The organism is Leptolyngbya sp. CCNP1308, assembly GCF_034932455.1.
In the GTDB taxonomy this organism is placed as follows: domain Bacteria; phylum Cyanobacteriota; class Cyanobacteriia; order Phormidesmidales; family Phormidesmidaceae; genus Nodosilinea.
The window spans coordinates 1-220,404 of sequence record NZ_JAYGIH010000002.1; the positions used below are offsets into that span (position 1 = coordinate 1).

The 220,404-nt window shown below is 56.9% G+C and carries 199 protein-coding genes and 4 tRNA genes; 111 read left to right on the plus strand and 92 right to left on the minus strand.

From position 1 onward, the window contains the following. Positions 1-661: 661 nt before the first annotated feature. On the minus strand, positions 662-1,150 hold the full coding sequence (locus VB780_RS01035) for a hypothetical protein (protein ID WP_323349280.1): 489 nt from the start codon (positions 1,148-1,150) through the stop codon (positions 662-664). Between the two features lie 667 nt (positions 1,151-1,817). Here VB780_RS01035 and VB780_RS01040 point away from each other — a divergent pair. From VB780_RS01040 to VB780_RS01055, 4 genes are all read left to right on the plus strand, one after another. Then, entirely contained in the window at positions 1,818-2,594 is a 777-nt protein-coding gene (locus tag VB780_RS01040) for a ParA family protein (RefSeq protein ID WP_323349281.1), read from the plus strand. After that, positions 2,587-3,030 (plus strand): hypothetical protein, encoded by a 444-nt coding sequence (locus tag VB780_RS01045; RefSeq protein WP_323349282.1) that lies wholly within the window; start codon positions 2,587-2,589, stop codon positions 3,028-3,030. The genes VB780_RS01040 and VB780_RS01045 overlap by 8 nt, the downstream gene beginning before the upstream one ends. A 253-nt stretch (positions 3,031-3,283) precedes the next feature. Then, on the plus strand, positions 3,284-4,753 hold the full coding sequence (locus tag VB780_RS01050; RefSeq protein WP_323349283.1) for a hypothetical protein: 1,470 nt from the start codon (positions 3,284-3,286) through the stop codon (positions 4,751-4,753). Then, positions 4,750-5,673 carry a DNA adenine methylase gene (locus VB780_RS01055; protein ID WP_323349284.1) on the plus strand — a complete coding sequence of 308 codons (924 nt, stop codon included), beginning with the start codon at positions 4,750-4,752 and terminating at the stop codon, positions 5,671-5,673. The genes VB780_RS01050 and VB780_RS01055 overlap by 4 nt, the downstream gene beginning before the upstream one ends. 11 nt (positions 5,674-5,684) lie before the next feature. On the opposite strand, the gene VB780_RS01060 is transcribed toward VB780_RS01055, so the two are convergent. Then, positions 5,685-7,121 (minus strand): hypothetical protein, encoded by a 1,437-nt coding sequence (locus VB780_RS01060; RefSeq protein WP_323349285.1) that lies wholly within the window; start codon positions 7,119-7,121, stop codon positions 5,685-5,687. Between the two features lie 62 nt (positions 7,122-7,183). Beyond that, positions 7,184-9,169, minus strand: a complete 1,986-nt coding sequence (locus VB780_RS01065; RefSeq protein WP_323349286.1) for an ATP-binding protein — start codon at positions 9,167-9,169, stop codon at positions 7,184-7,186. A gap of 395 nt (positions 9,170-9,564) precedes the next feature. Between VB780_RS01065 and VB780_RS01070 the strand changes: the two genes are divergently transcribed. Next, positions 9,565-9,831 carry a ribbon-helix-helix domain-containing protein gene (locus VB780_RS01070; RefSeq protein ID WP_323349287.1) on the plus strand — a complete coding sequence of 89 codons (267 nt, stop codon included), beginning with the start codon at positions 9,565-9,567 and terminating at the stop codon, positions 9,829-9,831. Continuing rightward, complete coding sequence (locus VB780_RS01075) at positions 9,831-10,061, plus strand: type II toxin-antitoxin system RelE/ParE family toxin (protein WP_323349288.1); 231 nt, start codon at positions 9,831-9,833, stop codon at positions 10,059-10,061. The genes VB780_RS01070 and VB780_RS01075 overlap by 1 nt, the downstream gene beginning before the upstream one ends. Positions 10,062-10,424: 363 nt before the next feature. Here the strand turns inward: VB780_RS01075 and VB780_RS01080 are convergent, their stop codons facing one another. From VB780_RS01080 to VB780_RS31305, 4 genes are all read right to left on the minus strand, one after another. Continuing rightward, positions 10,425-10,574, minus strand: a complete 150-nt coding sequence (locus VB780_RS01080; RefSeq protein WP_323349289.1) for a hypothetical protein — start codon at positions 10,572-10,574, stop codon at positions 10,425-10,427. A gap of 413 nt (positions 10,575-10,987) precedes the next feature. After that, positions 10,988-13,384 (minus strand): DUF3987 domain-containing protein, encoded by a 2,397-nt coding sequence (locus VB780_RS01085; protein ID WP_323349290.1) that lies wholly within the window; start codon positions 13,382-13,384, stop codon positions 10,988-10,990. 315 nt (positions 13,385-13,699) lie between these two features. Further along, complete coding sequence (locus VB780_RS01090) at positions 13,700-13,996, minus strand: hypothetical protein (protein WP_323349291.1); 297 nt, start codon at positions 13,994-13,996, stop codon at positions 13,700-13,702. Then, a complete protein-coding gene (locus tag VB780_RS31305; protein ID WP_416349194.1) occupies positions 13,878-14,204 on the minus strand; it encodes a helix-turn-helix domain-containing protein in 327 nt (108 codons plus the stop codon). Before VB780_RS31305 ends, VB780_RS01090 begins: the two co-directional genes overlap by 119 nt. Before the next feature lie 96 nt (positions 14,205-14,300). Between VB780_RS31305 and VB780_RS01100 the strand changes: the two genes are divergently transcribed. Both VB780_RS01100 and VB780_RS01105 read left to right on the plus strand, forming a co-directional pair. Next, entirely contained in the window at positions 14,301-14,942 is a 642-nt protein-coding gene (locus VB780_RS01100) for an XRE family transcriptional regulator (RefSeq protein WP_323349293.1), read from the plus strand. Between the two features lie 141 nt (positions 14,943-15,083). Beyond that, positions 15,084-18,956: a tetratricopeptide repeat protein gene (locus VB780_RS01105; RefSeq protein ID WP_323349294.1), complete on the plus strand. Its 3,873-nt coding sequence runs from the start codon at positions 15,084-15,086 to the stop codon at positions 18,954-18,956. A 93-nt stretch (positions 18,957-19,049) separates the two neighbouring features. Here VB780_RS01105 and VB780_RS01110 read toward each other — a convergent pair whose 3' ends face one another. From VB780_RS01110 to VB780_RS01135, 6 genes are all read right to left on the minus strand, one after another. Beyond that, the gene (locus VB780_RS01110; protein WP_323349295.1) at positions 19,050-19,478 is read right to left on the minus strand and encodes a hypothetical protein; all 429 of its coding nucleotides are present in this window, start codon (positions 19,476-19,478) and stop codon (positions 19,050-19,052) included. Between the two features lie 7 nt (positions 19,479-19,485). Next, positions 19,486-20,160, minus strand: a complete 675-nt coding sequence (locus VB780_RS01115) for a hypothetical protein (RefSeq protein WP_323349296.1) — start codon at positions 20,158-20,160, stop codon at positions 19,486-19,488. Positions 20,161-20,192: 32 nt separating this feature from the next. Further along, the gene (locus tag VB780_RS01120; protein WP_323349297.1) at positions 20,193-21,356 is read right to left on the minus strand and encodes a tyrosine-type recombinase/integrase; all 1,164 of its coding nucleotides are present in this window, start codon (positions 21,354-21,356) and stop codon (positions 20,193-20,195) included. 233 nt (positions 21,357-21,589) lie between these two features. Continuing rightward, positions 21,590-21,661, minus strand: a tRNA-Gly gene (locus tag VB780_RS01125). Positions 21,662-21,709: 48 nt separating this feature from the next. Next, positions 21,710-24,874, minus strand: coding sequence for an efflux RND transporter permease subunit (locus VB780_RS01130; RefSeq protein ID WP_323349298.1), 3,165 nt, complete (start codon positions 24,872-24,874; stop codon positions 21,710-21,712). A gap of 162 nt (positions 24,875-25,036) precedes the next feature. Further along, positions 25,037-26,359: an efflux RND transporter periplasmic adaptor subunit gene (locus tag VB780_RS01135; protein WP_323349299.1), complete on the minus strand. Its 1,323-nt coding sequence runs from the start codon at positions 26,357-26,359 to the stop codon at positions 25,037-25,039. Positions 26,360-26,637: 278 nt separating this feature from the next. Between VB780_RS01135 and VB780_RS01140 the strand changes: the two genes are divergently transcribed. The 5 genes from VB780_RS01140 to VB780_RS01160 all read left to right on the plus strand — a co-directional run bounded on the left by VB780_RS01140 (position 26,638) and on the right by VB780_RS01160 (position 30,770). Further along, on the plus strand, positions 26,638-27,486 hold the full coding sequence (locus VB780_RS01140; RefSeq protein WP_323349300.1) for an Npun_R2479 family HD domain-containing metalloprotein: 849 nt from the start codon (positions 26,638-26,640) through the stop codon (positions 27,484-27,486). An 8-nt stretch (positions 27,487-27,494) separates the two neighbouring features. Then, the gene (locus VB780_RS01145; protein WP_323349301.1) at positions 27,495-28,538 is read left to right on the plus strand and encodes an ABC transporter permease; all 1,044 of its coding nucleotides are present in this window, start codon (positions 27,495-27,497) and stop codon (positions 28,536-28,538) included. A 125-nt stretch (positions 28,539-28,663) separates the two neighbouring features. Next, positions 28,664-28,954, plus strand: a complete 291-nt coding sequence (locus tag VB780_RS01150) for a hypothetical protein (RefSeq protein WP_323349302.1) — start codon at positions 28,664-28,666, stop codon at positions 28,952-28,954. A gap of 35 nt (positions 28,955-28,989) precedes the next feature. Continuing rightward, positions 28,990-30,228, plus strand: a complete 1,239-nt coding sequence (locus tag VB780_RS01155) for an alpha/beta hydrolase (RefSeq protein WP_323349303.1) — start codon at positions 28,990-28,992, stop codon at positions 30,226-30,228. A 122-nt stretch (positions 30,229-30,350) separates the two neighbouring features. Further along, positions 30,351-30,770: a hypothetical protein gene (locus tag VB780_RS01160; RefSeq protein ID WP_323349304.1), complete on the plus strand. Its 420-nt coding sequence runs from the start codon at positions 30,351-30,353 to the stop codon at positions 30,768-30,770. Positions 30,771-30,773: 3 nt separating this feature from the next. Here VB780_RS01160 and VB780_RS01165 read toward each other — a convergent pair whose 3' ends face one another. The 5 genes from VB780_RS01165 to pheS form a co-directional block, all read right to left on the minus strand. Further along, positions 30,774-32,021, minus strand: a complete 1,248-nt coding sequence (locus tag VB780_RS01165; RefSeq protein ID WP_323349305.1) for a glycosyltransferase — start codon at positions 32,019-32,021, stop codon at positions 30,774-30,776. A gap of 63 nt (positions 32,022-32,084) precedes the next feature. Beyond that, a complete protein-coding gene (locus tag VB780_RS01170) occupies positions 32,085-33,104 on the minus strand; it encodes a glycosyltransferase family 2 protein (protein ID WP_323349306.1) in 1,020 nt (339 codons plus the stop codon). 617 nt (positions 33,105-33,721) lie between these two features. Further along, the gene (gene msrA, locus VB780_RS01175; RefSeq protein ID WP_323349307.1) at positions 33,722-34,387 is read right to left on the minus strand and encodes a peptide-methionine (S)-S-oxide reductase MsrA; all 666 of its coding nucleotides are present in this window, start codon (positions 34,385-34,387) and stop codon (positions 33,722-33,724) included. A 224-nt stretch (positions 34,388-34,611) separates the two neighbouring features. Then, positions 34,612-35,850 (minus strand): Zn-dependent hydrolase, encoded by a 1,239-nt coding sequence (locus VB780_RS01180; protein WP_323349308.1) that lies wholly within the window; start codon positions 35,848-35,850, stop codon positions 34,612-34,614. A 335-nt stretch (positions 35,851-36,185) separates the two neighbouring features. Next, positions 36,186-37,187, minus strand: coding sequence for a phenylalanine--tRNA ligase subunit alpha (gene pheS / locus VB780_RS01185; protein ID WP_323349309.1), 1,002 nt, complete (start codon positions 37,185-37,187; stop codon positions 36,186-36,188). Positions 37,188-37,306: 119 nt separating this feature from the next. Between pheS and surE the strand changes: the two genes are divergently transcribed. The 9 genes from surE to VB780_RS01230 all read left to right on the plus strand — a co-directional run bounded on the left by surE (position 37,307) and on the right by VB780_RS01230 (position 47,288). Next, positions 37,307-38,134 carry a 5'/3'-nucleotidase SurE gene (gene surE, locus VB780_RS01190; RefSeq protein ID WP_323349310.1) on the plus strand — a complete coding sequence of 276 codons (828 nt, stop codon included), beginning with the start codon at positions 37,307-37,309 and terminating at the stop codon, positions 38,132-38,134. Positions 38,135-38,352: 218 nt separating this feature from the next. Beyond that, positions 38,353-39,243: an MBL fold metallo-hydrolase gene (locus tag VB780_RS01195; RefSeq protein WP_323349311.1), complete on the plus strand. Its 891-nt coding sequence runs from the start codon at positions 38,353-38,355 to the stop codon at positions 39,241-39,243. Between the two features lie 109 nt (positions 39,244-39,352). Beyond that, positions 39,353-40,414, plus strand: a complete 1,062-nt coding sequence (locus tag VB780_RS01200) for a bifunctional riboflavin kinase/FAD synthetase (protein ID WP_323349312.1) — start codon at positions 39,353-39,355, stop codon at positions 40,412-40,414. 151 nt (positions 40,415-40,565) lie between these two features. Further along, on the plus strand, positions 40,566-41,474 hold the full coding sequence (locus VB780_RS01205; RefSeq protein ID WP_323349313.1) for a MoxR family ATPase: 909 nt from the start codon (positions 40,566-40,568) through the stop codon (positions 41,472-41,474). A gap of 132 nt (positions 41,475-41,606) precedes the next feature. Then, entirely contained in the window at positions 41,607-41,861 is a 255-nt protein-coding gene (locus tag VB780_RS01210; protein ID WP_323349314.1) for a hypothetical protein, read from the plus strand. After that, entirely contained in the window at positions 41,861-43,102 is a 1,242-nt protein-coding gene (locus tag VB780_RS01215) for a murein transglycosylase A (protein WP_323349315.1), read from the plus strand. The genes VB780_RS01210 and VB780_RS01215 overlap by 1 nt, the downstream gene beginning before the upstream one ends. Positions 43,103-43,169: 67 nt before the next feature. Further along, complete coding sequence (locus VB780_RS01220) at positions 43,170-45,194, plus strand: cation:proton antiporter (protein WP_323349316.1); 2,025 nt, start codon at positions 43,170-43,172, stop codon at positions 45,192-45,194. A gap of 131 nt (positions 45,195-45,325) precedes the next feature. Further along, entirely contained in the window at positions 45,326-46,069 is a 744-nt protein-coding gene (locus VB780_RS01225) for a precorrin-2 C(20)-methyltransferase (RefSeq protein WP_323349317.1), read from the plus strand. A gap of 70 nt (positions 46,070-46,139) precedes the next feature. Beyond that, entirely contained in the window at positions 46,140-47,288 is a 1,149-nt protein-coding gene (locus VB780_RS01230; protein WP_323349318.1) for a hypothetical protein, read from the plus strand. Positions 47,289-47,661: 373 nt separating this feature from the next. On the opposite strand, the gene VB780_RS01235 is transcribed toward VB780_RS01230, so the two are convergent. Beyond that, complete coding sequence (locus VB780_RS01235; protein WP_323349319.1) at positions 47,662-49,458, minus strand: ABC transporter ATP-binding protein; 1,797 nt, start codon at positions 49,456-49,458, stop codon at positions 47,662-47,664. Positions 49,459-50,160: 702 nt separating this feature from the next. Here VB780_RS01235 and VB780_RS01240 point away from each other — a divergent pair. After that, complete coding sequence (locus tag VB780_RS01240) at positions 50,161-51,390, plus strand: O-antigen ligase family protein (protein ID WP_323349320.1); 1,230 nt, start codon at positions 50,161-50,163, stop codon at positions 51,388-51,390. A gap of 850 nt (positions 51,391-52,240) precedes the next feature. Here VB780_RS01240 and VB780_RS01245 read toward each other — a convergent pair. From VB780_RS01245 to ndhC, 5 genes are all read right to left on the minus strand, one after another. Further along, a complete protein-coding gene (locus VB780_RS01245; RefSeq protein ID WP_323349321.1) occupies positions 52,241-53,350 on the minus strand; it encodes a polysaccharide biosynthesis/export family protein in 1,110 nt (369 codons plus the stop codon). Positions 53,351-53,367: 17 nt separating this feature from the next. Beyond that, positions 53,368-55,566, minus strand: a complete 2,199-nt coding sequence (locus tag VB780_RS01250) for a GumC family protein (RefSeq protein ID WP_323349322.1) — start codon at positions 55,564-55,566, stop codon at positions 53,368-53,370. Positions 55,567-56,242: 676 nt separating this feature from the next. Further along, entirely contained in the window at positions 56,243-56,794 is a 552-nt protein-coding gene (locus tag VB780_RS01255; RefSeq protein ID WP_323349323.1) for an NAD(P)H-quinone oxidoreductase subunit J, read from the minus strand. 2 nt (positions 56,795-56,796) lie between these two features. Next, the gene (locus tag VB780_RS01260; RefSeq protein ID WP_323349324.1) at positions 56,797-57,540 is read right to left on the minus strand and encodes an NADH dehydrogenase subunit K; all 744 of its coding nucleotides are present in this window, start codon (positions 57,538-57,540) and stop codon (positions 56,797-56,799) included. Continuing rightward, positions 57,531-57,893 carry a photosynthetic/respiratory NAD(P)H-quinone oxidoreductase subunit C gene (gene ndhC, locus VB780_RS01265; RefSeq protein ID WP_323349325.1) on the minus strand — a complete coding sequence of 121 codons (363 nt, stop codon included), beginning with the start codon at positions 57,891-57,893 and terminating at the stop codon, positions 57,531-57,533. The genes VB780_RS01260 and ndhC overlap by 10 nt, the downstream gene beginning before the upstream one ends. A gap of 313 nt (positions 57,894-58,206) precedes the next feature. On the opposite strand from ndhC, the gene VB780_RS01270 reads away from it, so the two are divergent. From VB780_RS01270 to VB780_RS01295, 6 genes are all read left to right on the plus strand, one after another. After that, positions 58,207-58,644, plus strand: a complete 438-nt coding sequence (locus tag VB780_RS01270; protein ID WP_323349326.1) for a rubredoxin — start codon at positions 58,207-58,209, stop codon at positions 58,642-58,644. Positions 58,645-58,738: 94 nt separating this feature from the next. After that, a complete protein-coding gene (locus tag VB780_RS01275; RefSeq protein WP_323349327.1) occupies positions 58,739-59,743 on the plus strand; it encodes a photosynthesis system II assembly factor Ycf48 in 1,005 nt (334 codons plus the stop codon). Between the two features lie 97 nt (positions 59,744-59,840). Further along, complete coding sequence (gene psbE, locus VB780_RS01280; RefSeq protein WP_323349328.1) at positions 59,841-60,089, plus strand: cytochrome b559 subunit alpha; 249 nt, start codon at positions 59,841-59,843, stop codon at positions 60,087-60,089. Between the two features lie 31 nt (positions 60,090-60,120). Beyond that, on the plus strand, positions 60,121-60,255 hold the full coding sequence (gene psbF, locus VB780_RS01285) for a cytochrome b559 subunit beta (protein WP_035991167.1): 135 nt from the start codon (positions 60,121-60,123) through the stop codon (positions 60,253-60,255). Between the two features lie 9 nt (positions 60,256-60,264). Further along, positions 60,265-60,384 carry a photosystem II reaction center protein L gene (locus tag VB780_RS01290; protein ID WP_190519956.1) on the plus strand — a complete coding sequence of 40 codons (120 nt, stop codon included), beginning with the start codon at positions 60,265-60,267 and terminating at the stop codon, positions 60,382-60,384. 82 nt (positions 60,385-60,466) lie between these two features. Further along, positions 60,467-60,586, plus strand: coding sequence for a photosystem II reaction center protein J (locus tag VB780_RS01295; RefSeq protein WP_071527210.1), 120 nt, complete (start codon positions 60,467-60,469; stop codon positions 60,584-60,586). Between the two features lie 87 nt (positions 60,587-60,673). On the opposite strand, the gene VB780_RS01300 is transcribed toward VB780_RS01295, so the two are convergent. After that, the gene (locus VB780_RS01300) at positions 60,674-61,357 is read right to left on the minus strand and encodes an N-acetylmannosamine-6-phosphate 2-epimerase (RefSeq protein ID WP_323349329.1); all 684 of its coding nucleotides are present in this window, start codon (positions 61,355-61,357) and stop codon (positions 60,674-60,676) included. Positions 61,358-61,397: 40 nt separating this feature from the next. Between VB780_RS01300 and VB780_RS01305 the strand changes: the two genes are divergently transcribed. Next, positions 61,398-61,895 (plus strand): DUF2165 domain-containing protein, encoded by a 498-nt coding sequence (locus VB780_RS01305; RefSeq protein ID WP_323349330.1) that lies wholly within the window; start codon positions 61,398-61,400, stop codon positions 61,893-61,895. 60 nt (positions 61,896-61,955) lie between these two features. Here the strand turns inward: VB780_RS01305 and dcd are convergent, their stop codons facing one another. Both dcd and VB780_RS01315 read right to left on the minus strand, forming a co-directional pair. Then, positions 61,956-62,555, minus strand: a complete 600-nt coding sequence (gene dcd / locus VB780_RS01310) for a dCTP deaminase (RefSeq protein ID WP_323349331.1) — start codon at positions 62,553-62,555, stop codon at positions 61,956-61,958. 19 nt (positions 62,556-62,574) lie between these two features. After that, a complete protein-coding gene (locus VB780_RS01315; RefSeq protein WP_323349332.1) occupies positions 62,575-63,129 on the minus strand; it encodes a P-loop NTPase family protein in 555 nt (184 codons plus the stop codon). Between the two features lie 302 nt (positions 63,130-63,431). Here VB780_RS01315 and rph point away from each other — a divergent pair, with 302 nt between their 5' ends. Both rph and VB780_RS01325 read left to right on the plus strand, forming a co-directional pair. Continuing rightward, positions 63,432-64,148 (plus strand): ribonuclease PH, encoded by a 717-nt coding sequence (gene rph, locus VB780_RS01320; RefSeq protein ID WP_323349333.1) that lies wholly within the window; start codon positions 63,432-63,434, stop codon positions 64,146-64,148. 207 nt (positions 64,149-64,355) lie between these two features. After that, the gene (locus VB780_RS01325; protein WP_323349334.1) at positions 64,356-65,123 is read left to right on the plus strand and encodes a phycobilisome rod-core linker polypeptide; all 768 of its coding nucleotides are present in this window, start codon (positions 64,356-64,358) and stop codon (positions 65,121-65,123) included. 95 nt (positions 65,124-65,218) lie between these two features. On the opposite strand, the gene tyrS is transcribed toward VB780_RS01325, so the two are convergent. Then, on the minus strand, positions 65,219-66,451 hold the full coding sequence (gene tyrS / locus VB780_RS01330; RefSeq protein WP_323349335.1) for a tyrosine--tRNA ligase: 1,233 nt from the start codon (positions 66,449-66,451) through the stop codon (positions 65,219-65,221). A 334-nt stretch (positions 66,452-66,785) separates the two neighbouring features. Between tyrS and VB780_RS01335 the strand changes: the two genes are divergently transcribed. Then, positions 66,786-68,705 (plus strand): penicillin-binding protein 1A, encoded by a 1,920-nt coding sequence (locus tag VB780_RS01335; protein ID WP_323349336.1) that lies wholly within the window; start codon positions 66,786-66,788, stop codon positions 68,703-68,705. Between the two features lie 183 nt (positions 68,706-68,888). Here VB780_RS01335 and VB780_RS01340 read toward each other — a convergent pair whose 3' ends face one another. Continuing rightward, the gene (locus tag VB780_RS01340; RefSeq protein ID WP_323349471.1) at positions 68,889-69,266 is read right to left on the minus strand and encodes a DUF4168 domain-containing protein; all 378 of its coding nucleotides are present in this window, start codon (positions 69,264-69,266) and stop codon (positions 68,889-68,891) included. Between the two features lie 241 nt (positions 69,267-69,507). Here VB780_RS01340 and VB780_RS01345 point away from each other — a divergent pair, with 241 nt between their 5' ends. The 3 genes from VB780_RS01345 (at position 69,508) to VB780_RS01355 (ending at position 72,429) form a co-directional block, all read left to right on the plus strand. Then, a complete protein-coding gene (locus VB780_RS01345; protein WP_323349337.1) occupies positions 69,508-69,795 on the plus strand; it encodes a helix-turn-helix transcriptional regulator in 288 nt (95 codons plus the stop codon). A 71-nt stretch (positions 69,796-69,866) separates the two neighbouring features. After that, complete coding sequence (gene hisS, locus VB780_RS01350; protein ID WP_323349338.1) at positions 69,867-71,180, plus strand: histidine--tRNA ligase; 1,314 nt, start codon at positions 69,867-69,869, stop codon at positions 71,178-71,180. Positions 71,181-71,370: 190 nt separating this feature from the next. After that, on the plus strand, positions 71,371-72,429 hold the full coding sequence (locus tag VB780_RS01355) for a class I SAM-dependent methyltransferase (RefSeq protein WP_323349339.1): 1,059 nt from the start codon (positions 71,371-71,373) through the stop codon (positions 72,427-72,429). 28 nt (positions 72,430-72,457) lie between these two features. Here the strand turns inward: VB780_RS01355 and VB780_RS01360 are convergent, their stop codons facing one another. Both VB780_RS01360 and pyrE read right to left on the minus strand, forming a co-directional pair. Continuing rightward, positions 72,458-72,967, minus strand: a complete 510-nt coding sequence (locus VB780_RS01360) for a class I SAM-dependent methyltransferase (protein WP_323349340.1) — start codon at positions 72,965-72,967, stop codon at positions 72,458-72,460. Beyond that, positions 72,967-73,584, minus strand: coding sequence for an orotate phosphoribosyltransferase (gene pyrE, locus VB780_RS01365; RefSeq protein ID WP_323349341.1), 618 nt, complete (start codon positions 73,582-73,584; stop codon positions 72,967-72,969). The genes VB780_RS01360 and pyrE overlap by 1 nt, the downstream gene beginning before the upstream one ends. A 184-nt stretch (positions 73,585-73,768) precedes the next feature. On the opposite strand from pyrE, the gene VB780_RS01370 reads away from it, so the two are divergent. Further along, positions 73,769-74,164: a hypothetical protein gene (locus tag VB780_RS01370; protein ID WP_323349342.1), complete on the plus strand. Its 396-nt coding sequence runs from the start codon at positions 73,769-73,771 to the stop codon at positions 74,162-74,164. Between the two features lie 74 nt (positions 74,165-74,238). Here VB780_RS01370 and VB780_RS01375 read toward each other — a convergent pair. Beyond that, positions 74,239-74,311: transfer RNA gene (locus VB780_RS01375), tRNA-Ile, on the minus strand. 171 nt (positions 74,312-74,482) lie between these two features. On the opposite strand from VB780_RS01375, the gene VB780_RS01380 reads away from it, so the two are divergent. The 3 genes from VB780_RS01380 (at position 74,483) to VB780_RS01390 (ending at position 77,556) form a co-directional block, all read left to right on the plus strand. Next, a complete protein-coding gene (locus VB780_RS01380; RefSeq protein WP_323349343.1) occupies positions 74,483-74,731 on the plus strand; it encodes a hypothetical protein in 249 nt (82 codons plus the stop codon). A gap of 17 nt (positions 74,732-74,748) precedes the next feature. Then, complete coding sequence (locus VB780_RS01385) at positions 74,749-76,197, plus strand: hemolysin family protein (RefSeq protein ID WP_323349344.1); 1,449 nt, start codon at positions 74,749-74,751, stop codon at positions 76,195-76,197. Positions 76,198-76,491: 294 nt separating this feature from the next. After that, positions 76,492-77,556, plus strand: coding sequence for a Gfo/Idh/MocA family oxidoreductase (locus tag VB780_RS01390; protein WP_323349345.1), 1,065 nt, complete (start codon positions 76,492-76,494; stop codon positions 77,554-77,556). Between the two features lie 28 nt (positions 77,557-77,584). On the opposite strand, the gene VB780_RS01395 is transcribed toward VB780_RS01390, so the two are convergent. Continuing rightward, positions 77,585-78,160, minus strand: a complete 576-nt coding sequence (locus VB780_RS01395; protein WP_323349346.1) for a L,D-transpeptidase — start codon at positions 78,158-78,160, stop codon at positions 77,585-77,587. A gap of 129 nt (positions 78,161-78,289) precedes the next feature. Between VB780_RS01395 and lipA the strand changes: the two genes are divergently transcribed. The 3 genes from lipA to VB780_RS01410 all read left to right on the plus strand — a co-directional run bounded on the left by lipA (position 78,290) and on the right by VB780_RS01410 (position 80,325). After that, on the plus strand, positions 78,290-79,159 hold the full coding sequence (gene lipA / locus VB780_RS01400) for a lipoyl synthase (protein WP_323349347.1): 870 nt from the start codon (positions 78,290-78,292) through the stop codon (positions 79,157-79,159). A gap of 166 nt (positions 79,160-79,325) precedes the next feature. Further along, entirely contained in the window at positions 79,326-79,850 is a 525-nt protein-coding gene (locus tag VB780_RS01405) for a CAP domain-containing protein (protein WP_323349349.1), read from the plus strand. Between the two features lie 232 nt (positions 79,851-80,082). Further along, positions 80,083-80,325 carry a DUF4327 family protein gene (locus tag VB780_RS01410; RefSeq protein WP_323349350.1) on the plus strand — a complete coding sequence of 81 codons (243 nt, stop codon included), beginning with the start codon at positions 80,083-80,085 and terminating at the stop codon, positions 80,323-80,325. Here VB780_RS01410 and VB780_RS01415 read toward each other — a convergent pair. After that, on the minus strand, positions 80,322-80,705 hold the full coding sequence (locus VB780_RS01415) for a helix-turn-helix domain-containing protein (RefSeq protein WP_323349351.1): 384 nt from the start codon (positions 80,703-80,705) through the stop codon (positions 80,322-80,324). The genes VB780_RS01410 and VB780_RS01415 overlap by 4 nt on opposite strands. A 378-nt stretch (positions 80,706-81,083) precedes the next feature. Between VB780_RS01415 and rlmB the strand changes: the two genes are divergently transcribed. Both rlmB and VB780_RS01425 read left to right on the plus strand, forming a co-directional pair. Beyond that, positions 81,084-82,598 (plus strand): 23S rRNA (guanosine(2251)-2'-O)-methyltransferase RlmB, encoded by a 1,515-nt coding sequence (gene rlmB / locus VB780_RS01420; RefSeq protein WP_323349352.1) that lies wholly within the window; start codon positions 81,084-81,086, stop codon positions 82,596-82,598. 45 nt (positions 82,599-82,643) lie between these two features. Next, on the plus strand, positions 82,644-82,937 hold the full coding sequence (locus VB780_RS01425) for a DUF1816 domain-containing protein (protein WP_323349353.1): 294 nt from the start codon (positions 82,644-82,646) through the stop codon (positions 82,935-82,937). A 122-nt stretch (positions 82,938-83,059) separates the two neighbouring features. Here VB780_RS01425 and VB780_RS01430 read toward each other — a convergent pair whose 3' ends face one another. Continuing rightward, a complete protein-coding gene (locus tag VB780_RS01430) occupies positions 83,060-83,902 on the minus strand; it encodes an alpha/beta hydrolase (RefSeq protein WP_323349354.1) in 843 nt (280 codons plus the stop codon). Between the two features lie 146 nt (positions 83,903-84,048). Next, positions 84,049-85,728: a hypothetical protein gene (locus VB780_RS01435; RefSeq protein WP_323349355.1), complete on the minus strand. Its 1,680-nt coding sequence runs from the start codon at positions 85,726-85,728 to the stop codon at positions 84,049-84,051. Between the two features lie 161 nt (positions 85,729-85,889). Here VB780_RS01435 and VB780_RS01440 point away from each other — a divergent pair, with 161 nt between their 5' ends. After that, a complete protein-coding gene (locus VB780_RS01440; protein WP_323349356.1) occupies positions 85,890-86,768 on the plus strand; it encodes a DMT family transporter in 879 nt (292 codons plus the stop codon). Positions 86,769-86,883: 115 nt separating this feature from the next. Here VB780_RS01440 and VB780_RS01445 read toward each other — a convergent pair whose 3' ends face one another. Continuing rightward, entirely contained in the window at positions 86,884-87,396 is a 513-nt protein-coding gene (locus tag VB780_RS01445; protein WP_323349357.1) for a HugZ family protein, read from the minus strand. 110 nt (positions 87,397-87,506) lie between these two features. On the opposite strand from VB780_RS01445, the gene VB780_RS01450 reads away from it, so the two are divergent. Together VB780_RS01450 and VB780_RS01455 are read left to right on the plus strand one after the other, a co-directional pair. Continuing rightward, positions 87,507-88,085 carry an SRPBCC family protein gene (locus tag VB780_RS01450; protein ID WP_323349358.1) on the plus strand — a complete coding sequence of 193 codons (579 nt, stop codon included), beginning with the start codon at positions 87,507-87,509 and terminating at the stop codon, positions 88,083-88,085. Between the two features lie 321 nt (positions 88,086-88,406). Beyond that, on the plus strand, positions 88,407-88,733 hold the full coding sequence (locus VB780_RS01455; protein WP_323349359.1) for a hypothetical protein: 327 nt from the start codon (positions 88,407-88,409) through the stop codon (positions 88,731-88,733). A 147-nt stretch (positions 88,734-88,880) separates the two neighbouring features. Here VB780_RS01455 and VB780_RS01460 read toward each other — a convergent pair whose 3' ends face one another. After that, on the minus strand, positions 88,881-90,314 hold the full coding sequence (locus tag VB780_RS01460) for an IctB family putative bicarbonate transporter (RefSeq protein WP_323349360.1): 1,434 nt from the start codon (positions 90,312-90,314) through the stop codon (positions 88,881-88,883). A gap of 292 nt (positions 90,315-90,606) precedes the next feature. On the opposite strand from VB780_RS01460, the gene VB780_RS01465 reads away from it, so the two are divergent. The 3 genes from VB780_RS01465 (at position 90,607) to VB780_RS01475 (ending at position 94,748) form a co-directional block, all read left to right on the plus strand. Further along, positions 90,607-91,794, plus strand: coding sequence for a transaldolase (locus VB780_RS01465; protein ID WP_323349361.1), 1,188 nt, complete (start codon positions 90,607-90,609; stop codon positions 91,792-91,794). A gap of 425 nt (positions 91,795-92,219) precedes the next feature. Then, a complete protein-coding gene (locus VB780_RS01470; protein ID WP_323349362.1) occupies positions 92,220-93,689 on the plus strand; it encodes a circularly permuted type 2 ATP-grasp protein in 1,470 nt (489 codons plus the stop codon). 111 nt (positions 93,690-93,800) lie between these two features. Next, positions 93,801-94,748: an alpha-E domain-containing protein gene (locus tag VB780_RS01475; protein WP_323349363.1), complete on the plus strand. Its 948-nt coding sequence runs from the start codon at positions 93,801-93,803 to the stop codon at positions 94,746-94,748. 5 nt (positions 94,749-94,753) lie between these two features. Here the strand turns inward: VB780_RS01475 and VB780_RS01480 are convergent, their stop codons facing one another. From VB780_RS01480 to VB780_RS01490, 3 genes are all read right to left on the minus strand, one after another. Continuing rightward, positions 94,754-95,107 (minus strand): zinc ribbon domain-containing protein, encoded by a 354-nt coding sequence (locus VB780_RS01480; protein WP_323349364.1) that lies wholly within the window; start codon positions 95,105-95,107, stop codon positions 94,754-94,756. Between the two features lie 172 nt (positions 95,108-95,279). After that, positions 95,280-95,597, minus strand: coding sequence for a TIGR03792 family protein (locus VB780_RS01485; RefSeq protein WP_323349365.1), 318 nt, complete (start codon positions 95,595-95,597; stop codon positions 95,280-95,282). Continuing rightward, positions 95,597-96,868, minus strand: a complete 1,272-nt coding sequence (locus VB780_RS01490; protein ID WP_323349366.1) for a hypothetical protein — start codon at positions 96,866-96,868, stop codon at positions 95,597-95,599. The genes VB780_RS01485 and VB780_RS01490 overlap by 1 nt, the downstream gene beginning before the upstream one ends. 304 nt (positions 96,869-97,172) lie before the next feature. Between VB780_RS01490 and hemC the strand changes: the two genes are divergently transcribed. Both hemC and VB780_RS01500 read left to right on the plus strand, forming a co-directional pair. Further along, positions 97,173-98,150: a hydroxymethylbilane synthase gene (hemC, locus tag VB780_RS01495; RefSeq protein WP_323349367.1), complete on the plus strand. Its 978-nt coding sequence runs from the start codon at positions 97,173-97,175 to the stop codon at positions 98,148-98,150. A 265-nt stretch (positions 98,151-98,415) separates the two neighbouring features. Then, positions 98,416-99,753, plus strand: a complete 1,338-nt coding sequence (locus tag VB780_RS01500; protein ID WP_323349368.1) for a S41 family peptidase — start codon at positions 98,416-98,418, stop codon at positions 99,751-99,753. A 147-nt stretch (positions 99,754-99,900) separates the two neighbouring features. Here the strand turns inward: VB780_RS01500 and VB780_RS01505 are convergent, their stop codons facing one another. Further along, positions 99,901-100,866, minus strand: a complete 966-nt coding sequence (locus VB780_RS01505) for a DUF362 domain-containing protein (protein ID WP_323349369.1) — start codon at positions 100,864-100,866, stop codon at positions 99,901-99,903. A gap of 89 nt (positions 100,867-100,955) precedes the next feature. Here VB780_RS01505 and VB780_RS01510 point away from each other — a divergent pair, with 89 nt between their 5' ends. Further along, a complete protein-coding gene (locus tag VB780_RS01510) occupies positions 100,956-101,693 on the plus strand; it encodes a DUF554 domain-containing protein (protein ID WP_323349370.1) in 738 nt (245 codons plus the stop codon). A 90-nt stretch (positions 101,694-101,783) separates the two neighbouring features. On the opposite strand, the gene VB780_RS01515 is transcribed toward VB780_RS01510, so the two are convergent. Beyond that, a tRNA-Leu gene (locus tag VB780_RS01515) sits at positions 101,784-101,865 on the minus strand. 261 nt (positions 101,866-102,126) lie between these two features. Here VB780_RS01515 and accC point away from each other — a divergent pair. Continuing rightward, positions 102,127-103,476 (plus strand): acetyl-CoA carboxylase biotin carboxylase subunit, encoded by a 1,350-nt coding sequence (gene accC, locus VB780_RS01520; protein ID WP_323349371.1) that lies wholly within the window; start codon positions 102,127-102,129, stop codon positions 103,474-103,476. 188 nt (positions 103,477-103,664) lie between these two features. Here the strand turns inward: accC and VB780_RS01525 are convergent, their stop codons facing one another. After that, positions 103,665-103,949: a YggT family protein gene (locus VB780_RS01525; RefSeq protein ID WP_323349372.1), complete on the minus strand. Its 285-nt coding sequence runs from the start codon at positions 103,947-103,949 to the stop codon at positions 103,665-103,667. 211 nt (positions 103,950-104,160) lie between these two features. Between VB780_RS01525 and psbX the strand changes: the two genes are divergently transcribed. The 5 genes from psbX to VB780_RS01550 all read left to right on the plus strand — a co-directional run bounded on the left by psbX (position 104,161) and on the right by VB780_RS01550 (position 108,094). Further along, positions 104,161-104,280, plus strand: coding sequence for a photosystem II reaction center X protein (psbX, locus tag VB780_RS01530; RefSeq protein WP_323349373.1), 120 nt, complete (start codon positions 104,161-104,163; stop codon positions 104,278-104,280). Positions 104,281-104,432: 152 nt separating this feature from the next. Then, the gene (locus tag VB780_RS01535) at positions 104,433-105,179 is read left to right on the plus strand and encodes a Ycf66 family protein (protein ID WP_323349374.1); all 747 of its coding nucleotides are present in this window, start codon (positions 104,433-104,435) and stop codon (positions 105,177-105,179) included. Between the two features lie 67 nt (positions 105,180-105,246). Next, positions 105,247-105,546 (plus strand): hypothetical protein, encoded by a 300-nt coding sequence (locus VB780_RS01540; RefSeq protein WP_323349375.1) that lies wholly within the window; start codon positions 105,247-105,249, stop codon positions 105,544-105,546. Between the two features lie 136 nt (positions 105,547-105,682). After that, positions 105,683-106,573: a nucleoside monophosphate kinase gene (locus tag VB780_RS01545; protein WP_323349376.1), complete on the plus strand. Its 891-nt coding sequence runs from the start codon at positions 105,683-105,685 to the stop codon at positions 106,571-106,573. A gap of 267 nt (positions 106,574-106,840) precedes the next feature. Continuing rightward, on the plus strand, positions 106,841-108,094 hold the full coding sequence (locus VB780_RS01550; protein WP_323349377.1) for an FAD-dependent oxidoreductase: 1,254 nt from the start codon (positions 106,841-106,843) through the stop codon (positions 108,092-108,094). Between the two features lie 19 nt (positions 108,095-108,113). Here the strand turns inward: VB780_RS01550 and VB780_RS01555 are convergent, their stop codons facing one another. After that, on the minus strand, positions 108,114-108,698 hold the full coding sequence (locus VB780_RS01555) for a DNA-3-methyladenine glycosylase I (RefSeq protein ID WP_323349378.1): 585 nt from the start codon (positions 108,696-108,698) through the stop codon (positions 108,114-108,116). 166 nt (positions 108,699-108,864) lie between these two features. Here VB780_RS01555 and VB780_RS01560 point away from each other — a divergent pair, with 166 nt between their 5' ends. From VB780_RS01560 to dtd, 4 genes are all read left to right on the plus strand, one after another. Continuing rightward, positions 108,865-110,025 (plus strand): GTP-binding protein, encoded by a 1,161-nt coding sequence (locus VB780_RS01560; RefSeq protein WP_323349379.1) that lies wholly within the window; start codon positions 108,865-108,867, stop codon positions 110,023-110,025. 15 nt (positions 110,026-110,040) lie between these two features. After that, positions 110,041-110,469 (plus strand): ubiquinol-cytochrome c reductase iron-sulfur subunit, encoded by a 429-nt coding sequence (locus VB780_RS01565; RefSeq protein ID WP_323349380.1) that lies wholly within the window; start codon positions 110,041-110,043, stop codon positions 110,467-110,469. A 95-nt stretch (positions 110,470-110,564) separates the two neighbouring features. Next, positions 110,565-111,068: a diadenosine tetraphosphate hydrolase gene (locus tag VB780_RS01570; protein WP_323349381.1), complete on the plus strand. Its 504-nt coding sequence runs from the start codon at positions 110,565-110,567 to the stop codon at positions 111,066-111,068. After that, complete coding sequence (gene dtd / locus VB780_RS01575; protein WP_323349382.1) at positions 111,056-111,535, plus strand: D-aminoacyl-tRNA deacylase; 480 nt, start codon at positions 111,056-111,058, stop codon at positions 111,533-111,535. Before VB780_RS01570 ends, dtd begins: the two co-directional genes overlap by 13 nt. Before the next feature lie 73 nt (positions 111,536-111,608). Here dtd and VB780_RS01580 read toward each other — a convergent pair whose 3' ends face one another. The 8 genes from VB780_RS01580 to VB780_RS01615 form a co-directional block, all read right to left on the minus strand. Then, on the minus strand, positions 111,609-112,193 hold the full coding sequence (locus VB780_RS01580; RefSeq protein ID WP_323349383.1) for a Uma2 family endonuclease: 585 nt from the start codon (positions 112,191-112,193) through the stop codon (positions 111,609-111,611). Positions 112,194-112,332: 139 nt separating this feature from the next. Next, entirely contained in the window at positions 112,333-113,022 is a 690-nt protein-coding gene (locus VB780_RS01585) for a response regulator transcription factor (RefSeq protein ID WP_323349384.1), read from the minus strand. After that, entirely contained in the window at positions 113,019-114,491 is a 1,473-nt protein-coding gene (locus VB780_RS01590) for a sensor histidine kinase (protein WP_323349385.1), read from the minus strand. The genes VB780_RS01585 and VB780_RS01590 overlap by 4 nt, the downstream gene beginning before the upstream one ends. A 167-nt stretch (positions 114,492-114,658) precedes the next feature. Next, entirely contained in the window at positions 114,659-115,669 is a 1,011-nt protein-coding gene (locus tag VB780_RS01595; protein WP_323349386.1) for a phosphotransferase family protein, read from the minus strand. A gap of 14 nt (positions 115,670-115,683) precedes the next feature. Beyond that, complete coding sequence (locus VB780_RS01600; protein ID WP_323349387.1) at positions 115,684-117,510, minus strand: ABC transporter ATP-binding protein; 1,827 nt, start codon at positions 117,508-117,510, stop codon at positions 115,684-115,686. A 241-nt stretch (positions 117,511-117,751) separates the two neighbouring features. Continuing rightward, a complete protein-coding gene (locus VB780_RS01605; RefSeq protein ID WP_323349388.1) occupies positions 117,752-118,921 on the minus strand; it encodes a glycosyltransferase family 4 protein in 1,170 nt (389 codons plus the stop codon). A 3-nt stretch (positions 118,922-118,924) separates the two neighbouring features. After that, complete coding sequence (locus VB780_RS01610) at positions 118,925-120,169, minus strand: glycosyltransferase family 4 protein (RefSeq protein WP_323349389.1); 1,245 nt, start codon at positions 120,167-120,169, stop codon at positions 118,925-118,927. 48 nt (positions 120,170-120,217) lie between these two features. Then, a complete protein-coding gene (locus VB780_RS01615) occupies positions 120,218-121,570 on the minus strand; it encodes a glycosyltransferase family protein (RefSeq protein WP_323349390.1) in 1,353 nt (450 codons plus the stop codon). 360 nt (positions 121,571-121,930) lie between these two features. Between VB780_RS01615 and VB780_RS01620 the strand changes: the two genes are divergently transcribed. Next, positions 121,931-122,665 (plus strand): HAD family hydrolase, encoded by a 735-nt coding sequence (locus VB780_RS01620; RefSeq protein ID WP_323349391.1) that lies wholly within the window; start codon positions 121,931-121,933, stop codon positions 122,663-122,665. Between the two features lie 183 nt (positions 122,666-122,848). On the opposite strand, the gene mreD is transcribed toward VB780_RS01620, so the two are convergent. The 3 genes from mreD to VB780_RS01635 are packed head-to-tail and all read right to left on the minus strand — an operon-like array spanning position 122,849 to position 125,307. Continuing rightward, positions 122,849-123,421, minus strand: coding sequence for a rod shape-determining protein MreD (gene mreD / locus VB780_RS01625; RefSeq protein WP_323349392.1), 573 nt, complete (start codon positions 123,419-123,421; stop codon positions 122,849-122,851). Next, a complete protein-coding gene (gene mreC, locus VB780_RS01630) occupies positions 123,418-124,239 on the minus strand; it encodes a rod shape-determining protein MreC (RefSeq protein WP_323349393.1) in 822 nt (273 codons plus the stop codon). The genes mreD and mreC overlap by 4 nt, the downstream gene beginning before the upstream one ends. Positions 124,240-124,272: 33 nt before the next feature. Then, complete coding sequence (locus VB780_RS01635) at positions 124,273-125,307, minus strand: rod shape-determining protein (protein WP_190519847.1); 1,035 nt, start codon at positions 125,305-125,307, stop codon at positions 124,273-124,275. Between the two features lie 324 nt (positions 125,308-125,631). Between VB780_RS01635 and VB780_RS01640 the strand changes: the two genes are divergently transcribed. Continuing rightward, positions 125,632-125,991 carry a single-stranded DNA-binding protein gene (locus tag VB780_RS01640; RefSeq protein ID WP_323349394.1) on the plus strand — a complete coding sequence of 120 codons (360 nt, stop codon included), beginning with the start codon at positions 125,632-125,634 and terminating at the stop codon, positions 125,989-125,991. An 88-nt stretch (positions 125,992-126,079) separates the two neighbouring features. Here the strand turns inward: VB780_RS01640 and VB780_RS01645 are convergent, their stop codons facing one another. Both VB780_RS01645 and mscL read right to left on the minus strand, forming a co-directional pair. Beyond that, positions 126,080-126,283: a DUF2949 domain-containing protein gene (locus VB780_RS01645; protein ID WP_323349395.1), complete on the minus strand. Its 204-nt coding sequence runs from the start codon at positions 126,281-126,283 to the stop codon at positions 126,080-126,082. 95 nt (positions 126,284-126,378) lie between these two features. Then, positions 126,379-126,810 carry a large conductance mechanosensitive channel protein MscL gene (gene mscL, locus VB780_RS01650; protein WP_323349396.1) on the minus strand — a complete coding sequence of 144 codons (432 nt, stop codon included), beginning with the start codon at positions 126,808-126,810 and terminating at the stop codon, positions 126,379-126,381. 392 nt (positions 126,811-127,202) lie between these two features. Here mscL and VB780_RS01655 point away from each other — a divergent pair, with 392 nt between their 5' ends. Further along, on the plus strand, positions 127,203-128,792 hold the full coding sequence (locus tag VB780_RS01655; RefSeq protein ID WP_323349397.1) for a glucose-6-phosphate isomerase: 1,590 nt from the start codon (positions 127,203-127,205) through the stop codon (positions 128,790-128,792). A 48-nt stretch (positions 128,793-128,840) separates the two neighbouring features. Here the strand turns inward: VB780_RS01655 and VB780_RS01660 are convergent, their stop codons facing one another. After that, on the minus strand, positions 128,841-129,293 hold the full coding sequence (locus VB780_RS01660) for a hypothetical protein (protein WP_323349398.1): 453 nt from the start codon (positions 129,291-129,293) through the stop codon (positions 128,841-128,843). A 434-nt stretch (positions 129,294-129,727) separates the two neighbouring features. Between VB780_RS01660 and VB780_RS01665 the strand changes: the two genes are divergently transcribed. The 4 genes from VB780_RS01665 to VB780_RS01680 all read left to right on the plus strand — a co-directional run bounded on the left by VB780_RS01665 (position 129,728) and on the right by VB780_RS01680 (position 134,071). Beyond that, positions 129,728-130,453, plus strand: a complete 726-nt coding sequence (locus VB780_RS01665; protein ID WP_323349399.1) for a Bax inhibitor-1 family protein — start codon at positions 129,728-129,730, stop codon at positions 130,451-130,453. A gap of 230 nt (positions 130,454-130,683) precedes the next feature. Next, positions 130,684-132,126 (plus strand): Asp-tRNA(Asn)/Glu-tRNA(Gln) amidotransferase subunit GatA, encoded by a 1,443-nt coding sequence (gene gatA / locus VB780_RS01670; protein ID WP_323349400.1) that lies wholly within the window; start codon positions 130,684-130,686, stop codon positions 132,124-132,126. Positions 132,127-132,382: 256 nt separating this feature from the next. After that, positions 132,383-133,234, plus strand: a complete 852-nt coding sequence (locus VB780_RS01675) for an alpha/beta hydrolase (protein WP_323349401.1) — start codon at positions 132,383-132,385, stop codon at positions 133,232-133,234. Positions 133,235-133,450: 216 nt separating this feature from the next. After that, positions 133,451-134,071 (plus strand): exopolysaccharide biosynthesis protein, encoded by a 621-nt coding sequence (locus VB780_RS01680; protein ID WP_323349402.1) that lies wholly within the window; start codon positions 133,451-133,453, stop codon positions 134,069-134,071. Positions 134,072-134,073: 2 nt separating this feature from the next. On the opposite strand, the gene VB780_RS01685 is transcribed toward VB780_RS01680, so the two are convergent. Continuing rightward, entirely contained in the window at positions 134,074-136,179 is a 2,106-nt protein-coding gene (locus tag VB780_RS01685) for a S8 family serine peptidase (protein ID WP_323349403.1), read from the minus strand. A gap of 202 nt (positions 136,180-136,381) precedes the next feature. Between VB780_RS01685 and VB780_RS01690 the strand changes: the two genes are divergently transcribed. The 3 genes from VB780_RS01690 to grxD all read left to right on the plus strand — a co-directional run bounded on the left by VB780_RS01690 (position 136,382) and on the right by grxD (position 137,767). Then, positions 136,382-136,996, plus strand: coding sequence for a hypothetical protein (locus VB780_RS01690; protein ID WP_323349404.1), 615 nt, complete (start codon positions 136,382-136,384; stop codon positions 136,994-136,996). 136 nt (positions 136,997-137,132) lie between these two features. After that, complete coding sequence (locus tag VB780_RS01695) at positions 137,133-137,387, plus strand: BolA family protein (protein ID WP_073610311.1); 255 nt, start codon at positions 137,133-137,135, stop codon at positions 137,385-137,387. 56 nt (positions 137,388-137,443) lie between these two features. Next, the gene (gene grxD / locus VB780_RS01700; protein WP_323349405.1) at positions 137,444-137,767 is read left to right on the plus strand and encodes a Grx4 family monothiol glutaredoxin; all 324 of its coding nucleotides are present in this window, start codon (positions 137,444-137,446) and stop codon (positions 137,765-137,767) included. A gap of 118 nt (positions 137,768-137,885) precedes the next feature. Here grxD and VB780_RS01705 read toward each other — a convergent pair whose 3' ends face one another. After that, entirely contained in the window at positions 137,886-138,914 is a 1,029-nt protein-coding gene (locus VB780_RS01705) for an aromatic ring-hydroxylating dioxygenase subunit alpha (protein ID WP_323349406.1), read from the minus strand. Between the two features lie 138 nt (positions 138,915-139,052). Here VB780_RS01705 and VB780_RS01710 point away from each other — a divergent pair, with 138 nt between their 5' ends. Beyond that, entirely contained in the window at positions 139,053-140,510 is a 1,458-nt protein-coding gene (locus tag VB780_RS01710; protein ID WP_323349407.1) for an MFS transporter, read from the plus strand. On the opposite strand, the gene VB780_RS01715 is transcribed toward VB780_RS01710, so the two are convergent. The 7 genes from VB780_RS01715 to VB780_RS01745 form a co-directional block, all read right to left on the minus strand. Then, entirely contained in the window at positions 140,451-142,970 is a 2,520-nt protein-coding gene (locus tag VB780_RS01715; RefSeq protein WP_323349408.1) for a putative bifunctional diguanylate cyclase/phosphodiesterase, read from the minus strand. The genes VB780_RS01710 and VB780_RS01715 overlap by 60 nt on opposite strands. Positions 142,971-143,003: 33 nt before the next feature. Next, entirely contained in the window at positions 143,004-143,678 is a 675-nt protein-coding gene (locus VB780_RS01720; RefSeq protein WP_323349409.1) for a DUF928 domain-containing protein, read from the minus strand. Between the two features lie 162 nt (positions 143,679-143,840). Further along, positions 143,841-145,217, minus strand: coding sequence for a CHAT domain-containing protein (locus VB780_RS01725; RefSeq protein ID WP_323349410.1), 1,377 nt, complete (start codon positions 145,215-145,217; stop codon positions 143,841-143,843). 131 nt (positions 145,218-145,348) lie between these two features. After that, complete coding sequence (locus VB780_RS01730) at positions 145,349-147,391, minus strand: ribonuclease R family protein (protein ID WP_323349411.1); 2,043 nt, start codon at positions 147,389-147,391, stop codon at positions 145,349-145,351. Positions 147,392-147,426: 35 nt separating this feature from the next. Beyond that, positions 147,427-147,642, minus strand: a complete 216-nt coding sequence (rpsR, locus tag VB780_RS01735; RefSeq protein WP_073610307.1) for a 30S ribosomal protein S18 — start codon at positions 147,640-147,642, stop codon at positions 147,427-147,429. 9 nt (positions 147,643-147,651) lie between these two features. After that, positions 147,652-147,840, minus strand: coding sequence for a 50S ribosomal protein L33 (rpmG, locus tag VB780_RS01740; RefSeq protein ID WP_017298241.1), 189 nt, complete (start codon positions 147,838-147,840; stop codon positions 147,652-147,654). Between the two features lie 447 nt (positions 147,841-148,287). Next, complete coding sequence (locus tag VB780_RS01745) at positions 148,288-148,845, minus strand: phycobiliprotein lyase (protein WP_323349412.1); 558 nt, start codon at positions 148,843-148,845, stop codon at positions 148,288-148,290. A gap of 296 nt (positions 148,846-149,141) precedes the next feature. On the opposite strand from VB780_RS01745, the gene VB780_RS01750 reads away from it, so the two are divergent. Next, positions 149,142-149,678 carry a phycobiliprotein lyase gene (locus VB780_RS01750; protein WP_323349413.1) on the plus strand — a complete coding sequence of 179 codons (537 nt, stop codon included), beginning with the start codon at positions 149,142-149,144 and terminating at the stop codon, positions 149,676-149,678. Between the two features lie 93 nt (positions 149,679-149,771). On the opposite strand, the gene VB780_RS01755 is transcribed toward VB780_RS01750, so the two are convergent. Further along, positions 149,772-150,791, minus strand: coding sequence for a ligand-binding sensor domain-containing protein (locus tag VB780_RS01755; protein WP_323349414.1), 1,020 nt, complete (start codon positions 150,789-150,791; stop codon positions 149,772-149,774). Positions 150,792-151,298: 507 nt separating this feature from the next. Here VB780_RS01755 and VB780_RS01760 point away from each other — a divergent pair. From VB780_RS01760 to VB780_RS01770, 3 genes are all read left to right on the plus strand, one after another. Then, complete coding sequence (locus VB780_RS01760; RefSeq protein WP_106871752.1) at positions 151,299-152,729, plus strand: form I ribulose bisphosphate carboxylase large subunit; 1,431 nt, start codon at positions 151,299-151,301, stop codon at positions 152,727-152,729. 191 nt (positions 152,730-152,920) lie between these two features. Continuing rightward, a complete protein-coding gene (gene rcbX / locus VB780_RS01765; protein WP_323349415.1) occupies positions 152,921-153,349 on the plus strand; it encodes a RuBisCO chaperone RbcX in 429 nt (142 codons plus the stop codon). An 81-nt stretch (positions 153,350-153,430) separates the two neighbouring features. Then, a complete protein-coding gene (locus VB780_RS01770; RefSeq protein ID WP_323349416.1) occupies positions 153,431-153,778 on the plus strand; it encodes a ribulose bisphosphate carboxylase small subunit in 348 nt (115 codons plus the stop codon). A gap of 100 nt (positions 153,779-153,878) precedes the next feature. Here VB780_RS01770 and VB780_RS01775 read toward each other — a convergent pair whose 3' ends face one another. Beyond that, a complete protein-coding gene (locus tag VB780_RS01775; protein WP_323349417.1) occupies positions 153,879-154,373 on the minus strand; it encodes a hypothetical protein in 495 nt (164 codons plus the stop codon). A gap of 162 nt (positions 154,374-154,535) precedes the next feature. On the opposite strand from VB780_RS01775, the gene VB780_RS01780 reads away from it, so the two are divergent. After that, the gene (locus VB780_RS01780; protein WP_323349418.1) at positions 154,536-155,219 is read left to right on the plus strand and encodes a hypothetical protein; all 684 of its coding nucleotides are present in this window, start codon (positions 154,536-154,538) and stop codon (positions 155,217-155,219) included. A gap of 129 nt (positions 155,220-155,348) precedes the next feature. Here the strand turns inward: VB780_RS01780 and VB780_RS01785 are convergent, their stop codons facing one another. Then, positions 155,349-156,170, minus strand: coding sequence for a photosystem II manganese-stabilizing polypeptide (locus VB780_RS01785; protein ID WP_323349419.1), 822 nt, complete (start codon positions 156,168-156,170; stop codon positions 155,349-155,351). A gap of 386 nt (positions 156,171-156,556) precedes the next feature. On the opposite strand from VB780_RS01785, the gene VB780_RS01790 reads away from it, so the two are divergent. From VB780_RS01790 to VB780_RS01820, 7 genes are all read left to right on the plus strand, one after another. Then, entirely contained in the window at positions 156,557-156,925 is a 369-nt protein-coding gene (locus tag VB780_RS01790; RefSeq protein ID WP_323349420.1) for a hypothetical protein, read from the plus strand. 274 nt (positions 156,926-157,199) lie between these two features. Continuing rightward, positions 157,200-158,756, plus strand: a complete 1,557-nt coding sequence (locus tag VB780_RS01795; RefSeq protein WP_323349421.1) for a hypothetical protein — start codon at positions 157,200-157,202, stop codon at positions 158,754-158,756. Between the two features lie 17 nt (positions 158,757-158,773). Continuing rightward, positions 158,774-159,361 (plus strand): antibiotic biosynthesis monooxygenase, encoded by a 588-nt coding sequence (locus VB780_RS01800; protein ID WP_323349422.1) that lies wholly within the window; start codon positions 158,774-158,776, stop codon positions 159,359-159,361. Positions 159,362-159,990: 629 nt separating this feature from the next. Then, on the plus strand, positions 159,991-161,226 hold the full coding sequence (locus VB780_RS01805; protein ID WP_323349423.1) for an S-layer homology domain-containing protein: 1,236 nt from the start codon (positions 159,991-159,993) through the stop codon (positions 161,224-161,226). Positions 161,227-161,658: 432 nt separating this feature from the next. After that, positions 161,659-163,017 (plus strand): ribulose bisphosphate carboxylase small subunit, encoded by a 1,359-nt coding sequence (locus tag VB780_RS01810; RefSeq protein ID WP_323349424.1) that lies wholly within the window; start codon positions 161,659-161,661, stop codon positions 163,015-163,017. 125 nt (positions 163,018-163,142) lie between these two features. Further along, complete coding sequence (locus VB780_RS01815) at positions 163,143-164,600, plus strand: ATPase domain-containing protein (RefSeq protein ID WP_323349425.1); 1,458 nt, start codon at positions 163,143-163,145, stop codon at positions 164,598-164,600. Beyond that, on the plus strand, positions 164,590-165,624 hold the full coding sequence (locus VB780_RS01820) for a diguanylate cyclase (RefSeq protein ID WP_323349426.1): 1,035 nt from the start codon (positions 164,590-164,592) through the stop codon (positions 165,622-165,624). The genes VB780_RS01815 and VB780_RS01820 overlap by 11 nt, the downstream gene beginning before the upstream one ends. Here the strand turns inward: VB780_RS01820 and uraH are convergent. Further along, complete coding sequence (uraH, locus tag VB780_RS01825; protein ID WP_323349427.1) at positions 165,621-165,980, minus strand: hydroxyisourate hydrolase; 360 nt, start codon at positions 165,978-165,980, stop codon at positions 165,621-165,623. The genes VB780_RS01820 and uraH overlap by 4 nt on opposite strands. Positions 165,981-166,218: 238 nt before the next feature. On the opposite strand from uraH, the gene VB780_RS01830 reads away from it, so the two are divergent. The 3 genes from VB780_RS01830 (at position 166,219) to VB780_RS01840 (ending at position 171,160) form a co-directional block, all read left to right on the plus strand. Next, entirely contained in the window at positions 166,219-166,764 is a 546-nt protein-coding gene (locus tag VB780_RS01830) for a Rieske 2Fe-2S domain-containing protein (RefSeq protein WP_323349428.1), read from the plus strand. Between the two features lie 170 nt (positions 166,765-166,934). Beyond that, positions 166,935-170,609 (plus strand): methionine synthase, encoded by a 3,675-nt coding sequence (gene metH, locus VB780_RS01835; protein WP_323349429.1) that lies wholly within the window; start codon positions 166,935-166,937, stop codon positions 170,607-170,609. A gap of 86 nt (positions 170,610-170,695) precedes the next feature. Next, entirely contained in the window at positions 170,696-171,160 is a 465-nt protein-coding gene (locus VB780_RS01840; RefSeq protein WP_323349430.1) for a DUF29 domain-containing protein, read from the plus strand. A gap of 10 nt (positions 171,161-171,170) precedes the next feature. On the opposite strand, the gene ttcA is transcribed toward VB780_RS01840, so the two are convergent. After that, positions 171,171-172,091 (minus strand): tRNA 2-thiocytidine(32) synthetase TtcA, encoded by a 921-nt coding sequence (ttcA, locus tag VB780_RS01845; RefSeq protein WP_323349431.1) that lies wholly within the window; start codon positions 172,089-172,091, stop codon positions 171,171-171,173. A gap of 497 nt (positions 172,092-172,588) precedes the next feature. Between ttcA and VB780_RS01850 the strand changes: the two genes are divergently transcribed. After that, positions 172,589-175,195 carry an endonuclease/exonuclease/phosphatase family protein gene (locus VB780_RS01850; RefSeq protein WP_323349432.1) on the plus strand — a complete coding sequence of 869 codons (2,607 nt, stop codon included), beginning with the start codon at positions 172,589-172,591 and terminating at the stop codon, positions 175,193-175,195. Between the two features lie 150 nt (positions 175,196-175,345). Here VB780_RS01850 and VB780_RS01855 read toward each other — a convergent pair whose 3' ends face one another. The 6 genes from VB780_RS01855 to VB780_RS01880 form a co-directional block, all read right to left on the minus strand. Further along, positions 175,346-177,583 carry a hypothetical protein gene (locus tag VB780_RS01855; RefSeq protein WP_323349433.1) on the minus strand — a complete coding sequence of 746 codons (2,238 nt, stop codon included), beginning with the start codon at positions 177,581-177,583 and terminating at the stop codon, positions 175,346-175,348. Next, positions 177,580-181,248: a TonB-dependent receptor gene (locus tag VB780_RS01860; protein WP_323349434.1), complete on the minus strand. Its 3,669-nt coding sequence runs from the start codon at positions 181,246-181,248 to the stop codon at positions 177,580-177,582. Before VB780_RS01860 ends, VB780_RS01855 begins: the two co-directional genes overlap by 4 nt. Before the next feature lie 16 nt (positions 181,249-181,264). Next, on the minus strand, positions 181,265-182,824 hold the full coding sequence (locus VB780_RS01865; RefSeq protein ID WP_323349435.1) for a hypothetical protein: 1,560 nt from the start codon (positions 182,822-182,824) through the stop codon (positions 181,265-181,267). 179 nt (positions 182,825-183,003) lie between these two features. Beyond that, positions 183,004-183,567, minus strand: coding sequence for a hypothetical protein (locus VB780_RS01870; RefSeq protein ID WP_323349436.1), 564 nt, complete (start codon positions 183,565-183,567; stop codon positions 183,004-183,006). 107 nt (positions 183,568-183,674) lie between these two features. Beyond that, positions 183,675-186,146: a hypothetical protein gene (locus VB780_RS01875; RefSeq protein WP_323349437.1), complete on the minus strand. Its 2,472-nt coding sequence runs from the start codon at positions 186,144-186,146 to the stop codon at positions 183,675-183,677. 793 nt (positions 186,147-186,939) lie between these two features. Next, a complete protein-coding gene (locus VB780_RS01880) occupies positions 186,940-188,052 on the minus strand; it encodes a metallophosphoesterase family protein (RefSeq protein WP_323349438.1) in 1,113 nt (370 codons plus the stop codon). 113 nt (positions 188,053-188,165) lie between these two features. Between VB780_RS01880 and trmB the strand changes: the two genes are divergently transcribed. Both trmB and VB780_RS01890 read left to right on the plus strand, forming a co-directional pair. Further along, positions 188,166-188,801: a tRNA (guanosine(46)-N7)-methyltransferase TrmB gene (gene trmB, locus VB780_RS01885; RefSeq protein ID WP_323349439.1), complete on the plus strand. Its 636-nt coding sequence runs from the start codon at positions 188,166-188,168 to the stop codon at positions 188,799-188,801. 39 nt (positions 188,802-188,840) lie between these two features. Continuing rightward, positions 188,841-188,914: transfer RNA gene (locus VB780_RS01890), tRNA-Arg, on the plus strand. Between the two features lie 217 nt (positions 188,915-189,131). On the opposite strand, the gene VB780_RS01895 is transcribed toward VB780_RS01890, so the two are convergent. Further along, a complete protein-coding gene (locus VB780_RS01895) occupies positions 189,132-189,626 on the minus strand; it encodes a helix-turn-helix transcriptional regulator (protein WP_323349440.1) in 495 nt (164 codons plus the stop codon). Between the two features lie 278 nt (positions 189,627-189,904). Between VB780_RS01895 and VB780_RS01900 the strand changes: the two genes are divergently transcribed. The 3 genes from VB780_RS01900 to VB780_RS01910 all read left to right on the plus strand — a co-directional run bounded on the left by VB780_RS01900 (position 189,905) and on the right by VB780_RS01910 (position 191,320). After that, positions 189,905-190,156, plus strand: coding sequence for a TIGR03643 family protein (locus VB780_RS01900; protein ID WP_323349441.1), 252 nt, complete (start codon positions 189,905-189,907; stop codon positions 190,154-190,156). 4 nt (positions 190,157-190,160) lie between these two features. Further along, positions 190,161-190,349 carry a hypothetical protein gene (locus VB780_RS01905; protein WP_323349442.1) on the plus strand — a complete coding sequence of 63 codons (189 nt, stop codon included), beginning with the start codon at positions 190,161-190,163 and terminating at the stop codon, positions 190,347-190,349. A 179-nt stretch (positions 190,350-190,528) separates the two neighbouring features. Next, positions 190,529-191,320 (plus strand): hypothetical protein, encoded by a 792-nt coding sequence (locus VB780_RS01910; protein WP_323349443.1) that lies wholly within the window; start codon positions 190,529-190,531, stop codon positions 191,318-191,320. A gap of 33 nt (positions 191,321-191,353) precedes the next feature. Here the strand turns inward: VB780_RS01910 and VB780_RS01915 are convergent, their stop codons facing one another. The 5 genes from VB780_RS01915 to VB780_RS01935 form a co-directional block, all read right to left on the minus strand. Next, on the minus strand, positions 191,354-192,613 hold the full coding sequence (locus VB780_RS01915) for a glucosyl-3-phosphoglycerate synthase (RefSeq protein WP_323349444.1): 1,260 nt from the start codon (positions 192,611-192,613) through the stop codon (positions 191,354-191,356). Between the two features lie 113 nt (positions 192,614-192,726). Continuing rightward, entirely contained in the window at positions 192,727-194,220 is a 1,494-nt protein-coding gene (locus VB780_RS01920) for a glycosyl hydrolase family 57 (protein ID WP_323349445.1), read from the minus strand. A 169-nt stretch (positions 194,221-194,389) separates the two neighbouring features. Continuing rightward, the gene (locus VB780_RS01925; protein WP_323349446.1) at positions 194,390-195,406 is read right to left on the minus strand and encodes an endonuclease/exonuclease/phosphatase family protein; all 1,017 of its coding nucleotides are present in this window, start codon (positions 195,404-195,406) and stop codon (positions 194,390-194,392) included. A 59-nt stretch (positions 195,407-195,465) separates the two neighbouring features. Further along, complete coding sequence (locus VB780_RS01930; protein WP_323349447.1) at positions 195,466-195,828, minus strand: hypothetical protein; 363 nt, start codon at positions 195,826-195,828, stop codon at positions 195,466-195,468. Positions 195,829-196,040: 212 nt separating this feature from the next. After that, complete coding sequence (locus VB780_RS01935) at positions 196,041-197,378, minus strand: mechanosensitive ion channel family protein (RefSeq protein WP_323349448.1); 1,338 nt, start codon at positions 197,376-197,378, stop codon at positions 196,041-196,043. A gap of 65 nt (positions 197,379-197,443) precedes the next feature. Between VB780_RS01935 and VB780_RS01940 the strand changes: the two genes are divergently transcribed. The 3 genes from VB780_RS01940 (at position 197,444) to VB780_RS01950 (ending at position 203,344) form a co-directional block, all read left to right on the plus strand. Further along, positions 197,444-198,352 carry an SDR family oxidoreductase gene (locus tag VB780_RS01940; protein WP_323349449.1) on the plus strand — a complete coding sequence of 303 codons (909 nt, stop codon included), beginning with the start codon at positions 197,444-197,446 and terminating at the stop codon, positions 198,350-198,352. 392 nt (positions 198,353-198,744) lie between these two features. Beyond that, entirely contained in the window at positions 198,745-200,016 is a 1,272-nt protein-coding gene (locus VB780_RS01945) for an efflux RND transporter periplasmic adaptor subunit (RefSeq protein ID WP_323349450.1), read from the plus strand. 100 nt (positions 200,017-200,116) lie between these two features. Further along, positions 200,117-203,344 (plus strand): efflux RND transporter permease subunit, encoded by a 3,228-nt coding sequence (locus VB780_RS01950; RefSeq protein WP_323349451.1) that lies wholly within the window; start codon positions 200,117-200,119, stop codon positions 203,342-203,344. Positions 203,345-203,461: 117 nt separating this feature from the next. Here VB780_RS01950 and VB780_RS01955 read toward each other — a convergent pair whose 3' ends face one another. Together VB780_RS01955 and VB780_RS01960 are read right to left on the minus strand one after the other, a co-directional pair. Further along, on the minus strand, positions 203,462-204,667 hold the full coding sequence (locus VB780_RS01955) for a bifunctional oligoribonuclease/PAP phosphatase NrnA (RefSeq protein WP_323349452.1): 1,206 nt from the start codon (positions 204,665-204,667) through the stop codon (positions 203,462-203,464). A gap of 327 nt (positions 204,668-204,994) precedes the next feature. Further along, complete coding sequence (locus VB780_RS01960; protein ID WP_323349453.1) at positions 204,995-205,495, minus strand: HNH endonuclease; 501 nt, start codon at positions 205,493-205,495, stop codon at positions 204,995-204,997. A 181-nt stretch (positions 205,496-205,676) separates the two neighbouring features. Here VB780_RS01960 and alr point away from each other — a divergent pair, with 181 nt between their 5' ends. Beyond that, the gene (alr, locus tag VB780_RS01965; RefSeq protein WP_323349454.1) at positions 205,677-206,885 is read left to right on the plus strand and encodes an alanine racemase; all 1,209 of its coding nucleotides are present in this window, start codon (positions 205,677-205,679) and stop codon (positions 206,883-206,885) included. A gap of 1 nt (position 206,886) precedes the next feature. On the opposite strand, the gene VB780_RS01970 is transcribed toward alr, so the two are convergent. Continuing rightward, positions 206,887-207,423 (minus strand): peroxiredoxin family protein, encoded by a 537-nt coding sequence (locus VB780_RS01970; RefSeq protein WP_323349455.1) that lies wholly within the window; start codon positions 207,421-207,423, stop codon positions 206,887-206,889. 104 nt (positions 207,424-207,527) lie between these two features. Continuing rightward, positions 207,528-208,133, minus strand: coding sequence for a peroxiredoxin (locus VB780_RS01975; protein ID WP_323349456.1), 606 nt, complete (start codon positions 208,131-208,133; stop codon positions 207,528-207,530). Positions 208,134-208,685: 552 nt separating this feature from the next. Between VB780_RS01975 and VB780_RS01980 the strand changes: the two genes are divergently transcribed. The 11 genes from VB780_RS01980 (at position 208,686) to VB780_RS02030 (ending at position 217,729) form a co-directional block, all read left to right on the plus strand. Further along, positions 208,686-208,985, plus strand: coding sequence for a hypothetical protein (locus tag VB780_RS01980; RefSeq protein ID WP_323349457.1), 300 nt, complete (start codon positions 208,686-208,688; stop codon positions 208,983-208,985). A gap of 10 nt (positions 208,986-208,995) precedes the next feature. Continuing rightward, the gene (locus tag VB780_RS01985) at positions 208,996-211,680 is read left to right on the plus strand and encodes a hypothetical protein (protein ID WP_323349458.1); all 2,685 of its coding nucleotides are present in this window, start codon (positions 208,996-208,998) and stop codon (positions 211,678-211,680) included. Continuing rightward, positions 211,680-213,257 (plus strand): hypothetical protein, encoded by a 1,578-nt coding sequence (locus VB780_RS01990; protein ID WP_323349459.1) that lies wholly within the window; start codon positions 211,680-211,682, stop codon positions 213,255-213,257. Before VB780_RS01985 ends, VB780_RS01990 begins: the two co-directional genes overlap by 1 nt. A 319-nt stretch (positions 213,258-213,576) precedes the next feature. After that, positions 213,577-214,080, plus strand: coding sequence for a hypothetical protein (locus VB780_RS01995; protein ID WP_323349460.1), 504 nt, complete (start codon positions 213,577-213,579; stop codon positions 214,078-214,080). A gap of 16 nt (positions 214,081-214,096) precedes the next feature. Next, a complete protein-coding gene (locus VB780_RS02000; RefSeq protein ID WP_323349461.1) occupies positions 214,097-214,774 on the plus strand; it encodes a hypothetical protein in 678 nt (225 codons plus the stop codon). After that, entirely contained in the window at positions 214,774-215,034 is a 261-nt protein-coding gene (locus VB780_RS02005; RefSeq protein WP_323349462.1) for a hypothetical protein, read from the plus strand. The genes VB780_RS02000 and VB780_RS02005 overlap by 1 nt, the downstream gene beginning before the upstream one ends. Continuing rightward, entirely contained in the window at positions 214,991-215,311 is a 321-nt protein-coding gene (locus VB780_RS02010; RefSeq protein WP_323349463.1) for a hypothetical protein, read from the plus strand. The genes VB780_RS02005 and VB780_RS02010 overlap by 44 nt, the downstream gene beginning before the upstream one ends. After that, positions 215,311-215,781, plus strand: coding sequence for a hypothetical protein (locus VB780_RS02015; protein ID WP_323349464.1), 471 nt, complete (start codon positions 215,311-215,313; stop codon positions 215,779-215,781). Before VB780_RS02010 ends, VB780_RS02015 begins: the two co-directional genes overlap by 1 nt. Then, positions 215,762-216,739 (plus strand): hypothetical protein, encoded by a 978-nt coding sequence (locus VB780_RS02020; RefSeq protein ID WP_323349465.1) that lies wholly within the window; start codon positions 215,762-215,764, stop codon positions 216,737-216,739. The genes VB780_RS02015 and VB780_RS02020 overlap by 20 nt, the downstream gene beginning before the upstream one ends. A gap of 2 nt (positions 216,740-216,741) precedes the next feature. Continuing rightward, a complete protein-coding gene (locus VB780_RS02025) occupies positions 216,742-217,143 on the plus strand; it encodes a hypothetical protein (protein ID WP_323349466.1) in 402 nt (133 codons plus the stop codon). Further along, entirely contained in the window at positions 217,136-217,729 is a 594-nt protein-coding gene (locus tag VB780_RS02030) for an FHA domain-containing protein (protein ID WP_323349467.1), read from the plus strand. Before VB780_RS02025 ends, VB780_RS02030 begins: the two co-directional genes overlap by 8 nt. Positions 217,730-218,055: 326 nt before the next feature. Here the strand turns inward: VB780_RS02030 and VB780_RS02035 are convergent, their stop codons facing one another. From VB780_RS02035 to VB780_RS02045, 3 genes are all read right to left on the minus strand, one after another. Beyond that, positions 218,056-218,271: a hypothetical protein gene (locus VB780_RS02035; RefSeq protein WP_323349468.1), complete on the minus strand. Its 216-nt coding sequence runs from the start codon at positions 218,269-218,271 to the stop codon at positions 218,056-218,058. A gap of 146 nt (positions 218,272-218,417) precedes the next feature. Then, positions 218,418-219,923 (minus strand): hypothetical protein, encoded by a 1,506-nt coding sequence (locus VB780_RS02040; RefSeq protein ID WP_323349469.1) that lies wholly within the window; start codon positions 219,921-219,923, stop codon positions 218,418-218,420. Continuing rightward, positions 219,920-220,404 (minus strand): hypothetical protein (locus VB780_RS02045; RefSeq protein ID WP_323349470.1); only part of this gene is annotated, 485 nt, incomplete at its 5' end. The genes VB780_RS02045 and VB780_RS02040, both read right to left, overlap by 4 nt.

Consider the following 220,404-nt stretch of genomic DNA (forward strand, 5'->3'; position numbering starts at 1 on the left):
CTCGGTAAATCCTCGTTTGCAGCTTGAACACCTTCGCCTCTAGCTGTCGCCAGGGGAGGGTCTTCCATTCCACTGTGGGCGCGTTGGCCCCAGTCTTAGACGTTTGGACTGTGACTTGATTCATTACTATCAGTTCATCGTGTATCTGTAGGCCTATCCTGGGCATTACCCCAGGCGTTTGCTTTTGATACAATCCCGCCCGCTGAGGGCTTGTAGCGTGGCAGCCGACTCTGACGTTAGCCAGAGAGCGCCTCAGCAGGTTATTCCGTTCCGAATGACCATTGTTTGAATCTTTAGGGCGATGCTCTCCACCGGGTTGATGGGAAGTGCAGACTGGTCGAGACTGGAATCGCCAGTTCCCGTTTGCCTTGCCGTTTTGGCCTGGGCTGCTAACCGTCGTAGCCCACTTGACGTAACGATGGTTCTGACGCATCTTCGCTTTCGCTACCCATAGATTCTTGCTAGACAGATTGCCGAGTACGGTTCTCGGAAGGGCTGCCGTTCATCCCCGCTTCACCCGATTGAGAGCCAGTCGCACGAGTGGGGGAAGTGCTGTCACCGTTGCACTCACGGGGTAGGACTTGCACCTACATGGCCATTCAGTTGTCAAGGTCCAAAGACCTTGCGCCTAATCCCCTGAAACTCAGGTGAGTTCCAGTTTCTAGGCAACGGCTCGCACCCAATCCTCGTCGTTGCGGGCGCTGTTGATCACCCGCACCAGCGAGATGCCGACGTAGAGCAAAAACAGGCCCCGCAGTACGTTGAAGACCAGGGGAATGGCGTCGCCAGCAGCGGTGCCAAAGTTGGTGGTCATCCAGGTTTCAGCATCGCCGAAGAACTGGGCCTGGGCGGGATAGGCCAGCAGGGTGATTAGCCAGAGCAGCCCTAGACCTAGGAGTCGCCAAGCCTTTCGCCTAAAGCCCTGGGCCTTAGATGCCCGTCTGGATAGGGAACGGGAGGGTATTATGTCCTGCCTCCAGGCAAGACCTGTCAACCCTGCGACGGCCAGCACCATGAGTAAGGCGGGGCCGTGGATGAGGACATCTAGACCGAGGCACAGGAGCGCTACGACGAGTAGCGGCAGGTCTGGAAGAGGATTCATCCGACCTACCATTCGTTCCATCAACGGAAAAACGTAGAGAGTTTTCATGGCTCAAATAAATTGAGTCTGACTGATTATTGCAGTCTCCTGAAATCAGTTCAGATTACATGACTCGCGTGCTCACCAATGAGTGACCTAAGTCACTCGAATTGCGTAATTTTTCGATCAATATAGCAATATTTTCTGGCGGTGGGGAAATGTCAATCTAAATTGTGGACTCAGACTCAGATAGCCCATAGTCACGTCTAAAGCCTATACAAGATGGTAGATATCGGGGCTGCTTCTGTAATCTTGCATCATGTTAATCAAGCTATTGAGCAATCTCTACGGATACTTAAGCAAGGAGATATTTTTTATACTTAGGTCATGCATGATTCCCATTTACCGGAATTTCTGCCGTCAGTTATTAACGCAATTGACAGCGCGCAAGAACTCTATAGTTGCAGTCGAAATTAATCTATAAAAAGTTTTCAAAAGCGACGCAACGGCATGTTATTCGGTTCCCTTTTGCCGCAGATATTTTCAACTCAATAGTTAAGGTTTAACTGACAAAATGGCATGACAACTGATTTACAGACACAAAAGTAAATGTATTGACGTCAATACGTCTTGATGTCTTTAAATTCACAATCTTAAAGGCGGCAGGGGCTTGGGTGAGGCGAGCCTTGTAGAGGTGATCAGGATCTGGGCGTTATACGAGGAGTGAAACACAGCTATGAAGACGGTAAGTTGTTTGTCGCTCTCTGGGGGGCAAGGGAAAACGTCGGTCTCGCTGCTGCTGGGGCGGCTCCTGGCGCACCGGGGACAGAAGGTGTTGATGGTGGATGCCGATCCGCAGGCGAATCTCACCTTTTATCTAGGCCATGACGTTCAGGCAAATGAGCCCACCCTGTTGGAGTTGCTAAAGCGGCAGGTGGAAACAGCCGATGGGATCTATCCGCTGGCGACGGCGAATCTGTTTCTGATCCCAGCGGATGAGGGGCTGCACAAGGCCCAGGAATACTTGGCCACCATCGGGATGGGAGCCCTAGCTTTGCGCCACAGCCTGGAGGCCGTGGGGGAACTGTTTGACGTTTGCATCATCGACTCACCGCCCCAGCGTACCCAGATTTGCTTATCGGTAGTGGGGGCCTCGGACTGGGTACTGATTCCAGCGGAGGCCTCGACCAAGGGGGTAAATTCGCTGCTGTGCAGTCTGGAACTGCTGGAGGAATTGGGACGCATACGGGCGTTTAAGGGCCAGGTGCTGGGGGTGCTGCCGTTTCGAGATAAGTGGTTTGGCCGGTCGCAGGCAACCGATAGCCGAGAGGCCATAGCGGCTATGCAGCAGGTGGCAGGCTCAATCCCGGTGCTGCCGTCAATTGTGGAGAGTGAGCGCTACAAGCAGGCGATTCGGCAGGGGCGGCGGCTGTCAGAGATTGGCTATGGAGAGCTGGAATTTCCGCTGCATAGGGTGATGGAGGCGTTAGAGCAGGGGAGAGAAAATGGCTGAGGATGCGCTGGAACGGTTGATGCAGCGGCAGCGCCCGAGTGTGCCGCCCCGAGCCGATGGGCTGGGGGCCGAGTTACCTGTGAAGTCTCTTCAACAGGCGGCGGTTGGGGACAATAGGTCGGGATATAGTGACTCTAGCAAGTCTACGAGTGTTGACGTCAGTATGTCTGTTAGCCAAGATGATGAGGCGGAGTTACCGCAGCTAGTGCGGACGACGACGCGGTTAGAGGAAGAGATTGATAAGGCCCTGCGCCACCTCTGTATGGATGAGAAGATCACCAAGGAGGTGTGGTTTGAGGCGGCGTACCTTTACCTGGCGGAGCACCCCAAGGCAATGCAGGTGGTGAATGGGGTGGCGAAGGAGCGCTACCAGCGCCGGAAGCGGGCGGCGGATTTGAGGAAGCTGGAGACGATGCAGAAGCGATTGAGGGGTTAGACGATTACGTCGGAGCTTGCTAAGCGAACGAATTGGGGTCAACCAAGCATGATGATTTTAGAGTTCGAGATTTTGATTACCCCAGAGCAGGGGAAGGTATTTAGTCTGCTGAGGCGCGATCGGCAGATAGATTAAATTCCTAGAGACCCGAACTACATCCAAACATAGTTCGGGTCTCTATAAGCAGGCTTTGAATTTTTGCAGGTTAAACTAATAATGTGAAAGAGCACTGAGCCATTTACCTTTCAAGCTTATGCAGAATAGCCATCAAACAGCGCTTATCGAAGTTTCACAGCTACTTCTTGATCCAGAAAATCCACGATTAACATCGGTTCAAGCCAATAGTCATGATGCAATACGTGCAATGACAGAGCTTCAGGGAGAGCGAGTTATTGCCTTGGCAGAGCATCTTTTAGAGAATGGGACTAATCCTGCAAGCCTCATGATGGTTATGCCGTCCGAAGTTGATGGCAATCTTTTCTATGTTCTTGATGGCAATAGACGACTTACAGCTTTGAAGCTTTTAGAATCTCCTCTATTAGCAGAGGGCATCCTAAACAAAAAGGGCTTACAGATCCTAAAAAAACTTTCTGATAGATTTGAAAAAACGCCAATAACAAGAGTGGCTTGTGTTGTATTTGAAAGTCGTAATGAAGCTGATCCATGGATCGAACTTATTCACCGAGGGCTAAACCGAGGCGCAGGCATGCTAGCTTGGGATGGTCAAGTGGGAGCCCGTTATGATGAACGAAAACGTGGCCATAAGGATATAGGTCTACAGCTTCTTGACTTCATAAAAGACCAAGATATTCTTTCGGAAAATACTCAGAAGAAGATTGAAGACGGTAAATTTCCAATCACTACATTTAATCGGCTTCTAAGCACTCGTTATGTCAGAAACAAAATTGGAATAGAAAAACAGAAAGAAGACGTTGTCTTTTTGTTTCCGAAAGATGAAATCACAAAGGGCTTAAGTCGAGTCATTGAGGATCTAGCTAGTGGAGAAAAAACAGTCAGCGACCTTAAAAAACAAAAAGATAGAATTGATTACATTAACACTTTTGACTCTGATGACTTACCTCAAGAAGGTTTAGCACTTGCACAGCCAACCTCTTTAGAACAGTTTAACCAGCAACCTGATGCTCAAAGCACTAATGATCCTGCAAAAGATCAAACTGGAACTGGTGAACAAAAAGGTAATGTTTCAGAGACTGTAGAGCCTGAAAGCTCCAGCAAGCCCCTTTTGGGACGACAGGGTTATCAATCGACGCCTTTTCCAAACAGGAGTACGCTCATACCTAAGAGCTGTAAAATAACGATAACTCAAAGACGAGTCAATGATCTCTTTAAAGAGCTAAAGAGGATGGATTTGACAAACTTTCCAAATTCGGGTGCTGTGATGTTGCGCGTCTTCATTGAACTGAGTTTGGATCATTTCGTTGAGGAGAAGATTGGATGGGACGAACAACAAACCGGTAACTCAAAGCTCAAAGACAAGCTTAACAAAGTAGCGCAATTTATGGAAGAAAATGAAATCATGACACGAAATGAACTTGCACCCATACGCAAAGCTGCAACTGGAGACGGAATGCTGGCAGCCTCTGTAAAATCTATGAATCAGTATGTGCATAATCGCTACTACTCACCTATAGCATCTGAGTTAGTAGTAACATGGGATAACTTCCAAGTCTTTATCCAGAATATCTGGAAAGTAGTAGAATGATTGGGCCTTATACAAATCTGTCTATGCTATATGTCTCTCCCCTACGTTACCCAGGAGGGAAGCGAAAACTAGCAAACTTCGTAAAGCTCATTTATCGGGCCAATAACTTATTGGACTCAGAGTATATCGAGCCTTATGCAGGTGGGGCAAGCATCGCCTTACAGCTTCTCTATGATGAATACGTTCGATATGTACATATAAACGATATCGATGTTTCAGTATTTTCCTTCTGGCACTCTGTATTATATGAGACAGAAGATCTCTGTAATCTAATTTTAGAAACGCCAGTTACTATTAAAGAATGGGAAAACCAACGTGATGTCCAGCAAAGAGGCCGTCAAGATAACTCTGACGTGTCACTTTTGGAACTTGGGTTCTCAACCTTTTTCCTCAATAGAACAAACCGTTCAGGTATTATTAGCGGCGGTGTTATTGGTGGAAAAGATCAAGCCGGGAAATGGAAGATTGATGCTCGCTACAATAAAGAAAACTTGGTAAGTAGAATACGCAAAATTGCAAGATTTAGAAATCGTATTCGCCTTTCAAACTTTGATGCTTTAGAGCTTCTCGACACTCTCTCAGGCAAGATAGCTCCACAAAGTCTTATTTATTTAGATCCTCCATACTTTGTAAAAGGCACAGAAGATCTCTATACGCGTTTTTACAAAAAGGAAGATCATGAAAATGTATCAAAAAGAGTGAGAAAGCTTAAATATAACTGGATGGTATCTTATGATAACGTTCCAGAAATATGTAAGCTATACAAAGAGTTTCAATCACTTACTTATGATATTCATTACTCTGCGCGAAACCGATATAAAGGTTCAGAAGTAATGTTTTTTAGCAAAAAGTTGCTAGTTCCTACTGTTACAGAGCCAACCACATTGAAAACATCAGCATTTCAACTAGAGCTTATATAGGGAGGAATCTTTCAATATCTATTGCTTTTAGGGAATGAATTCCTTGATAAAATATCTAGAACCTTGCCGCCTGGGCTTGCGCTTATAGCAGTATAGCGATGTGCAAGCGCTATGGGGATGACAGCATTTGTATAGAGATCAGTCTCAAAACGCTTAATAAGCGCAAGAGTTCTATGAAGATTTGGGTAGCGCGCTATTTCTGTCTTGAGCTTATGAAATCTTCCCTCTTCACGTTGTCCTTTCCCAGAAAAAGGGTATGGAATACTGACTACGAAACGACGGTCTGAAGCAGTCTTAAAAAGAAAATCTTGCCCATAATATGTCTCATCTCCAAATCCAACTTTTGATGGGTCGCGACTTGCAATTATATATTGATAACGATATTCGTCATCTACAGGATAGACAGTGTTCTCTGGGATGTATTTACTCACCAGGCTGAAGTAGTCCGCAAGCTGCCCGGTTTTCTGAAGTCCCAAAATTGTGATATTTGGCAGTCCTTCTTTGCGAAGTTTTTCGTTTATCTGATGGTAGTACTTCATTAAGGGGCGACTAAGCCAAGCACACGTGCCAAATATTGCTAATGGCCCGTCCACAAAAAAAGAAATTGATGCAAGTTGATCAAGAGGAAAATTAGCAGTCAAAAGATAATTTATGTAATGAGCCGGAAGCATGTGCTCAACTGCTAGCATGAAGCGTGTCATTGCTGAGATGTTGGACTGATAATCGTTTACCTCTTCCCACAGTCGTAAAGCATCTGAAGGGTAAATTTCTTTATTGCAAGCGGAACAATACTGCTGCTCTTCAATGTCTATAAGCTCTATGCCTAAATCTTCCTCTCCCTTATATCCGCATGAAGGGCATTGATGCAGCTTTAGGAACTCATCACTTCGAGTGCCCATTTTATCAGGTCGTAAAGAAGCAAGACGAAAAAGTGTTGATCGTAGACTGCTTCTATAGTCCTCTTTATTGAACCGTGTTTCCTTCTGAAGTAAAACTTTATCTACTCTGGCCCGAAAACTATCTCGAACCGAAGTGAGACCTTGCCATCTCATATTCGTTCCAGGAAGTACAAAGAGAAGTGAGTCTTTATTTTTTCTGAGCTTGGCCACCCTAAAAGGATCAACAAAGCGCCCGTCATCAACTCGTAATGCTCCGAACTCTTCCATCAAAATATGAATTGTACTCACTTTGACATACCCAACTTTTGTACTGGGCATTCGATCATCAATTAGCGCCTCGTAGGGACTGCCATCAATAGCGAAAATATGGTTTGGCAAATCGACCAAGTTCAGATCTGGCAAAGGCTGAAACCGCTGCGAAAAGCGATCAATTTCCTCAGGACTTGGTTCTCTTAAATATTCACATTCTTGTAAGAAGGCGAGTACATCAGGATTCTCAACAATATCGCTATGTGATGACTTGTTTGCATACTCATTCTCATATGGCATAGAGTAACTCTCAAAGTAATCAGATATCAGAACTTTGCAAGATTGGCAGTCAGCTTAGAATCTTAGCGATCAGATTCAGATTTGGGATCGAATAGGTCAATTTGCACTGGCACTACAAACGGTCCGGAGAGTGTTTTTACTCTGGCAAAACCTACGTCTTGGGCGCGAATAAGTGATTTCCCAAAATCAGAGAAGTCGTAGAACTTTGAAATCTCCTTGAGTTCCCCTTCATTGTTGAGATGGGTTACAAACCAATTTTCTGTATTGGCCAAAATATTAGGATGAACTGAAGATGGTTCTTGGGTAGCATACACAAGCGCCATGCGGTATTTTGCGCCCTCTTTAGCAATTCTTGGCCATGTGTCTGTTAACTCATGTTTCTTGCCAATCAGGTTATGAGCTTCTTCAATATAGGTCACAATATGTGGCGGAAATTCCCCAGACACAAAGGTTTCCATGGAGCGGTGAAAGATACCTTCGGCTATCCGAATACTCATTTCCTTCCTGATTGTTGCTGGACCTACAGATAAGTCGAGAATCACTATTCTCCCATCTTCAAGATGCTTGTATACTTCCCCTACTAATTCAGAAGAACGGCGTGGTGAGTGATAATTCCGATAAGGGCCTAATGCTTTGTAACCACGAATAGTTGTATCGCGATCATTTCTCTCTGCCATTAGATTGAGTATAGCTCTGGTCTCTTGATCAAACCATTCATTACCTGAACTGCTTTTGAGAAAGCTATTACTACTTCGTAATTGCCGATCTGCTCGGCGAGCTGTCATAAACCATTCAATACCATCATCGAAACTCATGCCTCCGGAAGGATCAGGGAGAGAAACGTCTGTTTGTTGTTGAATCTGCTGTCTAACACCTTGACCTGCGGGAAACTTCACGCCTTCTCCAAGAGGGGGGGTATATTTCGCACGGCGGAGAAGGCATTGGTAAGCAGCTTTTCTCACTTGCCAGCGATAGTGCTCGCTCCGTGCTTCCCGTTCAGGTTCTTCAAGCGACATACTCTTAAAAGTCTCAAGATCAGCCTGCTTGAAAGCATCTTTCTGCAAGAGTGATTGAAGAAGATATAAGCCTTCGCTGGTGTTGATATAGAAATTATGCCGCAGATCTTGAAAGCCTTCGGTATCAAATCCCCTATACCGCACGGTGGCATTAGGATATACCTCAGATATAGCTCCCTGATCCTGCTTGTTTGCATTAGCATACTCTCCATTCAGGTCGAAAATTATTTGCCCAATCGGCATGTTTGCCTCATCAGCAACACGTTTTACCATGGAGACCATCTTCTTGAGCATGTTTGATTTTCCGGTTCGCGTCATCCCTAGTACAGCGGTGCGTCGTGCAAGAAAATCAGACGGTTGGAGATAAACTGGAACCTTACTAGGAGCATTCTTCCGGTGAAGGCGATCAGTGGAAGTATAACGAATAGTTCCTATACGGATGCGCTCAATAGGTTTAGTTAGCCCTAATTCTTGAGCATCTTTCTGCATAGTTTTATTACGGATTGGATCTACATGGTTGATAATGAGTTCTAGAGCATCATCATTAGGTCGATAGACACGCAGGCGAGAAGCTAAAGAGAAAGACTCAAGATCACTACCCAGCCAAAGTTTATTTTCAAAGGTGTAAAATGTTCCTAGGATTCTGCATTTAAGGCCGCCAAATTGGATTTGGTTAAGGGTAATATCATCAAAGCCTGTCCCGTCTTCAAATGCGCCTTCCTGATCTTGAAAATGATCAATTTTCGTACGAACAATATCATCGTCTTGAGGAAGTCTAGATGCGCCAATGACTCTAAAAAGAATTACTTCGCGGTCAATTTCTTGAGTTTCACTGTAGCGTTCTGGATCAAAAGTGGTGGCTACTAAGAAGCAGTTATGGGGTATACCATTAACCTTAGCTTTCCAAAGATCATTGGTCATTACAAGAGCTTGTTCATAGTCAATACCATATACCCAGCCCACAAAGTTTTCTTTCTGAGCAAGCTTTACTAGAGGATCGCTCTTGAAAACTTGGTCGATGAGCATGGACATATGAGCGTCTCCTAAGTTACGTGTAGCCCTGCTCCTTTTTAACGATATTTTGGGAAACTGGAGTAAATATAAAGATAAATTTTGTGTTTACAAGGTCATGTATAGTGACGGTGCTGAATAAGAACATAGCCAAAGAAGGCATTGAGAGCCAGCGCCAGAATCGAATGGATGGTCTGGGTCATCACCGAGCTATTAGCACCCGAGCCCATAATCATGGTCAGCAGGGCCGATTCCAAAAACGACTGAAAGTCGTCGAGGTGTTCTTTGCGCTCGTCACCCGCAGGTGATGCAAGTCCGGCAGCTCGAACAGGTTGTTTGACTCGCGGGAGATTTCAACGTAATCATTTCCTAGCGTTAAGATTGAGGTCAAAAGCAGTTGCTTCCCTTCATCTTCCATGCAAGTTGTCCTTCCCCCTGAACTAGAACAACTCATCCAACGCCAGCTCGCCGCAGGCAAATACCAATCTGCCCTAGAGGTCATCACAGCGGGCATACACCTGCTCGACCAGCAAGACGACATTTATCAAGGGCGACTCCCCGAACTCCAGCAAGATGCTCAGGTCGGCTGGGAAGCAGCCCAACGCGGCGAACTCGTTGAAGGCCCCACCGCCATGGCCCAAATTCGAGAAAACCTGCGGTCTCGCCACGCCTCTGCCGAATAATGCCTGCTCAGTTTTACCTTACTCAGCCTGCCATTCAAGACATCGAGGCCATTGCAGACTACATTGCCGGTCAGACTGGGCTCCAGCAGGCCGAGCGCTTCCTCTCAAAGCTCGATGCCAAATTCGCCAGAATCACCCAATTCCCCAATCTAGGGCGGCCACGCGACAAAATCCTCCTAGAGCTACGCAGCCTCTCAATGGAGAACTACCTCATTCTCGGCGTTGCTTAACGCAAGTATGATTTGCCCCCCAGAATTGGGGGTTTTAGGGGGCCATGCGGGGTGCCCTGGTTGTAGCCTTTTAACTCAAGGGCTAGGTCAACTTCTTCACCTCTGTAGGTGTTGTTGACCTCGTACCCATCGTGCTTGTTGCCCAAGACATCGTATGAGAAAGTCTCCCAGCGGGTCATAATTTTAGCCATTACTCCTCTTTGCTCTTGCTAACACTAATGGCTTGCTGCAGTTCTCGAAGCAGGACAAGTACTGTTCGGTCCTCACTTGATAAAAAGGCTTGGTCACTTAAAGCCTTCACTGACTTATCTACGGTGGGCACTAAATGGTCGGGAAATTCGATCTGCATGTGATCTCTCCTACTTAAGCAGTGGTCATTGCATCATTGAGAGCGCGTTGTCTCGCATCCTGATGCTCTTTTGTGCAGCCGTCTACTACGTTCAGCCTATAACCTAACTCTTCTAATTCTTCTTTGAGATTAGTGAACTCAGGCTCTGTGCGCTCGGTGGTCATCAAGAAGATTGCTTTAAGGCTGCACGCGCCGTGTTGGCCTACGTGCTTGTAGCTTAGGCGGCGTTGCTGAATGGCAGTATGAATTTGCGAAATCCGGAAGGAGTTTTCAAAGATTTGAGCCGTCGCTTCATACCCTGAATCAGAAACGCCTCATTCTCTATACCGCAACCGAATCTAGAGTGGATATCTTGCGAGTCGTCAGTGGCTACCGCGACCTAACGAGTTTGTTCACAGACAACGACGAGGAGTAATCGACTTTCGGTAGACACGGTAGACGCCCGGTAGACAGGGTGTCTACCGGGCAAAAGCCTTTATCCACAAGCTCTTCAGCCATTTCGGTAGACGGTAGACACTTTCCTAGCAATTCCTCATTGGCAAACCCTGTCTACTTGTCTACCGTTTCGCTATAACCCTTACCCATCAATGCTTTCAGCGGTAGACACCCCGTCTACCGTTCCCTCAAATCTGTCTACCGTGTCTACCGTTGCCCGCCACCGCAGCCGATTCCCCACGCCCTGGGTTTCCCCATACCCCATCGCCTCCAGCTCCAAAAAATGAGCGCGGATCACCTCCACCCCCGCCTTCCGTAAACTGCGCTCATAATTCCGCACATCCTTCGCTCGCAGCCAGCCCCGCACCCGCGATAGCTGTATCAGTTTTGTATAGACCGGCTCCAGCGCCCCATCCACCGTATTCCCGTCCGCATAGAGCAGCTTCACCTGACCAATGAACCAACGCCCCAGCTTTATTGCCGCCTGCATCTGGCTCGCTTCCACTGCATGGGGCGGCAAATGCCCCTCCACCGCTGCATTCAGGCAGTGAAGAATCAGCGCCAGCCGCCCCGTGTAGCCCTGCATCTTGGAATAGACCGCCTGCAAGCCTGGGTGCGTCTCCGTCACCCGCAGCTGATCCAACTGGTCATACCAATCCGCAAATAAGGCTTTGGCCTCAGGGCTGAGCTGGTAGCATTGGGCCGTCAATCCCTCCAACTGCTGGTAAAGCCCATAGAGCCGCTCCGATACATCATGGCGCACCGTCCGTCGAGGGAATGGTGCAAGCTTCAGCGGCAGCAAACACCACAAAAACCTGGCCCACTGGCCACTGGCATCCGAGCAATCCCCCATCATCTCCCGCAGAATATCGGGCTGAATCGTCCCCGTTAGGCTCAGACTGGTGCGCGGCAGGCTAATGCGCAGGCCACTAGCTCGATCTACCTTCAGCCCTGAGCCATCAAAGGCGGTCAGCAGTGACTCCTTGTCGTTCCCTCGCCCATTGCGGTACTGGTTCTGCCCCTTGAACAATCCTGCCAACTCATCCGGCGTCACCAAAATGCCCCGCTCTGGTTGTTGGGCCTGGATGCGGGCGATCGCCTCTCGTGTCGCATCCGAAGTGTGATACTCCCGTGGCATCGGCTTCCTGGGGCGAATACCCCTCTCCTCAGCCCGAGTCTGCTCCCAATCCCGCAGGTCAACCTCATACTCCGAAGCGGCATACTCATACTCCTGATCCGCCTCCGCCTGGAGCAGCGAGAGCGGCCCCAAAATCTGCCGCTGAATCGGACTTTTCTTGCTGCCCGAGGGAGCCACCAGCCCCGTGAACACAATTGGCGGCACCGAGAACCCCATCCCAGCATCAATTTCCAGCTCCGTACCCACCCGCAGTAGAGACGCCGCTACCGGCAGCAGCGTCACCAGCATCGCCGCTGGGGTGGCCCCAATCCAGTCAGCAATCTGCTCTAAGGGTTCCGCCAGCTCAGCATGGAGATACTCCCCCAGGCACAGCTGGTAGTCGCCAATTTTGAGCAGCTGGTGAATCTCGGCCCGGCGATCGTCCCGTTCCTCGGTTTGCTCCAGCTCCGCCTGCACCAAGGTGACCAGGTTGCTGATATCCCTGGCTGATAGCCCCGTTTCCTGGTGCCACTGAACCACCTGCGCCGCCAGGGCCAGTTCGGTGGGGCTCGTGCCCAGGTAGGTGCGAATCTGGTCTTGCAAGGCCTGCACCGACATCCGCTCGGGACCTTGAGTAGAGCTGACTTCCAGATGCCGTCGGTCTTGCACCGCTGCTCTGATCTGCTCCGCTGTGGCCCCATCGTGAATCCAATCCACCACATCTAGCCCGCCATGCTTGGGCAGGTTCTGCCAGCGTAGGCTGTCAGGGTAGGGGTAGCACCACAGGGCTGAGGGGAAGTCCTGGGCGACTTCTCCCATATGGGTAATGCCGACCTGGTCGCGATCTGGACACAGCACCAGCTGGGCCGTCTGCAAATCCTCAGCGTAATTGCCATAGCTGCGGTACTTCTTCGAGCCCCCCAGGGTAGTGGTCGCGGGAATGCCAATTCCCCATAGGGCATCCGCGCAGCCTTCTCCCTCCACCATCCAGATAGGTTGACCGATGGATATGGAATTCTGGACATCGCGGTAGCGGTAAATTGGCACCTGGGCTCTAATCTCAGGGGTCAGACCCTTGACCCACTGCTGCCCGTTCCAGTGGTATTGCACGAAAAACTTCGCACCGTTGCCCCGATCTACCCGAGTCACCTTCACCAGCGGCTGGCCGGTTCGGCTGGGATAGAAATAGTCCTGCCGCTGCTGGGGTCGAACGGGCTTCTCTGGTGGGGCAGTGGCTGCAAAGTATTGCCCCCACATGCTATCGGCTGTCGCGCCCCGGTAAACGTAGCCGTCTACCGCCCTATCCTGGTCTACATGGGTGTGGCAGAACACCACCTCCTCATTCCATCGGCAGTCTTGGTCTTTAGTGCGTCCACAAATCGGACAGGGGTGCGATCGCCCCGAGTAAATGTACTGTGCCATGGTTAGCTCCTGAGGTTAGGAGCCGGGCCACCACAATTAACCTGCTACTGGGCTCAGTAGATTGCCCAATCAGCCTCGTAGTCTTGGACATTGCCCATGACTTTGCTATATTTGAAAGCACATGTTTCAGTAGCAGGTTAATGAGCGAAGTGGTTCTGACAAACCGCTTCAAGACGTTGATTAACCCGGCTGTGGAAAATAAAAAAAGAACTCGGCACCCTGGCTAGCAAGTAGTTGGGGTGTTTTTTCAATCAATCTTGAACTTAAAGAATGAGGCTAGAAAGCTATCAACAATTTGACTAAACTCTGAAAGCTCTATTTGCTGTTTTTCAGCTTGGGTGAGTCATTTCGAGTGTTGGACTGAGATGGTTTTTTACGATTGCTCAACAAGCTGGCCTGGTAAATTCTGATGGCCCGCTGGTGAGCAATCGGGTCATGACGATTGTGTAGCCAGTCTTGCATCAGCTCTAGGTTGTAGCGAATGCAGCGGCTGTTAATGCGAACCCAATGGATGCCCTCGATCAGCACCCCCTGCAACCGATAACGCTTCAGAGTCGTATCGCTGAGCTTGAGGTATTGGGTAGCCTCCTGCTTGCTGATGAATTGGGCCATGGTTTACTCTTCCTCGCTTATACCGTTGAGGCCAAATCTCATGGGGAGGCAGGCCAAGTTTGCTCGCCACCACCTGCTCGATGCGGCGCGATCGCTGTCGAGTCAAGGCATGAGAGACTGCCGAGGTGCCAATATTCAGTTCTTTCGCGATGCTGGTCAGAGTCCAGCCCTGCTTGCGTAGAGCCGCTTTAATGTCTTCTACATGCATAGAATTGTCTTAGCTCCATCAATATATCGATGAAGTTAGCAATAAATAACTTGCATGTCAAGTGTTATAATTCGCATCTGCAATTAATGTAACCCTATGACTAATCCATTACCTGATGAGGCGCAGGCGGATGCCACGGCAGTTGATCAGTTTCCAGTCCGCCTGAAGCAAGCGGTCGGCGACAAGAGCATTCGAGGCTTTGCCAGAGACTGCGGCTTTTCTGACACCGTGCTCCGCCAATATCTGAATGGTCAGAGCGAGCCTACCCGCCCGGCATTACTCGCTATAGCCCGCACGGCTAATATCAGCGTCGAGTGGCTGGCAACTGGTCAGACTGGGACGGCTCCTCACGACTCGCCTCAAGCGTTAGCTGAGAAGTACATTCAAAAGGATCCGCTGGCCTTTGAGACGGATTGGCTACGGACGGAGTTCCCTGATTCGTTTGAGCACCTGATGCTGACCCAGGTAGTTGATGACAGTATGGAGCCCACCCTGCCGGTAGGAGCGCTGGTGCTTGTAGATACTACAGACCGAGATCTGGAGGTGGTGACCCATGGCATTTATCTGCTCAAGCTGGATGACCGAGTTTTGGTTAAACGCCTACAGTACATCGCTGACAAGACGATTCGAGTGCTCAGTGATAGTGCAGCGTATGATGCTTTCTCCATCACTTTGTCGAGCAAACCCAGTGGGTTAAATCTTATGGGCAGAGTTGTATGGGTTGGACGCCATTTGTAAGGTGCCATGGGCCAACTTAATCTATCTGCGAATTCTATGGCCTGGGCCGAGCAGACAAGTTAATGACTAAACCAGGCTCAGTACAACTTTTAGGATTTTTAAGCCAAGATGGAGGAAATTTAGCCCTGCTGGCCCATCGCCGTGCCCACCATCGCCCTCCGCTACCAGCAAGCCTCCGAGTCCGGCTTTGTCACCACCGTCAGCATTGACGGGCAGACCCAGTACTCCGTCACCATCGGCGACCCCTTCACCGAGCGGCAGGAGCAGGAGCTAGAGTTTTACTTCGAGCAGTGGATTCGCTTTCCCTTTGATAACCAGGTGATCGCCCAGCGAGCGGCGGCCAGTGTGCAGACCTACGGCGAGAGCCTGTTTGAGCAAATCTTTGGCGGTCGCCGGGCCTATGCCGACTACAGCCAGGCCTGTAGCGGTGGGCTAAGCCAGCTCCAGATTGAGATTGAAGGCGATTCCCCCGACTTCCAAGCACTGCACTGGGAGGCGCTGAAAGACCCCGACCATCCTACCCCCCTGTCCATAGAGGCGATCTTTACCCGCAAGCGGTTCCGCGCCGGGGGCACCCCCGACATTAACCGAGTCCCCAGCCCGGTGATTAACCTGCTGGTAGTCACCGCCCGCCCGGATGAAGAATCCGATGTGGGCTATCGCACCATTTCCCGTCCGCTGATTGAGGCCATCCACCGGGCTCAGTTGCGGGTAAAGGTGGAGATCTTGCGTCCCGGCACGTTCCAGGCCCTGGCCGAACACCTGGAGGGCAAAGTGGGGCATTATCACATCGTCCACTTCGATGCCCACGGCGGGCTGATGACCTACGACCAGTTCGAGGGCGGGGTAACGCAGGATCGCTACCTCTACAAAGCCCGTTATGGTCGTCCAGATATGGAGCGCTACACGGGGCAGAGGGCGTTTCTGTTTTTTGAGGGCAACAGCAAAGGCCAAGCCGATCCGGTGGAAGCGGAGGAACTAGCGGCGCTGCTGACGGCTAAGGGCATCCCGATCTGTATTTTGAATGCCTGTCAATCGGCGAAGCAGGTTAGGGGGGAAGCCGAGCAGACCCACCCCTACCCCTCCGAGGAGGGGACGGAGGCGATCCAAAATCCCCAATCTCCAATCCAAAATACAGAGACCAGCCTGGGCAGTCGGTTGATGGCGGCGGGGGTGCAGATGGTGGTGGCGATGGGCTATTCCGTCACAGTCACCGCCGCCCAGGTGATGATGGAAAAGCTCTATGCGGAGCTGTTCGCCCAGCAGGGCATTCCTGAAGCGATTCGGCTGAGCCGCAAGGAACTGTACAACCGTAAAGAGCGCAAGGTCTACTTTAACCAACGAGTGCCCCTGGAAGACTGGCTGCTGCCGGTGGTCTATGCCAACCGCCCGGTGGATCTGAATCTGCGGGAGTTCACCGCTGCCGAGGAAGAGGCCTACTTCGTTGCCCAGGCTGATCTGGATGATCGCTACCGTTTCCCCATGCCGACCTATGGCTTTGTAGGGCGGGATTTGGAGATTCTCAAAATTGAAAAGTCGCTGTTGCGGCACAATCTGCTGCTGCTGCAAGGCATGGGCGGCACCGGCAAAACCACGCTGCTGCGCTACCTGTGGCGCTGGTGGCTGACCACCCACTTTGTGGAAGATGCCTTTTACTTTGGCTACGACGAAAAGGCCCACACCCTAGCGCAAATCTGCCACAAAGTGGGCAAGCGCCTCTATGGCCCAGAGCAATCGGTCACCTACGCCCGATTTTTGGCCCTGTCGCCCACGGTCCAGGAAGCCAAACTGGCCCAAACCCTGCGCGAGACCCCCTACCTGCTGATTTTGGACAATCTGGAGTCGGTGACGGGGCAGGCGTTGGCGATTCCTAACACGCTGCCCGCCGAAGAACAGCAGCGGCTGCGGCAGTTTTTGCTAAAGCTGGTGAATGGCAAAACCAAGGTGATCATGGGTTCCCGCAGCAACGAAGCTTGGCTGGCCGAAATCTATACCCACGCGGGCCAAGCCCATATCTATGCCCTCAGTGGCCTAGACCCAGAAGCCCGCACCGAACTGGCGGAAAAAATCCTCGCCGCCCAGGTGCGCGACCCCCAACGCATTGCTGCCCTGCGGGTGAATGCGGACTTTAAACGGTTGATGGCGCTGCTGGCGGGCTACCCCATGGCGATGGAAGTAGTGCTGACCAATCTGGCACGGCAAAGCCCCGCTGAGATTTTAGCGGCGCTGAATGCCGCCGATGTGAACTTGAACGTGGGCGGTGACGATAAAACCAACAACATTCTCAAATGTGTGGAATATTCCCACAGCAACCTGTCGTCTCAGGCGCAAAAGCTGCTGGTGTGTTTGGCCCCGTTTAATGGCTTCATCGACCGGGCTAATCTGGAAAACTACGGCAAACATCTCAGCCAACGAGAGCCGTTTCGAGACTACGACACCAGTCAGTTCGATGCCGCCATACAGGAGGCAATCCAGTGGGGGTTGCTGTCTCCGATGGATGCCAACAATCCTCGACTGCTGACCATTCAGCCTATCTTCCCGTACTTTCTCCGCACCAAGCTCAACACCCTAGATGCCGCTACCCGTGATGCCCTCTACGACGGTTTTAGAGCCCACTACCAGGTCTTGGCAGGCAGCTACCAGCAGTTGACGCAATCCAAAGACCCTCACCAGCGACAACTGGGGTTGCTGTTCTGTCAGTTGGAATATGAGAATTTGTATGCTGTTTTGAAGATTTGCTTAGACAAGACACAAAACATAGAGCCACTTTTTTCCTGTATCCAGGACTATTTGGAGCTAACCCAGAACTTTACGCTCGGTCTAAAAGTTGCTGATTCCACCTGTAAGGCTCTTGAGCAATATCCAAGCGCTTTAATCAACCACGGAAAAATTGGCGATGAGTTAGGAGTGGTTTATCAGCGACTAGGGCGGAGACATCAAGAAATGCAAGCCTATCCTCAGGCGAGAACTTACTATCAAAAGTCGCTAGCGACCTATGAAGTACTAAAAGATCTCAACGAGACTAGGCGGGGGTATGTGTTGGGTTTATTAAATCACCAGTTGGGTATGGTGGCGGAAGAGATGAGGGAGTATGAGCAGGCACGACAGCACTATCAACAATCCCTCAATATCAAAGCCGAGTTCGGTGATCGCCACGAGCAAGCGAGCACCTACCACCACTTGGGTATCGTGGCGCAGGAACTGCGGGAGTACGAGCAGGCACGCCAACACTTTCAGCAGGCTCTCGATATTGACATTGAGTTCGGCGACCGCTATGGCCAAGCCAGCACCTACCACCAGTTGGGCATGGTAGCGGAAGCACAGCGGAAGTATGAGCAGGCGCGCAAATACTATCAGCAGGCACTCGATATTGACATCGAGTTTGGTGATCGTCACCGCCAAGCTAGCACGCTCTGTGCCTTAGGTACTGCTGCATTGGAGTTAGGAGAACACAAGCAAGCTAGACAGCACTACCATCAGGCGCTGAACATTTGGATTGAATATGGCGACCGTTACAATCAGAATTTCGCTTACCACCAGTTGGGCATAGTGGCGGAAGCACAGGGGGAGTATGAGCAGGCGCGACAGCACTATCAGCAGGCCCTCAATATCTTTATCGAGTTCGGCGACCGCTATAGCCAAGCCAGCACCTACCACCAGTTGGGCATGGTGGCGGAAGCACAGCGGGAGTATGAACGGGCACGACATTGCTATCAGCAGGCTCTCGACATCTACATCGAGTTCGACGACCGCTACGAGCAAGCGGGCACTTACTTTCAGCTCGGTAAGGTTGCTGAAGCGATGGGCAACATCAAAGCAGCAAGAACTGCTTATTTACAAGATTTACAAATTATGGCGGAGTTCAGTAATGAGCACGGTTTAGGCATTTCTTTAAGAAATCTCGCTCGCTTCTATGGTGAGTTCCCAGACGAAGCCTTTTTGACCGTTGTGGCCCAGTGCCTCAACACCACTCCCGCCGAGGTGCAACAACTCTTCGCAGCCGCCAACCCCTAGCGCCTCCGCACCATCACCCCTTCTGAGAGAAAATTTCTAAAATCTTTGCCCTTAGTTCGCACTTTGCCATACCCCTTCAATGCCACAGCCTGTTCAGCGAGATTCCCTGGGTTCGGTGTAGTCGCAGAAGGTGCGCAGGCCAATCTTCAGCACCCATAGCACCGCTACCGTGGCGATCGCCGGGCTCATCCAGGGCAGCGCCACCAATTCCACCACATAGACAATCAGCCCCGTCAGCAGTGCCGCCTGGGCAGGGTTTTTGTTGTACTCCTCTACCCGTTCGCGAAAGCTATCGTCACCGCACAGTTCTCGCCGCAGGTTGGCCAGCAACACCTGGCGCAGGGTCTTGCGATCCTCCCCATAAACAGTTGCCCCCGCTGCCGCCGAGACAAGATCATCCAAACTGCTTTCCAGATCGCCCTGGTGCTGGTGTAGGGTGGCCAGAGCCGGTTGGGCGGGAGCATAGCCTTGCAACAGGGTTTGGGTGGCTTGGAGTTCTGCCGTCGAAAGCTGTGTTGTCATACAGACATTATTGCCAATCTAAAATTTTCTGCAGCGCTGCATCAGCTTCTGATTGTGTCACCTTAGGCAGACGATTCTGAACATAGTCCTCAGAAATTCCCGTTTGGTTCGCAAACTCTTCCTCAATGCCATCTAGCAACTCAGGATGGTTGTAGGTGACCTGCCAGTCACGATCCCAAAAGATGCGGTCGGCCAGCTCATCAATGCAGTTCTCCCATTCCAGCGAGTCCTCACAATCCACCTCAATGGGCAGAATGTCCTCCTCCTCCTCAAACTCAGCTTCTAAAACCTTGAGCATTCCCAGGGCGTTCAGAGTTTCCCAAATCAGTCTTCGCCAGTAAAACGGATCGCCATCCTGCTTAATACAGTCAGCGAAGGCGATTTCATCCTCCACCCGTTGGGTCAACCAGGCAAAAGGGAAATAGGCAGCTGCTTCTAGCACATTGGTGAGGGGTGGCACCGGCACCTCGGGCTTGAGTAACGCCTCCAGGCACCGATGCCACAACACCACCCGTTGCTCAAAGCTAGCGCTGTCGAAGATGCGGTCTCCAGTGATAACCTCTACATCGTCGAATTCAACCGCTTCCTGGCTGAACTCAACCGCCGCCTGGAGAATGTGCAGGTAAAACTTAGCCTCTGACCCCTCTAGCACGCGCTTGCCAAAATTGGTGTTCCAGGTCATGACGGATAGCGCTCCTAGACAACTACCAACCCCTAGAAGAACGTGGGCACCTCGATCTGACTAATGAGGCCAGCATAGTGCTCCAACAGAACTTTAGGATCATGTCCAGTCAGCTTGGCCACCTCAATCACTGACATCCCCTTCGCCAGCATGTGGCTAATGAACGTGTGCCGGGTGTTGTACTGGGTGCGGTACAGCCCGTTTTCTTGAGTCATGCCGCACTTCTTCAAAATGCTCTGCCAAGCCCGATTTAGGAAGTTGGTCGCATCAATCGGTTTGCCCTTGGGGCTGGGAAAGACCAGCATATCGGGCTTGTAGTCTTCAGGGCGAATGGCTAACAACAGGTTCTGTAGGTCACCATTGCACGGGAAGAACCGAGCCCGATTCGTTTTGGTGGCTTTTCGCAGGCGAGCCGTGCCAGTGCCCTTACGCACCAGGGTTTCGTTAAACGTAATCCCGGTACAGTCGCGACGAATATGCTTCCACTGGAGGCCGATGGCCTCACTGGTTCTACAGCCCGTCATAAACAAGAACCGCACATAGTCGGTGTAGTGAGCGTAGTAGCGGTCGTCGCGAAAGGTACCGATAATTTGCTTAATTTCCGCCTCGCTAAAGGGGGGAACTTTGAGCGGTGGCACAGGGTGGCACATCTCCGTCAGCCCAGTAAAGGGGTTCTCCCAACCTGCGTCCACCAGTTTGTTCTGCTGTACCCAGTTGCCAAAGTCATTCAGGATGATCACCTGTTTCTTAATGGTGGCAGCAGAAGCACTTTGCAGCATAAACGTGACGAACTCTTGGGCCTCCCGGCGGCCAAGGATCTTGCGCCCGAAATTGCGCACCTTTTTGGGAATCGGGTTGTACATGCTCACGATGGTAAAAGGGCTCTCTAGCCGCTGCCCCTTATCGTCAACAAACTCATCCCAGTGCTGCTTAAAGACATGGGTATAGCTCTGAGACGTCTCAGACCCAGCTGCAACCATTGGCAGTGGATCCTCAGGCTTGTATTTTTGCAACGTGGGGTCAAAATTGCCGCTCAGCATGTCTAACTCGATCTGCTGGGCCTTTTGCGTGGCGACCCTGCGGTTGATGATGCTATCTGGTAAGCCAACCGACAGGCAGTAGCGCTGGCTCCGGTAGCTCCACCGCAACCGCAAGCGCTCGGAGTAAACTTCGACTTTAACTTGTCCTTTAGCCATAGTTCGGAGTGGGGGTAAAGTACATCGCCTGCACCCTTGCCGTTATCTACGGTTATTCCAGACCCCATCAATCCGCTTTTCGTGCCCGGAGGTTTATACCAATTTCGTACCAGTTTTTACCCCCAAACTGCCCCAAAGTGACCCAACGTCACGGCCACTTTGCCAAAAAGCAATCAACACCTTGATGGCTGAATCCCTATTCTGGGAGAGCGTTTGGGGCTGAAACACTTGAAAGCGGGTGATGAGACTCGAACTCACGACATTCAGCTTGGGAAGCTGACGTTCTACCACTGAACTACACCCGCAGAGGTGCCGCTGGGCAAGCGCGTTGCCAACGGGTTCCCATTATACGGCTATTTGCTCAACGTATATTCCTTCGACGAAGTTTCTGGGGCAGAGGGCGGGGTGGGGCCGCCGTCATTGCCTCTAAAGCGGGCAAACAGCTTGGCGATCGCACCATTCACCTGCTCAATGTAGGTAAACAACACCGGCACCACCACCAGCGTCAGCAGCGTGGAGGTGGTAAAACCGCCGATCACCGCGATCGCCATTGGGCTTCTCGTCTCGCCCCCCGCCCCGATTTCTAGGGCGATCGGCACCATCCCCGCCATCGTGGAGATCGAGGTCATTAAGATTGGGCGCAGACGAGTCACCCCGGCTTCCATCACCGCCATTTTACGGGTCTTGCCCTGCTTCAGCGCCATCAGGGCATAGTCCACCAGCAAAATGGCGTTTTTGGTTACCAGGCCCATCAGCAGCACAATGCCGATCAGGGCAAACAGACCCAGGGGCTTTTGGGCAATCAGCAGGGCCAGCAGCGCGCCGCCCACCGACAGGGGCAGCGCCGCCATAATCGCCATCGGGTAAATAAAGCTGTTGTAGAGCAACACCAGCACCGCAAAAATCATCAGCACCGCTGTTCCCAGGGCCAAAATAAAGCGGCTAAAAATATCCTCCATGATTTCGGCATCCCCGGCGGGCTCCTGGGTGACGCTGGCGGGCAGGTTTTGCATGGTGGGCAGCGCGTCTACCAGGGCTAGCCCCTGACCGAGGGTAATGCCCTGGAGATTGCCGCCGATGGTGACCTGGCGCGATCGATCGAAGCGGTTGATCTGGGCCGGGCCGCTGCCAAAGCGCACGTCGGCTACCGCAGCGAGGGGCACTAGATCGCCGCTCTGGCTGGGCACCCGCAGGGTTTGCAGCAGCTCTGGGTCGTCGCGAAAGACCGGATCGATCTGCACGCGAATGGGAATCTGGCGATCGCCCAGGTTAAAGTCGGCCAGGTTGGCGTCGGTGTCGCCCAGGGTGGCCAAAGATGCGGTGGCGGCGATCGCCTGCACCGTCACCCCCAGGTCAGCGGCGCGCGCCATATCGGGGATAATCTGCACCTCGGGCCGCACCAGGCTGGCGCTAGAGCTAACATCCACTAGCCCCGGCACGCCGCGCATTTCGCGGGTGAGCGCATCTGAGGCCTCCCGTAGGGCCAGGGGGTCGTCACTCTTTAGCACCACGCTGAGGTCTTTGCCCTCCCCCGAGGCTCCGCTGCTCTGAAAGGTGATGCGGGCACCGGGCACCTGCTGAAAAATATCGCGGGCCTGCTGCTCAAACTGAGCTTGGGATACCGTGCGATCGCCCTCGGGCAGCAGCCGAGCGTAGAGCGTGGCCTGGTTAACGCCGTCGTCACCGCCCTCGGTGGCCAGAACAGTGGACACCGCCGGATCGTCCAGCAGCGCTTCGCTCAGCTGAGTCGTTACCCGCTGGGTATCGGCCAGGGTGGCACCTGGCGGCAGCTCGACCGAAATTGTAGACAGGCCCGAGTCGCTGCTGTCAAACAGGTTGGTGGGAATGTAGGGCACTAATCCCAGGCTGCCGACAAAAAACACCAGCGCCAGGGCCACCGTCACTCCCCGGTGCCGCAGCGCCCAGCCCAGCAGACTGCGGTAGGGGCCACGGCGCGGTGCCCTGCCGTTGCCATTGCCGTTAGGAAACTCGCCATGACCGTCAAAGGTTTCAAGCGACTTCCCGGCCACCATGGCATGGGGCTTACCCTTGAGCAGATAGGCCGCCATCATCGGCGTCACCAGCCGGGCCACAATGGTCGAAAACACCGTCGCCGTCACCACCGTCACCCCAAAGGGCTGAAAAAACTGCCCCGGAATGCCCCCCATAAACGCCACCGGCAAAAACACCGCCACAATGGTTGCGGTAGTCGTCACCACCGCCAGCCCCACCTCAGCGGTGGAATCGAGCGCCGCCTGAAACGGGCGCTTGCCCATGTCAATGTGGCGCTCCACGTTCTCAATTTCAACGATCGCATCGTCGACCAGGTTGCCCACCGCCAGAGTCAGGGCCAGCAGGGTCATGCTGTTGAGGGTATAGTCAAACCAGCCCAGCACTAAGAATGTGGGGATAATCGACAGCGGTAGCGCCGTCGCCGTCACCAGCGTCGCCCGCCAGTCGCGCAAGAACACACCGACCACCACCACCGCCAGCAGGCAGCCCAAAATCAGCGCGTCAATCGACGCCTGGTACGAATCGCGAATCTCGGTAGCGCGGGTAAAGATCAGCTCAATATTCACGTCCTCGGGCAGGGTTTCATTCAGCTGCGCCACCACGGCTTGCACCCCGTCTTCCACTGACACCAACACGCTGCCCGTGCTGCGATAAACCGAAAACGCCACCACCGGCTGGTTGCCCAGCTGGGCCGACTGCCGCGCTTCCCTAAAGCCGCTTTCGACCGTGCCCAGACTGGTCAGAGGCACCGTGGTACCGTTGGGCAGCACAATGCGAGCCGCCTGAAACGCCTCGACGGTGGGGGCGCTGCCCAGGGTGCGAAAGCTCTGCTCTTGGCCCCCCAGAGTCGCCCGCCCGCTGGGCAGGTTAATGTTTAGGGCGCGAATTTGGTCGTTGACCTGGGTAGCGGTGATGCCCAGGGCGTCGAGCTGCTCTGGGTCGAGGTCAACGCGAATTTCGGGGTCAACACCGCCGACGCGATCTACCCGCGCCACCCCTTCTACGGTGAGAACCTCCTGGCTGATGGTGCGATCGACCAGGTCGCTGAGTTCTTCCACCGAGCGCTGGTGAGAATTTACCGCGTAGGTCATCACCACCCCGCCGCCAAACTCCAGCCGCCGAATCACCGGCTCCTGAATGCTGCCCGGCAGATCCTGGCGAATCCGCGTCACCGCGTCGCGCACGTCGTTGGTGGCCCGATCCACATCGGTACCGAGGATAAACGAAATCACCGTCGTCGAGGAGCCATCCCGCACGGTGGAGTTGATGCTGTCGATGTCGCCCAGCCCGGCGACGGCATCCTCCACCGGCTTGGTCACCTGGTTTTCTAGCTCCTCTGGCCCCGCCCCGGTCTGGGTCACGGTGACGGTAATCGCCGGAAACTCGATATTGGGGTTCTCGTCAATGCCCAGCTGCCCAAAGGAAACCAGCCCCCCCAGGGTGAGCACCAAGAAAAACACGATGACAGGGATCGGGCGACGGATAGACCAGCCGGAGAGGTTCATGGAGAGGAGGGGTAGTTGGGTGGGCGGGTGGATGGGTGGATGGGTGACGTAGGGGCAGACCTAGGTGTCTGCCCTAATCATCTGAAAGATGGATTTTCTAAATGATGAGTGCCCTACGGGATTGGGGCATTGTTGGTGCGTAGGCGAAGCCGAGCCAAGGCTTTATGAATCCTGGGGGACAACCGTCACCACATCGCCGTCCTGCAAGAACCCGACGCCAGAGGTGACCACCTGTTCCCCCGATGCCAGCCCCTGAAGAATTTCGACCTGGGCGGCCTCGTCGCCGCTGGCGGCAATGCGGTTGCCCAGCTCCACCTCGCGGGCCTCGACCACATTGCCTTCGCTCAGCACAAACACTTGGGTAGTGCTATCGGGCTGGGGCTGTAGCGCCACAGCCGGAATCGTCAGCCCCTGGCGCGAGCTGGTGGTGACCTCACCGCGCAGAAAAATGCCGGGCCGCAGCAGGTCGCTGGCGGGCAGAGACACATTTACCGTCGCCACCCGAGTCGCCGCATCCACCACCGGGTCAATGGACTGCACCGTACCCCGGAGCTGGATACGGCTGTCGGCATTGGAGGTGACCGTGACCGGGGCACCGATCGCCACCTGGTCGAGCTGGGTCTGAGGCACCTCGGCGGCCAGCTCCAGCTGGTTATTTTGAATCAGCGTCACGATCGGGGTGCCGGGGGCCGACACATCGCCCACGGTGGCCTGGCGTTCAGCCACTACTCCGGCGAGAGGCGCGCGCACGGTGGTTTGGCTGAGCTGGGTTTGCAGCCGGTCGATGGCAGCCTGCTGCGATCGCACCCCCGCCTCCGCACTTTCCACCTCGGCCCGCGACAGGCTGATCGCCTCTTGGGCGGTAACGGTTTGGGTGCGCTGGCGGGCTAGTTCCTGCTGGCTAATGGCCCCCTGATCGGCTAGAGATTGCAAACGGGCTAGATTTTGCTGGGCCTCCGCCAAGGTGGCCTGGGCTTGGGCTAAGGCCGCCTGCCGCTGGGTCACCTGGGCCTGGGAGACCGACAGCTGGGCCTGGGCCTGGCGCAGATCGGCTTGCAGGGTGGCGTCGTCTAGGGTGGCGATCGCCTGCCCGGCACTGACCGCATCGCCCTCGCGCACTAAGATCTGGCGAATCTGTAGACCGCTGGCCTGGGGGGCGATCGTCAACAGATCGGTTGCTTGCACGCTGCCGTTGATAGCCAGGGTGTCGGCCACTGTGTCTGGGGTAACAACGGCCACCGTCACGGTCTGGGTCGCCACTGCGGGGGGCGCTTCTGTCTGATCAGACGGGGTATTCTCTCGCCCGCCCAAAAGCTGGGTACCCACCAGGGTAAGCAGCACCCCAGCCCCCATGCCCAGTAGCACCCCCGACCAGCGACGGCGGGGCTCACGGCCAGCGCTGGCCTCACTATAGTGGGTCATATCCTTTTCAGCCGGTGAAACAGCCGCCGCCGACTGAGGATCGGAGGAATGGAGATCTGGCACAGACAAACCCTCAGGGATCAACGGCTCGATAGATTACGAAATGTTTATTTTCTCATTATGGCTTAAAGCCCGGCATCCTTGGGATCGCTTGTTTTATCAAGGAAATTGCCGCTTGACTCAGCCTTTGGCAACTAAACTAATCGTTTTTACTGACTCGAATCACACACCCAAACGGGGAAGGTTTGGTCTAATAGCAAGATATCTATTGCGTGAGCTTCACCCAGTCGTCACTGCTCTCTCACGCCAACGGCTCGACTCTAAAAAGGCAGGTCTTGGGAATGTTTAACGCCACCGAAATTTTGATCAGTGACTTTGTCGACAAGCTGCGGGTGGGCTACCACCGCACCTACGGCGGCCAAAACCCCGACTACGAAGACATCATTGCCTGGGCGGGCAGTATGGCGCTAGAAAACATCGCCAACAGCGATGCACTTTACCACAACGTCGAGCACACGGTTTTAGTTGCCCTCGTCGGTCAAGAGATTCTGCGGGGCAAGCACATCCGCGAAGGCGGCGTCACCTGCAAAGACTGGATGCACTTTATTATTTCCCTGGTCTGCCACGACATTGGCTACGTCAAAGGGGTGTGCCGCAGCGACCAAGACCGCAACCACCTCTACTCCACCGGCCAGGGCGATGATATGGTGCCGCTAAAGCCCGGTGCTTCAGACGCCGCCCTGACGCCCTACCACGTAGATCGGGGCAAGCGCTTTATCGAAGAACGTTTTGGCGGCAACCCGGTAATCGACTCCAAAATCATTAAGCGCAACATTGAGCTGACCCGCTTCCCGGTGCCCAAAGAAGAAGACCACCAAGATACCCAGCACTTCCCTGGCCTAGTGCGGGCCGCCGACTTGATCGGTCAGCTCAGCGACCCCCGCTACCTCAAGAAAATTGGGGCGCTGTACTACGAGTTTGAAGAGACCGGCCAAAACAGATACCTCAAGTACGAGCACCCCGGCGACCTGCGGGCCAACTACCCCAAGTTTTACTGGAATGTGGTTCACCCCTATATTCAAGACGGTCTGCGATATCTGTCGCTCACCCAAGAAGGTAAGCAAATAATTGCTAACCTCTATTCAAATGTGTTTATGGTGGAGAACGAGCAAACCGTAATCCACACCTAATACCGTCTATGACCTGGTGGCGCAAGCTTAGAACGAATCGTTTAGCTCAGCTTGGGGCGATCTTGCTGATTGCTCTATACGCTGTGGCCTTGGGGGCCGACTTTTTTGCCCCCTATAGCCCCTACGAATCTCAGCTCAATGGGTCGCTGCTGCCACCTACCCAGGTGTACTGGCGCGATGCCGAAACCGGGCGGTTTTTTCCCCACGTTTATCCCACCACCCAGGGGCCGGTCGACATCAACACCGGAGAACGAAAAATCATTGTCGATCGCACCCAGCCCTCGGCCCTGCGTATTCTTCATCGCAGCGACGAAGGGCGGCTGACCCTGTTTGATACCGCTGGCCCCGCCCGCATCAACCTGCTGGGCACCGACGAGCAGGCCCGCGACCAGTTCAGTCGGCTAATCCACGGCAGCCGGGTTAGCCTCAGCGTAGGGCTGATTGGCATTGCGATTTCCTTTCCGCTGGGCATGCTGGTGGGCGGTATGGCCGGATACTTTGGCGGGGCGGTCGATGCCGTGCTGATGCGCCTAGTGGAGGTGCTGATGACCATCCCCAGCATCTATCTGCTGGTGGCTCTGGCAGCGGTGCTGCCTGCGGGTATCTCCAGCACTCAGCGCTTTTTGCTGATTGTGCTGATTACTTCGCTGGTGGGCTGGGCGGGTCTGGCGCGGGTAATTCGCGGTCAGGTGCTGTCGCTTAAAGAGCGTGAATATGTACAGGCCAGCAAGGTAATGGGGGGGCGATCGCTCTACATTATTACCCGCCACATTTTGCCCCAAACCGCCACCTACGGCATTATTGCTGCCACCCTGGCGATTCCTGGGTTCATTTTGGCCGAGGCGGTGCTGAGCTTCATTGGGCTGGGTATTCAACAGCCCGATGCCTCCTGGGGCAACATGCTTACCCTGGCGACGAATGCGTCTATTCTCGTTCTCCAGCCCTGGCTGGTTTGGCCCCCAGCGATTCTGATCGTCGTGACTTCTCTAGCCTTTAACCTGCTAGGCGATGGTCTCCGCGATGCCTTAGATCCACGCACGCTAAAGCAGTAGCCACCCCCAGGGAAAAGGGGTAACAGTCTGAAGCTGTTTTTCCCTTGAAAATCTCTCCCGTGCTAGATAAATCTGCTCTGTCTGAAGACTAAGCTGCCACTGTCACAGTCAGGAGGGCTGGGGTTGTGGGACTGATTGAGCTACTGATTTTACTCGTTGTGGCCGCTATCTGTGGCGCTATCGGTCAATCGCTGGCCGGCTATACGGCCGGGGGCTGTCTGACCTCCATTGTGGTGGGCTTCATTGGGTCGTACCTGGGTGTGTTAATTGCCCGCAGTGTGGGCCTGCCGGAGTTTTTTGCTCTCCAGATTGGGGGGCAGTCCTTTCCGATTATTTGGTCGATTATTGGGGCCACCGTTTTTACACTCATTCTGGCGGTGCTGAACCGGCTTCTAGTGGGACGTCCTAGAATCTAGGGGAAAAGATAACCCCTTAGACATTTAGCCTCTGCATGGTGCTGCCCTGGCAACTCGTTGAATGGGCGATCGCCGCTCTAGCCGCAATCGCTCTGTTTCTCAGCCTCTGGATTGTGGTGCCGGCCCCAACCTTTTTGCTCTTGCCCCTAGGTGTGGGGGCTCCCGAGGTCAGCCCATTTTTGCTGCTGGGTCAGGGACTGCTGCTGGCGCTGGCGTTGGTGCTACGAGGGGCGAAGGTACGAGACAGAGGGCGATCGCGCAGTTTTGTGTGGTTCCTAACCATAGGATTCAGTGCTACCGGCCTGGTGCTGAGCAGCTTGCCCCTGCTGCAGTTGCCAGCTACGGTGCGGCGGGCCGAGGCCCAAATGCAGAGCGGGTTGGGCGCAAACTACAGCAGCCAAATCTCAGCCCAGGTAAGACCATTGCTGCGATCGCACCCCTTTACCCTAGAGGATCTGATTCGGGGGCTACCAGAGCCTGCAATCGCGCCCCAGCATCAGACCGTCTTAACCCCAGACGGTGCCGCTCTGGCCCTAGACATCTACCAGCCGCCTAAATTCTCTACTCAGCCGGATTTACACCCTGCTATCGTCACTATTTACGGAGGCGCGTGGCGACAGGGTGAACCCGCCGCAACGGCCCGCTTTAGTACCTATATGGCGGCCCAGGGCTATACGGTCGTGGCCATCGACTATCGCCACGCGCCCCAGTACCGCTTTCCCACCCAGCTGGAGGATGTGCAGACAGCACTGGGGTGGGTTCGCGATCGCGCCCCAGACTACCGCATCGATGCCAACCGCATCGCCCTGGTGGGATGGTCGGCAGGAGCCCATCTCGCCATGCTGTCCGCCTATCAAACGGTGGGATCTCCTGTACAGGCGGTAGTCAATTATTACGGTCCAGTCAACCTGTCGGCAGGCTACTACGACCCACCCGTGCCTGACCCCATCGATACTCGCGCTGTATTAGACGCCTTTTTGGGCGGTTCCCCCGCGCAATTCCCCGAGCTTTATCAGCAGGCCTCACCGATATTCTCCATCAGGTCGGGGCTGCCGCCAACGCTGCTGATCTACGGTCAGCGCGACCATGTGGTCAAGCCTAGCTATGGTCGGCAGCTGTACGAACAGCTCCAAGTTAGCGGGAATTTGGCGGTTCTAATCGCCATCCCCTGGGCCGAACATGCCTTTGATGCTGTGTTTCGCGGCCCCAGCAATCAAATTGCCCTGTACTATACGGAGCGATTTTTGGCCTGGGCGCTACGGCCCAACCCGTAGTCTTTCGACCTCAACCCGTTTCTTCCAGGGACGTAAGGCAGTAGCCTAAAGGGAGCGGGTTCAACAGAGGCATGATGGTCACACTGGCATCGATTCGGCCAATCCGATGGGTCTTAACCGCGATGCTTTGCCTGTCGCTGCTGGGGTGCGGGCTCATTAACCCCAGGCCGCCGAGGGCAGTGGTTGAAGGTGCGATCGCCCAAAAGCTCGCCCAAACCCAGGCTGTTCTCTACCGTCAGTTTGCCGCCGCCCCCGCCGATCGAACTCAGGTGGGCCGCATTCGCATTACCGACCATCACTGGACTGAGCTTGCCGGGCAGTCCACCGTAGAAGTTGCCGGAACTTACCACCTCAAAGGGGGAAGCCTAACCAACGCCCAACGGAGCCAGACCCGAGAGTTTGATGTCTATCTCCAGCGGGGCGCAACCAAAGACCAGTGGCTGCTGTTAGAGCCGGTTAGCGTCCAAAGCAGAGATGCCCCTAAGTGGCAAGCAATCCCGCTCTTAACAGCGAGTGAGAATCAGCCAGAAAATCCAGGTTAGCCCTTAGACAACGGCACTGGTGTCAGCTTCAACTGCCGCGTCGGCCTGCCTATAGGTTTCTCCAGTAAAGAGTTGGTAGAGTTTCTCAACTTCCGTCAGAGCGTTAAACTCTTCCTCGACCTTAGTTCTAGCCGCAGCGCCCAGGCGGTTGCGGGTGTCGGCATCCTTCATCAGAAAACTGATGCAGTCTGCCAGGGCTTGGCGATCGCCCGGCGGCACTACGTAGCCGTTCACCCCTGAATGCACAAGCTCGCTCACCCCGGCAACCTGGGTGGCGACGACCGCAACGCCTGCCGCCATCGCTTCCATCAGCACAACGGGGATACCCTCGGCAAAGCTAGGCAGCACAAATATGTCAGTATTTTTAAGATGCTCTCTCACTGCCGCCTGAGATTGGTAGCCCAAAAAGCGCACGTGATTCTGTAACCCTAAGTCGCTCACCTGTTGCTCCAGCAGCGCCCGATCGGCTCCATCACCCACGACGGTTAAAACCATATCGGGTTCGATACGGATTAATTCTGTCAGGCCTTCTAGCAGAACCGGCAACCCTTTTTCAGCCGCTAATCTGCCCACGTAGAGCAGACGCTTGCCCATGCCCTTGTGGGTGACCGTCTCAAACAAACTGGGGTCAACGCCACAGTGCACAATTTGCAATTTGTTCCACTGGTCGGGTCGCGAAAAAATCATCCCTTGACTGCGGCAAAAATGACTGATGCAGGCCACAAATTTGGCGTGCTTAATTTTTTCATCCACCCGCCATCGGTAGGGCTCAAAAAAGATGTGGGGGCCATGCATCGTGAAGCTAAAGGTAAACCCACCCAGCTCGGCAGCGAGCATAGCTACTGTGCAGCTAGAGCTAGCAATGTGGTTGTGCAGATGGGTGATATTTTGAGCAGCAATGCGATCGGCTAAAATGCCTGCTTCTAGAAAATAGATCAGCTGGTAGAGAAACCCCTTTATCCCAGGCTGGCTCGTGGCCCAGGCCAGCTTAATACTGGTTAAGTAACGGCCTGGATTACCCCATAGCAACACCAGATGGGCTTTGATCAGCAGACCCAGGTTAAAGGGCAGGAGGTAATGGGTTTGCGATCGCTCCGCCGCCTGTTCAGGGCCAACAATAGCGTCATCTCCGGGGCGGCGTACCGCAAAGGTAAAGACCTCTAACCCCAGATTCCTGAGCCCTACAACCTCACGCTGAATAAACGTGTCTGTGGCTCTCGGATAGGTGCCGGTAAAATAGGCAATGCGCATAGGGCTTTTCGCCATGACTAGTAATAAAAAATAAGTAGTGGGAAATAGAGGGTAATCAAGCTTCTAAGCCTCTGGGTTCGTCACCGGGACAGGCTTATACTCAATCAGCGTAGCGGGCTGATTGCGCCAGCGGTTAAGCCAGTATCGGCCTTGCCCAATCACCTGAGGAAGCTTTGAGACAGTACAGAAAAATGCGTACAGTTGAGAATTTCCAGGCTCGTCGCCCTGACTGTGACGATATTTATAAATCTTCCATCCTAAAACTGGGTAACCTAGCAGCAGCAAGAGGCTGAGCCCGCGTGTAGGCCAGGCCAGACCCAGGGCCAAAAGCGGAACAATTGCCCCCCATAGCCAGCCACTCTTGTCTTCTTTAATCATGTATGACTCAGGGGGCTTCCCATACATAGCTTTCCCTTCCGCCACGGCCCAGCCCCCGCGAATCGATCGCTTCCACCACTGACCAAAGCGAGTCATCGCGGCATCGTGCAGGGTCATGTCGGCGTCAATGCGCTCTATTTTCCAGCCCTTCCGTCGCAGACGAATGCACATCTCCGGCTCTTCCCCGCAAATCATTTTAGGGTTGTAGCCACCCACCGCTTTAATCGCCTCCACACGGGCCAGCATGTCGCCGCCGCAGGCTCGGGTCTCGCCCACCGGAGTGTTCCACTCCATATCCGCTAGGCGATTGTAGGGAGATGCCTCAGGAAAGCGCTCTCGCCGCCGCCCACAGACAATGGCGAGAGCCGTGTTGCTTTCCAGTGCTGCCAAAGCCGCGTTAATCCAGGTAGGCAGCAGCTCGCAATCGCCGTCAATGAACTGCACGTAGGTTAGCTGGGGAAAATTCTCGACCAAAAACTGAAAGCCTGTGTTGCGCCCCCGCGCCATCGTAAACGGCACAGACATATCAAGCTCAACAACGTTAATGCCCATCTCGCGAGCCTTCTCCACACTGCCATCGGTAGAGCCCGAGTCTACATAGACAATAGGACTTCCCGCAGGCACGTTGTTCTGCAAAGACTTGAGGCAGCGAACGAGGCGCTCACCTTCATTGCGGCCAATCGTCACAACGCCAATCTGATGCATATCAACGCGGGGATTAACAACTAAAGCTCAAACTAAAAAATACAGCCTGCAGAACGAAGCTAGGATAGATTTTTAAGAAATTTACCAAGACTTCATCAAGGGTGCATTTTAGATCCAGAATTTGAGTTTGCTCTGAAAGAAAACAGGGTTAATGCCCTGAAACAGATTTTAATGGCACTTCGTGCAGCCGCTTTTAGCCGTGCCAAATCCTCAAATTTCGAGGACATTTTTAAGAGTTTATCTTTGCCTAAACAAATTACTACTATTTTTGGCAGTGTTGGGACTTGGCATCGTCAATTAGTCAATGTTTCTGAAGGGAGTTTCTTTCAAATCAGAACCTCTAAAAAATCTCAAGAAATTAGGTGAGTTTATATCCAAATTGAAACCTTATCAAGCCTGGAAGTAATACGAAATCCAATTTAGTAAACCCCGATTTATAATCAGGAACCCCGTAGGGGCGTAGCATGCTACGCCCCTACAAATCGGGGGTATTCCTTCGGGATTTGGTATAAGACGGCAGTCTAGGATGGATATATTTTGCCCTAAAAAGCCCTGATCATGACTTCTCAGGCATACATAATCAGGGCTTTTTTAATGAATGGGCCGTTTAGACGGGTTTAGCGCTCTACCGCTAAACCCACAGGGCAAGCCACACTAGTGCCTCCCAGGCCACAGTAGCCACCTGGATTTTTAGCTAGATACTGCTGGTGGTAGTCTTCAGCGTAGTAGTACTCTGGAGCCTCCAGAATCTCAGTGGTAATGGGGCCATAGCCAGCGGCATTGAGCGCAACTTGGTAGGCTTGCTTAGAGGCTTCTGCCAGTTGGCGTTGAGCCTCAGAGTACACGTAAATGCCTGAGCGGTATTGGGTGCCTACGTCGTTGCCCTGGCGCATGCCCTGGGTAGGATTGTGATTTTCCCAAAAGGTTTTCAGAACTTGCTCATAGCTGACTACCTTCGGGTCGAAGACAACCTGCACTACCTCGTTGTGGCCGGTTAGACCCGAGCATACCTCCTGGTAGGTTGGGTTAGGGGTGTAGCCAGCGGCATAGCCAACCGATGTAGAGTAAACCCCCTCTAGCTGCCAAAACTTGCGCTCGGCTCCCCAAAAGCAGCCCATACCAAACAAAGCCAGCTCCATGCCAGCCGGGAAAGGTGGGGCCAAGCGGTTGCCGTTGACGTAGTGCTTTTCAGGCACAGGCATTGCTGTAGCTCGACCCGGCAGCGCGTCGTTAGGAGCGGGCATTTCTGACTTTTTGCCTTTGCCTAAACCGAAGAAAACCATAGGAATTATTGCAGTTTGTGTAGAAGGACTAACTCAACTATAGCGTTATCACCTTGGGGTTTCCTGAGAGAGGGGGTGTCCCTGGCCTGTGAGTCCGAAGGGAATGGGCGATCGCAGTCCAATCCAAAAAATGCCCAGCTCCTTGTGGTTCTAGGCACTAATGATGCTTACCGATGGAATAGATTGCCAGCTTAGGAACCGACTTCGCTCCAGTGCCTATGGGTTTAGCGATAGTGGCGATCGAGCCGCAGCACCGTTTCTAGCAGAACATTAGCCCCGTTAATGCACTCCTCAGGGGTGGTGTACTCCACCTCAGAGTGGCTGAAGCCGCCTTCGCTGGGCACAAAAATCATGCCCATATCGGTAAAACGTCCCATTTCGAGGGCGTCGTGGCCAGCGCGGCTGGGCATGGGCATGTGGCTCAGGCCCAGGTGGCTGCTCACCTCAGCAATAACCGCTTGAATATGGTCGGCTGCTGGGCTAGGGGCCACATTGAGTTGAGGCACAATCTCTATTTTGGTGTCGGTATTCTGGGCAATCAGCCGCAGTTCTTCCTTCAAATCGTCGATTAGATCGTTGATCACGTGCTGGTTGAGGTCGCGCACGTCAATGCTACATTGCACCTGCCCAGGCACAATATTGTCGGCGTTGGGCCACACTTGCAGGGCACCTACCGTGGCTACCTGCTGGGCGGGAGGGCGCTTGCCCAAACGGTTTACCACCAGAACTACTTGAGCGGCTGCCACCAGGGCATCCTGACGCTGATCCATCGGGGTAGTGCCAGCGTGGTTGGGCCGCCCAGTGATGTGGATTTGGTAACGCTGCATGCCCACAATGCCCTGCACCACGCCAATTTGTTTTTGAGCAGTTTCCAGTACCCCACCCTGTTCGACGTGGAGTTCGACAAAGGCGCAGACGTCGTCGCGGGTGCGCTTAGACAGGGAAAGCTGCTCCCAATTACCCCCTGCTGAATTAACACACTCGTCAATAGGGCGGCCATCTTTGCGGTGGTAGTTGGCAGCGTCGAGGGAGGCGGTACCGGCCATGGCGCGGCCCCCAACCATAGTGTCTTCTTCGTCGGCAAAGACAATTACCTCAAAGGGATGGTCAAGGGTGATGTCGTTTTCCTGAAGGGTACGGGCCACTTCAATACCTGCCAGCACTCCAAGGTTGCCGTCAAACTTACCGCCGCAGGGCACCGTGTCGATGTGGGATCCAGTGGCAATGGCTGGCGCATGGGTGCGACCATTCCGGCGACCAATCAGGTTGCCGGCGGTGTCAATACAGGTGCTCAAACCTGCTTCTACCATCCACCGTCGCACTAGCTCACGTCCTTGAAAATCTTCTGGACTAAAGGCTAACCGACAGATACCGCCGTTGTTGAGCTGCCCGATTTGAGCTAGGTCGCCAATGTTTTGATTGAGTCGCTTGCCGTTGATGCTAAGGGTTTGTAGAAGAGCCATGGGTACTCAGTGGGGAGGAGTTTGGTGAAGGGATGAAACGTCTAACTCCAAAAAACGTTACAGACCATCATAAACCGTGACGTCTCTGTATACAGTCCATTGTATACAGAGTTTCGCCTGAGTTCTGTTTAGGGAGAACTTTTTGCAAAATGATGGCTAGAATGAGGTAATACCGCAACAGCGGCGATGGGCGAGGGCCCAGCGGCTTCCCTGCGGGGAAAGCGTGAGCCGCCATCTCGCAGCCAGACCTTTCGCTCAAGGGCACTTAGCCATTCAAGATCTTGGCCCAGCTACCCCTAGATTGCCCTCAATCCAGCCGTAATTTAGCGGCTGATTCAGAACTGCCGCAAAAACCGAAGGTCACTGGTATAAAGTCGGCGAATGTCGTCGATTTGGTGCTGGACCATGGCCAGGCGCTCCACCCCTAGCCCCGCTGCGAAACCGCTGTAAACCTCGGGGTCGTAGCCCACAGATTTCAGCACGTTGGGGTCAATCATGCCGCAGCCCAGCACCTCTAGCCACTTGCCCTGCCACTCTACATCTACCTCAGCAGAGGGCTCGGTGAACGGGAAAAAGCTGGGCCGAAACCGCACGGGAATCTCGCCGTAGAGGGCTTCCAGAAACACCTTGATGGTGCCGCGCAGGTCGGTGAAGGTGATGTCGGTATCCACGGCGAAGAACTCGATCTGGTGAAACACGGCGGCGTGGGTGGCATCTACCGTGTCGCGGCGGTAGCAGCGACCAATGGCCACGGCCCGCAGGGGTGGCTCGTTAGACTGCATGTAGCGGATCTGAGTGTTGGATGTGTGGGTACGCATCAGATGGCCGTTGGGCAGGTACAGGGTGTCCTGCATGTCGCGGGCTGGGTGATCGGGCAAAAAGTTGAGAGCTTCGAAGTTGTAGTAGTCGGTCTCAATTTCGGGGCCATCGGCGACGGTGTAGCCCAGGCCCACAAAAATATCGACAATGCGATCGATGATGCTGTTGATGGGGTGAATGCGGCCCTGGGGCTGGAAGATGCCGGGCATGGTGACATCTAGCGTCTCAGTGGCTAGCTGGGCCTCAATGCGGGCGGCCTCTAGGGCACTTTTACCCTGATCGAGCTGGGTTTGAATAAGTTCTTTAACTTCGTTGGCCAACGCACCAATGCGGGGACGCTCTTCGGCGGAGAGTCTGCCCATGCCCCCCAGTACCTTGGAGAGCTGGCCCTTTTTGCCCAGGTAGCCAATGCGCAGCCGCTCTAGCTCGTCTAGGGTGGCGGCAGCGGCGATCGCGCCTCTAGCGGCCTCCTTCATGGCCATCAGGTCGGTTTCGAGCGAGGTGGGTGCGGCGGTCATTCTGGGTGTATGGTGCAACAACAATATTAGGGAGGCTAACCCGGCCAGCCCTGGGCAATACCTTGGCGCTCTAGGCTAGCTTTGGGCTTTGACTATTTTAGTGTGGCAGGGGAACAGTCATGAATATTCTCATCAGCAACGACGACGGCATTTTTGCCCTGGGCATGCGCACCTTGGCCGATACCCTGGCGGCAGTGGGGCACCGGGTCACTGTGGTGTGCCCCGATCGCGAGCGGTCGGCCACGGGTCACGGGCTCACCATGCACAAGCCGATTCGGGCCGAGATGATCGAGTCAGTGTTTAAGGATGACATTGAAGCCTGGAGCTGCTCTGGCACCCCCGCCGACTGCGTCAAGCTGGCCCTAGGGGCACTGATGGCAACGCCTCCAGATGTGGTGGTCTCAGGCATCAACCACGGCGCCAACCTGGGCACCGATGTGGTGTATTCCGGTACGGTGTCGGCGGCGATGGAGGGGGTAATGGAAGGCATTCCCGCGATCGCCGTCAGCCTGACGAGCTTTACCCAGGGCAGCTTTGCCCCCGCCGCCGACTTTATTTGCGATCTGCTGGGCGATCGCGATCGGTTTCCCCTAGAGAGCCCCATGCTGCTCAACGTCAACGTGCCAGCGGTGGCGGCGAGGGAAATCAAGGGAGCCAAAATTACCCGCCAGGGCATCCGCCGCTACCTCGACCAGTTTGAAAAACGTATTGACCCCCGAGGCAAAATCTACTACTGGCTAGCGGGAGAAGCGATCGAAGACATCGAGGATCCTCTACCTAATCAGGGCTGGCCCCTAGATCTAACCCAGGCTTTGGCGGCGATACCCACCGATGTGCAGGCGATTCGCGATCGCTATATTTCGGTTACACCGCTGCAATATAACCTTACCGCTGTGGGCGATCTGCTAGATTTGGCCCAGGGGCAGCGGCCGCTGCTGCCAAAGTAAAAAATGTAACCTGCGGCGGGATCTCGCTGCGCTGCGGGGCAGACTAAGGTGAAGGTTGACATTAGCACCCTGAGGTCTTTTAGGTAGGGTGGTTGGCCCACCCTGATCATTTTGATCAGAGTTCATTACTATTAAAGAAATCTCAGGTTGATCTCTACCCTAAGGCACATTCGTATTCCTAGCCTGATGTTCCATGCTTTCCCATCCCCGAGAGATTCATGGCTGAGCTTACTGAGCAGTTTTTAGTCCGGTTTTGGGGCGTGCGTGGGAGCATCGCTTGCCCAGGGCCGACTACGGTGCGCTACGGCGGTAACACCTCCTGCGTTGAGATGTTAGTTGGGGGGCACCGCCTGATTTTTGACGGTGGCACTGGCCTCCGGGAGCTGGGGCTGGCCCTGCTGGCCGAAATGCCCGTAGAAGCCAATATGTTTTTTACCCATTCCCACTGGGATCACATTCAGGGCTTTCCTTTCTTTGTGCCGGCCTTTGTGCGGGGCAATCGGTTCAATATCTACGGTGCGATCGCTCCCAACGGCTCTACCATCGAGCAGCGCCTCAACGACCAAATGCTGCATCCCAACTTTCCGGTACCGCTTCAGGTGATGGGTGCCGACCTCAAGTTTTGCGACATTGAAGTGGGCGAAACCCTGCACATCGGCGACATCACCATTGAAAACGCCCTGCTCAACCACCCTGGCGAAGCGGTGGGCTATCGGATCACCTGGCAAAATCGGGTGGCCGCCTACATTACCGATACCGAACACTACCCCGATCGCCTAGACGACAACGCAGTGTGGCTAGCCCGCGATGCCGACGTCATGATCTATGACTCCACTTACACCGACGACGAGTACAACGACCCCAAATCGAGCAAAGTGAGCTGGGGCCACTCCACCTGGCAGGAGGCGGTGAAGGTAGCCAAGGCGGCGGGAGTTAAAACCCTAGTGATTTTCCACCACGACCCCGCCCACGACGATGACTTTATGGATCAGGTGGCGGCCCAAACCCAGGCCGTCTTTCCGGGAGCAGTCGTGGCTAAAGAAGGTATGGTGATCGACTTAACCGCCTCTGCCCACGCAACCCTACCGTCAAAAGCCACTGGAATTTAGAGGTTTAGGGATATCAACTATGCCCAGACTTCATCTAACCCAAACGTTGCATCTGCGAAGTTATGGCTCAGATGGGTCGAGCCCAACAGTCTGTGTAAAAATGTAAAGCGTGTGGATCACGTCTTCGCTTACGACAGCTATTACCCCAACGGCGATCGCCCTGGGGAATTTTGATGGTGTCCATTTGGGTCACCAAACCGTCATTCGCTCAGTAGTACCGCTGGTTGCCCAGCAGCAGAGTTTGCCCAATTACGAGATGCCGCCTGCTCGGGTGCCGCTTCGGGGGTTGAGCCATCGCCAGCGAGCCCAGCTCAGTCCGGCCATCCCCAAGGTTGAGCCAAGGGAAGTGCAGGTGACCCCAATGCCCACGGTTATGACTTTCTTTCCCCATCCCCAAGAGTTCTTCTCGGGTAGGGCAAGGCCGCTGTTGACGCCCCTGCCCGAGAAAGCGGCCCAAATTAGCCGCTTGGGTATTGGCCAACTGGTGCTGCTGCCCTTCGATCAATCTCTGGCTAACCTATCCCCTGAAGACTTCGTGGAGACACTGCTGGTCAAGCATCTGCAGGTGCAGCATATTAGCGTGGGTAAAGACTTTTGCTTTGGCAAGCAACGCCGGGGCACCGTAGACGATTTGAAGGCGCTGGCCTCTCGCTACGGGGTGCAGGTGCACATTGCCCCCCTAGTGGATCTAGGTACCGATCGCATCAGCAGCTCCCGCATTCGCCAGGCGTTAGAAAAGACCGATCTTGAGACGGCCAAGGCCCTGCTGGGGCGGCCCTACAGCCTGGTAGGCCGAGTGGTGCAGGGGCAGCAGCTGGGGCGTACCATCGGGTTCCCCACCGCGAACCTACATTTACCCCCCGAGAAGTTTTTGCCCCCAAGCGGCGTGTACAGCGTGTGGGTTCATGGGGCCACTCAGACCCCGTACCCTCTTGTGCCTGGGGTGATGAACCTGGGCACGAGGCCGACGGTGAAGGGGATATCCCTCACTGCCGAAGTGCACCTGCTGAACTGGCAGGGCGATTTGTACGGTAGAACCCTGGAGGTCTCCCTGCACAGTTTTTTGCGGCCTGAGCAAAAGTTTGGTGGCCTCGACGACCTCAAGGCCCAAATTCAGCGGGACTGTCGGCAAGCGTTAGGAGAACTGGCGCGATCGCCCTCCCCAGGGTGATTGACCATCACCGGTAGGCAGTTTGAAGCCAATCGGGGCATCATAAACCTAGAGAGATCAACTCAAGTCTAGACCTGGAGAGTTAGCTGTGGAGCAATCGCGACTCCCGATAGCTCTTGATCGTGGACTTGGCATAACAGGGGTCAGTAGAATGCGCGAGCGGATTGAGACGCTGCTTCAAAACTTAGACAAAACCATCGTTGGCAAATCAGACTCCATTCGATTGGTGCTGGTGGCATTGTTCTCTGGGGGGCATGCCCTGCTGGAAGATGTGCCAGGGGTCGGCAAGACCCTGCTGGCTAAGTCTCTAGCTCGCTGCATCGACGGCGTCTTTCAGCGCATTCAATGTACCCCCGACCTGTTACCCACCGATGTTACCGGCACCAACATCTGGAACCCCAGCAGTGGCGAGTTTCAGTTTATGCCGGGGCCGGTCTTTGCCAACATTCTGCTGGCCGACGAAATTAACCGAGCGACTCCCCGTACCCAGTCGGCGCTGCTGGAGGTGATGGAAGAGCACCAGGTGACTCTCGACGGCCGGTCGCGCCCGGTGCCCGCTCCTTTTTTTGTGATTGCAACTCAAAACCCAGTGGAATACCAGGGCACCTTTCCCCTGCCCGAAGCCCAGATGGATCGCTTTGCCCTCTCCTTTAGCCTGGGTTACCCCACGGAGAATGAAGAGTTGAGCATGCTTCAGCGGCTAGGGGGCGGGGCATCTCCCCACGATATTCAGCCCTGTATCACCCTGGATGAGGTCATGGCCTTACGAGCTGAATGTTCCCAGGTGACTGTAGAAGACTCGCTACAGCGCTATATCCTCGACCTGGTGCGGGCGACCCGCACCCACAGCGACATTACTCTAGGGGTCAGCCCTCGCGGCTCGGTGGCTTTTCATCGGGCAGTTCAGGCTCTCGCTTATTTAGAAGGACGGAGCTACGCCATTCCTGACGATGTTAAGCAGTTGGCACCCCACGTAATGGCCCACCGGCTGATTCCCGCTGGGCATCACCAGTCTCAGCGACTGGTGGCTGACCTGCTCGAAACTACCCCAATTCCCTAAACCCAATCCCTGCTCTAGTCCAGATGGGGTCAAGTCTCTACTGCGGAACGAAAATTCCCCAGGGGAGAATGGTAGTTTTTATAGCCAAACAGCCCATAATAGGGGCGGTGAACTGAAGGATCGCAATTTCCTATGCCAAGAACGCCCAGTGAGTACGTCATTCACATGCTGTTTGATGGCGGCCACCACGAAGAGGTACGCTTTTCTTCCATTCAAGATTTTCAAAAGTGGTATAGCGGCGAACTGATGCCCAAGGCCACCTCCGACGAGTTCATTACGGTGCCCCTGCCCAAGGTCAACCCCGGCGAATATATGGTCATTCGTCCGTCTCGGATCAGCGCGATTCGGGTTGAGCCGGTATTTAGCTCTAGCGTCGAGCGGTATTGATGCTTGGTCGGGTGGGATTAAACGCCAATATTCAAGGGCTCATGGTCGCCGTGGGAACGGTAGCTTCCCTAGTGGCCTGTAGTGGCGGATCTATAGCGCTGGCGGCAGCGGGGCTTGAACCTCAAAATTTTCTGGTTTCAGAGCTTCCCGCTGGGGAAGAGCCCTCAGTCGGGCTGCCCCTAAGGCCGGTAGCGGCGGTGGAGGAAAGCTCCCTGTGGCCTGAGCTTGTGCTGCCTGGCGATCGCCAGGTGTTAATCCAGGCCATCAACCACAGCCTCACCTACCTGGCTACGCCCAAGGCAGAATTGGATTATCAAGATTATCTGGTGCCTGGGATTACCCGCGATCGCGTGTGGCGCAGCCTACAACGACTGCGGCAGCTAGTCGCGACCAGCCCCAACAATCAGGCATTTCAGGCTGCTCTACGGCAAGAATTTGTCCTGTACGAATCCGTTGGCGCTGACGGCGAGGGTACCGTCGCCTACACCGGCTACTTTGAGCCGCAGTATCGAGCCAGCGCGGTTCCCAATGCCGAGTACCGCTATCCCCTCTATCGCCGCCCCCCTGGGCTGGAGAGCTGGCCTCAGCCCCACCCCACTCGGCTAGAACTGGAGGGTGTGGATGGACTGGCGGGTGGGCAGGGTGATCTTGCCGGGTTAGAACTGGTGTGGTTAGCCAGTCGCCTAGAGGCGTTTCTCGTCCAGGTGCAGGGTTCGGCCAAGCTCCAACTCACCGATGGCACAGTCATGTCGGTGGGCTATGCGGGCCGCACTGAATATCCCTACACCAGCATTGGTCGTGCCCTGGTGGAAGACGGCAAAATTGACCTAGATAGCCTCTCGTTGCCCAATCTGCTGGCCTATTTTGAATCCCATCCCGAAGAGCTAGATCGCTATCTACCTCAAAATGAGCGGTTTATTTTTTTCCGCGAGGGGGATGGTGGGCCACCTTCAGGTAGCCTAAGTGTGCCGGTGACGGCTGGGTACTCGATCGCTACCGATAAGTCATTGATGCCCCCAGGGGCGATCGCAGCCATTCAGCTAACATTACCCCAGCAAACGCCCCAGGGCGACTGGGTCAGCCAACCCACTACCCGACTGGTCCTCGACCAAGATACGGGCGGTGCCATCCAAGGGCCTGGACGGGTTGATTTATATGTGGGGCCTGGCCGCCACGCTGGAGAGGTTGCTGGACGTATCAATACGTCAGGACGTTTATATTACCTGCTGCTGCGCCCTTGAGAGAGCGCAACTGGCCCCACGATATTCCCTCTGGTTTGCCCCAGTAGGGGTGTTACCCTATAGGCCTATGGATACTTCCTTTGCCCTCACCCTACAGATTGTGCTCACGGTGCTGGCTGGTGTCACTGCGCAGGTCATTGGGGAAATAACCAGGGTTCCCAGCATTATTTTTTTGCTGCTGTTTGGTATTGGCCTGGGGCCAGACGGCATTGGGTTACTCCATCCTCAAGACTTAGGCATTGGGCTAGAGGTGATTGTGGCCCTCAGTGTGGCGCTGATTCTCTTTGAGGGCGGCTTAAGCCTAGAGTTGAGTGAATTGGGTCAGGTGTCGGACAGTCTGCGCAACCTGGTTACCATCGGCATTTTTGTCACCCTGATTGGTGGCGGTATGGCGGCCCACTGGTTAGGAGAATTTCCCTGGTCGCTGGCTTTTTTGTACGCCTCACTGGTAGTGGTCACTGGCCCCACTGTGATTGGTCCCCTGTTGCGCCAGGTGGAGGTCGATCGCAAGGTGGCAACCCTGCTCGAGGGTGAAGGAGTGCTCATTGACCCCGTTGGGGCCATCCTGGCCGTGGTAGTACTCGATATTATTCTCAATGGCGATGCCGACCCTACGACGGTCGTAGGCGGATTAATTTTGCGGCTGAGCATCGGTACTCTAATTGGGGTGGTGGGCGGTGGGCTGATTGGGCTTTTGCTCAAGCAGGCCAGCTTCCTAGGTGAAGACCTGCGTAACCTGGTGGTGCTGGCTGGGCTATGGGGAATTTTTGGGCTGGCCCAGAGTATTCGCAGCGAAGCGGGGCTGATGGCTACTGTGGTAGCGGGCATGGTGGTGCGCTGGCTGTCGGTGCCCGACGAGCGGCTGCTGCGTCGGTTTAAGGGGCAGCTGACGGTGCTGGCGGTATCGGTACTGTTTATTTTGCTGGCGGCAGACCTGTCGATTGCCAGTGTGTTTGCCCTGGGTAAAGGGGCAGTGCTAACGGTGCTGGTGCTGATGGTAGTGGTGCGCCCATTGAACATCTGGCTCTGTACCCGATCCAGCGATTTAAACTGGCGCCAAAAGCTGTTTTTGGGTTGGGTGGCCCCCCGCGGCATTGTGTCGGCCTCGGTGGCTTCTCTATTTGCCATTTTGCTAACTGAGCGGGGGATTAACGGGGGAGAGGCCATTAAAGCACTGGTATTTCTCACTATTATTATGACGGTGATGATTCAGGGGCTCACAGCGCGGTTTGTGGCCGGCTGGCTGGGCATTACCAAGGCCGATGCAGTGGGGGCTGTAATTGTCGGGTGCAACCCCCTCAGCCTGTTAATGGCCCGCTTAATCCAGGAGTATGGCGATCCGGTAGTGATGATTGATACCAACGAAGCCGCCTGCGAGTTCGCCGAAAAGGAGGGGGTCGAGCTTTTGATCAGCAGCGCCCTCGATCACGATGCCTTGGAACGGGCGGGTATAGATAAAGCAGGCACCTTTCTCGCTATGACGAAGAATGGTGAGGTCAACGCTGTAGTGGCGCAGCGCGCTCTAGAGGAATTTCAGCCCGCTCGGGTGGTTGCGGTAGTACCCCAGGATAAAAGCCTGGGCGAGTTTCCCAATCAGGGAAAGCTGAAGGGTGCCCAAACCCCTCGCCTATCCCTCAAACAGTGGAATACTTACCTCAACGCTGGAGAGGTGCGCCTCGGAGAAACCCGGCTGCGAGAGGAAAATAGTGAGCTACAACAGACGCACCTGGCTACGCTGGTGCGTAACGGTGCTATGGTGCCGCTGCTGGTGGAGCGCGATGATGCCCTCCGAGTTGCTCTGGGGCAAGAACGATGGGAGATCGGCGATCGCATCATCTACCTTTGGCATGACTCTAAACCTAAACTGCTCAAACAGCTAGCGGGCGGCATTCAGCCTACTCGGCTCACCCTAGAAACGGTTCCCGTGGTCGAGGCCGTACCCCCAGCGCTAAAAGATCCTTTAGCAGAACCCGACGTAGCAGCACTGCCTGGTCCTGATGGATCTGCTGCGTCTAATGGCGCTATCTCATATCCATCGGACTCGAACTCTGCTGCTGATAGTTCTGCGGATACATCGTCGGCTAATTCTTAGGCCTAGCGAGCATTGGGATTGTGTTGCGATGGTCGGAGACCGGCCCTAAAGGGCCATCGCCCCCTTGCTAGCTAGATCAGCTAAATTCTTCTGGCACAGTTGCGCTCCGGTTTTCACTTCTGTCAATTCTAATGGCTTCCAATCCGCTTCACCCTGCAACGCTGGGAACTTTGACTGGCATTGGCGTTGGCCCCGGCGACCCCGACTTAATCACGCTCAAAGCGCTCAAGTGCCTTCAATCCGCCGACATAGTTGCTTTCCCCCAAGGGCGCAACGGTCAGCCCGGCCTAGCCCAGACGATTATTGCGCCGCACCTAACTCGGCAACAGCTGCTGCCGCTAGATTTTCCCTACATCTTCGATCCAGATCAGCTCACCAGTGCTTGGCAGCAGGCGGGCGATCGCGTTTGGCAGTGTCTTACCCAGGGTCAAAATGTGGTCTTTGCCTGTGAAGGGGATCTTAGCTTTTACGGCACCTTTAACTACCTGGCTTTGAGCCTAGAGCGTCGCTACCCGGCAGCAAAAATAAGTCGCATTCCCGGTATTTGCTCACCGATGGCGGCCGTGAGTGCCCTTGGCCTACCGCTCACAGTTCAGTCAGACAAGCTGGTCGTGCTGCCGGCAATTTATACCGTAGATGACCTCGACACCGTCTTAGTCTGGGCTGATGTCGTGGTGCTGCTCAAGGTCGGGTCAGTGTATGACCAGATTTGGCAACTGCTACACCGGCGACACCTGCTAGAACATAGCTGGGTCATGGTCAACGCTACCCAGACCACCCAAAAAGTGTATCGACCTCTAACGCCTTACCCCCACTTAAAGCTGCCCTACTTTTCGCTCATGGTCATAAGGTCGGGGGCAAATCCGCTACCCTAGAGATGACTAGGAACCCAGATTGAACGGGTCAAGTCAATACTCACAGCGATCGCAAACAGCACAGCACGGCATGAACGTATCTAAAGCGCCCAGGTTCAACCAAATCCTCACAACTATCCGCCAACCTCAGTGGATAGCAGCGCTGTTGTCACTGGGTTTTCATGTCGTGCTGTTTGCGGCTAGCCCCTCATTCTCCACCCTAAATGCCAGCGCCCTGGGCGAGAGCGACCCAGATTCAGAAGAACGCCGAGTCCCACTGATCGAACTCACCCCTGAAGAGCAAAATCGCCTGCCCGACTTCTCAGCCCCCGCCTACTCGTTGGACACCAACGACGATTTATTTAGTCTATTTCCTCCCTCGGGCAACAGCCTACCCCTCGAACCCGGTTCAGACTTTGGCGCATCCTTGCCGATACCCTCTCCTAGGCTGCCCTCCAGCTCTTTCCCCTCGGGCATCTCACCTTATACCTCCCCCCGCCGCTCCTCTATAACATTGTCTCCCCGCCGCACCCCTTTACCCGGCAGCACGGCTACACGTCGCCCTGCTGAACCTCCGGCGGTCGATGCCACATCCCAAGGGGCTTCGACCCCGATCACTACTTCTCCAGAAAATGCTGGCGAAGCGGGTGCCGCTGACCTAGAACCAAGCCAGACTAATGGACAGGGCACTGATGGCAACAGCACTCCGCTAGAACCTACCAACCCTGCCACCACACCCGAAGACCAAGGGGCCGAGTCGGCCAGTGACCTGCTAGCCAGGGTAGAGTTCAGCGATGCCCAAACCAGCGCCAGTGAGGTTGAAATCGCCAAGGCGGCCTGGCTTCAATCTATACAAGAAAAACTAGGAGATGGGGTCGCCGAGGCTCCTGAGCCTATTGTGCTTACGGTTCCCTACAGCGGTCGGCTCTGTCTATCGCCTGAACCCGCCGATGGGCTGCTGGGGGTAGTCGGTCTACCCGATGAAGCTAGCGATGGCGTTAAATTGTGGACCACAGTGCTCAAAAGCACAGGTTATCCATTTCTCAACCAAGCCGCTGAACAGGCTCTCCAAAATCTTCAGCAGCAGCAAGAGCCAGACGGCAGCGGGTTAGAAACTAATACGTTGTATCAAGTCACCGTACAGGTCGAATACGATAGCCAAAGCTGCATCAGTCGTGAGGCCCTGCTGCAATCGCGCACAGCCGAATCGGATGAGTCTGACGTGGTACCGGAGGAGTAACAATCTCCAGAAAGCTTTACCGGTTTGATCTGCTGTGTGCGTAGGATTAGCGATCGCCACTCTGCCGAGAACAAGCGAATACAACAGTCCTCGCCGGAAGCTGATGGGCTAGATATCGTTCCAATGGTTGGCCTTGCCAAATCTCCTGGCACTTGGCTAAGTATGTCTTCCTTGTTTAACCGGCCCCACCCAAGAACAGCATATCAATGCTTTCAGCTATCCAAAATGACGTTTCATGAGGGATGTCTACCTATTTGGCTAGCGCTATGGTTTGATTCGGTTTAATAGCTTTGACCATGGCTATAGCTGGGTTAGTTCAAAGACCAACAATGGGAAAGAGGCAGCACAGTTCCATTGTTGGTCTTGAGTGAGATTATGCCTGAGGTGTGAGAACGACATCAGCGTAGGTTCCCGAACGGGCTACTGTGCCCTTGTCGAGAACATAGACGCGATCGCAGTGCTCAATTGTGGACAGCCGGTGAGCAATAATAATTAAAGTTTTAGAGCCAGCTAGAGATCTGATTGACTCGCTAATCAGTCGCTCAGTCTCATTATCTAGAGCAGAGGTTGCTTCATCTAAGACTAAAATCTCTCTTTGGTGATATAGCGCACGGGCGATTCCGATTCGCTGACGTTGCCCACCGGAGAGGCGTACTCCACGTTCGCCAACTTCGGTATCAATGCCATTAGGCAAATTTTGCACTAGCTCTTCAAGCTGTGCTGCTTTAATGGCGTACCACAACCGGCTCTGGTCGATCTCACTTTTTGATACCCCAAAGGCAATATTTTTCTCGACAGTGTCGTCAGTCAAAAAGATTGACTGAGGAATATAACCGACTAGTTTTCTCCAGCCTTGCAAGTTATCGTAAATTGACCTGCCATCAACTAAGATATCCCCGTTTTGGGGAGTCAGCAAACTCAGAATGACGTCAACGAGGGTTGTTTTGCCTGCCCCAGACTGACCTATGAGCCCAATCGACTCTCCTCGCTTAATTTGCATCGACACGCCTGTCAAGGAAGGATTGGGAGAACTTGGGTACTGGTAGAAGACATCAACAATTTCCAAGCTTTCAGAGAAACCCAGTGGTTGGTCACCATCAAAAGGTTTTGCAGCACCTAGCAAAGCAGGATGATCATGCTTGACAAGCTCGTTATTCTCAATTTCCTTTAGATCCAAATACATCATGTCTAAAGTGTGAGAAGAATTACGCAGTTTACCAATACACTCTGCTAGATTACTGGCGGCTGGAATCAATCTCAAGGAAGCAACGGCAAACACACCCATACTGGCAATAGCTGCCTGAAAATCTTGCCCTACTATTAGCTGCGAGACGCAAACAAATCCAACAATGGCTGTTACTAGAAGAGTCTCAATCATTGTCCGAGGCACAAACTGAGCGCTCTGAAAGAGAATTTCTACCCGTGCCTCCTCATGCACATGCTCTTCTAGTTCCTTGCGAAAATAATTCTCGGAACCAAAGACGCGAGTCTCCTTAATGCCTCCCAGTCCATGGTTGACAGCTTTAATCGTCTCTTCACGAGCAATAGTCGATAATTTACCCCAACGCTTTAACCGCTGCACTAGGAATGAAAACACTACGAAAGCAGGCAACAGCGAAGCTAGAGAAACAGCCAGGAGTAAAACATTAGTCTTCGCCATCAACACCAAAAGTGTTGCAACCACAATAATATGAGAGACTGACTCTACCATAGGCAAAGAAACCATAAAGCAAAAGCGATGTGTCTCATTCGTTATCTTATTGATATAATCTGCGGTATTCCTAGTTAAATGGAAGTCATAAGGAGCAAGCAAATAGGTGTTAAAAAGACGCTCTTGAACAGCCGCTCTTTGATCGAAGAGAACTTTGTATGAATAGCGCTTGCTTAGAAAATAAATAGCTCCTTTCAACAAGAAGATAACAATAATAAAAACCCCGAACCACAGCACAAGCCTTCCTAGGCTGCTAAATCCAAAAACTCTATATACCCAGCTAAACGCATCGCTTTCTCCGACAAGTTTGCCTGGGTCTCCGGCTAAACTCAAAAAGGGGCCAATTAATCCTATGCCAAAGGCTTCTAAAAGAGAAGTCAAAAGAAAAATACCAACCAACCCAATCAGTTGCCTCTGATGCCCGGAAAAAACATAAATAAATTTTTGAAAGTAACCCACTGCTTCTCCCTCAAAAAACTGCTAAATGATCTAGCTAAATCAGCCAAGAAATCGTGCCTGACAGAGCTTCTGAGCCAAAGGTTTAGCAGAACATATGCTCTACTTTTTGACATACCCATGCGATCTGCTCAAGCTATTGTGAAACTACCTTTGGCTTGCGACTTTAGCAAGCAGAACTGATTGAGTGCTCTACACGCATACTATAGTACCCATAATTATAATGAAAATAGATTTATCAGGGCAAACTATCCATGCTGTCATAGAAAACACTTTAAAGAGGCTTCACAAGGTCTTCCTATTTCTGCAGCTCCGTTGTCAAGAGCTTTCTCCCTCGCCAATCTTTCGTTAAGAAGGTAAAATAAACTCATGCTAGCTTCTCGTGCCCGTACAAAGTGGATTTTGGTGTAAAAGGTGTTCAAAGAGAAAGAACGCGCCCTCTAAGTTCTACAGGTTCATGCCTGCCAGATCTTTTGAACACGATAAAATTTCATCAAATATTTATACCTCATCACTTAAGGCAAATCTAAGAAAAGGCTTGTACTCATCTATATTGAGTACAATGATAATTATATCCAAGCAGACTTTCAGAAAGTACTTTGTTTGTGCGGCTACGTAAAGCACTAAAATTTGTTCCCGCATTCCTTTGTTGAGATCCTGGATGCTATGCAAGCTCAAAAACTTACTCTCAACGGTAGCACAGTAGTGTCTGACAAGCAGATTGACTTTGCGGAGACATCCTTCGCAATTTTCTATCTGCTATTTTTTGCTGGAGCTTTTGGCTTTAGGGCAGACACCTCTGAAACTTCCGTTATTCCTGAGTCAATTATTACTTTAATTCGGTATGCGGCCTATGCAACTACTCTAATGTTGTTGTCATTGCGGCCTGTTGAGACATTGAAAACGGCTCTTAGTAATAAATGGGCATTAGGTCTAATTGCCATTGTCACCATTTCCTTTTTATGGTCTTATAATCCGCCAGTTACAATAGATGCTGTTTGGAAAGAATTCATTCCCATGTTTTTGCTAAGTCTTTACATTGCTTCTAGGTTCACACTAGAACAGCAATTTAAGATTATCTTATGGGTTTTAGTCATAGTTTTTCTCGAGAGTGTAGCGCTGGCGATCGCCATGCCTGGAGTAGGCCTTCATACTGATGGTCCTTTTGTAGGCAGCTGGAAAGGAGTATTTGCTCAAAAAAATCAGTTTGGTGCACACTCAACAATGACGATGATCGCCCTCTTCATGCTGGCTAACTATGCTAAGGAAAAACAGCGTTGGGCACTAGCACTTTTTGGAGGGTGTTTTGCGGCGTTGCTTGTTAGCAGCTCTGTTACAGCATTGACCCTTTCTTTCATAGGGCTCATGCTGACAATTTTTTATCGTCGATTTGCTTGGCTGGGTAAACGCTCTGTTTTGTTAGGCAGCCTATTTGTGCTAGTTTCAATCAGTTTTTCGTATCTTTTGTTTTCTAACTGGGTTGATATTTTAGCTTACTTTGACAGAGATCCTACGCTGTCTACAAGAACTCTTATTTGGCATCTAGTAATCAATTATAAAATCCCGAATAGTCCATATCTTGGCTATGGTAGAGGCGTATTTTGGGATTCGTTGAGTTTAACAACCGGCTTTGAGTCTTTTGCCTATCACATTCCACCTCATGCGCACAACGGTTTTTTGGATCTCATTATTGATGTTGGCTTGATTGGCTTCTCATTCTTCTGTGTTACGTGGTTTATGACCTACGTTAGGGCCGCTAGGCTTGCCTACGACCGAAAAGAGGCAGCTTATCTATGGCCTCTTCTGTTTCTATCGATGCTTATTTTGTTCAATACTTTCGAAAGCTATTTAGCTCGCCTCACCACGTTGTATTGGATTCTCTTTATTGCTTTAGCTTTTTCATTGAGTCCAAAAGTTCTTTCATCTAAAGAATAGATTATCATTTTCTGCGTGAGTTTGAAATCTTCAACTTTTGGTAAGCATAAGATGCAAATTTTGCATTAGTTGTCATGTGTGAGCTTGAATAGATATAGGAACATAGCTATCTAGTTAGCTAACATGTACTCCATATTAATAAGCTTTTCCTGTTCTTTGTTTTGAAGAGCCTAACTTCGTTGTCGGCAGCAAGCCACTTTGGAGGACGTTCAGCGGGATTACTAACAGCTAGCCATCAGGAACTAGTTTCTCAAGGTGTTTTGCCCTAATATAGCCATAGTCATTTAGGGTTAAGACATCCAGAAAACGTTCAAACGTTTGGAGGAGAAATGTTTGAACCAAGATGGCTACAGCAATACCAAACTGAGTACTCGAAGAACTGGAACCCTTGAATTGCAAACTTTTCAGTCCTTGAGGGATGCTCACTCTCATAGCTGATCGGTATAAGGGACGTACGTCTAGATAAAGTACCAGAAGCATTGATCCTGGTTGACCGAAAAAACTTCTGAGACCCTTGTCCTGCCGTAGGTTGGGTTTCGCTTCGCTCAACGCCAACCTACATTAGAACTTTTGTCCGTCAATCAGGCATTGATCACTGTAGGTGCATTCGCAAAGCAATGCACCGATAGGAAAGATAGCAATTGATGGGTTATTTTCTTGCGCCTCCCTAACCACCTGAACATTTACAATACTGTATTGGCGTATGGTAATTCTAAAAAGAAAACTCCTTGGCTAAGCAAGGAGTTCGGATCGATGTCAATTTATCCAGATAAAATTCCTAGATCTTGAGTTGACGTTGACTAACTAAACAAAGCTGACTCTCTTCAATCAACATACTCAACTTTGCCATCTAATCGTTGTTATCAAATAGATTAAAGATATCCAGGATGCCAAAGATGCCGCCTAGAGGAGCTAAAATTGGGGTCAGAGCGCGGTTGATGTTATCAAGACCAACCAAGTACCCTTTTTTGGGTACCAAAATTACGTCTCCATCTTGAACTTGATAATTGTCTACTAGGCTGGACAGGTCTACTCTCTGTTCTTCGACTTGCCCTGTTTCTGAAAGACGCACTAATCGAACTTCTCCTAGGGCTGCATCAGAATTAGGACCACCAGCAGCAGCGATCGCGCCAGCTACCGAGCTATTTGGCTGAATTTGAACTTCCCCAGGCTGAACTACGCCATCTCCAATAACTCGCACTCGAACATTGTCTGGCGCGATACTTGAACTTGCTATCAAGGACGCGTCAATCTCGGCACCAGGCTGCGCTTTGGGTACAAAGATAGAATCTCCATCCCTAAGTACTAAGTTATTGCCCTGACCACCACTAGAGATTGCATCCCACAGATTTACTGAAAGATCCTGCACCTGGCCATTTGGCAGTTGTCGGCGGACAATAACTGACCGAATATCTGCTGTGCGACGTATTCCACCAGCAGATACCAGGGCTGAAGACAGGGTTGGTGTTGTCGTAGCTGCTGTAATTCGCGCGTTTACATCTAGCTGCGTTTCTGCTGTTGTTAGACTGCTCAACTGTACGGGGCCAGGACGGTAAACCTCACCCGCCACATCAACAACCACTGGGCGTAATGCCGTCATGCTGACATTCACTACTGGGTTCACTAGATAAGCATTTAGCCCCTGAGTGATTTCTTGAGATAAGTCGTCAACGGTTTTGCCTGCTGCTTGAATAGACCCTAGAAATGGGAAAGGCATTGTGCCATCAGGCAAAACTACACGGGAACCGGTAAATTCCTCATAACCGAAGACTTCGATCGCAACTTGATCACCAGCCCCTAGAATGTAGTTTCCAGGAGCTTGTGAAGCAGGCAACTCTATAGTGGGAGCATTAAATTCTGTCGATTGTTGGGCATTGGCCAAGCCAATACCCCATAGACAGTTGTGGGCTAATGTGGCTGAGAGCGAAATTAGCGCAATAGAACGTTTATCTATTTTCATAGCCTTAAGCAATATTTCTAACGAACCGTTGTTTGCATTTCTGAGAAAGTGGTCTTACCGTACTCGCCGGCCTTAATGCGAGAGACATAGTCGCCGTGCTCATTATTGATGTCTACGCCGTTAGCAACTACACCTAAGACATTCGCCTGAGATCGTTCTAGGAAAGACTTCGCTGCCAGTGCGTTTGCAGAATCTACTTTTCGAGGTCTCAGCACCAACAAAACACCGTCAGACATACGCCCTAGCACCGCTGCATCGGCAGCCCCCAATAGTGGCGGCGTATCGATCAAAATATAGTCATACTGTCGTTTCATCTGCTGGAGCAGATCTGCCATCCGCTCAGAGTCTAGGATAGCCAGGGGATTAGGGGGAAGAGCCCCAGCCGTCATGAGAGTTAGATTCTCAGAGATTTGGTGAGTCACATCTTGCTGAGTTTCTTCTCTGATGAGCACCTGGCTCAGCCCGGCTCGATTGATAACGTCCCAAATATGATGCTGTGATGGAGATCGGAGATCGGCATCAATGAGCAATACCTGTTTACCTGAATGGGCCAAGGTTGCCGCCAGGTTGGCCGAGACCTCAGATTTCCCTTCTTCGGCCACTGAACTGGTAATGGCAATGATGCGGTGAGGGGTGTCAGAACTGGTGAATTTTAGATTTGCTTGAAGCATTTGAAACGCTGCCGAAACCATGGGTTGGTCTCTATCTAGAGCTGGAATATAGGCAGAGCGATCAAGTCTACCAGCAAGGTAAGCTGTGGAACCTTCACTCTCCGGTCTAGTGCGAAACTTAGGAACTAAACCAAGCAGGGTGTAGCCCAGCAGCATCTCGCCATCTTTAGCAGTTTTCACTGATTTATCGACTAAGTCTAGGAAGAAGGCGCAGGCAATGCCGAGCAAACTACCCACGAAGGTTCCGAATACCAGGGCGGGGATCAGGAGACTGCCAGCGTCTTCTGCGGGTTCGGCCCTTTCCAAAATCTCAGCACTGCCGACGGTTTGGTTTTCGGCTAGCTGAGTTTGTTGAAAAGCGGCTAAAAGGTTTTCATAGTTGAGCTGGGCTGACTGAAGACGCTGAGTTAATTCTAACTGGCGCTTCTCAAGAGCTGGAAAGGCCTGAATTCTCTCGGCATAGCGGTTGCGAGAGTTAACTAGGCTTTGGAGCTGGCTAGCCAAGCTAGAACGGTTCACGACTGCGGTAGCCAATTCTGTCGTGAGCTGTTGGTCTAGGGGGCTCATTTGGAGATTGCCAAGACTCGCTGAAGCCGCCGTTCCGACTATGTCTTCGACTCGCTCACTAAGGAGGCTTTGTAGTGATTCTACTCGCCGTTCTAGGTTGATCACTGTAGGGTGGGTCTCTCTATAGAGACTACGCTGACTGGCCAACTCAGCTTGGGCTAGCTGCAAGTCTGCTAGAGCTTGCTGAACAGCTGTAGACTGACTCAATGTTTCGATGCGTTTGGCTTGTTCTAGTGGAATAGCCAACTGCTCTTGTAACTCGCTTGCCTGAGTGTTGGCACTGGCTAGCGTGGAAGACACATCGCGAATTTGGGTGTCTAACTCAGCGATCGCAGTAACGGCCACGACAGCTTCGTCTTCAAGCACAACAATGCCGTTAGCATCTTTGAATTGCTGTAGTGCTGCCGCCGCCCGATCGAGATCGGCTTCGGCAATGGGCAGTTGTCGTTCGATGAACTCTCGAGCTGTAGCTGCCTTCAACCGATTGCTGAGGATGTCCCGTTCCAGGTATGCGTCCATGACCGCATTGACAATAGCGGCAGCCTCGTCTGGATCGTCGGAGCTGTAGGCAATTTGCAGGATATCGGCCTGTTCTGCAGACTCCACCTTGAGGCTGGTGCTTAGGTCTGCCGGTTTGAGAGGTAGACCATCATCGTCTGTAAGACCGAGGTTATCAATAACAGACTGCATAACCGCAGTTGACAGCACAACGGAACTCTGGTTTTGCAGGTTGTTCACTGAAAGGGGAAGTTCCCTGATGTCCGTGCCAACCCCAGTTAGTGCAGGGGTAAGGTCTGGCCTCACCAGTATGCTTCCTTCCGCGTTGTAGGATGGATCTCGCGTTAGAGCAAAGAACGCCGAACCTGCTACACAGGTGCCTAGCACAAGAGTCGCTGGCAACCAACGCCGTTTCAGCACTAGCCAGTAGCGTTGTAGGTCAATTTCTTCAACGTAATCTTGGTAGGTCTTATTAGTCATAAACGGGTAGAAATGAGATACGCCTGAGAACAATCTGTCTACTTACGCACGGGCGGTAGGCTAGCTTTCCGATTCTCCCTAAACATCTCGATTGCTCGGGCTATAAGCCTTAGCCGACGACTAATCCCCTTGAGCGGGAATGTCTAGGTTCACCTAGCGGTGAGTATTGGTAGGTATGAATTAAGTGAGTTGAGACTCGTATAACTACCTAATCTAAATCTAAATAGATGCTTAAACCCTTTACGCAAGCATATCCTATGGAAGCAGGACCGAGGGGAAGACCGTTGAGCTGTCTGGCACTGTCTTAATAATGATGACGATTCTGTAATGCCTCAGGCTTCTTCGGGAACTTACTATCGCTATAGTGTTCCCTCGGATTGCCGGCTCAGACTCATAGTCTGTCTGACTCCTGCGCTAGTTCCCCAAAATAGGATCAATTTGACGATAGATAAGATTTATTGACGAAAAAAGGGCCGATATATGAGTATATCAGCCCTTTTTCTGCGATTGGCAGACGCTTTGATAGGTTTTCACCGCCTGATTCGTCAAGCTTTTCAGGCAATTTACTCTCCCTAATGCATCGAATCAGTAGATATACTCACACAGTGCGGAGAGAATACTAGAGAGCAGCACTAACACTACTCTGTATCTTCACAGAATCACTAAGTTTAGGATCTCAATAAGCATCCTGAAGTTCATAGAAGTCAGGGGAAATATAGTCTTTGCGAAGCGGCCAGCCGACCCAGTCTTCAGGCATGAGTAGCCGCTTTAGATTGGGATGGCCTTCGTAAACAATGCCGTACATGTCATAGCTTTCTCGCTCTTGCCAATCGGCTGCCTTCCAAACCCAGTACACCGAGGGGACTCGGGGATTGCTGCGAGACAACGACACCTTGACTCTGACCTCTTCGAGTTTGTCAACCTGATCGTCTAACTTTACCAGGTGGTAAAAGCTGACCAAATCTTTGCCCGGACCCTCATCGTATGCACCTTGGCATTGAAGGTAGTTAAAGCCGTAGGCATACAGAGCTGTACAAATTGGGATCAGGAACTGTGGCTCTACCTCGATAATCTCAACGCCTAGGTGATCGCGGGGCGCCAACTGGTGGGCAAACCCGTTTTCGGTTAACCAGCTAGAAACAACGCCTGCTTCTGCCAGAGAAGCGGTCGGCTCTTCACCCGTAGACGCTGGCTGCGGAGATGGCGTTTGAGAGTCTTCTTCAGCCATATTTAGACCTCCTTATTCTCGGGAGTAAGCTCGGCAACGGTATCAGACATGGGCATCCCCATCGCTTCCATCAGCTCTTTGGGGGGCACTGTGTGAGTGCCGGTTTGCAAGTACTGACCCGTCAAGATTGGGGGCACTGATTTGAGCTGGTGGCTGCGTTCGTAGAAACGGTGGGTTTGCAGGGTATATGCCCTATCCTGCATAGACTCTGTGGCTACCTTTTTCCTAAGCTTGATAATGGCGTCAATAATAGCCTCGGGCCTTGGAGGACAACCCGGAATGTAGACATCCACAGGAATTAGCTTATCAACCCCTCGTACCGCTGAAGGAGAATCGCTGCTGAACATGCCACCGGTAATAGTACAAGCTCCCATGGCGATGACGTATTTCGGATCAGGCATTTGCTCATAGAGCCTAACCAAAGCAGGGGCCATTTTCATGGTTACGGTGCCAGCGGTAATGATCAAATCGGCCTGGCGAGGACTGGCTCTTGGCAGTAACCCAAAGCGGTCGAAGTCAAAACGGGAGCCGATTAGCGCTGCAAACTCAATGAAGCAGCAGGCCGTGCCATAGAGTAAGGGAAACAGGCTGGACAACCGGCACCAGTTGTACAGATCGTCGACTGTGGTCAAAATGACGTTCTCAGACAGCCCATGGGTAATTGTGGGAGGTGCTGAAGGGTTGGCGAGCCTTTCCCCAGGGGCCAGGGAAAGCTTATCAGCAGCTGAGGGGGGATTCATGACCATTCCAAGGCTCCTTTGCGCCATGCGTACACAAGACCGATGACTAAGATGGCGATAAAAATTAGTGCTTCCACAAAGGCTAATAGGCCCAACTGGTTGAACGCTACCGCCCACGGATACAAAAACACAGTTTCCACATCGAAGATGACAAAGACCAGCGCAAACATATAGTAACGAATGTTGAACTGAATCCATGCGCCACCAATGGGCTCCATGCCCGATTCGTAGGTGGTTCTGCGGGCAGGCCCTCGGCTGATGGGTCGCAGCAGCTTGGAGGCAGTCAAGGCCGCTACTGGCACCAGGCAAGATATGAGTAAGAAGACTAGGAAATATTCGTAACCGGATAAGACGAACACAGGTTCACCACCCTAGAAGGCTAGTACACACAGCACAGTTGGAGGCTCAGCGGCCCATGCGCTTCAGGTGTATTCTAAGGCAATTTAGCTGAAAAACCAGGGGCAGAGTTGATTTAGCGAAGGGCGATGGCAGCGGTGCTGTGCGATCGCCAAACCCAATCTGAGGGGTCGCTCGAAAGCTGGATACCCCAACTGTGTCATAATTGTTTACAACGAGCATTTTTACCCTGCGTAGGCTGGTGAGGTGTTCGCGGCTATCTGGGACTGCCGATTGCCCCAGCTAACTCCTGCTGAACTAAGGTGCCTTGATCCTATGAGTGTTGAGCCTGAGCCTTCGGCTAATTCATCTGAATCTGCAGATTTAGCGACCACGCCTGAGGGACCTGAGGGAGCTGAGGTTTTTGAGGGCAGCCCGTCTGAGGTAGTGGTTCTCTCCCCTGAGGAGATGGATTGCTATGAGTGCCGTTCCTGCGGCTACTCCTATGAGCCGGTCAAGGGAGACAGCCGAGCAAAAGTGCCTCAGGGTACTGCTTTTGAAGATTTACCCCTGAACTGGCGCTGTCCAGTGTGCAGCGCGCCTAAAAAGAGGTTTGCCAATATTGGGCCGATTAATGCTCCCTCTGGTTTTAAGGAAAACTTGAACTACGGCCTGGGCGTAAATCGGTTGACCCCCAGTCAGAAGAATATTTTAATTTTTGGTGCCTTGGCTGTAGGGTTCATGTTTTTCATTAGCCTTTATGGCTTGAGGTAGCTAGGGGCGCTGCTTAGTCGTGCCTCAACGCACAGGGCTTGCTCTGGTGAAATTGGCTTAAGTGTTGTTTAGGAAGTACAGGTTTTAATTATCTATGCACGCTGCGTTTGACTGGTTAAAGCGAGGCCTGGTGATACTGGTGGCGGTGGTTCTAACAACCGGCTGCTCTGGCTATTTTTTGGCGGACGCAGACGTGCACCCTTGGGAAGTGATCCAGGTGCCGGTGGAGTCTACGCTATCTGACATTGCGTTTACGCAAGATGCTGACCACGGATGGATCGTAGGTAGCCGCAACACCCTGCTAGAAACCCAGGACGGCGGCAGCACCTGGCAAGTGCGCGAGCTGGCCCTAGAAGACCAGGCCTATACATTTACCTCCATTGATTTTTCAGGCAATGAGGGATGGGTCGCTGGGCTACCGTCGGTACTCTTGCACACCAGCGACGGTGGCAAGACCTGGGAAAGCGTTCCCTTGAGCAAAGAGTTGCCGGGTTCCCCCTTTCTGGTGACGGCTGTGGGCAATAAGTCGGCAGAGATGGCTACTGATATTGGTGCGATCTACCGCACTGAGGACGGAGGCCGCACCTGGAAAGCCTTAGTGCAGGGTGCTGTCGGGGTGGTGCGCAATATGGTGCGTTCTGACGATGGCCGGTATGTAGCGGTGTCGTCTCGAGGAAATTTTTATTCAACTTGGGCACCTGGCCAGGAGCAGTGGATTCCCCACAATCGCCAGAACTCAAGGCGTCTGCAGAATATGGGATTTGACGATGACGGCAAGCTCTGGGTGATTGCCCGCGGTGGCCAGGTGAGGTTTTCTAACTCTCGCTCCTCAGATGACTTTACCGAAGCTCTCAGCCCTGAATTTGGTACGAGCTGGGGACTGCTGGACATGGCTTTTCGCACCGCCAATGAGATATGGATAACTGGCGGTGGCGGAAATCTGCTCTGTAGCTTTGACGGTGGCGAGACTTGGTTGAAGGATAAATCTGTTGGGGATGTGCCCTCTAACTTCTACAGAGTGAAGTTTTTGGGGCCAGAGAAGGGCTTTATCCTAGGTCAGGAGGGCACCATCCTGAAATATCAGCCCCAGGCTGTCTGAGGAAAGTTGGGAGAACTTCGCTGAAATAGCTTGTTAGGGTTTCCGGGGTTCTCTATGATTAGATTAGATTCTTCGTGTTCAGAGAGGAGACGTTGATATGGCAGGTTCTACAGGTGAGCGCCCCTTCGGCGACATTGTGACGAGTGTTCGCTATTGGATTATCCATAGCATTACCATTCCTATGCTGTTTATTGCGGGCTGGCTCTTCGTGAGCACGGGCTTGGCCTATGATGCCTTTGGCACGCCGCGCCCTAACTCCTACTATCCCGACAATCAAATGCAGCTGCCGATTGTGAGCGATCGCTTCGAAGCGAAAGATCAGATCGACATGTTCTCAAATCGATAACGCTTTAGTATTCCAACGTTTGATTGAACCTATGCAAAGCAATTCTCCGAACGAGCAAATTACCTACCCCATCTTCACGGTGCGCTGGTTGGCCGTGCACACCCTAGGGGTACCCAGCGTATTTTTCCTGGGGGCGATCGCGGCAATGCAGTTTATTCAACGATAAGAGAAAACCATGGATCGTAGTCCAAACCCGAATAAGCAACCGGTAGAGCTGAACCGCACGTCCCTATACCTGGGCCTGCTTCTGGTCTTCGTGCTGGGTCTGCTGTTCTCTAGCTACTTCTTTAACTAAGGTCACAGAGCTGCCTTGGTTGGCAGGTTGTGGTGTCCAGGCTGTGTTGAGTTTCTGACCAGATTAGTAGGAGGTGAATATTATGCTTCAGAGTGGACGAATTCCGTTGTGGATTGTGGCAACCGTCGCTGGCACAGGTGTGCTGGTGGTAGTGGGTTTGTTTTTCTACGGAGCCTATGCTGGCGTTGGGTCTGCTATGTAGCGGCTCTAGGCAATTCTAAATTAGAGGCTGGGGAAAAGTGGGCTATGGCCGCTTTTCCCCAGCTTTTTAGTGGGTTTAGGGAGTCAGCTATAGGTGATCGATGGCGCTGACGTAGCGCTGCACTAAGCTGTCAATGCCAGTAATGGCGGTGCCCACGACGACAGCGTGGGCACCCAGATCAAGGGCTTGCCGGGCTTGCTCTGGGGAGGCGATGCCGCCTTCACAGATGATCGGCACGGAGCATTGCTGCACCATGGCTTGGAGCAGGTCGAACCCCGGTGGAGCTTCGGTCTTCGTTGCTGCGGTATAGCCAAAGAGCGTGGTGCCGACGCAGTCAGCTCCGGCATCGATCGCTTTTAGCGCGTTGTCGAGGGTATCGACATCGGCCATGACGAGGCGATTGAGGCGCTGGTGAATGTGCTGAATGATTTGCCTTAGGGTCTCACCGCTGGGGCGAGGGCGTTGAGTAGCATCGACGGCAATGATGTCGCTGCCGGCCTGGGCCACTGCTTCGGCGTGATGAAACTGAGGGGTGATGTACACCTCTGAGGGCGGCATTACTTGCTTCCAGAGACCGATGATGGGGTGACGGCAGCGGCCTCGCACGGCTTGGATGTGGTCAGGGGTATCGATGCGTACCCCGACGGCTCCACGGTTGAGGGCGGCCTCGGCCATGGCTGCGATCGCCGCCGCATTGTGTAGGGGCGAGTCAGCAGGGGCCTGGCACGATACGATTAACCCGCCCCGCAGTGATTCCAGAATGCTCTTCAAGGTAGGACGTACTCCACAACAGCGCTATCTAGTTTGATCTATGGCAACTCGGATTTCAAAGACCCTACTGGTGGCCTCTATTGGGCTACTGGCCTTGGTGATTGTGATCAACAACCTCACCGACTACAACGCCAATTTTAGGTACATTCAGCATGTGCTGAGCATGGATACTGTGCTTGCAGATAGCCAGTTGACCTGGCGAGCTGTGTCCTCATCAGGCCTACAGAAAGCGGCCTATGGGGCGATTATCGGGGTGGAGACGGCGATCGCCGCCCTTTGCCTAGGCGGAGCCCTGCGCCTTCTGAGCGTTGTGAATAGCGATCGCGTCACCTTTAATCGGGCCAAGGCTACGGCCATCTATGGGCTCACCCTGGCGTTTCTGTTTTGGTTTGTGGGCTTTATGGTGGTGGCCGGGGAGTGGTTCACCATGTGGCAGTCGTTAGAGTGGAATGGGCAGCAGCCCGCCTTTCGATTTATTGGCTGCGTGGGCTTTGTGCTGCTCTACCTCAGCCTGGCTGACGGCGACTTGCCGGATTAGGTTGGGCTAAAGTGAGGTGATGCCGTCCATAACAGCTTTTGAGTTGGGTGAAACCCCTATCTACACCTTGGCCAGCGTTACCTGTTCTGCCTGATCTTGGTATTTGCCGCGACGGGTTTCGTAGCTGACCTGGCAGGGCTCGCCCTCAAAGAAAATCAGCTGCACCACCCCCTCGCTTGCATAGATGCGACAGTCTGCACTAGAGGAGTTAGAAAACTCTAGGGTTAGATGACCACGCCACCCTGCCTCAGCTGGGGTTAGGTTGGCGATAATGCCACAGCGGGCGTAGGTCGATTTGCCAATACAGATAACGCTGATGTTGTTGGGGACGGAAATTTTTTCTAGGGCTACCCCCAACCCGTAGGAATGAGCCGGCAAAATGAAGTAGCTGCCGCTCTCATCGGTTTTAAGCGCCGTGGGTTCTAGGTTGGCGGGGCTGAAATTTTTAGGGTCAACCACCGTGCCAGGAATATGGCGAAAAATTCTAAACTCCGCAGGAGATAGCCGAATGTCATAGCCATAGGACGACAGCCCGTAGCTGATCACCGGTTGCCCTAGAGAAGTGTCAGCGTTCTCCAACTGCCTCACCAGGGAGGGCTGAAACGGCTGAATCATGCCCTCCTTAGCCATTTTGTCGATCCAGGCGTCGTTCTTAATCATGGCAAAGCTTCCTGGGTGGCTAGGGCAAAAAATTACGGCGAAACTCAGTCACCTGGTCGGCCACCGTAAGTAGCGGATCGGGCATGTCGGGGCCAGTGAGGATGACATCGACCTGGGGAGGTCGCTGTTTGAGAAAGTCTACAACGTCTTGGGTAGGAATCAGGCCATAGTTGATGGCTAGGCTAAGCTCATCGAGCACGATCAGGCCGTAGCGACCTCGGGCTACCACCGCTTTGGTGTGAGACCAAAGGGCTTGAATCGCCTGGTGCTCGCTGGGGCTGACATCGGAGTCATGGATGCAGCGTGGCATATCGGCACGGATCCAGTCTAGGTTTTGGCCAAACTGCATGGGTTGATCTGGCCCCTGGTGAATGCCGCCCTTGAGAAATTGCACAATCAGCACGGCCTTGCCCTGGTCGGCGATGCGCAGAGCCTGCACCATGACATTGGTAAAAAAGTTGCGGTGGAGGGCGGTAAAGACTTGTACGGTGCCTTCTACCGTTTGTAAGAGCGGATGGCGAACGATCGAGGTGGGAGACGGCGCTAGGGAAAGGGGTTTGATCTGAGAGACCATGGGCTAGTCCAGCGGGGGCAAAGAATGGCAGGTGCCCATCGACTACGCCAAAGATTGTAGCAGCGTTGCGCTACGTTGCTGAGTTGGGTAGCTCGGATGGCTGGGCTAAATATAGCGTGATTCCTCCTAGGTGAATCGACAAATTACTCTATATGCATTGGTCAAGTGCATATGTACTGAAGCTTGCTCCTGGTGGCCCGGCTTCATCGGCCATGCCCTAATACCTGATCCTGAGGGAGATCGAAAGCCAACCTGTCTTGGGGAGTCTGCTGTATTCTAGGGAGGGCATTAGGGGCACTTGTATGGCTTGGCAACGTCCAGACGGTCGCGACCCTCACCAGCTGCGGCCAGTGAGTTTTGAGCGTCAATTTACGAAATTTTCAGCAGGCTCCGTTCTGACCCGCTGCGGCAATACCCAGGTGCTCTGCACAGTATCGGTGGAAGAAGGGGTGCCCCGGTTTTTACAGGGGTCGGGTCGGGGCTGGCTGACGGCTGAGTACCGCATGTTGCCAGGGGCCACGCCCCAGCGGCAGGCCCGCGAGCTAATGAAACTATCGGGCCGCACCCAGGAAATTCAGCGTCTGATTGGGCGCAGCCTGCGATCGACCCTCGACTTTGAGCTGCTGGGGGAACGCACGCTGCTGGTAGATGCCGATGTGCTCCAGGCCGATGCGGGCACCCGCACCGCATCAATTACGGGGGGATATGTAGCCCTGGCCGATGCGGTGCAGGGCTTGGTGGCGAAGGGATTGCTGGCGCGATCGCCCCTAATCCACGGCGTTGCGGCTGTCTCCGTGGGCCTGATCGAAGATGAGGTCTTGCTCGATTTGCAGTACGACGAAGACGTGGCGGCAGCCGTAGACTTCAACCTAGTGCTCAACGAAGACCTCAACATCATTGAAGTTCAGGGTACGGCCGAAGAGGGCAGCTTTAGCCGTCAGCAGATGAACCAGATTCTAGAGGTGGGTGAGCTGGGTATTAAGCAGCTCTTGGCGGCTCAGCAGGCGGCGTTACTGTAGGCATTGCGCTTTGTTGTGGCTCAATCTCCTAGATTTTGGCTGGGAGGCGCGATCGCCGCAGACACCTCTTCGCTGGATTCATAGAGAGTAAAACTAGCTCCTATCGTTAAGAAACGCATCAAGACTATCGGCCGAATTTTGCCCTTGGGCAGTCTGAAGTTAGGCCACAGTCTGGAATCGTAGTTTTCTCTCGAAGGAAGGTTTGCCATGACATCTATAGATGAGCTTTTAATCAAAGAAATCACGGTAAGTCGGCAGTCTCCGGGAGAAGAGCGCCAGGCAGCCCTACACCGCATCTATGCTCAGGTACTCGAACGACAGCCCTACGGGTTTGAGCGCAAACAGCTCGCCAAAATTGAGGCGGAGTTCCTGCGAAATAAAATTGGTGTCAAGCGGTTTTTGCGAGAGCTGGGCCATTCTGAGGTCTATCTCAATGAGTTTTACTACAATTCCTCAAACCCAAAATTTATTGAGCTGTGCTTCAAGCACTTCATTGGCCGCGCCCCCAGCGATCAGGCAGAAATGCATCGCTACTGCGACATTTTGATGCGTCAGGGCGTTAAAGTCATGATTACTGCCCTGCTCGACTCTGAAGATTACAGCAAGCACTTTGGTTGCTTCACCGTGCCCCACGCCTGGTCTGGGCATAGCTACCCATCTCCTAGAACATTTTGGGAAACCGAGGTGTTGCTCCAGGAGCTGCACGGGCGGCGCGGCTGGATCGTACCTACCATGACCTGGCACGACCTTCAGCTCAACTGCGACGGCGGCAGCTGTGGTTTACCTGGGGCATCAATGCACTCGGGTCAGCCTTCGCAGACAACGGCGGGGGCTCCAAGGGCGATATCCGGCGCAGAGGCGCTACATCAGGTACTGAGCACAATGGGGCCTCAGGATTTAGAAGTGTTCGCCGCGACCCTCTCGGCTACGGAACGCGATAAGCTGCGCCACTTGCTAATGCAGCCCGCCCGATAGGTAGCTGCGTCAGTTGGATTGTTCAGCACACTTTTCCCTGGTAGCGAGTTCTACGGGGTGTAACTAACCTGGGGTTCGGATTCGTCCTGGGCTGTTTAGGGCGTGAGGCGGGCAAATTTTTTCTTGCCCACCTGCACCACTTTACCTATGAGGTCATCGGGGCTGACAAACTCCTGGTTGGGGTCGGTCACCTTCTCGCCGTCGAGCTTTACCGCGCCCCCCTGAATTTGGCGGCGGGCCTCGCTGCTGCTGGCACACAGTGGTGTAGACCCCACCAGATAAAACAGCTTGGCCGGGAAATTGATTTGGGCTAGGGAAAATTCGGGCACCCCGGCAGCCGGTTCGCCAGTGCCTTGAACCAGGCTGATGGCGGCCTGCTGGGCCTGCTGAGCCGCCGCTTCGCCGTGGAACTGGCGGGTGATCTCTAGGGCCAGCAGCTTTTGGCGATCGCGTGGATTCTCAGGCAGGGTATTGAGTTGGACGGCCGTAAGCAGCTCAAAGTAGTCTTGAATTAGGGCATCGGGCACCTTTTCGAGCTTGGAATACATGCTCAGAGGATCTTCCTGGAGTCCGACATAGTTGCCCAGGGATTTCGACATTTTTTGACTGCCGTCGGTGCCCAACAGCAGCGGCACCAGCAGACCAAACTGGGGCAGCAGGCCAAAGTGCCGCTGCAAATCGCGACCAACGGCAATGTTGAATTTTTGGTCGGTGCCGCCCAGCTCCACATCGGACTGCACCGCTACCGAGTCGTAGCCCTGCATCAGCGGGTAAAGAAACTCGTGGAGAAATACCGGATCGCCCTTGCCATAGCGCTCGGAGAACCCTTCCTTGGCCAGCATCTGCCCTACGGTCATGGTGCTGAGCAGCTCAAGAATTTTGCCCAGGTCGAGGGAAGACAGCCACTCGGAGTTGTAGCGCACCTCCAGCCGTCCGGGGGTATCAAAATCGAGAATGGGGCGCACCTGCTCTAGGTAGGTCTCGGCGTTGGTTTTTACATCGGCTTCTGTAAGCTGGCGGCGCACCTCCGACTTGCCAGTGGGGTCGCCGATGCGGGCGGTGAAGTCGCCAATAATCAGCACGGCGGTGTGGCCAGCATCTTGAAAAGCGCGCAGCTTGCGCACCGGAATGCTGTGACCCAGGTGAATTTCGGCCCCGGTGGGGTCGATGCCCAGCTTGATCCGCAGGGGGCGATCGCATTTCAGCAGCCGCTGCGTCAGGTTTTGCTCGGGGTCGCTAGAGTCAGGCTGGTGGGGAAAAACCTCGCTGATACCCCGATAAATGCTCTCAAATTCAAGGGGGAAGGAGCTGGGGTTAGCCTGGGTCATGGTGAAAACTGGGTTTATGGGGTAGGGACGGCGGGTCGATATTGCCCAGGGGTTAGAGAAAACAGGTCTAGGGCACCAAAGCCAATCATTATAGATTGGGATAGATTGTGGCAAAAGTGGCCCTTAGCTTCTCCTTATAACCATCTGCAAGGCTAGGATAGGCTTGCCTGGGATCGTCCCCCAAGCGGTCTTTAGAGCCCCGCTGACGCTCACTTATCTAGAGGGTCATTATAATGGCCTAACCGTCCTCTACCGACGAGCATCTACACCCTACCCAGCAGCGCTTCATCGCTACCCTGCCCCGTCGTTTTATAAGCAGCCTTTAAGAGCCAACGTGTCAACCAACACCATTCGCCACAAAAGCCGATCTCAGCCTCAGCCCCTGCGCCGAGCGCCCAACGCGCTGAAATACGTTCAAGACGTGGGGCAGGTAGCAGCGGCAGCCCTGCTCGGCACCACCATGATCGCCAGCTCTGTGCTGGCGGGCGGGCTGGTGGGGCTGGCCATCAGCTTTCGCAACCTGCCGGATGTGCGGGTACTGCGCAACTATGTGCCCAGCGAGACCAGCTACATCTATGACATCAACGGCACCCTGCTCTACAGCCTTCACGACGAAGCGAACCGCGAAGTCATCGACCTCGACGAGATGTCACCCCACCTCAAGCGGGCCGTGTTAGCGGTAGAAGACAGCTATTTTTATTCGCACAATGGTATTAACCCCAGCAGCGTGGGCCGGGCTGTACTGGCCAACGTAGAGGCTGGCTCTACGGTAGAGGGTGGCTCCACCGTCACCATGCAGCTGGTCAAAAACCTGTTTCTGACCCCCGAGCGGGCCGTTAGCCGCAAAGTGGCCGAGGCCGTGCTGGCCCTGCGCCTAGAGCAAATCTTCAGCAAAGACGAAATTCTGGAGATGTACCTCAACCAGGTCTACTGGGGCCACAACAACTACGGCGTCGAAACCGCTGCCCAGAGCTACTTTAATAAGTCGGCCAGAGACCTCAACCTGTCCGAAGCCGCGATGATGGCCGGGCTAATTCAGGCTCCCGAAAGCTACAGCCCCTTCTCCAACTACCAGGCCACCAAGGCCCGCCAGGCCGTTGTGCTCAATCGCATGCGCCAGCTGGGGTGGATTACCCCCGAAGAAGAAGTGGCGGCCCGCGATGCGCCGCTGCTCATTGGTGAAGTCAAGTCGTTCCGCAGCAGTATTTCTCCCTACGTCACCGAAGCAGCTGTGCAGGAGCTGAAGCAGCGTTTTGGCAGTGAGGCCGTGCTGAAGGGCGGCATGCGAGTACAGACCACCGTAGATTTAGGCATGCAGCAAATGGCTGAGGCCACGGTGCAAAGGCACAATGCTCGCATTCGCCATATCGCCGACCAAATGGCACTGGTGTCGATCGATCCCCGTACCCACTTTGTCAAAGCTATGGTGGGCGGGGTCGACTATCAAACCAGCCAGTTCAACCGGGCTATTCAGGCCTACCGGCAGCCGGGGTCGGCGTTTAAGCCGTTTGTGTACTATGTGGCCTTTGCTACCGGGCGTTATACCCCAGCCAGCAGCATTGCCGATACGCCGGTTAGCTATCCCGATGGCTACCGCTACTACAGCCCCAGAAACTACGACGGTGGTTTCATGGGCAATATTCCCATTCGCACGGCGCTGGAAACCTCGCGCAATGTGCCGGCGGTGAAGCTGGGCCAGGCGGTAGGGGTAAACCAAATTATTGAGCTGTGCCGCACCCTCGGCATCAACAGCCCGATGCAGCCGGTCACCTCACTGCCCCTAGGGGCTGTAGATCTGACCCCAATGGAAATGGCGGGGGCCTACGCCACCTTTGCCAGCAATGGCTGGCACTCTGAGCCGACCTTTATCGTGCAGGTGAGCGACAGCAGCGGCAATGTGCTGCTCGACAACACTCCCCAGCCTCAGCTGGTGCTCGACCCCTGGGCGGCGGCTTCGCTCACGGATGTGTTGCAGGGAGTCATTGCTCGGGGAACGGGTAAGGGGGCTCAAATTGGCCGGCCTGCGGCGGGTAAAACCGGCACCACCGACTCCCAGCGGGACGTGTGGTTTGTGGGCTATGTGCCTCAGCTGTCGACCGCCGTGTGGATTGGTAACGACAACTATGCGCCGATGCGGTCTGGGGCAACGGGGGGAACCTATGCTGCCCCTGTGTGGAAAGACTTTATGCAGCAGGCTCTGGTGAACGTGCCGGTGGAAAACTTCAGGCGTCCTTCGGAGTTTGTGCAGCCCTAGGATTGGCCAGATTTAAAGCCATAGATATTTCAACATCTCGTAGGTTGGTGCCACTGCGTTTCAGCCAGCGATCGCGACATCCGGGTTTCTTAACGCAACAGTCCTGAACCGGAGCCATCTCGATCGCTGACTTTGAAGCAGTGGGCAGGGGACGGCAGCGCAGGGCACTGGTCTGACCGGTGGTCAGAGATTGGCCTCGTCGATTTGGGCGAGGACGCGATCGCGAAATTCCGGGTCGCTGTTCGCCAGTCCCAGCAGTTCCCAGTAGGCCGAGAGGGTGAGTCCGTTGGCTTGAATCAGGTCGAGGGCTGCCGCCTGAATTTCCTGCTGCATCTGGCGCGATTCGGTGTCGGTCTCGGCCCGCTGTAGACCGAGCTCGCGCGACTCGATCAGCTTGACGACAGCAATATAGGCTTTGACAAAGCGGCTGACCGTTTCGGAGGGAATATCGTTAGCGTCGGGCTGGGCAGGGGAAACCGCTGGCGCTGGTTCGCCCGTCGTTAGCGAGGGGGAAACGGCTAGGGCGGGGGTAGACATACCCAGCAGCAGCAGGACGACCACGCCCAAATACAATGCCCGATGCACCAGGCGTCGGCGTTGCCTTCCCAGAGGCGAATCGCCCCAGACTCTGGGGCAGAGTCTGGGGCGGCGAATATACATTGACTTGACCGCAGTCGCTATCGACCTACAACCCATAGACCCAAGGCTCAGAACGCGTTTCACCAGCCTACCCGAAACCAGATCGCCTATAGTGGTACTAAGCCTAAGCATAAATACATAATGACGAAGGGAACAGACTGCCATGGCAAGCGATGAAATGGCTCCAGTGCCTGGTCAAGGGAGTCTCTCTGACCGAGAACTACAGATCGTTGAGCTAGTGGCATCGGGGCTAACCAACCAAGAAATTTCAGAGAAACTGGAGATCAGCAAGCGCACCGTCGATAACCACATCAGCAATATTTTGACCAAGACCGCGACGGGTAATCGGGTGGCCCTGTTTCGCTGGGCGCTCCAGTCGGGCAAGATCTGTATTGATGAAGTCAACTGCTGCCTCCTGCCCGAGGTCAAGGCTGAGAGTCAGGAAGCTTAGGCACCGACCACCGGTGCAGCTCAGGCTATGATGGGTGTTCTGTATTGCCCCTTGAGAGTGCCTGCCCCGCTATGGAGTCGATTCAATCGCTGCCCGGAACCGAAGATATTTTGCCCAAGGCGCAGTTTGTCGGCCAAGACTTGAAGGTCGCCGATATTCACACCTGGCAGCGGGTAGAGGCGACGGCCAGGGAGATTTTGGGCCGGGCCGCCTACCGTGAAATTCGCACCCCCACCTTTGAGGCCACCTCGCTGTTTGAACGGGGAATTGGCGAAGCCACCGACGTGGTGGGCAAAGAGATGTACAGCTTTACAGACAAGGGCAATCGCGGCTGTACCCTGCGTCCCGAAGGTACCGCTGGAGTGGTGCGGGCTTATGTGCAGCACAGCCTCTATGCCCAGGGAGGTGTACAGCGGCTCTGGTACACCGGCCCTATGTATCGCTACGAGCGCCCTCAAAAGGGTCGCCAGCGCCAGTTTCACCAGGTAGGAGTCGAGGTGTTAGGCAGTGCCGATCCCCGCGCCGACGTGGAGGTGATTGCCCTGGCTACAGATATCTTGCAGGCCCTGGGGCTGAAGGATCTGACGTTTTATCTGAACTCGGTGGGCGACAGGGGCGATCGCACCCGCTACCGTGAGGCCCTTGTCAACTATCTCACCCCCTACGCGGCGGATTTGGATAAGGATTCGCGCGATCGCCTCACCCGCAATCCCCTGCGCATTCTCGACAGCAAAGACGAAAAAACCCAGGCCATTACTCAGGAAGCGCCCAGCATTTTGGACTACCTGGGGCCAGACTCTAAGCGGCACTTTGACCAGGTGCTGGCCCAGCTTAACGCCCTGGGCATTGCCTACGAGCTAAACCCGCGTCTGGTGCGGGGGCTCGACTACTACACCCACACTGCCTTTGAAATTCAGTCGAGCGATCTGGGGGCTCAAGCCACGGTGTGCGGCGGCGGTCGCTACGACGGCCTGGTAGAAGAACTGGGCGGCCCGGCTACCCCAGCGGTCGGCTGGGCCATTGGTCTAGAGCGGCTCACCCTGCTGCTCGAAGCCCTAGAGCAGGGTAAGGCTATGGCTCCAGATATCTACATGGTCTCGCGCGGCGAGCAGGCCGAAGCCAATGCCCTTCAGCTGGCCCAAAAACTGCGCCATCGGGGAATAGCAGTGGAATTAGACCTCAGCGGTGCGGCCTTTGGTAAGCAGTTCAAGCGGGGCGATCGCAGCGGAGCCGCCGCTTGCCTGATTGTGGGCGACGACGAGGCAGCCCAGGGCACCGTGCAAATTAAATGGCTGTCGTCCGGCGATCAAACCAGCCTGTCCCAGGCGGTGCTACTCAGCGACACCGACGACTTTTTACAGCAGATTCAGCACGCTCGAGCTTAGATAAATGGCTAAATCTCAGCGGACGCAGGGTGGGTATTGCCCACCCTGCGTCCGCTGCCGCTATAGAGCTTGCGGGCACCATTCAGCAGGCGATTTATCTCGATCGGAGCATCCACATTCCCCTTAGAATTTCGTTACAATCAGTTACACGATTAAATATTTTTTACTCAACAATTAATTTGCTGGTCGTATGCCTGACACCATCACCAAACTGGCTTACCAAGCCTTCCAACAGGGCAAAAGCTATTTTGGGCTGGCCCACAAAACCGTAAGCACCCAGGTTATGCAGACGGTCAACCCGCCCAAAAATCTTCAAACTACGCCCCTAGACCTCAAATCTCTTCAACTGCTTCAGCAGCGCATGAGTGCCCTGCTAGAGCGCGACTGGCAGGATGCAGAGACCGGAGTTTATCCCAAAGAGCTGCTGTTCGATAATCCTTGGGATGACTTCTTTCGATTTTATCCCTTGGTGTGCCTCGACCTGCCCAATATCTGGGATCGACTGAACAAGCGCGATCACCACGCTTTTTCTGACGATGTTGACACAGCCGGGTATCCCAAGTATTACCTGCAAAATTTCCACCATCAGACCGATGGCTACCTGAGCGATATGTCGGCTAACTTGTACGACCTCCAGGTAGAAATTCTCTTCAACGGCACCGCTGACCCCATGCGCCGTCGTATCTTAGCCCCCTTAAAGCAGCGTCTAGCATCAGCTGAAATTGGGTCTAGAGCCAAGGTTTTGGATGTGGCCTGCGGTACCGGACGCACCCTCGGCATGATTCGCGAGGCTCTGCCCAAGGCCTCGCTGTACGGAGTTGACCTGTCGCCTGCCTATCTGCGCAAGGCCAATGAAGATCTGTCGGCTAAGCCAGGGGTATTGCCGCAGCTTGTGCAGGCTAACGGCGAAAGTCTGCCGTTTGTGGACAACTATTTTGATGGCGTAGTGAGCGTTTTCTTGTTCCACGAATTACCGGCAGTAGCTCGGCAGAATGTGATCAACGAAATGTATCGCGTCGTTAAACCTGGCGGCACCGTGGTGCTGTGCGACTCAATTCAGCGGCTTGACTCCCCTGAGTTTGAAGCGGCCATGAAAAACTTTCCGGCCATGTTTCACGAACCCTACTATCGTCATTACACCACCGACGACCTCAACCTGCGGCTAACCGACGCCGGGTTCGAATCGGTCAGCAACGAGGTGCACTTTATGAGCAAGTATTGGATCTGTCACAAGCCTGCAATGGTCTAGACGCCAGCTTGGTTAAGCCAATCGTGCCTTAAGCCCCTGATTCATCGGGGGCTTTTGCATGGGCAATACGCCATAGATAAAGCACTGAATCTTCTTCGGAGGATTCCAATGGCAACGTGAGGTCGGGTGCCCAGTCGCCCATGTCGAACATGTGGGTGACAATGCGGCTGCCGGGTTGTAGCTGCGCCTGGAGCCGAGGGCGCAGGCGCAAATTGAGGTGGGGTAGTAGATAAATGAAGACCACCGTGGCGTCGCGAAAGTCGGTTTCAAACAGGTTTTCTTGCTGGAAGGTGAGACGATCGCCTACCCCCTCTTGATCAGCCTTACCCTGAGCCTGCCGCAGCAGTGCCGCATCCACATCGACCCCAACCCCCCGAATGTCGTAATTTGTGGCGGCCTGGATGAGTAACCTGCCATCGCCACAGCCCAGATCGTAGACCACATCTCTAGGGCTGAGTTCGGCCAGCTTGAGCATGGCAGCTATGGCATCGGCGGGGGTGGGTATGAAGCCGATGGCGGGGCGGGGAAAGGCTGGCATTAGATGGGGTGGAGGCTGGCCCAGTGGGCCTGGATATCTTGGATGGTGAATAGGGCCTGGAAAGGTAAATCGTGGCTCTGGTAAAGTTCGGCACCGCCCTGCTGGCGATCGACGAGGGCGAGAATTTGGTTGACCTGGTACCCTGCTTGCTGAAGGCGATCGACGGCTTTAAGGGCTGATTGGCCGGTGGTCACAACATCTTCCAGCACGGTAATGGGGGTGCCCGGAGGTAGCTCAAGCCCCTCAATGTAGGCACGGGTGCCGTGGCCCTTGGCCTCTTTGCGAATGATCAGTGGGAAGAGGGTGCGTTCGTCATAGACGCCCGCTAGACTTACTGCTGTAACCAGGGGATCTGCTCCTAAGGTGAGCCCGGCCACCGCTACGGTATCTGGCGGCAAGCGATCCAGCAGCAGGCGAGCCACCATCAATGCTCCCTGGGGATGCAGGGTAACTAGCTTGCCGTTGATGTAGTAGGTGCTACGTTGCCCTGAGGTCAGCACAAAGTCGCCCTCCTGGTAGGCTCCCCGGCAAAACAGATCGAGCAGGGGCGATCGCAGCTCATCTGTACTAACGCTGAATAGGGCAGCGGAGGGTGCAGCAATTAAAAGTGGGTCCATGGGCGGGTAATTCCTTTAAAGATGCTCCAGTTTTTTGCGATCGCGCTATAAAGGACATGCACTGGGTGATCGGTGCGGCTAAGTTTCGCGTGATCGGCAGGGCCTTGGGCTCTAGACAGTGCGAGGCTTGGGGTTAGGGCACCACCAGAATCGCACCAATCCAATGAGTTGAGGAGGCTTGGCCATGGGCATTCAATTAAATCATATTTCTGGGCTGACGCTGGCGCTGCTAGCTGCTGCCGTCGTTGCTGCTCCGGCAGGGCAGAGTCAAGAGACTCCCCAAACCATTCCTGAGGCCCTAGACGACCTCACCACGACCTATTCTGGCAATCACTTTGAAAATCGTAGCCTCAGTCGTCAGGCCAAACGGATTCTGGGCCTTGACTTTCCCGATCGCGCCCTCGATTGGGATGCTGATGCCACCGCTGCGGCCGTGAGAGATATTATGCTGCTGCAAAACACTTCGGATCCCACCATTCGAGTGCCGGATTTGGCGACTCCCTACACCACCACTTTGCTCACCATGCCGAGCACCAGTACGCCCTACGTGGGTTCTGAGTTTATCTTCGAGGGGCTCTAAACTCTTCATCTGGTTTTCTGGGGCAGGTTCACCTCGCGATCGCCCGAGAGTGGTGCTTTGATAACGAGTGCCAATCCAGGGTGCAGGAGTTGAACCTGCCTAACGCGAATTATGAGTTCGCTGCCTAATCCGCTCGGCCAACCCTGGGATTTGAAGATTACCTAGTGGTAAAACATGTTTCATTGTAGGGCTTGAACCCAAAACCAGATCTTAAATTTTGTTTGAGGCTCGAACCTTATAATTGGGTTACGTCTAAGCCTGGCTCAGACCTAGCTTTGTTAGAGTATTTTTGTTTTTAGGTTTTACCCTGCCCCTGCCATGAACCCTGCCGTAGCGTTTACATTGATTTTGCTCTCGCTGATGATTGGGTCTGGGGTGGTGAGTGCCTCCTGGGGGTTTACCCTGGGGCGGCAGGCGCTGACCGGGGTGCGCCAGCCCGAAACTCGACCCACGAGTGGATCCCCTGTAGCCCGTGAGGCGGGGGCATCGGGCCACGGGAATGTGGTTTTAGTCAACGAGGCTGAGGTTTTAGAGCAGGTAAAGGCTCGCATTAGCGGTGGCCAGTAGCGTTTAGGCGCTGGGACATGGGCGTTTTACCTGACTTATTGACCGTCGTTATTCCTGAACAGCTGCCTGCCGCGGCGATCGCCTCTCGACTGCTAGCGGTGTTGCTGCTGATTGGCATCAACGCCTTTTTTGTGGCGGCTGAGTTTTCTATGGTGTCGGTGCGGCGATCGCGCATTAGCCAGCTCGTTTCCCAGGGAGACGTGCAGGCTAAGACTGTGCAGCAGCTCCAGCGCAGCCTCGATCGCCTGCTTTCGACTACGCAGCTGGGCATTACCCTGTCGAGCCTGGCTCTGGGGTGGGTGGGCGAAAGCACCATGGCCGTCACCCTGGCTTTTTGGATTACCCAAACCCCCTTGAATGCCTACCAGAGCGAAGCCCTAGCCCATGCGCTAGCGGTTCCAATGGCCTTTTTCCTGGTGGCCTATCTGCAAATTGTGCTGGGGGAGCTGTGCCCCAAGTCGGTGGCGATGCTCTATCCCGAGCAGGTGGCCCGGTTTTTAGGGCCGCCCAGCCTCACCATTGCGCGGCTGTTTAACCCCTTCATCTGGATTCTAAACCAGTCAACCCGGCTGCTGCTGCGGCTGGTCAATATTCAGTACAGCGACCAGGTGAGCTACAGCCGCCTTACCCCCGAAGAGCTCCAGCTGATCATTCGCACCACTGCCGAAACCCCTGGCCTGGAGGCCGAAGAGCGCGAAATTCTCAACAACGTGTTTGAGTTTCGCGATGTTACCGCTGGAGAGATCATGGTGCCTCGCACCCAGATCAACGCCATTCCCCTAGCGGCCACCTTTGGGGAGCTGATCGAGGTGGTGGCCGACACCGAGCATTCCCGCTATCCCATCATGGGTGACTCCCTCGACGATATCCAGGGCACGGTTGAGCTAAAGCAGTTTTTGCAGCCCCTGGCCCGCCAGCAGATCGACGCGGATACCCCCATTCGCCCCTGGGTCAAGCCCGCCCGCTTTGTGCCCGAGTACACGCCGCTGCACGAACTGCTGGCCACCATGCAGCGCACTGGCCAGGAGTTGGTCGTGGTGGTCGATGAATTTGGCGGTACCGCTGGCCTGCTCACCCTGCGCGACCTGATCACTGAGATCATTGGCGAAATCCATGAGCCCGACAACGACACCGAGCAGCTCGTGCAGCTGCTGGAGGATCAGTCGTACCGTATTAAAGCCCACACCGATCTTGAGGAAGTCAACACCTTGCTCAACCTCACGCTGCCCTACTCCGACGACTACCAGACCCTAGGCGGGTTTTTGATTTATCAGATGCAAAAGATTCCCCATACGGGCGATCGCCTGATGTTTGCCGAGCGCGAATGGATTGTGCTATCGACCGATGGCCCGCGCCTTGGCGACATCTTGGTGCGATCGCTCGAACCCCCTTCCCAGCCGTCTGAGCAGGGAGGCCATGCCCCCGCAGCGGCAGCTAGCGACTCCGATGGCTTCCCCTTAAACTAGCCGCGCCTAGACAGCTCAAGAACTGCCACAGCTCGCTGAGCGCCCCGGTTCAGTCTCGGTATGGTGAAGTGGGACAGCAAAGAAATCAAGAAATGGTTTGATAGGCCGCGATCGCGCTATAAATCCGTGGTTCTCGGTTAAAGAATGTCGCTATTCTTTACAGTGTGAAGCACTGTGATAGTATCTGAGTAATTTTACCTGGCCGTCTCAGTTCTCCACTCGCTCTGACGTTCGCACATATCAACTGTCGGCGTATCTTTGTCTCCTAGAGGAAGGACAGGCGTGCAAAATCCCATGTTGTCATCTGCCTTAGACATGCACCTATCGCGAAATTTGCCCGATCCTATCCGTGTTGGCGTTATTGGCGTAGGCAACATGGGTCAGCACCACACCCGCGTGCTGAGCCGGTTCAAAGACGTAGAACTGGTGGGCGTGTCTGATGTCAATGTAGAGCGCGGCCTCGACACTGCGGGCAAGTACCGAGTGCGATTTTTTGAAGATTACCAAGAGTTGCTCAAGCACGTCGATGCCGTGTGCGTAGCAGTGCCCACCCGGCTCCACCACACCGTGGGCATGGCCTGTTTGCAGGCCGGGGTGCATGTCTTAATCGAAAAGCCCATCGCTGCCAGCATTGCCGAGGCCGAGTCGCTGGTGAATGCTGCTGCCGAAGCCAACTGCATTTTGCAAGTAGGCCACATTGAGCGGTTTAACCCTGCCTTCCAAGAGCTCCACAAAGTCCTCAAAACCGAAGAACTGCTGGCCCTAGAGGCCCGCCGCATGAGCCCCTACTCCCAGAGGGCTAACGATGTGTCGGTGGTGCTCGATCTCATGATCCACGACATCGACCTGCTGCTAGAGCTGGCGGGGTCTACGGTCTCTACCCTGACCGCCAGCGGCAGCCGCGCCTCAAACTCGGGCTATCTCGACTACGTTACCGCTACCCTGGGCTTTAGCAATGGCATTGTGGCCACGCTGACCTCCAGCAAGGTCACCCACCGCAAAATTCGCAGCATTACGGCCCACTGCAAAAACTCCCTCACCGACGCCGATTTTCTCAACAACGAGATTTTGATTCACCGGCAGACCACTGCCGACTGCTCCACCGACTACGGCCAAGTGCTCTACCGCCAGGATGGCCTAATTGAAAAAGTTTACACCAGCAACATTGAGCCCCTCCACGCCGAGCTGGAGCACTTTGTCAACTGCGTGCGCGGCGGCGAAAAACCCTCGGTCGGCGGCGAGCAGGCGTTAAAAGCCCTGCGCTTAGCTAGCCTGATTGAGCAAATGGCCCTAGACGGCAAACCCTGGCACCACTTCGACCCCACAGCCCTGGGCAAAGAGCTGACGGTAGCGGTTTAAGCTCTGTCTTTAGAATTAGGTTGTTGAACTAAGGCATTACCTTAATCGGAGTGCCCACCTTAACGTGGCTGTACAGAGTGTGGATGTCTGATTCGAGCATGCGTACGCAGCCGTGGGAAACCGCCTCGCCGATCAGGGTTTCCTGGTTGGTGCCGTGGATGCCGATGTGGTACTGCCCCTCTACCAAAAAGCCGATCCACCGCGAGCCCAAGGGATTGCCCGGGCCGGGGCCAACGGCTTCTTTGGTGATAGGGTGCTGCCACACCGGGTCGGTGCGCATGTCGCGGATGGCAAATTCGCCTGTCGGAGTTTCCCAGTCGTCTTGACCAATCGCCACCGTGAACTCGTCTCGCACCTCGTCGTTTTGGTAGAGGGTGAGCCGCCGCCGACTAAGGCTAATCACCACGCGGGTATTAGCGGTCATCAGGGTATCTGGGGCCTGGGTCATGACGGTGGAGAGTCGCGCCAGGCGGGTGCGGGCAAAGGGTTGCTCCAGCCGCCAGCGGGAGCTGACCTGATCTTGCCAGGCACCAGCGGCCAGCAGGCCAGCTGCGGCGTAGCACAGCACCACAAGGCAGCGTTTTAGGGGAGAGGGCGCATCCATCGGGTCGGTGTAGTCTCCCGGTACTCTTCTTCAGCATACCGCCATCCCCTGGTGGCAGAACGCAGTCCAGACAAGTGATGTCGGGGTTGATATGATGAAAGCGCAATCACAAGGTCGGGGTTTGAGACGGTGGCGGTAAAACCAGATTGGCTACGGGTAAAAGCGCCCCAGTGGGAGCGAGTGGGCGAGGTCAAGGCAATTTTGCAAGACCTAGGCCTCAACACCGTCTGCGAGGAGGCCTCGTGCCCCAACATTGGCGAGTGCTTCAAGGCCGGTACGGCCACGTTTTTGATTATGGGGCCAGCCTGCACTCGGGCCTGCCCCTACTGCGACATCGACTTTGAGAAAAAGCCCCAGGCGCTCGACCCTACAGAGCCTCTGCGCCTGGCGGAGTCGGTGCGGCGCATGAAGCTCAAACACGTGGTGATTACCTCGGTCAACCGCGACGATCTGGCCGATGGCGGGGCCAGCCAGTTTGTGGCCTGCATTGAAGCAATTCAGCAGACGACCCCAGCCACCACAATTGAGGTGTTGATTCCCGACCTGTGCGGCAATTGGCAGGCGCTGGAGACGATCTTGGCGTCACGGCCCCACGTGCTCAATCACAATACTGAAACAGTGCCCCGGCTCTACCGGCGGGTGCGACCCCAGGGCGACTATGGGCGATCGCTCGAACTGCTACGCCGCACCCGAGCTCTGGCTCCCTGGGTTTACACCAAATCGGGCCTGATGGCGGGCCTGGGCGAAAACGACGCTGAGATTCAGCAGGTGATGGATGACCTGCGGAGCGTAGACTGCGACATTTTGACCCTGGGGCAGTACCTCTCGCCGGGGTCAAAGCACCTGCCCGTGGCGGAGTTTGTGACTCCGGCTCAGTTTGATGCCTGGCGGATAGCGGGGGAGATGAAGGGCTTTTTACAGGTCGTGTCGTCGCCGCTCACGCGCAGCTCTTACCATGCTGAAGACGTGCAACGGTTGATGGCTCAGAATCCTCGCTAGGGTTTGGGAGCTTTTCTGGGGATCGTTACCCAGGGAATTTGGCCTGGGACGTTTCACCTGGGAATCTTAGGTGGAATCGTCACGATGGAACCGTGAACTCTGCGCTGCCGTCAAGGGGATGGCAGGGCGTCTACCACAGTTCATGTTTCACCCTCAGGAGATACCCATGCACCAATGGAAACAGGTTTTAGGCTCTAGGTCGGCTAGCACGGCCCTATTGGCAGCGGTCTTGGCTGGGCTACTGCCGGGGATGGTGGTGCCAGCGGCGATCGCCCAGCGCCCAACGGTAACAGCAGCCCAAGCCGATGTGACGATCGCCCAGGAGATTCTGCGCCTAGTCAACGTCGAACGCCAGCGGGTCAATGCCCCGCCCCTGGTGCTCAATGACAAGCTCACCGCCGCCGCCCAGCGCCATGCTCAAGACATGGCTACCAGCCGCCGCATGAGCCACACCGGCTCTGACGGATCAACGATGCGATCGCGCATTGACGCCACCCAATACAACTGGTCAACCATTGGCGAAAATGTCGCCATGGGGCAGCCCACCGCCGCTGCCGTTATGACTGCGTGGATGAACAGCCCTGGCCACCGCCAGAATATCCTCAATCCCGCGTTCACTGAACTGGGAGTGGGCTACGCTACAGGGGCGAATCGCCCTTACTGGGCGCAGGTATTTGCCAGACCGCGCTAGGTGCTAGCCAAGAAGGATATTTGCGCTTTTCACTCAAATTTCGGAGTATTTATTTGAATATGAACACTCCGAATTGCGCTCGAAACGGTATAACAGACTACAGTGTTGCGTCATGTGAACAAACGTAAGGTTACGCATCAACTGCTTTGATCCTCAGGACGCGAGTTGCACTATGTAGTTGGGATGGTAAGTACATATCCTCATTGCCATCCAACTTTTGGAGGGCTGTTCCATGACTATGACAACCGCTAATCCGATCCTTGCTCGACACTACACGCTAGATGAGATTCGCGATGAAGCTAAGCAGTTGGTAGAGTGTGGCACGCTAGACCGCTGCCAGCCCATTTGCGCGCTGTGCGGCTACATTGCGGCCCGAGAATGGCCGTATATTGAGGCTGAGCTAGAAGTTAACGACTACGGCCTGCGCGATCGCATTGGCGATCTGATCCCCCACGAAACCTGGAGCAACGACTAGCGGTTTCTAGAACCATAGAGAGTGACCGAGCGATTTCCAGGGGGATCGCTAGGGCTATGGACTAGCCACTGTTCCCCCACCTGGTTGAGGGCCACCATAATCGGCTGCACTTCCTGTCCTTTCGGGGTTAGCGAATACTCCACCCGTGGTGGCACCTCAGGAAATACGGTGCGCTTGACTAAGCCGTAGCTTTCTAGCTCCCGCAAGCGGGCAGTGAGGGTTTTAGTGCTAATGCCGGGCAGAGCCGACAGAAACTCGTTGGTGCGACGGCTGCCTTGAAACAGCTCTTGCAAGATGAGAATGGCCCACTTGCCGCCAATGTATGACAACACCAAATGAACCGGACAATCGAGCTTCGTACCGTTGGATATGTGAGGCATTGGCATCACTCCGGTATGGGGATGTCATTTTCCATTGTGAAGGATTATTCCTGGGCCGTTGGTTACTTTGGCACCATATGCCAAAAATTTAAGCTTCTTTTTAGATCTGCCTCAAAGGTCTTTGTCCAGCACTTCGGTGAGCCATTTGGGGCTCAAGCTCGAAAAGATCTAGCTGCGCCTCACGTCCTTGAAGGCTAACCAAGTCTCGGCGCAGTCATGCTTTCATAGATTGAGGCTGGTTTTTGGCTAAACGCGCCCTGCTCAGATTCACAGCTTGGGCAGTCGGCCTTATAAAATTGGGATGATAGGGTATGGGTAAGCCGTGCTAGCCTAGATTTTCTGCTTAATTTTTTGGTTTTCCCCGTATCAGGTGTGGCTATGTCGTCCCAAAAGCCTTTCCGCAATCCTAACCGTGCTTCTGGGCCGGAGCCTCGCCACAATTCTGAAGGATACCAGGGCGGCAAACCCCGCCAGGGTGGCGAGGGCAAGCCCCGCTACGACAACGACAAGCCCCGCTACAAAGACGATAAACCTCGTTACGGTGAGGGCAAACCGCGATATGAAGGCAGTAAGCCCCGCTACGGCGACGAGAAGCCTCGCCAGGGAGGGGAAAAGCCACGCTACGACGGCGGCAAACCCCGTTATGGTGATGATAAGCCACGCTACGACGGCGGCAAACCGCGTCAGGGGGGCGAAAAGCCGCGCTATGGGGATGCAAAACCCCGCTATGAGGGTGACAAGTCCCGTTTCAAAGACAACAAGCAGCGCTATGGCAGCGAGAAGCCCCGCCAGGGGGGCGAAAAGCCGCGCTATGGAGATGACAAACCCCGGTACGACAGCGGCAAACCCCAGTTCAAAGATGATAAACCCCGCTACGAAGGCGGCAAGCCCCGGTTCAAAGATGATAAACCTCGCTATGGCGGTGATAAGCCCCGTTATGAGGGCGGCAAGCCTCGTTACGATGAAGGTAAGTCTCGCTATGGGGCCGACCGTACTGCCTCTGCGCCACCGCGATCGTTTGGGGTCAGCAGTCAAGCTGCGGGGGATGGCGACGATGTGCAGGACGAAACCGATCTAATCTACGGTCGCCATGCTGTAGAAGCGGCGCTGCAAGCCCAACGTCCTCTCAACCGAGTTTGGGTCAACGATCGCATTCGCTACGATCCCCGATTTCTATCGCTGATCGATGAGGCAAAGGCCAACGGCGCGGTCATCGACGAAGTCGACACCAATCGACTCAACCAGATTACCTCCGGGGCTACCCACCAGGGAATCGCGGCCCAGGCGGCTGCCCACGCCTACCACGACCTCGATAAGATGATCGAGACGGCCCTGGGAGCAGCCAAAGTACCGGTGATTATCGCCGCCGATAGCATTACCGATCCCCACAATCTGGGGGCGATTATTCGCACCGCCGAAGCCCTAGGAGCCCAGGGAATCGTGATCCCGCAGCGGCGGGCCGTGGGTATAACAGCAACTGTGGCCAAAGTCGCCACCGGAGCTTTAGAAAGTTTGCCAGTGGCCCGGGTCGTCAACCTCAAGCGCGCCCTTGACACCCTCAAAGAAAAGGGATTTTGGATCTATGGCTTGTCTTCAGAAGCCAGCCAACCGGTGCATCGCACCACCTTCGATCGCCCAACGGTAATTGTGGTGGGGGCCGAGGGCAGCGGCCTCAGCCTGACGGTGCAGCAAAGTTGCGACACGCTGGTGTCAGTTCCGCTGCGGGGGACGGTTCCTAGCCTAAATGCATCGGTGGCTACAGGCATGGCGCTCTATGAGATCTATCGTCATCAATGGGTAGCGCAGGAACAAATTTCCTCTTTGCAAAATCAAAAGCAAAGCAGTATAACCAAAAATGGTGCGGCGCTGCCTAAGAATGGTTTAGAGCCGTAGCTATCCCTTGAAAACCATTTCAAAATAGGCAGATAGGCAGGATCTATGAATAATCTTTTAGGTCGCTTTTTAGCTAGCGTTTTTGGGCCGAGCAAAGCCTGGTGGGTAGAGATTAAAACTAGTCAGCCCGCCTGCACCTATTATTTTGGCCCCTTTGACAGCGAGTCTGAGGCCCACGGAGCCAAGGGTGGCTACGTTGAAGACCTAGAACAGGAAGGGGCGCAAAATATTCAAATGGTGGTTTCTCTGTGCCGCAGCCCTGAGCAGCTCACCATCACCGACGAGTGGGATACCCCCGTGGGGGGCTTCTCAACTCCGGCTTTTAGCGGTCAACCCTAGGGAACTGGGGCGATCGCCTGGGGGGGGCAGCGAAAAATTATGCGCTTTGTGGGTTGAGAGAGCATCTAAGATGGTTGTCCTTGGGCTCTGACCAACCTATAAGGTCAACGCTTACAGGATCTTTAAGTTGATCTGTAGTCATCGTTGCCCAGCGCTATCTCGGCGTTGTGTCGTTCTAGCCAGACATCAATATCGGCTAGCAGCCGATTGGGAATTTCCCAAGGCAGCAGGTGGGCGGTGTTGGAATAGCAGTGGCTCTCTGCTCTGGGCAGGTGAGCAGCGGTTTCGAGGCTGGCTTGGGCGGTGATGTGGCAGTCGTCTGCGCCGCAGAGCACCAGACAGGGAACAGCGATCGCCCTCAGATCGCCCAGGCGATTGTAGCGGCGGGCCAGGGCGCGATTGAGGGCACGGTGGGCCAAGGGTGAGGTGCCCAAGTAGGCCCAAAAGCCTTCCTTTGCTAAACGCTGGTAGGCGTGGGGGGTATGCTGCCGCAGCAGGTAGCGGTAGAGCGATCGCGGCCCCAGCCCGTGGCGCACCAGCCCATTGCCGGGAGCAATCACATTCAAAATTGACCCGAGCCCGGTGTTGACCATCTCTAGCCAGGTAGTGGGTGGATGGGCACCCACGGGGCGGGCGGCGGTGGCGACAAGAATCAGCCCCGCCACGCGGTGGGGGTGGCGTAGCGCCAGTTCGATCGCCAAAATACCGCCCAACGACCAGCCCAGCACCAGGCAGCGCTCGATCCCCTGGGTGTCGAGCAGTTCTACCAGGTCGGTGAGGCTATCGTCGAGGTCGAAGGGCGATCGCGTTTGGCTGGCCCCGTAGCCCCGCAGGTCGGGGGCCAGGGTTTGGTAGCGATCGCTCAGCCGTTCTGTAAACACCCCCATAGTTTTGGCCGACCCCGGATGCCCGTGCAGGCACAGTATCGGGAAGCCCTTGCCCTGGATGGTGCAGTGGAGTTTCATGGCGTGTGGCGATCCCCGGTGTAGCGCAACCCGATTCACCATAGCCTGGCTGGGCGGCTGTTGCCAGCTAGACCTAAGGTTGGGATCGGCAGACTGTTGATCGCTGGATACGCAACGATAGCCCTCGCGGTTGAGGTATTCCCAGGCTAGGGCTGGGATGGAGCGTCTAGGGTTGGAGTTAGGGGAATGGTAGTCAGCTCCGAGGTGGAAGAGGGCGTTTCCACGCAGGGAGCAATGGGATTTTCTTTGCTTAGAGTAGAGGCCAAATCAAGGCTAGGATCGGCCTGATTAGCGGGGCTAAACTGCGGCAGCGATGCTGACGATCCTTGAGCTTCGAGGGTAGCTGGCACTGGCTGACCGCTGGGCAACAGGCAGTAGGCAATCGGCAGATCCTTAGAGGGATTGCTCGCTGTTGGGATGAGGCGAACCGCTGCGGGACTGATCTGGCTCTGGTGGTGTAACTCTGGTGCGGCCGAGGTTTCCCCTAGAGTGGTGGTTTCGGGTGGGCGGCTTTCGGGGTTGGGGATTGTGGTTTGGGGGGTAGGGGCTGCGATTCGCGCAGTAGTCCGCTCCGGAATCGCGCTTACCTCAGGAATATTGTCTCCAGCGGTGGAGTCGTCAGTCTCAGCCGCCGATTCCGTAAGCTGAGGGCGAACGAAATTGGGGCGGGGAGATGGCGGGTTGAGGGGCAGGCTCTCGGGGGGCGCAATGGCCGCCTCTGCACGGGCCGATTCCCACAGTCCCGGCGCTTGGTTAACGGGGTCACTTGCCACGGCGGCTGACACGGCTTGGCTCTGGTGGCTCTCGCCATTGGTCTCCAGACCCACGGTGGGTTGGACGACAGGCGTTAAGGCCACTGGGCCACTGGATTGGTGGCCACCAGCGGCCCCTGGTGCTGGTGCAGACGACTCTGACCTGATTGCGATCGCTGGCGTTGGCGCATCGGTTGTAGATGACTCTGACCTGATCGCGATCGCTGGCGTTGGCGCATCGGTTGCCGCGGCGCTGGCCTCCGAACTATTGGGTTTAGGGGATGTATTCCCCTCGACAATGGCCACCTGAGAGGCGCTTGTCTCACCTGGGGTCAAGGATTCTGGCTGCTGGGCGGTCAGGGTATCGCCGTGGAGCCTAGCGGTGGCGGGCAACTCAGTAGGGGTACGGGCTACGGTCAGCACCGGGGCAGGCTGTTGGGAGCGGGCGCTGTAGCTCTGGTGTCGCAACGGCGCAACGGGATAGTTGCGGGCGACGCTGGCCGATGCCGCCCCACCTGGGTCAGGGGCAGAGGCAGGGGTGCTTGCCTGGGGCGCGCTGGGGGTCGGTCGAGGAGGCGTTGGCAGCGCGGCGATCGCCTGGGGACTAAAGCTGGGGCTCTGAATCGGGTTAAAAGCAGGAGATTCCTGCTCAACGGTGGGTTTTACCGGGCTGGCCCCTGAGAGGTTGGGCTGGGCCAGAGTAGAGGGCTGGGGTGCGGTCACTACCGGAGTGGATGGCGCAAGCCGTGAGCCCTGCTGGTTCCGCAGGCGCGCTAGTCGCTGGCGTAGCTCTGCGGCCTGGGGTACGGCCTTGCTGCTGCTGGCCGTGGTAGCGGCTGGTTTCCCCGAAGATAAGCTGAGGCGATAGCCGCCCTGAATAACCTGTCGGGGACGCACCTCGGGGCGAGCCATCGGGCTAGAAGCGGTGGCGGTTAACCCCGGCTGAGCCTGGATGTCGGCGGTGTCTTCCCCGTCGAGGGGGGCCGCGCTCGGGTTAGGAGAGCTGGATTGGTCGGCGCTACAGGCCGCCAAAGCCAGTAGACCGCTGCACGATGCTAGAGCCCAGACACGCATAACGCAAAATTTCCTAGGATTGGTCAGACTGTCTTGGTTCTCTCTACGGCGATCGCCCCCTCGATCAGCACATTCCTGGGGCAGAAGTGTAAAGATTCTGTTGCATTCCGCTATGGTGGCATTACGTAAAGTTAAACGTTCTGCACAGGTCTGACGCAGCTATGGGAGGTGAACTCGCGGCCTTGACAGCCGCCTTTTTGTGGGCGGTGGCTACGGTAGTGTTTGGGCGACTGGGCAAGGCGCTGTCACCGCTAGTACTCAACCTGGCTAAAGGAGCGATCGCCCTGGTGCTGCTGGCTTTGACCCTAGCGCTGCTCGGCCAGAGTGCGGCGGGCCTAGACCGCCAAGCCGTGAGCATTTTGGCCCTCAGCGGCGTCATTGGCATCGGTTTGGGTGATACGGCCTACTTTGCCGCCATCAACCACCTCGGCCCCCGGCGGGCGCTGCTGCTCGAAACCCTGGCTCCGCCCCTGGCTGCCCTACTGGCCCTGGTGTTCTTGCAGGAAACCCTCAGCGGGGGAGCCTGGCTGGGCATAGGCCTCACCCTAGCCGGAGTAGTGTGGGTGATCGCTGAGCGGGTGCCGGGGGCAACCCCCGGACAGGCCGATCACCGGGGATTGCTGTACGGGGTGCTGGCGGCCCTGGGCCAGGCTACTGGAGCGGTGATGTCGCGGGCGGTGCTGGCCGATACCGAGGTAGATCCTATGTGGAGCTCGCTGCTGCGGCTGGGGGGCGGCTTCATTATTATTGTGGGAATTTTGCGCTGGCAGGGGCCGGTGGCGGGGCAACTAAGCCCGCTGCGATCGCCCAAATTACTAGCCGGTGTGGCCCTAGCGGCAGGCCTGGGTACCTATCTGGCGATCTACCTTCAGCAGATCGCCCTCAAGTACGCCGCTACGGGGGTGGCCCAGGCGCTGACTTCCACCAGCCCGCTGTTTGTGCTGCCTCTGGCAGCGGCCCTGGGCGATCGCGTTAGCCTCCGAGCTGTAGTCGGGGCGATGGTGGCCCTAGCAGGCATCGGTATTTTGGTGAACGGCTAGGCACAATAACTCAGGAAATGTCTGGGGAAGAAGATACCAGCTTCAATCCAGCGACTGTAGCTGTTGTTAGGGTGGGCATTGCCCGCCACTGAGAAAACTATTTTCCAGAAGCATCCTAAGCTGAGGCCTCATCGGGGCCAGGTTGAGGTGGGCCAACCAGCTGGCTCAAATTCCCAGGGTCAACGGCGTAGGCCGCCCCAAACCCCATCACAAACCGCCCCGTCTGGGGGCTAAGGCAAAAGATTTGAAAGTCGTCGAGCGATCGCAGCATAGAAATAATCTCCCCAAAGCGTTGCTCAAAGCGATCGGCTACCGCCTCCCAATCGGCGGTGCCTCGGGGCAGCAGGTTGGCCTGGCACTCAAAGGTAATGCGCTGACGGGCGAACACCTGGGGAGCTTTCGCTTCGTCTTCGATCAGCAGAATGCTGGCCAGGCCGGTGGTTTGCAGGTTGGCCGTGTGGGCCGACAGCCCGCTGGTGAAGATGTAGATCTGGTAATCGTCGTCGATGACGTAGGGCGCATAGCTGGCCTGGGGCTGGCCAGTGCCGTTGACGGTGCTCAGCATCAGGCTGTGCACCCGGGTGGGCAGGTCTTGGTAGGCTGCTAAAACCGCTGTAAAACTAGGCATTGGCGAATGGCAGTAAGCTTATAAGAACAACCGATCAGAGCTGTGCCGCCGCAGCGGCTTAGCGCTACAGTAATTGAGTTTTGGCTCTCAGGTATTTAGCACCAGGTACTATGTCGAGTTTATCCCGTCAGGTTCAGCCATCTGAGGCCTATCTAGGCAAACTAACCCCGGCTGACTGGGCGACCCTGGCCAAACGTGACGTGTTGGTGAAAGGCGGCAAGGGTCAGTACGGCATTATGGCAGCCACCTCAGTACCCCACGCCCTGGCCTGGGACGTGCTGACCGACTACAAAAATTTCTACCGGTTCTTGCCAACGGTGGTGAAAAGCCGCGTGGTCGAGGTCGATGGCGATCGCACCGTGGTCGAGCAGATCGACCGCCGCCGCATTCTGCTCTCCACCATGGAATCGAAGGTGTTGACCGAAAACCTAGAGCTAGACGGTCAGCAGATCAGCTTTCGGCTGCTGGAAGGCAACCTGGAATACATGTACGGCCACTGGCGTATCGACACCGCTACCCTAGCCCCCGGCACTGAACCGGTGCGGTTGCTGTCACAGCAGGTACGCGCCGAAGCCGACGTCGGCCCCTTTAAGTCAATGTTCTATAGCCTGTTCGAGGCTGGCCTAATCGACACCATTAAGGCTCTGCGCGGAGAGATGGAGCGGCGAGCAGCTTCGTCTAATCTTTAGGGAACGTAAACTTTTAGGCATTTTTACGCAGATCGGGGCAAAAAGCCGCCGAGCGATCGCAACTTATTCGATAATTAAAGCAGTGATCCCCGACGCTTTGCACCTAAAGCGCTAGGGCAGTATAGTCAAAGCCAGGCCTCTTTCTTACAGTTTGTAACGACTACCCGGATGCTGATTGTTCCGGAAATTTTACAGATTGATTGTAAGAATTTTATAAAGACCCCTTAGATAGTGGCCCCGGCTATGGGTACTCTCAGGGAAGGTGAAGGTGCTGCTGCCAGTTAATCGTTCTTTTGGTCGTTTGATTTTGGTCTTTGGGACATGCAAACTCCGCTTTCCACTAACTTCAGCCGCTATGCCCCAGCCGTCGATCATCTGCTGTTTTACAAGATTGTTCCCGATGCCGATGGCGTTCGCCTACGCATCTGGGAAAGCCCAACCGATCTAGACGAAAACCCTTCTCCCTATCTCTACATTCTCAATTTGCGGGTGAGCTCTATGGCAGAGGCCAAGAAACGCCTCAAGGCTCACCTAGCCCTTAACGGCGGCACCCTGGCTACTGGCCAAGAGTTACCCCAAAAAGGCAAGGTAAAACTTATGCCTCATCCCACTTGGAATGGTACCGAGGATATGGAGGACAGCTTCTAAAGTAGCCCAAGGATCAGACCTGCAAATCTATCTTTGGTGGTAGATATCAGAATTCACAGGATTCTTTGCCGCTAGCTGGTCAAACATCACTGGGGTGAGGGCAAAAGCTGGCTAATCCTGCCAGATGGGGGCGATCGATCGCCCTGCCTACTCCTGACGCACCTTAAACGATCGCCCGCTCCACCCCTGCGCCGGATAGTAGCTGGCCACTAGAGCGATCGCCATCCACCACAGCGTACTGATTTGGGGCCGATACATCACCGTGTCGGCAATGCCCTGGCCGAGAATGCCGCTGATCGAGGCGATCGCCCCCATCAGCCAATAGCCCTGCTGGTCCTGGGTTTCGCGCAGCCGCTGGAGCTGCACCCAGCCCTGGTGAAAGATCAGCAGCAGCAGCCACAGAAACGCCGTCAGCCCAATGATGCCCCCCTCCACCAGCACCTCTAAAAACACCGAGTAGGCGCTCAGAGCCGTATAGCGAGGCCGCTGAAACAGCGGATACACTGCGTTAAAGGCGTCGTTGCCGGGGCCAATGCCGAGGATGGGTCGGGCGCGAATCATGTCGATCACGGCGGCCCAGACATTCATGCGAAAGTTGTTGCTGCTGTCGGCCCGGCCCACAAAGATACTCAACACCCGCGCCCGCAGCGAATCGACCGCGATTACCCCCGCTATGACTACCGCCGCTGCTCCACCCAGCAGTAGTGGCAGTGCCCAGCGCTGCCAAAAGGGCGAAAACCAAATGCTCCAGTACTGCACCAGCAGCGTCATCAGCACAAAGCCAGCAATCAAAAAGCCAATCCAGCCGCCGCGACTGAGGGTCAAAATCAGACACAGAGTGTTAATCAGGGTGGCCAGCAGGGCGAGGCCCTTCGGCACCCAGCGGGGCCAGGCAAACACCGCCGCCGCGCTCAGCATCACCCCTGGAATCAGGTAGCCCGCCAGCAGGTTAGGGTTGCCCAAAAAGCTGTACACTCGCGTCACGTCGGCCACCGCTGAATTGCTGTCTACCCAGGTGGCCAGGGCGGTCGCCCCAAAGAAATACTGCCGCAGGCCGTACACCGCCACTGGCAAGGTGGTCAAAATATAGGCCAAAATCAGCAGGCCCCTGGCCCGGGGCCGCCGCGCCACCCGCGCAATCAGCAAAAATAGCAAAATATTCAGCGTCAGCTTGATCAGGCCGCTGACCGCTGCCCCGCGCACGGGCGAAAAAGCCGTGGCCAGCACCATTACTCCCCAGTAGACCGCTACCGTGAGGTGAACGGGCGACAGGCCCACCCCGGCTTCATCGGTGAGGGTGAGCAACGCCCACAGGGCCGCTGCCGCCAGCAGCAGCACCCCAATTAGCGTGGTCGAGACATAGGGAGCCAGGGCAAACAGCACCACTACAATGGCCAGGCCAATCCAGTCGCCCCAGGGCAATAGCCGGCTGCCCTGACGCCACCGCCGCAGCGGGGCCAGCAGCCGATGGATGAGGCTGGCGTCGCGCCATTGCTCTAGGGCAAAACCAGTGAGGGTGAGCTGTTGCCAAAAGTCAGTCAGCATGGCAGAAGGGGCGATCGCCAGTAAAATCCTTCCCATCATGCCAAGCTTTGAGCGATCTGCGGCAAACGAATTCATCCCCAGCGACTTAAATGGGCTCTATATCTCTTTCGCTGGGGGCTAGACCCAGAGCCTCTTTAGGGCTGCCGCCGCCGTTTTATCCTGGAACCCTTAAGAAACCGTTATGAATGGGGGATTGTTCAGGGGGCACGCAATGTTTTGTAACTGCCCGGTAGCTTTAATTAAGGGTTAATGACCGCCTGTGATCCCCTGTTTACAATGTGGGCAACACCAGAAGTCCCCTTGCTTCCTCGATCCTCAGGAGAAAACCATGGCCAGCCTCTTAGAGCAGCTTCGGCAAATGACCGTTGTTGTCGCCGACACCGGAGACATCCAAGCCATTGAAAAATTTACCCCCCGCGACGCCACCACCAACCCCTCGCTGATTACGGCGGCGGCCCAGATGCCCCAGTACCAGGCCATTGTCGATGACACCCTACTCAAGGCTAAGGCCGACGCTGGGGCGAGTGCGTCGGATAAAGACGTAGCTAATCTAGCTTTTAAAAACTTAGCGGTGGCCTTTGGTCACAAAATTTTGGGCATCATTCCCGGTCGGGTTTCCACGGAGGTGGACGCGCGCCTCTCCTACGACACCGAAGCTACGGTGTCTACCGCCCGCGATATCATCGCCCAGTACGACAAGCTGGGCATTACTCCAGAGCGGGTGCTGATCAAGATCGCCTCCACCTGGGAGGGCATCAAGGCCGCCGAAATTCTTGAAAAAGAGGGCATTCACTGCAACCTGACGCTGCTGTTTGGCATTCACCAGGCGATCGCCTGTGCCGAAGCGGGTGCCACCCTAATCTCGCCCTTCGTGGGCCGCATTCTCGACTGGTACAAAAAAGATACTGGCCGCGAAGAGTACCCCGCCCCCGAAGACCCCGGCGTGGTGTCGGTCACCGAGATCTACAACTACTACAAAAAGTTTGGCTACAAAACCGAGGTGATGGGGGCTAGCTTTCGCAACATCGGCGAAATCACTGAGCTGGCGGGCTGCGATCTGCTGACCATTTCTCCCCAGCTGCTGGCTAAGCTCGACGAAACCCAGGCCGACCTGCCCCGCAAGCTCGACCCCGCCAAAGCCGAGTCCATGGAGATTGAGAAACTCTCCATCGACGAAGCTACGTTTAGGTCGATGCACGAGGGCGATCGCATGGCCACCGAAAAGCTTGACGAAGGCATCAAAGGATTTAGCAAAGCCCTCGAAACCCTGGAGAACTTACTGGCTACCCGGCTCACCGAACTCACCCAGAGCGATGGCACGACATCCAAGGCTCGGGATGACCAGTTTGATCTGTTTAAAGCCTATGACCTAGACGGCGACGGCTTTATTACCCGGGAAGAATGGCTCGGCACCGACGCCGCCTTCGATGCCCTTGACCTCGACCACGACGGCAAGCTTTCCTCATCAGAAATTGTTGCCGGACTGGGACCTGCCTTTGAGGTTGCCACGGCCTAGGTGTTCTGAGGCTTAGCTCATCTAAACCCCAACCCAATCTGGATGTCTCTACTGGCTCAACTCACCCCGAGGCAGACAAATCCCTCCCTCGTGTGCACTGGGCTGGGTCACAGGGCTGGGAAATTCTGAGCGGGTGGGCGATCGCCAGTCGCTCCTATCTGTACGGGCTGGCTGGCGATTAGTTTTCCAAAGCGTTGAACTCGCTCGCCATTGCCGGGCTTGAACCGAGTGTTTCTGCCAGGGTGTTTCCGCAAAACGGTATTGAGCGCTACAGCTTGTCGCGCCCCTACCCCAGTATTGGTTAGAGCTACCGCGCTTCTCTCCGCCCTGAAAAAGCATGTCGTCAGGCCTGTTGCTGGGCTAACTGACCACCCAGGGCACCTTGTAGAGAAAACGTCTAACCCTGAATTTTTAGGAGACCCCTGGTGCTATTTGACGCCTATGATCCCGGCGACTTTTTTGACGAGCTGTTTTTAACCCAGGGTCAGCCCCGCCCCGAGGCCGATCTGCTGGTGCAGCGAGTGAATGCCCTGTCGCTGGTTGAGCTACAGCAGCGGCAGCAGGCGGCGCAAAATGCCCTGTTTAAGCTGGGGGTCACCTTCAACGTCTACAGCGACAACCAGGGCACCGAGCGCATCTTGCCCTTCGACGTGATTCCGCGCATCGTGCCCGGCCACGAGTGGGAATGGATCGAAAAGGGGCTCAAGCAGCGCATCTACGCCATCAACTGCTTTATCCACGACGTTTACAACGAGCAAAAAATTCTCAACGACGGCGTAGTGCCGCGCCACGTCGTCGAGAGCGCTCCCGGCTTTCTAAAGCCCTGCATGGGGCTCAACCCGCCCAACAATATCTGGTGCCACATCACCGGCACCGACCTGGTGCGCGACAAAGAGGGCCAGTGGTATGTGCTCGAAGACAACATGCGCTGCCCCTCTGGCGTCTCCTACGTGCTCGAAAACCGGCGGGTGATGAAGAACACCTTTCCCCACCTGTTTGCGGCGATGGATATTGCGGCGGTGGATGACTACGCCAGCCAGCTGCTCGAAACCCTGCTGAATTTGGTGCCCGAGACGCTAATCGATCCTCGCGTGGCGGTGCTCACCCCCGGCATGTACAACTCGGCCTACTTCGAGCATTCCTTCTTGGCCCAGCAGATGGGGGCTGAACTGGTGGAAGGCCGTGATCTGGTGGTGTCAGACGGCTACCTCAAAATGCGCACCACCAAGGGCCTGGAACGGGTGGATGTGATGTATCGCCGCATTGACGACGACTTTATTGACCCCAAGGCCTTTCGACCCGACTCGCTGCTGGGGGTGCCGGGGCTGATGGAGGTGTATCGGGCGGGACGGGTGGCGCTGGCCAACGCTCTGGGAACTGGGGTAGCCGACGACAAGCTGGTCTATGCCTACGTGCCCCAGATGATTCGCTACTACCTCGACGAAGACCAGATTATCCCCAACGTGCCCACCTACCTGTGCGAAGACGCGACCCAGCAGGCCCACGTGCTCGACAACCTTGATCAGCTGGTGGTCAAGGCCACCGATGCCTCTGGCGGCTACGGCATGCTGGTTGGCCCCCACGCCAGCGAGGAGCAGCGGGTTGAATTTAGCGATCGCATTCGCGCCAACCCCCGAGGCTACATTGCCCAGCCCACCCTTTGCCTGTCGCGGGTGCCCACCCTGATTGACGACACCTTCGAGGGCTGCCATGTCGATCTCAGGCCCTACATCCTCTACGGCCAGGATATTTACGTGAACCCCGGTGGCCTCACCCGCGTTGCCCTCAAGCGCGGATCCTTGGTAGTCAACTCTTCCCAGGGCGGCGGTAGCAAAGACACCTGGGTGGTGAAATCCATTGACCCCAACGCTCAGCTGCCAATACAAAGCCAATAGGCAATCTGTGCGATCGCAACACCCTATTACCTGGCCTATCTCTTTGTCCTCCTGGGGGGAGATGGTGCCTCACTCTTCCTATCTCCCCAATCCTCCATACCCCTTACCGCTATGCTCAGCCGCGTCGCCGATTCGATCTACTGGCTAAACCGCTACGTCGAGCGGGCCGAGAACGTCGCCCGCTTTGTGGATGTAAACCTTAACCTGCTGCTGGATGCGCCCCCCGGTATGGAGCAGCAGTGGGAACCGCTGGTGAGAACTACGGGCGACCAGGCAATGTTCAAAGCTCGCTATGGAGAGGCCTCGGCGGAGAATATTCTGAAGTTTCTCACCTTCGATCGCGACTACCCCAACTCAATTATTTCCTGCCTCAGGTCAGCGCGGGAAAATGCGCGATCGGTGCGGGAGGTGATTTCGTCAGAAATGTGGGAGCAGGTGAACTCGTTTTACCTGATGGTGAATGAGGCGGCAGACGTAGGGCTGCTATCGGAGCTGCACCGCTTTTTTCCAGAAGTGAAAATGGCCAGCCACCTGTTTGCCGGGGTGATGGATGCTACGATGGCCCACACCGAAGGTTGGCATTTCGGTCAGGTGGGGCGGCTGCTAGAGCGGGCCGACAAGACCGCTCGCATTCTGGATGTGAAGTACTACATTTTGCTGCCCTCGGTAACCGATGTGGGCTCGCCGCTAGATGACTTGCAGTGGATTGCCCTACTGAAGTCGGCCAGCGCCTACGAAATGTACCGCAAGCGCCAGTACCGCATTACCCCCCAGGGGGTGACGGAGTTTTTGATTTTGAACCGGGAGTTTCCGCGCTCCATTCAGTTTTGTTTGATTGAGGCGGAGCGATCGCTCCACTGCATTTCGGGCACCCCAGCGGGCACCTGGCGCACGGGCAGCGATCGCGCCCTCGGTCGCCTGCGCTCCGAGCTCGACTACCTCACCATTGAAGAAATTACCGAGCGGGGGCTGCACGAGTTTCTCGACGACCTGCAAAATCGGCTGAACGAGGTGGGAGCAAACATCTACACCGACTTTTTTGCCCTAGAGCCGGTGTAGCTGGCCTAGCGCACCAGCACCAGCACCAGGCTCAGCATTAGTAGCCCGACCAGACCTACCCAACCACGATGGTTGCCTAGCCAAAAGCTGATTTGCCGACCGATCGGGGGCTGAGGCAGAGTTAGCTCCTCCTCAACAGTGGTGGAGCGGTAGAGGGTGCAGGTCTTGGCGTCAGGCCGCTGGGGAAAGTTGCAGGTATCGTCAGCATCGTAGACGCAGGTGGCACATAGGGACTCATCGCCCTCAGTGCGGTGCAGCGGTATTCCCGGATGCCCGTGGGCCTTAAGCGTCAGCCGACAGCGGGGACACTGAATGGTGGTGGATTCGATGGTGGCCTGGCAGCGGGGGCACGAGAGCATAGAGCGCCGGAAAAACGAAGCGTGAAGAACGAAGACCTGTCTAGGTGTTGATCAACCCTCGATGCTGTTTCTATTGCCGTTGGCCATGGGTCGCAAAGGAACCCAGGCCGGGCTGTTCCATGGGTTGTGGGGAAATACCTACTTCAATGCTAGCGCAGCCGGAAGACGACCCTTAGGAAGCCACTGGGTTGGGATATCGCCGCACCTGATACTCCCGCGAGTCGATCATACGGTGGGAGAAGGGGGCTGCCGCTTCAAACTGCTGCTGCACCGCCTCCAAAACATCTTGGGGAATTGCTTTCCACTGCTCGCGGGTTTGCCAGCGAATGACAACGACAACTTGATCCAGCAGATCCGGCGAAATCCACACTTCCTTGGCGATATAGCCAGGGTACTGGCTGAGGGCTGCCGTCCAGATGTCGTTGTCGAGGCGAATAAAGGTTTCACGGTGGTCGGGGTCCACTGCAAAGGTCAGCCATTCAATCACCATCAGGAGGCTTCCTCAGTGAGACGCGCAATTTGAGCTTCGAAATAGTCCTGGCGGGTGCCCAGCACCCGCGCCAGCACCAGCCCTTCTCGATAGGCAGCTAGGGCCATCGGGGTTGCCCCCAGTTGCTCATGCACCTGGCCAAGCTGATCGTAGGCAGTCATCATGCCAAAGGCGCTGTGGGCCTGCCGTTCTACCACTAATAGCTGTTCGTAGAGGTAGCCCACATCGGCCCAGCGGCCCAGGGTTTTGTAGATCTCGGCCAGATCTCCGATGGCGATCGCGGCGATCTCTAACTGCTGTTGTTCAATGGCGTTGGTGTAGGCCGCCTGATACTGGCGGGCGGCGGTATCGAGATCGCCCAGGGTGAGATAGTTATTGGCAACCTGCTGCTGCAGAGGAGCAATTTGCGGCCACAGGCTGGCGTCGCTCTGGTAGAGGGTGAGCAGGCGCTGCTGTAGGGCGATCGCCTCGGCAAACTCCTGGGCCTGCTCCAGGTTCTCGGCCTGGAGCCCCAGATAGCGAATCTCGTCGTCCCGATCGCCATTAGCCTGGGCCATCGCCACCAGCTCGCCGTAGACCTGGGCCGCCTCAGGAAAATAAAACCAGTCGGCCCGCAGCGTCGCCAGGGCATCGAGCTGACGACGGTGCTCAGCACCATTGCCATCGACCAGGGCGGCATCGGCCAGGTCGCGGCGAATTTCGGCGGCGGCATCCACATCCCCCAGCACCTCGTAGGTGGCGGCCATGCCCTCCAGGCGATCGCTATCACTCGGCAGCGCTAGGTCGGCGCGAATTTCGTCGAGGCGCAGGGCGTAGAGCTGGAGATCGGGGGTGGCGTTGCGATCGCGCAGCACCTGCCCGACTCGGCCAATGGCGGCCAGTTCTGCCTCAATGCCCAGCAGGCGGCGCAGGCGAATCTCCCGTCGCCAGAGCAGGCGGGCCGCTTCGAGTTCCCCTGATTCGTCAAGGGCAGTGGCCTCTAGGGTCAGCTGGTCGAGTTCTTGCTCCAGGGCATAGAGCTCCAGCGGGCTGAGGGGGCGCGGCACTGGGGGCCTGGGCAGCAGCAGCGGATCGAGGGGGTCGTCTTGCAGGGGGTCGGCCAGAAAGGGAAAGCGAATTTCTGGACGCAGGGCCTGGGCCAGCGCCAGCGGGGTAGCGCCGAGGGTGAGGGCGATCGCCAGGGAGAAAGCGCCAGCTAAACGACGGAGCCTTCTCTGGGTCGGCAGAAAACCAGGCGGCAGAAGATGAGGTGCAAAAAACTGACGGGGCAACGGTTTTTTCCAAGCTGCTCACCTATCATAAACGCCGCCAACCGCCTAATGTGACAACCCCGTAACATCTCTGGGAGGCTCACCATAGAGAGAGCCGCCATCCTGTAATCTGAAGATTCGGTAGCGGTTTAACCGCCCTACCCATAGCGCTGCTCAACCTGCTCAAGACAGGTTTCCTCGGTCTGTTGATCGGGATCGCTGTTTGGCCGACAACCGCCTAGGCTAAAACCCCCAGGACTGTCCTGACGTGAATGGCAGTTGTCGTAGCGCCGTTACTGACCCTTTGCAAGCCTCGTTTCAGATTATGCAATCCACCGCATCCCCCACTGTTTCGACTTCCCGGCGCACTGTTCGCATCGTGTCTCGCAAGAGCCAGCTGGCGCTGATTCAAACCCACTGGGTGCGGGATGAGCTGCAGCGGCACTTTCCCGACTTGGCCTTTGAAATCGTCACTATGGAGACCCAGGGCGATAAAGTGCTGGACGTGTCGCTCTCTAAAATTGGCGACAAGGGCCTGTTTACCCAAGAGCTAGAAGACACCATGCTGCGGGGCGACAGCGACTTTGCCGTGCACTCCCTCAAAGACCTGCCAACCCGCCTGCCCGAAGGGCTGATGCTGGGCTGCATTACCCAGCGCGAAGACCCCGCCGATGCGCTAGTGGTGCACGAAAAAAATAAAGATAAAACCCTGGCTACCCTGCCCGAGGGCGCGGTGATTGGCACCTCGTCGCTGCGGCGGCTGGCTCAGCTGCGCCACCACTACCCCCACCTCACCTTCAAAGACATTCGCGGCAACCTCAACACCCGCCTGCGCAAGCTCGACGAGGGCGGCTACGACGGCATCATTCTGGCGGTGGCCGGCCTACAGCGCATGGATATGGGCGATCGCATCCACGAAATTCTTCCTGCTGAGATCTCCCTTCACGCCGTGGGCCAGGGTGCCCTGGGCATTGAGTGTCGCAGCGGCGACGATGACATTCTCCAGCTGCTGAGCGTGCTCTCTCACGCACCTACCACCGCCCGCTGTCTGGCCGAACGTGCCTTTTTACGAGAGCTAGAAGGGGGCTGTCAGGTGCCCATCGGCGTCAACACTGCCCTTGAAGGCGATACCCTCACTCTCACCGGCCTGGTGGCCAGCCTCGACGGCCAGCGGGTAATTAAAAACGCAGTGCAGGGGCCAGCGGCTGAGGCCGAAGCCCTGGGTGAGCAGCTTGCCCATCACCTGCGGGGCGAAGGTGCCCAGACCATCCTCGATGAGATCAACGCCACCAACCGAGCCTAGGGTTGCGCTGAGATTCCTGTCTGTCCCCTAACTTCTGGCGAGGGGAAAGTGTCCTGTGGAACGATGTTACATTTAGGCGGCCAGGGAGCCAATTTGAAAATTGGCCCCATTTCTCCAACCGAACTAAAGAAAAGCCTAAAATCTCCGAAAGTAGCCTCTGCATCTGGCCAAAGAGATAAACCATCGGTCACAATAAACTCAAGATTGGCCGGACGTGTATGGCCCCGACTCGTCTTCCTCCCGTGCCCAGGCTGGTATTAACACGATGTCAATTTCCCCTTTTTCCCGGCTGCTGTCTTTGGTGCGCTCCTCGGCTCTAGCCCTAGCACCTCTGGCGCTGACCACCGTAGCGACTGAGGTGGCGCTGGCGGCCACCCCACTGACCGAGTTTGAAGACAGCCCCAAGGTTGTCATCGACGAAGCCTGGCAAATCATCAACCGTGAGTACGTCGATAACAGCTTTAACCAGGTCGATTGGCAAGCCCTACGCCAAGATCTGCTCGGGAGAGAATACACCTCCCCAGATGCGGCCTATGGTGCTCTGCGGTCTGCACTGCGGCAGCTCAATGACCCCTACACCCGCTTTCTCTCGCCAGCAGAATACGCCGACCTCACCGACCAAACCTCAGGGGAGGTGTCGGGCATTGGGGTGCAGCTGGAGCGCAATAACCAGACTGGAGTCATGCTGGTAACAGGGGTTGCCTCTGGTTCCCCGGCGGAGATGTCGGGGATTGTGACGGGCGATCGCATTCTGCTGGTCGATGGCCAGAGTACCGAGCGGCTCACCCCCGAGGGCGTGCTGCAACAGCTGCGGGGCAACGAAGGCTCCCAGGTAACCCTGACCATTTCTCGCAACGGTGGTGCCCCCCGCACGGTGATTCTGACCCGCGCTCTCATGGATTTGCCCACCGTCGAATACTCACAAAAAACCGTGGGTGGTCGCCCCATAGGCTATATTCGGCTGATTGAGTTCAACGCCAACGCCGCCCCGCAGATGGCCAACGCCATTCGCAGTCTCACTGAGGCTGGGGTCGAAGGCTTTGTGCTCGACCTGCGCGGCAACCCCGGCGGGCTGCTAATGGCCAGCGTTGACATCAGCCGCATGTGGCTCCAGCACGGCCAAATTGTGCGCACCCTCGATCGCGGCGGCAACGACGAAGCGATCTCGGCCAACCGCACCGCTCTGACCGATCTGCCATTGACGGTTCTAGTCGATAGCCGCTCGGCCAGCTCCAGCGAAATCTTAACCGGAGCCCTGCGCGATAACGATCGCGCCACAGTAGTAGGCAACACCACCTACGGCAAAGCCCTGGTGCAGTCGCTCCACGGCCTCACCGACGGCTCTGGCCTGACCGTGACCGTGGCCCATTACTACACCCCCGACGGCACCGACATTAGCAGCCGGGGCATTACCCCCGATGTGGAGGTGGACTTGAGCGACAGCCAGCGTCGTCAGCTGTTTAGCAACCCGGCCCTCCTGGGCACCGACGCCGATGCCCAGTACCTCCGCGCCGCCGAGGTGCTAGAGCAAACTATTCTCGCCAGCCAGTCGCAACCGACCACTGGGGCTAGCCGGTTGGGCCGCATTGATCCAGCTGAGTAGCCATTTGGTGTTGACGAATTGAGGCATGAAGTTGGCTAGGGGCAAACGGCTGTTTGCCCCTACGAGAGGCACTGAATATTTAATTCATAGCCACGTTCAGCTACCCCAGCCATTTACTGTGCGACCGTTGAAACGGTCGCACAGGCTTTAAAGGCGTTCGGCGTAGGTAGTCACCGGCTCTTTAATAAAGCGGATGTAGAGGTGCTTGAAGGTAGACCTGACAACCCGAGGCATGCCGAAGTCGATGGGCATGAGTTCGGCGGGCAGCTGCCAGTTGGCCACCGCTAGGTCAGCGGGGGTGAGCAGCGGGAAGGCCATTTCTTCCCAATTGGGGCAGACTCCCAGCCGCATTGATTGAGCCACCGTGGGTACCGCTAGTGGATCGACCCCCAGCACGGCGACCATGGCGCGATCGAGGGCAAATACATTGGCCGATGCCCCCAGCACGCCTAAATCTCTGGGCTCCCCGCCGCTGGGGCCGTTGCCCTCATGGCCGACGATGCCATCCACAATCGTCAGCTCAGGGTCGATCAGCCGGGCGGTTTCCACCAGCATGGTGCCAAAGCGCTGCACGTCTTTGCCCGCCTCCATGTGCCACCAGGCTTTCATCTTGCCGGGTACGCAGCCAAACAGATTTTTGACCCCTAGGGTAAGGGTGAGCTGCACGTGGGATTTGACCTTGGGCAGGTTGATCACCACGTCGGCCTCCATTACCTCTTTGGAGAGGCGCAGGTGGTCAAACTCAGGGTTGTCGGTAGGGTAGCGATCGCCGTGCAGCTCCACAATTGGCAACCCGAGTTCCTGGGCCAAGGGCAGCAGCCCGTTGGCCTTGGCCACCCCACGGGCGCTGCCAAAGGCGGGGCTGTCGCCCAAAAAGGGCTTGCCGCCAGCGGCCATCACCTGCTGGGCCACGGCGTAGATCAGCTCAGGCCGGGTCGTGCATTCTTTCGTAGGACGAGCGCCGGTCAGCAGGTTGGGCTTGAGCAGCACGCGATCGCCCCGTTTCACAAAGGCCGCCATGCCGCCCAGGGGGGCGAGGAGCTGGGTGAGCGATCGCTCCAGTTCGGCCCTGTGGTAAGACTGGGCGCGGATCAAACTGACTGGCACCACCATGGCACTCTCCCGCAATAAATGGTCTGATTGGAGAATAACGCGGAACCCAATCGCTCCGCGTCTGCCCAACCTTTTCGGGAGGACTCTCAATGCTCAGCCTATGGGCCAAAACCAGCGGCACCTGGATCAACGTCGCCACCATTCTGCTGGGTACAACGTTGGGACTCATGCTGCGCAGTCGTCTGCCTAAGTCGATGCAGCAGATTATTACCCAGGCGGTGGGGCTGATGACCCTGGTGATTGGCGTGTCGATGGCCAGCGGACTCTCGGACATCGACGCTGGCCCCATTGACGGCATCATTCTGGCGCTGCTAGTGATGGTGGCCGGGGGGCTGCTGGGTGAATGGTGGCAGATCGAGAAGCGCCTCTCGGTGTTGGGCGACTGGCTCAAGGCCAGGGTGCGCGGCGGGGGCCGTTTTACTGAAGGGTTTGTGGCGGCCAGCCTGCTGTTCTGCATTGGCCCGATGGCCATTGTGGGCAGCCTCAACAACGGCCTGTCGGGCGACAATGCCCTGCTCACCCTGAAGTCTACGATGGACGGGCTGGCGGCGATCGCCCTGACCGGCACCTACGGCATTGGCGTTGGCTTTTCGGCCCTGAGTGTCCTGATCGTACAGGGGGCGCTGTCGCTGCTGGCCAGTCTGTCGGGGGCCATTTTCTCTGACCCGACTACAAGTCCTCAAGTTTTATTGATCACCGGCACCGGCGGGCTGATGATTTTGGGCATTGGCCTCAACCTGCTCGAAATTGGCCAGGTGCGGGTGGCCTCGTTTTTGCCAGCGCTGCTGCTGTGCCCCGTTGCGATCGCCCTGGCCCAGCGCCTTTAGCAACCTGTCCGGTGAATGAATCGGTTTCCATAACAACGCCGGGCTGTATTTGTACAACCCGGCATGCCCAATCAATCCATAGGATTTTAATGCGGATGGCGAGACTCGAACTCGCACAGCGTAAGCCACACGCCCCTCAAGCGTGCGTGTCTACCGATTCCACCACATCCGCTGGTGTGTGAACGGTGCCAACCGGGCGCAACTGAGGGAAAACTGTCGCCCAAGCACCAGCTCAGATATATAAGAGTAAACCATAATGGCCCCCTTGTCAGAACCCATCGCCAGCAATCTTTGTTGCCCTAGCCCCGTGATAGAATCAGCGACCGTCGTCGTCGTATGATGCTGATGATGGTCGGTTGCGGCAGTGGGCTGGGGTTGTCTAGCTGAGCTGCGCCCCAAACTTCAATGGTCTGTTGCTATTTGCCCTACGTACATGCGCTTTTCTAAGATTTTGATTGCTAACCGGGGAGAAATTGCGCTGCGCATCCTCCGTACCTGCGAAGAAATGGGCATAGCCACCGTTGCGGTTCACTCCACCGTCGATCGCCACGCCCTCCACGTGCAGCTAGCCGACGAAGCGGTGTGCATTGGTGAGGCCCCCAGCCAAAAGAGCTACCTCAACATTCCCAACATCATTGCCGCCGCCCTCACCCGCAACGCCAGCGCCATTCACCCCGGCTACGGCTTTCTGGCTGAAAACGCCCGCTTTGCCGAAATCTGCGCCGACCACCAAATCGTCTTTGTCGGCCCCTCTCCCGACTCGATTCGCAGAATGGGCGACAAATCGACGGCTAAAGACACCATGCAAAAGGTGGGGGTGCCCACGGTGCCCGGCAGCGGCGGCCTGCTCACCGACGAAGCCGAAGCCTATGCCACCGCCAGCGAAATCGGCTACCCGGTGATGATCAAAGCCACCGCCGGGGGGGGCGGGCGCGGCATGCGCCTGGTCAACAGCGAGTCTGAGCTGGTCAAGGCCTTCATGGCGGCCCAGGGGGAGGCCCAGGCCGCCTTCGGCAACTCCGGCGTCTACATGGAAAAGTTTATCGATCGCCCCCGCCACATCGAGTTTCAGATTTTGGCCGACAGCTACGGCAACGTGGTGCACCTGGGCGAGCGCGACTGCTCCATTCAGCGGCGGCACCAAAAGCTGCTTGAAGAAGCCCCCAGCCCTCGCCTCACCACCGATCAGCGCGAAAAAATGGGGGCGGCGGCGGTGCTGGCGGCCCAGTCGATCAACTACGTGGGGGCGGGCACTGTCGAGTTTCTGGTCGACAGCCAGGGCAACTTCTACTTCATGGAGATGAACACCCGCATTCAGGTCGAGCACCCCGTCACTGAAATGATTACCGGCATCGACCTGATTGCCGCCCAGCTCACCATTGCTCAGGGCGAAAAGCTGCCCTTTACCCAGTCAGAGATTCAAATTCGTGGCCATGCGATCGAGTGCCGCATCAACGCCGAAGACCCTGACCACAACTTTCGCCCCAACCCCGGTCGCATCAGCGGCTACCTGGCCCCCGGCGGCATGGGCGTGCGCATGGATTCCCACGTGTATACCGACTACGAAATTCCGCCCTACTACGATTCGCTGGTGGGCAAGCTGATCGTCTGGGGGCCAGACCGCCCCACCGCCATTCGCCGCATGCGCCGCGCCCTGAGGGAGTGCGCTATTACCGGCCTGCCCACCACCATTGGTTTCCACCAAAAGGTGCTGGAGAACGCCAACTTCCTCAGTGGCGATGTTTACACCAATTTTGTCGCCGAAATGATGGCGATCAAGTAGCCCAAACCAGGACAATTGTAGGGTGCGTTAAACGGGCCAAGACCCTCTGCGATGAACCGCTAAACCTGAGTCCCGCCGTAACGCACCGCTGACTAAACGAGAGAACTTCTGACCCAATGCCCTATCTAAACCATGGAGCAGAGTGCTGGATATCACCCGTAGGGTGACTTTTGGGGAGCTGAGGCGGGCTAACCGAGCATTCGCAACAAACCTTGCTGCCCAACGAGAATTTCTCGCAGCAGGGTGACAATGCCGACCCAAACGACCGGGGCAATATCGACGCCGCCAATGGGGGGGACTACCTTGCGCATGGGCACCAGCAGGGGCTCCGTGGGCAAGGCGATCAGGGAAAAGGGCAGCTTAGCCAGGTCGGCCTGGGGGTACCAGGTGAGCACAATGCGAAAGATAAACAGCAGGGTCATGAGGCCCAGTAGCAGGCCCACGCCTATATTCAGCACCTGTGTGGCGGCCATGGGATTCTCTCCAAAATACGCTGTTGCCGTAGATGTCATTCTAAAGCCTTCCTCGGCTGATTCTCTGCGCCCTGCTGGTGGCTGTGGCTGACGCCGTTGGAAAAGGCATCGCACTAGACAGAGCTTTAGTGGAGGCGAGCGTGGTTGGGCAATAATGATCAATAATGATCAGTAACAATTCGGTTTCAATCGTTAATCAGGATCAAAAGATATGACATCGTCTTTAGCCAACTTCTTGCTGAGCCTGCTGGCTGGTGCCGTGATTATCGTCGTCCCCGCCACGATTTTTCTCGTGTTTGTTAGCCAGCGCGACAAAATTCAGCGCCAGTAGTCTCAAAGGGCTGTGCCCGCTGGCCTAGGTCGGGGGGCACAATCTGGTAGTCTTGCGGTCGGGAACCCTTTAGGCGTTCCCGATTTTTTCGTTAAGTCGGCTAGAATTAACGTGTTCGGTTGGCAGAGGCGATCGCCTAAGAGGAATTTGCCGTGAATTTTGGTACCCCCGTCCCCCTGCTGCTGGGCATCTTTATGGTTCTCTGCGGCGTGGCGCTGTTTTTCTTAGACCGGCTGAAGCCCGGCTATGAGCGCGACTCTGACAAGGTCTATGCCATTCTGTTTTTGCTGTCAGGGGTGTTTTTGCTGGGCAACCTGACGATGGATATCATTCCTTCCTTTCAGCAAATGCTGATGGTGGGCATGTTGGTGTCGTTGATGATTCAGAATATCAACTCTAGAACGCCGCTGGTCAGAACCAGTTTTCAAGGGGATGGCGGCGATTTTGGCGGTGGTGGCGGCTACCGTCCGCCCCGAGGCAGTCGCCCCCCGGTTTATGCTCCCGACAACCGCACAAATCTGCGCGCTGAGCTAGACCGCCGCGATTACGGCCCCGCCGATCCCTACAATCGCCCTCGGCCTATGCTTGAGGGGCGTGGCGAACCGACCGGACGCCCTCCCTACAACCCCGATGTCTACGGCGATGGTCGCCCGATGCGCCGCGAAGATATTCCGATGGATCGGCCGATGGATCGCTCGGATGGACGCTCCATGGGCGATCGCCCCCTCGATGGCCCCGATGGCCCGCCCTACTACGACAGCAATCCTCGTCCTGGGGACGATCGTGTCCGCCGTCGTCGCCCCCCTAAGAGCCGCAGCGAGTACAACGATCGCTACCGCATTGACCCCGGCCCGCAGCCACCTCGCCCCGACTACCGCCCCGATCGCGACCAGCTCTAGGCGTGGTGAACGATTCTGACCCTTCGGCTCATGCTCTGGTTTCGCCTCGGTGATTGCTTTGTCGTCTTTGCCCGTTGATTTTGATACCGCTACCATTGCTGGCACTGCGCTGTGGGCGATCGCGCTTTACTGGGGCTTTTCTCCTGTGGCCGATCGGGTAATTTCAGCTTTGGAAAGCTGGCTGGGCGCAGACTCCCCGGCGGCATCGCTGTTGAGCATTCTGCCGTTTTTGGCAGTGGGTGGTTTCGCCCATTATGGTCTGACGCTATCGCTGGGGGGCAGCTGGGCGGTGAGCCTGGGGGTGCTGGCGGCGATCGGCTGTGGTGTGTACGAGCTAGGCCGCCGCGACGGGCAAGCGTCTGAATAACAACTGCCACAGGTTTAGCAAGGGCAGCTTTGCCGAGGGCGTTTGTAACAGTGCAGACGCGATCGCGCCCAGGCCATAGGCATGGGTAAAGCGCTTTGCTATCCTACCCACAGCGGGAGCAGGATATCGCCGTTCTATGAAACCTAAGCAATTTATCCTTTTGGGGCTTCCTGGGGTGGGGGTTAGGGCGCAGGCGATCGCATTAGCCGAACGCTGGCAGGTGCCCCACGTCTCTATGGGAGATCTGGTGCGTGGGGCGATCGCTGCCGAGACGGCAATCGGCGTTGAGGCCCGCCCCTACGCAGATGCAGGCGAGCTGATTCCCGATGCGTTGGCGATGAAGCTGATTCGTAAGCGGTTTGAGCAGCCTGACACCATGCTCAAAGGCTGGGTTTTGGATGGGTTCCCGCGCACGCTGGCCCAGGCCCAGGGGTTTGATGAGTGGTGGGCAGCAGTGGGGCAACCGCCAGCGACAGTGGCCTACCTCAAAGCGTCGCCTGAGTTTTTAATCATTCGACTCCTAAACGAAAGCAGCGAAAAGCCTCCGATCTCAGCCATTCGAGAGCGTTTGGAGAGTTTTCAGCAGTCGTTAGAGTCGCTGCTTGAGCACTATCAGCAGCAGTCGCAGCTCGCCACCATTAATGCCAGCCTGTCGTTTGCGGAGGTGGCCAGCGCTCTGGCCCTGCTCGGGCAAGAAGACACGGGTGCCGCCAAACTAATTCGCGATGAGGCTGAACTCGATGCGCTGCTGGCCAGTGAACCACTACTGGTGGTCGACTGTATGGCGTCTTGGTGTGGCTCTTGCAAACAGGTGACGCCCGCGATCGATAAACTGGCCGAGACCTATGGCGACTCTGTCATGGTGAGAAAGATCGACTTTGACGCCAATCGGCAGATTACCAAGCGATTTGAGCTGAAGGGCATCCCGGCGGTGATGTTTTTCAAAGACGGTGAACGGACGGAAACCCTAACCGGCGTCAAGTCGTACCAAGAATACAGCGCAGCGATCACTCGTCTATTAGCCTGAAGCTACACCAAGAAGAACTGAGCCTTGCTGCTGAATGGCGCTATGGAGGAATTCCTGCATAGCGCTATTCAGGGTTGCTTTCACCTGCTCTGAAAATGGGCGCTGATCTCTGTTAACAGCTCGACTCATGCTTTGGCTTCTAGAGGCCTGGGATGAGTTTAAGCGATCGCGTCCTTCACAACACTTTACTAAATCGTGCAGTTACTTTACTAAACGGTTTAGTAAAGTGTTAGCAGATCAACGTGTTCTTTTCTGAAGGTAATCGCTATGACACCAGACTCATCAAGCGTTCTTCACACGGACTGCTGCATCGTAGGCGCTGGCCCTGCGGGTGCCGTTTTGGCATTGTTGCTGGCTAGGCAAGGTATCTCAGTCACACTGCTAGAAGCACATAGAGACTTCGATCGCGATTTTCGGGGAGATACGCTTCAGCCCTCGGTGCTGACACTGATGGAAGAACTGGGTTTGAGCGAACAACTGCTGCAAATCCCCCACAGTCAGGCTCATCAACCCCACATGCATACGGAACAAGGTGATTTTACGTTCATTGATTACAGTCATCTCAAGACCCGTTTTCCGTTTCTGACCGTCATGCCCCAGGTGCGTTTTCTAGAATTCATTATTGAGCAGGCCAAACAGTACCCAAACTTTCAGCTGATCATGGGTGCAAATGTTCAAGAATTGGTTGAATCAGCCGGAACGATTCAAGGGGTGCGCTACCGAGGCCAGGGCGAATGGCATGAAATTCGCGCAACGCTAACGATTGGCGCAGATGGGCGACACTCTCGCGTTCGACAGCTGGCGGGGTTGACGTTCCCTAAATCCAGTGACTCCCCTTTAGACGTTTTGTGGTTCCGATTGCCCCGCTATCCCAACGAATCCGACGAACTCACGGCTTTGGTTGGGCATGGTCAATTTATTGCACTGATGAACCGCGATACCCAGTGGCAAGTGGGCTGTGTAATTGCCAAAGGAGCCTATCAAACGTTGCGGAGACAGGGGTTAGAGGCTTTTCGGCAATCCATTGTCAAGGCAGTGCCTCAGTTTAGCGATCGCATTGAGCAGCTACAGAACTGGTCTCAAGTTGCCTACCTCTCTGTAGAAACGGGCTGTCTCAAACGCTGGTATCGGCCTGGTCTGCTGCTGATTGGCGACGCGGCTCACGTCATGGCTCCCTTTGGCGGGGTTGGCATTAACTACGCGATCGCCGATGCCGTCGTCGCAGTCAACATCCTGACTGAACCTTTGAGGGCCAAGCAAGTTACCTACCAAGATTTGCGGAAAGTACAGCGTCGTCGAGCCCTGCCGACCTGGCTGATCCAAACGTTTCAATCCATCATTCAACAACAGCTATTTTTGCCAGGGTTAGATGCGACCCAGCCTTTTCAGCCACCTGCACTGATGCGCCTGCCCATTGTTCCAAGGCTACTGGCAAGATTTCTTGGCTTTGAACTCATCCCCGTTCACGTCGCGCCAGCCGTCCAACAGTCCACTCACACGTTAAGTTTAGAAAGCCATTAGCAGCGGGTAAAGCGGAACATTAGGCCAATTCTCGGTGGCGGAAGCAGCCTAGGGTGTGGTCGTTGACCATGCCTGCTGCCTGCATGTAGGCGTAGCAAATGGTGGTGCCGACAAACTTAAAGCCGCGCTGCTTGAGGTCTTTGCTCATCGCATCGGAGGCGGCGGTGCGGGTGGGAGCATCGGCCAGGGTAGGCCACGCATTTTGCACGGTTTCACCATCGACAAACTGCCAGATGTAGCGATCGAAGCTGCCGAAGGTTTCTTGCACTTTAAGGAACGCCTGGGCGTTGAGGGTGGCGGCGGCAATTTTGAGCCGGTTGCGCACAATGCCCGCGTTTTGCAACAGCTCCTGGTGCTTGGTTTCGTCGTAGCCAGCGACGATCGCAGGATCAAAGCCGTCGAAGGCGGCGCGAAAGTTTTCGCGCTTGCGCAGAATGGTGATCCAGCTCAGCCCGGCCTGAAAGCCATCGAGAATGATGAACTCGAAGTGTTTGGTGTCGTGGTGCAGCGGCACCCCCCACTCGGTGTCGTGGTAGGCGATCTCAATCGGGTCGGTTTGATGCACCCAGCCGCAGCGGGGTAGAGCGTTGGGGGTGGGGAGCATGGGCCATTGTCGAGAACGAATCAATGCAATTGTACTGGTTTGGGCGGCGCGATTGTCAAAGATTGGTCGGGGCCATACTTCCTTACTTAAACAATCCCCACCCCAAGCGCCATGACTCCAGATTCATCGCTAGTATGGAAAATGTCCTTGCGTTTAGAGAGCACCCATGTCTACCGCTGCGCCTCCCATCCAGCCCCAGGCCATGGATGACATTAAACACGGTCTGCCCGTCACCATCATTACCGGCTTTTTGGGCAGCGGCAAAACCACCCTGCTCAACCACATTCTGGCCAACCAGGAGGGGCTCAAAACCGCCGTGCTGGTGAATGAGTTTGGCGAAATCGGCATCGACAACGACCTGCTGATCGCCACCGAAAACAGCGACGACACCATGGTCGAACTCAGCAACGGCTGCATCTGCTGCACCATCAACAACGACCTGATGGAAGCGGTTTACAAAGTGCTGGAGCGCCAGGACAAAATTGACTATTTAGTAGTGGAAACCACAGGGCTGGCCGACCCCCTGCCCATTGCCCTGACCTTTTTGGGCACCGAGCTGCGCGACATGACCCGGCTCGACTCGATCGTCACCGTGGTGGATGCCGAAAACTACAGCCTGGATCTGTTCAATAGCCAGGCGGCCCACAACCAAATTGCCTACGGCGACATTATTTTACTCAACAAGGCCGACCTGGTCGATGACGCCGATCTCGATCTGCTGGAGGTCAAAATTCGCGATGTCAAAGAGGGCGCTAGAATTCTCCGCACCACCAAATCGCAGGTGCCTCTGCCGCTAATTCTCAGCGTGGGGCTGTTTGAGTCAGATAAGTACTTTGGTGGTGACAGCGCTGAGGCCGAGCACGATCATGACCATCACGGGCACGATCACCACGACCACGCGGCCCACGACCACGCCAATTGTGACCACGACCATGGCCACTGTGAGCACGACCACGATGCTCACGGTCATGCCCACGATCACGCTCATCACCACTCTGACCACTTGGCCATCGATGGGTTTACGTCGCTGTCCTTTGCCAGCGATCGCCCCTTTGCGATCCGCAAGTTTCAGCACTTTCTCGACAACCTGCTGCCCGAGTCGGTGTTTCGGGCTAAGGGCATTCTCTGGTTTGACGAAAGCCCCAAGCGCCATATCTTTCACCTCAGCGGCAAGCGCTTTTCGCTCGACGATGACCAGTGGAAGGGCGAACCCAAGAATCAGCTAGTGCTGATTGGCCAGGGGCTAGACCACGATACCCTGCGCGAACAGCTCAACGCCTGCCTGGGGATTCCTTCCCCAAAGCGGGGGCAGGGGTTTGGCAAATAGAGGAACACAAAGCCTATGAAGCGTCGAAAGTTTAACAATCTGCTGGCGCTGGGGCTGCTGGCGACCTCGCTGCCGGTGGCGATCGCCGCCTGTCAGTCTGACTCCACTTCCGAAGCCGGGGCGGGAGCCGATGGTGAATTTGTTCCCCTGGGCACGGTCGCTGACCTTGATGCCCAGGGCAGCCTGGCCAATGAAAATTTGCAGGGCAAAAACCTGGTGGTCATCCGTGCCCCCAACGCTCCCGATGCTCTGATCGCTGTGAGTGCGATCTGCACCCACGCGGGCTGCACCGTGGACTGGAATGGCGAACAAAACCTGTTTGCCTGCCCCTGCCACGGCAGCAACTTTAACCCAGACGGCACCGTTGACTCCGGCCCGGCGCGGGATCCTCTAGAGACCTTTGAAGCCAAGATTGAGGGCGATCAGGTGCTGGTCAAGGTCTAGGTCGTCTGGATTCGGTTTCAGGCGCTAACTCAAGCTTTGAACCCCTAACTCGCTTTCTACGTTGCCTCGTTCACCGTTCGCAGGAGGCTTAGGCTATGACCGACAAAGGAGCGCAACTGCATACCGACTGTCTTGCCTGTCAGATATTGGCGGGCGCACAGCCGGTGCCCGGTGGCACCATTGCCGAGAACCCCTGGTGGATGGCTGACCACTGCGTTGGCCCCTACGGTCTGGGGTCGGTGGTGGTCAAAACCCGCACCCACCGCGAAAACCTGTGGGATCTGTCGATGGCTGAGTCGGCGTCGATGGGGCCGTTTTTGCAGCAGATGTCAGAGGCGATCGCCCTAGCCATGGCCTCTGAGCGGGTCTACGTCAGCCTCTGGGTCGATCAGCCGCCCTACCACGTTCACTTTGTGCTGCAACCCCGCTACCCCGACGGGCACCACCCTGAAGAATTGGGGCTTAAGGGTCTGGAGCTACAGGTGTTTCGCACCCTGGGTAAGCCCCCCAGTGAAGCAGAGATGGCCGAGGCCGCCGATCGCATCCGCACCGTGTGGCAGCAAAAGTTTGCTCCTCAGGCTGCCGAATGCGAGTCGTAGTGCAGCGGGTGATGGCCTCCAGCGTCACCGTCGATGGCGAAATTGCGGGCAAAATCGGGCAGGGGCTGACCCTGCTGGTAGGCATTGCACCGACTGACACTGCCGCTGAATTGAGCTGGATGGCGCGTAAGTGTCTCGATCTACGGCTGTTTCCGTCGCTAGGTAGCGATGGTCAAAGACCGGCCCAGGAGGGCCATCGCTGGGATCTCTCCGTTCGAGATATTCAGGGCGAGATTTTGGTGGTCAGCCAGTTCACCCTCTACGGCGACTGCCGCAAGGGACGGCGACCTTCCTTTGATGGGGCGGCACCGCCAGCCCAGGCCGAGGCGCTATACAACGACTTTGTGTCTCTGCTCCACACCAGCGGATTGCGAGTCGAAACCGGCAAATTTGGCGCAATGATGCAGGTCAAAATCCACAACGATGGCCCAGTGACGCTGCTCTTGGAGCGAGAAGCCCCAGCGTAGAGACCCCAGGGTTCTGCGGCAGATCTGATCTGCTAACCCGCAAACCCTGGCTATAACCCTGGGGTCTGCCTGGTTAAGGATTCAACACCTGTGCTGCTGTCAGCGCCTTGGCTGGGGCTAATTCGGTCAATAGGGTTGAGGCGATTTCCGCTGCTCCCTCAAAGGTCTCTGTTTCGTACAGGCCTTCTACCAGCATTAGCACCGTTACCCGCTGAGCAATTGGGTCTACAATCCAATACTCGGCAATGCCACGGGCTTCGTACTGCGATCGCTTGTAGCGATAGTCGCGGTCAATATTTTTCTTCCCAGGCAATACTACCTCCACCACCAGCCGGGGCGGCGGCATGTCGATGGTGACGGTGGAGCGGGGGGCATTTTCTAAGGCGATCGCCAGTTCGTCTGATAGCACCATCAGGTCGGGCAGCCGCACTGTAGCCCGTGATCCCAATACCGATACCTCAGTTTTCATCGTCAGATATTGAGGGAGCAAGCCCGCCTGCAAAAAGTAAGCCAGCAGAGCCATGGCGATGCGACGATTCAGCTCACTCTCGGTGGGCATGGCGATCAGTTCCCCATTTTCTAGCTCGTAGCGGGTGTCGGTACCATCGTCGTAGGCAAAAAAGTCGTCAAGACTCATAAGAGTGGCGGCAACGGTCACGGTGTTTTGCCCTCCAACAGAACGTGCCTGGGCTCCTATTATCGCAGCATAGAATTGAGAGACAATGACAAAAGACCTATGGCGACGCATTTAGCTACGAACACACTGCCGATCGACCCTGGTGAAAGCCTATGTGCCCCTACGCGACGGTGACTGATTCGGGTAGCACCATGCGGTAGCCCATACCCCGCACGGTTTCGATCGCCCCGCTGCCCAGCTTTTTGCGCAGATAGCCCACATACACATCGACAATGTTAGAGCCGGGGTCGTAGCCGTAGCCCCAGGCCAGATCGAGCAGCTGTTCGCGGCTGAGCACCTGCCCGGCGTGGCGCATAAAGGTTTCGGTGAGAATAAATTCTCGCGCCGATAGCTCGATGGGCTGCCCACTTACCTGCACCTGACGGGTCATCAAATCGAGCACGACGGGGCCGACGGAGAGAGTGGTTTTAGCAGGTTCGGGGCCGGTTTGGGCCGATCGCAGCCGGGCGCGAATGCGGGCCAGCAGTTCTTCGAAGCGGAAGGGTTTGGTCACATAGTCGTCGGCCCCGGCCTCTAGGCCAGTGACTTTGTCGTAGAGGTCATCGCGGGCGGTGAGCAAAATAATTGGTTTGGCAAAACCCTGACCGCGCAGCGCCTCTAGCACCGTCATGCCGTCGCGATCGGGCAGGCCCAAATCGAGAATCATCAGGTCAAACTCGCCATCCAGCGCCAGGGCAATCCCGGTTTCGCCGTCAGCTCCGTGGGTGGTGATGAAGCCCTGGGCCTGGAGCCCTTTTTCTAAGAAGGACACAATGCGGGGCTCGTCTTCGACGATGAGGATGCGGCTCATAGATAGGTCTCCGGCAGCGGTTTGAGGGGCAAAACCAGGGTAAAGGTAGCACCCTGATCGGGCTGACTAGCGAGCTGAATGGTGCCGCCGTGGGCCTGCACGATCGCCTGCACAATCGCCAGCCCCAGGCCAGAACCATCGGAGCGGGTGTAGCGACTCTTGCCGCGCACAAAGCGCTGAAAAATGCGGCTTTGATCCGTTAGTTCGATGCCTTCGCCGGTATCGCGCACCCAGAGGCGCACTTGGTTGCGGTGTCGGCTGGAGCCCAGGGCAATGGTGTCACCCGCGCGGGTGTGCTGGGTGGCGTTTTGTGCCAGATTTACAATTGCCTCGGTGAGCCGCTGGCGATCGCCCACGATCTGCCCATCCCCAACGGCCTCAAGCTGCCAGCGGCGATCGCCCAGGGCAGTGATTTTAGCGTACAGCTCTTCGGTAAAGGCCGTTAGATCAATCGGTTCGGGGAACAAAAAGTCGGGACGCTCGGCCTTGGCCAGCAGCATCAGCTCGTCGATGAAGCGGCTCATGCGATCGAGTTCGTCAATCACAATGTCGAGGGTTTCCTGCTGCTCTTGGGGGGTGGTGCCCATCAGCTCTAGGTGGCCGCGAATGATCGTGATTGGGGTACGCAGCTCGTGGCCCACATCGTTGAGCAGCTGCCGCTGGCTGTTGAAGGTGGCCTCAATGCGATCGAGCATATCGTTGAAGGTGCGGGTGAGTTCGGCAATGTCGCCCGCCGATCCGTCGAGGGGAATGCGCTCGGTTAGGTTGGACTCGGTGATCGAGCGGGCCGTTTGGCTCAGCAGCCGCAGGGGGGCCAGCACTTTACCCGCTGCAAACCAGGCCAGGGCGGAGGCGATCGCCAGCACCACCAGCGACACCTGGGCAATGATCAGCACCGACTCGGTCACCTCGGCGCGATCGCGGCTAACCAGGTGCGTGACCACAAACACGCCCCTCACCTGCCCCGCTGCCTCAATGGGCTCGGCCAGGTAGAGCACCGTGCCCGAGAAGGTGGCTTCCCCGTCTTGCTTTGGCATCATCAGGGATTCCCACTGCTGCATGAGGGTGCTGTCGGGGCGCAGGGCCACCGGTAGTGCCAGGGAACTGGCTTTATAAAATTTGCCATCGACAATGGCCAGCAGATACTCATTATCTTCGGGCACATTGCGCGACAGAAATACGTCGAAGATTGCCTCTATGTCATCGCCAAAGGGCTGTCCAGTTTCTGGGTTTCTACCGTTGCGCAACTGCCGAAATTCCTCGACCTCTTGGTAAAGTGACTGCTCAACCCGCTCTTCTACCCGCGCCAGCAAAATCTGCCGTACCGCCAGCACCGAGGCCACGCTCGAAATCACCATCAGCAGCAGGTACCAAAGCAAAATGCGGGTCCGCGCTTCTCCCAGCATGCGCCGCCAGCCGCCAGCGGGTTGGGGCGTCGGGGAATGTTTCGGTAAGACGGAAGGTTTCAAGTTTGGTTTTCGCTCAACATGACGAACTCAGCCCTCTTACCGACAGATGGCTAAATCTGGCTTTAGTTGCAGGACAATAGGCCACTATCTACCGGTGATGGATTCAGCGCGGCAAAGGTTCCTGCTCACAAGGTGGGGTAACAGGTTGGCATCCTTGAAGTGGAGCCTCACTCCCTATTGTCTAGCATCTTGGCCAAGCGAGTTTCGCTCAGGCTCAGCAGCGCCTCGGTGTACCGGCGACGGCTGGGAATGCGGGTGCTGATGTGAATGTGCCGCACCAGGGTCAGCACGGTATAGAGATCGATTTCTCGGGCGGTGGTCGCCGTTGCGCCCCAGCGAGGGGCAGAATTTTGGCTGAGGTAGGTTTCTTGCAGAGCAACTTCGCGATCGCGCAATGCCGCCGCATCCCCCAGCTCTCGCAGGCTTTGCTCGGTGATGTGGGCGATGAAGTTGCCGATATCCACCGCTGGCGATCCCAGGCAGTAGAGGTCGAGATCGACCAGCCAGAGGCGCTCTTCCCCTGGGTTGCCAGCGTCGATGAGGATTTGGTCGGCGTAGAAGTCGCGGTGGATGCCGGTGGGAGGGGGTGGAGGGAAGAATTGGGTGGCGAGGCGATCGCAGGCTTCTAAAACATCCTCAATGCGGGTGGCCCAGTGGGGATGTTGATGGGCGACTTGGGGCAGGCGATCGCGGAGGATGGCTAATTCGTCGGCGAGGGTGTGGGTTTTAGCGGTGGGGACGGGGGTGCGGTGAAGTTTGTGGGCCAGGGCTGCAATTCGCTGGGCCACGGGAATGCCGTCGTCTGCAGCTAGCAACTGAGTGGCGGGAATGCCGGACACTTTGCGCTGGAGGATCATGTGCCAGGCGGGTACCATCCCCAGGGGTTCTGGAGTGGCTATACCGTCGCCGCTGTCCGCAGCCCAGCCGTTTTCCCAGAGGGCTTGCTGCACTTGGTAGCTGGCGACATCAGTGCCCTTAGCGCGAATCTTGCCCAGCAGAGAGATGGGGCCACTCGTGGTTTCGATGTGGTATTTCACCAGGGCGCGGCGACCTGGTTTATGGCGCACCAGGATAGCCGTCGTCACTTGGGTCAAGCTGGGAATGACCGTCTGGATCTGAGCCTGGGCCTGCACCAGGTCGAGGGCTTGTTCTAAAAACGGAATTTTCACATCGAGCATGGTCAAGAACCTCTTTACCCCAACGCCACAGAGGTTTCATCACGCAGGGCCGACTGCATGCGAAAGAGGGTGGCATAGGGGCCGTTTTGGGCTAAGAGTTCTCGATGACTGCCCTGTTCAACCATGCGTCCCTGCTCCAGATAAATCACCTGATCGGCCTGGGTGGCCAGGGAGAGATCGTGGGTAATCAGAAAGGTAGTGCGCCCCTGGGCCAGTCGTCTGAGGGCGGCAACTACAGCCTGCTCGTTGGCGCTGTCGAGGCCGGTAGTGGGTTCATCCAAAATCAGAATTGGGGAAGGGCGCAGGGCGGCTCGGGCGATCGCAACTCGCTGCCGCTGCCCGCCCGAGAGGGTGGCCCCCCGCTCGCCCACCGGGGTGTCGTAGCCCAGGGGTAGGGCGGTAATAAAGTCGTGGGCGTTGGCCAGGCGGGCGGCGGTTTCGATTTCACCCTGGCTGACCCCTGCCACGCCGTAGGCGATGTTTTCGCGAATGGTGGCGGCAAACAGCAGGCTCTCTTGCAAGACGACGCTGATTTGCGGACGCAGGCTGTCGAGGGTGTAGTCGCGCAGGTCGTGGCCATCGATCAGCACCCGCCCGGCGGTGGGGTCGTAGAGGCGCAGCAGTAGGCTCATCAGGGTAGACTTGCCGCTGCCGGAGGGGCCGACGACGGCGACCTGCTGCCCCGGCTGAACGGAAAGGTTAAGCCCTTTCAGCACAGGCTGGCCCGGTTCGTAGGCAAACCAGAGATCTTCCAGGCGCACGGCCCCAGCAAAGATGGGGGCGGGGCGGGCGTGGAGGCGATCGCGCACCTCTGGCTCAGTCTCCATCACGTTCAAAATCCGCTCCCCCGAGGCGGCGGCCTTAGCCAGTCGCCCGGTATATTTGGCAAAATTCTGCACCGGCTTAAAGGCGTTCTTGAGATAGCTCAAAAACACCAGCACATCCCCCGGCGACAGGGCGTCTTGAATCACCAGCCGCGCGCCAAACCACAGCACTAGGGCGGTGCCCAGGGCAATCACCACATCGACGGTACGCTCCAGGTGGGCGGCGAGGCGCTTGGTTTCAACCACATCGTCTAGGCTGCGCTGGTTTTGCTCGGCAAAGACATCGGCAAAGGCATTCTCCAGCGACAGCGCCTGCACCAGCTTGATCGCCGCCAGCGACTCCGCCGCCGTGGCCGCCACCGCCCCCTCCTGTTTGCGCTGCTGGAGCGAGGCGCTGCGAATGCGTTTGCTAAACCGGGTAGCCGCCAGCCAAAACAGCGGAAAAGTCACTGTCGATAGCAGCGCCAGCCGCCAATCGAGCCACACCATTACCACCACCATGCCCACCAGGGTCAGCAGGCTCGAGACCAGGGGCAGGGCAGCGGTAATCAGCACCTCCTGCATGCGGCTGGCGTCGCCGCTGACCCGCACGATCAGGTCGCCGCCGCGGGCCTGGCTGTGGTAGCCCAAGGAGAGCCGCTGGAGGTGGCGGTAGAGCTGGTTGCGTACCTGGGCCATGACTCGGCTGCTGGCGATCGCCAAACTCACTGTATTCCAGTAAGTCGCCAAGGCACGCAACCCGGTCAGCACCACGATCGCCACCACCGCCAATCCCAGCAGCAAAGCCGGATCCCACCTCGCCAAAGGTGTTGTGGCATCGCTGCGGGCAGGCACCAGCACGTAGTCAAAGATCACCTTCATCGGCCAGGGTTCGAGCACCCGCAGCCCCACATCGGCCAGCAGGGCCAGGCTAGAGACCGTTAGCAGTGGCCACTGGGGGCGAATCAGCGGCCAGAAGTATCGGCCAAATTGCCAAAGGCCAGGAACAGCTTGGGTGAAGGAGGAAGAGCGAGCCATGGCGGGAGTGAGGGGTGGAGGGTGAGGGGATGATCAATGTCGCAGGGTCGAATGTCACCTCCAAGCCCATTGGCAAGACAGAGGTTTAAACCGATGATCGGCTAATCCTTTCCGTTGGGTCCAGGGCTGCGGAACGGCCCTGGACGAGGGGGGACTGGGGCCAGCGAAATGGCCCCAGCGGTAGGTCTAGCTTGCCAGCAGATCAGTGGTGCATTGCTGCGCGTTGGCGTTGGCGTTAGCCTCACCCCAGCGTTATGCACCCTACGGGTTGGGGATGGGCGATCGCCAGAATTTTCTCAGCCACCGCATCCCAGGTGTGGTGAGCCAGAATGTGCTGCCGCGCCGCCTGACCCAGGGATCGCCGCCGACTGGGTGAACTCCACAGATCTTCTAGGGCTAGAGCCAGGGCGACGTCATCCCCAGGGGGACGGAGCAGCCCCGTAACGTTGTCCACAACCAGGTGCCGCAGCTGGCCAATGTCGCTGACCACCACCGGCAGCCCCGCCGCCATGTATTCCACCACCTTGAGGGGGGAGAAATAAAAGTCGGTGCTGGCCGGGTAGGGGGCGACGGCCACATCCATCTGGGCCAGCAGGGCGGGGATTTGCTCGGGGGAAACGGCCCCGGTCAGGCGGGTAGCTGGGGTCAGCTGCCGCTCGGCTAGCTCGGCTTCTAGGGAAGCCCGCTCCGGCCCGTCGCCGACGATCAGCAGGCGGGCTCGGGGTACCCGCTGGTGCAGGCGATCAAAGGCGTTGACCAGGTGAGTCAGACCGTGCCAGGGCTTGAGTGAACCGACGAACCCGACGGTGAACGCACTGTGCGATCGCACCCCCAACCGAGCTTGAGTAAAGCGATGGTGGTTGACTCCGTTGGGGATGATGGTGACGCGATCGCCCACACCCCATCCCGCTAGGTAGGCTTTGATTTCTGCCGAGACAGCAATCAGCCCGCTGGCGGCGTGAAAGGCGCGGTGGGCACATTCTTCCGCCAGATCTCGACGCACCAGCCCTCGGTGCTGAGCCTGTTCGTCAATCAGCGGTGCGTTGACCTCTAGCAGGGCGGGGGTGCCGGTGGCCCGGGCCAGCTCCAGGGCGCTGTAGCTCCAGAGGGAATAGCGCTCATAGATCAGGTCAAAGGGGCCAATGCGCTCTAGCTCGGCGCGCAGAATTGGGTTGAGGGCGATCGCTGCCTGTTCGCGCTCAGCCAGCTCCCCCTTGGGCACGGGCGGCAGCTGGTGCAGGGGAACCTCGGCGAGATCAGCAGGGGGCGAGCCACCAATTCGCACCGCAAACAGATCCACCGTTGCGCCCTGGCGACCCAGGGCGCGAATCACCTCCTGCACATGGATGGAGCAGCCCTTGTGGCCAAATACCGGAATCCCCGGATCGGCGCAGACATAGGCAATCCGCATGGGTTACACCTCCTGGAACTGAGGAGTCGGCTGAAAGTGCGATCGCAGCTCGGCGGCGTTGCGGGCAATGTCAAACTCGGCCTCGATCAGCGATCGCGCCCTGGTCGCCACCGAGTCTCGCAGGGCAGCCTCTGTCAGCAGTCGTCGCAGCGCTGCCGCCAGACCTTCGCAATCCCCTTGGTTCACCAGTAGCCCCGTGTCGCCATGGCGAATAATCTCAGGAATGCCGGTGACATCGGTGGCCACGCAGGAGGTGCCCAGTGCCATGGCCTCTAGTAAGGCCGTGGGTAGTCCATCGCGGTTACCGTCGGCTCCAATGATGTACGGAGCTGCGAATACCGCTGCCTGTTCCATGAGCTTAAAGACTTCCTGCTGAGGGCGAGGGCCAAGAATATCCACCCAATCATCGAGATGCAGGGCTTGAATCTGCGATCGCAGCGCTCCCTCCAGCGGCCCGGTGCCTACAATCTGGCAGCTAAACTCAATTCCCCACTGGCGCAGCAGGGCGCAGGCGTCGATCAGGTGGGTCAGACCTTTCTTTTCTACCAGGCGGCAGACCGAGAGAATGGTGGGCGATCGCTCCGCCGGAGATTGGTAGCATAATTCCGACAGGTCCATCCCGTTGTAGATCCGTCGTACCCGGCTGGGATCGGCTCCAAATTGCTGGCGCAGGTAGGCGACGTTGTAATCGCTCACCGTCACCACTGAGGCAGCATCCCGCAGCTTGCGGCGCAGATCGTCGGGATCTACCGACTCGTGAAAAATATCCTTGGCATGGGCGGTAAAACTGTAGGGCACCTCGGCAAAGTGGGCCGCCAGCCGGGCCACGCTGGTGGCGACGCTGCCAAAGTGGGCGTGCAGGTGGGTAATATCCCGCAGGCGAATCTCCTGGGCCAGCCACGCCGCCTGATACACCACGCTGGATCCTTCGGCTGCGGCAGACTCCAGCTTGCCCCACAGGCCAGGGAACACCTGGGCCGCTTCCTTCAGCTCTGACCAAAAATAGGTAGCCGAGTTTGGGGTAAGGGTGGTAATCGATGGATTGCTGCGCCCCTGGGCCGGTTTGCGCAGGTAGGTGACCGGAGCCCGCACCCGAGCAATTTTGTCCTGAAAGTGGGTGTCGGCCGGGGGCCGCAGGGCAAAGATCTGAATCTCAGTCCCCGCCGCCTCGTGGGCCAAGATTTCGTTGACGATAAAGGTCTCCGAGTAGCGCGGGTAGCGTTTGACGATGTAGGCAATGCGAGACATGGGGCGTAGGAGTAAGGATAGGCGAGCTAGGGGACGTCAAGCGCCAAATCACGAGGCTTGAAGGGCGGGGAGCGCAGGCGCGATTAAGAACTTTTTCAGGTCAGCTACCAGATTGTCGAGGCCGCTGAGGTTGACCGCAGGGCGCTCTGTAGCGGCAGCAATTGGCTGATGTAACCACTGGGTCAGGGTTTGAGGGCTGAGCTGGGTGGGGTGCAGCATGTCAATCAAACCCTGCCGACACAGGCGATCGGCTCGGATCCATTGCTCCTGGCGGGGGGTAATGCGGGGCACCACTAGGGCTGGCTTTTGGTAGGCCAAAATTTCGCAGGTGGTGTTGTAGCCGCCCATGGCCACTACCCGACTGGCGCGTTCTAGGAGTAAGGTGGGCTCCGCTAGGTAGCCGACCAGGCGCAGTCGAGGGTTGGCCTGCGCTAGCGCCTGTAGACGCTGCTGGGCTTCCACGGGCATAAAAGGGCCGGTTAACAAAATGCCTGTGGTGTTCGCCGGGAAGATAGCTTGGGCAAAGGCTTCGGCCAGGGTTGCGCCATCTTGGCCACCGCCCACTTGGCACAGCACCAGCTCGCAGTTGCCTTTTGGACAGGCTTGATCCATGCTGGGCAGCCCCAGCTGCTGAATTTGGGCGCGGGCGGCAGCATCGACGTGCTTGGCCCGATCGCGGCAGTCGAGGTAGCCTAGGGGCCGCATCTTCTCCGTAATATCGGCGGGGAAGCGGTACTCGCGGCGCGGGTCATAGATGGCTGGGTCGCCGTAGATCCATACGGTGTCGTAGTAGCGGCGAATGGCGGCGACATTCTCGGCTCGTTTCCAGTCGCGGCGCACGGTGGCGGGGGTGTCGAGCACATCCCGCAGGCCCAGGATGCAGCGGGTCGAGCGGCGGCGCAGGTATTCCAGCGTGGCATCCAGCTCTCGCACGGCCCCTCGGGGCACGTTGTCCACAATTAGCACGTTGGGCCGAAAGTTTTTGACGGCGGCGAGAATGAGCTGCGATCGCAGCTGCACAATCTCCTGAAGCTCTAGGTTGAGCCGCCGCGCCGCGTACTGCCCGTCAGCGTTTTTGTATAGAGCGGGGAGAGTCAGCGTATCAACGCCGTCTGGCACCGCCATGGCATTGGCGTCGCCCATGCCGCTAATCAGCAAGACATCAACCTCCAGGCCAGCGCTGCCCAGCGCCTGGGCAATCAGCAGATTCCGGCGCTTATGGCCTAGCCCCATGGTGTCGTGGGAGTAGAGGACGATCCGCGATCGCAGCCCCCGAGCTGGAGCCGGTGGCGCTGAGGCAGGCTTTGCGTTCGGTGCAACCGTGCCCAAGGCAATCGCGGGAGTCGGCGGCGCTGCCCCCAAGGTTGTCACGGGCTTCTGAAGTCGGTGGGGTGAGCGCAAAACAGCCTCCTCAGGCGCTAAAGCTAGTTACAGCCCTTAAACTAAGCTTAATGACCAAGAAATAGCGGCTAAAGTTCCAAAAAATTGCTTAAATGCCAAATTATAGCCATATTTGCCTTTTGATCTGGCATCTCTATTATCAGCATGCCGCCTCTCTTTAAAGCCCCCGTGAAAGTTCCATGAGACCCTTCTCATGAAACAGCCGACTAGTTTGCCGATCTGGGGCAGTGGTCATTTTGGGTTTTGGTTGCTAGAGTGAGTGAGCTTTGCGGTTTGTAAAGAAACCATTGACAAAGCTTATGTATGATGTCGTTTGGTGGTATACACCTGGGCTGCCTTTGTCGGTGAGGAGTTTCTGTAATGTCTGCGATCACTATTTTTTGCGATTTTGACGGCCCCATCGCCGATGTCTCTGACCGCTATTACGCCACCTACCGTCAGGGTCTGGCATGGGTTCAGGACAACGCGCAGATGCAGGGCAACCCAGTCACCGTTCGCTATCTGTCAAAATCACAGTTTTGGACCTTTAAGCAGAATCGAGTGCCCGATCGGCAGATTGCCCATTGGTCTGGGTTAGAGGGAACAAACATAGATGCCTTCTTAGCCCAGGTCAGCCGCATGGTTAACCACGCCGCTCTGCTCGATCGCGACCAGGTGCAGCCCCAGGCTAGGCAAGCGCTCGACCTGCTGCGTCAGTGCGGGGTGCGTGTGGTGCTCGTCACCCTCCGCTCTCCAGACCAGGTGATGGAATTTTTAGATCAGCATGACCTGCGCTGGGCGGTTAGCGATCTCTACGGCATGCCCCAGGTAGACGCCGCCTACAGTAACCAGGTCAACCACAAGGTAGAACGGCTGCGGGCGGCGATCGCCACCCAGCAGCGCCAGGGCTACGACCTCCGCCAAAGCTGGATGGTGGGCGACACCGAAGCCGACATCATGGCCGGTCAGGCCCTAGGTCTAGACACCGTCGCTGTCACCTGCGGCATTCGCAGCAGCAGCTACCTCCAGGGCTTTCGCCCCACCCACCTGCTGCCCGACCTGTGGACGGCTTGCCAAAAACTTCAGCAGCGAGTCACCCTAGGGGGCCGCGCTTAAGACTGTCTACCCATACCGACTTGGATGGGTACGTAAGCTTGGTCTGGCCTATCCAGTATTGATACAAATCGTCCCTGTGGCCTTGGCTACAGGGACGATTTTGAAGAATAAAATAGGGCGTGATAGTCAGGAATTGTGGCTGTCTTGCCTGTGTCACCAACCCGTTCGTCTGTCATGTTTTCCCTAAGGCTCAGCGGGGTAGCGATCCCACCAGCGATTTAGGGGATAGTACAGCGCCGGAGCCCAAAGACTGCTCAAAATAGCGGAACTCAGCGCCACCCGCTGGTGATACATCCAGATTCTGCCCAGGGGCGGGTAAAGCGAATTGGCCGACAAAAGCTGGTCAAAGCTAATCTGTAGCGCCAGCACCGTTTCTGCAATCACCGCCATGGCAAAGACAATCAGCGCCACTGACACAATGTCTTCTTGCAGGTAGCGCTGTTTCTGCAGGCGTGCCGTTAACACGCCGACCACAATCAGGCTAAGGGTGTGGGTTGGGTCAGGGGCCGTCATGGCATCCTGCAGCAAGCCCAGGACTAGCCCAGCCAGGGCGGCCTCCCATTGGGTTCGCTTAATGCTCCAGGCCACGACCCAAATCAGCAGCCAGTGGGGAGTGACCCCCAACAGTTCCATACCCGGTATGCGGCTGGGCAGCAGCAACAGACAGACCAGCACCGACGCTACGGTAACCAGGCTGTTGATCATCCAGGGCTGCCGCCACAGGGGCCGTGACGATGCTCTTACCCCAATGGTCATGGCTGAGCCCCATCGCCGCCAGGAATCACGCCATTCTCAGGTGTCGCCCCCGGCAGTACAGGTAAATCTACCGTTTCCTGGGGTTCAAAGGGATGAATAATGGCCCATTCTAAAATAGGCAGAGGCGACGACAGCTGAATTACAGCCTCCGGAGCGGGGCTCTTGGTCAAATCGATCGATTCAATGCGCCCAATGGGAATGTCCTGGGGAAACAGGCGGCTGTAGGAAGAGGTAACAATTACGTCCCCAGCCTTGACATCGGGAAGTTTTTCAAAAAACTCCATCACCACTCGGTTGTTAGACTGCCCTCGCACCACCCCCATGGCGCGGCTGCGGCTGACCTTAGCCCCCACCCGGCTAGTGGGGTCGCTGATCAACAACACCCGTGATGTGCTGGGCGATACGGCGACTACCCGACCAATTAGGCCGCCAGGGCCAGTGACTACGTGCCCGGTTGCCACATCGTCACGGCTGCCCCGATTGAGAACAATATGCTGCCACCAGTGGTCGGCCCCCCGTCCGATCACCGTTGCCCGTACCCCTTCTAGGAGGGTAGCGGCTTCGTAGTCGTTGAGGGTTTGCAGAGACCGATTTTGGTTCTCCAGCTCTACAATGCGCTGCTGGAGCTCAAGAATATAGCTGTTTTCGAACTGCTGCTCACGACTCATGCCCGGCTGAAGAGGCCGGGTTAGCCAGTGATAGGTTTCGTAGATAACGGCACCTTCATTGGCCCGCATAAGCCAAGCTGAGGAAATGGCCAGGGTAACCATTCCCGCTTTGAGGGCGTGACGTGTCCACCAGCGGCGTAGGGCAAACATAGGTTCTGGGTAGATGACGACTCTGGGGATGCCCTACAGGCTCGATCGCCCGCTGAAGACTCGGCCCATTTGGCTGAAGTTTTCTAACACTCGCCCGGTGCCCAGCACCACACAGCTCAGAGGATCCGCCGCCACATGCACCAGAATGCCGGTTTCGTGGCTGATCAGGGTATCTAGCCCCTTGAGCAATGCCCCACCCCCGGCCAGCATAATGCCGCGATCGATAATGTCGGCAGCCAATTCAGGGGGGGTACGCTCCAGAGTGCGCTTGACCGCTTCGACAATGACCGAAAGCGGTTCGGCCATGCTCTCGCGAATCTCAGCGCTTTTGACCGTGACGGTGCGAGGCAGGCCCGACAGCAGGTGCAGACCGCGCACATCCATAGCGATCTCGTGGTCATCGGGGTTGGGGTAGGCTGAGCCGATGGTGATCTTGATTTCTTCGGCGGTGCGTTCTCCAACGACGAGGTTGTGCACCTTTTTCATATAGCTGGAGATGGCTTCGCTGAGTTCGTCTCCGGCTACGCGCACCGACTCGCTGAGCACCGTGCCCTGCAAGCTCAGCACGGCCACCTCGGTGGTGCCGCCGCCGATGTCCACAATCATGTTGCCGGTGGGTTCGGCCACGGGCAGGCCTGCGCCAATGGCTGCGGCCACGGGCTCATCGATCAGGTATACGGTGCGGGCTCCGGCCTGCTGGGCGGCATCCATCACCGCCCGCCGTTCAACCCCGGTCACACCGCTGGGAATCCCAATCACGATGCGGGGCGATACCAGGGTGCGGCCTTCATGCACTTGGCGAATGAAGTGCTTAAGCATGAGTTCGGCGGTGTCAAAGTCAGCAATAACACCGTCCCGTAGGGGGCGCAAAGCCACCACGTTGCCGGGGGTTCGCCCTAGCATGCGCTTAGCTTCTTCCCCAACTGCCAGGGGTTTCTTTTCGACCTGGTCGATGGCCACTACGGAAGGCTCTTGCAGTACGACCCCTTTGCCGGAGACGTACACCAGGGTATTGGCCGTACCGAGGTCAATACCCATATCGCGAGAAAATCTGTCGAAGAAAGCCACAGGCAATAACGCCCCTACATCAAGAAAAGACAGTGAACCAATGCTAAGGCATGCCCCTAGGGGCTGACGTTGACATCGAAGTGGATTCTATTACGTTTCGTATCGGTGCGTCTAGTAATGAAATATTTATCGCTAGAGGGAAAAGCCCCAGGGTATCCCCGAAGATTTGAATCTGTCTGAATCAGTAGACCCTAGACCTAATGGCAACTATACCGATGTCAAAGATGCACAGCCTGCCCCATGACGGGTTTAGTTGGCGCAGAGTTCCTGACGGATGATTGAGGTTTCGCCTACAATGCTGGGACGAGTGTTGGGCAAGCAGCAATGACAATCAATGTGGTAACTCTGGTGGGCCGCGTGGGCACTGACCCAGAGGTAAAATATTTTGAGTCGGGCACGGTGGTGTGCAACTTGACCTTGGCGGTGCGGCGGCGATCGAGCCGAGATGATAAGCCCGATTGGTTCAACCTTGAGCTATGGGGCAAAAATGCCGAGGTGGCGGCTAACTACGTGCGCAAGGGCAGTTTGATTGGCATAAGTGGTGCCCTTAAGCTCGACCACTGGCAAGATCGCTCTAGCGGGGCAGCCCGCTCAAAGCCAGTAGTACGGGTAGATCGATTGGATTTGCTGGGATCTCGCCGCGATAATGAAGCCTCGATGAACCTCAACGATGACGAATTTTAGGCCGGTCTTCACGCTGTTCAACAGTATCTGCCTGCTGGGTTGGGCACAAACGAGTACAGATTTTAATTGTTGACTGAGTGCTGAGGGTTCAGGTCGCGGGGCCAAATTCTTCGAGCCAGTCAAAGATTTGGCTGAGTTGATCGGTGCTGACTAGCCCATACTGCCACAGAGCCATGGGCAGCAGGTTTGTGGCCTGCCCCGCCTTGCGTAAACCCATGGCGATCGCTTCAGACGATACCGCCAGTTCAGTTTGCAGAAACTCGATAAGCTGCTTTTGACGTTGAGAGGCCATAGGAATCTGGGCAGAGGCGAGTAGTTAGCCCTTACTATAGCGATTCCGACTAAATACTGCCTCTGCCCTAAGAAGTCCTTAGGGCTAACCGTGTTCTACCGTTCGGGGCGGCTTTCGAGATGGTTGGCAAGCCGAGTCAAGGTGTCGTTGAGCTTTTCTTCGATAGTGGGCTCAGGATCGGCAGCGGCTTCTTTTCGTTTGAGGCGCTCAAAGGCGCGGATGATGATGAAGAGCACCAGGGCAATGATGAAGAAGTCAATGATAGTACCCATGAAGCTGCCCAGGCGAATCCCAGGGCCGACGACGGCCTCGCGCCAGTCAGTGCCGGCCCCCGACAGCAGGGGATTGATAATAGCGGGCATTAGAATATCTTCCACCAGAGAACTAATGACGGCGCCAAAGGCTCCGCCAATGATCACCGCCACGGCTAGATCGACTACGTTCCCTTTTAGGGCAAAGGCTCTAAAATCGTCCCAAATACTGAAGGCGCGCGCTCGGGTACGCCGACCGCCCATACCGTTGGCCATAGAGTTGTCCTCACAGAACAAATACAGATAAACAGTATTACAACACTTCATAAAGAATCTATATGTCATGTCCTCGTTGGAGCAGGGACGGTTGACCCAAATCGCCCCTACCGCCGCTCTAGTTCGCTGGACTGCTGGGGATTGCCCCATGGCGAGTTCTGTGCAAACAGAACTCGCCATGGGGCTTAAGCTGAGCGCTGTGATAAAAGCCGCTGAGTTTTTGGATGGCCGATCTGATTTGCTAAAGGTCGATAACTTAAAGCGGCGTTCTTCATCTTGCCTTGCCGAGACCAGGTTGTATGTTTAGCCACCCTTTTGGTGGCGGTGGCCGTCCTATCCTAAACTGCACCTCAGGACGTTAGTGAATACGGTTTAGACCGAGGAGTGACAGGATGGATGCAGCCGCCCTTTGGCAACGCTATAAAGACTGGCTCTACTACCACGAAGGTCTGGGCTTTTACCTAGATGTCAGCCGCATGGGGTTTGACGATGCCTTTGTAGCCACCATGCAGCCCCGCTTTGCGAAAGCATTTGCCGATATGGCCGCGCTGGAGGCTGGGGCGATCGCCAACCCCGACGAAGACCGCATGGTAGGCCACTACTGGCTGCGCGATGCCGATCTGGCCCCCACCCCTGAACTCAAGCAAGACATTCTCGAAACCTTAACCAGCATTGAGCAGTTCGCCAGCCAGGTGCGCACTGGCAGCATCACCCCCCCTGGGCAAGAGCGGTTTACCGATGTGCTCTCCATTGGCATCGGTGGTTCGGCGCTAGGGCCGCAGTTTGTCGCCCAGGCCCTGGGCCCTGACTTTCCACCTCTGGCGATTCACTTCATCGACAACACCGACCCCGAGGGCATCGATCGCATCTTGGCCCGACTAGAGGATAAATTGCCCACCACCCTGGTGATCGTCACCTCGAAGTCGGGGGGCACCGCCGAAACCCGCAACGGCATGGTGGAGGTACGCACCCGCTTCGAGCAGCGGGGGCTGAATTTTCCTAAACAGGCCGTCGCTGTCACCGGACGGAGCAGCAAACTCGAAAACCAGGCCCTCAATGAGGGCTGGCTGGCCACGTTCCCCATGCGCGACTGGGTGGGGGGCCGCACCTCCGAGCTATCGGCGGTAGGGCTACTGCCCGCCGCTCTGCAAAACATCAGCATTCGCTCCATTCTCGGCGGCGCGCGCGAGATGGATGCGGCCACCCGCGTGCCCGACCTGCGCCGCAACCCCGCCGCCCTGATCGCCCTGGCCTGGTACTACGCAGGCAACGGCAAGGGCGAAAAAGACATGGTGGTGCTGCCCTACAAAGACAGCCTGCTGCTGTTTAGCCGCTACCTGCAACAGCTGGTGATGGAGTCACTGGGCAAAGAAAAAGACCTGGACGGCAACCTGGTCTACCAGGGCATTGCCGTCTACGGCAACAAAGGCTCTACTGACCAGCATGCCTACGTGCAGCAGCTGCGCGAGGGCGTAGCCAGCTTTTTCGTCACCTTCATTGAAGTCCTGAAAGACCGAGCTGGTGAGTCGGCAGAGATGGAGCCCGGTGCCACCAGCGGCGATTTTCTGTTTGGCTTTTTACAGGGCACCCGCAAGGCTCTCTACGAAAACCAGCGCCAATCCATCACGCTGACGATTCCTGAGGTCAATGCCCACACTATTGGGGCGATGATTGCGTTATACGAGCGGGCGGTGGGTTTCTACGCGTCGCTGGTGAATATCAATGCCTACCACCAGCCGGGCGTTGAGGCGGGCAAATTAGCTGCCTCGGGGGTACTCGACCTGCAACAGGCCGTAGTCCACGCCCTAGCCCAGAGCGCAGAGCCGTTGACCCTAAGTGAACTGGCTGCCGCAGCGGGGGCACCTGACCAAGTAGAGACGATCTATGCGATCGCCCGCCACCTCCACGCCAACCAGCGCAGTCTGGTCATCCACGGCAACCCCGGCCATCCCGAAGCGATCAAGATCGCGGCCTTAAGCTAGAGCCTACGTTGGCACGTTTGAACGGTCGGACGTGCCAACGTTCAAACCCTAATCCGGAATCCATACGTAGGGGCTGCCCGATACCGCAATGCCCTCGGTCTTAGAAAAGCGAATTACTACCAGCCGAGAGCTATCGCGGCCCAGATCGAGGTAGCCGCTGGCCCAGACATCGGATCGCACCACCCCGGTAATTTCGAGGCGGTAGCCGCCGGGAGGCAGGTAGAGGGTTTCCTGGCGATCGAAGTTGTGGGGCCGATAGACAAGGCGATTGTTGAGGTAAACCGCACCCCAATCATTGCCGCGAGCATCGAACTCGATTCTCACCTGCTCGCTCTCTGTCTCAGGGCGGGGGTAGGGCAGAATAATAATCGACGGTTGGCGAAGAATGTTTGGCGACTGCCGAATAATCACCCGTCGGTTTGAGCGAATGATGCGGTCTGGCTCAGCGGTGGTGCCCTCTTGGGCCTGGGCGATCGCGGCAAAGGGTAGGGCGATCGCCACAGCTACACCCCAGAGGAGGCACCACCAGCGTTGGGTTAATTTCCTAGGAATGGCCTTTGCCTCCGACCCACTAGGAGACTCACTTCTATCCGCATCAACCACTATCCCAATACTCCTTGACTCGCGGCCTCCAGTCCGATGGTAGTTGCCCCTGTTTTCGATCGAGGAAAGCCTGTGACTCTTAGCCAACTGGCGGCTAACCGGCGACCCAGCGGCGGGTAGATATCCACACCTCAAGACTGCCTACCCAATTCAGTAAAGTTGACTAAAATCTAGATAAGGAAAAACGGCTTGACCAGATTTAGCGGCTAAGCTAGCTCTGTGGTTAGTTTTAGCTTGTGCGATGGTCAAAGACCGGCCCAGGAGGGCCATCGCCCTGACCGAGGCACCTAAATCTATTCTGCCAAATCTATTTCGTCGTAGAGGATAGGGCTTTGAGTAATACCAGCAACTTTCGTGAAGCGATTAGTAAAGCTAAGGGGCAAACCCTAGTCGGCCCCAACGTCATTAAGAATGCTCTGCCCTATGTCGGCGGCGGCCTGATTCTAACCGCCCTGGGCTCCTTTGGCGGCCTGAGCGTGATGGCCAGCAACCCGGCCATCTTTATGCCCACTTTCTGGGTGGCGTTCATTGCCCAGATTGCGCTGTTTTTTGTGGCGATGAACGTGGCCTCCAAGGGCAACAACAGCACCGCCCTGCCCCTACTAGCTACTTACAGCCTGCTGACGGGCTATACCCTCAGCGGCCTGCTAGCTGTAGCCCTGGGTACTGCTGGGGTCGGTGTGACCGGCATTGGTGCGTCGGCTTTGGCATGCGGCGTGGTCTTTATCGCCGCCCGCCAGATTGGCTCTAACCTGTCTGAAGAAGACGGCTTTGCCCTCACCAAAACCATCGGCATGGGCGTTGTCGCTGTGCTGTTGGCGGTAGTGGGTCAGTTCGTCTTCTCCTTGTTTGGCGGCCCCATTCCCCAGTTCCTCGACATTGCCATTTCGGCCTTTGGCGTGCTGGTGTTCTGCGGTGCTTCGGTGGTCGATTTCTTCATTCTGCCCCGCACCTACAAAGATGAGCAGTACCTATCGGCGGCGCTGTCGATGTACCTCACCTACATCAACCTGTTTGTGTTCATTCTGCGTCTGCTGATTGCCATCAACCGCGACTAGCACGCTGGCGGAGTTTAACCTCCTCTATTGAATATTGAACCGAAGTCCCGGAGCCAAATGGTTTCCGGGACTTTTTTGATGCCCGATTTTGACCGTGCTGGTCAGCTCGGGGCGATCGCACCTTCCCCAACCTGCTCAACTAAAAACGACGTTTCGCGCCCCATCCTTCCTATACTGATACCTTGGTGCCCGTTGCCCTAATTCGCCCCGGATCAGTTTTAAGGAGTCCCATGTCTGTCATCCGCGCTCTGCATCAACAGTTGGTCAGCAAAGAACGCTCTGCGGTGGAGATTACCCAGAGCTACCTCGACCAAATTGCAGCCCTGGAACCCACCGTCCGCAGCTACCTGACCGTGACGGCTGACCAAGCCCTGGCCCAGGCAGCCCAGGTTGATGCCCGCATTGCCGCTGGCGAAGACATTGGCCCGCTGACCGGCATTCCCATTGCTCTCAAGGACAACCTCTGCACCCAGGGGGTACGCACCACCTGCGGGTCGAAGATTCTCGAAAACTTTGTGCCCCCCTACGAGTCAACGGTGACCGGAAAACTGCGGGATGCGGGGGCGATCGCCCTGGGCAAAACCAACCTCGACGAGTTTGCCATGGGCAGCTCCACCGAAAACTCGGCCTACCAACTGACCGGCAATCCCTGGGATGTCAGCCGCGTACCCGGCGGCTCTTCCGGCGGGTCTGCCGCTGCCGTAGCGGCTGGAGAATGTGCCGTCGCCCTCGGGTCAGACACGGGTGGCTCGATCCGTCAGCCCGCTTCTTTCTGCGGCATTGTGGGTCTTAAACCGACCTACGGCCTAGTATCGCGGTTTGGATTGGTGGCCTTTGCCTCTTCACTCGACCAAATTGGCCCTCTGGCCCGCACCGTAGAAGATGCGGCCCTGCTGCTCGGGGCGATCGCAGGCCACGATCCCAAAGATTCCACCAGCCTGGATGTCAAGATCCCCGACTATACCCAATATCTCAAGACTGACCTCAAGGGCCGTAAGGTCGGTATCATCACCGAAACCTTTGCCGCCGAGGGTATTGACCCCGCCGTGCGCGCTGCTACCGAAACCGCTATTCAGCAGCTTAAAGACCTTGGAGCCGAAATCCAAGAAATTTCCTGTCCCCGGTTTGCCTACGGCCTGCCTGCCTATTACATCATTGCTCCCTCAGAGGCATCGTCGAACCTGGCTCGCTATGACGGAGTCAAGTACGGCATCCGCAACAACAACGACAGCCTCATGTCGATGTACACCAAAACGCGGGCCGAGGGCTTTGGGCCCGAGGTGAAGCGGCGAATTATGATCGGCACCTACGCCCTGTCGGCGGGCTACTACGATGCCTACTATCTTAAGGCCCAAAAGGTGCGCACCCTGATCAAGCAAGACTTTGAAGCGGCCTTTGGCCAGGTCGATGTGCTGGTGTGCCCTACCGTTCCCACCACTGCCTTTAAAGCGGGCGAAAAGGTAGACGACCCCCTCAGCATGTATCTGACTGACCTGATGACGATTCCGGTCAACTTGGCGGGGCTGCCAGGGCTCAGCCTGCCCTGCGGCTTTGACGACCAGGGAATGCCCATCGGGTTACAGCTGATTGGCAATGCCCTGCGCGAAGACCTGCTGTTTGAGGTGGGTTACGCCTACGAGCAGGCGACGGAGTGGCACAGTCGGGTGCCCTAGCCTCTTTTGCCGATGAAGCAGGGAAACCAAGTTGGGTTGGATTGCCTAGGCGTCTCTTGCGGCCCCAGTCGCTGGTGGGCTGGGTAGGGGAAAGTTTTGCCTAACCCTTCAACTGCTGAAAAAATCGGCACAGGGGAGTATGGGGAAGCGGGGCAAATGCCCCATAATAGGCAGCAAGCAAGGGGCAAAGTTTTGGCAACTGTCACCGGTCTTTAAAGCCCTATTCGCTTACTCACCTACTTTCTCCATTCTTTCCATGCCCATTGTCAAACTTCTCTTCGGCGTTCTGGGCATTGCAGGGGTCATCTATCTTTCGTTGTGCAGCTGGCTGTGGTTTGCCCAGCGGCGGCTGATGTATTTGCCCTGTCCGGCCATGGGCGTGACTCCGGATGCGTTTGGCGTTGTCTACGAAGATGTTTGGATTCCGATCGATGGGGCTGGGCTGGTGCACGGCTGGTGGCTGCCGGCGAACTCGGGCAATGGCCTCACCATTTTGTATCTCCACGGCAATGCTGGGAATGTTTCTAGCAATTTGGGCAAGGCGCTGCAGCTGCGATCGCTAGGGGCCTCGGTGCTGACCATCGACTACCGTGGCTATGGCCAGAGTTCTGGACCCTTCCCCACCGAGCAGCGGCTATACGAAGACGCTCTGGCGGCCTGGCGGTTTTTGCAGGTTGAGCAAGGCGTCATGCCTCAACAGTTAGTGGTCTACGGTCATTCCCTCGGCGGGGCGATTGGCATTGAGTTAGCTAGCCATGTGCCTCAGCTAGCAGGGCTGGTGGTTGAAGCGTCGTTCACCTCTATGGCCGATATGGCGACCCTTTCCCAGTACAATCGCTGGTTCCCGGTGCGTCAGCTGCTCACCCAAAGGTTTGAGTCGATCGCTAAGGTCAACCGCCTCAAGGTTCCTACCCTCTACCTGCATGGCCTAGCGGATGCCTCGGTACCGGCTGCCATGAGCGAGGCGCTCTATCAGGCTACGAGTGGCCCCAAGTCTCTATGGTTGGTGCCCGATGCTGACCACAACGACCTACCTGACTGGGCGGGCGATGAGTTTGCTCAACGTCTGCGCCAGTTTTTGCAAGATTATGTGTTGGTTAAGCACTAACGGCCCTAGCCGATCTGCAAAGCTCGCGTAAATCCCGCTGTGAGGTCTGCAAGCGCCCGCACTGAATTTGCTATCGTTAGCGCTAACAGAGCGATCGCCTTGCCCCTGGGCGATCGCTTTTCAATGTTCAGGGCTGCTTGCCAAGCTAGTGCAGGCCACAGTTTCGCTAGCCTATACCTAAATCCTGCTCCTATTCATCACCCTATAAAACACTCTATGGCTCGCCTTTCTACGGAACTTACCCGCTATTTTTTTGAAGAGGTCGGCACTCCCCAAGTCAGCCTCAAAGAAATCTTGACCCTGGCTGGCGAACGCACCTTTGGCTTTTTGTTCGTCGTGCTGGCGTTGCCGTCTGCCCTGCCGCTGCCGGCCCCTGGCTACTCAACCCCCTTCGGTATCGTGATGTTTCTGCTGGCGGTGCAGCTTATCGCCGGGCGCACTCAACCCTGGATGCCTGAAAACTGGAACCACAAGCAGTTTGATTTGGGGTCGGTGCAAAAAATTGTCAAGGCAGGTACCCCCTGGCTGCGGCGGCTAGAGGCGGTTTCGCGACCTCGCCTGACGCCGGTCTGCACCAGTTTGCCGGGGCGCACGGTTTTGGGCATTGCGATCGCGCTGATGTCGATCTCCATGATGATCCCCATTCCGGGCACCAATACCCTGCCCGCCATGGGCATTTTTGTAACTGGGTTTGGCCTGCTCGACGACGATGGTGCCATTAGCTTAGGTGGGCTGGTGCTGTGCCTGATGGGGGGCATTCTCACCACACTAATTTTGACCTTTGGCTACGAGGCGGTCAAAACCGGCATCGAGTTTCTCAGCAACCGCTTCTTTTAGCCCTAGCTCACCCCCAGAGTCAGCCCCCAACGCCGCAGGGTACCTGTGGCACCGGCAACACTGTCCACCGCCCGCAGTCGCCAGGTGCCTTGGGCCGGTTGGCCCAGTAGCCTGACGAGCACGGGGGTCGTTTCCAGGCTGTAGGTTTGGTGTAGCTCGCTTTGGCGGCCCAGGGTGCGGCTTTGAATGATTGCGGTTATGCCGTTGGGGGCAACCAGGTGCAGGCTAATATCTCCTAAAAACTCATGCTCTAAGACGACTTCCACTTGGATATCGGCCACGGTTCCGGCAGCGGCGATCGCCACGCTGCTCTCCACTCCCCCCGGCTGATTGTCTGGGATCGCCTGCTCGGTCTGGTTTTGCTGCTGCACCACCCGCCCTAGCTGTCGCCCCGCAAAGGCCCGACGCTGGGCCTCGCGCACCGCCGCCGCCGCATTTACCTTGCCGTAGCCAAACCACTGGGAGTGGCCGTTGGCATTGTAGGTGCCGTACTGAAGGCCGAGCTGGGGGTCTGGAGTGCGATCGACAATTTTGTCGGCGGTGGTCTGCAAAATTTCGCGCACCTGCCGAGCCGTCAGACTGGGGTTGACCGAGAGCATCAGCCCCGCTACCCCCGCTACCACCGGACACGAGCTAGAGGTGCCGCCAAAGGTATTGGTGTAGTCGTCGCTAGAGTAGCCCGCTCCCTGGGTGCGATCGCTCGTCACCATGCCCCGCCCCGGCTGGTACTGGGTCAGCGGCGGCCCAGTTGGCACATTGCCCACCTGGGGCAGGGCCATATTGGGCGGCGCGTTGTTGCTGGGGGCCGCTACGGCAATGTGTTCGCCCCAGTTGCTGTAGGCGGCCTTGGTGCCCAGGCTGGTCGAGGCTGACACCGCAATCACATCGGGGTGAATGGCAAACCCGCTCAGCCACCGGGTGGGGCCGTTGAGCGCATTCTTAGGCCACTGGGTTTCGTTTACAGTGCCGCTGACGGGGCGGTTGGCATTGCCCGCCGAAAAGACAATCACGCAGCCCTTGCCGTTGCGCCCGGTGGTGGCGGCCCGCGTCAGCGCATTGGTCTGCCGCAGGGTAAGAGGAAAGTAGTTTGCCGCCGGTGACCAGCTACAGACAATCACGGCGGTCCCCCGACGCACCGCCTCGTCAAATAGCTGTTCGATCGCCCCATCGTCGATAAAGCCCGTGGTACGAATCGGTAAAAAGGCGCAACCAGGGGCCACCCCGACGATGCCAGTGGTATTTTCTTCGCCAATGGCCAGCCCGGCGACGGCGGTGCCGTGGTTTTCGTCCTGCTTGGCGGGCAGGGGCAAGGCATCTTTATCGCGCAGATCTAGCGGTGCTACCAGCTTGCCGACTCCCTGGAGATCGGGATGGTTGAGGTCAAACCCGTCGTCGCTGACGGCAATCACCACCGACCTGGATCCCCGAGTAATATCCCACGCGGCTTCCGCTGAGATGTGCGACCCTGGGGTCAAGCTAGCGCCACCGTTGTGAAACAGGTGCCACTGCTGGGGATAGCGATCGTCCGTGGGGCGGTAGAGGCTGCCGGTTTCTATAGACAAGTTAGGTTCTGCCGCCAGCACCGTCTCCAGAGCCATCAGTCGGTTGGCAATTTTGATTGGATTTTCGATCGCCGCTGAGGTAACCCGCACCACAAAGGTATTGGGCATGCCCTCTAGCGGGTTTTCGATGGCAATGCCCAAGCTCCCCAGAAGGGCGTCAATCGTGGCAGCGGTAGTCTCGGGGGCAAACTGCACCGTGAGCTGGTCGGTCAGATAGACCCAGGTTTGCGGGCTATCGACCAGGCGATACACATGGCTGGCGAAGCGTACCGTCGGGTCTTGGCGGGCTGCGGTTAGGGCTGCTTCCAGACCATTCTCAGCCATCTGCCACTCCACCAGCTGTCCTCCTGCTACCGGGCGCACCGCCAAAGGGTTGAGGCGCTGTTGCAGCGGTTCTAAGGCCGTGGGTGTTGTCAGACGGGTGGTGAAGCGGGCGGGCACTTTTTCGAGCAGCAGCTCTTCGCCGCCGCGCTGCAAGATTTCCCCTCGAAAATTGCTGCGGGGGCCGCTGCTGGGCAAACGAGCATCGGAGGGAAAGGCGGTCATTGAGGAGTTGGCCCCCGGCGGGAACTTTTTGCCACTAGAGCAGTCTGTGACCTGGCTATGGTGCTAACCCGATATACCCTAGGACAGTTGCCTGACTGGGTTGGAAATCGGTACTGCACCATACCGAGATGATAAGATACCCCAGTGATTTTCTGTTTAATTGTCCCTCACTGCTTTGTTGTCCCTCACGGCGTTTTACTCTATGGTCGTCTTTACCCGTTTGCTGCGTCAGTCTTGGGGCGGTTGTGCCGCCGCTGCCCTGTCTATTGCCCTGGTTGCAGGGGGATCTGGGGTGGCCCTGGCCCAGGAGGGTAGTGGCTCTGAACCGGTACGACCGCTAAACCAGGCTAGCAGCTCCCTCAGCATTGCCTCGGGGCAGCAGCTTATGACCGAGGCCAGCGCTGCGATCGCCGACCAAAACTATCCCCTAGCCGAAGAAAAGCTCAAGGCAGCCAAGGAGAGCTTTAACCAGCTCTCAACCTACTACCAAGAGCTAGCTCAGATGTTTGTTGGGGTTGACACCCAAATCAACCGCAGCAACCGAGAAAAAGCGCTAGAGACCGCGCAGCTGCGCGATCAGGCGTCCTATCAGCTGGCGCTGGTCTATCGCTCGCAAAATCAGGCCAACGAGGCGGTGCCCCTGCTGATGGAAATTCTGCGCAGCCAGCAGCCCACCCGCGATTTGGGCCAGCGAGCCTATCAGCAGCTGTTTGAACTGGGCTTTGTCGATGAGCCCTACAATGGCCGGGCGGCTGCCACCCCAGTCGAACCGGCTGAGCCAGCTGAGGCAGTCGAGCCAGCCGAGCCGACTGAATAGGCGATCGCTCCTCGACCTTTCTTAGTCAACCATAGCTAGATTCAATGCCCCCCGGTTAGCGACTAAGGGTTGCTCCTGGCAATATGGTCTTAGGGGAGTTGAGTGCCCCAGCTACCTATCCCACAAGGAACTGTTCATGATTACTCCCGACCAGGTTAGCACCATGATCAAAGCTGGCCTTCCCGACGCCGATGTGCAGGTGCAAGATTTGACCGGCGGCGGCGACCATTACCAGGTGGTTGTGGTTTCGTCACAGTTTGCGGGGCGCAGTCTGGTGCAGCAGCATCAGTTGGTGTATGGGGCGGTGCGCGAGGCCATGTCCTCCGAGGCTATCCATGCGTTAGCCTTAAAGACCTATACCCCAGAAGATTGGGCTGCTCAAAGCGCCTAAGCCTGGGCATCGCTTCGCCTCAACCGTTTACTTCGTTCTGCAAGGGTATCGACGCTATGGATTCGGCAACTAAAGAAAGACTCGATCAGCTGGTGCAAAACAACACCATCATGGTGTTTATGAAGGGCAACAAGCTCATGCCCCAGTGCGGTTTCTCCAACAATGTGGTGCAAATTCTCAACGTGCTGGGAGTCCCCTTTGAGACCGTTGACGTGCTGGCCGATTCAGACATTCGCCAGGGCATCAAAGAGTACTCCAACTGGCCCACCATTCCCCAGGTGTACATCAACGGCGAGTTTGTCGGCGGTTCCGACATTCTCATCGAGCTGTACCAAAACGGCAAGCTTCAAGAAATGGTGGAAATTGCCATGGCTTCCTAGGGGTTTGCGGTAGCCTGAATGGCTAAATCACTCCTCCGGCAAGTTTGAACTCAGCTCAGCCCTCTATTATCAAGGGCTGAGCTGAGTTGTTTGTGCCGATCTAGGGATCGGCTGCTTTTTAGGCGGTATAGGTTGCCCCTAGGCCGAGCGATCGCAGCCCTCGGCGGTAGGTAATCGAGGTTTTATCGGCCCCAATGTGGGATTCTGCCGACATATCGAGCGGCAAATCCTCCGGGTATTGGGCTTCTACCACCTGCTTATCTTCCTCAAACACCTGATAGTTAAACTCATATACCGGCTCTAGGGGCATATCTTTGTCGAAATTGCGGCAGATCGGCACAAACACCCGAGTTTTGCGAGCCGAGATTGGGCTAGCCGCATTGAGAATACACAGCCGCCCCTCTCCCGGAAAGTGCACGGTCAGCCGGGCCGTAAACGGTAGGAACACCTCAAACACCCGCAGCCACTGAAAGTCTGCCGGAGCGCGGTCTTGCATGGCCTTCGGAAAATTGCTCACGCTGCTGAGATACTCTGCCCGCAGGCCATGCTCCGTGGGGCTCACCTCATAGCGCGGCACCACTGGATTGTTGATATCGCCAAAGGTGTCGGTATGCACCCAGGCGAAATGAGCCACGTCCAAAAAACCTTCTATCTGTCGGCCTGCCGCCGCATCTAGGTCTACGGTTTCGGGCAAAATTTGCTGATAGTCAGGGTCATTCCACTCGGGCAACTCGGGCAGGGGGTATTGGTCACTGCCGCTGAGGGTCGTCCAGATCAAGCCATAGGCTTCTTTGACCGGGTAGGTTTTGAGACACAGTTTTTTGGGAATGCTGGCCTCTGGGTTAGCGGGCACCTTAACGCACTGACCATCGGCAGCGTAGTGAAAGCCATGGTACTTACAGACCAGATGGTCGCCCGCTACCCAGCCCATGCTGAGGGGAATGCCTCGGTGCAGGCAAATATCGTTGGCGACCGAAAGACCGCCAGCCGTGCGCCAAATTACCAGCCGCTGGTCGAGCAGGGTAGCGGTGACGGGGTGATCGGTTACGTCATGGCTAAAGGCAATGGGATACCAGAACGGGTAAAGCGCATCCCAGTCTGATTCGGTAAAGGTGCATCCCCTTGGGTAGGTCTGTTGATGGGCCATAGCAATGCCTTCCAAAAATATCCTGTTAGGCATAGCAGACTCCATTAGCCTCAGTCTGACGTTAGTAATACAGCGCCGCAGCGCCCTGGTCTCTCCTTCAGGTTGGTATGGTAAACCCAGGCAAATGCATCCTTCGCTATGACCACAACTGCTCTGCCCCCGGCCTTTCAGCAGCGTCTTGACGGCGCTGCAATCACGCGCCCGATGGTGCGACTTTGGCTGTTGGCCGCCAGCTTAATTGCCCTAGACGGGTTTGACTTTTTTATTATTGGAGTCGCTCTGCCGTTTTTGCAGCGCGACTTAGACCTGGGGCCAGCGGCAGTTGGGGCTGTGGCGGCGGCAGCGATCGCCGGTTCCCTGCTGGGCTCGCTATTCCTCGGGCCGCTCACCGATAAACTGGGCCGTCAGCCCATGCTGATTGCCGACGTCATTCTATTTGTGGTGGCTACCGCTGGCACCGCCCTGGCCTGGAACCTGACTTCGCTACTGGTCTTTCGGGTATTGGTTGGGGTGGCGATCGGGGCCGACTATCCCATCAGCGTGGCCTACATTGTCGAAAATGTGCCCACGCGCCACCGCGATCGGCTAGTGATTGGCGCGTTCTCGTTTCAAGCCGTGGGGGCGCTGGTGGGGGCGCTGGTGGGCGTCGCCATTCTGTACGGATTTTCGGTGGGCTATCCAGGTGATGAGCAAATAGCGATTCACTACGCCTGGCGCTGGATGCTGGGGGTGGGGGTGGTTCTAGCGCTGGGGGTAGCTCTAGCGCGCTTGGCAATTTCCTTTGAAAGCCCGGCATACCTGCTGGCCCAGGGCGACTACGAGGAAGCCTCTGCCATGGCCTCTGAGCTGCTGGGGGAGCCCATTACCCTAGAGCCCGATCGCATATCACCAGACAACCAGCCTAAGCTTCGCTATCGAGACCTATTTGCGCCGCCCTACCGCCGCCAAACGCTGCTGGCTGCGGTGCCCTGGTTCTTGCAGGATATCGCCACCTACGGCGTGGGCATTTTTACCCCAGTTATTTTGAGCGTTTTGGTGTTTAGCGAATCGTCTGATCTGGTGGCGCAGACCCTGGCCTCGGCCAAGGGCTCGGCCCTAGTTGATCTCTTCTTAATTCTCGGTTTTCTGTTAGCGGTACTGATGGTGAAGCGGCTGGGGCCGATCGCACTGCAAATCGCTGGGTTTTTAGGTATGGCTCTGGGGCTTGGGCTGCTGGCGGCTTCGGCAGGGCTGCCAGCAGAAAGCCGTGTAACGATGGGGTTGATTTTTGGCGGCTTTTTCCTGTTTAACCTGTTGATGAATGCTGGCCCCAATGCGACCACTTTTCTCCTGTCGGGGGCCGTGTTTCCGGCTGCGATTCGAGCTAGCGGGGCCGGGTTGGCAGCAGCCATCGCTAAAGCTGGGGCGGTGTTAGGCACCTTTGGGCTGCCGATTCTCCAGCGGGCTCTGGGGCTGGCTCCAACCCTAGGTCTGTTGGCGGGGTTGTGCGTGGTGGCTGCCCTAATAACTCTGGCCTATCGCCAGGCAGCGGATCCGCTAAGGCTGGTGAATAATGGGGCGATCGCCGACTCCGCGCCTGGGGGATCGGCTTTCTAGCGCTAGCGGGCTGGCGCTGAGCAGCGCCGAGGCCTCGGCAGCAGGCATGGGCTTGGCCCAGTAGTAGCCCTGGCCAAACTCGCAGCCTAGCGATCGCAGCGCTGCCGCCTGCTCCAGGGTTTCAATGCCCTCGGCAATCAAGTCCATCCCCAGGGTGTGGCCTAGGCCAATAATGGTGCGCACAATCTCGTGGTCTTCGCGACTGCCTCCCATATTGCGAATAAACGACTGATCAACCTTCAGGGTGTCGATGGGGAAGCGTCGTAGATAGCTCAGCGACGAGTAGCCCGTGCCAAAGTCGTCCATCCCCAGTTTGCAGCCCAGGGCTTTGAGCCCCAGCATCAAGTCAATGGCAGTCTCAACATCGCCCATCACCATGCTCTCGGTAATTTCAAGCTTGAGGCGGCGGCCGTCGAGGTTGGTCTCCCGCAAAATTTGCCCTAGCTGGTCGGCTAGATGGGGCTGTTCAAACTGCCGCCCCGATAAGTTGACGCTGATCATCAAGGGGTGGTCAGGAAAATCTTGCTGCCACTGGTGGGCCTGGCAGCAGGCGGTGCGGCAGATCCACTCGCCCAGGGGCAAAATCAGCCCCGTCTCTTCCGCCAGCGGAATAAACCGTATCGGTGATACAAACCCCTGGCGAGGATGATGCCAGCGGATCAGAGCCTCAAACCCGGCCACATCCCCCGTTTCTAGATCAACAATGGGCTGGTAGTAGAGCACAAACTCTTGGTGGGCGATGCCGTGGCGCATCTCGGTTTCGAGGGTGAACTGATCGGCGGCGCTGGCCATGCTGGCCGCAAACACTTGATAGCGGGTTTGGCCAGAGCGCTGGGCGCGATACATGGCGGTTTGGGCATCGCGCAGCAGGTTCTCAGCGGTGTAGGCCTGCTGCGGTTGAGGCACGACGATCCCAATGCTGGCGGTCATAGCAATGTCTTGGTTATTCAGGCTAAAGGGCTCTCCTAGCGCCTGCTGAATGGCATTGGCTAGGTTGGTCAGAAACTCTTGATTGCTTTGCCGCAGGGCTAGGGCAAAGTCATCGCCGTTGACCCGACCCAGCTGGGCCGTGCGGGGAATCACCCGTCGCAGGCGCTTAACCATCAGCAGCAGTAGGCGATCGCCCGTAGCCTGCCCCAGACTGACATTGACCTGCTTAAAGCGATCAAACCCCACCACCATAATCCCTGGCGGGCTGAGGTGCTGCCGCTGGGCTGAGGGCGACAGATGTTGATCTAAGTGACTGAGCCAGGCCTGGCGATTGAGCAGCCCCGTAGGCAGATCGCGGCTGTAGGTATAGAAAACCCGATGGGCCATGGTTACGGCCAGGGCCAGGGAAAACCCCACCGAAGGTTCTAGTACCGGAATCCAAACCGTGCGAAGAAAGAGCCCCCAGCCTAGGGAATAGAGCAACCCCAGGGCTGTCAGACTCCCCAGACCAAGCCCCAGAGGATGGCCAAACCGCCAGGCCAGCACCCCCCCGACCACGGCCCAGCCCCACAGCCACAGCCCCTCTCCCCACCGGGGCCAAAAGCTAAAGGTCGAGCGCTGGTGCTGGGCGATGTCGAGCAGGTGGCTAATGATTTGGGTATGGACGATAACGCCAGGGGCATGAAAGGTTTCGATGTCGCTGCTGTAGGGGGTATACAGCACGTCTTTGAGGCTGGGTGCCAGGGTGCCAATGACCACAATGCGATCGCGAATCTGATCGGGGGCAACGGCCCCTGCCATGAGTTCGCTCCAGGTCACCGTAGGAGCGGGGCTGTAGCGGCTGCGATAGTTCAACAGCGTTTGATAGCCGCGCGTATCGGCCCGCTGGTAGCCCCCGTGATGGGTCTCTAGGGGCAAAATCGGCACCTGCCCCAGCCACAGAGCCTGGGCATCGTAGCGAAACGCTTTGCCCAGAGTGGCCAGATAGTGCAGGCTGACCCGTAGAGCAAAGGAATAGTAAGCCTGGTCGCCCCCGGCTACAAACAACAGGCTGCGTCTCAGCACCCCGTCTGGGTCAAGGACAAGGTCATTAAAACCAACCCGCTCCGGGGGAACCCCCGGCGGCGCAGCAACGTCACTAATAATATTGTTGATGGCCACCAGGTTATCGGCCTGAAGCGCCAATGCTAGAGCCTGTTCGCCGGGGGAATGGGCTAAATCTCGGTAGAGATCGAGGCCAATCACCCGTGGGCTGTGCCGCTGAAGCTGGGCCAGCCCCTCGGCCAAGACCTGATCCCTGAGAGGCCAGCCATAGCGGTGTAGATCGGCTTCGCTGATACCGACAACCAGCAGCCTGCTGTCGGCTGCGAGGTCAACCCGCCGCTGCATAAATTGATCGAAGACTTTAAGTTCTAGCGGTTCTAGCCAGCCCAGAGACTGTAGACCCAACAGTAGCACCGACGTTAAAACGCTGGTCAGCAGGATGGAACGTCCCGCCGTGCGCAGGCGATTGGGTATTGGAAAGAGCATTGGCCATCGGCGAGAGAACTCCATGGCCATTGGTTACTGCACAACGGTAGCGAGATCGAGGGTTTCTAGCAGACGACTCCACTGGGCCTGGACGAGTTCGTTGCCAGGATGGGCCTGACGTAGCTCTACCAACAGCGCGATCGCATCGCTCCACAGCCCTTGACCCTGGTAGGTTTCGACTAAGTCGAGCTGGGTTTCGACCAGGGCCGTATCGGCTGGTACGGGGGTGAGGGGTACCCGGCGCAGCCAGCCCTCTAGCACCACGTTTTGAGAGAGGTCGCGGGGGTTGCAGGCGACCACAAAGTACCAGTGATAGTCCTGATCGGCGTTAACTAGATTGGCGGGTAGGTGTACCCCAATCAGGGGTTCAGTACCGGCCACCAGGGTGGTCTCGTACAGTCGATTCTCGTCGGCATCGTGGAGAATAAACTGGCCGTGGTAGGGGGACTCGGCTGTCGGTACCGAAAAGTAAAGGGAGGGGCGATCGCTAGCGGTAACCCCCAGGTTGCTGGCGGGGTTTAGCGCCGCCAGAGACCGGCTGTCGATGGCGCAGTTGCCCCGGGTTCCCCCCCCTACCCGGCGGCCCGGAAATGCGCCGCGATCGCTATTGCCTGATTGGGCCAGGGCAGGTTCTGACGCCGTAAATGCCGCCAGCCCTACCATGAGGGTCAGCGCTAAAAAAAATCTAGATCGAGTGACGGTGCCCATGGTGAGAAAACTCTGATTTAGTCTAGTAGCTGTCTTCTTCAAGGTAGTGATGTCTGAGAGAGGAAAGAACCGTAGTATTACCGGGGACAGATCTGGGGGCTTTAAGTTTTGGTGAATGCTGATTAAGCCCCAATCAAGCTGCTCGGTTTACGCTAATCGGCTCTACCACGGGCTGCTGATTAAACTGAACCCAGCCCAGTAGTAGGGAGAGGACAAATCAGTCCCAGCGCTGGTCTGTAAATCACTGGGTACAGGTACAGCACCCCGGGGCAGCAGCAGTTGGTCACCCTCAAACCGGGCCTCTCCTCGCAGCATAGCTAGCTGGGCCTGGCGCAGGGCCTCGCTTTTGGTAGGGGTTTGCCCCAGATGACTATAGAACTCATTCATCAAGGCCAGAGTGCCCGCATCATCCACATTCCACAGGCTGGCCAGGGCTGACTTCACCCCCGATTGCAGAGCCAGACCAGCAAAGCCCAGCTCCGCTTCGTCGTCGCCCACGGCGGTGCGGCAGGCACTCAGCACCAGTAGCTCTAGGGATGGCGAGTTCCAGTTCATTTGGCGCATCTCGTCTAGGCTGAGCTGGCTATCCCACAGCTGAATGTAGGAGTTGCTGGGGTCGCCGGGCTCAAATACCGCATGGGTGGCTAAATGTACCACGGTGGGCGATTGGGCCCGCAGCCACAGCCGCAGGTTGGGTAAGGTAAACCCTTGGTTGAGGAACGATCGCCCCTGCCAATTCTCCCCCTCGGGCCGGGTGCCGCGCAGCTCTGACAAAATACTGGAGAGTTCGGTGGGCACTGCTGGCAGCGGCTCCTGGGTGTCAAACTCAGAGGCTCCCATGGCCAGAATATTGCCGGGGCGTAGAGGCGTGTAATCGGTCTGAATGAGGTTAAAGGCTGGAATTCGGGTGAGGCTGTACTTCTCAATCAAGAATTGCTCGCCGTCGTGGAGGGCGGCCAGGGGCACGCCCCGCACGCCGCTACCGAGACAAAACAGTAGGGTATCAATGCCCTCTGCGGCTAAAAACTCGGCCTCGTAGGGCTCAATAATCCACTCGTGGAGCTTTTGGGCGGCGGGACGGTTGCGCCGGGGCACTACGCTGCTGGTCTCTAGCATAAAATCGTTGACCGTCGCGCGCAGGAGGTCGTCGGGCACGTTGTAGAGGTCGCGCACGATGGGCTGCCCCTGGGCGGTCAGCAACACCAGATGCAGGTGGTCACCCCGAGGAATGACCCAGATGACTGCGGGGTTGGTGCCGGTTTCGGCTCCCAGGCGGGCCAGGGTAGCAGCGATTTCGGCAGGCCCCTGGGTGACGGCCATCGGCTCGTCACCAAAATATTCGGCAAAGTCTTCCTCTAGCCCCTGCTCCATGGCCAACACCTTTTCGCTGAGGGTTTGGGCGCTGGCTGGCAGGGCACTGAGGGCCGCGATCGCCAACGCTACGCTCCAGGTGGCTAGCTGGGGAACTCTTTTCTGCTGAGTTGAATTGGGTTGAGCGGTATAGGACTGAGGCGATCGCGGGCGAAAACTCTTAAACACAGGGCTGTCCTCAATGCACGTTGGGTTAGCGCAGGGCGCTATGGCCAAGAGTGCCCACGGGGAGAACAGTCCCTCCGCTCAAATTAAGTGACTTAACGAACAATTTATACTGAGCTGCTATGGAAAAGCCCTTAGATAGCCGTCATCGCTGACGTAGGTGCTTCTTCACTCTCTGGGGAGACTTCTTCAAAGCGAATTACGTCTTGGCGAGGGCTAGCATGGCTGACCCGCACCTGAAACTGCTCCCCTAGGGCTACGGCTCGGTTAAAGCGCATGGCCAGCTCCAGGCCCAAATCTTCTACCATAATTAGCCCTAGCCCTTCGTCTTCGCGCAGCCAGCGCAGCAGCATCACATCCCAGGGTTGGGCTTGGTGGCGACGCAGGTACTCTAAGGCCCAGTAGCGCTTAGTCTGGCGCTCGACCAGGGTGGCTTCGTAGGCGGCAGAGCTAGCGCCAATGGCCAACTCGGTCACTTCTGTGGAGGAAAAAGGTAGCGGCTCGCCCCGCAGGTGGGCTTTGAGCTGAAAGTGGGTCACCAGATCGAGGTAGCGACGAATCGGCGAGGTGACTTGGCTATAGCTGTCTAGCCCCAGGGTGGCGTGGCGGCTGGGGGTAATGCCCACTTCGCTGCGGGTCATGCAGCGGCGAATGGCCGAGTCGCGCACCCAGCCGGTGGGTAGCGAAATCAGCTCTTCGTCGGAGGGTAGCTCGGGCTGGGGCTGGCTGCGAAAGGGAATGGCGAGGGCGTGGGTTTGCCCGTAGCGGGCGGCCACTTCCCCAGCCAAAATCATCATTTCGGCCACCATTTGCCGGGCCGTAGAGTCGTTGAGCACTTCGATGACAATGTCGTCGCCCGCCTCAGACACCTTAATACTTGACTCGGGCATGTTGATGCTGATTGCCCCCTGGGTGAGCCGCCACTGGCCACGCACCTTGGCCCAGTGGGCCAGCCCTTGCAGTTCGGGCTCGGCGGTAATGCCCAGTTCTAACATTTCATCGACATCGTCGTAGGTGAGGCGGTAGGTGGGACGAATCAGGGTGGGATGAATTTGATAATCCTGAATATCGCCGTCAGCCGTGAGGGTGATGCCAAAACTGAGGGCACAGCAGGTTTGCCCCTGAATTAAGCTCATGGCCCCGGTGGCCAGCTCCATGGGGAACATGGGGATCATGCCGGTGGGCAAATAAACCGTGGTGCAGCGGCGACGGGCCTCAAGGTCTAAATCATCGCCGGGCATGAGCCAGCGGGTGGGGTCGGCAATGTGAATCCACAGGCGCTGGGTGCCGTCGTCTAGGGTCTCTAGGCTCAGGCCGTCGTCGATTTCTTGGGTGCTGGCGTCGTCTACGGTGTAGGCCTTGAGGTGGGTGAGGTCTATCCGGCGGGCATCGGGGTCAGGCGGCGGAGACTGGAGACGCTGCTGCGCCATAGCAAGGGTTTCCTCAGAGAAGTGACCGGGAATTTGGCTGCGCCTGAGGGCTAGATTTTCGTGGACGCTCCACAGTCCCAGTGCCACTAGGGTATCAAATGCACCCGCCGCTGTCGGGTTAGTACCCAGAGCATTAAGGATTTCTAATGCCTGGATCCGCTGACTTGACTCGTCGCCAAGCAGAGCCAGACGCTCCAGGATTTCGAGGCGGGGGCGATCGCTCTTTTCCCAAACCACGGGTTCGCCGGCCATGGCCTGCCGGGCTTTGGTAATGAAGGATTCCCACTCGTGCTGACGCTGGGCCTCGCGCTCAATTTGCAGCCGTAGTTCGTCAACTTGGGCAGCGGGGCGGGGTTCGTAGCGATCGCCCTTTTGCTTGAAGAAAATTTTGTCTTCGGCGAGCAGTCGGTGAGCGGCGTAGCAAAAAGTGGAGCTTTGGTCAGAAAACAACAGCTGCGCCAAAGCAGCCGGGTCAGCAGATTCCCCGGCTTCGGTTAAAAACTCCCAGGCGATTTCTAAACTGGAAGGATCGATATATTGCTCAGCTTCTGAAACGAAGGAGGCAATATCAGTAGGTTTATAGCTGTTGCCGCTGACCTCGTAGGTGAGGTCGCGAGGATGGAGGGTGTGGGCTTGGCCCCGCTCGTCGATCACCACCCAGTTTTTTTTGCCCTCGGGACGATCGACGACCCCTAGACGGGGCTGTCCCTGGTGCTTAAATTCGACTAGCGTTCCTTTGTCAACCAAGCCAACACCCTAGCGATCGCCATCCCTAGCCTAGCCTAGCCTTCCCCATTCACATAGGGCAGCAGGGCGATAATTCGCGCCCGCTTAATGGCAGTGGTGAGTGCCCGCTGTTGTTTAGCGGTCAAGCCAGTGATGCGGCGAGGCAGAATTTTGCCGCGCTCGGTGATGAACTTACGAAGCAGATCGACATCTTTGTAGTCGATCGGGTCTTCGGGCTTGATTGGAGATACTCGACGACGAAAATAGGCCATGGGTGCTAATTACTTGATTTCTTTGTGGATGGTGTGCTTGTTGCAGTGAGTGCAGAACTTTTTGAGTTCGATGCGGTTGGTCGTGTTACGACGGTTTTTTTGGGTGGTGTAGCGAGATACACCGTTGGAGCGCTTATCCGGGTTGGTTCGGCACTCGGTACACTCTAGGGTTATGACGAGGCGGACGCCTTTAGCCATGACGGTTTACCTGAAAATAGGGCGGGCAAAAATAATACACAGTCTTTCATTATTTCACAGCCCGACAAGATCGCCAACATCAATTTTGAGATGGGAAAGTGGTGGCCATAGGTAGGGTGGGCATTGCCCACCAATAAACTCGACAGTATGACCAGAGGTAGGGGCCTGCGGCGCACAATTGGGGTCAAAAGCCAGATCTGCTGCTGGGGCCATTTTGATGGCCCCAGACCCCCGTCAACCAGGGACGTTCCGCCGCCCTGGACCCGACGGAAAGGACTAACCGATCATCGGTTTAAACCTCTGTTCTGCAAATTGGCCTGTAGGCAACATTGAACTCAGCGGTTCTAACCCTCTGGTTTGCCTTTTTGACCTACGCCCCTTATCTCACATTTCTCATCTTCCCTACTCGCCCACTCACTCGCTCACTTACCCGCCTACTTCCACTCCCTACCCACCCACCTTCTGCTCCACACCAAACCCGACCAGCGCTAGGCTATCCATTGCCTCTCCCTCGGCGGGGCGGTGGTAGTTGAGGATGCGGCGAATGCGGGTGTTGGGGTTGACCAGCAGAATGGAATCGACGGAGACCACGCGGGTGTAGGGGGTGGTCATGAGCAGTTCGCGGTTGCTCTGGTCGTAGGTGAAGGTGGAGATGATCGGGCGGTCTTCTTCGTAGGCGCGATCGCGCAAGTAGTCCCCGGCTAGCATAGTCCCCTCCTGCTGCTTGGGTACGAACAGCGCCCGCAGTTCTTGGGAAACTTCTTCGCCTTTGTCAGAGACGGTGTGGAAGGCGAGTTGAAAGCCGGGCAGTTGGTCGATGTTGTCTACGGGGTCGTAGCCGTTGTCAGCCAGCACCTTGCGCCGTAGTTCAGGGGTGATGCCATCGACGCGAAAGTCGGTGTGCGATCGCTCCACCTCTTGCTGGGCCATGTAGTGATAGGTGCGCTCAATCGACCATTGCCCAATGCAGCAGTCGAAGAAATAGGTGATGTCGGCTAAATCCATTGCGTTAGCCCTGGGGGGATGTGCGTTAACTCCTACGGTACCAGGGTTTGCGAAGGCTCTCATCAACTGCCTCTAGCCTCACCCTCAGGATGCCTCAGCGTTAAGTATTAATGCTTACAGATTCTCCCGCGAGACTGCGTAGGATAGGCGACAAGTTTGACTGAATCACCCACTCGGGTCATTGTCGGACGCCTGCCTGCCCACTATGATGAAAAAACAAAAGTTAAGAAGTCTAACAATCTTGCTTTTCTGGATTGACTTTTGCTGCTCCATGTCCTGTCTTTGGATGGCTAACTATGCCCCTCTCCGCTGATGTTGCCCGCCTTTTGGCTGAACCTTTAGTGCAGGCCTTTTTTCAAGAAACCGCCGGAGACTGGCGCTCGGAGCGTCGCTACTACACCCTTAAGAGCGGCGAAACCCAGGAAGTGGTGAGCCAGATCACGATCGAATTTTTAGAAGCAGGTGCCGATCAGCTTTTGGCACTCGCCGATTTACACCAGCTTGATGCCCAGCAGCCGTTAATCTGCGGCACCACCGTCACCTGGGAAAGCGAGTACGTAGGCACCGGCAAAAAGCCGGTGGCGGGCAGCACCATCTTTGGAGTGCGCGGAACGACCCTGTATCGCGATCGCGGTTTTGCCACCCCTAAGCCCGTCACCGCCCAGTACCACTTCAACGACAGCCGCACCCTGGTGCTCAAAACCCAGTACAACGACTCTTCATTTGAAGAAGAACTGCGGCTAATCGGTCAGCGCTACCGCACCCGCCAAACAGTGATTTCCCGCGCAGGGGAAGAGATCATGATTGGGCAGTATTTGGAAACGCGGCTTTAGGCTCCAGAGCAGGCGTAGAGGATTTGCCGCCAGCTGCACGCCACGCTTGCTCAAGCCAAAATCCCAAATCCCAAATCTAAAATCCTAAATTGCTTACTGGCGCGCCTCTAGCACCACAGGGCTAACCAAACCCCAGTGGGGGTTGCCCTCGCCTGTGGTGAGGCTAACCCAGCCCAGCCCTTCGCTGGTGCCAACCCAAATCTTGTTGCCCGTATTAGGCGAAAGCGAAAGGATGCGCCCGGAGGGCAGGGATGGCACCTGACCCAGCAGTTCACCGCTGTCGGGCCTGATCTTAAACAGCCCCGTGGTGGTGCCGACCCAAAGATTGCCGGCGCTGTCGAACTCAGTGGATTGGACGTTGCGATCGCGCATTGTGCCGACCGATCGCACTAGTTCGGCCCGCACCGGGTCTACAACCAGTAGACTGCTGGCGGTGCCGACCCAGAGGTTGCCGCGTGGCCCCAGGGTGAGCGACTGCACCGCGCCCCCCGGTAGATCGCCGACCTCACGGATGGGAAAAGCGCTGGCGGTATTGATCTGCACCAGCCCGTCGAGGGTGCCGACCCAAAGGTTATTGTTGCCGTCCAGAGCCAGGGCATTGGCGCTAACGCCGGGCAAATCCTGCACGGTGGTCATCAGCAGACCGCGATCGGGGCTGATCATGACTAGGCCGCGATCGGTGCCGGCCCAGAGAAAGCCACGGCTGTCTACCAATAGCGACAGCACCCGGTTAGAGGGCAGCGTGAAGTTTTGAGCGGTAATGACGTTAGTGCGGGGGTCAACCCGTACCAGGCCATCAAAGGTGCCTACCCAGATGCGCCCGACCCGGTCTTGGGCTAGGGATTCTAGGGTGCGGCTGGGCATTCTGACTCGCTGCAGGACTCGTCCGGTTTCGGGGTTGATGCGAGAAAGGCCCGCCCAGGAGCCGACCCAGAGGTCGCCGGTAAAGTCGGGCTGAAGGGCGGTAACGCGGTAGTCGTTGGTCAGGGGTGCCTGGGCCAGGACCGGTGGGCTGCCAGATTGAAGGGCGAAGGGTGAGTCGGGGGTAATGGGTAGGGGGTAGAGACTCCCCGGTGACAGGGTTAGCGACGATAGCAGCAGCAGGCTTAACATATTCTCTCCCCACGGTTTGCGGTGGCGTGCGACAGCCCCTAATGGATTGCCCTGACAGGTTGCCCTTCAAGGCTTTAGGGCACCTTCAAGCGTTACAGTATATCGACAATTGCTGGGGGTGGCGTCTCTGGGCTGAATTTAGTGATCAGCATCCCTTGGTCATAGAACAGGGTTGGCTTCAAAGAACTTGAGAAACCCACACTTTGTGTCATCTTGATCCATAGTTTTTAGTTATGAATGTATACAGATCTTCCAAAACTAAACTTATCCAATCGCTGATAGTATGCTAACCATACGGTAATAAAAAATACTGAAAGCACTTGTGGGGTGGCCGTTTTGAGGGCTGTCCTAGAAAATGCTTTGGTATTTCTACTCGTCTCAAATTTGCGTGGACTGACCGGGGCTTGGGCTGAGCAGAGGCTTCCTTCAACGGGGAAGCTATTTTGTGTGCGGCTGGGCTAGCAGGGGTTCGCTTGAGGGATTTCTTAGATTCACAGGAAGGGAGACATGTCTTACTCTCAGACAACGACTCAATCAAAAGCTGGCTACAGCGCCGGGGTTAAGGACTACAAACTGACCTACTACACGCCGGACTACACGCCCAAGGATACCGACATCCTGGCGGCGTTTCGGATGACCCCCCAGCCCGGCGTGCCGCCCGAAGAGTGCGCTGCTGCTGTGGCCGCTGAATCGTCTACCGGTACCTGGACCACAGTGTGGACCGACCTGTTGACCGACATGGATCGGTACAAGGGTCGCTGCTACGACATCGAGCCCGTGCCCGGCGAAGACAACCAGTACATCTGCTACGTGGCCTACCCCCTCGACCTGTTTGAGGAAGGTTCGGTTACCAACCTGCTGACCTCCCTGGTGGGTAACGTGTTTGGTTTCAAGGCTCTGCGCGCCCTGCGTCTGGAAGACCTGCGCATTCCTGTGGCCTACCTCAAGACCTTCCAGGGGCCTCCCCACGGCATTCAGGTAGAGCGCGATCGCCTCAACAAGTATGGTCGTCCGCTGCTGGGTTGTACCATCAAGCCCAAGCTGGGTCTGTCGGCTAAGAACTATGGCCGCGCTGTGTACGAGTGTCTGCGCGGTGGTCTCGACTTCACCAAAGACGACGAGAACATCAACTCCCAGCCCTTCCAGCGCTGGCGCGATCGCTTCCTGTTTGTGGCCGATGCCATCCACAAGTCCCAGGCTGAGACCGGCGAGATCAAGGGTCACTACCTGAACGTCACCGCCGCCACCTGCGAAGAAATGATCAAGCGGGCCGAGTACGCCAAAGAACTCGGCATGCCCATTATCATGCACGACTTCTTGACCGGTGGCTTTACCGCCAACACCAGCCTGGCTCACTGGTGCCGCGACAACGGCGTGCTGCTGCACATTCACCGCGCCATGCACGCTGTTATTGACCGCCAGAAGAACCACGGTATTCACTTCCGCGTGCTGGCCAAGTGCCTGCGCATGTCTGGTGGGGACCACATCCACACCGGTACTGTGGTGGGCAAGCTCGAGGGCGACCGCGCCGGTACCCTGGGCTTTGTTGACCTGCTGCGCGAAAACTACATCGAGCAGGACAAGTCTCGCGGTATCTACTTCACCCAAGACTGGGCGTCCATGGGCGGCGTTATGGCCGTAGCCTCCGGTGGTATCCACGTGTGGCACATGCCTGCGCTGGTAGAAATCTTCGGCGACGACTCCGTGCTGCAGTTTGGTGGTGGTACTCTGGGTCACCCCTGGGGTAACGCACCGGGTGCCACCGCCAACCGCGTGGCTCTTGAAGCTTGTGTGCAGGCCCGTAACGAAGGCCGCGACCTGGCTCGTGAAGGTGGCGACATCATTCGTGAAGCTTGCAAGTGGTCACCCGAACTGGCCGCCGCCTGCGAACTGTGGAAGGAAATCAAGTTCGAGTTCGATACCGTGGACACCATCTAAATGGCTAGCGGGTACTGCGGTATCCGCTGGGCGGCGGCTTAGGGCGCGTTGGTCAGTCCACCGATTCGCAGGGTCTCAAAATTCTTTGGGAATGCTGTGCAAGTTACCGAATCTGACAACTATTCGGGCTTAGATCAGGGCTACCAACCGCCCGACTGGCGGGGTCTACGTCAATCGTTCGAGAGACACCGATGGACCTTAAGCAATCGGCTAAAGAGACCGCTAAGGTGCTCACTAGCTACCTGACGTTTCAGGCTGTGAAAACAGTGCTGAATCAGCTCAAGGAAACCAACCCCGCCCGCGCCTATTGGCTTAACGGGTTCTCAACTAAAGAAGCGCTTCAGGATGGCGAAGCCTACCTGAGCGCCCTGTTGAGCGAGAGCCCAGACCTGGCTATTCGAGTGATGACTGTGCGGCAGCACATTGCAGAGGGTATCTGCGAGTTTTTGCCCGAGATGGTGGTCACTAGCATCCAGCAGGCCAATATGGAACACCGCCGCCAGCATTTAGAACGCATTACTCAGCTGGGAGATGCTGAACACACCGTCGATTCAGAATTTGTTGAGGACGCCGATGTCCCGCAAGAATCTGCGGCTGACGCTGACCCCTCCCCTGAGTAGGCGATTGGTCTCAACTCTATGGCTCATTTGTTTAGTTCACGGCGTCAGCCGATCGCACCCTAGTTAACTTAACGAGGACCTATGAAAACTCTGCCCAAAGAGCGTCGTTTTGAAACGATGTCGTACCTGCCCCCGCTCACCGATGCTCAGATCGAGCGGCAAATTGCCTACATTCTCAAGCAGGGCTACTTCCCCGCTATTGAGTTCAACGAAGCCTCGAACCCCGAGGAGTATTACTGGACCATGTGGAAGCTGCCCCTGTTCAACGTCACCTCTACCCAAGAAGTGCTGAGCGAAGTGCAGGCCTGCCGTTCTGAGTACTCCAACTGCTACATCCGCGTAGTGGGCTTTGACAACGTCAAGCAGTGCCAGATCGCTAGCTTCATCGTGCACAAGCCCGGTGCTACCAGCAGCGGCTACCGCTACTAAGGTCTGCCCCGTAAGGGGGTAGACAACGACAAAAGGCGGAGAGGGTTAACCCTCTCCGCCTTTTGTCGTTGGAGCTATAGCAAGAGCTGTACATCCCATGCTATCGGCTAGAGCAGGTGGCCAGCAGTTGCTGGTCTAGCTCAGAGAGGGTGGCGATCGCATACATGCCCTCTAGTTCAGTTACCCCAGCTCCACCGCTGCTGCTGGCGATGTTGGTGTCGGCCACCATCGCTACCGAATAGCTCGATTCGCTCTGGTCGTAGGCATCGGTAATCACCAGGTCGAGGGCACCGTTGCCCACCGTGCCGCGCACACAGTCAAAGGACGATGAGTGCTGATAGATCGCTCCGTTCAAGCGGCCTTCCTGGGCTTCAAACACAAAGTAGACAGCCCCTACCGTATCGGCAACCGGTGACTCACCGTAGAGATAAATGCCGTTAGGGATGCCGGGGGTGCTGCCTGATGCGCCACTAGCCATGGCCGAGAGCCCAATTACGGCGGCGGCAGCGGTGGCTAAGCGATACAGGCTGGTTTGGACGCGATCGCCCCAGATGGGAGATTCGGATTGAGCGGCAAGAGCGGGGGAAGGGGCCATGACGGGGGGTTTCAAGCGACATAAGTAATATCCCTCTAAAGGCCGATGCCCGTGGTGATAGCCTCCCCTGGCCCTGGTGATGTTGGTAAGGTGAGGGTGTGATCTCGATCAGCCCGGTTTACTATGGTCAGCTGCTTAACCCCTCGCTCAAGCTATCGGCCCGTGGTTCAGAAGGTTTTGTGCAGGGTAGGGGGGCTGGCGCTGGTTCTAGGGGGATGTGCGTCCGGTCAGCCAGAGATAGCCCTTGAAGCCCTAGAACCAGCCCTAGACGTACCCACCCTGGCCCAAACAGCACCCCACGATCTAGCGGTGGTGCCCGAACCCCCTCGCCCTGAGCCCGTTACCGTTTGGGAGCACCTGGAGCAGGCCGATCGGCAACTCTACGCCGTGCTGCTGCGCCACGCCCTGGCCCCAGGTACCGGTGACCCAGCGGGCTTTCGGCTAGAAGACTGTGCCACCCAGCGCAACCTGTCGGCGGCAGGGCAAGACCAGGCACGGCGCATTGGGGCGGCATTTCGGCAGCGAGATATTGCTGTGGTGCAGGTCTTGTCGAGCCAGTGGTGCCGATCGCTCGATACCGCCACCCTGATGGATCTAGGCCCGGTGGAACCCTTTGAGCCGCTGAACTCATTTTTTCGCGATCGCCGCACCGCTGCCGATCAAACTGCCCAGATCCAAGCCTATCTGAGTCGCCAGCCCAACCGGGGAGTCATCGTCATGGTCACCCATCAGGTCAACATCACCGCTCTCACTGGCGTGGTACCTGGATCTGGGCAGGCCGTTGTGATGACCCTTGATGATGAGGGTAATTTGGTGCAGGTAGGGTTGTTGGATGCGGGGGAGTAGCCGCAAATGGAATGGCCATAGACTTTGCTCCGCCAAGCCGCCTAAAGGATGCAAAGAGGTCAATAAAAAAGGAAGGAGCATAGCTCCTTCCTTAACTTTGAGATTGTTATGGGTTTAGCTTAAAACCGCTTAGGCTTCTTCAAGGCGAGCATAGAAAACGCCCTGCACTTTAATGTCTACCGGCTGCGCGGTACCCATGTCGGTGTCAGAGGGTTGCTCTGCTTCAAAGGTGCCAGCGACTTCACCAGTGGCGCTGTCGATCTTAGATACCCGCAGAGACATATGACCCTGACCGACATCAAAGGACTTCACATTTTCCTGGGCATACTCGCTGTCGCCGCTGCCGGGTAGAGCTACGGCGTTGTCATAGCCGGTGGCCAGACCGCGACCTTTGGGGTCAAGGAAGTTAGAGGTGCGGTAGGAGGGTACTTTATAGTCGCCCTCAAAGTCGATGGAGCTGTTCAGAGCGTTTTGTCCCGGCTGCGACTGAGCAGATAGCCCTTTGACGGTGAACAAGAACGGCTCTTGCTGGCCACCGGGAAGCTGCACGGTAATCGCCTGGAAATCCATGCCGCCGGTCTCAGAGAACAGCAGACTCCCGTCAGATTGCACGGTCAGGTCGCCGCGCACCTGGTCTAGGCTCGAGGTGTAGCGGGTCAGCACCTTGCCGGGCACGTAGGTCGCCTCTTGGCGCTTGGAGGCTTCTTCTTTAACAAAGTAGGCGGTGGGCTCAATGCACATGCCTACCAGTTGATAGGTTTTGCCACTTTCTAGGGCAATGCTGCCTCGGGTCATCTCAGAAAGCTGGGGGCACTTATTGGCCAGGCCAGTATTACGAATTTGGTCATAGGTCAGCGGCACACTACTGCTGGCACTGGGCGCTTTGCTACAGGCTGTCAGTACACTCAGGCAGATGGCCAAGAACGCAACTAAGAGGGCGCGATACCTCATGGTCTACCTCAAAATTTAGTATGTAAAAGGCGCTGTCAAACTACTCAAATAATGCGACAGCCGTCGGCTCTGGGCTGCTATGGCACCGGCCAGATAGCCCTGGCGCGAAACCATGGCGAACCACCTAGTTAGCGTGCTCGCTAGCCCGGCAACAACGCTGGGCCTGCCCTCAGCCAGTAAAGCCTCAAGTAAGCATTCTACATGGCTCTGGGACTCTTTCCTAGAATATCGGGCCTGTGCTGCCGAGGGGCTGGTATCTTGGGGTAAACCCAGTGGGGCTAAGGGTTTCCGAGTTAAGGCACATCAGAGCTTTACACAGTCTGGTAGAGGTCTTGACGGCCCAGCCGCTAACGTTAAGCTATCTAACAAAATCCCTAGCCAGACCCATGACTGACTACCCGCCCGGCGATCGCAGCGACAGTCTACCCAACGATTTGAACCAGCTGTCTGACCTGATCGATCAGGCCGCCCTGGGTCGCAAGGGCAACAGTACCGATTTGCTGGCCCTGCTGCGGCTGCTAGAGCAGTGCCACCGCGACATCTGCGAAACGCTTTTTTATGAGGCGCTGCCCGACAATCGCCAGCACCTCTACGCGCTGCTGAGAAATATTGAAGTGAACGGCGGCTGGCCCTATATTCAGCGCATGAAGCTCCAGGCGCTGCTGGTCAATCTGCCCGACTTAGATTTTGATACGTTCTTCTCGCCGAAGGTGATGCCGCTTGAGGAAGATGACTTCCCAGGGGAAGAAAAGTGAACGGCGACTGTCTGCGTATCTGTGGCCATGGGTGCCGTGGGAAGAGGACTTTCATTCCGCCTGCTGGGTGACTGAGTCAGCGACTCTAGCGTCTCTAGCTCAGCTCTTCACTATAACTAGTGATAAGCTTGGCCAATTTCGCTATTATGGCTGGCTTCAGGGCCACCCTAGGGAAAAGCGCCAAACTGACTACTCGTTTGACTACTCCTTACGGCTGCGTTTGTGCTTTAAACGCTACCTTAGCCTTCGGTACAACTCCTTCTTCGTCGCACCTATGGCCAGTCATTCTGTTAAAGCTCGGCTCCGTGGTTCGTTGCAGCGATTAACCAAGCCGTTGCTAGCACCGAGCCTAGCCCTAGCGGCTGGTCTGGCCAGTATAGGAGTGCTGCCGGGTATTGGTACAAAACCAGCGATGGCGCTCAATGCCTACTGCCAGGTGACCCAGGAGGCCGCTCTGGCCAAAGAAAATCTGCGCAAGGCTGCCCTGGAGGGCGATGGCGCGGCCCAGCAGCAGTACCAGGCGATGGTGCGTCAGCACACCGAAGACCTGCGCCAGTGCCGCAGCCGCACCTGGCCCCAGCGCCAGGCCGTGTGGGTACGCCTTTACCCCTGTGATCTACAGCCCGGCATTCTCGATGCGCTATTCGATCGCATGGTGAATCTTGGCTACAACGAGGTCTACGTGGAGGCCTTCTATGGGGGGCAGGTGCTGCTGCCCCAGGGCGACAACCCCACCGTGTGGCCCTCGGTGGTGCAGGCTCCCGGCTACGAGCGCCGCGATCTGCTAGCCGAATCAATTGAAAAAGGTCGCCAGCGGGGGCTGCGGGTCGATGCCTGGGTGTTTGCCCTTAACTTTGGCTATTCTTACGGGTTGCGCAGCGATCGCGAGCAGGTGCTGGCCCTCAATGGTCGTGGCCAAACCACCTATACCTACGCCAAGGCCGGAGACTCTAGCAATCCCGACGAGGTTTTTGTCGATCCCTACAATCCCCAGGCCCAGGCCGACTACAGCCGTCTGATGGGAGCTATCCTGCGGCGAAAGCCCGATGGCGTATTGTTCGACTACGTGCGCTACCCTCGCGGCGTTGGTGCTAACTCCGTGGCCGACAGCGTTGACGACCTGTGGATCTACGGTCAGGCCTCGCGCGATGCGCTGTTTCGTCGGGCGGTGAATCAGCAGGGGCAAGAGCTGATCCGCCGCTATATTAGCCGAGGGCATCTGGTCGATCGCGACATTCAGGAAGTGCGCGACCTCTACCCCAACGAGGCTGAACCGCTGTGGCAGAGCCGCACCCCATCCCCGCCGCTGCAAGCGGGCCAAGAGCCGCCGACCCCGGCCAGTCTGCGCCCCCGACTGAATGCTGAACTGTGGCAGTTGAGTGTGGCCCACGCGGTGCAGGGGGTCGTAGATTTTGTCAAGGTGGCCGGAGAACAGGTGCAGCGCAGCGGCATTGAAGCCGGAGCGGTGTTTTTCCCAGAGGGGAATCAAACGGTGGGTACCGGCGGCTATGACTCGCGCCTGCAATACTGGGAGCGCTTCCCGACCTGGATGACCTGGCACCCGATGGCCTACGCGGTGTGCGGCCACACGGGCTGCATTTTAGATGGCGTGCGCCGGGTGCAGAGCATGATACCCAGCGGCACATCCCCCACGGTGACCCCGGCCCTGGCCGGGATTTGGGGCCAGGCGACCTACAACCGCCCGGCGCTCGAAACCCAGATGGAAGCCCTGCGGCGATCGAATCCTGAGATCACCTCGGTGAGCCACTTTGCCTACTCCTGGCAAGATCCTGAGTTTGACCGGGTGAGAAAGTTCTGTTCGCTACAGTGAATCATCTGCCGCGACCCATGGAACAGCCCCAAACCCCATCCGGCCCGATCACTCTGGTCATCTCAGAGGTGGTCGAACCTAGCCAGGTAGAGGCTTACGAGGCTTGGACAAAGGGCATTAACCGAGATGCCAGAAAGTTTGATGGGTTTTTAGGGGTTGAGGTCATTCGCCCCCGCGACCACGATCACCCCGAGTACGTGGTGATTGTAAAGTTTGAGAGCTACGATCGCCTGCGCCGCTGGCTGATATCACCGATCTATCGCGACTGGATGGATCAATCCCACGGGCTGATTGCGGCGCGATCGCAGCAGCATCTCCCCAATGGTCTAGAGCTATGGTTTACGCTGCCCCAGGCTCGGTCTAGGGGACGCGACCCTTTGCCGCCACCGCCCTATTACAAGCAGGTGGTGCTGGGGGTGTTGGCGGTCTACCCGCTAATCTTGCTGGCCAATGCACTGCTAGGGCCGCTGCTCGGAGGTCTGCCGCCGTTGCTGGGTCTATTTATCTCGGTGATTTTTGTCTCGGCGTTGATCACCTATCCAGTTATGCCGTGGCTCAGCAAAGGCCTAGGGTTTTGGCTCTACCCAAGAGCAGGCCGCAGGTGATTTGTGGCGTGGGCGAGGCGCGTATGAGGCTCTACAAGACAGTCGCCCACCACGGCAGCGAGTATCTTGAGCAAGCCAAAAACTAGGACGCCATCTGGCTCGCGATCGCCAATCCGGGCGTGCTGTCTTGTTGCCGATTGTTTTCGCTTGCCGTAACCAAAGGGACGATGGCTGTAGCTGGAACTTTTAGGCAACCATATCGGTCTAATAGTGACTATCTCCCCTGATCCAGAGAATCAAAAGTTGGCTAAAAATAGAAATTTTCTACTGTGACAGTTGAAATAGCGGAAAGTCTATCAGTCACTTTAGAAAAAGCAGCCTTAGATTAAGGATGTTGAGACACAACCACTTTTCGCTTCTCCCTCGAAAATCGCCAAAGTCATGAAATCAAACTGTTTTTACATCGAAACAGGCTTTGATTGATTTTCTTGGTTCTTGACGAACCAAGAAATTCGGCAAATTTCTTGGGAAAGGCTAGAAAAGGCTCGATCAGAAAACAAAGACTCAATCTACCTAAAGAGAGATTTTCAAGCGCAATTGAGTCGCCTTTTCTGAGGTTAGTTTACCGAGGCGAACTGTCTAAGTAAATACGTGTCCACCGGTCGTTTGTCTTTGGAGTTTTTTCAAATATGTCTAATTCCCTTCGTTTAAAGTCTGGAACCGCACTGATGGTAGCCCTAGGGTTAACCATGGGGGCCTTCGCCCCGGTGATCACAGCCGCTCCGGTGATTGCCCAAACCCAAACTCAAACCCAGTTTGCCGACGTACCCTCTGGCCATTGGGCCTATCAGTTCATCAATAGTTTGGCAACCAGAGAAGTGATCGCTGGTTTCCCAGACGGTACCTTTCGGCCCGATGAGCCGGTGACCCGCGCCCAATATGCCGCCATGGTTCGCCAGGCCTTCAGCCAATCATCCGTGCGGAGCGCGACCACCTTTGTAGATGTGCCCACCAACTACTGGGCCGCCGCTGCCATTCGTGAGGCCGATATGATGGGCTTTTTGTCGGGCTACCCCGGCAACATCTTCCAGCCCGATCAAAATATTCCTCGGGCTCAGGTGCTGGTTTCTTTGGCCAATGGGCTGAACTACACCGCCAGCAACTCAGGCAGCATCAACGTCTATCAGGATGCGGCCTCGATTCCTGACTATGCGGTAGCTAGCCTGGCGGCGGCTACAGAACGGCGGTTGGTGGTGAACTATCCCAATGTGCAGGTCCTACGGCCTAATCAAACGGCGACTCGCGCCGATGTGGCAGCTTTCATCTATCAGGCTCTGGCCAGCCAAAATCAGGTGGCTACGGTCAACTCTCCCTACATTGTGGGGCAGCAGGTCGCGGCTCAGGCCAGCTTACAGGCGGGCACAACTCTGACCATGAGCTACGCAGAGAGCGACAAAATTGTCGTGCTCCCCGATGAGACGGCCCCTCTCACCTTGACGGTGGCCCAGGCCATTACCGATAGCGCTGGCCGCGTTTTGGTACCGGCGGGTAGCCAGGTGGTCGGAGAACTGCGCCCCAGCGGCAGCGGCTCGCAGTTTGTAGCCCAAGAACTGGTGCTTACCGGTGGTCAACGGCTAGCGATTAGCGCCACCTCACAGACCGTAACCACGACGGAAACGATTCGACGAGGAGCCACCTTTGGCGAGACCCTGGCCGGAGCAGTGCTGGGGTCTGGCGCGGCGGCGGCGATCTCCCGCACTACCGGCGACCAAAGCGTTGGCACCCTAGAGGTTCTAGCTGGCACGGCCACCGGAGCCACCCTGGCCCGCATCTTTGGTCGCGACCGGGTAGAGGTGATTGCCATTAACCCCAGTCAAGATCTCACCCTGACCGTCAACGAAGCCTTGGTGCTGTCGGCCCGGTAGTTGAGTATCGGTTCCACCTTGTAGTTAGACAGACCTCTCAGCCCTCTTCAGGGGCTGGGGGGCTTTGTCTTTGGAACGTTAAATTTGGGCACTGCTGAATTGAGGCATAAATTTGGGTAAGGGCAAACGGCCGTTTGCCCCTGCGAGAGGCGTTGAATGTTTGGTTCATATCTATGTTCAACGAATCTGTGTTCAACAACCCCTAAATTTGAGCCTGGGAATGGCTCTTTGCCCAGTCAAGGCTGGTCTGCGAAGGCAGGGCGGTCGAACCATAGCGATCGCTGATGACCCCCTTCAGCCATTTGAACCATTCACTGCACCAGGCTACGGGATAATGTAAACGCGGATACTTCTGAATCTGCCGCCAGGTGCACAGCGCTCCTGCCCTCGATCAGGTTTCCATCCCCGCTACCCCACCGCGTTGTAACCCCCATGGCCTACTATCTCTCGCCCCGCTTTCTCGACAAGCTGGCGGTGCACATCACCAAAAACTACCTGAAGCTGCCCCAGGTCAAAATTCCGCTGCTGCTGGGGGTGCACGGTCGCAAGGGAGAGGGCAAAACCTTCCAGTGCGAGCTGGTCTATGAGCGCATGGGCATTGAGGTGGTGCACATCTCGGGCGGTGAGCTAGAGAGCCCCGACGCGGGCGACCCGGCCCGCCTTATCCGCCTGCGCTACCGCGAAGCCGCCGAGCTAGTGCGGGTGCGGGGCAAAATGGCGGTGCTGATGATCAACGACATTGACGCCGGGGCGGGTCGCTTCGACGCCCTCACCCAGTACACCGTCAACACTCAGCTGGTGAACAACACGCTGATGAACATTGCCGACAACCCCACCAATGTTCAGCTTCCCGGCAGCTACGACGAGAACGAGATTCAGCGGGTGCCGGTGATCATGACCGGCAACGACCTCTCGACCCTCTACGCGCCGCTGATTCGCGACGGCCGCATGGATAAGTTTTACTGGCAGCCCGATCGCAGCGATCGCATCGGCATTGTCGGCGGCATCTTTGAGCCCGATGGCCTCTCGCCCCAAGACATCACCCTGCTGGTAGACACCTTCCCCACCCAGGCGATCGACTTCTTTGGGGCCGTACGCGCCCAGATCTACAACGAGCAAATCCGCGACTTCATCTATTCTGTGGGGCTAGAAAACGTCTCCCGCAGCGTGGTCAACACCACCACACCACCCAGCTTTCGCAAGCCCGACTTTAGCATCTCGCACCTGATTGAGGTGGGCCACCGCCTGGTGGGCGAACAGCGCCGCGTCGATGACATGCGCCTCGCTAACGAATACAACCGCGTCCTGCAAGGGCCTATGCCGCAAGGGGCGTCCTCAGCCCCCTCAGCGGACAGCTTCTACCGCAACTCTAACCCCAGCGACTCCCCCTCCACTGTTGAGAGCACTATCGGGGGCAATGCCGTCAGGGCATCGGGTAACGGCAACGGCGACTCTCCCCAGTGCCCCATGCCCGATGCTTCCCAATCCACCTACTCACCTACTCACCCACCCACCCACTCCACCTCCCTCCCCCCCGAGGTGTACGACCAAATCAACGCCATTCTCTCCCAGGGCTATCGCCTAGGCGTTGAGCATGTAGATAAGCGACGGTTTCAGACCAACGCCTGGCAGAGTGGCCCCCCATTGCCCAGTGAGACCGTCGCTAGCGCCAGCGCGGCCATAGAGCAATGCCTTGACGACTACGCCAACGACTACGTGCGGCTGATCGGCATTGATCCTAAAACCAAGCAGCGGGTGATGGAAAACATTATTCAGCGGCCTCAACGCTAACGGTTTCTTTCTATCGCGTCTCGGCACGGCGGTTTGATGGCAGGATGAGACTTTCAGCGATCGTCTAGCGAAATCGCTGGAAGATAATGCCGCTTTTGCGTAGCCGATAGAGCAATCCGACCAAAATGCCTAATAACAAACGTCTGTTGACCGGAATAGAGGGCTTAGATGAGGTCTTAGACGGAGGTGTGCCACCGGGCCAGGCGTATTTGGCCAGGGGTGGCCCTGGCTGCGGCAAGACCACCCTGGGATGGCATTTTCTCACCCACAACCTCAAGGATGGTGCCCCCCGCCTGTTCATCACCCTGGGGGAGTCGATGGCGCAGCTGAAGCGCAACGCGGTCGTCTCGGGCTTTCCGGTAGAGGCGGTAGAAGTCTTAGATTTAAGCCCAAACGCCGACTTTTTTGTGCAAAATCAGGGGTACGACATTTTTGCCTCTGCTCAGGTAGAGCAAGACCCGCTAACGGAGCGCATTGTCGAGCAGGTCAGTGCGATCAGGCCTCAGCGGGTGTTTATCGACTCGATGACGCAGCTGCGCTATCTGGCTGCCGACACCTACCAATTTCGCCGGCGGGTGGTGGGGTTTTTGCGGTTTTTGCTGCACCAGGGGGCGACGGTGCTGTTTACCTCCGAGAGCAGCCAGGAGGCCCCCGACGAAGATTTGCAGTTCATTAGCGACGGCATTATCACCCTGGGGATGCACCGAGAAGGGCGACATATTGAGGTGTCGAAGCTGCGGGGCAGCAAGTTTCGCAAGGGGCCTCACGCCATGCGCATCGGCGATCGCGGCCTGGTGGTGTATCCCCATCTGGTCGCTGGGGAAAACAATGTGGCCACCGCCCCAACCCGCCTTTGCCCCGCTGGCATTCCCGAAATCGACGAGATGCTCAATGGCGGCATCGAAACGGGTACTGTGACGATTATTTCTGGCCCCAGCGGCGTGGGCAAAACCACGGTGGGGCTGCAATTCATTAAAGAAGCGGCGGGTCGGGGCGATCGCTCCGTGGTCTATCTATTTGAAGAAGCCGTCGATACCCTGCTCAACCGCTGTGAGGGCATCAACATTCCGGTGCGGGCCATGGTAGAACGGGGCACGCTATCGGTAATTAAAATTGACCCGCTAGTCTATTCTCCCGATGAGTTTTCCCATCACGTGCGTCTGGAAGTCGAAAAAGCGGGTGCCCAAATCATTATGATCGACAGCGTGCTGGGCTATAAGCTGTCGTTTCAAGAAGACGACCTGATTCGCAATGTCCATACCCTCTGCCAGTACCTGAAGGGTCGGGGCATCACAACCATACTCACCAACGAGATCGCATCGATTACCGGCGACTTTAAAGTAACGGAGCTGGGTGTGTCCTACCTAGCCGACAACATTATTTTTCTGCGGTATTTAGAAATTCGCGGGCAGATGCGGCGGGCCATTGGCGTTTTAAAGAAGCGCCTCAGCGATTTTGAGAAGACTTTACGCGAGTTTGAAATTTCTCGCTACGGTATTAAGGTGGGTCGTCCCCTGACCCAGCTGCGGGGCATCTTAAGCGGAGTTCCTGAATTCATTAAGTCCCACAAAAATGAGCGATGATGTTTCACCTGACCCGGTTAAGCTTCCCCCTGAACCCGACGAGCGATGGCAGTCCCGCATTTTTCTGGGGGTAGACCATCCGCAAAATCGTCAGCTGCTAGCCACCCTACTGAGTCGTTTTTATAGCCTGCAAGACTTGCCAACGGAGCCACTAAAGTGGACCCAGGCGGTTGATCTATGCATTTTTGACACCGCCTTTTTGGGGCGCTGTGCTGACCGCATTGCCAAGCAGCGAGAGGCGGCCAGCCCGGTATTTCTGCCCTTTTTGCTGCTGCTCAAGCGCCCGCACCTGGCTCTGATGACGGCATCCCAGCGCCAGCAGGTTGACGATGTCATTACCATACCCGTTGACCAGACCGAGCTGCTGCTGCGGATTGAGTCGCTGCTGCGCGCCCGCCAGCAGTCGTTAAAGCTCAGCGACCTGCTGGCCCAAGAGAAGTTACGCGAGCAGCAGCTTGAGGCCGACAATCAGATTCTCCATCAGATGGCGACTCAGGATGGTCTGACCGGAATTCCTAACCGGCGCGCCTTTGACGAAAAGCTGGCCTACGAGTGGAAGCTCGGCCGTCGCGAGCAAACCCCGCTGGCGGTAGTGCTCTGCGATGTGGACTACTTCAAAGCCTATAACGACACCTACGGCCATATTGCAGGCGATCAGTGTCTGCGGGAGATTGCAGACGTTCTCAATACAGCGATTCGCCGCCCGGCAGACTTGGCCACCCGCTACGGCGGCGAGGAGTTTTCTCTGATTCTGCCTAAAACCAGTTTAGAGGGGGCGCTGCATCTGCTGAACCGCATTCGCAGTAACCTGCGGGCCCGCGCCATCACCCACCCAAAATCCTCCGTCAGCCCTTATGTCAGCATTAGCTTTGGCGTGGCTGGGGCTGTGCCCAGTGATGAGTTACAGCCTGAGGATCTGCTGCGAGCTGCCGATGCGGCTCTGTACCAGGCCAAAGCCGAAGGCCGCGATCGCATCGTTATGACCTCAGCCATTGCCCCCGCATCGCCGCTGATTCAAATCTAGCTGCCCCGATAGGTGCTGTAGGACCAAGGTGACACCAGCAGCGGCACGTGAAAATTGCCGCTGGGGTCAGCCACGGTAAAGCGAATGGGAATTTGGTCTAAAAATGGTGGTTCGGAGAGGGCCGCCCCCGTTTGAGCAAAGTAGGCGGCCACATCAAACGTAATTTCGTAGGTGCCCTTTTGCAACTCGTCGCCATCGAGCAGAGGCTCGTCGGTGCGGCCATCTTTATTGGTCTCAACGGTTTTGAGCGCCGTTTTAATATCGGCTTCATTATTAATGGCCCAGACTGTGAGCCGCAGCGAGGCGGCGGGCTTACCCAGGGCTGTGTCAAGAACGTGGGTGGAGAGTCTGCCCATTGCAGTAGTAAATCATGCCAGATAGCTACAGACAAAGCATATAGTAAGAAGCCCTTGGATAGTGGTTAAACCCAAATTATTCGAGATAGAGCACTCAAACACCAGCAATCTGTGTTTTGTAGCCGCCGAGAATCTTGGCCCATCCTTTGCTGAGAAGAGGATTGTTCGTTAGCCTGACCGTAGCGCACAGTTCGGCTCTCAGGATTTCTACAGCTACTCGACAGGCAGTTTAGACCGTATGACCCACTCCTCCCAGTCCCAACCCAGATCTCCTAGTCGGCGGTATCTGCTTAGGTATATAGCTGGGGGCAGCTTGGGGGCGATCGCCATGGTGTTCTCGCGGCCCCAGCCAGCGGCGGGCCAAGATTTAGAAGAACTGTGCTCGGTGTTTCCGCAAAACTCTCGCTGCCTCGACTATTTGCCGGGGGTACAGGCGCTGGATGCGGTGGGGGATGCGATCGTCGTCGATACCTTTTTACCCACCACCACTCCAGGCATTCCCCAGCCGGTGCAGGGACTGCCCAGCGTTACCTACTTAGTAATCGACGAAGGTCCAACACTTGCCCCCTACGGCCTGCGCCCCGTCTGCCCCCACCGGGGCTGTGCCGTCATCTGGCAAGCCGACCAAAACCGCTTTGCCTGCCCCTGCCATGGCTCCAGGTTTGACTCCGAAGGACGACTGTTGCGAGGGCCAGCCCGCAAATCGCTGCCGCTCGTCACGGTGGTAGAACGGCAAAACCAGATTCGCCTCGTTGATCGGGCTCCCTCAGTCGATCCGCGTTAGGGAATCCGCGCAGCAGATCCACAATCAAGGGCACCTACAGACTTAGACCGTGTCTGGAAAACGGGCCAGGCCCTTTGACATGTAGTCTTGGGAAGCTGTTTTCGGATGCGCTCTTTGGGGGCAATGGTTGATAATAGGTGATCTCTGTCGCAATCACCTTCTAACGCCCCATGTCTAGCGCCTTTCTCGATCGCCTCCACAGCCCCGATCGCCCCGTCATGGTCTTCGATGGCGCGATGGGCACCAACCTTCAGGTGCAAAACCTGACGGCGGAAGATTTTGGCGGCCCCGAGTACGAAGGCTGCAACGAGTACCTGGTGTTCACCAACCCCAAGGCGGTCGAAACCGTCCACCGAGGCTTTTTAGAAGCCGGGGCCGACGTGATTGAAACTGACACCTTTGGCGGCACGGCGATCGTGCTAGCCGAATACGACCTGGCCGATCGCGCCTACGAACTCAACAAAACCGCCGCCGCCCTGGCCCGCCGCGTCGCCGACGAATACTCCACCCCTGACAAACCCCGCTTCGTCGCCGGTTCTATGGGGCCAGGCACAAAGCTGCCCACCCTGGGCCACATCGACTTCGACACCCTCAAAGATTCCTACGTCGATCAGGCAAAGGGACTGATCGACGGCGGCGTAGACCTGATGCTGGTGGAGACCTGCCAGGACGTACTGCAAATCAAAGCCGCCCTCAACGGCATCGAAGAAGCCTTTGTCGCTACCGGAACCCGCCTGCCTCTGATGGTTTCCGTCACTATGGAGCAGCAGGGCACCATGCTGGTCGGCACCGAAATGGCGGCGGCCCTAGCGATTCTTGAGCCTTACCCAATCGACATTTTGGGGCTCAACTGCGCCACGGGGCCAGATTTAATGAAAGATCACGTGCGCCACCTGGCCGAGCAGTCGCCCTTTGTGATCTCCTGCATCCCCAACGCCGGTTTGCCCGAAAACGTGGGCGGCAACGCCGTCTACCGCCTCACCCCGATGGAGCTGCGCATGTCGCTGATGCACTTCATCGAAGACCTCGGCGTGCAGGTGATCGGCGGCTGCTGCGGCACCCGGCCCGAGCACATTGCGCAACTAGCGGAGTTGGCGAAGGATTTGCGCCCCAAGGAACGGTCTGTTCGTGGGTTGGCCGTAGGGGCGCACCATGGTGCGCCCCTACCCGACCCACGGCCTGCCCTCAATTACACCCCCTCCGCCGCCTCGATCTACAGCCCCCAGCCCTACGAGCAAGACAACTCGTTCTTGATCGTGGGAGAACGGTTGAATGCCAGCGGTTCTAAAAAATGCCGCGAGATGCTGAACGCGGAGGATTGGGATGGGCTGGTGGCATTGGCGCGATCGCAGGTCAAAGAGGGTGCCCACATCCTGGATGTCAACGTAGACTACGTGGGCCGCGACGGCGAGCGTGACATGCACGAGCTGGTGTCGCGCCTGGTCACCAACGTCACCCTGCCGCTAATGCTCGACTCCACCGAGTGGCAGAAGATGGAGGCGGGCCTGAAAGTGGCTGGGGGCAAATGCATTCTCAACTCCACCAACTACGAAGACGGCGACGAGCGCTTCTTTAAAGTTCTGAAACTAGCCAAGAAATACGGCGCAGGCATCGTCGTCGGCACCATCGACGAAGACGGCATGGCCCGCAGCGCCGAGAAGAAATTCCAGATCGCCCAGCGGGCCTACCGCGACGCTCTGGAATACGGCATCCCCGCCCACGAAATTTTCTTCGACACCCTGGCCCTGCCCATCTCCACCGGCATTGAAGAAGACCGGGTGAACGGGCGTGAAACCCTCGAATCCATCCGGCTGATTCGGGAAAACTTGCCCGGCAGCCACATCATGCTGGGGGTGTCAAATGTCTCTTTTGGTCTCAGCCCTGTGGCCCGGGTGACGCTGAACTCGGTGTTTCTCCACGAGGCCATGCAGGTGGGGCTGGATGGGGCGATCGTCAGCGCCGCCAAGATTTTGCCGCTGGCTAAAATCGACCCCGACCACCAAAAGATCTGTCGCGACCTGATCTACGATCGCCGCGAGTTTGACGGCGACATTGTCTCCTACGACCCGCTGACCAAGCTCACCACCCTGTTTGAGGGCAAGAGCCTGAAGAAAAAGGAGGCGATCGCTAAAGACCTGCCCATCGACGAGCAGCTCAAGCAGCACATCATCGACGGCGAGCGCATTGGCCTCGACGATGCCCTGGCCAAAGCCCTCGAAACCTACCCGCCGCTGGAAATCATCAACACCTTTTTGCTCGACGGCATGAAGGTGGTGGGCGAACTGTTTGGCTCTGGCCAAATGCAGCTGCCCTTTGTGCTGCAATCGGCCCAGACGATGAAAGCCGCCGTGGCGTATCTAGAACCCTACATGGAGAAATCCGACAGCGATGGCTCGGGCAAGGGCACCTTCATCATCGCTACGGTCAAGGGCGATGTCCACGACATCGGCAAAAACCTGGTGGATATCATTCTGTCGAACAATGGCTACAAGGTGGTCAACCTGGGCATCAAACAGCCCGTGGACGCGATCATCCAGGCGTATCGAGAGCACCACGCCGACTGCATCGCCATGAGCGGCCTGCTGGTCAAATCGACCGCCTTTATGAAAGACAACCTGGAAACTTTCAACCAGGAGGGCATCACCGTGCCCGTCATCCTCGGCGGCGCGGCGCTGACCCCCAAATTTGTCCACGAAGACTGCCAAAACACCTACAAAGGCAAGGTTGTCTACGGCAAAGATGCCTTCTCTGATCTGCACTTTATGGATAAGCTGATGCCCGCTAAGGCGGCGAAGAATTGGGATGATTTGAAGGGGTTCTTAGATGAAGGGGAAGAAATTCAAAATGCAAAATTAGACATTCAAAATGGGGAGCAGACCCACCTCGACTCCTCCCAGGAGGACACAGACACCCCGCAAATCCAAAATCCAAAATCCAAAATCCAAAATCCTGAAGACACTACCCGCTCCGAAGCCGTAGACCCCGCGATCGCCCGCCCCACCCCGCCGTTCTGGGGCACGCGGGTACTCACCCCGGCGGATATCTCGCTGGAAGAGGTGTTTGGCTACCTCGATTTGCAGGCGCTGTTTGTGGGCCAGTGGCAGTTTCGCAAACCCCAGGAGCAGTCGAGGGAGGAGTACGATGCCTTCTTGAAAGAAACCGTCCACCCGATTTTGGATACCTGGAAGCGGCGGATTCTCTCAGAAAGCCTGCTGCATCCTCAGCTGGTCTACGGCTACTTTCCCTGCCTGGCCGAGGGCAATTCCCTCCACATTTACGATCCCTCCGTAATGGAGAATCTCGATGTAGGAGCAAATAGCCATTTGCCCCTACTGGAACCTGTTGCTACCTTCACATTCCCTCGGCAAAAATCTCTGCGGCGGCTGTGTATTGCCGACTTCTTTTTGCCGAAGGAACTGGCGAAACCGGGGGAGTTCGACGTATTCCCCATGCAGGCGGTGACGGTGGGCGAAGTGGCGACGGAGTTTGCCCAAACGCTGTTTAAGGCTGACCAGTACACCGACTACCTCTACTACTACGGTCTGTCGGTGCAAACGGCGGAGGCTTTGGCGGAGTGGTGTCACACCCGAATTCGCCACGAGCTGGGCTTTGGAGATGCGGAGCCTGAGACGCTGCGGGAAATTCTTCAGCAGCGCTACCAGGGGTCGCGCTACAGCTTTGGCTACCCGGCCTGCCCCAATATGGCTGACCAGCCGGTGCAGCTAAAGCTGCTGGAGAGCGATCGCATCGGCATGACCATCGACGAGAGTGAGCAGCTGTACCCAGAACAGTCAACGACAGCGATCGTGGCCTACCACCCGGCGGCAAAATACTTTAGTGCCTAGAGATAGCCGTTCGCTACCTCGATTACTGCTGCACCATCCTCGGCGCGCGCTTACAATGGCAGTGCAGGTTTATAAGGGCTGTCGCCATGTCGCCTCAAACTGGTGCCCTGGCTGGTAAACTAGCCAGTCTCTACGGGCAAGACTACGCTCTCTGGCTTGACAATACATGCCAGCTGCTCAGAGCGGGCCGACTCGCGGAGGTAGATATCGCTAACTTACTTGAAGAACTAACCGACATGGGGCGCAGCGAAAAACGGGCCTTGACCAACAGCCTAATCGTAGTGCTGATGCATTTGCTCAAATACGCCTACCAGCCTGGGCAGCGCTCTAACAGCTGGCGATTTACCCTCAAGGAGCATCGCCGTCGGCTACAGGAACTGCTGAGCACCAGCCCCAGTCTGACAACTTATTTTGACCAGATATTTGCCGACTGCTACCAGGAGGCTCGCGACTTGACCGCCACAGAAACTGGGGTTGGCCTAGAGAATTTTCCTGTCGATAGCCCGTTTACCCAAGAGCAGGTGCGCGATCGCAAGTACCTGCCCCAGTAGGCATGGGGTCTCAGCGCCCTGCCGCTCCCATGGGTAGCGGCAGCCCATCGGCAAAGAGCGCCATAGCCGGGTCAAACTCTTTCTCCAAATCAGTGCCGATCGCATTCCCGTCCTCATCGCTGGTCGGAATCATCTGCGCTGACTCTAGCCCGCCAAAGTCAAATAGATCGGGGTCAGCCAGCTGCGACGGGTCAACATTTTGCAGGCTGCGAAACAGGGTTTCGGTGCGGCCCGGCCACTGTTTTTCCCAAGTTTGCAGCATTTCCTTTAGTTGGGCGCGCTGTAGATTAGCCTGCGACCCACACAGGGTGCAGGGGATGATCGGAAACTCCCGGTAGCGGGCGTAACGAGCAATGTCGGCCTCGGGGCAGTAGGCCAGGGGGCGAATGACGATGTGGCGGCGATCGTCCGTCAGCAGTTTGGGGGGCATGGCCTTGAGCCTGCCGCCGTGAAACATATTGAGAAACAGCGTTTCGACCATGTCGTCGCGGTGGTGGCCGAGGGCGATCTTGGTGGCCCCTTCTTCGGCGGCGACCCGGTAGAGCACGCCTCGCCGCAGACGCGAGCACAAACTGCACATGGTCTTGCCTTCTGGGATCACGCGCTTAACGGTGCTGTAGGTGTCTTGCTCGACAATGCGGTAGGGCACGCCGATCGCCTCAAAGTATTCGGGCAGCACCTCGGCGGGGAAACCCGGTTGCTTCTGATCCAGATTCACCGCGAGAATCTCGAAGCTGACCGGGGCGCTGCGCTGAAGATGGCGGAGGATATCCAAGAGCGTATGGGAGTCTTTGCCGCCGGAGACGCAGACCATGACGCGATCGCCCTCGCCAACCATGCCGTAGTCGGCGATCGCCTGACCGACGCGCGATCGCAAAAACCCCTGGAGCTTCTTAAAGCTGTTGGAAGTGGGCTGTTTAACTCCGGCCATGGGCCTGTTCTCCTGCGATGCTTAACTTCTAAAATTCTCCACCCTCAAGCGTTCTATTTTAAAGCGCCGAGGGCACCACCCCGCCGTCGGTTAGGGGCGATGCGCCAGGCCTTAAAACAAGGCCTATATGAAGCTTGTGCAAAGACCCGATCGCTTAAAGCACTTTTAAACAGCCCTTTACCGACTGCCGCTGCCCCTCTGATAGTCTGTTTATGTGAAAACACTGACATTCCAGACACGCTTAATGACGTTTCTGGGAACAAGTTTTGGAGCCTCAATGCCTGCCTAGAGAATAGCTAATTAGAACTTTGTTTCAGGTAAAGTTCGCTGTTAGGCTGACCTGAATTTGCCTTTTACGGGTCAGTCTGTCGCGCTCTGCTGTTCAGAGCGCCCAAGGATTTGGAAGGCGTAGAAACCCGTATGAAATCTAAACTCCATGCTCTGTGGGGTCGATTCTGTGCGGCTAAAAACTGATTTTTTGGGGGTAATTGGTTCTCATGGCGACTTCAGTTTTTATTAGCGAATTGCATTACGACAACACCGGCACCGACATCGGCGAATTTATCGAAATCGCGGCCCCCGTGGGCACCGATTTAACCGGCTATAGCCTGGTGCTGTACAACGGCAATGGGGGCACAGTCTACGGCACCGTTGCCCTCAGCGGCGTGGTGGCCAACCAGAGCGATGGTCAGGGTACGATCGTGGTCGATTTTCCCAGCAACGGCATTCAGAACGGGGCACCCGACGGTATTGCCTTAGTCGATGCCGAGGGAAATGTGCTGGAATTCCTTAGCTATGAGGGGTCGTTCAGGGCGGTGGGTGGCCCGGCCAATGGCCTCACCAGTATTGACATCGGCGTGGCAGAAGATGGCGACACCCCCATTGGCCAATCGTTACAGCTAATTGACGGGGTCTGGACTGGCCCCTTAGCCGCCACTAAAGGGGCGGTCAACAGCGCGGATAACGGCGGCGGTGATGGCGGCGGCGATCTAGAACTGACGGCGATTTACGCCATTCAAGGGGCTGGGCACAGCTCGGCGCTGGTGGGCGATGTGGTAGCGACCACGGGTATTGTCACCGCTGTGGATACCAATGGATTTTACCTACAAGACGCCCTGGGCGATGGCGATATTGCCACCTCTGATGCGATCTTTGTGTTTACTGGCAGCGCTCCCACTGTGGCGGTGGGCGACGAGTTGCAGGTGGCGGGCACGGTGTCGGAGTTTACCCCCGGCGGTGCGGCTACGCGCAACCTATCGACCACCCAGCTCAGCGGCAGCCTCACCATTGACACCCTCAGCACCGGCAATGCCCTGCCTGAGGCCGTTATTTTGGGCCAAGGCGGTCGGGTGCCCCCTACCAAAAATATCGACGACGACGCTTTTGGCAGTTTCGACCCGCTCACCGATGGCATCGACTTTTTTGAGTCGCTGGAGGGTATGCGGGTGACCGCCCAGGATCTGCGGGTGGTCAATGGCACCAACGGCTTTGGCGAAATCTTTGGGGTGGTGGACAATGGCGCGGGGGCTACCGGCCTGAGCGATCGCGGCACGCTCAACCTCAGCCCCGACGACTTCAACCCCGAGCGGGTGCAGGTACAGTTTGACAACGGCGTGTTTGACTTCGACTTCCCTGATGTGACTGTGGGCGACAACCTGGGGGATGTTACGGGTGTCATCAACTACGACTTCGGCAACTTCCAAATTGTGGCGACCGAAGATTTCACGGGCACTATTCAGTCGGCGCTCTTGCAGCAGGAGGTCAGCACCCTCAGTGGCAATAGCGACCAGCTCACGGTGGCCAGCTACAACGTACTCAACCTCGACCCCAACGACGGCGATGGCGATGCTGACATTGCCAATGGGCAGTTTGCGGCGATCGCCCAGCAGATTGTCAACAATCTCAATGCCCCCGATATCATTGCGCTGCAAGAGGTACAGGATAACTCGGGCAGTGCCAACGATGGCGTGACGGCGGCGAATGTGACCTTGCAGACTCTGGTGGATGCGATCGCAGCTGCCGGTGGCCCCACCTACGCCTTCCAGGACAACCCGTTTGTTCTCAACAACGCCAGCGGCGGCCAGCCGGGGGCCAACATTCGCACCGCCTACCTCTACGACCCCAGCCGGGTTGACCTAGTAGAAGAGTCCGTGGCTACCATCGGTGGTCAGGCCCAGGGCGAAACCTTTGCTGGGGCCAGGCTGCCCCTGGTGGCCGACTTTGAATTCAACGGCGAAACCGTGACGCTGGTGAACAACCACTTCTCATCCAAGGGAGGCAGCGCACCGATTTTGGGCACCGAGCAACCCTTCGAAGCCCGCCAGGAAGACGTCACCGTCAACGGCTCCCTCGACGAGCGCCAGGCTCAGTCGCAGGCAGTGCAGGGCTACGTCAGCGGCCTGCTGGGCAGCGACCCCACCGCCAATGTAGTGGTGCTGGGCGACCTCAACGAGTTTGAGTTTGTCTCGCCGGTAACGGGGCTGGAGAGTGCTGGGCTGACCAACCTGACCAACAGCCTCGACCCCAACGAGCGCTATTCCTACATTTTTCAGGGCAATTCCCAGACCCTCGACCACATTTTGGTCAGCGACAGTCTGGCGGCCACGGCGGAATACGACGCCGTGCATGTCAACGCTGAGTTTGCTGAATCCCTCCAGGCCAGCGATCACGATCCGGTGCTGGCTCGATTTACCATCGAGGCTCCAAACGTAATCGAGGGCACACCCCAGCGAGATGTGCTGACGGGCAGCGATCGCAGCGATATCTTCCTGGCCAGCGGTGGCCCCGATCTGATCACCACGGGCGGCGGGCGCGACCAGATTGTGTACACCAGCACCGAGCAAACCGGGGCTACCCTCACCGACTTTGAGGTGGGGGCTGACAAGCTGGTATTCACCGACCTGCTGGTCAGCGTGGGCTACACCGGCAGCAATCCCCTGGCCGATGGCCTGGTGAAGATTCGCAGTTTGGGCAACAGCGATCGCACCCAGCTCTCCCTGGAGCTAGACCGCATGGGCGGTGGTCGCACCCAGTTCACTAACTTCATCACCTTCCAGGGGGTAGATGCAGCGGCGCTGCACGATGCCGAGAACTTCGTGTTCTAGCGCTTACAAATCGGGTTTCTAAGGCATCGTCAAAGTCCCCAAAAGCCAGCTTTAGAAACCCGGTTTCTTTCCTGCTCAAAGCCTCAGGTTTCTGGAGAAAACCGTCTGTTCTCAGGTGCGGGTTACCTACGGCGAGCGATCGCCCTCGGACTAGTTGACCCTTGCCTGAAAGCGGACAAAGCCGTAGGACCCTGGGGGGTTACCCGCGCTGGTGGCCTGGGGTAAATCGCCCAGTCTAGCCACAATTGCCCCGTTGGTGTTGCTGCCGCAGCTCGCCAACCGACTGTCAATGGTGGTCAAGGCAATACCGGGGGCGACGTACTGCCCGACATCGCCATCGCTGCTGTTGGATAGCGATGCCAGAATGGGGTAAGGGCTGGTGCTGGACTGGGTGCCGATACCCAGCATGATGCCGCGATCGCCCCCCGAGGTGCTTATCCCTGGTACCGGACTAGGCCCAGCCGCAGCGGCGGTGTTGTTATAAGCGGCGGGCAAAAAAGTCACATTCGCCGGTACCAGGTCGCAGAACAGGGCATTTTGGGCCGAGGCAGTGCCACTGGAGAGAACGTAAATCGTAAACTCTATTTGGTCGCCAGGCTGAATGCGATCGCGAATGCGGCCTCTCAGAAAGCCGCTGGGCCAGTTGGCATGGTTATCATCTTGATCTCGGGGAGCACCAACATAGTTCGGATCGCCAGGGCTGTCAATGCCATCAACCTGGTCAGTAATCGGGACACCGTTGATCGCCGTAATTCTCTTAACCAGTAGAAGACTGGGATTGGTAATCTGGGTGGTGATGATGACGTTAGAAAAAACCGCTTCACTGGGGAAGAAAGCCCAGGTGTCGATTCCTTTAAAGTCGCCATAGTTACTGGTAAATCCGTGTCCGCCAGTAATGCTTCGAACCCCCTGCCTAGCGTTGCGCGGAGAGGTTGCGCCTGTGCCATCTAGGCTGACTTGCGTGCCGTTGACGGTCGTGTAGTTGCTGTCGTCATAATAAAATGTGTAGCGGTCTATGGGTACTCCGTTGCGGTCAAGAAAGTTGGGAAATCCTTGGGGAGGATTGGTCATTTCAATGATGAAACCGCTGGTATTGCTTTCGGCATCTAGCATAGGGAAGTGATATTCACCATTGCGAATGACAATTCTGGCATTGTAGGGAGCATTGCCAGGGCGGGGCTGTAAGTTATTGCCGTTGGCATCTTTTCCATTCCAAAAAACGCGATTGGCTCCGGGGACTAACGTGTTTTCTAGCACACGATCAGTCGCCGAGTTGAATACTCCGTCTACATTTGTATCAAGAATGATTTGATAGCTGCTGCCGCTAGCGACCGTAAAGTCGAAATATCCTCCGACCCCAATCAAGGTGCGATTGTCGCTATTGTTAACACCCGTAAATCGGAAATCTGTAGGCGGTTGAGGTACAGCTGGAGCTGCAGGAATACCCAACGCGCCTAGAGCTCCAATATCTGGGCGATTAAAAAATACCAGATGGGTATAGGTGTTTGTGGCAGGGGCATTGGGTGCTAAAGGATTCTGAACAATGACGTTGCCTGAGAAAGGGCTGAGGTTGTTGTCAACGGCCCGCGCAGAGTGATATAGAGTACTCCCATCGCTATCTAGAAAACCTTTGGAGTTGCCAAAGAAGACAAACCCAAAGGGGTCAACGTTGTTCATGTCAGTTCTATAGAGATACCCATCCCACGTTTGGATATAAAAGTCGCTGGCTAGGCTGCGACCGTTGCTACCCATGTTCATGGCTACATAGTTAGTAAATACCCGTCCAGGTTGGGCAACACCTCCGGCAGTTCTAACCGTAATATCCCAGGCGGCAACCCCAGAATTTTGGGTGCCGCCCGTTGGAAAGGCAGCTGTAGCGCTAATCGGAGGAGGATTGCCGCTAGTAGACGGGGCGCGAAATTCAACTTCGTAAATACCCGTTTGAGTCACGTTTACGATGCAGGGAGTATAGCCACTGGTGTTGGGTAACGGCCCGGCAGTTTCTTTGGCGACAGTGTCAATCCAGCCAAATCCTGTGTTTAAGACGTTGCAACTGCCCTGTACACCAGAGGGATTGCGATAAACAATGTCAGCTGGATTCGTAGAACTCGTATGGACGCTCGATCCTAGATTTAAGGTTTCACCCGCTTGCACATACACCTTTAACAGAGTTTTACGGGGAATGTTTGCCGTTGTGGCGTCGGCCCATTCGGTGAAGGGGCGATCGCCTCCGTCAGCCACCATTTCCCGACTGCCCTCAGATCTGACGGGTTGAACAGTCCCTGCCATCAGCGCAGCTGTACAGATTAAGGCTGTGGGAATGACAGTCCTCAGCAGGTTCGTTGAGGCTGTCGTTACGCAAGTATGACGACGAAACCAAGATGTCATATTGCTTCCTCCAGAGAGCGGGGCTGATGATGGCTAGGTGTGGGTTCGCTGTTTGACATGGGCTCTAAAGGCGCTGCTTCAGGCCCCGCTTGAATAGAAGGGTCGTCGTCAATGCTGAAGCCCTCTAGCAGCGAGTTGTCGAGTTTGATCGTGAGGCCAAAGTAAGGGCCGCCAGCGGAGCGGGAGCCGTTGAAGTCGCGATCGTAGACGCCGCCAAAACTATAGCCCGCCGAGAGCCGCAGGTTGGGGTTGAGATAGTACCCCGTCTCTAGGGAAAAGCCGGTTTCGCTGTAGCCAGCGCCGGGCTGGTTGATCCAGCGGGCTTCGCCGACGAGATCCCACTGGTAGTTGAGGCGATAGGTGGCCCGCAGCTGAGCCAGAGTGACGGTGCTGCTGCCGACTAAATCTGAGGCCAAGTACGAGGTGCTGCTCCGCAGGGCAAACTTGCCGTAAAATTCCCACTGCCAGTTGGGAGCATAGATAGCCTCGGCGGCAAAGACATGATCGGCTGAGCCGCTGCCGCTGTTCTCCAGCAGGCTTTCAGGCAGCAGGCCGGGGTTGCGGCGGTACTCGTAGCGCAGCAGGGCATTAAACACGTCGTTGTCGGGATTGCGGTAGGCGAGGCCGAGGCGCAGGTTGGTGGTATCGCCCAGCCCCGAGAGCAGTTGGTTGGCGGCACTGGCCTGCTGAAAGCGGCCCAGTACCGTAAGGGAGGGCGACAAGCGGCCCTGGGCATCGGCGGAAATGACGGTGTTAGACGCCGCGCCGGAGGTACGGTGCTCAAACCGGAGGTTGGTTTGGAAGTCGGGGCTGCCCGTGTAGGACAATCCAACGCTGTAGCTGCTGCCGCCCGTGGGGGCGAGGGCGGCGGCAGACTGACCCACGGCGTAGGGCTGGGCAAACTGGGTACCCGCCCCAGTAACCAGATTGTTGCTTTGGAACACATACTCGTAGGCTAGGTCAAGCTGCAGACCTGGGGCCAGGGTGACACCCTGCTGAATACCCACCGACCCGGACATCTGGCCCCGGTCAAACAGGGAGAAGTTGCCGGTCAGCCGGGTGCCCGTGCCAAACTCGTAGTCACCGGAGAGGTAGAGGGAGGTGAGGCTGTCGTTGTCAAACTGACCGCCGTTGAGGATCTGGTGGGTGACACCCAGACTGATGCCGGGCTGAATCTGCCAGTTGAGACCGAGCAGGGTGCGGTTGGGGTAGACGGCATCGGCCTGGCCGGCCAGGGTGAACTCGTTAAGGGCGGTGAAGGTGACGTTTTCGGTGACGGGCAGGGTCGCCATGGAGCGAATTTGGTTTGTCACCGTGCTGAACTGGGGATTGAGGCGATCGCTGCGATCGCGGTGAATCCAATCGAGTGAGGTAGTGGCGCTGCCAATGCGCTGCTGAATGCCAGCGGTGATGGTCGTTAGTGAGTTGTCGAGGGGCTGCCCAGGGGCGGCAGCAACACCAGGAAATAGCAGCGGCTCCAGGGCGGTCAGGGTCGCTGGGGCGACGCCATAGTTGTCTTCGTGGTCGTAGCCAAAGCGCAGGGTGGTCGTTTCTGAGAGATCGGCCTGGAGTTCGGCCCCGTAGCGACGCTGGCCCGGCACAAAGCTGGTGGTGGCATTGTTGGTAAAACCAGGAGAGACCTGCTGCCAGTAGGCTCGGGCCGAGAGCTGATCGCTAAAGGCATTGCTCACCTCCAGCCGATAGGCCTCTCCCGCCACAGGATTGGTGTTGATCAAGCTGCTGGTTGAGTGGGCATATTCAGCCAGCAGCAGCCCGCCGCTGCCAAAGTTGATCTGGGCATCGGCACCGTAAAGCTGAAACTGCTGGTCGGCGTGGTTTTCTTGTAGGTAGGTGGCCCCCAGCCAGCTAGCCTGGGCGGGGTCGCGGTTGAGGTGGTAGCGCAGTCGGCCACCATAGAGGCTGGTGCTGCCGCCGCCTTCATGCTGGTAGGTGGCCACAATGCGCCGCACCAGAGTACGACCCTGGCCATCGACAGCGGTGCGCAACACCGGCTGACGAAAGAGCACCGTGCCGCGATCGTAGTCAATTTCGTAGTCGGGGCCGCGGCTGAGCGGCTGGCGATCGAGCACCTGACCAGGCCGATTTAGCTCCTCTAGCTCAAAATAAATCGCCTCGCTGCCGGGTAGCAGCAGGCGGCGCGACAGAAAGTAAAACCCGCTGGTGCCGTCGGGGGCAATGGTGTCGCGCTGAAACCCCTGGATATTGTTGCCGTAGATGGCGGAGAGCTGGAGGTTGCCCAGGTTGTAGTTGCCGCTAAAGCCGTGGAGCGATCGGCTGATGCTGCTATACAGCTGGGAGGAGGTGGCAAACTCGTCGGTGCGGTAGTCCCCCCACATTACATAGTCAGACCCGGCATTGGGTGTGGGAGAGGTGCGCTCTAGCCGCAGATAGAGGCTGTCGGTGGAGGGGGCCAGCACCTCTGAGGTGGAGTCATCGCCGTAGACCGGGTAGGGGCGATCGCAGTCTTGATAATTGCGAAACAGCGGCACGGTGCCGTCGCAGCCTTCGTTGAGGGCGCGATCGCTGCGGTAGGCCCCGGTAAAGCGCCAGTCGCCAAAGGAGGTAATGGCAAAGGCCCCGCCTCGTATCGCTAGCTGGGTGCCAGCCCCACCGTCGGCGGGCAAAAAATCCCGGTAGCGGCTGTAGAAATCGGTGCCACCGCTGCCCAGACGCACGTCTACCACCCCGGTTAGCAGCGTGGGGCGCAGCTCAGTCGTAAACTCCACCTGGGTATAGGCTTCCAGATCGCCCCGACTGGCCCGAATTGTGGTCTGGCCTGGGGTCAACCCCGTTTGCAGCGTCGTGCTAAAGCTGCCCCCCTGGGTCTGAACCTGAAACCCAGGTTGATCGGAGTTTTGATCGTCCTCAACAAATTGCCCCTGGCTGGACTCCAGGGTAATCACCGTATCCTGACTAGCGACATTGCCCTGGTCATCAAGGAGCTGACCCTGCACGGTGACCGTTGATCGACCATCGGCGGCCACCCGGCTCTCCAGAGTGGTGACACTCAAGCTGGCGATCGCCCCCCGCACCTGAATGGTTAGGTCTGCCTGAGTCAGCGCAGCACCTCCTAGCTGGCCCTGGGCAGAGAGCTGGTTTTCACCGGAGTGCAGCCCCACCCCGTACCAGGTCTGAGTAATCAAGCCGGTTTCTAGATTGGTTTCGGTGCGGCCAATCAGGTCGTCGCCCACTGGGCTACCGTTCACCACCAGGGTAATCTCACTGCCCACCGGAAATTGCAGCGTTACTGTGGTTGACGGAATGTCGAGAACGGCCTCTGGGGTGGGGGTGAGAAAGCGAATCGCGGCCTGGGTGGCAGGTTCTGAAGTTTCAGTAGTTGAGGTTGCTGCCTCAGCGGCGGCAGGTTGACTGGCGGGCGCTAGGGTCTCACTGGTCTCGCTAGTTTCACTAGCAGAAGGGGCTACTAAATCCACCGCCTCATTAGCAGAAGATGTGGAAGGGGCTACCGAATCCATCGGCAGCGGCGAGGGTTGAGCGATCGCAGGTGTCAGGGGCTCAGCCACAGGAACTGCTGGCGCTTCGACCGAAATGTCTGCTGCCGCCGCAGGCTCGAACGCAGCCTGGGCCATCGCTAGCGGCGTTAGGCTGCCCAGGAGCAGACCCGCGTTGCCCAACGCAAGCATCGTTCTCCGAAACTGACTACTCATTTTGGCCACCTCCCAGCTGGGCCTGGGGCTGAACCCCAAAATTCATCCGCACCAGGCTGCCAGGGGCCAGATGCACCAGCCGAGACGCACTGTTGCGCTCAATAAAGACTCGGTTAGGGGCCAGCTCATAGCCAGGCACGCTCAGCGGATCGAGGGTGCCGGAGCGATAGCCGGGCAAAACATTGGCCAGGGAAAAAATGCCCCGCTCGTCGGTGGTAATGCGATTGCCGTCGTCCAGAAAAATCACCGCATTGGGCAGGCCCGGCTCCCCGGTCTGCTGCTCGCCATCGAAGTTCAGGTCTTCAAAGACTCGACCAATCAGGGTGCCGCAGTCGGACAGCAGCCCTGGATCAATCCGCAGCCGGTGACTGGCGGGGCCATCTCGCAGGAGCGCGCCTGTGTCGCTACGGCGAGCGGTCACCAGCGCCGAATTTCGTCCCGTGCCGCGAGTGGCATCGGGGGTAAGCTGGGCGGCATAGACTAGGCTCAGAGCCTCGCCCACCGGCAGCGATGCCGCTGCATCCACCTGAAATTCCACCGTAGAATTTGATTGGCTCACCTGCACTGGGTAGGTCTGGTCTGCGATCGCCGCTCGGGCAGACCCCGCCACCAGCCTGAAGCCCAAAGGCAGGGTGTCGGTAAAGGCAATCGTTTGCAGCGCAATATCGGTTTGATTGCGAACCACGACCCGATAGATCACGGTGTCCCCTGGCTGGGCAACGGCGCGATCGCCCGACTTAGTGAGCTGCATCTGCCGGGAGTTGCACAGCGTCGTTACCAGGTTGAGGGCAGAAAGCTGAAGCCCCGTCTGAGCGGCGTCGTTAACCTGTACCGTTTGCTGATCAATCTGGGTTGCCCCCGTAGCGGTAATTGGTTGACCATCCAGGGAGGTGGCCCGGTAGGTAATTACACCGCCGTTATTGCCGATAATCTGAAGCTTGAGTCGTCGCTGTAGGTAGGAGGTACCTACTGGGGGCGTAACCACCAGCAGGTAGGTGCGCCCGATATCGACCTGTCCCCTAGCAGCGTCGAACAAGAAGTTGTAGGTTCCCTGGGCTGAAAGGTTGTACGGGTTGGCGTTGGTGATGTTGGGAGGAAGCCCCCCAGGAACACTATTGTTTGGATTATTGGGCAGCTCAGTGGGCGTTAGCGAGACCAATGCCCCCAGTTCGCTCTGGAGCGGGTCACCGGGCAGCGGGTCGTAGAGCGCCACGGTAAAGCCGATGTAGTTTGGCAGCGGGCTGCCGCCACAGCCTAAAAGCTGGCCAAAGGGGTCAACTAAGCTCAGCCCTAGCGACACTGAGCTACTGCCCGTCCACGTCGCTGGGCCGTTGCCAACGCTATAGGTGTAGGTGACCTGGTTACTTAAGCTCGGCTCAGGTGAGGGTTGCGCCACCAGCGGCGCAGTTAGTATGAGGGTCAGGCCCAGCGCCAAGCCAAACCCCAAGAGGTAGCCCAATCGTTTTCGAGGTCGACCGCCGCTGCCCGATAGGGTTAGTCGGAGAATCGTGAGACTCCATTGCCATAGCTGGTGGAAACAATGCTTACCCATTGGAGTTTTACGAAAACGATTCAGGACTGTAGGGCGTGAGGGTCAGATCGCGAAGCCAGGAAAAATTGGCACAAAAACCCTGTCCTCAAGAGACTTGGGGGCGCTCAGGGCATAGTCAGTAGGGATGGAAAGCTGGGGCGATCGCTGGCAGCGAGTGCAATCTGCGATCGCCCCCAGGGCTACTTCACAGTGACGTCGTAGGCCATCTGCACCACCACCTCAGGCTCCAGAGTCTGGGCAAAGTCCCAGCGAATGTCGGTGTAGGCTTCAGCCGGGGCTGGTTCCAGAGTCACCGTGCCGTCCTCCTGCACCACCTCCACCAGGGGCTCGGCGACAAAGGACTTGCCGCCGTCAATGCTGTAGGTAATAGCTGTGCCGTCGTTGCCCGTTGCCGTCGCCAGCACGTAGGTCATCTGGGGCGGAATCGACTGGGTAATCACGAGATCCTTAGCCGGCATTTCTCCGGCATTTTCTGACGCAACGGTGTAGCGCAAAACGTCCTGGGGCTGCACCGTTGCTTCCCCCTCCAGGGTTTGCCAGAGCAACTGGGGTTCACCCTGTGCATCGACTGTTTGCACCTGCTTTTCTGCCTGCAACACCAGCTTCACCTCTGGGCGGCGCACCTGCTGGGCAATCTCGGTGCCGATCGTCTGGAGCCGCGCCATCACGGGGCTACCTTTGGCCAGGGGAACGATGAGCAGGGTTGCCAGGGCAGCTAAACCTAAACCAATCGAGCGTTTCATAGTCATAAACCTTGTCCAAAAATGCTGTGTAAGTTTCAAGTGGTGGCATTCGCAGGGGACGAAATGCTGCGCAAAATGCCGGATTTCGTCCCCAACGTGTTAGAGGCTTAGTTGACAATTCGGCGGAAGGTTAGCGTGCCGCCGACCTGAGGTGCCAGGGATGGAATGGTGTTAACGTACCGGGTTACCGCCGCCCCCGAGGCTGGATCGGTGCTGCCCAGCAATACCGCTCCGTTGTAGAACTGTAGGGTGCCGCCAGTGGCCACCGTGTTTTGACGGTGGGTGGTAATGCCTGCCCAGGTATTCGGTGCGGCGGCTCCATCCTCATTGATTACCAGGCCATTGCCGGTGAGCAGCACGTTGCCGCCGCCAGTGGCTGGTTGAATCTCAGAGATGTTTTGGTACGTAATCTGGTATTCCACAAACTGCCCTGGCTCAGGCCGCCGGGTCGGAGTCGCGGTAAACGCCTCAAGCTGCGTTGTGCCATCGCGGTCAATAATGCGGGCTGCCTTCACCAGATTGACGAAGCCGGGATAGATTCGGTTGTTGGTAAAGTTGTAGACCGTGTCTGTGGTGGCAACAAAGCTGTTGCTGCTGTCGTTATCCACAAAAGCCACGATGGGGATGGTGTAGCCCTGAATTTGATTCGTGCCCGCAGGCAGATCTACCGTTACCTGGTAGGACTGCTGCTGGTTTGGCGTTAGGGTACCAATGACCACGGGTGGGTTAGCCGAGGCAAAGCCGCCAGCGGCAGTGTAGGTGTAGACAGCCGTTTGGGCACCAAAACTAATAGTCACCGTTGTGCCATCGGGAATGCTGGCGTTGGTGCCGTGAATACCACCAGTTAGAAGGTTGGTCGCATTGGGGGCGAAGGGCAAGAGCTTGACGTTGTCGAGATTGGTGGCAATGGTGTTTCTGACGGTGTTGGTGATGGTTGCCGCCGCCGGATTGCTAGCGCTGCCCTGCGTCCCTACCGTATCTACCGTGGTGGCGGCGTTAGTAAAGTCGTCCTGGGCATTGGTGGGGCCAATGGCGTTGGGAACGTTGTTAGGCCCATTGAGCAGAGCGCTGTTAGCTGCTGACAGGGGCAAAATGCCAACGACGTTTGATTCCCCATTGGGGCCAGTACCGGTGTTGTTGCTGCTGGTGTCTGGGTCGTTGGGATTGGCAGCGCCCGTCTGAGGGCTAGCGATGAAGTCGCTGATGTTTGGGTTGGGCGGGAAGACGCCATCGTCATAGTTGTTGGCATCCTGGTCGCCCGACTCGTCGTAGACCAGGTTATTGGCCAAATCGCCAAAGGTTTGACCAAAGATCTGACCGATGTTGGTAATGGTGCCCCCAGTGGCGGGCAGGCCACTGGTCACCACGGTAAACCTAAAGTCGTTGACGGCGGTGCCCGGCGGCAGGGCTCCGTTGGTGCCAGCATCGTAGACAAAGCCGATGCGCTTAACAGTACCTGCCGCTGGCGCAACGGTAGTCCAACTGACGCCGCTAATTGGGTTTTCGGTGCCGCTGTAGGCATCATCGGTGGAATAGACCGGAATCCAGTTGCCGTTGGGCACGATGGGCGCGATGCCATTCCACACCGTGTTGGGGGGCACGGTAGTGGAAACTAAGATGCGCTCAACGGTTGAGCCATTGAGGTTGATCGGGGTGCCTTCCAGGCTGCCTGCCGGGAAGCCTGGCTGAGGGTTATTGGCAACTCGGAAGTCGAGATCGTAGGTGATGCTATCGTCGCGAGCATCGCTGGCCAGGGCACCGGGTGCCGTTGTTGAGGTCATTAACAGGGTAGTTTGGGCCAGGGGCTTGGGCTGGGTAGCCAAAAACTCCTGGTGGGATGCAGCCGCTTCCCGTTCGCCGTTGGCAGGAGCCAGGGTGCCATTGGCGTCTAGGGTGTAGACATCGTTGGTAGTGGGGGCTGTATCAGTACTAAAGGCAATATTTTGCTGGTTTTGGGTATTGGGGGTATTGTCAGCCGTATTACCAAACTGCACTTTCACCGCATCACCAGCATTGGTGGCGGTGACGGCCATAGTTACCCGCACTTTGAAGTTTTGGTCGGCTCCGATAATGCCCGTGTTGGGGAAAGTGGCCAGGTTATTGGTGCTATTACCTCCGGCTGGAACGGCGATCGCGGTGCCTAGGTTCGTGCCATTGACGGCAATAACCTCTACGGCCGTGATAGTTCCCCCTATGGCTAGAGGGCCAAGGTCCGTGGCCCCCGGAATGTAGACGAAGGCGTCGGCGTTGCCGGTGTTGGTGACCAAAAAGTCAAAGTAGAGATTGTCGCTGGTGGCGATGCTACCGCCGTTGGCATCCGTAAAGCCCGCATCGGTGACGGTTAGGCCCCGTACCTCTTCTACCTTGATGGTGACGGTATTCGAAATGGCGTCAAAGTTGGTGGTGCCATCGCTGTAGGTCGCCGTAGCCCGGTTAATGATATCGGTACCGGCAGCGGTGCCTTCGGCTAAAACGGGTGCTAGGAAGGGGAGAGCGCCACTGGTGGCGATCGCCGTAATAACCAGGGGTTTGAATCGACTGGTAAACCGAGAATGAGGCGATGGTTCTGTATTTTTCATAGCTAATATATGGCGCAACAAATTCCCCTGGATAACGCCAGGGCTTTTACCCAAACAACCCTGCGAGGCATTAAGGACAAGCAAAAACTATAAAATATGGCATTAAAATAGATTGGTTAAGGCCTGAAAATGGCTCGCCTCCTGAGTATTCCCTTGAACGAAAAGAGAAAAACAGTTTTCAATTAATTACTTGAGTTTTAGGCCTGGAACCTTTTAGTCACGATTTGCCTCGAATTTGCAGCCGCTCTTCGAGGATTACTCGGGAGAACATTGGCATGTTCTAGCTGTGTGGCGGCCATGGCATAAAGACTGAGTTTCTCTAAAGCTCTAGATTACAGGCATGTATACCTTGCGTTCATTCCTTCTAATGCCATTTTTGCTTTGATGAATGTTTCAGAGAAGCAATAAAATTTAATGTGTCGATCTAGATTTTTTAGGCATGTCCAAAGAAATTTTTCCTCAGCAAATCTACCAATAGAATTTCTGGTTTGGGAAAAAGCTAAGCAGAAATAACGATGCGAAGTGGCTACCTATGATTGCCAGCATTTTGTGGTCAAGAATTGCAGGCTTTTGTCGATCAACCGCCCTTAGGGAAAGGACTAAATCCTGTACCGGTGGCCAGATCGATGCATTGACGAATGGCTATACGGACTGCGCTGCGTCTAAGGGCAGCTAGCAGCAATGATTTAGACGCTAGACCAATCGGTTAGCCAGAAGCCAGGTTTGCTTCTTTAGTCGCAGCTCGTCCAACCGGTGAGCAGTAGCTGTAGTCGCTATAAAGTCTACAAACAGCCTATCTTGCAGGCCACACCAGCGTGGCGGTGTTGTCGATCGCCTGGGGCTTACCCTCGCTATCCACCGAGTTGAAGTGGGCCAGCCGCTCTTGCACATCGACAGGCAGGTGCGAAAAGTCGATCTGGGTGTCGCCAGCGGCGATGCTGGCCCAAAAGGTTTTGAGGCTGGGAGCAATGGCGGCAGCCTCGTGCTCGGCCAGTCCCACCGGGGGGCTGACTAGAAATTTGGTCATAAACCCCTCGGCGCGATCGCACATCCACTGGTGCGACATGGCCTGCAGGTCATCCCAGGGGCCAACGGCGGTGAGACGGCGCGATCGCACCTCCACCCGCAGATCACCATCGCCGCGCTCAATCTCCACAATCCGGTAGGGGTGAGGATAGCTGACCAGCGACCCAGTCAACACCTCGCACAGGTCGCCCCGCCGTGCCACATCCTGCACATGCAGGTGGCCGGTAAACATCAGCCGCACCTTTGCCGCCTCTAGCCGCTGGATGATCGCCTCAGCATTGCTCACCATATAGCGCTGACCCAGGGGGCTGTTAGACTGCCCCGGCAGATGCTCCAACACGTTGTGGTGCAGCATCACCAAGATCAGGTCATCCGAAAATTCTGCCAGCGTGGCCTCTAGCCAGTCGAGTTGGGCATCATCCACATGGCCCACCCGAATCTGCTCGCCGTTGGGCTCAAAGGCGTTGGAGTTGAGCGCCACCAGCCGCACGCCGGGGAGAATTTCGTGCTGGTAGTGGAGGGTTTTGCCGTCGCTGTAGCCAAAGTCTTGGTACAGGCGGGGGAAGTCGTGAAGGCCAATGGCGCGATCGCTGGCATCCCTGGCAATTACGTCGTGGTTCCCCGGCACCACATAGGCAGGGAAGGGCAATCGCTTGAGGCGATCGATCAGCCAGCGGTGATTCACCCATTCCCCATGCTGGGTGAGATCGCCAGGCAGCAACAAAAAATCTAGATCCAGGGTTTCGAGGTGATCAAAAATCTGTTCAATGCCTGGAATGCTGACTTCGACTAAATGGAAGCGATTGGGGCCATTGTAGATCGTCTCAGGACGGGCAATGTGAGGGTCGCTGATAATAGCGAAGCGAAAACGCTGTCCCATGAAATTAAAACGTTGATTTTTATGCATGTCCCTAACAGCCTAGCCTTTAGATGCCCAATTGGCCCAGGCAAAGTGGCATGATAGAAAGCCGTGATTCCAGCGAGGTCAAGGCTGTGGCAGTTGTTCGGGTGCGTCAGCACGTCAACCCCCTAAGCGACAAATACCAGGCTCCCGTTGACGCTCCTAGCTGGAGCGCAGCCTTTGCCAACCCCCAACAGCCCCTGCACATCGACATTGGCTGCGGCAAAGGCGTATTTTTGTTGTCCATGGCCCAGCTTGCGCCCGAGTGGAACTTTTTGGGCCTCGAAATTCGCAAGCCCGTGGTCGAATCGGCCCAAAAGCGCCAGCAAGAGACGGGGCTGACCAACTTGCATTTTATGTACTGCAACGTCAATATCTCCCTGCGGGCTCTGTTAGAAAGCTGGGGCGACCAGAACCCTTTGCAGCAGGTGTCTATCCAGTTCCCCGATCCGTGGTTTAAGAAGCGCCACCAAAAGCGGCGGGTGCTGCAACCCGAGCTGGTCAGCACTCTGGCGGAATTTTTGCCCTCTGGCGGACGCCTGGTGGTGCAGTCGGATGTGGAAGAGGTGGCGGTGGATATGTGCGATCGCATCGCCGAAAACCCCCACTTTCTCCGCCAGGGCCAAGACTGGCTGCCCGAGAGCCCCTTCCCTGCCCAAACCGATCGCGAGCGCGTCACTCTAGAGCAGGGGTTGCCCGTCCACCGCGCGATCTTTGTTCGGACTTAGCCCTGCCCCCAGACCAGAGTGTAGAATGGCCAAAGACCTGGGGCTGTAGCTCAGCAGGATAGAGCGGCCGCCTCCTAAGCGGCAGGTCGTGGGTTCGAATCCCGCCAGCCCTGTTGTTTACATCACTGCGCTATGCAGAAACTTACTGACCTACCGTTACTTACTGCAAAAAGCAGATTAATCCCTAGGGTCAGCCCAATTCAAATTTCAGGCTAAACGGTTTGACTTTGCTGTCAACCGGGGCTATTGCGCCTGTTTTTACTCTGCTAGTGCAACCATGCGCCGTCGTCTGGTTTCCATAGATAAAGCAGGCAGATGCTGGTCAAGCGATTAGGGATCTTCGGATGGGGGAACTGTAAAGTTGGCCTGTTTAGCTATCAGCTCTAAAAATTTAGCCGTGCTGCGATCGGGGTCATAGACACCGTTTTCCCATTCGCTAACGGTTTGGCGGCGTACGCCCATCTGCTCAGCAAATTCCATTTGGGTCAGGCTCATATGTTTGCGCAGGGCGCGGATGGCATCTTGGTGCCAAACAATTTTGCCGTCTTTTTGCTCGATGTTATATTGAGCCTCAAATTTACGAAAGACAACGGTTTTGCTGTCCATATCAACGGTGTAGACATGGTAGCCAGCCCCTACCCAAGCCCCAGCCTGAAGCGCCGCAGGAGTATCGCGGTTACTCCACCAGTTTTTGCGCTCAGTGGCAGAATGGGGCAGCGGCCTGCCTAGTAGGGTTTCAATCTCGCCAAAGGTCAGCAGAACCTCGGCCTTGCCAGCGGTCTGCAAATGATTAAATAAAGGGTAGTACTTGCTGACAGGTTTCATAGGTAGGCGCGATCGCGACTCAATCTCAGCGGTAAACCATATGACTACCTATAATGACTCAAAAACCTGACTTAATGACCGCAAATTTGGCACGCCATTGAGAATTTCTGATCTGGACGGTTTATTGCATCCCTCTAAACTAATTGTCTTTAAGGGAAGAAGCGATCGCTACTTACGATCACATCGTTGAGGCTGCCCCAACGCCAAACCAACCCTCTGTTGCGCTGGCGTCCATAGATTCGTTAGGGTAGCAAAACTGACACTGCTCGATATCGCCTATGGCCCGCCCTGATCTCGACTTGTACACCATTGACCGCGTTATCGAAATGGCTTGGGAAGATCGCACCCCCTTTGAGGCCATTGAGACACAGTTCGGGCTATCAGAGAAACAGGTGATTGCCATCATGCGATCCTACATGCAGCCCTCTAGCTTTCGTCTGTGGCGTAAGCGGGTGACGGGGCGCAGTACCAAGCATCAGTACAAGCGAGACTTTGCTCTGGGCCGATTTAGGTCGGCTAACCAAAAATAGGGGCGTGGCATCTTATCTGCGGGCTAGGCCCTGCGACCTGTGCCAGGCTCTAGCCACAGTGCGGTACCGCATTCAATGCGCCCCTGGGGCAGCCTGGGTGTTGGCCTGCCCCCAATGCCAACAAGCTCAGCGCGAGCAGAATCCCAACTATCGCTATGGCGGCACCTGGAAAGCTCGCCTCAAGAAGAGCTAGCCCCACCCATTTCTATTGCCGTAGCTGCTTTTCTTTAAACACGAAAGAACTCTGTAAAATCACGTAGACTTGTTTCAAGCTTATCAAAAAACTGAGTGATTCTTTATATACCAAGATTAAACTGGGTTATGTTGAGGGAACCATAGGTGTAATCGTTAATCGCCTTAATGCACATAGCCATGAAAACCTCCACAGTTCTGGTGCATTCAACCCTTGCCCAAGCGCCCGCCACCAATCGGCCGCCGCTTGATAACCCTTGGATGCTCTCGTCTGGGGGTTTGCTGGTGCTTCTGCTAGGGTTGGGTGTCTATTCTCACCTGCAAACTCGCCGCCTGGTAAAGCAGCTCAAATTTGAGACCTACAAAAACCAAGAGCTGCAAAAAAAGGTCAAACTAGCCCTCAAAACCATCAGCAAGATGGAGCAAAACCCTGACCTAATTCACTCTCGTGAATTTAATCTCGACTACCTGCGCATGCGCATGGATGAAGAGCATTTTCATACCTCGATTGTGAATCAGCTTAAGGTCAAAGTTAAGCAAAAAATCAGCGTTGCTCTGCGACCTCGCCAGGCGGAAGAAGGCCTGATTGGGATTGCCAGCAAGCCTCGCGTGGTGGATGAGATCTTTGATGTTGAGTATGCTCCCCAAGACAACCCTCTGGCAAAAAAGCGGGTGCTGTTTCGCATTCAAATTAGGCTGGCGAAGCTGCCCACCCAGGCCACCTCTTCGACCATCGGCCAGCTAGTTGAATGCATCGAAAACTTTATGAGCCCCGAGGCCGAAGAAACCCATTGGCAGCCGACTATCCAGGGCCGCATTGCCAACATGCATTGGGATCAAAAAGCCAAGCCTACCCCCCTGCTGGTGATTGAACAATCGAGCGAAGGGGCCAATGTGACACTGCGCAGCCGCAATGAGCTTCCGACCAGCATGAGCAGCACCAGCAGCAAACCCAAGAGAAAACCGGCCTAGGGTAATGATCCCTAGCTGGTTATTCGCAGCTCATCAGTAGACGGCGGATGCCATTGCGACGGCATCCGTCGCAGGTGGCGGGGCCGATCGCGCTTGGGCCATATCCGAGAGAATGGCATCGAGCAGCTGCTCGCGCAGGTCGGGGATAACTGCTAGGGCACGGGTCCAGTCGGGGATTTGAGTGCCGGTGGGGTCGTCAAGGTATTGGTTACCGGCTTCTAAAATGACTTGCTCAAAGGTTTCGATGGTGATCTCTTCTTTGTGGCGATCGTACTCTAGACCGTTAAAGCGGGCATCGACGAAATATTGACGGGCGAGGTTTTGGGCCTCGCGACGGTACTTGATCCGCAGGGCGCGAATGTGGTCGTGGCCAATCACCACCTGCTCAGTTTCGGTCAGGGTTCTAAACACCGATTGCAGAATGTCGCGGCACATTTTTTGCAGCCCTGAGTTGGTTGAGCTGCCTAGGGTCTGGTGCTTGTGCTCAAAAACGCCCAGGTCGATTTGGGCAATGCGCTTGAGGGCCACGTTGCGGTAGACCTCGGCCAGCAGGCCCACTTCTAACCCCCAGTTGCCGGGGATGCGGGTGGTCAGGGCCAGGTCGGCAGACAGGGCAAACTCGCCGGAGAGGGGGTAGCGGTAGGCGTCAAGGTAGCGCAGGTAGTCGCGGTAGCCGAACAGCTCCATCAGCGAGGTGATGAGGGGGGTGACAAACAGTCGGGTGACGCGACCGTGCATGCTGCGGGGATTGCCGCCAATGCGGGCGTAGTAGGCTTTGCTGAAGGCGATGCCAAAGTCTTGCTCTAGCAGGGGATAGAGCAGCTTGAGGGGGTAGGCGCGATCGTAGGTGACAATGTCGGCATCGTGGAGGGCGATCGCAGCGGCGTGCAGCGAGGCTACCCCCAGCCCCAGCCATACAGCCCGTCCTTTACCCTTAAACTTCAGCAGGTCAAGCCCTTTGTCTTTGAGGGTTTGCAGAATGCCGGTGATGCGCGGGCCGTTTTCCCACAGCACAAAGGTGGGCTGGGGCAGCGGCTCAAAGAACTGCACCGCATGGCGATACTGCTCAAAGGTGTCGGCGTAGAGGCAGACGATAACGTTGTTGACAAACGGGGAGTGGCTGAGGTGGTCGCGAATGGTCGCTAGGGCCGGGCGCTCTAGCTCTTCGTAGAGCGACGGAATCAGCACGGCGGTAGGGTTGGTTTGGCTGAGCTCGGTGAGACGCTGCTCTAAACGCTCGGCATCGTACCCCAGGTCGTGGATGGTGGTGATTAGCTCTTGCTTATAGTCCATGCCCTGATATCCCTAAATGCTAGGTCTCATCATAGGGATAAGTGGCGATCGCAAGATGTCTGAATCACTACCCGATGGCGGGCAGCAGCCGGGCGGCGTTGAAAAATTGCACCCTAGGCAAAGTCGTGGGCCAAAATTGCCTGGCCGCGACGGTAGAGTTCTTCGGCGTAGCCCGTCCAGGTGCCCTGCCCCCAGTAGCGAAAGCAGCTGGTTTGCAGCAGCAGATTGTGGATCAGGGCGTTGCGGTAGCGGTGCTGGCGCTCTAGGGCATCGCCCCGCTCGCTCTGTTTTGCCATGGTTTGGTGAAACTGGGCCGATAGGCGCTGCATGGGGTCGAGCACGTTGTCGTAGCCCTGCACCCAGCTGCGATCGCCCGTCCAAGACCCGCCTTCCATCGAGAAGCTACCGTCTTCGGCGCGGAGGGATGCGATCGCCCCCGCTACGGCCTCAGATCCACTCGCGTCACCCATCGCCTGCCACAGCCGCGCTTGCCCCACCGCCTGACAGGTTGGGAACGTCTCTGGGCCACAGCCCGCCGCCGCCAACAGCTCCAGATATTCGCTGCCGTTAAAGCCCACCACGCCCTGACGACCGCCCCCGTTGTCGCGCATTTCGTACCACGATCGCATAAAGGCGCTGGGGAACTCATTCATCATCACGCCGCCGTTTTCGCCATCGCTGATCTGGCTGACTAGCTGCGGCACGGTGGTATTGCCGAGGGAGACTTTGCCGAGGGTTTTGGCTTCCCAGTAGGGCTGCATCTGACCCACCAGCTTGGTATCAGACCCCTGGGTTTTGATCAGCACCACAATCTCTTCTACCTCTCCCTGGGCATTGCGGGCGATTAGACGGTGGGGCAGGTGGGGCTGCGATAGACCATGACCTTCGAGGCTTTCCACCGTGTGCTCTTGTACCAGCATCCAGCGGTAGCCGCAGTCTTTGAGGGTTTTGACAAAGGCGTAGAGCACATCGGGATGGTTGGGCAGGTGCATCTCTGGCGGCGAGAAGCCCCGCACCCGAGCCAGAGCTTCGGGGCCAAACAGGGCGGCAAAGTGGTGCTGCCAAGCGCGAATGTGCAGCTTGAGGTCGGGCACCGGGGTGGAGGGCACTACGGCGTGGCCCCAGCAGGTGCCCAGCCACTCGACGTAGGGTTGATAGGTGGGGTCACAGGCCAGGCGGCGCAGCTTGGCCAGAATGTCTTGCCGATCCATCTGTTGCAGGCCCCACAGCAGGGTGCCCGAGTAGTCGAGCATGACGCGGGGGTTGCAGCCGTTATTCACCAGCTCTGGAATGAAGTCGCCTAGGCGGGCGTAGCAGTAGGCGAAGGTACCCGCGTTGTGATTGTCCCCGTCGTAGGGGTGCTCAAACATGTACTGGAGGTGGTTGATCAGCTCGCCCGTGGCCCCGGCGGGAATGGTGGGCTGGTGCATATGGAGGGCGATCGCAAACCCCGCCGAAATCTCCTCTAGCGCCAGGTTGGTGCGCGGCAAAAACACCGGCTCATCGCTGGCCATGACGGCAGTAATATCGGCCTCTCGACCCGACAGCGGGGGCAGTCCCTCTTCAAGGGCGGGCCAGTCTATGGGGGAGAGCACAGCACCGATCATAGACACCTCGTAGAAACGATTTACCCAGCAGCTGTGGACAAACCTATGGTCACTATTTAGTGTGACACCGGGCGGAACACTTCTACTAGGGCGATTTACATTTCGTGGTCAGAGCTAGCCAGAATAGGCCAGTGCAGAGCAGGCTTTGCAGCAAGTGGGTTTTTATAGCTTAAACCACCAGCTGGGGACGGCTCGACTGGGGCGGGTTGAGTTCGATGGTGGCTACTACCTGGCCGTGGTCAGACTGCCAGGGTTCGATGTTGTCTTCGAGCAGGGTTTGGTCAAATAGGTGGTCGTTAAACACCGAGACGTAGGTGACGCGGCCAATCCGATCGCGGTTTTGGGCCGAAAATTCTTCGCTCACCATGATGTGGTCGAGGCTGTCGTAGTGGCCGTTGTGAATGTGGGTGTAGTAGTGGTCGCCGTAGCCTAGCCGGGCCTGAATGTCTTTGACCTGGTAGAGCAGCACGTCCCACACGGGGGCTTTTTTGCGGTAGGGCCAGCGTTCCCAGGGGGGCTGACCAGCGACAATTTGGGTGGTGACGGCGGTGTGGTTGTCGTTGACATCGCCCATGACAATCACCGGGTAGCGGCGATCGCGCAGCCCTTCCATCAGCAAAAACCGCAGGGCGGCGGCCTCGGCCGTGCGGCGAATCAACGATCGGGCGTGGCCCTTGGCAATTTCGACCGGGTCGCTGCGATCGACCCCGTTGGCCATCATCGGTCGCTTTGACTTGAGGTGCACCACAAACACCGTGCAGTGAATGGTCTCGGTGAGGGCTAGATCCACCGCCAGCACCGGGTGCGAAAATCGCCGAATGGGGATCTCAGCCCCCTCCAAATCTAAAATGCCCTCGGGGGGAAACTCGTCGTAGACCCGCTGCCCCAGCACCGGAAACCGCGTCGCCAGGGCCAGCCCCGGCCCCCGCCCAAACCCCTCGGCCATAACAATCTCGTGCTGCTGGTGGTAATCGCTGCGGTGCAAGGCTTCCTTCAGCGCCCCCCGATGAAACACCTCCTGAAAGCCGCAGATATCGACCTTCATGCGATCGAGCTGGGCCCCAATCCAGGTGAGCTTTTTGAGGTAGTTTGTCTGGGAATGCACTTCGCCGGGGTAAAACTCGCGATCGGGCAGCATCAGATTGTTGAGGTTAAAGGTGCCGACGCGAAACTGATTGCGATCCATAGCTGTGGAAGGTAAGCGGTGGCAAAGGGGAAGGTGCGTTTAAGAATAGCGCCGTTGCGTTAACAGCGCGTGAACTTTTTCCCCTCGCCCCTAAGGCCGCATATCCAGCAATCAAGCACCACCGCCATGACATTGAGAAACAAGCTGCCGCAATCAAGCAACATCGCCATATTTCCGAAGAACATCGCGCAGTCATCAAGGAACATCGCCATGACATCGAAAAATAAGCCGCCGCAATCGAGAAACACTGCCATGACATCAAGGAACATTGCACTGTCATTGAGGAACGCCGCCATGACATCAAAAAACAAGCCGCTGCTATCGAGAAACGCTGCCATGACATCAAGAAACATCGCGCTGCCATTGAGGAACGCCGCCATGACATCGAAAAACAAGCCGCCGCAATCGAGAAACGCCGCCATGGCATTGAGGACACCGCAAGGCTCTCGGATAACGCCTCCCGGTTGTCTTGAAGCCCTTAAAGCTTAGATTTAGGATTCCCTATCGTTGCTCACGCTCTGCGGGGGAATGTTCCCCCGACGCCCCGCGCCCCATCCCCAGAGGACGCTCTGCGTCAATAACAGCTGTATCTACGCAGAGCGTGGGCAAGGGTAAACAGCAGGGGGTTTTTGGATTAGACATTCCCTTGGGGCAGGTTTTCTTCGGTGTGCAATTTGATATCTGCTTCGGCGGAAAGGGATTCGGATGCGATCGCACTCGGAGCCACCGGCTCAGCAAACTGGGCCTCTTGCAGCGTGAGCTTGATCGCCGCCAGCACTCGGGATGTGACCTGCAAGAATGAGCTTTTGCGCGAGTTGACCCAAAACTGAGCCTCTAGATTCACCGTGGAGGGGGTGAGTTCGCGCACCAGCACGATCGGTTCGGGTTCTAGCTCAACGCCGTCGATCTGCTCCATCTGCTGCTGAATGCGGGCAAACAGGTCAGGCAGATCGGCGGTGTGGTCAATGCCTACGGTGACGCTGCTGAGGCGCACGGGCGAGGCGGTGTTGTTGGTAATGCTGCTCTGAAACACCTCCTGGTTGGGAATGTAGACCAGGCGACCGTCATAGGTTTGCACCGTGGTGGCCCGCAGCTGAATTTGGGTGACGGTGCCCTCGTAGTTGTTGATCACGATCTGGTCGCCAATGCGAAAGGGCCGACTGGCCAGCAAAATTACCCCCGAAATGTAGTTGCTGAGCACGTCGCGCAGGCTAAAGCCGATGGCGACGCTGGTGAGGCCGAGGGTGCCGATCAGGGCGGCAAAGTTTAGGCCCAGCACCCCCAGGGCAATCACCGATCCCAGCGTCCACACGCCGCCGTAGCAGAGGCGGCTGATCAGCACTTCGGTGGTGCGATCGCCCTCGGTCTTCTCGGCCCACACCAGCACGGCGTGGCGCACCGCCGCCGCCACCAGCCAGGTCAGCCCCAGCACCACTACGGCCCCCAGCAGCGCGGGCAGGTTGTCGAGGGTATCTCTCAACAACTCTTGGGAAGTGCCCCGAATGCGGTAGGTTGCCGCCGCCACCAGGTTAGTTCTGGCGGTTGCCTGGTTGAGTAGGTCGGCCCAGCGCTGCGCCAGGGCAGCGATGTCGGTGTTGAAGTCGAGGGCATCTTGCTCGGTGACGGTCATGATCACCTGCTGGTTGGCCTGGAGGGTGGCCAGGTTGCGATCGCTATCCTGATTCACCGCGATGGGCTCTAGGTCAGTATCCTGGTTAAGCAGTGCTGCAATGCGACGGTTGATTTGCCCCGCCCGATCGGCTGCGCTAGTATCGGGCAACCCCCCCACCTGAAACACGGGCTGCCCCCGCACCAGCACATCGGCAAAAAATTGCTCCGCTGGCTCAGTTGCCGTTTGGGCAAAGGCGGGTAGGCCCCAGTGGGGCGCTGGCCAGCCGAAACCCAGGGCCAATCCTAGGCCGAATGCCAGCAGCCAGAGCCGCCGCCAATGGTGCTGTCTTTCCCAAGCCATACTGTTGTCTAACTCCCCTCAGCCCATTACCCGGCAGTTCTTCATTCAATCCCATCTCGGGCGCTATGGCACACCCACCCTTGGCCTCAACCGACCGCCGCCTGCTGATTACCGGGGCCAGTGGCTTTTTGGGCTGGCACCTGGCCCGTGCGGCCCAGGCGACCTGGCAGGTCGAGGGCACCTACCACCGCCATGTTCCGCCGCTGCCGGGGGTGAAGCTACACTGTATCGATCTCACCGATGCGATCGCCGTTAACGACTGGCTTGCCCAGGTCGCCCCCGACGCCGTGATTCACACCGCCGCCCTATCGCAGCCCAACCGCTGTGAGCAGGAGCCCGACCTCTCCTACACCATGAATGTCGAAGCGACGCGGGTGCTGGCTCAGTTTTGCGGCAGCCACCATATTCCCCTAGCGTTTACCTCTACCGATCAGGTGTTTGACGGCCAGGCGGCCCCCTACGACGAAACCTCTTTCCCCAGCCCCATCAATGTTTACGGTCGCCACAAGGTCGAGGCTGAAGCCATCCTTCAGGCCACCCATCCCAACGCTGCCATCTGCCGCATGCCGCTGTTGTATGGCCCCCCAAGCCCGACGGCAGAATGCTTTTTGCAGGGGTTTTTACGCACCCTGGAGGCAGGGCAGCCCCTGCGCCTATTTATTGACGAGTTTCGCACCCCGGCCTACGTTGAAGATGCCGCCGCTGGCCTGCTGCTGGCCCTAGAGAAAGCCTCGGGTCTGCTGCACCTCGGCGGCCCCGATCGCCTCAGCCGCTACGACTTTGGCCTCCGCCTGGCCGAGGTGTTTGGGTTTGACACAGCGCTGCTGCTGCCAAGTCAGCAGGCCGAGGTGCCTATGCCTGCCGCCCGCCCGGCGGATGTGTCATCGACCAGTCAACGAGCGGTTGCACTGGGGTATCGTCCCCGTAGCGTGGTGGCGGGGCTGAGCGCTACCCAAGCCTGGCTCAATCCCTAGACTAAGCGGCAGCAGGCAGTATCTCAAAGGCACCGGCCCATCACCATTAGCTCTGTCACATTCGTGTCATTTTTTACTGCCACAACTGTGCCATCAATACTGTCTAACAAGGTTGCCCTCCCCCTGGGTAGGGGTTGCCAGGCCAGCCCTGAGACAGAGGCCTTCATCGTTCCATCGTTACGCCATCAGACGAGCGGAGGCCTCCGCTAGCAAGAGCAAGTAAGCAACCCAGCCTTGGCCCTGGCACCTGTTCAAGGCCAGGCTAAGCCCAGTTACTAAAGGATCTCAGCGGAGGTCAGCTCGCAGCGGTTGAGGCTGGCATCTGCTAAAAGGTAGAAGCCTGGCCAAAAACTGTAAAGTAAAGTGAAGCAGAAGGTTAGGGGTTTCTAAGCATGGTTGTTAAGCATTCTAGGGAGCCACGAGCCTTCCATAGGCGGTTGCCGAGGCTGGTGTTAATAGGGGCGATGGCGATCGCCACAGTAGCCTGTGGCAAGCCCGTAGAGCCCGCAGCCCAGGCCCAGCCCGAGCAACAGGAAGGCCCCGCCGTAGTCGATACAGCAGTGGCCGCCTCCGCCGCAGATTCGAGCCGTGTTTATACCGGCACCACCCGCCCGGCGCGCGAGGTCTCGCTGCGATCGCAGGCCGAGGGGCGGCTGATCTCCCTGTCTCGCGACGTTGGCGATACGGTGCAGCAGGGCCAGGTGATTGCTACCATCGACAACGTGCTGCTGCAAACCGCCGTGGGCGAGGCCCAGGCCGAGCTCGCCGCCCGCCAGTTTGAGGTCGCCCAGGCCGAGGCCGAACTGGCCGACATTCGCACCTCCATCGAAGACGCTCGGGTGCGGCTCCAGCAGGCCAGCAACGATGCCCAGCGCCTAGCGACCTTAGCCGCCGAGGGAGCGATCTCTGCTCAAGCGGCCGAGCAGGCCCAAACCACCGTGAGCACCTCCGAACAAGCCCTCGCCTCGTCCCAAGAGCAGGTGCGCACTCGACAGAAGGCCGTGGCGGCAGCTCAGCAGCGCGTCGAAGCCCAGCGATCGATTTTGCGCGAGGCCCAGAAGCGCCTCTCCTTTGCCAATCTAACCGCCTCCCTGTCAGGTGTCGTGCTGGAACGGGTCGCTGAACCTGGCGATCTAATTCTGCCTGGAGAAGCCGTTTTAACCCTGGGCGACCTGTCAGAAATCTTGGTCGTTGTTCAAGTAGCCGACAGCAACCTCAGCGAGTTTAGCGTTGGGCAGTCGGTGGAACTCTCTATCGATGCCTTCCCCGACGAAACCTTCACGGGCCAGGTGACGCGCATTTCGCCGGTAGCCGACAGCACCTCGCGTCTGCTGCCCATCGAGATTACCGTGGCCAACCCCGGTAGCCGCATCAGCAGCGGACTGCTGGCCCGAGTGACCAGCACGGGCCAGCAGTCCAATGTGGTCGTTGTGCCCGAAAGCGCTCTAGAAACCGCTGAGAATAGCGACAATCAAATCTTTGTGATCACTGAAGCCGACGACGGCCCAATGGTTGAGTCGCGATCGGTGCAGGTGGGCGATCGCGCCGATGGCCAGGTCACCATTCTCTCGGGCCTCTCCCCAGGAGAGCAGTATGTTGTCCGCAGCAGCCAGCCCCTGGAAGGCGGGCAGATTGTAGAACCGAGTTTGACGTCCGAAGGGTAGGTGAGTAAGTGGGTAAGTGATTAGGTGAGCAAACACACCCACCTAATCACACTCACACACCCTCACACCCACGCACCCTCACACCCTCTCCTCCCACACCATGACCACCCCCTCATCCTTCCCAAAGAGCAGCTTTAGCATTAGCGGGCTAGCCATTCAACGGCACATCGGCACCCTGATGCTGGGGCTGACCGTGCTGGTAATGGGCTTTTTCATCACCACCCAGCTGCCGGTAGACTTGCTGCCGTCGATCACCTATCCACGCATTGGCCTGCGGGGCGACGCCCCCGGTCTGTCGCCCGAGGTGGCGGTGGATGAGATCACTCGCCCTTTAGAAGAGGCCATGTCGGCCACTGAGGGCGTAATTCAGGTCTTTTCGCAAACACGAGAGGGGCGCTTTAGCATTGATCTGTTCTTTGAGCCGGGGGGCGATGTCGACCAGGCGCTCAACGACGCCACCGCCGCCCTCAACCGGGCTCGCGGCAGTCTACCTGACACCATTGAAACGCCGCGCCTGTTTAAGTTTGACCCCTCCCAGCTGCCGGTTTATGAGATGGCGCTCACCTCCGACAGCCTCAGCCCCCAGGCGCTGCGAATTTTTGCGGAAGAAGAGCTAGAGCGGGAGCTTCAGCAGGTGCCCGGCGTGGCCAGCACCGACGTATCGGGCGGCGTCAACGAAGAGGTGCAGGTGAATGTCGACCTGCGTCGGTTGCAGACGGTGGGCATTGGCGTGTCAGATATTATCGATGCGCTGCGCGATCGCAATGTCGATATCTCCGGCGGTCGCATTCGCGGCGGTCGCGAAGAAACCCTCACCCGCCTGGTGGGCCGGTTTCAGTCAGCGGACGAGATTCAGAACTTGGAGATTGCCGTGCCGGGCACGACGCCACCTCAGCAGGTCTACCTGCGCGATGTGGCCACCGTCATCGACGGCGTCGAAGAGCAGCGGATTGCGGTGCGGCTCAACGGCCAGCCCGCCGTCAAGCTGAGCGTGCAAAAGCAGCCCGACGCCAACACCATTGAGGTGGTCGACGGGGTTAAGGCCAAGCTCGACGAGCTGCGCCAGATCGGTCTCATGCCTGAGGGCATGGAAATGACCGCCACCCTCGACGAGTCGCGCTTTATTCGCAACTCGATTCAAAACGTGGCGATCGCGGGGCTCACCGGAGCCACCCTGGCGGGCATCGTGGTGCTGCTGTTCCTCGGCTCCCTGCGGCAGACCTTCATCATTGTCACCGCCATTCCCCTGGCAACCCTGGTGGCGCTAGTGCTGATGGGGCTGTTTGGCCTGTCGCTCAACATCTTTAGTCTGGGAGGTCTGGCCCTGGGGGTCGGCATCGTGGTCGACAACTCGATTGTGATGCTCGAAAACATGGCCAAGCGGGCCGAAGAGATGAAGGCCTCGCGCCAAACCGAAGGCTTTAGCGCCCGCGAGGCGATCTTTCAGGCCGAGGCCAGCAGCCAAGAGCTAGAGAGCGCCCTGCTGGCCTCGACCACCACCAACCTGGTGGCGGTGCTGCCCTTTTTGCTGATCGGCGGCATTATCTCCCTGGTATTCAACGAGCTGATTTTGACGATTAGCTTCTCGGTGGCGGCGTCGCTGGTGGTGGCGCTGACGGTGGTGCCCACCCTGGCCTCGCGGCTGATCATGGGTCGGCCCACGCGCTCCTTGCAAAGCTGGGGGCCGTTCCGCTGGTTAAACGCTCGGCTGGAGGGGTTGACCCTGGGCTACGGCAACCTGCTCAGTCGGGTGCTGCGGCGGCGACTGCTGATCATTACGGCAGCGCTGCTGCTGTTTGGCGGCGGCAGCTGGTGGATGGTGGGTCAGATTCCCCAGGAGATTTTGCCCGACATTAGCACCGGCCAGGCGCGGGTGCGGGTGAGCTTCCCGGCGGGCACCACCATTGAGGCCAACCAGCGGGTGATGGGGGCGATCGACGAGGTGCTGATGGCCCAGCCCGAAACCGACTACGTGTTTACCACCGCTGGCGGTGGGCTGTTTGGCAGCAATGTGTCTGAAAACACCCTGAGCGGCAGCGTCACCATTACCCTCAAGCCCGGCACCAACACCACCGCCTACGTGGATCGCGTCAATGGTGAACTCAGCCAGCTGCCCCTAGTGAACACCCGCATCAATGTCAGCCCCGAGTCGGTGCGCGGCCTCAACCTGACCAACTCTCCGGTGCGGGCCGACCTCGACATTAGCCTCCAGGGCGAAGATAGCGAAGCGCTGTTTCAGGCTGGGGAGCAGGTGATGCGTGCGCTAGGGGAGCAGGCCAGCCTCGCCCGCTTCCGCCCCGACGGCGAAGACCCCCAGGAAGAGTTGCAGATTTTACCCGACTGGGCCAGGGCCAACAGTCTGGGGCTGACCTCCACCAGCATTGGCGATACCATTCAAACCGCTCTCAACGGGTCAGTGCCCACCCAGCTCCAGCGGGGCAGCCGCTTGGTGGATGTGAAGGTGCAGATTACCCCCGGCAGCGTGCAGCGATCGGCTCAGTTACTCGATATTCCCCTGTTCACCGACGACGGCGATCTGGTGCAGCTGGGCGACATTGCCCGCGTGAACCGGGGGCCAGCACCGGGAGAAATTCAGCGGATTAACCGGCGACAGGTGTTTCTGATTGGCGGTGATCTAGCCGAGGGGGTCAGCCTGGGTAACGCCCTGGCCGAGGCTGAGGGCATCATTGCCGAACTCGATCTGCCCGAGGGCATCACGGTGCTGCCCAGTTCCGCCGCCGAAACCAACCAGGCGCTTCAGCAATCCCTATCGGTGCTGGGCGGGCTGGCCGCATTCCTGGTGTTTGTGGTGATGGCGGTGCAGTACAACTCGCTGATTGACCCGCTGGTCATCATGCTGACGGTGCCGCTGGCCCTGGCGGGGGGAATTTTGGGGCTGTTTGTCACCCAGACGGCGATCGGAGCCACGGTGGTGGTCGGCGCGGTGCTGCTGGTGGGCATTGTGGTCAACAATGCGATTATTTTGGTGGAGCTGGCCAACCAGATCTACGAGGCCAGCGGCTGCTCCCGCCAGGAGGCGATCTTGATGGCAGCGCCCCGTCGCCTGCGTCCCATTTTGATGACGACCTTCACCACGGTGCTGGGCCTATTTCCCCTAGCCCTGGGCATTGGCGAAGGGTCAGAGTTCTTGCAGCCTCTAGGGGTGGTGGTGTTCTCTGGGCTGTCGTTGGCCACGGTGCTGACGCTGTTTTTTATTCCGTGCTTCTACACCCTGCTGCACGGCGGATTTGGCTCGGGCGGCAAACGCACGATCGCCAAAGACGACCTGATTGAGCCGATAGACTCGCCTGAAGTTCTTCAGCCCTAAGAACTCTCAACGAACAAAACCCCTCACTTAACGTTAAGTGAGGGGTTTTGTTATTGCCGCCTGGTCTAGTCAGGATTTTGTTACCGATCGGCTACCGTCCAACAAGGAGTTTCAATCCTAATCGGTGTTGATCATGCCCTCTTCGGGGTTGATCAGTCGCCAGAGCTTTTGCTTGATCTGGGTGTCAAACACTTCCCACTTGAGGCGGTTGAACTCTGAGTTTTCGTAAAAGCCCGACAAAAACCCCACCGGAATTTCAAAGCCGCCGGCCATCGATCGCCCGCCACCAAAGAAGCGGCCCTCGCTGTCTTGGCCAAAGGCTTCTTTAATAAATTCGTCGGGGTCGAGGGTGATTTTGCTGGTGCGCAGGGAGCCAATCACCACCTCGCGCTCTTCGTCTTCGTCGTGGACGATGCCGTAGACCACGGCGGTGTGCACATTTTCTTCGGTCACTAGAAAGTCTGCCGCCTGGGGAATGGCGTCGCGATCGTCGTAGCGCAGGTAGCCAACCCCGGCGATGGAGACGTTGTTCTGCACCTTGCGGTTGCGCAGCGATCGCTCGATCACATCCATCACCCGCTTCGATCGCGAGGCCTGGAGCACCGCGCTCAGCAGTTGCCCATCGTAAAACTGGCTCAGGTAGGCCGCCGCCATAAAATCGCTGGCCCCGGCGTGCATGAGCTGGTTGGTGTCGGCCCGCAATCCGTGCATCAGGGCGGTAGCGCACTTGGTATGCTTGCTGTTGTTGCGATCGAGGTTGAGCAGGCCCTGCTGCAAATACTGAGTCAAAATAGTGGCCGTGGCCCGAATGTGGGGGCGCAGGTCAATGTACTCGGCATCGAGCTTAGACTGGGGCGCGTGGTGGTCAATCACAAGCACCAGGGGCAGCCCGGCCTCCCGCAGGTGCTCGTAGAGTTGGCTGGTCGTGCCTTGGTTATCGACCAGCACTAGCCCTTGGTAGTCGGCTAGGTTAGCCCCATCGGCGGCGGTCAGCCAGCGGCGAGCGGGCAGGCCCGTGAGCCGAACGAGGGCAATGTTTTCCTGGTGGCTGAGGGTGCCCGCGTAGACAATATCGCACTCGATTTTGTAGTTGCTGGCAATCAGCTTGTAGGCCCAGGCCGACGACAGTGCATCGGGGTCAGGAAAATCTTGCAGCAGCACCAGGTGGCGATCGCCGCGGTGGCCCTCCAGCAGCCGACGCACCGCCTGCACCGGGTCTTCGGAGTCGCTGTCATTTTCGGGGCGGGGCACCAGAGAAATCATCCCGCCGCCGTTGGCAAGGGTAGCCTCGGAGGACTCAGAATCGATGTTAAATGTCATCATGGGCAATTCCTTCTGCGACAGCGCGCTCGGTGGTAGGTAGACATAGTCCCTTGGTGCAAAGACAAGGGATCGCCCTCAACGGCGTTAGAGGTGCTAACGTCAACCCGCTTGGCTCAGCCATCGTCTCAGGTTCAAGGCGCTATTAGCTGCGCCGTGGCCCTGTTTCTATTATTGCAAATTGCCGTGGAAGCGCTAGAGTCACCCGATAGAGTCTGGGGGCTAACGGTCATCAGGTCATGAGATACGAGCGTTTACGCGCCATATCCCGACGGATGAAGCTAGCCGGTGGCCTCGACACCGTGCCACCATCGGCTATTTTTAGCCCCGTTACGAGATGCCGATCACGTACTTCTTCCACTCTTGGTGTACGCCGCTGTGAATTTGTCGGGTGACCTCAAAGTAGAGGCTGCTGTGGGGCTTGCGGGGCTGGCTAAACAGCGGCATGTTGGCCTCGCGCGGGGTGCGGCTGCCCTTTTTGACGTTGCAGCGCACGCAGGCGGCGACCATATTTTCCCAGGTGTCGCCGCCGCCGCGCGATCGCGGTATCACATGGTCGAGGGTGAGCCCGTCGCCGCTGTAGGCGCAGTACTGGCAGGTGTGGTTGTCGCGCTGGAGCAGGTTGCGCCGGGTGAGGGGAATATCTTTGTAAGGCACACGCACGTAGTGGCGTAGACGAATCACCGTCGGCAACGGAAAATCGGCGTAGACAAACTTGCCATTGTGCTCAACCCGCTCTGCCTTACCCTTGATAATCAGGACAACAGCCCGACGCCAGCTCGTAATGTTGAGCGGTTCATAGGAGGCATTGAGCACCAGAACCTTACCCATTCGAATGCGTGGATAATTGGCTAAAGAATATTAGACCGATGGTAGCACAGAAGCTAAATAGAGGCTTTTGCCCCCTGGTACACTGCCCTGAAGTCAGTACATCGGTCAGTATTGGTCAGATCTAGAGCCAAGTTCTGGCGCTATGATGGGTCGCTAGCCCCGGTGGTGAAGGAGGAACACAATGCTGAGTTGGGATCAAACTCCAAGCCTGGCCCCAAGCCTGGAACCCATGCGCTGCTGCCGTGCCTGGGTCGAGATCAACCTGGCGGCACTGCGACACAATGTGCGCCAATTTAGGCGGCTGCTCCCTGCCGCCACCCAGCTGATGGCGGTGGTTAAAGCCGATGCCTACGGCCACGGGGCGGTCACGGTGGCCCAAACGGCGCTGCAAGCCGGGGCCGCCTGGCTCGGCGTGGCCACGGTCCCCGAGGGGATTGAGCTGCGGGCGGCGGGCATTCAGGCCCCAATTTTGGTTATGGGGGCGGTCAACAGCACCGAAGAAATGCAGGCGATCGCCCACTGGCGACTCCAGCCCACCCTGGTCAACCCCAAGCAGGCTCTGGTTTTTTCCGACACGCTCTCTGGGCTAGCCGCCGCCCGCCCGGTGGGGGTGCACCTTAAGATCGACACTGGCATGAGCCGTCTGGGGTTTCCCTGGGCCGAGGCCGCCGACTTTGCCCGGTTTGTGCGACAGCTGCCCCACCTCAAAATCGACAGCCTTTACTCTCATCTGGCCACCGCCGACAGCCCCGACCCCGCTATTATGCAGCAGCAGCAGCAGCGCTTTAGGGCGGCGCTGGGGCATTTAGAACAGCAGCAACTGCTGCCCCCCCGGTTGCACCTGGCCAACACAGCCGCCACCCTGGCCGACCCCGCTCTCCACTACGACCTAGTGCGGGTTGGCCTCGGGCTCTACGGCCTCTACCCGGCCCCCCACCTGCGATCGCGGCTCGACCTCCAGCCGGTAATGCAGGTCAAAGCCCGCATCACCCACCTCAAGGATGTGCCCGCCGGTACCGGCATTAGCTACGGCCATCAGTATGTGTGCGATCGCCCCTTACGATTGGCCGTAGTGGGCGTTGGCTACGCCGACGGAGTGCCCCGAGTCCTCTCTAACCGGCTTCAGGTCATGGTCAACGGTCGCCTAGCCCGGCAGATCGGTGCCATCACCATGGATCAGCTCATGCTCGATGTCAGCAGCATTCCCGACCTGCAAGAGGGCGATGTGGTCACCTTGCTCGGTCGCGACGGAAGCCACGCCATTGGCCCAGACGACTGGGCTGCTATGGCCAACACCATCAGCTGGGAAATTCTCTGCGGCTTCAAGCACCGCCTCCCCCGCATCGCCGTCGAGCAGCCCCTATCGGCCCCGACCGCCCTCCAAAACTAGGCTACAGCTTGTTGAGAGTTGCCAGCAGCGCCGCTGGCCTTGGATCCGAGTGCAGCAGCGAAAACAGGTGGCAGTAGCGCAGTCGCCCCTGGGCGTCTAGCACAAACTGGGCCGGTAACGGTGCCCCCAGAGCCTGCCCGGTATGGTAGGCCCGAAAGATTGCCCCGGTAGGGTCGCACAGCATCGGCAACGTTAGGCCCAGGTCATCTATTACGGCCTGAGTCTGGCGCTGGGGCTGATTGCCGATCGCTAACACTTCAGCCCCAGCGTTGCGAAACTGCTCGTAGGCTTGATTCAGCGCCACCAGCGAGGCGTATCGCTGAGGGCTGTAGGCCACCTCCGTTAAAAGGCGGCAAAAGGCCAAAACCACCGGCTGCTTGCCACGCCAGTTAGCCAACCGCACGGTGCGCCGGTAGGTGACATCCCACAGGGCAAAGTCGGGGGAGATCTGGCCGAGGGGCAAGCCTAAGCGCGGGGGCAACGGCAGCCAATAGCGCCAGGGAGCCGATTGGCCTGGGGGGGGTGCGATTGGGGTCATCAGGCTCAAAATGACTGTACAACAGCGGCATGGCAGGGGCGATTCGCGGAGCGTTCGGGAACCGACTCGGAACGAGTATCCGTGCCGGAATCGCTACAGTGCCGCTAGACCCCAGCAAAAAATTCCCGCGCCTTCACCGGGTCGGGGTTCATGGTTTTATCCCCAGGTTGCCAATCAACCGGGCAAACTTCATCGGGGTTAGCCTGCACATGCTGAATAGCCTGCAAAACCCGCAGGGTTTCATCGACCTTACGGCCAAAGGCCAGATTGTTGATGGTGGCATGCTGAAGCACCCCATCTCGGTCAATGATAAACAGCCCCCGTAGCGCTACCCCGCTGTCGGGATCGAGCACGTTGTAATCGGTGCTGATGTCTTTTTTAATGTCAGACACTAGGGGGTAGTTGAGATCCCCTACGCCTCCTAGCTTACGCTCAGTTTGAATCCAGGCTAAGTGCGCAAATTCGCTGTCTACAGAGATGCCCAAAATCTCAGCGTTGAGAGCCTTAAATTCATCGTAGCGATCGCTAAAGGCTGCAATTTCCGTGGGGCAGACAAAGGTAAAGTCAAGGGGATAGAAGAACAGAACCACGTAGCGGCCCCGGTAGTCGGATAGCTTAACGATCTCAAAATTCTGATCGACTACGGCGGTTGCACTAAAGTCGGGGGCCATCTGGCCCACCCGTAAACAGTCATCTCTCAACTCAGGCATGGGTTCATCCCCTCAAGGTCGTACCACCGGGTGCGCAGTACCATCATAGTACCTGGGCAAAAGAAAACCGCTGCTGGCGTCCATACCCGCTCCAGCCTCGCCCCATCGGCACAGATCCAGAAGACTTTGAGCGCTCCACCGCCGATGCACCTCAGCCGAGAACAAGCAGGCTCAGAAGACTCCTTAGTAAAGTAATTAAAATGGCTCAGGCGTGATTTGAACACGCGACCAAGGGCTTATGAGTCCCCCTGTCAGATTTCCCGAGGTCAATGATAGCAGGGTTTCCGGTTAGCTTACTCCAGTGATAGCCTAAAACGCTGCCTAAACGGCCTCTATAGCTTAGGGAAAACTTTCGGGATCTAGAGCAGAATTAGGGGAGATTTGTGCCTTGCCTAGTTTTTACTCATGAACAAGCCCCAACGAAAGCGGCCTCTCTATTTCCCTTTTCAGAATTGGAGTCAAGCAATCCTTGTCTGGGGTTCTCTGGGCTTGGCTTGGACGTATGTTTTCCATTGGATTCGTCTGTTACTGGCTCGTTAAATCGGAGACTCTATGACCACATTTGCACCGGCAAACCTACCTGCTAGCGTTAATACCGTAGAGAAGTTGGCCATGTGGTCACTTGGCATCTTGTATCAACTGCACAAGAACTCTCGCTATCAAGAGTCGGAGGCGGCCCCATTAGTGCCACTGATCACCGCTCAAGATGGTCTCGCAGCTGATAAAAGCGAACGCATTATCTTTCGCTCCTCCCTCCCTCTTTCTGATAGCTGGCGAGAGCAGACCACAAAGTTTTGGCAGGAGTCTCAGGAAATCTCAAACGCAGCTATACCTACATCGTTCCTGCCCTAGGTGATTATTTATGAGCTTAGGCCAGCCGGTTAACTGGGGCTCGCCAAGTCAATCTCCTGCGGCTCAACCCGAATACTTTCGGTACCAGGGTCAGGGCTACGTTCGCATGGGCGACGGTCAAATACTGACCAAGGAAAACTACTTAAGTCGCCAATCAGCCCTGCAACAGCAAGCGTGGATTGATGCCGCCAACCGCTACGATCCTGCCGAGCCGACCCAAATGGCTCAGAGGGCGATGGCATCTCAGCCCTACAGATCTCCTACAACCAATCAACCTGTTTCCCGGCAGCAGTTTTTTGCCGAACATAGTCAACTTGACGCGCAGGCCAGAACGCGCTACGCCGCTTCTTATCAGCAGCAACTAGCGAATGCAGGTTCTGCCTGGGATACGCCCTTACCAAGGGGCGTAACGGTAGAAATGATTCCCACTGGGGGCGGAGCGTTTGCCCCAGCCCCAGCGCAGGGAGGGGCGTTGGCAGTACCCACTCGAACTGTGGCTCCCGTAGGCGAAGCCTTGAGGCAGCCGATAAACCGGAATGTTAAGCCGCCGGGGCAGCCCTTGCTGTCCAGGCCCGAAGCCTTAGCCAGCGCTGGGCAAGGGGCGCTCTACGGCGGCGGTGCAGCTGCGGGGGCGTGGATAGGAGGGGCCGGTTTTTGGGAGGGTACTGGTGCTGGTATCGGCGGCACAATAGGCGGCATTGGCGGTGCCCTTGGTGGCGCAGCATTAGGCGGTGCCGCTGGTGGGGCTGTTGGCACTATCCCCGCGCCCATTGTTGGCACCGTTAGCGGTGCAGCCGTTGGAGGCTATCTGGGCGGGGGGATAGGAGGTGGCCTTGGTGCTGGCGTTGGTTCGTCTTTAGGCGGCGGATTAGGTCGCCTTATTGACGATCTAATCCCCGACTTCTTTGGAGGCCCTGACGAGTACCCCAATGAATTTGACCCTGCGGCAATGGATGCAGGGTCGATCGTGAATTACGGCGAACCCCCTCCCTTCACAGGCGGGCAAAGCGACGGGGTTTGCTACCTCGTTAATGTCAGCAGTTCTGGGGGGGCAACCACTGTCTTTAGAGCCCGTGGACCTATCGGTGGGGTTCGGACTGTAACTATCTCCGGAGGTGGTCGGCTTGAGGTTTTTAGCCGATCTTTTCCTAACCCTGGAACAGGCACAACGTGCCAGGCACTAGCTGGTGCTGGATGGTATTTCACTGGCGCTGGCGGATCGGTCTGGAATGCTGACAAGACGGCCTCGATTACAAGCATCGCTCGCGTTGATGGACAACCTGACACAGGCGGCGATCCACCGGGCGGGACAGATTCTGTTCGTGCTCCCAACCCAGCAAGGCAGCCAGCCGACACTACGCCGCGCCCTCTACCGCCGCCAGTTTCCCAACCTACTCCCACACCATCTGACCCCCCCTGGCCAGGCACCGATCCTCAGTCCGTACCCGACACCACTCCCCTAGCTCCCCCAGATTCAGTTCCCAACTTTAGCCCTACTCCCACATCTGATCCGGAATCCCCCACTGCGCCGGACTCTACTCCCACCGATCTCGAATCGCCCCGTGAGACGGCTCCACGACTGAGCCCTACGATCATCCCTATCGTTATCGGTGCTGGTGCAGGCATTGGCCTAGCCGCCAGATCAGGCTCTCTCGGTGGCGGCTCTCCGTTCCTTTCCCCAGTCAATCGCAGCAACAGCACCGGGTTAGTCGCTACGCCAGTCAAAATTCCCTCTGGCAGTGAGCAGCCTGTTATTACCCCCAGTGGGCCTCAAATTGGCACACCGCCTAGTGAAAACCCCAATGTTGATCTGAATACTCCCCCTGTAGAACAGGCTCCAAGTCTCTCTAACAATTGCTGCATCCCCCCCGCAAACCCTGACATCATCAAGCGCCTAGAGCAAATCAAGACAGGCATTGGGTTTGACGGCATGCCGGTAAGCGTCCCCGACCAAATCGCCAAAGACAACCCCGGCCAGCTCATGATCGGCTCGCTGGCCGAGCTGCACCTCTGGCAAGTGCAGCAGCTCGACGGCGTGCTGGGCAAATGGCCCGTGGGCATCCCCATCCCCACCCCGGCAGGTACTACCACCGTCGGCATGCCCAACGTCGCCGAGGCCGTTGCCGAAATGGTCGGCATGCTGGTGAGCCAGCAGGTCACCGCCGCCCAAATCCTCAACACCAGCAGCAGGGCCATGGTGCAGGCCGGGAGTGCAACCCAGCAAGCTCACCTGGCCCACCTGGTAGCCAAGGCCAACGCCGATTTCCTGGGCTATGAGAACCGCCCCAACTCCGTCGATATGCCGCTGACCTACACCCCCGGCAAAGACCTCTCAGACGGGCTATTGAGCGAAAGCACCGCCAAAATCAAAGGCTTTGAGAACACCGACAACACCGACATCAAAGCCATCTTTGCCGAGCTGCTACAGGCCGCCGCCATCATTCGCGCCGTCTACTGGCGGAAGCTCGACCCCAAGGGAGACCTCAAAACCCAACTGCGCCAAAACATCCGTGGGCAGGGCGATTTTGTGGATCAGGCCGCCGCCGGCGACGGCAACGACAGCGACTGGGAAGCCTACCTAAAGCAGGTAGAAGAAGGGTTTAGGGGCAGCACCGGCGACGCAAACCCCTACGGACGCCCCCCCACCGAGGGGCCACAAATCAAAGATCGCAGCCCTGGGGAGGGCAATACCTAATGGGATTCACGCTCACCGTAGGGCAGCTCTATAGCCGTACCACCCGATTGCAGGTTGGTGCTCGCAGTGGGGCCAAAGGCTTTCTAGAAAAGGTCTTTCAGGCTGGTAAGCAGATCGCCAGCTACTTCACCTGGGGTAACCTGCGGGGCTTTTTGATCGGCGCGGCCCTGGCCCAAATTCCCACGCTGGTTTTCAGCCTCAGCAACTTGTGGTCGATGTTCACCAGTGCGGCGATCGAGCTGTATTACTTCGACTGGAACATCCCCGACGATCGCATCGACCAGCAGGCCAAAGCCCGATGGAGTGCCTACGGCGGTATTCTGGGGGGCACCGCTGGCAACGCGATCGGCTTTTTCGCGTGCGGCATCGTGCCCGCCACGTCGCTATTTGCCTTTGACGAGCGCCTGGCCGCCTACGTGCTGAAGGAGGTGAGCGAAGAGGCCTTTGAAGAGCTGACCTTCGAGATTGCGTACGTTATTCGGCTATCGCTGCGAAACCTGGCCCGGCAAACCGCTGGCTGGATGTACAAAGGTGCGCGCCGCTGGCTCAAAGACCCCAAAAACCCCATTGGCGGCCTGCTGTTTGGGGGCAGGGCCGATGACGTGCGCGAGAAATGGGGAGCCTCTAACTCTGAGAGCTGGTCATTTGCCCAGGCCGTAGAGGAGCGGATCGAAAAGATTCCCAGCACCTTCTGGCAAAACTTCAGCGAAGAGCTGATCGAAGAGGCGATCGACGCCTGCATAGAGGCCGGTTACGTGGTGGCCAACTCGATCGAGGGCTACTACGCCCAGCAGAAGCTGGGCCAAAGCCTCACCAGGGAAGCCCAGCGAGTGGTAGAAGTCACCCCCAACCGCCAGAACGATGCCGAAAAGTTTGTTTTGGCGGGGCCAGAGAGCGAGGTAAGAGGGCAGCTCACCACAGTGCTCACTACCCACCAGATGGTGGAGGATCGCGATATTGGGCAGGTGATCGGCCAGCCCCTCGACGAATACATTCGCGCCCGCCCCCTCGACGGATTGCGATTGCAATTTAATCTCTACAGCCTCAAAACCCCACCCTATTCGAGGCGAGGAACCGAATCCCTGGTGAGGGTTACCGTCACCATTGCCGATATAGAACGGGCCAAGCTCGACTGGGATCGGCTGCGCCAGGTCTGCGGCGGCCCCAACGGCTATCTATGGGGCCGATTCAAGGCCACTGCTCGGCTCGACAACGGCGGCAGCCTAAAAGTCTATGGCGGCACCCCAGACGAGGCCGAAGACCGGCTGAGGGCCTTCCTCACGCTTAGCAGCGCTGAAATTAAAACCCTCTCGGTCACAGAAGAGAAAAAGGAGGCCGAACGCCTCAAGAATCCAAAGATGTTTAAGGACATAACCAGGGTTTACCCCGGCCATGTCAGCATCATTAACCGCCAGAGAACCCTTTATTTAGACCGGGGAAGCCCCAGCAGAGAAGGAAACTACATCGACAAACGCGCCCGGTTTGACCTTTGGCGCTCGGTTCAGCCACCAGATTTTGAACAGCGGATCACAGAGCTGCTCCGGCGGGCTGACTCAGCAGATATTGCCTCTCCCTAGCCAGTTGGTCTAAAACCCACTCTGGCGACTGCCCAGTCTCTTGAGAAAGTCGTCTAACGAGGTTGCCGTATGGCCTATATTCCACTGGCCTGCCAAACCGCCCTTTTCTCCGCTTGATTGCTCGTCTTGAGCGTGTACTTAGTCTTGGATACAGTAAAAGTTCCATGAATTTTTAAGCCTCTTTTTACCTCATGTGCAATGACCACTAACTATTCAGGTTGTAGCGTACTTCCACTCGGAAATGCTTAAGTAAATACCCCTGTTGACAGATTGAATGGATAGGCTAGACTCCTTGTCATAAGCAGTTTCTAGAGCTTTTATGGCATCTGTTACGCCTGGCACGGGTGGGACTATCAAATCGACAACAGCAGAGGGGCAAGCTCACGAAATATTGAGCTTTATTTCCCTCAAACAATTGTCTGAGGTGACCAATCCGGGGCAGGTTACAAATGTGCTAACCAGTCATGATCAGCAGGCTCTTTTGTTCAGTGGAACATATCAGTTCTCTGTAACTCAAGCCATCGACGGCAGCGGCAATCTTACCTTAAGCGTAAACCCCTATTTAGTAGGGGCTGGCTTTCAGGAAGGAACGGGCGGAACCTTCAAAGGAAACACTCCTGAGAAATATGCTCTGGAAGTGCTAATGCATCTCCAAAACTTGGAGCGCAACCCCTCTTTAAACCCCAGCTCTAGAAACTATGTAACCGGCACGTATAACAGCGACACCGGCCTTTATCAAGGTTCATTTAGTCTGCCCGTTATTTTCAACCTTGATGCAGGTTCTGGCAACGTGAACTACGGCGCTGATCCTTACCTACTCTAATCAGGAGACCTAACCCATGCCCGAATATACACGCGGCGCATTGCGCGACGTTTTGACCTTTGTTTCTCTCAATTCGGTCTTTCACTACGGCTGGAAAACCGTAGACCTCGCAGCCCGAACTGGCATCTCTGCTGCTGACATTAAGACCCAGCTGGGGCACCTGACGGCAGTTGAGGCCGCTGCGGTCGCCAACGCGATCATGGTCACCGGGGCCAACTCGCCCAAACCCGCCCGAGTGGTCAAGCGCGACCCCACCGCCCCCATTTCTCAGCCCAGCTCCACTAGCACTTTTGTGGGGCATACCTCGCTGGCGGCGGCATCGGCTGGCGGCTGGTCGTTGGCTAAAGCCGCTCGGGGCGTGCGCCTAACGGCCAACGTAGACGGCAAACGCAGTGTGACGGCCATTGCCGAATTGAGCAACGGGGCTCTCTATGCTTTCCCTCTAAACCGGGTGGACTTTGACCGCGTTGCTGTCGTGCTGGGGCTTCTATCAGCCGCTCAAATTACTACCACACTTGAGCGCAATGCTTTGGTCACCGGCTCACGCACCAAGCCAGGCCGCTGCTCGATTGAAGACAATGGCGGGGTCTTTAGCACCTACTTTGCCACCGATGCCGAAGCAGCGGCGATCGCTGCTGGGTACAACATCGACAGCCCCGAGTTTGTCGAATATGGCGCTGCTGTTCTTCCCTAATGACTGACCTCATCCTTCCCGGTACGCTCGAATTTAACTTGGCCTTGGCCGAGATTCCGCCCGTTCCCACCTGGCGGAAAGAAGCCGAGCGTACCAATGGGGAGACCTATCTGATTTGCCGGGCCGGTTCCCTGGGCCTGATGGAAGCTGTAGATCGCCAAACTTGGCTGGAGTATTGCCATGACGGAGAGCTCGACGAGCGACAAGACGAAATCGATGCCCACGACGACGCGCTCGAAGGCGTCATCATCGGAGGCTGAGGCGGCACTAGATGCCCCAGCAGCGGCCCCAGAGCCAGAGGTAGACCCTAGTGCCCTTTTCCCTGCCTATATCCGCAAGCTGCGCGGCATTGGGGCGGCACTAGAGGCCATAGAGACCGCCCGGAAAGAGGCGAAATTGCCCAGCCTCAACCCCACCGATTACCGCTTTATTCTGAAGCGGCCAGGGGGTATCCCTTTCTGCTTTCCGGTGCAGGTGGTTTATAAGCCTGACAGTGCCAAAGAGAAAGACTTGGGCACGTTTAGGATCGGTCGATAATGCCGTGGCAGAGCCTGGGAACAGTCGCCCCTAAGCTGAAAGTTTGGCGGGCCTACAGCGGAGCCACGCCAACAACCGCTGGGGAGGCAGTGTTTCGGGTGACGCCTAAGAACTTAGGGGTGGGGGTCATCTTTAAGACTTACGCCCTGGTGAGGTTTAGAACGACTCAGGATGGCGAAACGTTCTATACCAGGGCGCGGCGGGTCTACCCCCGCGCCGAGTCGCTGGTTATTGATGCCGACATCCCCCGAGAGGTGCGTGGTAGCGGTCTACAGTGGCGGCCAGAGGTGCAAAAGGTCATCTATCGCAACTTTCGGGGCCGAAACCCAGAGCCTGCATTCTTGATTGAGATTGAGCATTTAGTTCGGCCTGATGTGCCCTTCGAGCTGGCCGCCGATAACGACACCGTTCCTTTTTGGGATCGGGAAGACACCACGATGGATGTAACCGATGTCCTTGGAATTGATTAATACGGGAGCGGAGGCCAACGACGGCACCGGCGACCCACCAAGACAGGGAGCTTTGAAGATAAACGCCAACTTTTTGGCGCTTCAAACGGCGCTGGATACCAAGCTAGAGGCAGAGGCACTCACCGACCTCACGGCGAGCGACGCGGCCCAAGACAGTGCGATCGCCGCCCTCATCCTGAACGATGAGGCTCAGGACACGTTGATCACTGGGCTGGTCAACGATGCCGTGGGCCTGAGTGGTGAGATCGCAACCTTGTCCGCCAGCACCACCGCCGCCCTAGCAACCAAGCTTGAAGCGCCCGCGATTGCCGACTTTGAGCCCACAGCAGCGCTCAACGCCCGCGACACGGCCAACCGCGCCAGGGCTAACCACACCGGCACTCAACCGGCAAATACTGTCTCTGGGCTGGCCACAGTGGCCACCAGCGGAGCCTACAGCGACCTCTCAGGCCCGCCCGCCATTCCCTATGGCTTTACCTATGACCAGCAGGCCGAGCCCTCAGCCCCGGCGGCAGGGGCGACCTGGCGCGAGCGTAGCGCCGGGGGGCTGATTAAGGGCGAGTGGGAATGGCTCGGAGCTGTCAGCGAATGGGTAAGCCTGCGAGAGCACACCATCAACAGCAGTGTTCTTGTGGGGAACACAACGACGGTTACACCTATATCAGAGGCACTTTTCAGAAAGCGCTATGTGATTGATTTTCAGTTTGAAGCCTTTAATGTGAACGGCGTTATAGATGCCTCAAACTTCCTCGTTTTTATGCCTTTACTAAGACGATTTAATAATGCCGCCGTAGACAGTTTGCCTTCATATACGTTTAATTCAAGCCCGATGCTGGTTAATACTCCAATCAATGCTGTTTACGAGTATTCACAGTTACGCTTCTCAAGGATCCCAACAGGCACTCCGGGCAGTACTTGGGCCGTAGGGCATGTCTTAGCCAGATATTGCAGGGTCTAACCATGATAAAAATAACCCTGCCGTCAGGCAGTTTTCATCTGGTCGAAAGCATTGAAAGCTACACCAGCAGCGAGAACACCCGCGCCGCGCTCCAGGCCGCCTACGACGCGGGCGACTGGGAAGATTTCACCCCACCGGAGCCAGAGCCGGAGCCAGCCCCGCCCAACTGGTCAGACTTTCGCCTAACGCTTATGGTCGATACCGGCTTCAGGGACTGGGCCGCGACCCTGCCTGCCGACTGGCGAGAGGATCTAAAGCTGGCGGCGATCGCCACTAATGCCACCGCACTCCAGGGCATCTACGACCATCTGGCGACCTACTACCCACCGGCACCGGCGGCGGCGGCGGAATGGCAGGCGATCGCCGCTGCAAACAACATCCCCGTCGTGTTCTCTGATGACTGAGTCTGCTGTGCCAAAGCTGACGCTCTACTTTCCAGATGAGTTTGGGGACGTGCTCTGGCGCGGAGAGACGTTTGCCCTGGAGGCTCCCAAGGAGCGAGGCACGGTGGAGTGGTTGCTAGGGCGATCGCCTGCCTCTGACCTGACCATCTCGATTCGCACGGTGAGCCGTAAGCACGCGGCGATCGCCTATAGCTATGCGGCAAACCGCTGGTCTATCAGCGACCTGGGCAGCGCCCTGGGCACCTACGTCAACGGGCAGAAGCTGGAAGAGAAGCCCCATGTGATTGGCATTGGCGATAAGTTTTACCTGGGCACGCCCGAGGCCCGCATCCATTGCGTGGAGGATGCCCAGGATACGATTAGCCCCGATGAGCAGGGGCCAGCGACGGTGGCCAGCACCAGCCCCCTGGCGACGTTGCCACCACCACCAGCGCCGCCGCCCCCTCGAACCTTTGCCGATTCGGCCTATCTAGCGGCTCAGTGGCTGATCTCGGGCTCTACGGTGGCGGGGAAGTTCTACCGGCTGATTGTGCTGGTTGCGGCGACCGCGTTTGTAGTGGTGCTCATTGATTTGGCGCAACGTTAGGGTTTTGTACGAAATCTATTAGGCCCACTGGGAAGACTCTGGTAAGAGTACTGGACAGTGCAAGTGAGGCGAGACGGTTATGAACGTTGAGGCCATGACTATGGGGCTAGGGATAACGTTGGTGCTGATGTCTGCAGCTCACGATCACCTGCACAGCCTAGGAGAGCGGAAGACGACCTACTTTAAGTGGACGGGTACCAATTTCTCGCCATTGATGCTTTGGGTTGGAATTCTGCGTAAGGGTGACGCTAAAACCAAGGCCAGGCAGAAGCGTTAAAAAAACACCCCCAGCCGTGGCCAGGGGGGTGTGGAGTGGTGAGCTTAGCTTAGCGCCCAATGCTTATTCTTATGCCGCCGTCTATATCCTCAAAGGTGATGGAATTGGCACGGTCGATAAAGTGGACATCGCCAGGCCAGCACACCGCAAAGTTGTTGTCTTCTCCAAAGTGCTCTAGGGCGGCGCAGTAGCGTAGGAAATCGTCGGTGATGGCGGCGGCCTTGGATTGCCAAAGGGATAACCGTTTGAAGTGTTCTTCAGGCATTTTTGCTCTCACTCTTCTAAGATTTGCTGCTGCTGTACGGAGGCGTTCGGAGCGTTCGGTGAGGCGTTCGGAGCCGAACGCTCCGAACGGGGGCTCCGAACGCCTCCGAACGCCCATGTTTAAAGGCTCCGAACGGCTCCGAACGTTTACCCCCGTTCGGTCAGAATAGAGTTGGGGGGTAGGCTATATCCTGGGTTTTCCTCATCCGTTCGGAGCAGGTCTCCCCGTTCGGTGAGCCCCTCCAAAATTTTGGCGAAGAGGTCTTTATCGACAGAACGAAGCGGGCGGCGTTTGGCTTTGATTTCGTGGGCTTTTAGTGGCTCTGAAGCCCCTGCCAGCACTTCAAAAATAATCCCTTCGATGGCCTCTAGATTGAGCTTCTCATCGTCGTCTGGCTCGATGGCTGTGGTAGCAGGTTGGGGACGACTAATCGCGGCAGGTTGTGATGGGCCTGGGTCACTGCTGCCAATCTCATCAATGCCTGGGAGCCAGCCGTCATCTTCGATTAACTCAGGTGGCACGGGAAGCGAGTCAATTGTGAGCGAGGCCAAGGCTTTCTCATCAAGATAGGGGAGAGGGAAACAGCGCCATTCACCCATTAAGTTTGTCAGCACAATGGGGTGCCGATCGCTGTAGAGCAGTTTGCGCGATGCCTGGTACTCGGCCTCAATTCGATCGCGGTGACGGGCATTGACAAAGCGGAAATTGCCGATCATGTTTTCGATCGCATCGAAGCCACCAAAGCGAGAGCCCAGGCAGGCAATGCGAAAGTTTTGCCGAACGCCGCCGGAGAATTTGAGGTCTTCAGCGTTCGGGCTTTGGCTGATAACAACCAGTTGCCCACCGCCGCCACGGGCGACCCCGGCCATGGCCTCTACGCTGATCTCTAGCTCCAGGCCGTAGGGCTCGAAGGCTCCTTTTCGTTTCTTTAGCCCCGTACTGAGGGTGAGGTATTCCTCTAACACGGTCACCAGCTGCGGCCCTTCCCATTGGTTTTCGCCCAGGTCTACCCGAGCCTGGATGAGGTTGAGCACTTTGTGCAGGCGGTAGCAGAGCTGATGGGCGTTCTCTATGGTGGGCCTGAACTGAATGCGGCAGATGTTCTCGGGGGGCACCCCGGCCCATTTCGCGCCTTTGCCCTCAATGGCCTGGAGCACGGTGGGTCTGGCTTTGGCCATGGCCCCAAACAGCAGGTAGAGGAAGGAGCTTTTGCCGGTGTCGGTGGGGGAGAGCATGGCCAGGTGAGTGCGCCAGTCTTTGGCGGCCTGGCCGAAATATTCCCAGGCATCGACCATTTCGACCGGCGCGGCCTCGTCGATCGCATCGGTCTGCTGCACTTCATCGGTGGTCTCGTGCCAGAGCAGCTGCTGACGGCCGGCGTCGGTGACATCCTCGTAATCGAGCAGCACGCGGCCCGCTTTGACGCTGTCTTCGACGGCCAGGCGGCCCAGGGCGGCGATGGGCAGGGCGGCGGTGAGCAGCCCAGTACGCACCCAGTGCAGGCGGTTGTCGTGTTCTTCTGCGATCAGGGTGCTCCCCAACAGCAGGGCCCAGGCGGTGAGGCCCAGGCCCCAGCTCAGAACGCCCCGGCGCATGCGGATGGCCTGAAGCAGGGGATAGTCGGCGCGGTCGTAGTTGTAGCGGGTAGTCATAGTGCCCTCATCCAAAATCCGTTGGTGGCGATCGCCAGAGCACCGAGCACCATGGCCATACGGCACCAGCAGTCGGGGCGGTGGTTGGGCAGTGCCTCGCCCACCATGCCGATGGCCATTACCGGCGGCACCAGGGTCAGCAGCATGGCGGTGAGACCGAGGTAGTAAGGCACCAGGCCCTCATACATCAGCGAGAAGGGGAGGCGAAACAGCACGGCCAGGGTGGTGACCCACAGGGCCGAATCGACCAGCAGGCCCCGGGCGGGGATGGCGATCGCATTGGCGGCCCGGTAAAGGGCCTCAGATTTGATGCTGTAGCGATTGCCGCCCAGGGCGACGGCAGACTTACCACCGAAGGCGGTGCGGGTAATGATCTCGGGGCGGTTGGGGTCGGTGTTTGTCATAACTACCAGCCCCCCCGCGACGGCTGGACGTACTGCACATCGGGGCGGGTGCTGCTGTCTACGATCGCGGCGATCAG

Coding starts and splice junctions, on each gene's coding strand:
- VB780_RS01810 (WP_323349424.1), top strand. CDS start 161,659: ATGGCCTACTATCTCTCGCCCCGCTTTCTCGACAAGCTGGCGGTGCAC.
- VB780_RS02015 (WP_323349464.1), top strand. CDS start 215,311: ATGCCGTGGCAGAGCCTGGGAACAGTCGCCCCTAAGCTGAAAGTTTGG.
- VB780_RS01950 (WP_323349451.1), top strand. CDS start 200,117: ATGACCACCCCCTCATCCTTCCCAAAGAGCAGCTTTAGCATTAGCGGG.
- VB780_RS01855 (WP_323349433.1), bottom strand. CDS start 177,583: ATGACATCTTGGTTTCGTCGTCATACTTGCGTAACGACAGCCTCAACG.
- VB780_RS01680 (WP_323349402.1), top strand. CDS start 133,451: ATGGCTCGCCTTTCTACGGAACTTACCCGCTATTTTTTTGAAGAGGTC.
- VB780_RS01560 (WP_323349379.1), top strand. CDS start 108,865: ATGTCTACCGCTGCGCCTCCCATCCAGCCCCAGGCCATGGATGACATT.
- VB780_RS01425 (WP_323349353.1), top strand. CDS start 82,644: ATGAATAATCTTTTAGGTCGCTTTTTAGCTAGCGTTTTTGGGCCGAGC.
- rpmG (WP_017298241.1), bottom strand. CDS start 147,840: ATGGCTAAAGGCGTCCGCCTCGTCATAACCCTAGAGTGTACCGAGTGC.
- VB780_RS01915 (WP_323349444.1), bottom strand. CDS start 192,613: ATGGACTATAAGCAAGAGCTAATCACCACCATCCACGACCTGGGGTAC.
- VB780_RS01685 (WP_323349403.1), bottom strand. CDS start 136,179: ATGACCGCCTTTCCCTCCGATGCTCGTTTGCCCAGCAGCGGCCCCCGC.
- VB780_RS01090 (WP_323349291.1), bottom strand. CDS start 13,996: ATGGCCCAATTCATCAGCAAGCAGGAGGCTACCCAATACCTCAAGCTC.
- dtd (WP_323349382.1), top strand. CDS start 111,056: ATGCGAGTCGTAGTGCAGCGGGTGATGGCCTCCAGCGTCACCGTCGAT.
- accC (WP_323349371.1), top strand. CDS start 102,127: ATGCGCTTTTCTAAGATTTTGATTGCTAACCGGGGAGAAATTGCGCTG.
- VB780_RS01460 (WP_323349360.1), bottom strand. CDS start 90,314: ATGGGAAGGATTTTACTGGCGATCGCCCCTTCTGCCATGCTGACTGAC.
- VB780_RS01695 (WP_073610311.1), top strand. CDS start 137,133: ATGATTACTCCCGACCAGGTTAGCACCATGATCAAAGCTGGCCTTCCC.
- VB780_RS01610 (WP_323349389.1), bottom strand. CDS start 120,169: ATGTCTCGCATTGCCTACATCGTCAAACGCTACCCGCGCTACTCGGAG.
- VB780_RS01390 (WP_323349345.1), top strand. CDS start 76,492: ATGTTGTCATCTGCCTTAGACATGCACCTATCGCGAAATTTGCCCGAT.
- VB780_RS01230 (WP_323349318.1), top strand. CDS start 46,140: ATGAACGTATCTAAAGCGCCCAGGTTCAACCAAATCCTCACAACTATC.
- VB780_RS01430 (WP_323349354.1), bottom strand. CDS start 83,902: ATGAAACTCCACTGCACCATCCAGGGCAAGGGCTTCCCGATACTGTGC.
- VB780_RS01055 (WP_323349284.1), top strand. CDS start 4,750: ATGATTGGGCCTTATACAAATCTGTCTATGCTATATGTCTCTCCCCTA.
- VB780_RS01225 (WP_323349317.1), top strand. CDS start 45,326: ATGGCTTCCAATCCGCTTCACCCTGCAACGCTGGGAACTTTGACTGGC.
- psbX (WP_323349373.1), top strand. CDS start 104,161: ATGACATCGTCTTTAGCCAACTTCTTGCTGAGCCTGCTGGCTGGTGCC.
- rlmB (WP_323349352.1), top strand. CDS start 81,084: ATGTCGTCCCAAAAGCCTTTCCGCAATCCTAACCGTGCTTCTGGGCCG.
- VB780_RS01060 (WP_323349285.1), bottom strand. CDS start 7,121: ATGCCATATGAGAATGAGTATGCAAACAAGTCATCACATAGCGATATT.
- VB780_RS01255 (WP_323349323.1), bottom strand. CDS start 56,794: ATGGCTGAAGAAGACTCTCAAACGCCATCTCCGCAGCCAGCGTCTACG.
- VB780_RS01445 (WP_323349357.1), bottom strand. CDS start 87,396: ATGCCTAGTTTTACAGCGGTTTTAGCAGCCTACCAAGACCTGCCCACC.
- VB780_RS01705 (WP_323349406.1), bottom strand. CDS start 138,914: ATGGCCCATCAACAGACCTACCCAAGGGGATGCACCTTTACCGAATCA.
- VB780_RS01585 (WP_323349384.1), bottom strand. CDS start 113,022: ATGAGCCGCATCCTCATCGTCGAAGACGAGCCCCGCATTGTGTCCTTC.
- surE (WP_323349310.1), top strand. CDS start 37,307: ATGAATATTCTCATCAGCAACGACGACGGCATTTTTGCCCTGGGCATG.
- VB780_RS01145 (WP_323349301.1), top strand. CDS start 27,495: ATGACCTGGTGGCGCAAGCTTAGAACGAATCGTTTAGCTCAGCTTGGG.
- VB780_RS01925 (WP_323349446.1), bottom strand. CDS start 195,406: ATGGATCGCAATCAGTTTCGCGTCGGCACCTTTAACCTCAACAATCTG.
- VB780_RS01140 (WP_323349300.1), top strand. CDS start 26,638: ATGTTTAACGCCACCGAAATTTTGATCAGTGACTTTGTCGACAAGCTG.
- VB780_RS01210 (WP_323349314.1), top strand. CDS start 41,607: ATGCCAAGAACGCCCAGTGAGTACGTCATTCACATGCTGTTTGATGGC.
- VB780_RS01485 (WP_323349365.1), bottom strand. CDS start 95,597: ATGGTGATTGAATGGCTGACCTTTGCAGTGGACCCCGACCACCGTGAA.
- gatA (WP_323349400.1), top strand. CDS start 130,684: ATGTCTGTCATCCGCGCTCTGCATCAACAGTTGGTCAGCAAAGAACGC.
- VB780_RS01690 (WP_323349404.1), top strand. CDS start 136,382: ATGGTCGTCTTTACCCGTTTGCTGCGTCAGTCTTGGGGCGGTTGTGCC.
- VB780_RS01385 (WP_323349344.1), top strand. CDS start 74,749: ATGGGCGTTTTACCTGACTTATTGACCGTCGTTATTCCTGAACAGCTG.
- VB780_RS01870 (WP_323349436.1), bottom strand. CDS start 183,567: ATGAAACGCTCGATTGGTTTAGGTTTAGCTGCCCTGGCAACCCTGCTC.
- VB780_RS01080 (WP_323349289.1), bottom strand. CDS start 10,574: ATGACCACCGAGCGCACAGAGCCTGAGTTCACTAATCTCAAAGAAGAA.
- VB780_RS01820 (WP_323349426.1), top strand. CDS start 164,590: ATGAGCGATGATGTTTCACCTGACCCGGTTAAGCTTCCCCCTGAACCC.
- VB780_RS01205 (WP_323349313.1), top strand. CDS start 40,566: ATGCGCGAGCGGATTGAGACGCTGCTTCAAAACTTAGACAAAACCATC.
- VB780_RS01455 (WP_323349359.1), top strand. CDS start 88,407: ATGCAAACTCCGCTTTCCACTAACTTCAGCCGCTATGCCCCAGCCGTC.
- VB780_RS01035 (WP_323349280.1), bottom strand. CDS start 1,150: ATGAAAACTCTCTACGTTTTTCCGTTGATGGAACGAATGGTAGGTCGG.
- VB780_RS02035 (WP_323349468.1), bottom strand. CDS start 218,271: ATGCCTGAAGAACACTTCAAACGGTTATCCCTTTGGCAATCCAAGGCC.
- VB780_RS02030 (WP_323349467.1), top strand. CDS start 217,136: ATGACTGAGTCTGCTGTGCCAAAGCTGACGCTCTACTTTCCAGATGAG.
- VB780_RS01465 (WP_323349361.1), top strand. CDS start 90,607: ATGGCCAGCCTCTTAGAGCAGCTTCGGCAAATGACCGTTGTTGTCGCC.
- VB780_RS01955 (WP_323349452.1), bottom strand. CDS start 204,667: ATGATGACATTTAACATCGATTCTGAGTCCTCCGAGGCTACCCTTGCC.
- rph (WP_323349333.1), top strand. CDS start 63,432: ATGGCTTGGCAACGTCCAGACGGTCGCGACCCTCACCAGCTGCGGCCA.
- mscL (WP_323349396.1), bottom strand. CDS start 126,810: ATGGCCAACGGTATGGGCGGTCGGCGTACCCGAGCGCGCGCCTTCAGT.
- VB780_RS01640 (WP_323349394.1), top strand. CDS start 125,632: ATGACAATCAATGTGGTAACTCTGGTGGGCCGCGTGGGCACTGACCCA.
- VB780_RS01545 (WP_323349376.1), top strand. CDS start 105,683: ATGAAACCTAAGCAATTTATCCTTTTGGGGCTTCCTGGGGTGGGGGTT.
- VB780_RS01710 (WP_323349407.1), top strand. CDS start 139,053: ATGACCACAACTGCTCTGCCCCCGGCCTTTCAGCAGCGTCTTGACGGC.
- VB780_RS01775 (WP_323349417.1), bottom strand. CDS start 154,373: ATGGCCCCTTCCCCCGCTCTTGCCGCTCAATCCGAATCTCCCATCTGG.
- VB780_RS01980 (WP_323349457.1), top strand. CDS start 208,686: ATGACCACATTTGCACCGGCAAACCTACCTGCTAGCGTTAATACCGTA.
- VB780_RS01795 (WP_323349421.1), top strand. CDS start 157,200: ATGGCCAGTCATTCTGTTAAAGCTCGGCTCCGTGGTTCGTTGCAGCGA.
- VB780_RS01755 (WP_323349414.1), bottom strand. CDS start 150,791: ATGTTAAGCCTGCTGCTGCTATCGTCGCTAACCCTGTCACCGGGGAGT.
- hemC (WP_323349367.1), top strand. CDS start 97,173: ATGCAATCCACCGCATCCCCCACTGTTTCGACTTCCCGGCGCACTGTT.
- VB780_RS01160 (WP_323349304.1), top strand. CDS start 30,351: ATGCTTTGCCTGTCGCTGCTGGGGTGCGGGCTCATTAACCCCAGGCCG.
- VB780_RS01405 (WP_323349349.1), top strand. CDS start 79,326: ATGCACCAATGGAAACAGGTTTTAGGCTCTAGGTCGGCTAGCACGGCC.
- VB780_RS01675 (WP_323349401.1), top strand. CDS start 132,383: ATGCCCATTGTCAAACTTCTCTTCGGCGTTCTGGGCATTGCAGGGGTC.
- VB780_RS01840 (WP_323349430.1), top strand. CDS start 170,696: ATGTCGCCTCAAACTGGTGCCCTGGCTGGTAAACTAGCCAGTCTCTAC.
- VB780_RS01945 (WP_323349450.1), top strand. CDS start 198,745: ATGGTTGTTAAGCATTCTAGGGAGCCACGAGCCTTCCATAGGCGGTTG.
- VB780_RS01500 (WP_323349368.1), top strand. CDS start 98,416: ATGTCAATTTCCCCTTTTTCCCGGCTGCTGTCTTTGGTGCGCTCCTCG.
- VB780_RS01065 (WP_323349286.1), bottom strand. CDS start 9,169: ATGTCCATGCTCATCGACCAAGTTTTCAAGAGCGATCCTCTAGTAAAG.
- VB780_RS02000 (WP_323349461.1), top strand. CDS start 214,097: ATGCCCGAATATACACGCGGCGCATTGCGCGACGTTTTGACCTTTGTT.
- pheS (WP_323349309.1), bottom strand. CDS start 37,187: ATGACCGCCGCACCCACCTCGCTCGAAACCGACCTGATGGCCATGAAG.
- VB780_RS01355 (WP_323349339.1), top strand. CDS start 71,371: ATGCCTGACACCATCACCAAACTGGCTTACCAAGCCTTCCAACAGGGC.
- VB780_RS01380 (WP_323349343.1), top strand. CDS start 74,483: ATGAACCCTGCCGTAGCGTTTACATTGATTTTGCTCTCGCTGATGATT.
- VB780_RS01655 (WP_323349397.1), top strand. CDS start 127,203: ATGGATGCAGCCGCCCTTTGGCAACGCTATAAAGACTGGCTCTACTAC.
- rcbX (WP_323349415.1), top strand. CDS start 152,921: ATGGACCTTAAGCAATCGGCTAAAGAGACCGCTAAGGTGCTCACTAGC.
- VB780_RS01220 (WP_323349316.1), top strand. CDS start 43,170: ATGGATACTTCCTTTGCCCTCACCCTACAGATTGTGCTCACGGTGCTG.
- VB780_RS01170 (WP_323349306.1), bottom strand. CDS start 33,104: ATGCATCAGATTGGCGTTGTGACGATTGGCCGCAATGAAGGTGAGCGC.
- VB780_RS01760 (WP_106871752.1), top strand. CDS start 151,299: ATGTCTTACTCTCAGACAACGACTCAATCAAAAGCTGGCTACAGCGCC.
- VB780_RS01510 (WP_323349370.1), top strand. CDS start 100,956: ATGCTCAGCCTATGGGCCAAAACCAGCGGCACCTGGATCAACGTCGCC.
- VB780_RS01155 (WP_323349303.1), top strand. CDS start 28,990: ATGGTGCTGCCCTGGCAACTCGTTGAATGGGCGATCGCCGCTCTAGCC.
- VB780_RS01815 (WP_323349425.1), top strand. CDS start 163,143: ATGCCTAATAACAAACGTCTGTTGACCGGAATAGAGGGCTTAGATGAG.
- pyrE (WP_323349341.1), bottom strand. CDS start 73,584: ATGGACCCACTTTTAATTGCTGCACCCTCCGCTGCCCTATTCAGCGTT.
- VB780_RS01930 (WP_323349447.1), bottom strand. CDS start 195,828: ATGGCGGCGTTTCTCGATTGCGGCGGCTTGTTTTTCGATGTCATGGCG.
- VB780_RS01045 (WP_323349282.1), top strand. CDS start 2,587: ATGGCTGAGGATGCGCTGGAACGGTTGATGCAGCGGCAGCGCCCGAGT.
- VB780_RS01130 (WP_323349298.1), bottom strand. CDS start 24,874: ATGAACCTCTCCGGCTGGTCTATCCGTCGCCCGATCCCTGTCATCGTG.
- VB780_RS01985 (WP_323349458.1), top strand. CDS start 208,996: ATGAGCTTAGGCCAGCCGGTTAACTGGGGCTCGCCAAGTCAATCTCCT.
- tyrS (WP_323349335.1), bottom strand. CDS start 66,451: ATGACCCAGGCTAACCCCAGCTCCTTCCCCCTTGAATTTGAGAGCATT.
- VB780_RS01440 (WP_323349356.1), top strand. CDS start 85,890: ATGGGAGGTGAACTCGCGGCCTTGACAGCCGCCTTTTTGTGGGCGGTG.
- VB780_RS02025 (WP_323349466.1), top strand. CDS start 216,742: ATGATAAAAATAACCCTGCCGTCAGGCAGTTTTCATCTGGTCGAAAGC.
- VB780_RS01620 (WP_323349391.1), top strand. CDS start 121,931: ATGTCTGCGATCACTATTTTTTGCGATTTTGACGGCCCCATCGCCGAT.
- VB780_RS01040 (WP_323349281.1), top strand. CDS start 1,818: ATGAAGACGGTAAGTTGTTTGTCGCTCTCTGGGGGGCAAGGGAAAACG.
- VB780_RS01245 (WP_323349321.1), bottom strand. CDS start 53,350: ATGAAAATAGATAAACGTTCTATTGCGCTAATTTCGCTCTCAGCCACA.
- VB780_RS01450 (WP_323349358.1), top strand. CDS start 87,507: ATGTCGAGTTTATCCCGTCAGGTTCAGCCATCTGAGGCCTATCTAGGC.
- VB780_RS01260 (WP_323349324.1), bottom strand. CDS start 57,540: ATGGTCATGAATCCCCCCTCAGCTGCTGATAAGCTTTCCCTGGCCCCT.
- VB780_RS01275 (WP_323349327.1), top strand. CDS start 58,739: ATGCACGCTGCGTTTGACTGGTTAAAGCGAGGCCTGGTGATACTGGTG.
- VB780_RS01960 (WP_323349453.1), bottom strand. CDS start 205,495: ATGGGTAAGGTTCTGGTGCTCAATGCCTCCTATGAACCGCTCAACATT.
- VB780_RS01605 (WP_323349388.1), bottom strand. CDS start 118,921: ATGCGGATTGCCTATGTCTGCGCCGATCCGGGGATTCCGGTATTTGGC.
- VB780_RS01995 (WP_323349460.1), top strand. CDS start 213,577: ATGGCATCTGTTACGCCTGGCACGGGTGGGACTATCAAATCGACAACA.
- VB780_RS01770 (WP_323349416.1), top strand. CDS start 153,431: ATGAAAACTCTGCCCAAAGAGCGTCGTTTTGAAACGATGTCGTACCTG.
- VB780_RS01315 (WP_323349332.1), bottom strand. CDS start 63,129: ATGGTCTCTCAGATCAAACCCCTTTCCCTAGCGCCGTCTCCCACCTCG.
- VB780_RS01325 (WP_323349334.1), top strand. CDS start 64,356: ATGACATCTATAGATGAGCTTTTAATCAAAGAAATCACGGTAAGTCGG.
- VB780_RS01565 (WP_323349380.1), top strand. CDS start 110,041: ATGAAGCGTCGAAAGTTTAACAATCTGCTGGCGCTGGGGCTGCTGGCG.
- psbF (WP_035991167.1), top strand. CDS start 60,121: ATGCAAAGCAATTCTCCGAACGAGCAAATTACCTACCCCATCTTCACG.
- VB780_RS01085 (WP_323349290.1), bottom strand. CDS start 13,384: ATGGCACAGTACATTTACTCGGGGCGATCGCACCCCTGTCCGATTTGT.
- VB780_RS01110 (WP_323349295.1), bottom strand. CDS start 19,478: ATGACAACACAGCTTTCGACGGCAGAACTCCAAGCCACCCAAACCCTG.
- VB780_RS01910 (WP_323349443.1), top strand. CDS start 190,529: ATGAAAACCTCCACAGTTCTGGTGCATTCAACCCTTGCCCAAGCGCCC.
- VB780_RS01790 (WP_323349420.1), top strand. CDS start 156,557: ATGACTGACTACCCGCCCGGCGATCGCAGCGACAGTCTACCCAACGAT.
- VB780_RS01305 (WP_323349330.1), top strand. CDS start 61,398: ATGGCAACTCGGATTTCAAAGACCCTACTGGTGGCCTCTATTGGGCTA.
- VB780_RS01805 (WP_323349423.1), top strand. CDS start 159,991: ATGTCTAATTCCCTTCGTTTAAAGTCTGGAACCGCACTGATGGTAGCC.
- VB780_RS01115 (WP_323349296.1), bottom strand. CDS start 20,160: ATGACCTGGAACACCAATTTTGGCAAGCGCGTGCTAGAGGGGTCAGAG.
- VB780_RS31305 (WP_416349194.1), bottom strand. CDS start 14,204: ATGCATGTAGAAGACATTAAAGCGGCTCTACGCAAGCAGGGCTGGACT.
- VB780_RS01295 (WP_071527210.1), top strand. CDS start 60,467: ATGCTTCAGAGTGGACGAATTCCGTTGTGGATTGTGGCAACCGTCGCT.
- VB780_RS01195 (WP_323349311.1), top strand. CDS start 38,353: ATGGCTGAGCTTACTGAGCAGTTTTTAGTCCGGTTTTGGGGCGTGCGT.
- VB780_RS01570 (WP_323349381.1), top strand. CDS start 110,565: ATGACCGACAAAGGAGCGCAACTGCATACCGACTGTCTTGCCTGTCAG.
- VB780_RS02040 (WP_323349469.1), bottom strand. CDS start 219,923: ATGACTACCCGCTACAACTACGACCGCGCCGACTATCCCCTGCTTCAG.
- VB780_RS01410 (WP_323349350.1), top strand. CDS start 80,083: ATGACTATGACAACCGCTAATCCGATCCTTGCTCGACACTACACGCTA.
- VB780_RS01720 (WP_323349409.1), bottom strand. CDS start 143,678: ATGGGCACCGTCACTCGATCTAGATTTTTTTTAGCGCTGACCCTCATG.
- VB780_RS02010 (WP_323349463.1), top strand. CDS start 214,991: ATGCCCACGACGACGCGCTCGAAGGCGTCATCATCGGAGGCTGAGGCG.
- rpsR (WP_073610307.1), bottom strand. CDS start 147,642: ATGGCCTATTTTCGTCGTCGAGTATCTCCAATCAAGCCCGAAGACCCG.
- VB780_RS01075 (WP_323349288.1), top strand. CDS start 9,831: ATGCCTGCTCAGTTTTACCTTACTCAGCCTGCCATTCAAGACATCGAG.
- VB780_RS01100 (WP_323349293.1), top strand. CDS start 14,301: ATGACTAATCCATTACCTGATGAGGCGCAGGCGGATGCCACGGCAGTT.
- mreD (WP_323349392.1), bottom strand. CDS start 123,421: ATGACCATTGGGGTAAGAGCATCGTCACGGCCCCTGTGGCGGCAGCCC.
- msrA (WP_323349307.1), bottom strand. CDS start 34,387: ATGGTTTTCTTCGGTTTAGGCAAAGGCAAAAAGTCAGAAATGCCCGCT.
- VB780_RS01555 (WP_323349378.1), bottom strand. CDS start 108,698: ATGCTCCCCACCCCCAACGCTCTACCCCGCTGCGGCTGGGTGCATCAA.
- VB780_RS01830 (WP_323349428.1), top strand. CDS start 166,219: ATGACCCACTCCTCCCAGTCCCAACCCAGATCTCCTAGTCGGCGGTAT.
- mreC (WP_323349393.1), bottom strand. CDS start 124,239: ATGTTTGCCCTACGCCGCTGGTGGACACGTCACGCCCTCAAAGCGGGA.
- VB780_RS01050 (WP_323349283.1), top strand. CDS start 3,284: ATGCAGAATAGCCATCAAACAGCGCTTATCGAAGTTTCACAGCTACTT.
- VB780_RS01525 (WP_323349372.1), bottom strand. CDS start 103,949: ATGGCCGCCACACAGGTGCTGAATATAGGCGTGGGCCTGCTACTGGGC.
- VB780_RS01975 (WP_323349456.1), bottom strand. CDS start 208,133: ATGCCTGAGTTGAGAGATGACTGTTTACGGGTGGGCCAGATGGCCCCC.
- VB780_RS01900 (WP_323349441.1), top strand. CDS start 189,905: ATGGCCCGCCCTGATCTCGACTTGTACACCATTGACCGCGTTATCGAA.
- dcd (WP_323349331.1), bottom strand. CDS start 62,555: ATGATTAAGAACGACGCCTGGATCGACAAAATGGCTAAGGAGGGCATG.
- VB780_RS01895 (WP_323349440.1), bottom strand. CDS start 189,626: ATGAAACCTGTCAGCAAGTACTACCCTTTATTTAATCATTTGCAGACC.
- VB780_RS01270 (WP_323349326.1), top strand. CDS start 58,207: ATGAGTGTTGAGCCTGAGCCTTCGGCTAATTCATCTGAATCTGCAGAT.
- VB780_RS01165 (WP_323349305.1), bottom strand. CDS start 32,021: ATGCGCATTGCCTATTTTACCGGCACCTATCCGAGAGCCACAGACACG.
- VB780_RS01990 (WP_323349459.1), top strand. CDS start 211,680: ATGGGATTCACGCTCACCGTAGGGCAGCTCTATAGCCGTACCACCCGA.
- alr (WP_323349454.1), top strand. CDS start 205,677: ATGCTGAGTTGGGATCAAACTCCAAGCCTGGCCCCAAGCCTGGAACCC.
- metH (WP_323349429.1), top strand. CDS start 166,935: ATGTCTAGCGCCTTTCTCGATCGCCTCCACAGCCCCGATCGCCCCGTC.
- VB780_RS02005 (WP_323349462.1), top strand. CDS start 214,774: ATGACTGACCTCATCCTTCCCGGTACGCTCGAATTTAACTTGGCCTTG.
- VB780_RS01595 (WP_323349386.1), bottom strand. CDS start 115,669: ATGCTCGATGTGAAAATTCCGTTTTTAGAACAAGCCCTCGACCTGGTG.
- VB780_RS01070 (WP_323349287.1), top strand. CDS start 9,565: ATGCAAGTTGTCCTTCCCCCTGAACTAGAACAACTCATCCAACGCCAG.
- VB780_RS01395 (WP_323349346.1), bottom strand. CDS start 78,160: ATGGATGCGCCCTCTCCCCTAAAACGCTGCCTTGTGGTGCTGTGCTAC.
- VB780_RS01750 (WP_323349413.1), top strand. CDS start 149,142: ATGCCCCTCTCCGCTGATGTTGCCCGCCTTTTGGCTGAACCTTTAGTG.
- VB780_RS01290 (WP_190519956.1), top strand. CDS start 60,265: ATGGATCGTAGTCCAAACCCGAATAAGCAACCGGTAGAGCTGAACCGC.
- VB780_RS01180 (WP_323349308.1), bottom strand. CDS start 35,850: ATGGCTCTTCTACAAACCCTTAGCATCAACGGCAAGCGACTCAATCAA.
- VB780_RS01550 (WP_323349377.1), top strand. CDS start 106,841: ATGACACCAGACTCATCAAGCGTTCTTCACACGGACTGCTGCATCGTA.
- VB780_RS01865 (WP_323349435.1), bottom strand. CDS start 182,824: ATGGGTAAGCATTGTTTCCACCAGCTATGGCAATGGAGTCTCACGATT.
- VB780_RS01800 (WP_323349422.1), top strand. CDS start 158,774: ATGGAACAGCCCCAAACCCCATCCGGCCCGATCACTCTGGTCATCTCA.
- VB780_RS01875 (WP_323349437.1), bottom strand. CDS start 186,146: ATGAAAAATACAGAACCATCGCCTCATTCTCGGTTTACCAGTCGATTC.
- VB780_RS01480 (WP_323349364.1), bottom strand. CDS start 95,107: ATGCTCTCGTGCCCCCGCTGCCAGGCCACCATCGAATCCACCACCATT.
- VB780_RS01850 (WP_323349432.1), top strand. CDS start 172,589: ATGGCGACTTCAGTTTTTATTAGCGAATTGCATTACGACAACACCGGC.
- VB780_RS01860 (WP_323349434.1), bottom strand. CDS start 181,248: ATGCTTGCGTTGGGCAACGCGGGTCTGCTCCTGGGCAGCCTAACGCCG.
- psbE (WP_323349328.1), top strand. CDS start 59,841: ATGGCAGGTTCTACAGGTGAGCGCCCCTTCGGCGACATTGTGACGAGT.
- VB780_RS01415 (WP_323349351.1), bottom strand. CDS start 80,705: ATGCCTCACATATCCAACGGTACGAAGCTCGATTGTCCGGTTCATTTG.
- hisS (WP_323349338.1), top strand. CDS start 69,867: ATGGAGTCGATTCAATCGCTGCCCGGAACCGAAGATATTTTGCCCAAG.
- VB780_RS01360 (WP_323349340.1), bottom strand. CDS start 72,967: ATGCCAGCCTTTCCCCGCCCCGCCATCGGCTTCATACCCACCCCCGCC.
- VB780_RS01920 (WP_323349445.1), bottom strand. CDS start 194,220: ATGATCGGTGCTGTGCTCTCCCCCATAGACTGGCCCGCCCTTGAAGAG.
- VB780_RS01120 (WP_323349297.1), bottom strand. CDS start 21,356: ATGGCTAAAGGACAAGTTAAAGTCGAAGTTTACTCCGAGCGCTTGCGG.
- uraH (WP_323349427.1), bottom strand. CDS start 165,980: ATGGGCAGACTCTCCACCCACGTTCTTGACACAGCCCTGGGTAAGCCC.
- VB780_RS01215 (WP_323349315.1), top strand. CDS start 41,861: ATGCTTGGTCGGGTGGGATTAAACGCCAATATTCAAGGGCTCATGGTC.
- VB780_RS02020 (WP_323349465.1), top strand. CDS start 215,762: ATGTCCTTGGAATTGATTAATACGGGAGCGGAGGCCAACGACGGCACC.
- VB780_RS01940 (WP_323349449.1), top strand. CDS start 197,444: ATGGCACACCCACCCTTGGCCTCAACCGACCGCCGCCTGCTGATTACC.
- VB780_RS01785 (WP_323349419.1), bottom strand. CDS start 156,170: ATGAGGTATCGCGCCCTCTTAGTTGCGTTCTTGGCCATCTGCCTGAGT.
- VB780_RS01970 (WP_323349455.1), bottom strand. CDS start 207,423: ATGACCCCAATCGCACCCCCCCCAGGCCAATCGGCTCCCTGGCGCTAT.
- VB780_RS01645 (WP_323349395.1), bottom strand. CDS start 126,283: ATGGCCTCTCAACGTCAAAAGCAGCTTATCGAGTTTCTGCAAACTGAA.
- ttcA (WP_323349431.1), bottom strand. CDS start 172,091: ATGGCCGGAGTTAAACAGCCCACTTCCAACAGCTTTAAGAAGCTCCAG.
- VB780_RS01505 (WP_323349369.1), bottom strand. CDS start 100,866: ATGGTGGTGCCAGTCAGTTTGATCCGCGCCCAGTCTTACCACAGGGCC.
- VB780_RS01715 (WP_323349408.1), bottom strand. CDS start 142,970: ATGCTCTTTCCAATACCCAATCGCCTGCGCACGGCGGGACGTTCCATC.
- VB780_RS01600 (WP_323349387.1), bottom strand. CDS start 117,510: ATGGCTCGCTCTTCCTCCTTCACCCAAGCTGTTCCTGGCCTTTGGCAA.
- VB780_RS01880 (WP_323349438.1), bottom strand. CDS start 188,052: ATGGGACAGCGTTTTCGCTTCGCTATTATCAGCGACCCTCACATTGCC.
- VB780_RS01475 (WP_323349363.1), top strand. CDS start 93,801: ATGCTCAGCCGCGTCGCCGATTCGATCTACTGGCTAAACCGCTACGTC.
- VB780_RS01345 (WP_323349337.1), top strand. CDS start 69,508: ATGGCAAGCGATGAAATGGCTCCAGTGCCTGGTCAAGGGAGTCTCTCT.
- VB780_RS01435 (WP_323349355.1), bottom strand. CDS start 85,728: ATGCGTGTCTGGGCTCTAGCATCGTGCAGCGGTCTACTGGCTTTGGCG.
- grxD (WP_323349405.1), top strand. CDS start 137,444: ATGGATTCGGCAACTAAAGAAAGACTCGATCAGCTGGTGCAAAACAAC.
- VB780_RS01370 (WP_323349342.1), top strand. CDS start 73,769: ATGGGCATTCAATTAAATCATATTTCTGGGCTGACGCTGGCGCTGCTA.
- VB780_RS01935 (WP_323349448.1), bottom strand. CDS start 197,378: ATGGCTTGGGAAAGACAGCACCATTGGCGGCGGCTCTGGCTGCTGGCA.
- VB780_RS01250 (WP_323349322.1), bottom strand. CDS start 55,566: ATGACTAATAAGACCTACCAAGATTACGTTGAAGAAATTGACCTACAA.
- VB780_RS01745 (WP_323349412.1), bottom strand. CDS start 148,845: ATGGATTTAGCCGACATCACCTATTTCTTCGACTGCTGCATTGGGCAA.